Origin of the sequence: Streptomyces sp. NBC_01092 (genome assembly GCF_045039535.1) — a bacterium.
Classification (GTDB): Bacteria; Actinomycetota; Actinomycetes; order Streptomycetales; family Streptomycetaceae; genus Streptomyces.
On the sequence record NZ_CP108659.1, the window covers coordinates 9,686,422 to 9,917,107 of the forward strand.

Here is a 230,686-nt window from a genome sequence, read left to right on the forward strand (position 1 = left end):
GTGTCCCTGGCGCTCGATGCGGACCGGCATGGCGAGGGTCCTTTCCGTGGGTCGGACCCCGTACGTTACTGACCGGTCACATGACCTTCCACCGGAACCGAGCCGTCGCATGACCTTCCAGCGAACCGAGCGCTCATATGACCTTGAGGCGCACCAGCGCCCCCAGCGTCAACGCTCCCGGCAGCAGCGGCACCCACACCGTGATGATCCGGTACGCCAGGACCACCGCCGTGGCCACCGCCACGGAACCGCCCGCCGCCACCAGGGCCACTATCAGCGCCGCCTCCACCGAACCGAGCCCGCCGGGCGTCGGTATGAGGGCGACGGCGCAGGTCGCCGCCAGATACGCGAGCGCCATGTGGGCCGGCGGCACATCCAGCCCCAGGGCCAGCCCGACCAGCACCAGTCCCGCCGCCTGAAGCGCGGGGAAGGCGATCGAGCCGCCCCACAGCGCCAGCGCCCGGGACGGACGGGTGTGCACCGAGCGCGCCTCGCCGAGCGCGGTGCGCAGGAAGGACATCACGGCGGTGCGCAGCCTGCGTACGAGTGCGAAGACGAGGGCGACCACGACAGCGGCGGCCCCGATGATCAGCAGCAGCGGACCCCACGCCCCCTGCGGAAGGAGCGGGCCGAGCTGCAGCGCGTGCGGGAAGGCGATGAGCAGCGCGGCCAGCAGGCCGACCCGCGCCACGCTTTCCGCCATCAGATACAGGGCCAGCGCCGCCGAGGAACGCGCGAGCGGCAGCCCGCACACCGTCATGAAGCGCAGGTTGACCGCGCTCGCGCCGAGCCCGGTGGGCAGCAGATGGTTGGCCGAGCCCGCGGCGAATTGCGTGACGAGCAGCCGCAGCTTGGGCAGCCGGTCGACCACGGCACCCTGCCGGGTCACCGCCGCCGCCACCCACGTCAGACAGGTGGCACCGGCAGCGGCGAGCAGCCAGGGCCACTTGGCCGTCGCCAGATGGCCGATGCCCTCGGCGAGCACGGCCCGGTGCTGCACCGCGACCAGGATGACGAGGGCGAGCGGCAGCAGGACCAGTATCTGGCGGATCGGGATGCGCCGGAGCAGGCGCCCCGCGTGGAGTCGTACGGCGGTCACACTGGGAGAGGTTTTCCGCGTCGCGACAACGGCGGGTTGCGGATGCGCAGACGGCGTCTTACGGACCGGCTGCGGACGGACACCGATCTTCGCGAAGTCGCCGATATTGACCTCAAGGTCGCTTGAGGTCCTACGTTCCCTCCCATGAGTATGGAGACCACAGCCTGGACCCAGCTGCACAGCGTCATGAACGCCGAGCGGGAGCGCCGCCCGTTCGCCCGCGCCACGCTGCGCCGCATCACCGCGTTCGCCCGCCCGCACCGCCGCAGGATCGCGCTCTTCGTCGTGCTCGGGGTGCTGACCGCGCTGCTCGCCGTCGCGACCCCCGTCCTCGCCGGACGCGTCGTCGACGCGATCGTGACGGGCGGCAGCGAGGGCACCGTCGTCCGCCTCGCCCTGCTGATCGCCCTGATCGCGGTCGCGGAGGCGGGGCTCGGGATCCTCGCGCGGCGCCTGTCGGCGGCTCTCGGCGAGGGCCTCATCCTCGATCTGCGGACGGCTGTGTTCGATCATGTGCAGCGCATGCCGGTCGCGTTCTTCACACGCACTCGTACGGGGGCGCTCGTCTCCCGTCTCAACAACGACGTCATCGGCGCCCAGCGCGCCTTCAGCAACACCCTGTCCGGAGTGGTCAGCAACCTCGTCACGCTGCTGCTCACCCTCGCCGTCATGCTCACGCTGTCCTGGCAGATCACCCTGCTCGCCCTCGTCCTGCTCCCGGTGTTCGTGATCCCGGCCCGGCGCATGGGGCACCGCATGGCCGGGATGCAGCGGGAGGCGGCCACGCTCAACGCGGCGATGGGCACCCGCATGACCGAGCGTTTCTCGGCCCCCGGCGCCACGCTGGTCAAGCTCTTCGGGCGTCCGGAGGAGGAGTCGGAGGAGTTCGCGTCCCGGGCCCGCCGGGTCGCGGACATCGGCGTCCGGACGGCCACCGCCCAGTCGGTGTTCATCACCGCGCTCACCCTGGTCTCCGCCCTCGCCCTGGCCCTGGTCTACGGCCTCGGCGGCTGGTTCGCCCTGCGCGGCACCCTGGAGCCGGGCGCCGTCGTCGCGTTGGCGCTGCTCCTGACCCGTATGTACGCGCCGCTCACCGCGCTCGCCGGTGCCCGCGTCGAGGTCATGAGCGCCCTGGTCAGCTTCGAGCGCGTCTTCGAGGTGCTCGACCTCAAGCCGCTGATCGAGGAGAAGCCGGACGCGAGGGAGGTCCCCGAGGGCCCGGTGTCGGTGGAGTTCGACAACGTCCGCTTCGGCTACCCCTCCGCCGACAAGGTCTCCCTCGCCTCCCTGGAGGAGGTGGCCACCCTCGACACACGCGGCGGCGCCGAGGTCCTGCACGGCATCTCCTTCCGCGCCGAACCCGGGCAGACCGTCGCCCTGGTCGGCTCGTCCGGCGCGGGCAAGTCGACGGTCGCCCAACTGCTGCCGCGGCTGTACGACGTCGACGAGGGCGCCGTGCGTGTCGGCGGCGTCGACGTCCGTGACCTGAGCGCCGGTTCCCTGCGCGGCACGCTCGGCATGGTCACCCAGGACGGCCACCTCTTCCACGACACCGTCCGCGCCAACCTGCTGCTCGCCCGGCCCTCGGCGAGCGACGCCGAACTCTGGGACGCCCTGCACCGCTCCCGCCTCGACGAACTCGTGCGGTCCCTGCCCGACGGCCTCGACACCGTCGTCGGCGAGCGCGGCTACCGGCTCTCCGGCGGCGAACGCCAACGCATGACCATCGCCCGGCTGCTGCTGGCCCGCCAGCGCGTCGTCATCCTCGACGAGGCCACCGCCCACCTCGACAACACCTCCGAAGCCGCCGTCCAGGAGGCGCTCACCGAGGCACTGGCGGGCAGGACGGCGGTCGTGATCGCACACCGGCTCTCGACAGTGCGGGCGGCGGACCTGATCCTGGTGGTCGAGGCCGGCCAGATCGTCGAACGCGGCACGCACGAGGAGTTGCTGGCGGCCGACGGGCGCTACGCCGAGTTGCACCGAACCCAGTTCAAGCAACTGGATTCGGCCAAGGTCGACGGCCGTACCCATCAGGAACACACAAACAACGACAGCATCATTGCTTCCCCTGTGGCCACGGCCTAGTGTGCGTTGGGTTTCCCAACAGCACCGCACACGATCTGACGCCCCTCAAGCCGTGGCGCGCACTGTCGTGCCGAGGAAGGCCACCGTCGATGCCGTTTTCTCCCGCGTCCCCCGCCGGCCCGTCCCGTTCGCAGGGCGTGCCGGTCAGCCGCCGCCGTCTGCTGGAGGGGGGAGCCGCCGTGCTCGGTGCGCTCGCCGTCTCCGGATCGTCCGCCACGGTGCACGCGGCCGACGGGACCGGGACGGCGGCGGGCACCGCGGAGTGGAACGGCCACATCGACGTCTTCCGCATCGGCACCCAGCCACCGCACACCACGCTCATGCCCTACGCGGACGTCAGTCAGGCGCTGGACGCCGACCGCACCCGCTCGCCGTACCGGTTCAGCCTGGACGGGAAATGGAAGTTCGCCCACGTCGAGCGGCCCGACGACCGGGACGTCGACTTCCACCGCACCGACCTCGACGACAGCGACTGGGACACCATCCCCGTCCCCTCCGTCTGGCAGATGCACGGCTACGACCGCCCGATCTTCGTCAACATCACCTACCCCTGGTGGGGACCGAACGGCCTCGGCGAGGAGGCCCAGCCCCCGGCCGCGCCCACCCGCTTCAACCCGGTCGGGCAGTATCGCCGTACCTTCACGGTGCCGCGCGGCTGGGCGGGGCGACGGACCTTCCTGCACTTCGAAGGCGTCAAGTCCGCGCACTATGTGTGGATCAACGGGGAGTTGGTGGGATACGCCGAGGACTCCTTCACTCCGGCCGAGTACGACATCACCCCGCACCTCAAGCCCGGCACCAACCAGATCGCCGTCGAGGTGTACCGCTTCTCCGACGGGGACTGGCTGGAGGACCAGGACATGATCCGGCTGAGCGGGATCTTCCGCTCGGTCTACCTCTACTCCACGCCGGCCGTCCACCTGCGCGACTTCAAGCTGGACACCCCGCTCAACGCCGACTACACGGCCGCCGAGTTGTCCGTCACGGCGAGCGTGCGCTCCTACGGAGGACCGGGGGCGGGCGGCTACTCGGTCGAGACGCAGCTGTACGACGCCGGCGGTCACGCCGTCTGGCCCAGGCCGCTCCAGCAGGCGGTCGACCTCGGCTCCGCCCCCGCCGGTGAGGACGTGACCGTAACGGCGAGCAGAGCCGTGCCCGCGCCCAAGCTGTGGTCCGCAGAGCACCCGAACCTCTACACCGCCGTGCTGCGGCTGCGCGACCCGGCCGGAGAGGTGATCGAGACCCTGTCGCACCGCGTCGGCCTGCGCGAGTTCGCGCTCAAGGACGGGCTGATGCGGATCAACGGCCGGCCCGTCTCCTTCCGCGGGACCAACCGGCACGAGATGCACCCCGACAGCGGCATGGCGCTCACCCGCGCGCACATGGTCCGGGACATCGAGATCATCAAGCGGATGAACATGAACTCCGTCCGCACCTCGCACTACCCCAACAACCCGATCTGGTACGAACTCGCGGACGAGTACGGCCTCTACCTCGTCGACGAGACCAACCTCGAAACCCACGGCATCCGCGGCGAGTACCCCGGCAACCACGCCGACTGGACCAAGGCCTGTGTGGCCCGCGCCCAGAGCATGGTCCACCGCGACAAGAACCACCCCTCGGTGGTCATCTGGTCACTCGGCAACGAGGCGGGCGGCGGCAGCACCTTCGTCGCGATGCACGACTGGATCAAGTCCTACGACCCGACGCGCGTGATCCAGTACGAGGGCGACGACCGGCCGGCCATCAGCGACATCCGCTCCGAGATGTACGACAGTCCCTCCCGCGTCGAGCAGCGCGCGAAGGACACCGCCGACACCCGGCCGTACGTCATGATCGAGTACGCGCACGCGATGGGGAACTCCAACGGCAACTTCAAGGAGTACTGGGACATCGTCCGCCGCTACGGCATCCTCCAGGGCGGCTGGATCTGGGACTTCGTCGACCAGTCGCTGAACTGGCCCGTGCCCACCCGTAAGTTCCTCACCGAGTCCGGGCCGGGCGGCGGCCTGCGCGGCGAGATCCTCACCGCGAGCGGCACCTTCGACCGCGCCAAGGGCGTATCCGGCGCCACCGTCTTCCCCCGCGACGAGCGCCTCGACCTCACGGGCTCGCTCACCCTGGAAGCCTGGGTCACCCAGCACTACACCGGCTACGACCAGCCGATCCTCGCGAAGGGCGACACGCAGTACGCCCTCAAGCAGACGAACGGGAACCTTGAGTTCTTCATCTACGGCGGCGGCCAGTGGATCACCGCGAGCTGGGCGCTCCCGGCCGACTGGACCGGCGCCGAGCACCACATCGCCGGAGTCTTCGACGCGGACGCGGGCACGCTGACGCTCTACGTCGACGGCGAGGCGAGGGCCACCCGGACGACCACGCGCAAGCCGGCCTCCAACACCGCGCCCCTCGCGCTCGCCACCGATGTCGACAACCCCACCCGGGAGTTCAGCGGCACGATCCGCCGGGCACGCGTGTACGCGCGTGCGCTGAGCGCCGCCGAACTCGGCTCCGACGGGCGCGGACCGGGTGACGACGGCGTACGGTTCTGGTTCGACGCGGCCACGGTCGCCGTCACCGAGAAGCGGCCCCGCCAGAAGACCTTCTTCCCCTACGGCGGCGACTGGGGCGACAACCCCAACGACGGCACCTCCAACGCCGACGGCATCGTCACCGCCGACCGCCGCCACACCGGCAAGGCGGCCGAGATCAAGCGGATCTACCAGGCGATCCACGCGACACCGGCATCGGGCGGCTCCCTGGCCCCCGGCTCGGCGATCACCCTGACCAACGAGTACCTGTTCACCAACCTCCTTGAGTTCGACGGCAGTTGGTCCCTCATGGCGGACGGCGAGATCGTACGCAGGGGAAGGCTCAGCCGCGCTCAGCTGGACGTCCCGCCGCTCGGCACCAAGGACATCACCGTGCCGGTGACACTGCCTGACGACCCGGCCCCCGGCACCGAGTACCACCTCCAACTCTCCTTCACCACCAAGGAATCCACCCCTTGGGCGAAGGCCGGATTCGAGGTGGCCAAGCAGCAACTGTCCCTCGACGTGGACGTAGTGGCCGTGACGCCGGTCCCACTGGCGAGCGTGCCGGGTCTGACGTACGAGGACGACGACAAGGCCGTGACGGTGAAGGGCAAGACGTTCACCGTCACCGTCGACAAGAGCACGGGGGCCATCACGGCCTACGAGGCCGACGGCACCCGGCTCATCGACTCCGGTCCCGTGCCCAACTTCTGGCGCGCGCCGACCGAGAACGACCGCGGCAACGGCCAGCACACCCGTAACCAGATCTGGCGCGACGCGGGCAAGAACCGCAAGGTGACGGATCTGATGGTGCGCCCCCTGCAGGACAAGGCGGTTGAGATCAAGGTCACCGGCACCCTCCCGACGACGACCGAGTCGACGTACACCACGACCTACACCGTGTTCGGCAATGGCGAGATCAAGGTCGACAACACCCTGCACCCGGGGGCCGCGTCGCTGCCGTACATCCCGGAGGTCGGCACGCTGCTGTGCCTGCCCGGGCGTTTCGATCGGCTGCGCTACTACGGCCGCGGGCCCGAGGAGAACTACGTCGACCGCAACGACGGCACGGACGTGGGCGTGTACTCCGGCAAGGTGTCCGAGCAGTGGACGCCTTACATCCGCCCGCAGGAGAACGGCAACAAGACCGACGTCCGCTGGATCGCGCTGACCGACGCCGACGGCACCGGTCTCCTCGTCTCCGGGGAGCCGCTGCTGGAGGTCAACGCCTCGCACTTCACCCCGGAGGACCTGTCGTCCGGGGTCCGCCACGACTATCAGCTGGCCCCGCGCGACGAGGTGGTCCTGCGGGTGAACCACCGCCAGATGGGCCTGGGCGGCGACAACAGCTGGGGCGCCCACACCCACGACCAATACAAGCTGTTCGCGAACCGCGACTACTCCTACACCTACCGGCTGCGCCCGCTGACCGACGTGCGTGAGGCGATGGCGGCGTCCCGGAGGCCGACGGCGGTGGAGTGACGCGACGCGCCCGGGATTCCGCTCAACTCGGGCGCGTCACACTCACCTGCACCGACATGATGCCCCTGTTGTCCTGGGAGCAGGCTCCGGCGGCGTCGTTCATGCCCAGTTGGAGGGTGCCGTCCCCGGCCGCGCGGAACTCCAGGTTCTTGCGGACGGCGTGGACCGGGAAGTCCCGGTTGCCCTTGAGGCGTGCCACCAGGGTCCCGAAGGGCGAGGCGGGCCTGACCTTGCAGGACTTCGCTCCCTCCAGCAACTTGTCGGTGTTCGCGTCGTATCCGGCCGGTCCGGACAAGGGCATGTTCCGCTGGTCGGCCGTCCATGAGCCGGAGAGGTACCGGATGACGACCTGGTCTCCGCGCGTGACGGACACCCCTGGCACCGACTGCCATCCGGCGGTCGACTTGACGACCTGGCTGACGGTCGTCGTTTTCGGCTCGTCCTTGGGCGGGAGCGTCCCGGTCTCGTCCTTGGGTGGAAGCGTCCCGGTGAGGAAGAGACCGCCCACCACGGCCCCCGCCAGCAGTGCCGTACCGGCCAGCCCCCACAGCAGCCGCTTCCTCGGGCGGCCGGCTGAGTGGCTCGCGGGCCCGAGCGATGTGGTGTGCCGTGCCGTCGGCGTGGTCTGCCCGGTCGATACGGTTCGCTGCCGGCCGCCGGTCAGCGTGTCCGCGTCGGCCAGCGGGACCGAAGGCCCTGGCACGTGCACGGTCGCCGACGGCAGCGGCTCCGCCTCGCCTGTCTCTCCCGCCGCGACGCGGTGGAGCGCGTCGCGCACGACGGCCGCCGAGGGGCGCTCCTCGGGGGACTTGCGCAGCAGCGCCTCCACGATCGGTCGCAGCGGGCCGAGTTGCTCCGTCAGTACGGGTTCTTCGTACGCCACCGCGTGCAGCGTCGCCGGACGCGCGGGCCGGCGGAAGGGGGACTTGCCGCAGCAGACCGTGGCGAACGTCGCGCCCAGCGACCACAGGTCGGAGGCGGGACCGGTCTGCGAGCCCATCACCCGCTCGGGCGCCATGTACTCCAGGGAGCCGACCAGTTCGCCGGTGGTCGTCAGGGACTCGCCGTCGTCCAGGGCGGCGATGCCGAAGTCGGTGAGGACGGCGCTGCCGTCGGGGCGCAGCAGGACGTTGGCGGGTTTGACGTCGCGGTGCAGGGTGCCGGCCGCGTGCACGGCCGTCAGCGCGTCGAGGAGTTGCAGACCGAGGGCGGCCGTGTGCTGCGGTGTGAGCGGTCCGGTCTCGGCGATCCGGTCGGCGAGCGAGGGCCCCTCCACGAGCTCCATGACGATCCACAACCGGTCCTCCGACTCGACCAGGTCGTGGACGCCGACCACATGGGGGTGCGGCACTCGGGCGACCGCGCGGGCCTCACGGACGGCGCGGCGCAGCCGGATGCGGTGCTCCTCGTCGCCCTGGTGGATGATGTGCAGTTCCTTGACGGCCACCGGGCGGTCCAGCAACTCGTCGTGGGCGCGCCACACCGTACCCATGCCGCCTCGGCCGAGGATGTCGTGGAGCTGATACCTATGGGCGATCAGTCTCCCCGAGCCGCGTTCCGAAGGCGTCGCTTCCTGATCGCTGTCTCCGGAAATCACGCGCTCTCTCCCGCCCCGCTTGCTTCCGTTCGGACGGGTTTGAGCATAGCGGAGTGCATGCGGAGTACATCAGGAACAATTGCTGTCAACTGCCGTCAACTGCCCTCATGCGCAAGGCGTTTCCCCTCTCGGCGTTGCGTCTCGGAGGCCCGCATGAGCAACGTCTCCAGCAGCGCGAAGACCTGCTCGGGGTTGCTGCCCTCGGGGTCGGCGAGCCAGGCCAGGGTCATGCCGTCCATGAGTACGGTGAGGAGTTCTCCCAGCGCCTGGCTGCCACCGGGAAGATCCACGCCCTCCTCGGCCAGCCAGTCCGCGGCCGCCTCGGTGGACATCTCGCGGTACGCCGTGTACTGCCGCCGGGCCAGGTCTCGCAACGCGGGCGTACGCAGGGCCAGCGCGGTCAGCTCGTAGAACGCCAGTTGGCGGCCCGGCTGCTTCTCCTGGTCGCGCCGCGCCACCGCGAAGGCGGCCCGCAGCCTGTCCGCCACCCCGGCGCTCTCCTCGGAGCCGACCCGCGGTGCCGGGGCCGCGGCGTTCTCCCGCAGCTCCTCGATGACTTCCGCGATGAGCGCTTCGAAGAGTTCCTCCTTGCCCGAGAACCAGTAGTGGAACATGCCGTGCGGCAGGCCGGCCTCCTGTGTGATGCGCCGAGTCGTGGTCGCCGCCACTCCCTCCCGGGCGATCACGGCGCGCGCGGCGTTGAGCAACTCGGTACGGCGGGCGTCGTCGGGCCGACGCCGAGGGGAACGGGTGCTTGGCATGCCGCCCATCATTTCATGCCGTACGACTTGGCCACTTGGCCAAGATAAATCACCTGGTCATAGGCCATGTATTTGTTGGTCTCTTGACTTGGCCAAGTGGCCAGATACTCTCATTGGCACGCTCTGACGGAGAGGTGGCCACAGTGACCACACGCGCACACTCGAGCCCGGTCCATGCCGATCTGCCCGTCGCGATCATCGGCGCCGGCCCCGCGGGGCTGTCCATGGCGCGGGCGCTCAAGCGGCTCGGAACGCCATACGTCCAGTTCGAACGGCACTCCGATGTCGGCGGCATCTGGGACCTCGACAACCCCGGTACGCCCATGTACCGCTCGGCGCACTTCATCTCGTCCCGCGACAAGTCGGGTTTCTTCGACCATCCGATGCCGCAGGAGTTCGCCGACTACCCTTCGCACGACCAGATCCTGCGCTATACACACTCGTTCGCCGACGAGTTCGGGCTGCGTGAGGCGATCCGCTTCAACACCGCCGTCGAGTCGGTGGAGCAGCGCGAGGACGGCGCCTGGACGGTTCAGACCGCGACCGGCGCGACGCGGGCGCGGGCGGTCGTCTGCTGCTCCGGGGTGACGTGGGACCCCAGGATGCCCGAGCTGCCGGGGGAGTTCGACGGGCAGGTCATGCACTCCGTCGGGTACGTCGACCCGTCGGTGTTCCGCGGGCGGCGCGTGCTGATCGTCGGGCTCGGCAACTCGGGTGCCGACATAGCCTGCGACGCCGCAGCGAACGCCGACGCCGCCTTCATCAGCACACGGCGCGGCTACCACTTCATCCCCAAGCACATGTTCGGCAAGCCCTCCGACCACACCGACGAGTGGGCGCCGCTCTGGGCCGGGCGCCTGGTCTACGGGATCGTCCGCCGGGTGATGATCGGCGACGTGACCCGCTGGGGCCTGCCCCGCCCCGACCACCGTCTGTTCGAGTCGCATCCGCTGCTCAACACCCAGCTGCTGCACCATCTCCAGCACGGCGACATCACGGCCAAGCCGGGCGTCGCACATCTCGACGGCGGCGAGGTGGTGTTCACCGACGGTTCCCGCGAGCGGGTCGACCTCGTCGTGTGTGCCACCGGCTACGACACGAGCATCCCGTACGTACCCGTCGACTACTTCCGCTGGAAGGGCGGCCGGCCACAGATGTACCTCAACGCCTTCAGCCGGGAGCGGCGTGGTCTCTTCGGGCTCGGCTACCTGGAGGTCAACTCCAGCGCGTACACGCTGTTCGACCGCATCTCCCATGTCATCGCCCAGCACCTGGACGACCAGATCCAACGGCCGGGACGCGCTGGGGATTTCGAGCGACTCATCCGTGAGGACCTCCCCGACCTGTCGGGCGGGATCAAGTTCGTCGGGTCCGACCGGCACGCGGCCTACGTCGAGGTGCGGGCGTACAAGAAGTACCTCCGCTCGCTGTCCAGGCGGATGGGCTGGGCGCCGTTGACGCCCGGGATGTTCGACGCCGTACGCACTGCTCCCGGCCGGAAGGGGTCCCTCCATGTCCGCGGCTGAATCCACGCCTCTCGCCCTGGTCACCGGTGCGGGTGGCGGTATCGGGCTCGGGGTGTCGCGTCTGCTCACCGACCGCGGGTACCGCGTCATCGCCGTCGAGATCGATGAGAGCGCGGCCGTGGCAGCGGCGCGTGCCATCCACGAGGGCGCCATCCCGGTGGGGTGCGATCTCTCCGACCGCGATCAGGTCGCCGCGCTGTGCACGCGTGTCCGCGAGGAGTGGTCCGACCGGCTGGACGTGCTGGTCTGCAACGCCGGTGTCATCGTGCCCGGCGATGTCGCCGACGCCACGCACCAGGACCTCGACACACAGCTCTCGGTGCTGCTGAAGAGCCCGGTCCAACTGATCGCCGCGACCGTGGAGGGGATGAGGCGACGCGGCCGGGGCCATGTGCTGGCGACCGTGTCCATGGGCGGCGTACTGGCGCTGCCCGGTTCCGCCGTCTACTCGGCCGGCAAGTCCGGACTGCGGGCCTTCCTCAGCGCGCTCTCCGCCGAACTGCGCGGCACCGGTGTCGCCGTGAGCGGCATCTACCCCAGCGGTGTGGACACCCGCATGCTCCAGCGCGAGACCCTCGACGGGGGCAGCACCCTCAACTTCGTCAGCAAGGTCCTCTCCATCGACCATGTCGTACGCGGCTACGCGCGCGCATTGCGCACCCGACGACTGGAGGTCTTCCTGCCGTACACCGACAGCATCGTCACGAGGACGATGGCGCTCTCGCCCGGCCTGTCGAACCGTGCCATTCCCCTCATGGAGCGCATCGGCCGCCACGGGCGCGCCCGGTACCTCAAGCGCAAGGGGCTTGCGTGAGGGGGGAGAGCCTGCCTATGCGGACCAGAGTAGTCATGCACGGCATGCTCGCGATCATTGCGTATCCGTGGTGACCGTCTCCTGATTGTCTTCGTGGGTTGCGGTGGACAAGCTCGTCACGCTGACTCGTACGGCTTGTCAGCGGCACGTCCACATTCGCAGTGCAAGCGCGCCCCGATGGCGCCTTCTCACCTTCGGAGAACATCATCGTGCGCATACCGCGTGGTCGAAGATCCGGCTCATCCCGTCAGCCATGGCGTTCCCTGTTAGGTTCCCGCACTCTCACCCTCGTCGCGGTGCTGGCCGTGGCCGCTGCCCTGCTCCCTCTGGTCGGCCTTGGCCAGCGTGACGCCGAGGCCGACAGTTCAAGGGTGCCCGGCCCTGCTGGTGCGGGATTCGCCCCGCACCACGGGGTGGCGCCCGCTGCCGCGATGCAACCCGCCGCACCTGTGCTGTCACGGGACAGGTGGACGGCGACCGCCGGCGACGAGGAGAGCGCCGCGGAGAACGGACGCGCCGCCAACGTGCTGGACGGGGATGCCTCCACCATCTGGCACAGCAAGTGGTCGGGAACGCCCGCTCCGTTGCCGCACAGCATCACCATCGACATGCACAGCACCGCCGTGGTGTCGGCGATCGTCTACCGGCCGCGGGCCGGCAGCCCCAACGGCCGTATCGGCAGGTACGAGATCCGGTTGAGCGACGACGGCCGGACGTGGGGCGCACCGGTGGCCACCGGCACTCTCGCGGACGACGCCACGGTCAAGACGCTGTCCTTCGCGGCGCAGGGCACCCGGTATGTGCGGCTGACGGCTCTGAGCGAAGCGGGCGGACGGGGTCCGTGGACGTCCGCGTCGGAACTCGACCTGCTCGGCGATCCCGGTACCACCGCCGGTGTCGTCGACCTGTCGCGCGAGGGTTGGACCGCCACGGCCGGCGACGAGGAGAGCGCCGCGGAGAACGGACGCGCCGCCCACGTGCTGGACGGGGATGCCTCCACCATCTGGCACAGCAAGTGGTCGGGAACGCCCGCTCCGTTGCCGCACAGCATCACCATCGACATGAAGACACCCCACACCGTCTCCCAGCTCACCTATCAGCCGCGTCAGGTGGGCGTGAACGGCCGGATCGGCGCCTTCACCGTCACCACCAGCACGGATGGTGCCTCCTTCGGTGCTCCGGTGGCCTCCGGTACCTGGGCGGACAGCGACACGATCAAGGGCGCCTCGTTCATCCGGCCGGTGACGGCCCGGTATGTGCGGCTGACCGCCACCACGGAGGCGGGCGGCCGCGGCCCCTGGTCCTCGGCGGCCGAAGTCCGGCTGGCCGGCCCGGCGGATCCCGCCCTCGCGGGTGCGTGGGGTCCGGTGAAGGGCTTCCCGCTGGTCCCGGTGGCCACCGCCGTCCTGCCGAACAACAAACTGCTCGCTTGGTCGGCCTACGGGGTCGATCGGTTCGGCGGCAGCAATGGCTACACCCAGACCGCCATCCTGGACCTGACGACCGGCCAGGTCACACAGCGGCGCATCGACAACACCGGACACGACATGTTCTGCCCGGGGATCGCCATCCTGTCCGACGGTCGCGTCCTGGTCACCGGCGGCAGCAACGCGGAACGCGCCAGCATTTACAACCCGGCGACGGACGCCTGGACGTCGACCGCGGACATGCACATACCCCGCGGCTACCAGGCGATGACCCTGCTGTCCAACGGCGAGGCCTTCGTCCTGGGCGGGTCCTGGAGCGGCGGCGCGGGCGGCAAGAACGCCGAGGTGTGGTCTCCCGCCACGGGAACGTGGCGCACCCTGCCCGGTGTTCCCGTCACCTCGACCATGACGGCCGACCCGGCGGGTCCCTACCGGGCGGACAACCACCAGTGGCTGCACGCCACTTCGGGCGGCCGGGTGCTGCAACTCGGCCCGAGCAAGCAGATGAACTGGATCACCACGACCGGCACCGGGACCATCACCCCGGCCGGGACCCGTGCCGACAGCCAGGACGCCATGAACGGCAACGCGGTCGCCTACGACATCGACAAACTGCTCACCCTGGGCGGCGCCACCGCATACGACAACGTCAAAGCCACGAACCGTGCCCATACCGTCGACGCGAGCGGCAGCGGAGCGCCGGTGAGCGCCCGCACCGGGGACATGCGCTTCGCGCGCGCGTTCAGCAACAGCGTGGTCATGCCGGACGGGAAGGTCGCGGTGTTCGGCGGACAGTCCTACCCGGTACCGTTCAGCGACGCGACGTCCGTCATGACCCCGGAAATCTGGGATCCGGCCACCGGGAAGTTCACGCCCGCTGCGTCGATGGCCCTGCCGCGCAACTACCACAGCGTCGCCAATCTCCTTCCGGACGGCCGGATCTTCTCCGGCGGCGGGGGACTGTGCGGGGACTGCGCCACGAACCACCTGGACGGCGCGATCTTCACCCCGCCCTACCTGCTCAACGCGGACGGCAGCGAGAAGCCCCGTCCCGCCATCACCGGTGAGGTGCCCGCCCGGGCGGGAAACGGCAGCCAGTTGTCGGTCACCACGGACAAGGCTGTCGCGTCCTTCGCCCTCGTACGTGCCGGCGCCGCGACTCACTCCACCGACAACGACCAGCGACGCGTGCCTCTGCGATTCCGGGCCACGGGCGCTACCTCGTACGAGGTCGACATCCCGGCCGACCCGGGCATAGCCCTGCCGGGGACGTACATGCTGTTCGCGCTCGACGCTCAGGGAGTGCCGAGCAAGGCCCGGATACTGACGATCGGCTGAGCAGGGAGACGACCCGGCCGGGCCATCGCTCGCCGGCAGGGTCGCTGCGTCGGTTAATTGCGTAGCCGTGATTCACCGTCACGGATGGGCAACTGCTGTGCGCCGAGCCTAGGTTCGTTGCATCGCCCAGGCGCGCCGTCCCGAACTCGGCGCGGTGACGACGGGAGCGAGTCGTCGTCGCGTGTGCGGGAACATGCCCGGCGCGTCCCGCGATGTGTCCCCCGCCCCGCGAGCCAGGCGCGAGACACACCCGCCCGGTGTCGAAACGACCTCCCCCGGCGTGACGACACCGGGCGGCTCCATGCACGCACACCAGTCAAGAGTGTCATCGCCGTTGGGCTGACCGGCCGGGAGACAACATTCGTGAGGAACGGAATTCCAGAGTTCGTGATGGAATTCAATGGGATCACCGAAGCACTCGACACTGCGAAGACATACGTGTTGGGTCGGGATCCGCATGCGGACATTCCATGCCAGGAGGCGTTCATCTCCTGGCGGCACGCTCAGATCCACTGGGACGGCAAGACCTGGGTCCTGCAGGATCTGGACAGCACCAACGGCACATACGCCCAGGGCCGGCGCATCACGCTGGCCACGATCACCGACGGTGCAGTGTTCACCGTCGGGGACGCCGCCGACGGTGTGCAACTGCGCTTCGCAGGCGCCGCCGAGGTCCGCGGCGACGCGAACGAGGCGTCGTCGTTGATCGCCCGGCAACTCACCGTCAAGGTCAAATGCGGCAGGGGCTCAAGAAGGCTGCTGGACAGAGTCAGCTTCGAGGCGCCCCCGAAATCCATGACGGCGGTGATCGGACCGTCCGGTTCCGGAAAGTCCGTCCTGCTGCGGGCCTTGACCGGTCACCAGCGGAACGCCAAGGGCAAGGTGCGCTATGAGGGGCATAACCTCCCTGGGAGTTTCGCCCAGTTGCGTCACCAGATCGGTATCGTCCCCCAGCAGGACGTTCTCCATCCACAGCTCACGGTACGGACCGCGCTCCGTCACACCGCAACGCTGCGTTTCCCCCGCGAGACCGACGCCGCGGAGCGCGACCGCCGGGTCGACGAGGTTCTCAGTGACCTCAAACTCGACCTCCACGCCGACCAAACCGTCACCACGCTCTCGGGCGGGCAACGCAAGCGTGTTTCAGTCGCCCAGGAACTCCTGACCAGGCCCTCGCTCTTGCTCTTGGACGAGCCCACCTCCGGCCTGGACGCGGGCATGGACCGTGATGTCATGCGCCTACTGCGGGGACTCGCCGACGGCGGCAGGACCGTCCTGGTGGTCACACACTCTGTCCGGGAGCTGGAGTTGTGCGACAAGGTGCTGGTCCTGGCCCCGGGCGGGTCCGTGGCGTACTTCGGTCCCCCGGAGGAGGCACTGGAGTTCTTCGGGCAGGACACATGGGCCGATGTCTTCTCCGCCTTCGAGGCGCACAGTGGCCACGACTGGGCCGGTCGGTGGCGTGAGTCGCCCCAGTACATGGCCCTGGCGGCCGCCCTGCGGACGCCGGACACGCAAGTCTCCACGGCCCGGCAGATCGCCGCCCCGCCGAAGCCACCGCGGTGGACGACCCAGTTGTCCACCCTGGTCAGCCGATACCTGGCCGTACTGGCCTCCGACAGGGGGTTCATCGGCCTGATGACCCTGCTGCCCCTTGTCCTCGGTTTGGCCAACACCCTCATACCTGCCGATTTCGGCCTCCGAAAACCGCCCGACGGAACATCGAACGTCGAAGCCGGCACGATCATCGCTTCTCTCGCCATCAGCATGTGCTTCGTCGGTGCTACGAACTCCGTCCGCGAACTGGTCAAGGAACGGGCGATCTACGAGAGGGAACGGGCCGCAGGTCTTTCCAGATCCGCCTACTTGGCGTCGAAGATCGTCGTACTCGGGCTGATCACGGGCGCGCAGGGAATCGTGCTGTGCGCAATCAGCCTCGCCCCTCGCGACCTTCCGTCCGAAGGCGTCGTCATCAAGGGCACCCCGGCCGTCGAGATGACGTTGGTCATCATGCTGCTCGGGTTCACATCGATGATGTGCGGCCTGGTCACATCGTCACTGGTGAAGACCGCCGAGAGAACCATGCCACTGCTGGCTCTCTTCTCTGTCGCTCAATACATGTTCTCCGGCATCGCGTTCAGACTCGCCGGTAGCCCCGGTGTCGAGCAGGCGGCCTGGCTGGCGCCCTCACGCTGGGCCGTCGCGGCACTTGGCGCGACGCTCGATCTTGAGCAGGTACTCCGTCCGCAGGACGGAACGACACGCCCCCTCGCCACTGACCCTCTTTGGCAACACACGCTCGGCCAGTGGCTGATCGACACAGGAGTACTGCTGGCCACTACGCTCATCTGCTACCTGCTCACGATCCAACTCCTGCGCCGCCTCGAACCGGAACCCGTCCGTGCGGTTCAGGCAACACCGAAATGCTGGCCGCGATAATCGCTACCGGCATTTCCGCTGAACGCCCCGTCAGCCGATCGTCCAGCGCTGGTACTTCGATCCGGTGTCGTCCGCCTGAGTAATGACGTCCCCGTCGCTCGGTCCGGCGACAGTGAGCGACAGACGGCTGTGCTTGGCGAGGATCCTGCCGTCACCGGTCACGATCCACTTGGAATTGTCCGCACCGTCGAGCGGATATTGGATGACCGGCGTGCCGCTGCTCATCCGACTCTCCGTCACGTTCATCGCCAGGCCGGATGCAGCGTTGACGATCTCGTACGTCCCGTCGGCATTGGGCGTGAACCGCCAGTTCTGATGGTCGACGGCGGCCGAAGACCGCTGGTCGAGCTGCGTGCCCCAGTCCCGGGAAGCGTTCGGAACGTTCAGGACCTTGCCCGAACCGACGTTGGTCACCCGGTAGATGCCGTTCCACGAAGGTGAAGGCGAGGGCTTCGGCGTCGTTGACGGGGTGACCGAAGGTGAAGAAGGACGCCCCTCAGGCGTGGGGCTGGTCTCAGTCGGGGGAGCAGCAGTGGAGGAGGCGTCCGTTGAGGGTGTGGGCTCGTGTGCCACGGGCTCTCGGCCCTCCGGGCCGGCAACGGTCGGCCCGGACGTCGACTGGGCGGGCGGAAACCCATTGCCGTCGTCATCGAGTGGCGCGGGCAGGACGAGGACGGCGAGTCCTACGGCGAGAACCGCACCCCCGGCGAGACCGCCCGAGCGCAGCGGAGTGCGCGTGACCCAGGACCACCACCCCGCACCACCGTCCGGTGTGCCGGAAAACAGCGCCCCACCGGCGGTGCCGGCTCCTCCCTCGGCCAAATGGGCCGCCACATACCCCGACCCGCCCCACAGCAGCACCCCGACCGGCAGCGCCGCACCCAACCGCGCGTTCAGATCGGCAAGTTCCATCAGCGCGGCCCGGCAACGGTCGCACTGTGCGAGATGCCGCTCGAGGTCCTTGCTCCTGCGGCGGCCGGTGCGGCGCACAGCGGCACCGAGCAGCCCGGTGAAGCGGCGGCACTCCCCGCTGGAGGAAGCGCTCTCGGCGTGCGCGACAAGATAGGCCTCGCGCAGCCCCTCCCGCGCCCGAGATGCCAGCGACCCGACGCCACTCGCGCCCACACCGAGGAGAATGCCGACCCTTGAGGCCGGCTCGTTCTCGACGACGGAGTGCCACAGAACGGCCTGCCAGCGCTCGGGCAGCGAACGAAACGCCTTCATCACGAGGCTGCTGTCTTCCAGGCGCAGTATCCGCTCCTCACTGCTTTCCGCCTTGCCGTTCTCGGGCAGGTTCGCGAGCCACTGCTCGAAGTCGGGCGCCAGCTCGATGTGGCGAGCCGTAGTGGCCCATTCGGCGGCGATGCGGCGGACAACCGTGAGGAGGTAGGGGCGCCAGGCGGCCTCTGGACCACCACCACGCCGTACGGCTTGCAGCGTCCGGGCAAAGGCCTCCGAGGCAAGGTCCTCGGCGGTGTGCGCATCACGACAGCACATGCGGGCGTACGCGAGTGTCGCCGACCGATGTCGTCGGTACAGCTCCTCCACCGCTGCGTCCGAGCCCAGCTCCCTTACCTTTCGGGCGAGTTCGGCGTCCGACGCGGCGACTTCGCTGTCAACGGACATGCGTGAGACAGGCCTTTCTTGTGCCGACTACGAGGTGGAACGACATTCCCGACCAATCTTGCCCCTGCGGTCCCTATCGGCAAGACGGTGATACGCGACTACCTATACCCAAGAATTCCGAATGGCTTCTGCTCTCTTCACCCTTGTGGCCCTTGGGAAAACATGAGGATTGTTCATCCGGCCGACTCGCTGCTGCGGGCCATACGCGCGAGGTCATGCCGAGAAAGCGCACCCACCTTCCGCAAGGCGCGCGCCACATGCTGCTCCACCGTCCGCGGGGACAGATGCAGCGTGGCCGCGATCTCTCGGTTGCTCAGGCCGGCACCGGCGAGTTGCGCGACCTCCTGCTCGCGCGGCGACAACCGCCCGTCGTAGCTGGGGCGGCCGGGGGGACGCCGCCGATGGGTACCCGGATGGGCCCGTAACTCCGCTCCCACGCGTGCGGCATCCCACGTCGCGCCGAGCACCTCGAATTCGCGTACGGCTTCGGACAGTTGCTGGATTCCCGCGGCGGTCTCCAGGCCGCCTGCCAGAGCGCATCGTCCACCGGCCTCCGCGACGAGGGCCGCCTCATAGGGCCGGGGCAGCACGCTGTAGCACGTACGAGCACGCTGGAAGTACTCCACTGCCGCTTGGAGTTCGCCGCTCGCCTCGGCCAGTAACGCTCGGCACCACGTCAGTGCGGCCACGGCGCTGGGGGCCCGTTTGCCTCCTATGCCAACGGCGAATTCGTCGGCCATCCCTCGCGCGACGCCCAGCCCCCCGGCCCGGATCGTCCCCTCCACCGCCCATGGGGCCAACTCGGCCGCCCATACCCATACGGCCTTCTCCCGCAGCCTGGCCCATGCCTCGCCTGCTTCGCGTGCCGCGGCCGCGGGGTCCTGACGAGCCAGCGCAAGCCTGATGCGTACTCCTGAGGCCGCCGCCACCAGCGGGACCGCGCCATCGTCCCCGGACAGATTGGTGCTGGAGAGCCAACTGCCCACGTCGGTCCACTCGCCCTTCGCCAGGGCGAGCTGTGCGTGCACCAGGGCGGCATCGCCGTCAGGGGCCGATCCGGCGTCCACATCCCGGGTCAGTGCCCGCGCCCGGCCGGCCAGGCCGGACCAGCGGCCGGTCAACATGTCCAGGAGCAGGGAGGTGCAATGCGCGTTCCGTTGCGTATACGGCGCTCCGCTGCGGGCGGCCAACTGAGGCGCCTCGGACAGCAGTTCGCGTGCCCGCACGTACTCGCCCAGCCAGACAGCCGCGTCCGCGGCGTTGGCCAAGCCACGTGCAGTGTGCCGGACGACCCGCGAATCGTCGCTGTCCCGGGGCAGTTGTTCCAAGTAGCGCCACCCGAGCGGGTCACCGACGCTGAGGAGCACGGTCGCCCGGTTCGCCGCGACCGCCGCCTGGACCTCGGCATCCTCGCTCTCAGCCGCTGTCGTCCCGGCCCGCGCCAGCCAGGCGAGGTTGTCCTTCAGCGGGCCGGAAGACCAATAGGGCAGCGCCAGGGCCGACATGGCCCGCGCTGCCAGTACCGGGCAGCTCTTCAACTCCTCGACCGACCTGAGCAGTTCCACCCGCCCTTCGCGGCCCCGTCCGGCCTGGTTGCCCAGGAAGAGTCCGAGGTGGAGGCGGATCTCGCCCCGCACCGTCTCGGGCAGCGCCCGGTCCTCGACCATCCGGCGCAGGAGTTCCACCGTCTGACCGGAGCCCAGCCCGATGGTCGCGCTGCGTGCGAGTATCAAGGCCAGCCGAGGCCGGTCCGACTCCACTGCCTCAGGGTGCACCAGCGCGTCCTCGAGCAGCGAGATCGCCAGCTGGTGGTCGCCCGCCGCGACCGCTTCCTGCGCGGCATTCCCCACGCTCTCGATCCAGTCCGTGGTGCGACCGGTCGCGAGCTGATGACGCGCCAATCGGGCCCATGGCGCCGGACGGCGGGCTTCCAGGGCCTCCGCGGCGCGACCGTGCAGCTCGCTCCGCACCGGACTCGGCACCAGCCGATACACGGCCGCGGCCTCCATCGGTGAGCGCAGACCGTACTGATCAGGCCCCCACTCGTGCAACACCCCTGCGCACAGCGCCGTCACCAGAGAAGCGCGGCCGTTCTCCGTCGACAGTCCGGCCACCGCTGCCAATTCGTCCTCGCTCGCCGTTCCGTCGAGAACTGCCGCCGCCCACACCAGGCTCCGCGGCACCTCGTCCAGCGCTGCCAAGCGACCGGCCACCGACTCGGCGAGACGCAGCGGCACCTCGGCCTCGTCCACGTCCCTGGCAGTGAGCCGGCTCCGGCCGACGGCCCCTGAGGATCTCGGGCCCGGCGGCGGAGCGGCCGCCCTCAGCTCCTCCAGCACATCGGTCACGACCTGCGCGATCCCACCCGTCCGCTCGTGGAGCCGGGTCAGGAACGGAGCCGAGCAGCGGTCATCGCCCAAGGCGTCCACCGCCATCGGCCGCACGTCGGCCGCGCTGAGCGGCCCGAGCCGCAGATGGATCACCGGCAGTTCGGCCGGGTACCCCACCGGCGCACCCAGCACCAGCCCGGGACGGGCCAGCTCCTCGGGGCGGTAGGTCATCGCGACGCGCAGTCCGGCCGGGGGATCGGCCAGCAGGGTTCGCAGCGCGTGAGCGGCCTGCTCATCCGCGCGGTGCACGTCCTCGGCCACCAGAAGCACGGGGGAACCGGCGCCGCCCGAGGCCGCCACCAGCGCCCCCAGAGATGATGCCGACAGCCGACCTGACCACGGGGACGCGGCCGGGGCGTCGGTCTGCGTGGCGCCGGGACGATGTCCCGACCTCGCCTCCGGTCTCACCGACACGTTGTCATTCGGGTGGCATGGTCCGTCGACGACGGGAGCACCCGACGCCTCGAAGGTCACCATCAGGCGTGCGGCCTGGCCGGGTTGGGAGAGGGCCAGCAGCCACTGCACGAATCTGGTCTTGCCCGTCCCGGCCTCGCCCTCGACCAGCACCAGTGCGGACGTGCCCGGCGCTGCCGACGTCAGCGGCCCGCGAACTGCCTTCTCCCACTCACTCTCACGCACTGCAGTCCCCCTACTTCGTTCCTCGCACTTGAGCTTCCGTCGGGAGCCGGCTGGTCGGGCCGGTCCGTCCGGTATCCGCTGTCCGTCAGCTGCCAAGGCTGTTGGCTGTGACGGGGCGGAACTTCTTGCCCGATGAAGAGCGAGACTCAGCGACTACGTCCCGCGGCGTCACCAACTCGTTACATTGAGGGCTCCCGGGGCTCCCGGGGCTCCCAGGGTTCCCGGGCTCGCGTCCGGCGCCGCCACGGCACCTCCCGGCGGGGTAAACGCCTTGAATATGGCGTATCCGTATTTCGGGTGCCCCGCTTGTGCCGTCGGTCGGGTGGCAGCCACGGTCGGAGTGATCTCTCGATCCCCCGATGCCTGTCAACGGGCACTCCAACGGAGTCCGATATGGCCACCACCGAATTCCCTCACCCCGCCAAGGCGCCTGCTCCGGTGCCAAGTCTGGTGTTCCGCATCGCTCGGTCGACGCCCGCCACCGTGCGAGAGCTACGACGCCTTGCGCGCCATACAGCCCAGCAATGGGCGATCCCCGAGGGGCCGTGCCACTCGCTCGCGCTCGTCGTCAGCGAATTGGTCACGAATGTCGTGCTGCACAGCGGAAGTCCGGACGTCGCTCTGCTGATCACCTTCGACAACTTCGCCCTGACCGTCGAAGTCATCGACAACGGACAGAGGCTGGAGGATGACGCCGGATTCCCCGCCATGGAGCAGCGCGCCTCCTTCGGGCTAGGACTCGACCTGGTCAGAGCGTGCGCCGACTGGCACACGATCGAATGCACCACGGCCGGTACCCGAGTAACGGCGCATATCCCCGTGACCGGTCGCGAGCCCGGGCGGCTGCCTCATACCGGCGCATGAATCATGCGCGTCGCCCGCATCACCGACCCCTCTCTCATGGAACCTGGAAGGCATTGCTGCTCCATGCTCGACAAGCAGGATGAAACACCCACTGATACCGAGGTCCACGCCGTCGCTTCGCGGAGCCATGAATTCGACATCACGCTGGGGGAGTTGTACCGGAAACATCGTGACCAGGTGCTCTCGTACGCCTACACCTGCTGCCGTGATCCGCAGAGCGCCGACGATCTCACCTCGGAGGCATTCACCCGCGCGCTGAGAGATGCCGGGGCCGGCAGCGCTCCCACGGTCGCCTGGCGCCCCTATCTGCTCACCCTCGTCCGCCGCACCGCTGCCGACTGGGCGGACACCGCCCGGCGTGCCGAGCTGTCCTCCGACTTCCAGCAATGGCTGACCGACTCGCAGACGAGCACGGCCGACGGCACGGAGCCCGAGAGCATTCAGGACCGCCTACGCCGCCGTGAGGACGACAGCGCCGTTCTTACGGCGTTCCGTTCCCTGCCCGACCTCTGGCAGGCCGTTCTGTGGCACACCGAGGTGGAACGGGAACCGGCCGCTTCCGTAGGTCACTTGCTCGGCATGGACGAGAGCGGAGTCGGTCCGCTCCTGTCACGAGCCGCGCGAGGGCTGCGGGATGCCTACCTGACCGCGCACGAGCGGAACTCCGCCACGGACGCATGCCGCACTTACGCCGCCATGCTCAGCATCGCCGCGCGCCAGACGGAGGACGGCGCGGTTGAGGGCCTGGACCGGCATCATGCGCAGTGCCACCGCTGCCACAGGGCGCAGATCGAGCTCACCGCGATCGACGAGCAGCTCGGTTTCATCCTGCCGATGGGGGTCCTGCTGTGGGGAGGCCCGGTCTATGCCGTGCACCGGATGGTCGAGACCTGCCGGAGCACCGACGACGGGACTCCTGCACAGCCTGACGACCACGCCCTGGTGGACGACCGAATCGACCAGCGGCCATGGGCCGGCTCACCGCTTCGCTCCGGGATGGTCGCCTGTGGCCTCGTCACCGTCCTCGGGCTCGCCATCCTCACCCTGCCGGAGATCGTCCACGGTCAGGACGAAGCACCCTCGGCGGCGGCTTCGCAGGTGGAGCCGGGGGAGTGGACGCCACCACGGTTCGACGTCCCTCTGCCCACGCTCAGCGGCCCTACGCCAAAGCCGTCCCCCACAGCATCACCGCACCGAGCCTCACCGACGCCCGTGGCATCGGTCACGGCAGCGGCCCAGAGACCCACGGCGGCCCAGAGACCTCCACTCGGACCGGTCACCTGGTCGGGCGCACTCCGCAACGCGGGAGTCAGCGCCCAGTGCGTCGAGCCCGCGGGCACGGGCGTTGTCCAGAACCCGTGCAACGGCAGGAGCGCCCAGGTCTGGGAGGCTGTGTCGTTCAAGGCGAAGCCGGGCTACTCCTACCTGCGCAACGCAGCCAGCGGTGAGTGCATCGACTACCACTTAGGCGTTCAGCGTTTGCACGGGAACGCGGTCGACATCGAAGTCGCCATGCGCCCGTGCCGCTACACGGCGGAAGGACAGCTGTTCCGCTTCGACCCCTTCACGGGCACGAGCGGCGAAAGCAGCTACCTCTTGCGTGCCGAACTCGACGCCGCGAAGCCCTGGAACGAGATGCAGCTCGGGATGCTCGACTGGTGGGACGGGGCAGACGCCACGCCACCTCCGGAGCGGAACGCGCCGGTCGTGCTCACCTACCACTACTACAACGCCGTACGACTCCACTACCTCGCCGAAGGCCGGGCACCTGCACCGAGCGCGCCTCCGAGCACGGCCGTCACCCCGCCGAACTGACAACAAGTGGAAAGGCTCGTATGCAATTACTCCTCGGTCCGCGCCCACTGCAGCAGCCGCCCGCCGACGCGGCCTTGATACTCGGGGCGCGCAAAGGACAACTTGAGTTCTTCCGGCTTCTGTACCGCCGCCACTATTCCGCTGTGCAGGCCTATGCCTCCCAGTGCGTGGCAGGCCCGCTTGCCGCACAGGAGGTGACCTCGCGCGTCTTCGAAGTGCTGTTGCAACGGATGCAGGCCGGGGAGGCGTTTGTCGAACGCCGTCATCCCGGCATTCTGCGCGTTCAACTACTCGGACACGTCCGCACCACCGCAATCGCATACTGGCACCAAGAGCGCGAGTCCCTGCGGCCGGACTTCCGCAGTTGGGTCGAGGCGGGCGCGAGGTGGCCTTGGGGCGAGGACGGTCAACTGGGCGTCGCGTTCGAGAGACTCCCTTCCCTCACGCAATGCCTGCTGTGGCATTCACTGGTCGAGCAAGACGCCCCAGCATTGACGGCCCGTATCACAGGACTGCCTTCACGCGCGGTGCGGAGCGGGAGCGACGACGCCAGAAGGGCGCTGCGCCAGGCCCGGACGGACCTGTATCTGGAGCGGCTGGAACTCCCGGACTGCAGGGACGCGATCCAGCGGCTGGCTGCGCGGCAGGGTGCGCCACCCGCTACGAACGACGCGGCCCATCTGCTCGCGTGTGCGGCCTGTATGAGCGTCTACGAAGACCTCACCCAACTCGACGCACAACTTGAAGCACAACTGCCGGCCCGCCTGCTGGGGTGGTGGACCGGGCGGGAGTATCTGCGAGCCAAGGCCGCCATCTCCATACCGCTGGACGATCCGCCGTTCCTGGCAAGGCTGCTGAGGCAACCCCCCACCGACACTTCCACGGAACGCACGCGCGCACGCCGGGCCGCCCCACGCACGAAACGAGTACGCGGCACCGGAAGGAGGCGCTCATCCCGGCTGCACTCCTTGCCCCCTGTACTCGTCAGCCATTCCCGAACCGCTGCCGCTGTGACGGGCTTCCTCATCGGCATCGGTACGGGCTTGCTCCTGCTGACGGCTTGCAACCAGCCGTCCGGCGCGCAGCAGGAGCCGCCACGGAATTCCCCCTCACCCACCCTTTCGGCACGGAACGGAGTCCGGGCCGACCAGTACTCCTCACAGCAGGAAACCGTCACCGGCGCCACCCCCGGCACCCGCCTCCTCGGATCCATGTCCTCGCTACGGTACGACCGGGTCCGCTTCTCGGCCGAGGACACCACCGCCCACGTCGAACTCGCAGGCCCCGCGGTGGCAGGCGCCTGGATCGAGCTGAGGGTCGACTCCCTCGCCGAGGTCCCGCTGGCCCGGATCGCGCCCAGCGCCGACGGTTCCGTGACCGATGTGTCGGTGCCCATCACCCCCGTCGACGGCGTGCACCCTGTCCACGTGGTCGCCCACTGCCCCAGGTATCGGCCGAAGTGCATCGAACTCCATTCCTTCGGCACCAGTACCGCATCATCGGGCCGGTGACGACCGAGGGACCGGTGATACCCCGCGGATGCGCCCGCGAGCCAGGCCGCACGGGTGACGCCAGCACTGGTCGGTGCGGCTCACCCAGCCGGGACCCTCAACTCAGGTGCGAGCAGGGCCCATTCACCATGGCGTGAGGCGGCGCCGAACATGGGGCGGTAGCGGCGGCACTCAGCGATCCCCAGCTGGTCGGTGCGCACGCCCAGCAGGCTTCCCGCACGTCGATCCGGGCTGGGGAGGCCGGCGGGGCGACATCGCTCTCGCTCAAGCCGAGCAGGTGACCGACGGACCGGGCCACTCGGTTGACGATGTGGTCGGTGGCACCCGGGCCCTACGGTCTGCCCTTCACCGATCGGCTCGGGACTCGACGACGGGGAGACGGGCCACGACGCGGGTGCCTGCGGGGGAGGGGTGGATCGTGCACCAGCTGGTGCAGGCCCCGACCAGGTCCAGTCCCCGGCCGAACGCGGCGTCCTCGTCCTCCGCCACACGGCGGTCGGCCTCGCGCGTCAGCCAACGGCCGGAGTCGGTGACCTCGACGGTCAGCGCGACGCCGTCGAAGACGATGAGGGTCGTGACCTCCGCGCTGCCGCTGTGCAGCACGGCGTTCGTCGCCAGTTCGCTGACGACGAGCGACAGCGTCTCGCTCGCGTCGTCGGGAAGGGCCCACTGCTGGGCGGTACGGCGCGCGAAGTGACGTAGCTCCGGCACGGTTTCGGGCATCGCCCTGGCGATGCACAGGGTGCGCAGTCGTGTCGGTCCGCGCCGCGCTGCCGATAACGGCCGCGGGCAGTCGGTGGTGGCAGGGCGAAGGCCGTCGATGAGGGCCATGCCAGTTTCTCCCGGAGTGGTCGCTGGTGTGCTGTGTGCAGGGCACTGCTCCGACCGTGGCCGCCGTCGTACCGCCGGGACAAGCAGGGGAGCGGACCTTACCTATACGTAATAACGCTGAGTACGCACGAGGTGACCCCCGCCTCTGCTTCGATGAGATCGCAGGGCTGCGAAATGGCCAAGGTGTTGAATCAGCCGTGGTTGGACAGCGTCCTGCCAAGCGCGGAACAACACAGGGGGACCCGTGATACGTGAGCGGGAGTGGGAGACGGCGGTACGCGAGCCACTGGCGTCGGCGCCGCCGGACGCGACGACGCTCGTGCTCGTCGACGGGGCGGCGGGGACGGGCAAGACCCGCTTCGTGAAGTGGCTTCTGGCGCTACGTGAGTTCAGCTCGATGCCCCGCCTGAAGGTGACGTTCTCCCCCTCGGGCGCCGTTGCCCTCCAGGAGCAGGCACCCTTGAAAGGGCCCGCGTCACCGGTGCCGAGGAACGGCTCCCTACGTCGCCCCGCAGGCACCCGGCCCATGGCCCTGGGGCAGCCGAGACAGGCCGCACTCGCGACCTCCTCCCTCGGAGAACTGGCGGCCTCGCTCGACTCCGGTGGCCCGGTGCTGCTGGTGGCCGAGAACGTGCACCGCGCGGACGAGGAGGACGCACACGCGTTACGCACCCTCCTGGCCCACCCTCCGGCGGGACTGCGCGCGGTGCTGACGTATCGCCCCGAGGAACTGGCACGCCCCGGGCTGGTGCTGGGCGCGCCCGTGGGCTATCCCGCCGAGATGAGCCTCGTACGGCTGCGGCTCGGGCCGCTCGACGAGGCGGAGGTCCGCGCGATGGCGGTGGAGGCACTGGGCGAGGAGCGCTGTTCGGCCCCGTTCGTCACCCGGCTGCATGAGCGCGCGGGCGGCATCGCCCAGGCCGTGGCCGATCTGCTGACCGAGCTGAAGGCGGCCGTCGCGCTCCCGGACGACAAGCCCACGGCGCCCGGCCCGGCCCGGCTCACCGCCCGGCATGTGGACGAGGCCCCGGTGCCGGTCCGGCTCACCGAGCTGGTGGTCGGCCGTATGGCGGCGCTGGACGATCAGACCCGGCGCCTGGTGTGGGCGGCCGCCGTGCTCGACGACCTCGGGACGGAGGACGAGTTGGCCTCGGTCGCCGCTCTGTCGGCGGAGCACGGCCGCACCGCGCTCACGGCCGCGCTCTCCGAGGCGGTGCTGCATGAACTCGGGCTCGGCCGGTACGGGTTTCGTATGCCCATGGAGGCCGCGGCCGTGTATCCGCTGCTGCCCGGCCCCGTGCGCCGTGAGCTGCACGGCCGCGCGGCCGAGACGCTGGCGGTCCGGCGCCCGGCGCCCTGGGCGCGGCTGGCCCGCCATCAGTTCGCGGCCGGCCGGATCCCCGAGTGGCTGGAGAGCGTGGAGAAAGCCGCCGTCGACGCCGTCGAGGCCGGGGACCACCAGCTGGCGATCTCCTTGCTGGAGGACGTGCTGGCCCATCCGGTGGTCCGGCAGCCCGACCGGGTCCGGCTGACGCTGATGCTCGCCCGCAGCGCATACAACGGGCTGCGGTCGGACCAGACAGTGGAGGTCCTGCGACGGCTGGTCGACGACCCCGAGCTGCCCGCCGCCGTACGCGGCGAGATCCGGCTCGACCTCGGGCTGCTCATCGGCAACCAGGTCGGGCGGCCGCAGGAGGGACGTGCCGAACTCATCAGAGCCGTACGGGAGTTGGGTGCCCAACGGGCGCTGGCGGCGCGGGCCATGGCTGCGCTCGCGCCGCCCTACTGGCCGACCGGCCCGCTGGCGGAGAACCTCGCGTGGCTGGCGCGTGCGGAGACGACGGCGGCCGAGAGCGGGGTCGCGGCGGTACAGGCGGCGGTCGCGGCGAACCGGGTGACGGTGCTGCTCAGCGTGGGTGATCCGGACGGATGGCGGGAACTGGCGGAGCTGCCCCGGGAGAGCGACGACCCGCGGATTCTCCATCACGCGGCACGCGGTCTGTTCAATGCCGCCGATTCGGCGGTCTGGTTGGGCGAGTACGCGCGTGCGCGTGAACTTCTGGCCGAGGGGTCGGAGCTGGCCGCCCGCAACGGGGACGCCTACATGGAACAGGGGAGCCGGGGAACCGCGCTGCGGCTGGACATGGTGACCGGCAACTGGGCGGGTCTGAACGCGCGGGCCCGCGCGCTCGTGGCGGACGCGGGCGAGATGCCGTACGTCGCCTGCGACGGCCTGATCGTGCTCGGCCTGCTCGCCGTGGCCAAGGGCAACTGGAGCCGGCTCGGGGACTGGCACTTCGGGTTCCTGGCCGGGGACGACTGTCCCGTGCCGGTGGCCGCGGTGGCCGCGGGCAGCCGGATCAGGCCGGCCCAGGCTCGCGAGGACCTGGAGGGTGCCGCCCGGGAGGCGGCCGACGCGTGGGCCAGGCTCAAGGCGAAGGGCGTGTGGGTCTGGGCGGCCGAGCTGGCCCCCTGGGCTGTCGAGGCAACCATCGGGGCCGGCCGGCTGGATCTCGCGCGGGACATGGTCGACGAGTTCGCGGCAGGCATCGAGAGCCGACAGGCGCCCGCCGCCACGGTGGCCCTCATCTGGTGCCGGGCCCTGCTCGCCGAGGCGGACCGGGCGTTCCCGGAGGCAGCCGACGGCTTCCGGCACGCCCGTGCCTGTTACCGGGAACTTCCCCGCCCCTACGAGGCGGCCCTCGCCGCGGAGGCCGCCGGACGCTGCGCTCTGGCCGGGAGCCCGGGGGAAACAACCGCGGGAATCGCCGAACTGACCACAGCGGCCGAGGAGTTGGAGCGCCTCGGGGCGACCTGGGACCTGGCCCGGGTACGGGCGAAGCTGCGCGCCCACCCCGGTGCCGAGCGGCGCCCTGTGGGCCGTCCCCGGTACGGTGAGCAGCTCTCGCCGCGCGAGCAGGAGGTGGCGGAGCTCGCCGGGGCCGGTCTGAGCAACCGCGAGATCGCGGCCACTCTGCATCTGTCCCCGCGAACGGTGGAGCAGCATGTCGCGCGCGCCCTCAAGAAGTTGGGCGCGGTCTCCCGGCTCGAACTGGCGGGGACGGTCCGCGGCGGCGAGCGGGACAGGTGAGCGCGGCCTCCCCCATCCCCCTCCGACTCCCTCATCCGTAGGCCGCGCAGTTATGTACGTACCCGTGATGTGCCGTCACGGATAGGTAACTCCGGTCCTTCGAGCCTAAGTTCGTTGCAACGCCGCAGTCTCCGCTGCATCCGGGGCCGCACGATGCCGCACCGGGTGGCCTGCAGTCGGCCAATCCCCTTCAGACATGCCGGTGTTCGGCATGCCCGAATCCCGTGCATCGGAAAGGACCAAGTGAACCAAACGCATCGAAAATCCCACCGCGGACGCATACTCGTGGCCGCCGTCCTCGGCACCACGCTCTTAGGCGCCGCCGGCATCGCCGGCGTGGCCATGGCGGGGGAGGAACCTCCCATGCCAACGCCTCTCACAGCCCCCGCCTCGTCGTCGGCCGGAGGGGCCGGAGGCAACCACGTCCCCGAGCCGTGGCACCGGTCGGACCCCGAGGCCGGCCCGAACTTGCCGGACACCTGGCGTCCGTCCACACCTGCCGGGACCGGACAGGCGGTTGACGGTACGGATCTCGACGCCTGCTTCGACAACGCCTGCGAGGTCGAGGTGACGGGCGGAGACACGATCCAGCTCGACGGTACGGCGGGCGTCGACGAACTCAGTATCGACAGCGTCGCCGACAACACACTGACCCTCACGGGCTCGTCCGGCAACGGCGCTCAGCAGTCCACCGCCAGCCAGACCGCCCCGGGCCGGTCGACGATCAACGATCTTGTGGTCGACCTCATCAGTGTCGATGGGGACCGGGCGATCATCCGGCTCTCCCTCTTCGGTTCGCTGCCGGGCAGCACCACCGAATGATCCGTTTCCCATCGGAATCTCCGAGCCTCCGGATCTCCGTCTCTCCATCCCTCCGTACGAAGGACCGATCGTGACGCATTCACACGCCAGGCGTGCGCGCGGCAAGCGCACGGCGTTGGCAGTTGCCGCAGGCGTGGCGCTGTCCGCCACCCTGACCACATTCTTCTTCGCCAACGCGGATACCCCGACGAAGACCCGGCCGGAGGCTTCGCCCTTGGCCGGATCGCCCCGGATGCTCGCCGCGATACAGCGTGACCTGGGCCTGACCACGAAGGAGGCACACACCCGGCTGGCTCAGGAAGCCGACGCTTCGGGCAAGGTCGCGTCAGTGCGGCGGGCCTCGGGAGCGAGCTGGGCGGGAGCCTGGTTCGATGCCGAGAAGGGGCGGCTCGCGGTCGCCGTCACCAGCAAAGCCGCCGCGCGGCAGGCCGAGGCCCTGGGTGCTGTGCCCACTGTGGTCTCCCGCAGCCAGGCCGAACTCACAGGCGTCGTGGACCAGCTCGACAGCGGGGCGGCCGGTGAGCCGCCTGCCGCGGTGACCGGCTGGGGAGCGGATCCGCGCACCAACAGCGTGGTCATCACCGTGGCCAACGGACAGAACGAAGCCGACCCGTTCCTGACCCGAGCCCGCGCACTCGACCGTTCTGTGCGCGTCGTGGAGGGGGCAGTCGGGCAGCGTCAGCAAGAGGGAGAAGGGGAGGTGCGCGGCGGTGACGCATGGACGCCCGGCGACGAGTCCAATTGCTCCATAGGGTTCGCTGCCACAGGGGCGGACGGCAGCCGGCACTTCCTGACCGCCGGCCACTGCACAAACGACACGGGCGAGACGGCATTCGCCGGCGACGGATCCGAGATCGGCGTCGTCAACGGCAGTGTCAACGGGGTCGACGGTGACTTCGGCAAGGTCGATGTCAACGCGGACTTCAGGCTCACGTCGGCCGTCAACGCCTACGGCCAGGCGGCCAACGTGACGGTTTCCGACGTGGGCGAGGCGCTGGTGGGCGAGTCCGTGTGCCGGTCCGGCCAGACGACCGGGTTCCGCTGCGGCACCGTCCAGTTCGTTGACCGGACCCTCACCTTCCAAGGCCTCGATGGCCGCCAGACGGTGGTGGGCGGTCTCACCGAGACCGACGCCTGCTCCGCCGGCGGAGACTCCGGGGGTGCCTACGTCTCGGGCACCACGGCCGTGGGCACCCATGTCAGCGGCGCCGGAGAGTGCGGCTCCGCCGGCACCGTGACCAGCTTCCAGCCGGTCCAGGAAACGCTCGACTTCTTCGGTCTGACGCTGGTGACCGGCGAGGACAATGCCGAAGGCACCGGCGACGTCCCCGCCGAACCCGAAAGCCCCGCCGACGTCTGATTCGCCAGGTCTGGCCAGCGACAGCCAGCAGGTGCTCGCGGACAAGGGGCAGGTGTGGGCTGGTGGGAAGGCCGGGGCGTTGGACGTGTTAGTGTGACGCTTTTGCGTGGTCGTCGCGGTGGGCGATTCTGCCTGTTCGGTTCTGCTTGTGCGTGGGCTGTTCCATCCTGCCGGGCCTTCCTCGGTACGTCCCCCTGCGGAAGGCTGTTCATGAAGCACCCCGACGACGCCGGCATCGCTCACGGCGGTCCCGTCCAGTCAGAGACCACGACTCCGGCGCTGCCCCCGGCCGTCTCCTTCGCCGGCTTGGAACTGCCGGTGGAGGTGCTGCGGACACTGAGCGGACTCGGGGTGCGCGAACCCTTTCCGATCCAGGCCGCCACACTGCCTGATGCCCTGGAGGGGCGCGACGTCCTGGGGCGCGGGCGCACCGGATCGGGCAAGACGCTCGCCTTCGGCCTGCCGCTGCTGACACGTACGGCCGGGCGGCGCGCCGAACCGAAGCAGCCCCTCGCCCTGATCCTCGTGCCCACCCGGGAGCTGGCCCAACAGGTCGTCCAGGAGCTGGCGCCGTACGCCGAGGCACTGCGGCTGCGGATGGCCACGGTCGTCGGCGGCATGTCGATCGGCCGGCAGGTCGCCGCGCTGCGCGAGGGAGCCGAGGTGGTCGTCGCCACCCCCGGACGCCTGCACGACCTGATCGAGCGCAAGGCCTGCCGCCTGGGACGGGTCAGGATCACCGTGCTGGACGAGGCCGACCAGATGTGCGACTTGGGCTTTCTGCCGCAGGTCGCCGACGTGCTCGACCAGGTGCACCCCGACGGTCAGCGGATGCTCTTCTCGGCCACTCTGGATCGCGATGTCGATCAGCTGGTCCGCCGCTACCTCCACGACCCCGTCGTCCACTCGGTCGACCCGTCCGCGGGCGCCGTCTCGACGATGGAGCACCACGTTCTGGTCGTCCACGGCCCTGACCGCTACGCCGTCACCACGGAGATCGCCGCCCGCGACGGCCGCGTCCTGCTGTTCCTCGACACCAAGCACGCCGTCGATCAGCTCACCCGGCATCTGCGGGCCAGTGGGGTGCACGCCGGGGCCCTGCACAGCGGCAAGTCCCAGCCACAGCGCACACGGACCCTGGCGCAGTTCAAGAACGGCCAGATCACCGTTCTGGTGGCGACCAATGTCGCGGCCCGTGGCCTGCACGTCGACGACCTCGATCTCGTGGTCAACGTCGACCCGCCCACCGACCCCAAGGACTACGTGCACCGGGCCGGCCGCACCGCCCGCGCCGGTGAGTCCGGCAGCGTGGTCACACTCGTGCTGGCGGGCCAGCGCCGCGAGACGAGCCGCATGATGGCCGAGGCCGGCATCGAGCCGACCGTCACCAAGGTGCGCTCGGGCGAGGCGGAGCTGAGCCGGATCACCGGCGCCAAGGCTCCCTCCGGCACCCCGCTCGACGGCGGGCCCGCCGTCCCCCGACCCAAGAACCACAACGCTCCCTTCCGCGGCCTCGGCACCAGCAAGGACACCACCCGCGGCGCCGGCGGCAAGTCCCGAAAGGCCGGCGAGGCCCGCAAGCTCGCCGAGGCCCGCAAGGCCGCCCTCGTGCGTCGCAACGGCTGAGAGCCGTTGCTCTGTCAGCGAAGCAGCATGATGTTGCCGGCGCCCCGCACTGCGCCCGGCATGACAAGCTGTGCTGGCCCACTCCCGAACCCAGGAGGTCACCATGACCGCAGAGCCCGAAACTACTGAAGGTTCGGAGTCGGCTACCCCCGAGACGCCCGAGACGTCACCTCTGGCGCCGGACAGCGACGGCAACTACGACCTCAAGCGCAAGTTCCGTGAAGCCCTGGCGCGCAAGCGCGGTGCGCAGGCGGACGCGGCCGATGTTGCCGCCAACCCGGATGCGTCGAAGGTGCGTGCGGCGCACGGCCCGGCCGCGAGCCAGCGGTCGTTCAGGCGTAAGAGCGGCGGCTGAGTCGATCAGTCCCGCGGTCCGGCCGCTTTACCGGCACCCTGCGCGGTGTCCACTCGCGCGCCCGGTGCCGTGGCCCGCAACGTGCACATGTCCGTGTGCGCGTTGCGGGCGAGGCGCAGCAGGCGGTCTGGCCTGCGGGAGGGCCCAACCGCGGCCGGCCGTAGGGGGTCCGGGAAAGGGAGCGCATCCTCACGTGACCGGGCTCTCAGTGCGGCCCGGAGTGCCGTTCCGTACCCTGGTCCCGCCTGTTGACCTGAACAACAGGTGGCAGATCGGCGCGAAGTTGGCCGATGTAGGGTGAAACCGCCCTTGACCTGCAAGAGCAGGCAGGGAGCCGATCAGCAGGAGCGCCCCAAATGCTGCGTACTCTCTTCAAGTCCAAGATCCACCGCGCCACCGTCACCCAGGCCGACCTGCACTACGTGGGATCGGTGACCATCGACGCGGACCTGCTCGACGCCGCCGACCTGCTGCCCGGCGAGCTCGTGCACATCGTCGACATCACCAACGGCGCCCGCCTGGAGACCTACGTCATCGAGGGCGAGCGCGGCTCGGGCGTCGTCGGGATCAACGGCGCCGCCGCCCATCTCGTCCACCCCGGCGACCTCGTGATCATCATCAGCTACGCTCAGATGACCGACGCCGAGGCACGGGAGTTCGAGCCGAGGGTCGTGCATGTGGACGGGGCCAACCGGATCGTGGCGCTGGGCGCCGATCCGTCCGAGCCGGTGCCGGGCTCGGACCAGGAGCGCAGCCCGCAGGCCGTGCCGGTGGCCTGACGGCCGCGCTGCTCGACGCCAGACGCCACACGTCAGACGGAAGACGGACCAGGGAGCGTGTCATGAGCGACATCGAGATCCGCGACGACCGGGCGACGGGCCGCCTGGAGGCCCTCCAGGGCGACGAAGTCACCGGCCACATCGAGTACTTCGTCCTCGAATCCCCGGCGCGCGCCCTCGTCCCCGTCCACACCATCGTGGAACCGGCCCACGAGGGGAAGGGCATCGCGGGCTCCCTGGCACGTGAGCTGTACGGCATCGCGGCGCGCGAGGGAGTCGTCGTGGCGCCGTTGTGCCCCTACGTCGTGAAGTGGGCCGAACGCCACCCGGACGAGGCCCCGGCCGCCGACCCGGCGCTGCTGGAGGCGGCGATGGAGTGGCTGCGGGAGCATCCCGAGCGGTTCTGACGGGGGGCGGCTGCGTCGATGGGCGGTTGTGGCGTCGGGGGGTTTTGAGTCGGCGCCGCCTCCGACCGTCCCCGACGGGGCCCACTTGGGCGCCCTCATTGACGCGGGTGAGTGACTGGTGGCGCGGCCGTCGGGTACGCGGGGGAGTAGTCCAGAGCCGATGTCACGGACTGGCTGGAGGACGCCATGACCAACCCGTTTCCCGACCCGGTCCATCCAGGACCGCCTCCGAGCCCGGAGCCGCCGCACCCGGAGCCGCATCCGGTCCCGCCGCCGGAGCCCTCGCCGGCTCCCGAGCCGCCCCCGCCCGGACCGTCACCGACCCCGGGTCCCCCGCCCGCCCCGGGACCGACACCGCCTCCGCCGGCACCCCCGGGCCCGCCCTCGCCCCCGCCGCCGGGCCCCTCCCCGTCGCCGATCCCGCCGGGACCGGAACCGGTGCCGAACCCCGAGCCCGGGCCGCCGCTCACCTGAGCGCGAAACTCACGGAGGGTGAGATTTTCTCATCACGTAACTCCGTTGCGTGACGGTGCGGTCGCTGTCACCCTGGGTCACCTGAGAACGGGTACGGGGGACGGGGGTCCCGCGATGGGGGACGTCGCGAAGATCGAGATCGACAAGAAGCGGGCGAACGGCGCACGGGTTCCGGGGACCGGGGGAGTCGAGGTCGTCGAACTTCTGGTGCCGGGACTCGGCCCGGTGGACCGGGACCGGATGCTGCGCCCCCGCGGGCGTGGCCGGGAGACCGGGGACGACAAAGCCGGGTTCTACCGGTCCGCCGACCGCGACCCGGGCGTCGTACCGGGCACCGAGGATCAGCGGCTCGTCCGCGAGATCTACGACTGGACCCGGCTCACCATCGGCGGCGCCTCCCGGGCGCTGTGGCTGTTCCTGATGCCGTTCCTGCTGATCAACCTGGTGGCCTGGATGCAGCCGCGCTGGCCGTCCGGCGTGGACGGGCGCGGGACCAAACTGGCTGGCGCGGTCTACGAGTTCGCGGCCCGGCTGCTCGCCCTCTCGCTCACGGTGCTGGTGGTCGGCACCTTCGGCCAGGTGGCCATGGACCAGTTCGCCTGGCAGTGCCATCCCGCCGTGGAGAGGCGGGTGTGCGGCGACCAGGCCGGCGAGGCGCTGGCCGGTCTGCCCGGCCCGCAGTGGGGACTGGCGATGGCAGCGCTCGTGCCGGCCGGTGTCGCCTTCGTGCTGTTGCGGGTGGCCCGGGACGCGAAGCAGGAGTATCTGCCGGTGCTGCCGACCGTCACCGCGGACGAGGCGGAGGCCGCACGGCGCCTGCGCGACGCCGACGGCCTGCCCCTGGAACTCGCGGGCTTCTGGGAGCACAACCGCCGCGACCCCGGCATAGCCGCCCAACACGTGTGGGCCGGCCTGCTCACCACCGCGGCGCTCCTCACCTGGACGCCGATGCACCAGGATCCGGCCGGGAGCACCGCGAAGACCATCGGGATCGCCTTGTTCGCCGTGATCTCGGCCGTGGCACTGGTCGTGGTGGTGTCGGTGCCCGCGCTGTACCGCAAGTTCGGCATCCGGCTCCCGGAGCACTCGTTGCGGGCCAGGCTCGTGGCGAAGACGTGGTACCTGTCCACCAAGCCGATCAAGATCGAGCGCGAGACCGGCACGGTGACGCTGCTGCCGCTCTGGCCGACGCGCTACCCCCTTCCCGCCGGGATCTGCTGCGCCATCGTCAACGCGGCGGCCCTGCTGTACTGCCTCTGGCCGGACCGGCAGTGGCGCGTGGAGGGCCAACTGCCCGGAATCCAGGTGCAGTCCACGGCACTCTTACTGGCCCAGGGCGTGGGCGTGGCGCTGCTCCTGATCTCGGCCGTGCTCCTGCCGCGCAAGGGCACCCGGCGCGGCATGGCACTGTTCGGTCACGCCGGCGCGGCCGTGGCGGTGCTGGCCTGTTTCCTGGGCTGGCTCTACACCGTGGCGCTGGCCCAGTGGACGAGCGCGTGGCTGGCCGAGGACCGGGCCGGGCCGGTGGTCACCGAGCCCGTCCACCGCATGGGCATGATCCTGCTGCCCGTTCTGGTGACCGTGGCGCTGGCCGCGGCGGTGATGTGGGCCGTCGTACGCCTGCTGCCCGTCCCGGCCCCCGACGTGCCCCGTCCCGCGAACCCGGACCGGTCCGATGCCGACCTGACCAAGGACGACCAACGTCATCTGAACCTGCTGACGGCCGCCCGTCGCCGACACACCTACCTGCTGCGTGAGCTGAACTGGCTGATCGGGTTCAGCGCGCTCGCGATCGTGGTCTGGATCGTCCTGTTCGACCAGCTCAAGGGCCTGCGCAAGCCCGAGGAGGGGGCGCGCAGCCTGATCTACGACCTGCTGGGCGCCGCCAGTGTGCCGCTGCTCGCGGCCCTCGCCGCGCTCATGCTGTTCGCCTTCCGCACCCTGGCGCTGCGCCCGGAGATGCGTCAGAACGCGGGTCTGGCCTGGGCGTTCGGCGCGTTCTGGCCGAGGGCGGTGCATCCGTTCGCGCCGCCGTCATGGACGACGCGGGCGGTGCCCGAACTGGTGCGCCGTCTTCAGTTCCTGTTGCGCGACGAGCACCGGCTCGTCCTGATCCGGGCCTCGTCGATGGGGTCGGTGCTCGCCCTGGCGGCGGTCTGGCAGCTGGAGGCACGCGAACGGGAGCGCATCGGGCTGCTCACGTCGGGCTGCCCGGTGGGGATGTACTTCAGCCGCCAGTACCCCGGGTTCATCTGCGGCGACTCGATCCGCTGGCTGGCACCCTGCGGGGCCCGCGCGAAACTCGGTGCCTGGACCAACGTCTGGCGGGACACCGACCCGCTGGGTGGACCGGTCGGCATCGAATGCGTCGACCGCCAGTGGCCCGACGACGCCGAGGACTGGCAGGGCGTCAGAGGCGTGATGGCGCGGCGCTCGGAGCGGCACCCGGTCTTCCCGCCGATCAACGGCCACCGTAACTACACCACGGACGACTTGATGATCCGCGAGCGCGACCGGGTACTGGAGCGGCTGCTCCGCGTGTGCGCGGCGGGCGACGTGATAGCGCCGCCCACCGCAAGCCTCTAGGCCCACAAGGGCCAACCGTGACCGCCCAACCCGAATCGGTCGGCCCGTCGTTCCTACGGGCCGATCTCGAACCGAGGCGGCTGCAGGCCCGCCAGGCAGGACCTGTTCGGTGCGGTCGGGGAGTTGAAGAACGAGACGGTGATCGCTCGCGCGCACGCTGATTCGGCGAAGGCGACATGGGCGACGTAGGGGACCGTGACGGCGGTGGACCGGCTCAGCGTGCGGGCGGCGTAGGCGCCGTTGCTCGCGCCGGTCTGGGCGTCGAACCCGGCCGACATGACGAGCGTCGGAATGTCGCTGCGCGTCACGTTTCTGATCGAGAGTGGGGCCGGGGGAACGCTCCAGGCACGGCAGTCCGCGTGAAGGAAGGGGAGCTGCGGTGCGTTGGCCAGGACCGAGCGGGGGAACGACGGGAACGCGCGCCGTCCTGCCCGGATCACGTCGGCCTCGGTCTCGAAGGGGGTCCACTCGGAACAGAAGACGCCGTAGGCGAGCCCGTGGGCGAGTCTGCCGATGGCCTGGGGGCTGAGTTTTCCTCCGGCCCACTGCTCGGCGATGCGCTGCGGGTTGCCGTGCGCCAGCTCGTCGATGGAGCGGGGTACTCCGGCCGCCAGGTGAGTGGCTGAGGTCAGCCAGTTCACCAGGACGCCGCCGTCCAGCACGACCCGCACCGGCGTCGGGCGGTCCGGGACCGTGACGGTGGTGACGATCGGGCGGGCTTCGAGTCGACGGACCAGGCGCTCGAAGGTGCGCGACAGATTCGGGTAGCGGCGGTTGCAGGAGGACTGCTGCGCGCAGGCCTTGAACAGGCCGTCGAAGCCCTGGCGTGCGGCACTCCAGGTCAGACTCGCCCCGGCGAGGGACGGCGGGAGGACGCCGTCGATGCCGACCGACCGGATGCCCTGCGGAAATTTGCGCATGTAGGTGAGGGCCAGGTCGGTGCCGTAGGAGATGCCGAACACGTTCCATTGCCTGATGCCCAGCGCGACGCGCAGGGCGGCGTAGTCGGCGGCGCTCTCGCCGGTGTTGTAGGCGCTGAGGGCGGCCCCGTGGCGCTTGAGCTGTTCGCGGCAGGCCCGCGTCGCCCGGACGTGCAGGCGCCCGGTGGACGGGGCGCCGTAGACGAGGCCGAGGGAGTTGGCGTTGAACTCGTCGATGTTCGGGCAGGTCAGCACCGGATCGGCCGAGTAGGTCCCGCGCTGGGACATGAAGATCACGTCCCGGTCCCGGTTCAGGCCGCCGTCGATCGCCAACTGGGCCTCGGAGACCGCGTCGTCGCCCGGACCGCCGGCGAACCACACGATCGGATCGGCCTTCCGTCTGCTGGTGGCCGCCCCCACGATCGCGATTCCGAGGGTGATCTTTCGCCCCTTGGGCCGGTCATGCTTCTCGGGCACGGTCAGCGTGCCGCAGCGGGCCCCTTCGAGAGCGGGGATCGGGTCAGCGGTCCTCGGGCAGGGGCCCGGCACGAAGCGGGCGTGGCCCACCGTCCGGGCGACCGTGCCGAGCGGTGCGTCATGGCCGCTCTCGGCGCGGGCGGGTGTCACGGCGAGGCCGGCGACGAGGAGACCGGCCGTGGCCGCGGCGAGCGTGGCCGGGAGCCGTCGCGCGGTGAGCCGGTGGTGGGGCGGGCGGACGGACATCATGCGGTCTCCGGGGTCGGCGTGATGGTGAACGGTTTCGGCGACAGACCCGCCACGCAGCGGGTGTCGGGCGCGGTCGGCCGCGCGAGGAAGGAGGCCAGTACGTTCTGCGCGCAGGGCGACTGAGGCACCACCCAGTGGCCGATTCCGGGAATCCGCACCGTGGTCGAGCGGGGCAGCGTGCGGGCCGCGTACGCACCCCAGCGCGCGCCGGTCTTCGCGTCGAAGGTCCCGGAGACCACGAGCGTCGGCACAGTGCTGACGGTCGTCACCCGCTGCACGGCCGTACGGTCCGGGACGCTCCAGACCCGGCACACCTCGTGCTCGAAGGGAAGCTGCGGCGCCTGGGCCAGGACCGTCTCCGGCCACCCGGGGAAGGCCCGCCGCCCCGCCCGCAACAGGTCGGACGGCGAATGGCCCGGCACCCACTCGCCGCAGGCCACCGACTGCGTGAGGCCGTGCGCGAACTCACCGATCACGGGCGTGGCCCCGGCGGCGCGGGCCCGCGCGAAGCGCTCCGGACGTCCGCGGGCGAGTTCGTCGAGCGCCGCAGGGACGTCGACCGCCGGGACGGCGTTGGCGACCAGCAGATTGACCAACGCGCCCCCGTCGAGGACGACCTTCACCGGCTCGCCGCCCGCAGGCGGCCGCGCCGTCAGCGTCAGGGGATGCGCCTCCAGCCGCCGGACCTGCTGCGTCAGCACGCGCGGGAGGTTCGGGTAGCGGCTCTTGCAGCGCGGCTGGGCCGCACACGCCGCGAAGATCGTGTTGATCCCCTCACGGGCGCTGTCCCACGTCCACGGCAGGCTGACGATCTGCGGCGGCACGACGGAGTCGATCGCGACCGAGCGGATCCCCCCGGGGTGCCGGCGCAGATAGGTGAGGGCCAGGTCGGTGCCGTACGAGTACCCGTAGACGTTCCACCGGTCGATGCCGAGCGCCCTGCGCAGATCGGCGAAGTCCGCGGCGTTCTCGGTGGTGTTGTAGGCGCTCAGCGCGACTCCGCGGGCCGTGACACGGGTGAGGCGGTGCCGGCACTCCTTGGTCGCGCGCACGAGGAGCCGCCCGGTCGACGGCGCGTCGTAGCGCAGCCCCACGGCGTCCGCGTAGAAGCGGTCGATCTCCGGGCAGGCGAGGTTCGGCTGGGCGTGCAGCGTTCCGCGCTGGGCCATGACGATCAGATCGCGGTTCCGGTTGAGGCCCGAGTCGATCAAGAAGGGAATGTCCCCGATCGCATCGCCGCCGGGACCGCCCGTCATGAACACCACCGGATCCGCGGCCGGCCTCGCCGAGGCGGCTCGGATGATCGCGACGGTCAGCCGGATGGTCCGCCCATTGCGGCGGGCCCGGTTCTCGGGGACCTCGAGGACCCCGCACCGCCCCGGAATCGGCTCGGGCGTGTCAGGGCAGGGACCGGGCACGAACCGTGTCGGAGCAACCGGCCGCGGCTCGCCGAAGGGCGCCGGCACGGCACCGCTCGGCGTCGGGGCGAGCACGGCCAGGAAGGCCAGGCCGGCCGCGAGGAACGCCGCCCCGGTGCGCGCCTCCCGGACGCGTCGTCGTGCGGACCGGTACCGCGTCCGCCGTCGTACGAACCTGCCGCTCCCGTGACCGGACGGCAGGCCGCCCGCTCTGATGCCCTGTCCCGCCATGTGATCCCGATTCTCCGACGTCCCGGCCGCGGCGGCGACGTCGACGACGCCGCGTGAGCGCCGCCCGCCACCACGAGACGCGGGCGGGCACGGCGTACGCCAGCCTGAGCGCGGGGACAGACGTCCACCACTGGTGGGCGCCACTCGGAGCAGTCGGCCTCACCCGGACAGGGGTCCGCCCCGTGCCCGAAGCAGAGACCCGGGCACGGGGCGGTCGGATGACGGACCGGACAGGTCCTAGGCGGACACCTCCGACCGGTCCCCGCCCCACAGCGTGTGGAACGAGCCGTCCCGGTCCGTGCGCCGGTACGTGTGCGCACCGAAGAAGTCCCGCTGCCCCTGCGTGAGCGCCGCGGGGAGCCGCTCGGCACGCAGCGCGTCGTAGTACGCGAGGGCGGCGGCGAAGCCCGGCGTCGGCACACCCTGCCGGGTCGCGGCGACCAGGACCTCACGCCAGTCGTCCTGCGCGGCGGCGATCTCCTGGGCGAACGTGTCGTCCGACAGCAGGCTCGGCAGGTCGGCCCGGGTGTCGTACGCGGCGCGGATGCGGTCCAGGAAGGCCGCGCGGATGATGCAGCCGCCACGCCAGATCGCGGAGACGGCGCCCAGGTCGATGTCCCAGTCGTACTCGCCGCGCGCCGCGTCGATCTCGTGGAAGCCCTGCGTGTACGACACGATCTTCGACGCGTACAGCGCCTGCTCGACCCGGTCGGCGAAGGCTGCGGCCTCGGCCTCGCCGAGCGGCGTCGCCTTCGGACCGGCCAGCCCGTGCGAGGCCTCGCGCAGCGCCGCGTGCCCGGACAGCGAGCGGGCGAAGACCGCCTCCGCGATCCCGGACACCGGCACGCCCAGGTCGAGCGCGATCTGCACGGTCCAGCGCCCCGTGCCCTTCTGCTCCGCCTGGTCGACCACCACGTCCACGAACGGCTTGCCGGTCGCCTCGTCCACGTGGGACAGCACCTCGGCGGTGATCTCGATCAGGTACGAATCCAGCCGACCCTGGTTCCAGGTGCGGAAGATCTCCGCGATCTGCGCGGGCTCGTACCCGGCGACATCCCGCAGCAGCTGGTACGCCTCGCCGATGAGCTGCATGTCGGCGTACTCGATGCCGTTGTGCACCATCTTCACGAAGTGCCCGGCGCCGTCCGGACCGACGTGTGTCACGCAGGGCGCGCCGTCCTTCGCCTTCGCGGAGATCTTCTCCAGCATCGGGCCCAGCGAGTCGTACGACTCCTTCGGGCCGCCCGGCATGATGCTCGGGCCGTGCAGCGCGCCCTCCTCGCCGCCGGAGACGCCCATGCCGACGAAGTGGATGCCCTGCTCGCGCAGGTCACGCTCGCGGCGCCGGGTGTCGGCGAAGTGCGCGTTGCCACCGTCGATGATCATGTCGCCGGGCTCCAGCAGCGGCGCGAACTCCTGGATCACCGCGTCGGTCGGATCGCCGGCCTTGACCATGATCACCAGTCGCCGCGGTCGCTCCAGCGCCGCCACGAACTCCTTGGCGGTCTCGGCCGCGATGAAATCGCCCTCGCTGCCGAACCCCTCCACCAGCGCCCGCGTACGCGCCGGCGTCCGGTTGTGCACCGCGACCGTATAGCCGTTGCGGGCGAAGTTCCGGGCGAGGTTGCGGCCCATGACCGCGAGACCCGTGACGCCGATCTGCGCCGAAGTGCTCATGCGTTGGCTCCTAGTGCCCTCGATATATCAGCGGTGCCGGTCCTGCCCGCCAGTATTGCCCCATCGTCCATCCTGACGTGCCCGTACTCCGAGCGCACATCCGGGTGGCGCGATGTCGCAGCCTCTTACGCACGAAACGCCCCGGCGCACTCAGCTGTTCCGGGTGCTCGGACAACATGCGCCCCTTCCACGCCACTTGGCGTGAACAGGCGGCTGATTTGCTGTCTTGTCATGGCCTGTTCGCAGCGCTTACTTTTGCCCCTCCTGACGCATGTCAATGGGGGGCTCCTTCATGGCCGTACGCGGCCGGCACCGCCGGTACCAGCCGAACAGGATCAACCGCGCCTCACTCACCGTCACCGCGGGCGGCGCCGGAATGGCGCTCCCCCTCATCGGCACCGGCGTCGCACACGCGGCCGACGTGGACACCTGGAACAAGGTCGCCGCGTGCGAGTCGACCAACCGGTGGCACGTCAACACCGGCAACGGCTTCTACGGCGGCCTGCAGTTCGCCCAGTCGACGTGGGAGGCCTACGGCGGCACGCGGTACGCGGCGCGCGCGGATCTGGCCACCAAGGACCAGCAGATAGCCGTGGCGGAGAAGGTGCTGGACGGGCAGGGCCCCGGCGCCTGGCCGCTGTGCTCGGTCCGGGCCGGACTGACCCGGGGCGGCGACACCCCCGACATCCAGCCGGCCGGCACCACGCAGAAGTCCGCAAAGAAGACCCCGAAGACCTCGGTCCAGGACGTCCAGCCGCAGACCACCCCCCAGTCACGGGCGGGCAAGGCCGAGATGTACACCGTGGTCCACGGCGACACCCTCTCGGAGATCGCCGACGCGCAGGAGGTCAAAGGCGGTTGGCGGGGCCTGTATGCCGCGAACCGCAAAGCCATCGGGTCGGACCCCGACCTGATCCTGCCGGGACAGCGGCTCGCCCTGCGCGGCAAGGCGGCCACCACCACGGAGCCGGCGCCCACCACCAAGTCCACCCCGAAGAAGACCTCGTCCGAGCCGCAGGAGCAGGCCACGACGAGCAGTCGCTCGCTGGTCGCCCCGGTGAGCGCGGCCACCGGCACGCCGTACCGCAAGGCGGGTTCGTCCTGGTCGAAGGGCTACCACACCGGCGTCGACTTCGCCGTGCCGACCGGCACGTCCGTGAAGTCCGTCGGGGCCGGGCAGATCGTGAGCGCCGGGTGGGAGGGCTCCTTCGGCTACCAGGTGGTGATCCGGCACGCCGACGGCCGCTACACCCAGTACGCCCATCTCTCGGCGATCTCCGTGAAGGACGGGCAGTCGGTGGGGCCGGGGCAGCGCATCGGCCGGTCTGGGTCCACGGGCAACAGCACGGGCCCGCACCTGCACTTCGAGGTGCGGACCGGGCCCGGCTTCGGTTCCGACGTCGACCCGGTGGCGTACCTCAGGTCCGGTGGCGTCAGGATTTGACGCGCATGCGGTGCCGGTTCAGGACAGGCAGCGGGACATGCGGGACGTACGGGCCGCCGTAGAAGGGGCCGTAGAGGTTCGGGGACTCCTGGTTGTCGGGACGCGGCTCCGACTCCTCGTACGGCCCCTGCGCGACCTGCGCCGGGATGAGGATGCCCTCGATCCCGTCCGGCACGAGGATCTCCTCGTGCGCCGCCGTCCCGGCCGGTTCCGGCAGGCCATCGAGCAGTTCCGCCGCGGGCATCGCGGTCGGTGCCGGCTCGGCGAGCGTCGCATCGGAGGCGGCCGTCTCGGTGCGTGCGATCCGCTCGGTCGTCAGCAGGATCAGGCCACCCGCCGCCACCACGCCGCAGCCCAGGGCGAGCACCGTGCCGGTCGTGCCGTAGCGGAAGGTTTCGCCGAACATCGTGATGCCGACCGCGGCCGCCACCACCGGGTTCACGACCGTCAGCGTGGCCAGCGGCGCCGCCAGACCCGCACCGCGGTAGGCGGCCTGGGACAGCAGCAGACCGGACGTGGCGAAGACGCCTATCGTGGCCAGGGCGGGCAGGTCGGCCGCCGACACCCCGCCGCTCCAGTCCACCGCGACGATCTTCGTGAACACCGAGGACATGCCGAAGGCGATGCCGGACGCGGTCGCGAGCAGCATGCTCCGCACCGCCGGATGCCGGTGCGCCGCCCGGCCCGCGACCATCAGCGTCACGACGATGCCGCCGGTCACCAGTGCCACGGCCACCCGCTCCGCGGTGTCAAGGGACTGCGCCTCGGAGGTGCCGACCAGGGACAACAGCCCGGCGAGTCCGACCGTCGCCATGATGGCGCCCCGCCAGGCCGTCGACCCGGCCTTGCGGCCCACGAAGAGCGCGGCCATCGGCAGCGCGAACACGATCGTCAGGGCACCCAGCGGCTGCACCAGACTCAGCGGACCGAAAGCCAGCGCCACCACGTGCAGCAGACCTCCCAGGCCGTTCAGCGCGACCGCCGCCCACCAGTCCGGCCGGCGCATCGGCGCGAACTGCTGCCCCGGGGAGGACACCGCGACACGCTCCTGCACGATCGCCCCGCCCGCGTACGCGACCGCGGAGACCAGCGACAGAAGCACGGACAACGCGAGGGCACTCATGAGCTGCTCCTCTGCGTGAAGCGGGGGCGGGGACCCCGGCGCGGCGAACGGTCGGCTTTCATAATCAACACGATGCCTCGAAATCCTCTTCCCGTCGTCGTACCAGAGCACGCACTGTGTCGTACTGCCGATGGAGTACTACGGCGCCGGAGTCATCCCCAAGACGGGTGACCCCTGGGGGAGACCCCCAGGTGAAGACCCCGACGGCCCCTGGTACTACTGCTCTTCGTGGATCTCGACCCCGATCTCGCCGCGCTCCGGCCGCTCGGCGGCTTCTTCGTCCTAAGCGCGGCCGGGGAAGCTCCTCGACCAGCCGCGACGCTGGCGCAGGCCTACGCGGAACCCGGGCCGGCGGAACCCAGGGATCCCCTTGCCTTCCGGGTGCGGAAGGTCGCGGACGCCCTGCGTGCCCCCGAGCCGCGGATCGCCGCCTCCGTGGCCCAGCAGGGCCTGGCCGCCCGGCTGTGGTCGGTGACCCTCGGCTGCGCCGCCCTGTACGGTGCCGTCCCCGACCTCGACCCCCGCCTGCTGCGCTGGGACCCCGACGCCGGCGCCCCCGACGACCTGTGGCTCGCCGAGGTACGCCCACGCCCCGCGGACGCGTCGACCGTCACGGACGTCGTCCTGCACGGCCACCTCGAACCGCTGACCGCCGCCCTGCGCTCCAGGTACCGCGTCGCCGACGGCCTGCTGTGGGGCAACGCGGGATCCGCGCTCGCGGGCGCCGCCCGGCAGCTCGACCAGTGGGCGCGCGCCCACGGCCGCACGGACGTCGCCGCACGCGCCCACGCCCTGACCGTCCAGCTCTTCACCCATCCCCTCCTCGCCGGCACCGGCACCCTCCACGGAACCGCTTTCCGGCGCCGCAGCTGCTGCCTCTACTACCGGGTGCCGGGCGGCGGAGTGTGCGGTGACTGTTGCTTCACACGAGCCCCGCGCTCTTCCCCACGCGCCCCATCTGGGTGACCATGAAAGGGCAACAAGCCGCTGAGAACAGGGGGTTCCGGGTGCGAGTGGGACTGCTGACCCGGGAGTACCCGCCGGACGTGTACGGCGGCGCGGGTGTCCATGTCGAGTTCCTCGCCCGGGAGTTGCGGGACCTGGTCGACCTGGAAGTGCACTGCTGGGGCGAGGGCCGCGCGGTGGGCGTGCTGCGCCACCGCCCCTGGTCCGCCCTCGACACCACCAACGACGCGCTGCGCACCTTCTCCGTGGACCTCGCCATGGCCGCCGGCCTCGAAGGCCGCGAACTCGTTCACTCCCACACCTGGTACGCCAACCTCGGCGGCCACCTCGCCAAGCTCCTGTACGGCATCCCGCATGTGATGACCGCCCACTCCCTGGAGCCGCTGCGCCCCTGGAAGGCCGAGCAACTCGGCGGCGGATACGCCCTGTCCAGCTGGGCCGAGCGCACCGCGATCGAGGCCGCCGACGCGGTGATCGCCGTCTCCGGGGCCATGCGCGAGGACATCCTCGGCTGCTATCCGGCGCTGGACCCGGCCAGGGTCCACATCGTGCACAACGGCATCGACACCACCCTGTACCGGCCCGACCACCGCACCGACGTCCTCACCCGCTTCGGCCTCGACGCCGACCGCCCGTACGTGCTGTTCGTCGGCCGCATCACCCGCCAGAAGGGCGTGCCCCATCTGCTGCGCGCGATTCGGCACATCGACCCGGCCGCACAGGTCGTGCTGTGTGCCGGCGCACCCGACACCCCCGAGATCGACCAGGAGTTCCGCGACCTCTACCAGGAGCTGAGCCGGGTCCGCGAGGGCGTGCACTGGATCCCGCAGATGCTGCCCCGCCCGGAAGTGATCCAACTCCTCACGCACGCCGCCGTGTTCGTCTGCCCCTCGGTGTACGAACCCCTCGGTATCGTCAACCTGGAGGCGATGGCCTGCGGAACTCCCGTGGTGGCCTCGCAGGTCGGCGGCATCCCCGAGGTCGTCGACGACGGCAAGACCGGGCTCCTCGTCCCGCTGGACGACGACTTCGAGGCGGGCCTCGCGCGGGCGCTGGACTCCGTCATCGGCGACCCGGAGACCGCCCGGCGGATGGGCGAGGCCGGACGGGAGCGCGCGGTGGGGGAGTTCGGCTGGGACGCCGTGGCACGCCGGACCGCAGGGCTCTACCGGGAGATCCTCAAACAGGCTTAGCGCGCGCGACTCAGGGGCAGGCTGGCATCAACCACGGTGAGGGGAGCGGCCATGCGTCGTGGCGGACCTTCGGTGCTCGGAATCGTACTGGCGGGCGGAGAAGGCAAGCGCCTGATGCCCCTGACCGCGGACCGCGCGAAACCAGCGGTCACCTTCGGCGGTACCTACCGCCTCGTCGACTTCGTCCTCTCGAACCTCGTCAACGCCGACATCCTGCGCATCTGCGTCCTCACGCAGTACAAGTCGCACTCCCTGGACCGGCACGTCACCACGACCTGGCGCATGTCGAGCCTGCTCGGCAACTACGTCACCCCGGTCCCCGCCCAGCAGCGGCTCGGCCCGCGCTGGTTCCTGGGCAGCGCGGACGCGATCCTGCAGTCACTGAACCTCATCTACGACGAACGGCCCGAGTACGTCGCGGTGTTCGGCGCCGACCACGTGTACCGCATGGACCCGCGCCAGATGCTCGCCCAGCACATCGAGGGCGGCGCCGGCGTCACCGTGGCGGGCATACGCGTGCCGCGTATCGAGTCGTCGTCGTTCGGCGTGATCAGCCCAGGCTCGGACGGGCAGACGGTGGAGCGGTTCCTGGAGAAGCCCGCCGACCCGCCGGGCCTCCCGGACGACCCGGAGTGCGTCTACGCCTCGATGGGCAACTACATCTTCACCACCAAGACCCTCGTCGAGGCGCTCCAGCGGGACGCCGAGGACCGGAACTCCGTGCACGACATGGGCGGTTCGATCCTGCCGCAGCTCACCGACCGGGGCGAGGCCCAGCTGTACGACTTCAGCGCCAACCACGTGCCGGGTGAGACCACCCGCGACCAGGGCTACTGGCGGGACGTGGGCACGCTGGACGCGTACTACGACGCCCACATGGACCTGATCGCCGAGCGCCCCGCCTTCAACCTGTACAACCGCAGCTGGCCCATCTACACCCACTCGGGCCAGCTCTCCCCGGCACGCTTCAACGCGGGCGGCATGGCGAGCGAGTCCATCATCAGTGCCGGGTGCCTGATCCGCGGCCAGGTCACGCGGTCCGTGCTCTCGCCGGGCGTCGTGGTCGACCCCGGGGCGGTGGTGCAGGGGTCGGTGCTGCACGACAACGTGCACATAGGGCGGGGCGCGGTGGTGCGGGGCGCGGTGCTCGACAAGAACGTCGACGTTCCCCCGGGCGCGACGATCGGCGTCAATCCGGAGCGGGACTCGGATCTCTACACCGTCTCCAAGGGCGGCGTGATCGCGCTGGGCAAGGGGCAGCAGGTGTCGTAGCGGTCGTCCGGTCGCGGACTGGGGGCCGCCTCTTCGACGGCCCCCATTCCCCTCCGCTCAGCCGCCGCGCGTGAAGACCTCGCCCCGCTTGGAACCGGTGGAGCAGAGCTTCTTCTCGTCGGCCGTCATCTTGCGGGACTTGACCACGACCGCGTTGTGCCTGCCGTCCGTGCCGTTCGGGGCGGGGCCGGTGATCACGTCGGGTACGAACCAGTAGTAGTGGCCCCACTTGGGGTCGTCGTAGTGGGTCTGCCAGGTGCCGGTGATCCGCTGCATCACCTGGGCGCGGGAGATCCAGCCCACTTCGCCCGGCTGGACGTTCACGGTGAAGGTGCTCGTCTCCGTGTGCGAGCTCTGCCAGGTGTAGTTGTACGTCGCGGTCACACTGGCGGTGATGATCCCTTCGATGCCCCCGCCGACGGTGACCGAGCCTCCCACCGAGTGGGAGGAGCCCACGGTGTCGGCCCACGACATCGACTGGGAGGCGGGCGAGGCGGTGCAGTTGTAGAGCAGTTCCGAGACCTGACGGGGCTCACCGAGGTAAGCCTGGCCGATCTCCGGGGAGTTGAAGCCGCACTTGCCCTCCCCGGAAGCGCAGTCGGCCATGATCTGCTCCGCGGTGGGCTGCTCCTCGGCCGCGGCGGGCACGGCCGCCGCGATCATCCCGAAGGCCGTCGCGGCCAGCACCAACGTGCGGCCGCCGTACCGCGATGCGCGGTTCCTCGTCATGGGTGTTGCCTCTCGCCGTACATGGGGGGACGGCGACATGGCCCGTTGTTGGCCCTGGGCTCACAGTCACCGCGTGGTGCCCACGAGGCTCACGCAATCGACGGCCGAGCTACACCAAGAACTCGTAAAGTTGTACTTGATTCGGCAATTGATGAACCGTCAATTGAGCTTCTGGTGGCGCCAATTGATCGATCGGATCGGTGATCCAGACTTGTCATGTACCTGGACGGGCGACGGAATCCGTGTTGTTATGCCAACTACTGTCCATGACAACGTTGTTATGGAGGCTCCGTGCGCACAAAACGCCTCAGAAACCGACTCGTGCTGCTTCTCGTCTGCGCCCTCGGCCTGGCGGGCCTGACCGCGACACCCGCCCCCGCCGCCGCCGACGACCCCGTGGAGATCCATGGCCTGAAGGGCGAGTACTACACCCAGTCCGCCCCCGGCGCCTTCGACTTCCACGAGCTCAAGGCGACCGCCTTCGACCCCACACTCGACTTCGACAACCTGGAGCCGCGTCTGGCCTTCACCGCCGGCCGTTCGGACGACGTCAGCGTCCGCTGGACCGGAAAGATCGTGCCGGAGCGGACCGGCCCCCACACCTTCTCGATCATCGGCGACAACGGCTTCCGCCTCTGGGTGGACGGAAAGCTCGCCATCGACCACTGGGTCGACGACTGGGACCGTGAACAGACGGCCGCGCCCGTCGAGTTGACCGCGGGCACCGCCTACGACATCAAGGTCGAGTACTTCGAGCACTACGGCGGCTCCAACCTCCATCTGCGCTGGACCGAGCCCGGCGGCAGCAAGGAGCCCGTCCCGCAGTCCGCGTTCCGCCTGCCCGACGGCTTCGACTACGACGGAGCCATCGCGGCCACCGTCCTCGGCGACGGCCGCACGCTCAAGCTCGACTTCGCCCGCGGCCTCTCCGCACCCCCGGCCGGCGTCACCGACCACCTCAACGCGGTGATCGGCGGAGCCACCTGGCCGCTCGCGAGCGCCAAGGTCGATCCGGCCGACCCGAAGGCCCTCCTCGTCGGGCTGAAGGAGCCCGTGGTCGGCAACAAGACCGGGACGGCGCGTGGCATCGCCGATGTCCGCTACGACGGAGCAGGCGGCCTGGCCGACACCGACGGCAACGTTGTCAAGGCGTTCATGAGCAGCGGCCCCAACCGCTCGACGCATCAGCTGCGGACGAAGTGGGCCGACGAGGTGGGCCCGGGCAACGCCCACCCCGAATACCCGCGCCCGCAGCTGACCCGGGACGCCTGGCGCAACCTCAACGGCAGCTGGCAGTTCGCGGCGGCCGAGGCGGGGGAGCGGCCCCCGGTCGGCAGGGACCTCGCCGAGAAGATCCTCGTCCCCTACCCGGTCGAGTCCCAGCTCTCCGGCCTCGAACGCCACGAGGACCGCATGTGGTACCGCCGCACCTTCACCGTCCCGGCCGACTGGCGCATCGGCTCCGGCAAGCGCCTGAGCCTCAACTTCGGCGGCGTCGACTGGCGGTCCGAGGTGTACGTCAACGGCACCAAGGTCACCGAGCACACCGGCGGCTACGACAAGTTCAGCGCCGACATCACCGACGCGCTGAAGCCCGGCCGCACCCAGGAGCTGATCGTCGGCGTGTACGACCCGACCGACGCGGCGAACGGCGAGAACCCGCCGCTCGGCAAGCAGCGCCTGGACCCCAGCGGCATCTGGTACACCCCGTCCTCCGGCATCTGGCAGACGGTGTGGATGGAGCCGGTCGCCCCCGACCACGCGGACGGGCTGAAGCTCACCCCCGACGTCGACGGGGGCACCCTGACCGTCGAGCCGCAGGGCGTGCGCGACGGCCTACCCGTCACGGCGACCGCGTACGACGGACGGCGCAAGGTCGCCACCGCGAGCGGCCGCACCGGCGGGCCGCTGACCCTGACCATCCGCGATCCGCACCTGTGGTCGCCCGACGATCCGTTCCTGTACGACCTGAAGGTGACCGTCGGCGCCGACCGCGTCGGCAGCTACTTCGGCATGCGCTCCATCGCCGTGGAGAAGATCAACGGCGTCCCGCGCACGGTCCTCAACGGCGAGCCGATCTTCATGATGGCCACCCTCGACCAGGGATTTTGGCCCGACGGCCTGCACACCGCCCCGACGGACGACGCCCTCGCCTACGACCTGCAGGCGCACAAGCAGCTGGGCTTCAACTCCGTGCGCAAACACATCAAGGTCGAGCCGGACCGGTGGTTCTACTGGGCCGACCGGCTCGGTCTGCTGGTGTGGCAGGACATGCCAGCGATGACCGCGGGGGTGAACCCGGGTGCGGAGGCTCGCGCGCAGTACGAGCGCGAGATGAAGCAGATGATCGACGAGCACATCAGCAGCCCGTCGGTGGTCATGTGGGTCACCTTCAACGAGGGCTGGGGCCAGTACGACGTCGGCCGGATAGCCGAACAGGCGAAGGCCTGGGACCCCACCCGCCTGGTCAACAACCAGTCCGGGCTGAACCTCGGGGCCGACGGCAATGCCGGCGACATCATGGACGAGCACGGCTATCCGAGCCCGGCCCTGCCGCCGCGCCCCGACGGCGAGCGGGCCCTGGTCAGCGGCGAGTACGGCGGCCTCGGCCTCGCGGTGCCCGGTCACGCCTGGTCGGTGCAGCAGTCGTACGTCGACGTCGACCCGGCGACCTACACGGACGACTATCTGGCCAAGCTCGACGAGGTGCGGGCTCTGGTCTGCAAGGGCAGCAACGGCGCCGTGTACACCCAGATCACGGACGTCGAGGGCGAGCTGAACGGGCTGCTGACCTACGACCGTGCCGTGCTCAAGCCGGACGCGGCACGGCTGAGGGCCGCTCACGAGGCGCTGATCCGTGACGCCTCCCGGGTGACGCCCTCGGGATGCCCGGTGCCGCTACCCGTGGTGGAGTGACCTCATATGCACCATGAGTCCCGCCCCTTTCACGAGGGGCGGGACTTAATCTGTCGTTAACTGAGCGTAGCTTGATCGTACTTGACTGTAATCGCCAGAGGGCGATTGACTGCTGGTCCACCCTTCGTCGACGCGAGGCAAGCCTTGACCTCTGACCTGCTCGCACCCCTCGACCTGGCGTTCTGGAACATCGAGTCCGCCGAACACCCCATGCACCTGGGCGCCCTCGGCGTCTTCGCGGCGCACTCGCCCACCGCCGGCGCCCACGCGGCCGACCTGCTCGCCGCCCGTGCCGCGGCCGTGCCGGGACTGCGGATGCGCATCCGGGACGCCTGGCAGCCGCGCGCCCTCCTCCAGCCGTTCTCCTTCGGCGGCGCCACCCGTGAGCCCGCCCCGGACTTCGACCCGCTCGACCACGTCCGGCTGCACGCCCCGACCGCCGACTTCCAGGCGGTGGCGGGCCGGCTCATGGAGCGCCCGCTGGAGCGCGGCCGGCCGCCGTGGGAGGCGCATGTGCTGCCGGGCGAGGACGGGGTGTCGTTCGCGGTGCTGTTCAAGTTCCACCACGCCCTCGCCGACGGACTGCGGGCGCTGACGCTCGCCGCCGCCGTCCTGGACCCGATGGACATGCCCGCACGCAAGCCCCGCCCGGAGGAGCCCCGGGGCCGTCGCCTCCCGGATGTGCGCAGGCTGCCGGGACTGGTGCGCGGCGCCCTGTCCGACGTGGGCCGTGCCCTCGACATCGGCGCCTCCGTCGCCGTGTCGACGCTGGGGATGCGCTCGTCGGACGCGCTGACCGCCGAGTCGAGCGGCACTCGCCGTACCGCCGGGGTCGTCGTCGACATCGACGATGTGCACGTGATCCGCAAGGCCGTCGGCGGCACCGTCAACGACGTCCTCATCGCGGTCGTCGCTGGCGCCCTGCGCCGCTGGCTCGACGAGCGCGGCGACGGCAGCGAGGGAGTCGCGCCGCGCGCCCTGATCCCCGTCTCCAAGCGCCGCCCGCGGACCGCACACCCGCAGGGCAACCGGCTCTCCGGCTACTTGATACGGCTCCCGGTGGACGACCCCGAGCCGCTGCGCCGCCTCGCCACGGTCCGCACCGCCATGGACCGCAACAAGGACCTGGGCCCGAACCGGGGCGCGGGCGCCGTCGCCCTGCTCGCCGACCACGTCCCGGCGCTCGGGCACCGCATCGGCGGACCGCTGGTCGGCGGGGCCGCCCGGCTCTGGTTCGACATCCTTGTCACCAGCGTGCCGCTGCCCGGCATCGCCCTGAAGCTGGGCGGCCACCAGGTCACCGAGGTCTTCCCGTTCGCCCCGCTGGCCCGCGGCCAGTCCCTGGCGATCGCGATCTCGACGTACCGCGGACGCGTCCACTACGGCCTCGTCGCCGACGCCGAGGCCGTGCCCGACCTCGATGTGCTCGCGCGGGCCGTGTCCGAGGAGGTGGCGGAGCTGATCACCGCCTGCGGTCCCTGAGCCCCTCTTCCCCGGGCCCGCTTCGCCGGATTTTGGAGGTCCGGCCCGGCGCTCCGTACAATTCCCCGTTCGAAAGCGGGCGCGATCGGAGCGCCGCTCGGGTGATCAGGGAAACGGCAGCGCGATGACGGTGACAGAGGAAGGCTCGGCGATCACGGACGAGGTCGTGTACGAGCCGGGTGACGACGTCGTGTACGGCCCCGGCATCGACCCCGAACGGCTCGCCGTGTGCCTCAGCGTGCTCGACGAGCTCGACAAGCTGGAGGTCGACCACCCCGACGCCATCGCCGTGCGCCGGGCCACCGCCGCCATCTACCGCACCGTGAAGCAGCGCCGCCGCCAGGAGCGCCGGGCCGCCAAGACCGCCCACGACAAGGCGGTCACGGAGGCCACGGCGACCGGCTCCGCGCAGCGCATCGACGACGAGACCGAGGGTCTGCTGCCGTCGTCGGCGACGCAGGAGGGCAGGATCGCCGGGATACTCCAGCGCCCGCGCTCCTGCTACACCTGCAAGACCCGGTACGTGGAAGTCGACTACTTCTACCACCAGCTCTGTCCGGACTGCGCCGGCCTGAACCGCGACAAGCGCGACGCCCGCGCCGACCTCACCGGCAAGCGCGCCCTGCTCACCGGCGGCCGCGCCAAGATCGGCATGTACATCGCGCTCCGGCTGCTGCGCGACGGCGCGCACACCACGATCACCACGCGCTTCCCCAAGGACGCCATCCGCCGCTTCAAGGCCATGGACGACTCCGCGGACTGGATCCACCGCCTGGAGGTCGTCGGCATCGACCTGCGTGACCCGGCCCAGTCCGTGGCCCTCGCCGAGCAGGTCGCCGAGGCGGGCCCGCTCGACATCCTCGTCAACAACGCGACGCAGACCGTACGCCGGCTGCCCTCCGCCTACGCCGCCCTGGTCGACGGCGAGAGCGCCCCGCTGCCCGCCGGGGAACTCCCCGCCCACCACGTCATCGGCGCCTTCAACTCCGGCGCCGTCGACGGCCTCGCCGCGCTGCCGCTCGGTACCAGCGGCCTCGACGCCCAGAAGGTCGCCGACCTCGCGCTCGTCGCGGGCAACGCCAGCGTCGCCCGGCACCTGGACGGCACCGCCATCGACGCGGGCGGGCTGGTCCCCGATGTCGTCGACTCCAACACCTGGGTGCAGACCATCGACCAGATCTCGCCGGTGGAGCTGCTGGAGACCCAGCTCTGCAACTACACGTCGCCCTTCATCCTGATCAGCGCGCTGCGGCCGGCCATGGCCGACGCCGCGAGGAAGGCGTCGAGCGGGCGCGCGTACGTCGTGAACGTCTCGGCGATGGAGGGCGTCTTCGGCCGCGGCTACAAGGGCGCGGGGCATCCGAACACCAACGCCGCCAAGGCCGCCATGAACATGGTGACCCGGACCAGTGCGCAGGAGATGTTCCAGAGCGACGGGATTCTCATGACCTCGGTCGACACCGGGTGGATCACCGACGAGCGGCCGCACTTCGACAAGCTGCGCCTCGCCGAGGAGGGCTTCCACGCGCCGCTGGACCTGATCGACGGCGCGGCTAGGGTCTATGACCCGGTCGTGCGGGGCGAGGCGGGCGAGGATGTGTACGGCGTCTTTCTGAAGGACTACGAGCCGGGCAAGTGGTAGGCGGGTTCGGTCGTGCGTCCGCGGGCTGAGTCTGGCTGGTCGCGCAGTTCCCCGCGCCCCTAGGGCCTGTCGTTTGGATCATCCCGGCGTCGCGGGGCCTGGCACGCACATCTGCGGCGTTGTCGTCGGTTGCCGACGCTCCGCGTCGCTGCCCTCCTCCGCCTTGCAGCTGCACGCACCAGGCCCCGCTCGGGTCGGCTGAAAGGCGCAGCCTCTTTCAGCCGGCCTGATCCAAACGACAGGCCCTAGGCGGGCCGGTGCGCACGCAGGCGTTCATGAACCGCGAACGCTGTGGCCGGTCCGGCGGAACGCACCCGTGTCCCGCCGTCCACCAACAGATCCGCTCCGGTCACCCACTCCGCCGCGTCCGACGCCAGCCACACCACCGCCCGCGCCACGTCCTCCGGCTCCCCGATCCGGCCGAGCGGCAGCCCGGCGGCGACCTCCTCCTCGCCCGGTTCCCACACGAACCGGGCCATCTCGGTGCGGATCAGTCCGGGCGAGACGGAGTTGACCCGCACCCTCGGGCCCAGTTCGCCGGCGAGCTGGCGGGTCAGATGGAGGAGGGCCGCCTTGCTGGTGCCGTAGGCCCCGATGCGGGGGCCGACATGGGCGGCGCCCTCCGTGCAGACGTTGACCACCGCGCCGCCGTGTTCGCCCATCCAGCCGTGCCAGGCGCACTGCACGAGCCGCAGCGGCGCCTCGACGTTCACCGTGAACGCCTCGCGCCACGCCAGGGGATCGACGTCCATGAGGGGGCCGTAGGGCAGGTTCGTCGCCGCGTTGTTGACGACGATGTCGATCCGGCCGAACTCGCGCAGGGCGGCGTCCACCACCGCCCGCGGATGACCGGCGTCGGCCACGCTGCCGGCCACCCCGACGCCGCCCAGCTCGTCAGCCGTCCGCCGTACCTCGTCCGCGTCTCGCGCGCTCACGCACACCCGCGCCCCGGCCGCCGTCAGCTCCCGGGCGACGGCGTGCCCGATGCCGCGTGTGGCGCCGGTGACGATGGCGGCCCTGCCCTGGAGACGGTACGGCGACGTCATCGCCGTACCGTCTCATGACGGGTCGTCAGTTGGCAGCCCCGAGCGGCGAGTTCCTGGAAGCCACCAGCTCCAGTACCGCGCGCCAGTCCTCCAGCACCCCGGCGTCGAACTCCACGCTGCGGCCCTCCTCGTCGGCCTGGTGCAGGCGCAGCAGGTCGTCGTCGGCGATCTCGCGGGCCCGGCAGTGGTCGCGGACGAGGTGGGAGACCCGTTCGCCGAGCAGGGGCCGCACCGCGTCCGCCGCGCTGTCGGAGTGGCGGGTGACATCGCCCGGGCGCAGCAGCGGGCCGATGGCATGAACGAGCCCCGCGACCTGGAGTTCCTTGTCGGCGGGGCGGGCACGGCGCAAAAGGGCGGCCGTCTGTAGTGCGTGTTGGTGGAGATCGACTCGGGCGCTTCCGAGGGCCGGGGCGTCCCGGGTGCCCCGGCAGGCGTACAGCAGATCCATCAGCTCTTCGACACTGCGCAGCTCCATGCGTCAGTCCTCCCGCCGGACAAGCCGTTGCCGTCCGTCAGCAGATCATGGCCGCCTTGCGAATCGGCCAACGGGACTTGAACTGCGCTGCGTCCATCGGTCCGGTGCCGGGCGGCGAGCAGCCGCTGAGCCGAACGAGTGATTGGTAAACGACACATTACAGAAGGAAACAGTGGATAACGGGCAGATGAAAACCGGTCGACTCCGGATAGTTACACGTTGTTTGCAGCCCCATCGAGCGGGTACCCGCTCATTTGGTTAATCTGTAGCGGACGGACAGCAATACAGGGTCCCAACCCACACCCATGGTCCGTCCCGGGACAAGCCGGTGCACAACGGCCTGCTCTCGCACCAGTTATCCGGCGCCACCGCGTCCGAGCCGACTTCGAGTAAGACCCGAGCGGGCGTCAGGTGCCGGACCGCAGACTGGTCCGGCCCGCCCCGAGGGTGATCCGACACAAAAGGAGTGCGCGGTGACACCTGAGAAGACGAATCGCGAGCAGCGCCCCAAGGAACGCACGGAGCGCGCGGGCCGGTCGAAGGAGATCGGCAGTCTCGATGTGTGGGCCAGGTCCGCCCCCATCCGTCTGGCGGGGTACGAGGACGACCTCGCCGAGCCCCACATCCTGCCCAGCGTCGACTGACGGGGGCAGAACCCTCGCGATCGCCGATCGCATGGGCGTGCGAGACTCACGCCCATGCTGATCAGAGAAGCCGCGGCCGACGACTGGCCGCGGATTTGGCCTTTCTGGCACCGGATCGTCGCCGCCGGCGAGACCTACGCATGGGATCCGGACACCTCTGAGGACGCCGCCCGGGCGCTGTGGATGAACCCGGCCAAACGTGTCTACGTCGTCGAGGACGACGCCGGATCCCTCGTCGCCTCCGCCTTCGTCACCCCCAACTACGGCGGCCCGGCCGCCCGGATCGCCAACGCCGGCTTCATGGTCGACCCCGATCACGGCGGGCGCGGCATCGGCCGCGCCCTCGCCGAGCACCTCCTGACCGCGGCCAAGGCCGACGGCTACCGGGGCATGGTGTTCAACGCCGTCGTCGAGACCAACCCGGCCGTGCGCCTGTGGACCTCCCTCGGCTTCACGATCCTCGGCACGGTGCCGGACGCGTACGACCATCCACGGCACGGCCGGGTGGGGCTGCACATCATGTACAGGGACCTGTGCGGGGACCTCTGAAGGTCTGCCCCTCGTCCCTCAATGTCATCCTCGTTTGCCTAAATGCTTTAGGCAGATGCATACTCGCTTTCGGTAAGCGAGAGGATGGCTATGGCACGCGTAGGGCTGACCACGGAACGTCTGGTCCGGGCCGGGGCGGAGCTCGCCGACGAGATCGGCTTCGAGAAGGTGACCGCGTCGGAGCTCGCCCGGCGCTTCGACGTCAAGGTCGCGAGTCTGTACTCGCACGTGAAGAACTCCCAGGACCTCAAGACGCGTATCGCCCTGTTCGCGCTGGAGGAGCTGGCCGACCGGGCCGCCGACGCCGTGGCCGGACGGGCCGGCAAGGACGCACTGGTCGCCTTCGCCGACGTCTACCGCGACTACGGGCTCCAACACCCCGGCCGCGCCGCCGCCGCGCGGATGACGCTCGACCCCGAGACCGCGGCGGCGAGCGCCGGCGTCCGGCACGCGCAGATGACCCGCGCGATCCTGCGCGGCTACGACCTGGCGGAGCCGGAGGCGACCCACGCCGTACGGCTGCTGGGCAGTGTCTTCCACGGCTACGCGAGCCTGGAGCTGGCGGGCGGCTTCAGCCACAGCGCGCCCGACTCCCAGGAGACCTGGACCCGGATCCTCGACGCCCTCGACGCCCTGCTGCGCAACTGGCCCACCGAGCCCACCCCTTGATCGACAGGCGGAGGACATGGACACCGAGTACGACTGGATCACCACGCCCATCACGGCCGACCTGCTGCGCGGTGCCCTCGACGTCGAGCGCACCGAGCACGGCGTACTGCCGCACCGGCTGCCCGCCCGGGCCCGCGCCCAGAACACGGACGGGCAGCTGGCCATGGCCGAGTCGCAGCCCTCGGGCGTACGGCTGGCCTTCCGGACCCGCGCCACCGCCGTCGAACTGGACACGCTGCCCACCAAGCGCACCTATGTGGGCGCCCCGCCCCGCCCGGACGGCCTGTACGACCTGCTCGTCGACGGCCGCCCCGCCGGACAGGGCACCGTGACCGACGGCAACGTCGTGGTCATCGACATGATGGCCGGGACCGCCGAGCACCGGCCCGGCCGCGTCGGCACCGTCCGCTTCGCCGGGCTCCCCGCAGGCGACAAGGACGTCGAGATCTGGCTGCCGCACAACGAGACCACCGAACTGGTCGCCCTGCGCGCCGACGCCCCCGTCGAGCCCGCGCGGGAACCGGGCCGCAAGGTGTGGCTGCACCACGGCAGTTCGATCAGCCACGGCTCCGACGCCGCGAGCCCCACCGGCACTTGGCCCGCGCTCGCCGCCTCACTCGGGGGTGTGGAGCTGATCAACCTGGGACTGGCCGGCAGTGCCCTGCTCGACCCGTTCACCGCCCGCGCCCTGCGCGACACCCCCGCCGATTTCATCAGCGTCAAGATCGGCATCAACGTGGTCAACATGGACCTGATGCGGCTGCGCGCCTTCGGTCCCGCGGTCCACGGGTTCCTCGACACCATCCGGGACGGACACCCGACGACGCCCCTGCTCGTCGTGTCGCCCATCCTGTGCCCCATCCACGAGGACACGCCGGGCCCCTGCGCGCCGGACTTCAGCGGCATGAGCAACGGCCGGCTGCGGTTCGTCGCCCTCGGCGATCCCGCGGAACGCGCGAGCGGGAAGCTGACGCTGGGAGTCATCCGGGACGAGCTGACCCGCATCGCGCGGCAGCGGGCGGCGGACGACCCGAACCTGCACCACCTCGACGGCCGCGAGCTCTACGGCGAGACCGACTTTGCGGAGCTGCCGCTGCCCGACGACCTCCACCCCGACGCCGCCACCCACCGCCGCATCGGTGAACGCTTCGCACGGCTCGCGTTCAGCGCGGACGGGCCGTTCGCGGCGACGACGTAGAAGTCAGGCGCGCACAGGCCCTACTCCAGCGGCGCCGTCCGCCGCCACGGGCCCAGCTCCTCGATGCGCTCCGCCAGCGCCAGCAGCTCCGCCTCCGAGCCGGGGCGCCCGACCAGTTGTACGGCGGTCGGGGCGCCGGACGGCAGCGTGCCGAACGGGATCGCCATCGCGGGCCAGCCGGTGAGGTTCCACGGCGGGGTGAACGGCGAGTAGTTGGTGTTGGCCATGACGTTGCGCAGCCAGCCCCGCTCGTGCCAGGGCTCGGACCGGGGGGAGCGGCGGGCGAGCGCCGGGGTGAGCAGCACGTCGTACTCGGCGAAGAACGGTTCCAGGCGCCGGCGCAGCTCCTCCCGGCTCTCACCGACGCGCACCCGGTTCACGAACCGCTTGCCGACGGTGGCGTGGACCCGGGTCCGGCGGGTCAGCCGCTGCGGGTCCAGGTCCTTGGCGTCCACGGCAGTGCCCGCGGTCCAGTGGGTCAGCGAGGTGACGCCCAGCGACATCGGATACGGCGGGTCGGCGCGTCGCACCTGGTGACCGGCCTTGATCAGCAGCCCCGCGGCCTCGCGGGCGGCGGTCGCGTACGGCTTGCTGAGGGCGACCCCGGCTATCGGGCTGCGCAGGGACACGGCGATCCTGTACGTACTCGGCGTGTCCGGGCGTATCACCTCGGTGTCGGCGAGGACCGACAGCATCAGGCGCGCGTCCTCGACCGTGGTGGCCAGCGGGCCGTTCTCCGACATGCCGAACCAGTCGCCGTCGCTGACGCCGGCCGGGACCACACCGGTGCCGGGCTTGATGGTGACCAGGCCGCAGTTGGCCGCCGGTATGCGCAGGGAGCCCATGCCGTCGTTGCCGAGGGCGATCGGCACCATGCCCGCGGCGACGGCGGCCGCGCTGCCGCCGGACGAGCCGCCCGCCGTGCGCGAGGGGTCCCACGGGTTGCGGGCGGTGCCGTGCACGCCCTCCGTGGTGCCGAAGACACACAGCTCGGGGACGTTCGTCAGCCCCACGACCACCGCACCGGCGGCACGCAGCCGGGCCACCGTCACATGGTCGTCGTCGGCCGGCGTGTCCGGTGTCGCCGCGGAACCGATCCGCTTGGACTCGCCGCGCACCGCGAGGTTGTCCTTGACGGCCACCGGCACACCCGCCAGCGGCAGTTCGGCGAGGTCGCCGCGCGAGGCCACCTCGTCGGCCTCGGCGAGCGCCGCCTCGGCCCGCACCACCCGGAACGCGCCGACGCCGCCGTCGAGCCGCGCGATCCGCGCCAGGTGCTCGGCCACCACCTCCCGGGGCGTGGCCCGCTTCTCGCGGACGGCGGCGGCGATCTCGGCGGCGGTCCGACCGACCCAGCTGGTCACGGGCGCTCCTCAAGGCTTACTCGCGAGTATGTAGGACGCACTCTGCCGCTCGGCGAGCCTGCCGTCGAGAGGGTGCCGGGCTTGGATATTCGCGTGGGTGTTGTTGGACTTTTCGCGGCGCCCCTCTTCTTTGCCGCCTCGTTGACCTGCGCCTCATCCGATCAATGAGTCAACTCGGCTGCTTTCGGCTTCCATTGACAGCCCTTGGGGCCGGCTCAATCATCAGACATCCGATGAATGGGGATGTCCTATGAGGAGACGCTGGAGATCGGCCGGAGTCCTCGCGGCGCTGACGCTCCTGCTCACGGCGCCACTGCCGGCGCTCGCCCAGGAGGAGCCGGCGGCGCCGGTCACGGTGCCCGCCCTGACCGACTGGACACCGGCATCCGGGGTTTACGGCTACGGGCGCTCCACTCGTCTGGTGGCCGACGGCGCGAGCGAACGGCGCGTCGCGGGCACCCTCGCCGACGACCTGCGCGACGCGGGCCACGGCACCGTGCCCGTGGTGCGCGGCGCCGCCCGGACCGGCGACATCGTCATCGACGTCCGGCCCGCCCGGACCTCCCTGGGCGCGGAGGGCTACGAGCTCACCGCCGGCAAGCGGCTGTCGGTGACCGCGGCGACGGAGACCGGCGCCTTCTACGGCACCCGCACCCTCCTCCAGCTGCTCGCCCAGGGCGACCGGATCCCCGCAGGACGCACGCTCGACGTACCGCGCTACAAGGAACGCGGCGTCGGCGTCTGCGCCTGCTACATCCACGTCTCCCTGCCCTGGCTGGAGAACCTGGTCCGCGAGATGGCGTACCACAAGCTCAACCAGCTGCTCCTCGAACTGAAGGTGAAGAGCGACGCCCACCCCGAGGCCAACACCTGGGGCTACTACACCAAGGACGAGATCCGCGGCCTGGTCGCCCTCGGCAAGCGGTACCACGTCGAGATCATCCCCGAGATCAACTCCCCGGGCCACATGGACCCGTGGATCGAGAACCGCCCCGATCTCCAGCTGACCGACTCCGACGGCAACAAGCAGCCCTCGCGCCTCGACATCACGAGGCCGCAGGCCCTCGCCTACTACACGAGCCTCGTCGACGAGTACGCCCAGGTCTTCACCTCGACGTCCTGGCACATGGGAGCCGACGAGTACATGCTCGGCTCCGACTTCGCCAAGTACCCGCAGATCCTGAAGTACGCCCAGGACAGGTACGGTCCCGGCGCCACACCCCAGGACGCGTTCATCGACTTCGTCAACCGTGTCCACGCCCACGCGGCGGACAAAGGCAGGAAGCTGCGCATCTGGAACGACGGGCTGACCGGCGCCAACACGGTCCCGGTGGCGGCCGGGACGACGGTCGAACACTGGCTGAACGTGGCGACGAAGCCGAGCCAACTCCGCTCCCAGGGCTATCCGTTGATGAACGCGGCCTATGCCCTCTACCTCGTCCGCGGCGGCTTCCACAGCGACACCCAGGGGCTGTACGAGCAGAGCTGGGACCCGCGCAGCTTCGAGGGCGAGAAGCTGGCCACCGCCGAGGGCATCACCGGCGCCAAGATCAGCCTCTGGCCCGACAACGGCCGGGGCGAGACCGAGAACGAGGTCGCCGTCGCCCTGTGGCCCGCGCTGCGGCACCTCGCCCAGGCCACCTGGGGCGATCCGCACCCCGACGCCACCTACACAGGGTTCACCGCGCGCGGCGCGGCCGTCGGGCACGCACCGGGCCGGCGGGACCTGACCCGGGTGCGGGTGGCCGACGGCTCGTACACCTTCCGTACGCAGGGCCGGTCCTTCGACGCCGAGGTGGCCCGCACCGCCGACGGCTATGCACCCGTGCGCACGGCCGACGGCTGCCTGGAGATCCGCGGCGGAAAGCTCACGCTCAACGTGCCGCTCCAGCCCGGGGTGGCGGCGAGCCCACAGTCGTGCGACACCGGGAACACCCTCCAGCGCTGGCAGTTGGAGCCCGCCGACGGCGGCTACCGGCTCGTCAACGCCATCACCCGGATGACGGTGAGCCTGACGGACGACGGCCGGCTCGTGCAGTACCCGCCGGACCAGCGCACCCCCGCCCTGTGGCAGCTGACCCGATGACCTGACCCGAGGAGCCTTCCCATGGCCGTTTCCCGACGCGTCTTCGTCGCGACAGCCGCAGCCCTCGCCGCGACCGGCGCCACCGGACCCGCCCTCGCGGCAGCCACCGCCCGCACGGAGGACCCGCGCTACCGCATCCCCGTCAGCCCCGACGACACCGAGGCCGACCTGGTCCGCAAGGCCTCCCAAGTCCGCCCCACCGCACGGCAGATCGCCTGGCAGCGCCTGGAACGGACCGCCTTCCTGCACTTCGGCGTGAACACCTTCACCGGCCTCGAATGGGGCACCGGCGACGAGGACCCGGACGTGTTCCAGCCGGCCGGCCTCGACACCGACCAGTGGGCCCGCGCCCTGCGCGACGGCGGCTTCAAGCTCGCCATCCTCACCGTCAAGCACCACGACGGCTTCGTGCTCCACCAGACCCGCTACACCAACCACTCGGTGGCATCCAGCAGTTGGAGCGACGGCCGGGGCGACGTCCTGCGCTCCTTCGCCGACTCCATGCGCCGCCACGGCATCAAGGTCGGCGTCTACATCTCACCCGCCGACGAGAACCAGTATCTCCACGGCGTCTACGCGAACGGCAGCGCTCGCACCGACCGCACCATCCCCACCCTCGTCGAGGGCGACGACCGCACACCGCCACGGTCGTACACCCTGCCGGGCACCGACTACGGCGCCCACATGCTCAACCAGCTCTACGAGGTCCTCACCGAGTACGGGCCGATCGACGAGGTGTGGTTCGACGGGGCCCAGGGCCGTATCCCGCCGGACAAGGTGGAGAAGTACGACTGGGACAGCTGGTACACCCTCGTCCGCTCGCTCGCGCCCGACGCCGTGATCGCCGTGTCCGGCCCCGATGTGCGCTGGGTCGGCAACGAGGGCGGGCTGGCCCGGGAGGACGAGTGGAGCGTCGTACCGGTCCAGGAGAAGGACCACGGCCGGACCGACTACGCCCTCGCCTACGACGCTCCCGACATGGGCAGCCGTGACGCCCTCGTCAAGGCCAGGCCCGTCGCCGACCATCTCCAGTGGTGGCCGGCGGAGTGCGATGTGTCGATCCGGGACGGCTGGTTCTATCACGCCGACCAACAGCCCAAGAGCGTCGAGCAGTTGACGGACATCTACTTCCGGTCCGTGGGCCGCAACTCGGTGCTGCTGCTCAACATCCCGCCCGACACGGACGGCCTGCTGCCCGCCGCCGACGTGGCACGGCTGCGGGAGTTCCGCGAGCGCGTGGACCGCGAGCTCCCGCGGGACCTGGCCCGCGACGCCCGTACGACCGCCGCACCGGGCTGTGTCACCGTCGACCTCGGCCGGGAACGGGAGGTGGACCGGATCCGGCTGGCGGAGGACATCCGGCATGGGCAGCAGGTCGAGAGCTTCGTCGTCGAGGCGCGGCGCGACGGCGCCTGGACGGAGGTGACCAGGGCCGGAGCGATCGGCGCGAGCCGGATCATGCTGCTGGCGGCGCCGGTGCGGGCGCGGCGGTGGCGGGTCCGCGTCACCGGCTCGCGCGCGGCGGCACGGCTCGTGGAGTTCGGGCTGTACCGCTCGCAGGTCTGAAATTCGGTTGACCGGGGCCGGGCCGTGCGGGCTGGATGGAGCACATGGCCGACATTCAGGGCTCGTACGACAACCTGTTCATCGCCGTGCCGAACGCGCTGGCCGCCATGCTGGACGCGGGGGACGCGGGCGGCTCCGTCGCGGTCTTCGTGGACGGCGAACCGGTCGTGGACGTCTGGGGCGGCTTCGCGGACGCCGACCGCACCGTCCCGTGGGAGCGCGACACGATCGTCAACGTCTGGTCCGTGACCAAGACGATGACGGCCCTGTGCGCCCTCGTCCTGGCCGACCGCGGCGCACTCGACCCGGACGCCCCGGTCTCCCGCTACTGGCCGGAGTTCGCGGCGGCGGGCAAGGAGAAGGTGCTGGTACAGCACCTGCTGTCGCACACCGCCGGCCTGCCCGACTGGGACGGGCAGGCCGAGGACCTCTACGACTGGCCGTCCGCCACGGCACGGCTCGCCGCGCGCGAGCCCCGGTGGGAGCCGGGCACCGCGGCCGGATACCACTCGCTCACCCAGGGATTCCTGGTCGGCGAGGTGGTGCGCCGGGTCAGCGGCCGCAGCGTGGGCGAGTTCCTCGCCGAGGAGGTGACCGGGCCGCTGGGCGCGGACTTCCACATCGGGCTGGCCGCCGAGCACGACCACCGGGTCGCGCCCTCGATTCCGCCGACCGGGCAGGGCGAGGACTACGCGGCCAGTGCGCCGGGCAACCCGGAGGGCTCCGAGGCGGGCAACGGCGTGCGCGTGCGGGACGGGAACAGCCCGGCCTGGCGCCGCGCCCAGATCCCCGCGGCCAGCGGCTTCGGCAACGCCCGCTCGGTGGCCCTCGTGCAGTCCCTCATGGCCTGCGGGGGAGAGGTCGGCGGGGTGCGGCTGCTGTCCCGGGCGGGCTGCGACCGGGCGTGGGAGGAGCAGTTCAACGGCGACGACCGTGTCCTCGGCATGCCGATGCGGTGGGGCCTGGGCTACGGCCTCTTCGGCACCACGTACGGCTGGGGCGGCTGGGGCGGATCCCTGGTGATGATCGAGCCCGACAGCCGGATGGTCGTGGCCTACGTGACGCAGCAGATGCGCGAGCCCGCCGAGGACACCCGGGGGATGGAGATCGTGACGGCCGCCTACGAGGGGCTTCAGGGGCTGCGCGTCTAGGGCCGTACGACGTGGGTGGCGCGCGAGCCCGTCACGCGCCCCGCGCCACCCCCGTACTCCCGCGCTCGATCAGCCGCGGCACCGGCACCCGTACCGCCCGCGCCGACCCCCCGTCCAGCAGCGCGGTCAGTTCGCGTGCCGCCGTGCGGCCGAACTCCACGCTGTCCCGGGACAGCGCCGACAGCCATGGCTTGACCATGCGGCACAGTGCAGAGTCCTCCCAGGACACCACCGAGACGTCCGCCGGTACGGAGAAACCGAGTTCGGCCGCCGTGGCGGCACCGGCGACGGCCATCACGTCGTTGTCGTAGATCAGCGCGGTCGGCCCGGCCGCACCCTCCAGCACCCGGCGGGTCACCGCCGCGCCCTCGGCGTCGGAGTAGTCGGTGGTCACCGACTTCACCTCGGTCAGACCCCGCCGCCCCGCCTCGGCGCGCAGCGTACGGATACGGCGCTCGGTGTGGGCGAGCCCCGGCAGGCCGGCGATGTGCACGATCCGCCGGTGGCCGAGGGCGTACAGGCCGTCCACGACCGAGGCCATCGCGCCCGCGTCGTCGGCCCAGACGGTCGACAGGCCGGGGTGCCGGTCGTCCGGCGCGCCGCCGATCACCACGGCGGGTAGGCCCAGTTCGTCCAGGAGGTCGGGGCGGGGATCGTCGGTGCGCGGGTCGACGACCAGGACGCCGTCCACCCGGTGCTCGGCCCACCAGCGCCGGTACACCGCGCACTCGTCGGCGACGTCCTCCACCACCTGGAACAGCAGGCCGAGATGGCGTTCGGCCAGCACCTCCTGGATGCCGGAGACGAGTTGGAGGAAGAAGGAGTCCACGCCGAGGGTGTCCGCGGGGCGGGCCAGCACGAACCCGACGGTCGCCGCGCCCTCCCCGGACAGTGCGCGCGCCGCCGTACTCGGCCGCCAGCCCAGGTCCTCGGCGACCCGCCGCACCCGGTCACGGGTGTCCTCGGACACGCCGGGCCGGCCGTTCAGTGCGAAGGACACCGCGCTCTGGGAGACCCCGGCGTGCCGCGCTATGTCCTTCATCGTCGGCCGACGGGCCGGTGACCGCTTGCCTGACATGGTGATTCCCCATTCCGCCGACACATTCCGCAGCAGTATGCACTAATGCGGTTCAGGTCCGGGAACCTAATGCGGTTCAGTTCGGTGATCCTAATGCGCATTAGTCACTAAAGAAATTAGCTGCGCGAGAGCCATTGACGGGCCCGTGGAGCGGCATGCAGGGTCTGCCTCGTCGACCAACCCGTCCGCAAAGGAGGCCGGTTCACGGTGCCCATATCCCGTAGAGCCCTCGCTGCCGCATTCGCCGTCTGCATCGCCCTGCCGCTCAGCGCCTGCGGTTCGTCAGGAGGCGACAGCGCCGCCGCCGACGCCTCCGGCAAGGTCGAGGGCGACATCACCTTCCAGACCTGGAACCTGCGCGCCAATTTCAAGGACTACTTCGAGGGCCTGATCGCCGACTTCGAGAAGAAGTACCCCGGCACCGACGTCAAGTGGATCGACCAGCCCGCCGAGGGCTACGCCGACAAGATCAGCGCCGACGCGGCCGGCGGCACCCTCCCGGACGTCGTCAACGTCTCGCCCGACCTGGTCGCCCCGCTCGCCAAGGCGGGCCTCGCCCTCGACCTCGACAAGGCCGCGTCGCAGTACAAGAAGGAGTATCTGGAGGGGGCGTGGGCCAGCCATCGGATACCGGGCACGCAGGGCACGTACGCCTTCCCCTGGTACCTCAACACCGGCCCGCTCTTCTACAACAAGACCCTCTTCAAGGAGGCCGGCCTCGACGCGGAGCAGCCGCCGAAGACGTACGACGAGGTCTTCGACGCCGCCCTGAAGATGGCGAAGGAGACGGACGGCAAGGTCGCCACCCTCGCCAACGTCCCCACCGTCGAGGACTTCGGCCGCTACGGCGTCGAGCTCATGAACAAGGAGGGCACCGCCTTCAGCTTCAACGACGCCAAGGGAGTCGAGCTCCTCACCAAGTACAAGGAGCTGTACGACGCCAAGGCCCTCGACCCGCAGGCACTGACCGCCACCCCCGAGTCGTCCGGCAAGAAGTTCCTCACCGGCGCCGTCTCCATGAACCCGGGCAGCGCGCTGGACCTCGGCAACTTCAAGAAGCAGGCGCCGAACCTGTACAAGAACATCGGCATCACCGACCAGATCACCAGCACCGGCCACGTCAACATGTACGTGATGGGCGTGATGGTCAACGCGCAGACCAAGCGCACACCGGCCGCGGTCGCCTTCGCGCACTACGTCACCGACGCCGCGCACCAGATGTCGTTCGCCAAGCAGGTCGCAATCTTCCCCAGCACCGCCGGCTCGCTCGACGACCCGTACTTCACCAAGGAGGACGGCACCGACGAGACGCGCGTACGGGTCGCCGCCGCCAAGTCGCTGAAGAACGCGGTCAACTACACGCCCGTGCTGTTCAGCGAGCAGATGAAGACCGCGCTGCGCAACGAGGTGGCCAAGGCGTTGCAGGGCAAGGAGAGCCCCAAGGAAGCTCTCGACAACGCTGTCAAGGCCTGCGACACGCTGCTCCAGCAGCAGGGGTAGTACGCGATGGCCCTCTCGACCGTCTCCCGGGTGCGGCGCCAACTGCCCGCCAGCCCTTGGCTGTTCGCCGCCCCGGGCCTGCTGATCACCGGCGCCTTCATCCTGTACCCGTTCCTCTCCACGCTGGTCAACGCCTTCACCGACCGCCGCACCCTGATCCCGGGCGAGTTCGTGGGTCTCGCCAACTTCCGCGAGCTGCTCGGCGACGACATGTTCTGGATCGGCCTGCGCAACAGCACGCTGTACGTCGTCGGTGTCGTCCCCGCCCTCGTCGTCCTGCCCCTGCTGCTCGCGCTGCTCGTGCAGAAGAACATCCCCGGCATCACCTTCTTCCGGTCCGCCTTCTACACCCCGGTCGTCGCCTCGATCGTGGTGGTCGGGCTGATCTGGGTGTGGCTGCTCGACGAGCGCGGCCTGGTGAACTCCCTGTTGGAGACCATCGGCGTCGGCCGGGTCGGCTTCCTCAGCGACCAGTGGCTGCTTCTGCTGAGCGCCATGGCCGTGACGGTCTGGAAGGGCCTCGGCTACTACATGATCATTTACCTGGCCGCGCTCGCCAACGTGCCCCGCGAGCTGCACGAGGCGGCGGCCGTGGACGGAGCCGGAGCGATCCGCCGCTTCCTCACGGTCACCGTGCCCGCCGTCCGCTCCACCATGGTCCTGGTCGGCGCGCTCTCCTCGGTCGCCGCCTTCAAGGTGTTCTCCGAGGTGTATCTGATGGCCGGCCCGAGCGGCGGCCCGGCCGGTGAGGACACCACCCTCGTCATGCTCGTCCAGCGCACCGGCACCGGCCTGACCGGCCGGGTCGGCTACGCCTCGGCCATCTCGGTCGTCGTGTTCGTCGTCACCGTCGCCCTGATGCTGCTCGTGCTGCGCGCCGACCGGAGGGACGAGTCATGAGCGTCATGGAGAAGGTACGGCCCACTGCCGAGAAGCCGGCCGTCACCCGCGAACCCCGCGTCACCGACGAACACGGCCGCCGCGTCCGCGTCTGGGAACTCGCCCTGCGCTACCTGCTCCTGCTCGCGGTGCTGGCCCTCACCGTCGGCCCGTTCCTCTGGCAGCTGTCGACCTCGCTCAAGGGCCCCACCGAGGACATCTTCAGCTCCCCGCCGAAGTTCCTGCCCGGCGACCCCACCGTCCACAACTACCAGCGGGTCGCCGACACCATCCCCGTCTGGGACTACGCCCTCAACTCGCTGAAGGTCGCCACCGCCAACGTCGTCACCAACTGCGTCGGCGCGGCACTCGCGGGCTACGCCCTCGCCCGGCTGCGCTACCGGGGCCGCCGGGTCGCCACGCTCGCCTTCATCCTGGCGATGCTCGTGCCCGTGGAAGGCATCATCATCGCCCAGTTCACGACGATGCGGGAGCTCGGCCTCAACAACACGCTCATCGGCGTCGTCCTGCCCGGCTCGATCAGCGCCCTGAACGTCCTGCTGATGCGCAACGCCTTCCTCAACCTGCCGTACGAGATCGAGGAGGCGGCCTACGTCGACGGTGCCAACGTCTGGCAGCGGTTCCTGCGCATCGCGCTGCCGTCCGTGAAGGGCACCCTCGCCGTCGTCGCGATCTTCGCGTTCATGGGCGCCTGGGACGACTTCCTGTGGCCCCTCATCGTGCTGAGCGACCCGTCCAAGTTCACGCTGACCATAGGCCTCAACTATCTGCACGGCACCTTCGCCAACGACGAACGCCTCGTCGCCGCCGGCACGATCATCGCCGTCGCGCCGCTGATCGCCCTCTTCGCCTGTCTCCAGCGGTACTTCTTCCGCGGCGTCGGCGAGGGCGCGGTGAAGGGCTGAACCTCCCCCACCGAGTGCAAGGACACCGCATGCCTTCTGCCGTGCGCTTCGGCGTCAACTACACCCCGAGCGTCGGGTGGTTCCACCACTGGCTCGACTTCGACCTCGACTCCGTACGCGCCGACCTCGACTCCATCGCGGCGCTGGGTCTCGACCACGTGCGGGTCTTCCCGCTGTGGCCGTACTTCCAGCCGAACCGCACCCTGATCCGGGGGCGAGCCGTCGAGCAGCTGGTCCAGCTCGTCGACGCCGCCGCCGAGCGCGGCCTGGACGTCAATGTGGACGGCCTGCAGGGGCACTTGAGCAGCTTCGACTTCCTCCCGGCCTGGACCCGGACCTGGCACCGCCGCAACCTCTTCACCGACCCGGACGTCCTCGACGGCCAGGCCGCCTACCTGCGCACCCTCGCCGCCGCCCTCGCCGACCGGCCGAACTTCCTCGGCATGACCCTCGGCAACGAGGTCAACCAGTTCTCGGCGGGCCCGCACCCCGACCCCGACCGGGCCACCGAGGACGAGATCGACCGCTGGCTCACGCGCATGCTCGCCGCCTGCGAGGAGGGCGCCCCGGGGCGGCTGCACCTGCACGCGGAGTACGACGCCACCTGGTACCAGGACGACCAGCCGTTCACGCCGGCCCAGGCCGCCCGGCACGGCGCTCTGACGGCCGTGCACTCCTGGGTCTTCAACGGCACCGCCCAGCGTCACGGCCGTACCTCCGTCCCGGCCGAGCACCACGCCGCCTACCTCGTCGAGCTGAGCAAGGCGTGGGCCGACGACCCGCACCGCCCCGTCTGGCTCCAGGAGGTCGGCGCGCCCGCGCCCCTGGTCCCGCCCGAGCACGCCGCTGCCTTCACCGAAGCGACCGTCGCGAACGCGCTGGACTGCCCCAACCTGTGGGGCATCACCTGGTGGTGCTCCCACGACGTGTCCCGGGAACTGGCCGACTTCCCCGAACTCGAATACGGGCTCGGCCTGTTGACCAACGACCGTAAGCCCAAGGACGCGGCCCTGGTCCTGGCCCGCGCGGTGAGTGATCCGGCGCCCCCGCCCGCGCCCCGCACCACCGCCCTCGTCGTCCCGGCCGAGCCCGCCGCCCGCTCGCTCTGCGCACCGGGCGGCCCCGTCTACGACGCCTTCTTCCGGCTGGTCGCCGACGGAGCCCGTCCGACCACCGTCCTGGACACCCGAGCCGCCGACGCCGGCCACCTCGCGGCGCGCGGCATCACCCAAGTCGTCCCATCCGACCAGGTACTCCCCACCCCACAAGGAGGCACCCGCTCGTGAACCCCACCAGACGCACCGTCCTGATCGCCGGCGCCACGGCCGCGCTCCTGCCGTCGCTCCCGGCGACGGCAGCCCCCAAGCCCAAGGCCGCGGCGCTCCAGCCGTACGCCTCCTACTGGTACCCGGACTCGCTGCCGTCCGGCACCCCGGGCACCGGCATCACCTGGCGCAGCCTGAAGTCCTGGCGCGCCGCCGACGACGTGGACCTCGCCTTCAACGCGTCGACCGTGCCGCTCGCGCCGCGCTTCACCCCGACTCCGGCCAACTCGACCGCCCGCGCGGGCCAGGCCCGTATCCAGTCCCTGGTGTCCTTCGGGCCCACCGCGTCCAACCCCTCCCAGGGCTCGGCCACCGCCGACTACTACGCCCTGACCCACTGGGCGTACATCGACGAGCTGGTGTTCTGGGGCGGCTCCTCCGGCGAGGGGCTGATCCTCGCGCCGAACGCGCCGATCGTGGACGCCGCCCACCGCCACGGCGTGCCCGTCCTCGGCAACATCTTCCTGCCGCCCGTCGCCTACGGCGGGCAGTTGCAGTGGACGCGTGACCTGGCCCAGAAGGACGCGGCCGGGCGGTATCCGCTGGCCGAGCGGCTGGTCGCGGTCGCGGCGGCGTACGGCTTCGACGGGTGGTTCGTCAACGCCGAGACGAGCGGCGGGAACGCCGCGCTGGGCGCGGACATGCTGGGCTTCCTGCGCGAGTTGAAGACGCTCGCGAAGGCCAAGGGCCAGCGGGTCACCTGGTACGACTCGATGACCGTGAACGGAAGTGTGAGCTGGCAGGGGGCGCTCAACTCGCAGAACGAGGCGTTCTTCCAGGCCGCCGACGACATGTTCGTCGACTTCCGGTGGACGGCGGCCAAGCTGACCTCGTCCGGGGAGCGGGCAGGTCAACTCGGCCGCAGCCGCTACGAGTTGTGGGCGGGTGTCGACGTCGAGGCGAACGGCTGGAACTCGTCCGTGAACTGGGACGCGTTCGTGCCGCGCGACAAGGCGCATGTCGTGTCGGTCGGCTTCTACCGGCCCGAGTGGACCCGCAACCACCTGCCCGCGGACGGCAGGACACCCGGGGACTTCCATGCCGCCGACGACCGGTTCTGGACCGGACGGTCACTGGATCCGTCGAAGCCGGACGGCACCGACAGCTGGCGGGCGCCGGCCGTCTCCGTCGCCGACCGGTCGACGGTCACCTCGCTGCCGTTCGCGAGCGTGTTCAACACCGGGCACGGGCTGCGGTGGTACGAGGACGGGCAGGTGACGTCGGACGCGCCCTGGAACCACCTGGGCCTGCAGGACCGGCTGCCCTCCCGGCGCTGGGTCGTGCACACGGACGGGCAACGGCCCGCGGTGACCTTCGACTTCGCGGACGCGTGGCGCGGCGGGAGCAGTGTGCTCGTCGACGGGGCCCTGGACCGGCCGGCGGTGCTGGACGTGTATGCGACACGGCTGCCGGTCACCGGTGACACGGTCGTCGAGCTGACCCACCGGACCGACGCGGGCGGCGCGCAGGTCGAACTGGCCGTCGCCACCGCCGAGCCCACCACGCCCGGGGCCACACCGCCGTACACCTACTTCCCCATGAGCTTGACCGACGACTGGCAGACCTCGACCGTACGGCTCACCGGCCTGACCGGCACCGTGCACGCGATCGGCGTCCGGCTCACCGCCGGCGACGGGCCCGTGCGATGGCGGCTGGGCGGTATCGCGGTGCGGAACGCGACCGAGACGCCCGTCGCGCCCACCGCGCTGCGGATCACCGGTGCCGACGGCGGAGACCTGCGCTTCGCCTGGAACCCGGCACCCGGCTCCGTACGCCACCACACCCTTCACCGCCTCCTGCCCGACGGCACCCGGCGCTTCCTCGGCGGCACCTGCCAGAGCGCGTACTTCGTCGGCGGCCTGCGGCCCGAACAGGGCGAGCAGGAGGCACGGTTCGAACTGCGTGCCGTAGGGGAGCTCTACACCACGTCGGCCCCCGTGACCGTCACCCACCGCTGGTAACCCCCCGCCCGGACGACCTACGGAGCACCCCGCATGCATGACGACCGCAACCTGGTCGAAGCCCGCCTGAGGCGTGTCCTCGACGAGCGCATCCGCCCCGCCGTGTACCCCGAGTCAGTGCCGCTGGACGTGGCGGTGTGGCACGCGCCCGGCGAGCCGGTGCCCGTCGCCGAGGGACTCGCGGCCGAACCCGAGCCGATCGAGGTGGGCGCCCGCTGGGGTGCTCCGTGGGGCACCAGCTGGTTCCGGGTCACCGGGACCGTGCCCGAGGCGTGGGCCGGGAGGACCGTCGAGGCCCTGCTGGACCTCGGCTTCGACGAGAACATGCCCGGCTTCCAGTGCGAGGGCCTGGTCTACCGGCCCGACGGGACCCCGGTGAAGGGCCTCAACCCGCGCAACCAGTGGGTGCGGGTCGGTGCCCCGGTGGAGGGCGGCGAGGAAGTACGGCTGCACATCGAGGCGGCCTCCAACCCGGTCATCCTCGACTACCACCCCTTCCTGCCCACGCAGCTGGGCGACAAGGAGACAGCCGGCAGCGCACCCCAATACACCTTGACCCGCATGGACCTCGCCGTCCTCGACGAGACCGTCTGGCAGCTGGTCATCGACCTGGAGGTGCTCGGCGAGCTGATGGCCGAGCTGCCGGTGGAGTCCGCGCGGCGCTGGGACATCCTGCGGGCGGTCGACCGGGCGCTCGACGCGATCGACCTCCAGGACGTCAACGGCACGGCGGCCCGGGCCCGGGAGCAGCTCGCCGAGGTGCTCGCCGTCCCCGCCGTGCCGTCCGCCCACCGCATCAGCGCCGTCGGGCACGCGCACATCGACTCGGCGTGGCTGTGGCCGCTGCGCGAGACGGTGCGCAAGGTGGCCCGCACGACCTCCAACATGACCGCGCTCATCGAGGACGAACCCAACTTCGTCTTCGCCATGTCGCAGGCCCAGCAGTGGGCCTGGGTGAAGGAGCACCGGCCCGAGGTGTGGGCCCGGGTGAAGAAGGCGGTGGCGGACGGGCGGTTCGTGCCGGCCGGCGGCATGTGGGTGGAGTCGGACACCAACATGCCAGGCTCGGAGGCGATGGCCCGGCAGTTCGTGCACGGCAAGCGGTTCTTCCTCGACGAGTTCGGCGTCGAGAACGAGGAGGCCTGGCTGCCCGACACCTTCGGTTTCGCCGCCGGACTGCCGCAGATCATCAAGGCGGCGGGCTCCAAGTGGCTGCTGACGCAGAAGATCTCCTGGAGCCAGACCAACAAGTTCCCGCACCACACCTTCCAGTGGGAGGGCATCGACGGCACCCGGATCTTCACGCACTTCCCGCCCGTCGACACCTACAACTGCTCCATGAAGGGCAGCGAGATCGCCCACGCGGCCCGCAACTTCAAGGACAAGGGAGCGGCCCGGCACTCCCTCGCCCCCACCGGCTGGGGCGACGGAGGCGGCGGCACGACCCGCGAGATGATCGCCAAGGCGGCCCGGCTGCGTGACCTGGAGGGTTCGGCCACCGTCGGCTGGGAGACCCCGGAGGCCTTCTTCCGCAAGGCCGAGGCCGAGTACCCCGACGCCCCCGTCTGGGTCGGCGAGCTCTACCTCGAACTGCACCGCGCCACCCTCACCAGTCAGGCCAAGACCAAGCAGGGCAACCGCCGCAGCGAACACCTGCTGCGCGAGGCCGAGCTCTGGGCCGCTACGGCCGCGGTACGCGCCGGATTCCCCTACCCGTACGAGGAGTTGGACCGGATCTGGAAGACGGTGCTGCTGCACCAGTTCCACGACATCCTGCCCGGCTCGTCCATCGCGTGGGTGCACCGCGAGGCCCGCGCCACGTACGACCGCCTCGCCGGCGAGCTGAACGCGATCATCGACGCGGCCCAGCGCGCCCTGGCGGGCGAGGGCACGACCGAGCTGGTCTTCAACGCCGCCCCGCACCCCCGCGAGGGCGTACCGGCGGGCGGGGCACGGACCCCGGCGACCGAGAGCCGGACGGCACTCGCACCGCGCCCCGACGGCGGCTTCGTCCTCGACAACGGCCTGCTGCGGGTCGAGATCGACGCCCGGGGCCTCGTCGTATCGGCGTACGACATCGAGGGCGACCGCGAGACGATCGCGCCGGGCGCGGCCGCGGGCCTGCTTCAGCTCCACCCCGACTTCCCGAACATGTGGGACGCCTGGGACGTCGACAAGTTCTACCGGCACACGGTCACCGACCTGACCGACCTGGACGAGATCGCCCCCGGCGACGACGGGGCGTCGGTGCGGATCGCCCGGACCTTCGGCGACTCCCGCGTCACCCAGATCCTGTCCCTCGCGCCGGGGGAGCGGCGGTTGCTGCTCGACACGGAGGTCGACTGGCACGAGACGGAGAAGTTCCTGAAGCTGGCCTTCCCCCTCGACGTCCACGCCGAACGGTACGCCTCGGAGACCCAGTTCGGGCACTTCCACCGGCCCACGCACACCAACACCAGCTGGGAGGCAGCCAAGTTCGAGGCCTGCAACCACCGCTTCGTCCAGGTGGCGGAGCCGGGCTGGGGCGTCGCCGTCGTCAACGACTCGACGTACGGCCACGACGTGACCCGGACCGTGCGCACCGACGGCGACCGCGGTACGACCACCACCGTCCGCGTCTCGCTGCTGCGCGCCCCGCGCTTCCCGGACCCGGAGACCGACCAGGGCGTGCACCGCTTCCAGCACGCCCTGGTGCCGGGCGCGGACATCGGGGACGCGGTGCGCGAGGGCTGGCGGATCAACCTGCCGGAGCGACGGATCACTGGTGCCGGGGAGGTGGCTCCGCTGGTGACCGTGGACCGGGACGCCGTCGTGATCACGGCCGTGAAGCTGGCCGACGACGGCAGCGGGGACGTGGTGGTGCGCCTCCACGAGGCCCACGGCGGCCGGGTACGGGCCACGCTGACAGCGGACTTCGAGGTCACGGACGTGACGGCGACGGATCTGCTGGAGCGTGCGCTGCCGGATGAGCCGTCGTACGACGGCCGTGGGATCGCGCTGCGCCTGCGCCCGTTCGAACTGGTGACGCTGCGGCTGCGCCGAGCCTGATTCAACTCTCAGCGAACGGCGGCGCGCCCTCGTGAAGGCGGCGGCAACTGGCCGGACAATCAAGGAGGTTGGCGTCACACTCGCGCCTTGGAGGCACCGTTGAAGCTTGTCACGCGAGCCCAGCTCGGCTGGCCCGCATCCGCCGCACCCACGCAGACCTCTGCCAAGGGCGTGAAGGTCCACTACGAAGGCACAACCGTCAGCGTCGAACTCCTCGACGACCACGATCTCTGCATCGCCGAGTGGAAGAGGATCCGGGTCGACCATCTGAACAACGAGCAGGAGAACTACTCGGACGTCGCCTACAACTACGCCGCCTGTCCGCACGGTTACCTCCTGGAGGGCCGTGGCCTCGGCAAACGCACCGGGGCCAACGGCAACCAGGAACTCAACCGCGCCCACTACGCGATCGTCGGCCTGGTCGGCGACAAGGGGCTCACCAAGCCGACGGACGCGATGCTCGGCGCGATCCGCGACGGCATCGAGCTGCTGCGCCGCCACGGCGCGGGCAAGGAGATCAAGGGGCACCGGGACGGCTTCGCCACGGCGTGCCCGGGCAAGCACCTGTACGCATGGGTGGAGAAGGGCGCGCCGCGTCCCGGTGGTTCGACGCCCGATCCCGCACCGGGACCGGTCGTCGATGTGTCGAAGGTGGTCGCCGCGGCCCTGCACGACCCGGCAAAGCCAGGCACGCCCGTGTCGTACGCGGGCGTCAAGACCGTGGAGAAGGCCCTCGTCGCGGAGGGCCTCCTCGAATCGAAGTTCGCCGACGGCCACTTCGGCACGACGACCGTCAAGGCCTACGCCGCCTGGCAGCGCCGCTGCGGATTCACGGGCGACGACGCCAACGGCATTCCCGGCCAGGCGTCACTGGAGAAGCTCGGCCGGGAGCACGGCTTCACAGTGAAGCCGTAGCGAACGGCGCTGTGGGGCTGGGCGGCGATCAGCCGCCCAGCTGCGCCCGCAGCCACTCCTCCACCTCGCCCACATGCGCCGCCGCCGCGGCCCGGGCCGCCTCCGGATCGCGGGCCACCAGGGCCCGGTGGATCGCGGCGTGCTCGCGGCGGGTACGGGCGAACGCGCCCTCCTCCTGGTAGCCGCGCCAGACGCGGGCGCGGAAGGTGCGGGAGGACAGGCCGTCCAGGATGGCCGCCATGGTGTCGCTGCCCGCGGCCGTCGCGATCTCGCGGTGGAAGGCGAGGTCGTGGGCGAGGATCTCCTCGGGGTCGTCGGTGGCGTTCATCGCGGTCAAGTGCTTCTCGACCTCGGCCAGTTGGTCCGGGGTGATACGGGCCGCCGCCAGCGCGGTCGCCGTCGACTCCAGGATGCGGCGCACCTCAAGCAGTTCCACCAGGCGCGGGCCCCGCGACAGGTCGGCCACGACGCCGAAGGTCTCCAGCAGGTCGCCGGCCTCCAGCTGGGTGACGTAGATGCCGGAGCCGTGCCGGGCCTCCAGCACGCCGAGCACCGTCAGCGCGCGGATCGCCTCGCGCATCGAGCTGCGGGAGATGCCCAGCTGGACGGCAAGATCACGCTCGGTCGGCAGCCGCTCGCCCGGCTCCAGGCGACCCTCGGCGATCAACGCCTTGATCTGCTCGATGGCGCGCTGCGTCACGGTGCCCTTCTGCGGGGCTGTCTCGTCCACGCCGTTCCTCCACTCACCGGGTGCGCCGCAGTCTAACCGCCAAGGTGGTCGGACCACTACGGCCGGAATCCGTGAAAATCTGCCGCTGGAGGGTGTTCCTCCGGGTGAGTGGTCTGATAAGTATGCGGGCATCTGCTCGAAGACGCTCAACGAGGAGCCGCCAGATGCCCGGCAGGACAGTGGGGAAGCGCAACAGGTTTCGGATGGTTTCGGTGGTCGCCGCGGCGGCGAGTGTCTCGCTCGCGCTCGCCGCGTGCGGCAGCACCAAGGACACCGGCGGCTCCGGCAGCGCCGGAGGCGGTGGCACCGGCAAGGTCGGGGTGATCCTGCCCCTGCTGACCTCGCCGTTCTGGCAGTCGTACAACGACTACGTGCCGAAGATGGCCGACTCCGAAGGCGTCGACGCCCTCAAGACGGTCAACTCCAACAGCGACCCCTCCCAGCAGATCACCGACATCAACAACCAGCTCAACCAGGGCGTCAAGGGCCTGGTCGTCGCCCCGCTCGACAGTGCGGCCATCGAGGCCGGCCTCGACCAGGCCGAGCGCAAGGGCGTGCCGGTCGTCGCCGTCGACGTGGCGCCCGACAAGGGCAAGGTCGCGATGGTGGTGCGCGCCGACAACGTGGCGTACGGCGAGAAGGCCTGCGACTACCTCGGCAAGAACATCACCAGCGGCAAGGTCGTGCAGATCATGGGCGACCTCGCCTCGGTCAACGGCCGCGACCGCTCCGAAGCCTTCCGGGCCTGCGTGAAGAAGAACTTCCCCAAGCTGAAGGTCCTGGAGATCCCGGCCAAGTGGGAGTCCGACACCGCGGCCTCCAAGCTCGACACCCTCCTGAACGCCAACCCCGACATCAAGGGCATCTACATGCAGGCCGGCGGCGTCTACCTCGCGCCGACCCTGCAGACCCTGAAGTCCAAGGGAATGCTGAAGAAGGCCGGGGAGGCCGGGCACATCGCCATCGTCTCCAACGACGGCATCCCGCAGGAGTACGACGCGATCCGCAAGGGCGAGATCGACGCGACCGTCTCCCAGCCCGCCGACCTGTACGCCAAGTACGGCATGTACTACATCAAGGCGGCGATGGAGGGGAAGACGTTCCAGCCGGGCCCGACGGACCACGACTCCACGATCGTCAAGCTCCCCGGCGGCATCCTGGAGGACCAGCTGCCCGCCCCGCTGGTCACCAAGGACAACGTCGACGACCCCAAGCTCTGGGGCAACACGGTCAAATGACGACGCCACTCGCCCAGGCGCGGGACATCGTCAAGCGCTACGGCCCCACCACCGCCCTCGCCGACGGACGGCTCACCGTCCTGCCCGGCGAATCGCACGCCCTCGTCGGCCGCAACGGCGCCGGCAAGTCGACCCTGGTCCAGATCCTCACCGGACTCCAGGCCGCCGACGAGGGCGAGGTCCGCTTCGACGGCGAGCCGGCGCCCGCGCTGGCCGACCGGGACGCCTGGCGCCGCAAGGTGGCCTGCGTCTACCAGAAGCCCACCGTCGTCCCCGAGTTGACGGTCGCCGAGAACCTGTTCATCAACCGCCAGCCGCTGCAGCGCGGATTCATCAGCTGGCGCAAGCTGCGCACCGAGGCCGCCGAACTCCTCGCCACCTGGGACGTCCACGTCGACCCCGAGGCCCGCACCGCCGACCTCAAGGTCGAGGACCGCCAAATGGTGGAGATCGCGAGGGCGCTCAGCTTCGGCGCCCGCTTCATCATCCTCGACGAACCGACCGCCCAGCTCGACAAGCGCGAGATCGAGCGGCTGTTCACACGCATGCGGACGCTCCAGGACTCCGGCGTCACGTTCCTGTTCATCTCGCACCATCTCCAGGAGGTGTACGAGGTCTGCCAGACCGTCACGGTCCTGCGCGACGCCCGCTGGATCACCACCGCCCCGGTCGCCGAACTCCCGCGCCGGGCCCTGGTGGAGGCCATGGCGGGGGAGTCCCTGGAGGCCATCGCCGAGCAGGCCGTGGACCCCAGGGACGTCGACCACGACGCCCCCGTCCTGCTCGACGCCCGCGGACTCACCTCGCCGGCGTACAGGGACATCGATCTCACCGTCCGCCGCGGCGAGGTCGTCGGGCTCGCCGGGATCAGCGGCAGCGGCAAGGTGGAGCTCGCCGAGTCCTTCGCGGGCCTGCACACGCCGACGAGCGGAATCGCCCAACTGGACGGTGAGCGCCTGCCGTTCGGGAATGTGCAGGCCGCCCTCAAGGCCGGCGTCGCCTGTGTGCCCCGCGACCGGCACGAGCAGGGCCTCGTCGCCGGCATGACCATCGGTGACAACGCCACCATGAGCGTCCTGGACCGGCTCGGCCGCTTCGGGTTCGTCGGCACCGAACGCAAACGCGGCTTCGCCACCGCCCTCATCGAACGCCTCGACATCCACACCGAGGGCCCCGACCAGCCCGTCTCCGACCTGTCCGGCGGCAACGCGCAGAAGGTCGTCATGGCCCGCGCCCTCGCCTCCGACCCGCGGCTGCTGGTGCTGATCAACCCCACCGCCGGCGTCGACGTGAAGTCCAAGGAGTCCCTGCTGGCCCGCGTGGACAGCGCCCGCGAGGACGGCATCGCGGTGCTCGTCGTCTCCGACGAACTCGACGACCTGCGCCGCTGCGACCGCGTCCTCGTCCTGTTCCACGGCCGTGTCGTCGCCGAGCACCCGGCGGGCTGGCGCGACCACGAGCTGATCGCCTCCATCGAAGGAGTGGACAACCATGGCTGACACCAAGGCCCCACCGGCCCTGCCCGTGAAGGTGCCGGACGCCCGTGCCGCCAGGACGGTCCTGCTCCGCCGAGCCCGCGAACTCGCCCTCGTCCCGGCCCTGTTGCTGCTCCTGGTGCTCGGTGCGGTCGTCAACGACTCGTTCCTCACCGAGCGCAACCTGATCTCGATCCTCGGCGCCTCCGCCGCACTCGCGATGGTCGTGCTGGCCGAGTCGCTGGTCCTGATCACCGGCAAGTTCGACCTGTCCCTCGAATCGGTCGTCGGCATCGCGCCCGCCGTCGGGGCGCTGCTCGTACTGCCCGCCGCCCAGTCCGGCTGGGGCACCGAACTGCCCGCCGTCCTCTCCCTGTTGGCGGTCCTCGTGGCCGGCGCGGCCGTGGGCGCCTTCAACGGCATCCTCGTCGTGAAGTTCAAGCTCAACGCGTTCATCGTGACGCTGGCGATGCTGATCGTCCTGCGCGGACTGCTGGTCGGCGCGACCAAGGGCAAGACCCTGTTCGGGATGCCCGACAGCTTCTACTCCCTCGCCACCACGACCTTCATGCGCATCCCCATGTCGGTGTGGCTCGCGGCGGCCGCCTTCGCGATCACCGGGTTCGTGCTGAAGTACCACCGCATCGGACGCGCCCTGTACGCCATCGGCGGCAACGCGGATGCCGCCCGCGCGGCCGGCATCCGGGTCGAGCGCGTCATGCTCGGCGTGTTCGTCGTCGCGGGCACTCTCGCGGCCGTCGGCGGGATCATCCAGACCGGGTACGTCGGCGCGATCAGCGCCAACCAGGGCAACAACATGATCTTCACGGTGTTCGCGGCCGCGGTGATCGGCGGTATCAGCCTGGACGGCGGCAAGGGCACCATGTTCGGCGCCCTGACCGGCGTACTCCTTCTGGGCGTCGTCCAGAACCTCCTCACCCTCGCCCAGGTCCCTTCCTTCTGGATCCAGGCCATCTACGGCGGAATCATCATGATCGCCCTCATGATCGCCCGCGTGACGACGGGCCGTGCGCAGGACTGACCCGGCGCCGTGCCCACCACCGACCGAAAGGCCCTCTGTGTCCCCGACCCCCGCCCGTATCACCGCGGTCGACACCTACGACATCCGTTTCCCCACCTCGCGCGAGCTCGACGGCTCCGACGCGATGAACCCGGACCCGGACTACTCGGCCGCCTACGTCGTGCTGCGCACCGACGGGGCCGACGGGCACGAGGGGCACGGATTCACCTTCACCATCGGGCGGGGCAACGAGATCCAGGTCGCCGCGATCGAGGCGCTGCGCGGCCATGTCGTCGGCCGGTCCGTCGACGAGCTGTGCGCCGACCCGGGGACCCTCAACCGCGACCTGATCGGCGACAGCCAGCTGCGCTGGCTCGGCCCCGAGAAGGGCGTGATGCACATGGCAATCGGCGCGGTCATGAACGCCGTGTGGGACCTGGCCGCCAAACGCGCCGACAAGCCGCTGTGGCGGCTGCTCGCCGACGCCGCCCCGGAGTGGATCGTCCGCCAGATCGACTTCCGGTACCTCACCGACGCGCTCACCCCCGAGGAAGCGCTGGCGATCCTGCGCCGGGGCCGGGAGGGCACGGACGAACGCACGGCCCGGCTGCTGGAGCGCGGCTACCCGGCCTACACCACCTCCGCCGGCTGGCTCGGCTACGACGACGACAAGCTCACGCGGCTCGCCGCCGAGGCCGTCGCCGACGGCTTCCGGCAGATCAAGTTGAAGGTCGGCGCCGACCTGGAGGACGACGTACGGCGCTGCCGCGTCGCCCGCTCGGTCGTCGGCCCTGACATCCGCATGGCGATCGACGCCAACCAGCGCTGGGACGTGACCGAGGCGATCCGCTGGACCGAGGCCCTCGCGGAGTTCGACCCGTACTGGATCGAGGAGCCCACCAGCCCCGACGACGTCCTCGGTCACGCCGCCATCCGCGAGGCCGTCGCCCCGGTGAAGGTGGCCACCGGCGAACACGTCCAGAACAGGGTCGTCTTCAAGCAGCTCCTCCAGGCCGGTGCCCTCGACGTCGTCCAGATCGACGCGGCCCGCGTCGGCGGCGTCAACGAGAACCTCGCCATCCTGCTGCTCGCCGCCAAGTTCGGCGTCCCGGTCTGCCCGCACGCGGGCGGCGTCGGCCTGTGCGAACTCGTCCAGCACCTGTCGATGTACGACTACGTGGCGGTCACCGGCACCACCGAGGACCGCGTCATCGAGTACGTCGACCATCTGCACGACCACTTCCTCGACCCGGTGGTGATCAGGGAAGGTCACTACACGGCACCCGCCGCGCCGGGCTTCTCCGCCGCCATGCGGCCCGAGTCGATCGCGCGGTACACCTTCCCGGACGGCGCCTTCTGGGCCGCCGACCTCCAGACGCAGAAGAAGGGGCACGCGGCATGAGCGACTTCGACGGTCTCAAGGCGCTGGTGACGGGAGGCGCCTCCGGCATCGGCCGGGCCACGGCCGAACTGCTCGCCGCGCGCGGCGCCCAGGTCGCCGTACTGGACCTGGACCCGTCCTGCGTCGACAAGCCGCTGCTCGCCTTCCGCGCCGACGTCACCGACGACACCTCCGTACGCGAGGCCGTGGCCGCCGCCGTGGCCGACCTCGGCGGACTGGACGTGCTGGTCAACAACGCCGGCATCGGCGCCCAGGGCACCGTCGAGGACAACGACGACGCCGAGTGGCACCGGGTCATGGACGTCAATGTCGTCGGCATGGTCCGGGTGGCCCGCGCCGCCCTGCCCCACCTGCGCCGCTCCTCGCACGCGGCGATCGTGAACACCTGCTCCATCGCCGCCACGGCCGGACTCCCGCAGCGGGCGCTGTACAGCGCGACCAAGGGCGCCGTGTACTCGCTCACCCTCGCCATGGCCGCCGACCACGTCCGTGAGGGCATCCGCGTCAACTGCGTCAACCCCGGCACGGTGGACACCCCCTGGGTCGGCCGCCTCCTCGACGCCGCGGCCGACCCGGGCGCCGAACGCGCCGCGCTGGAGGCCCGCCAGCCCACCGGCCGTCTCGTCTCGGCGGCCGAAGTCGCCGGCGCCGTCGCCTACCTGGCCAGCCCGCTCTCCGGCGCCACCACCGGAACCGCCCTCGCCGTCGACGGCGGCATGCAGGGCCTGCGCCTGCGGCCGGTGGGCCAGTGAGCATCCCCCGGGGACTCGGCTTCGGAGCCGCCGTCATCGGCAGCCTCTACACCGAGGTCACCGACGAGCAGGCGCACGAGACGGTGTCCGCCGCCTGGCAGCGCGGCATCCGCTACTACGACACGGCGCCCCACTACGGCCTCGGACTGTCCGAACGCCGCCTCGGCGCGGCCCTGCGCGAGCACCCGCGCGAGGAGTACACGGTCTCGACCAAGGTGGGCCGCAGTCTGGAACCACAGGCCGACGGCGGCGACGACCTGGCACACGGCTTCGCCGTCCCCGCCACGCACCGCCGCGTCTGGGACTTCACCGCGGACGGCGTACGACGCACCCTGGACGCCAGCTTGGAACGTCTCGGCCTCGACCGCGTCGACATCGTCTACCTCCACGACCCCGACGACCACGCCGAGCAGGCCTTCCGGGAGGGCTACCCGGCCCTGGAGAAGCTCCGCTCGGAGGGAGCGGTCGGCGCGATCGGCGCCGGCATGAACCAGGCGGAGATGCTCACCCGCTTCGTCCGCGACACGGACGTCGACGTGGTGCTGTGCGCGGGCCGCTACACGCTGCTCGACCAGAGCGCGCTCACGGAACTGCTGCCCGCCGCCGTTGAGCGAGGGGTTTCCGTGGTGATCGGCGGTGCCTTCAACTCGGGTCTGCTCGCGGATCCCAAGCCGGGGGCGACGTACAACTACACAGAGGCGCCGACCGAGTTGCTGGACAAGGCCCTGCGCATGAAGGAGATCGCGCGGCATCACGGCATCACCTTGCGAGCCGCCGCGCTGGCCTTCTGCATGGCGCACCCGGCGGTGGCGAGCGTTCTGGTCGGCGCCCGCTCGGCCGATGAAGTCCACGACTGCGTCGATCAGTTCGCCGCGCCGGTTCCCGCCGCCTTCTGGCAGGAGCTGCGGGACACCGGACTCCTGGCCACGGAGGAGCCGCGATGAGAGTCGCCCTGCACACCAAGGTCCGCGCGGACCGCGTCGCCGAGTACGAGGCCGCCCACCGGGAGGTGCCGGCCGAGCTCACGGACGCGATACGCGCCGCCGGCGCCACCTCCTGGACGATCTGGTGCAGCGGCACCGACCTCTTCCACGTCCTGGAGTGCGAGGACTACGGCCGCCTGCTCGCCGAGCTGGAGAAACTGCCGGTCAACGTGGCCTGGCAGGCCCGCATGGCCGAGCTTCTCGACGTCGTGCACGACTACTCCGACGGGGGCGCGGGGGCCGGTCTGCCCGTCGTATGGGAGCTGCCGTGACGATCGTCGACGCCCACCACCACGTCTGGGACCTGTCCGTACGGGACCAGGACTGGATCACCGGTCCCGAACTCCAGCCGCTGAGAAGGAACTTCTCCGTCGACGACCTCGCCCCCGACGCGGAGGCGGCCGGAGTCGGTCGTACCGTGCTCGTCCAGACGGTCACGGTCGCCGAGGAGACCCCCGAGTTCCTGGCCCTTGCCGCCGAGCACAAGCTGATCGCGGGCGTCGTCGGCTGGACCGACCTCACCCGCCCGGACGTCGCCGAGGAGCTGGCCCGGCTGCGGGAGCTGCCCGGCGGGCGGTATCTCAAGGGCATCCGCCACCAGGTCCAGGGCGAGCCCGACCCGCAGTGGCTGCTGCGCGCGGACGTGCGGCGTGGACTGGCCGCCGTGGCCGATGCCGGGCTGGTCTACGACCTGGTCGTACTGCCGCACCAGCTGCCCGCCTGCGCCGAGGCGGCGGCCGGCCTGCCCGAACTCACCTTCGTCCTGGACCACTTGGGCAAGCCGCCGATCGCCTCCGGCTCCCGCGAACCCTGGGCGTCCGACCTCCGTGCCCTCGCCGCCCTCCCCAACACCGTCTGCAAGCTCTCCGGCATGGTCACCGAGGCAGATCCGGCGAGCTGGACGCCCGACGACCTGCGTCCGTACGCCGACGTGGTCCTGGACGCCTTCGGGCCGGACCGGTCGATGTTCGGTTCGGACTGGCCGGTGTGCACGCTCGCGGCCTCGTACGAGCAAGTGCTCGCCGTGGCACAGGAGTTGACCGCACCGGCCGAGCGCACGCAGATCTTCGAAACCACCGCCACCCGCGTCTACGACCTCTGAGCCACCCCCGCCAACCGCGTCGGCGGCAGATACTCCCGCACATACGTCCGCTGCCAGCAGGCGCCCGTCTCCCGCAGCTCCCGCCAGGTCGTGTACCGGTAGCGGAAGAGACGGGCGCGGACATAGCGCGGCGGCTCGTCGGGCGGGAACGGCGAGCGGCGCAGCAGCCTCAGCGTGTCGCGGTCGTTCTCCAGGAGCCGCTCCACCAGGGCGCCGAACCACGACCCGGCGTAGGAGGGCGACAGCGCCGCGAACCACATCAGCCAGTCCAGCCGCAGATGGTACGGCGCGAACTGCCGGGGCCAGCGCCGGGGATCGCCGGGCTTGCCCTTGAACTCGTACTCCAGCCAGTCCGAGTCCTCACGCGGCCTGTCGTCGGCGGTGCCCTCGATCACCACCTCGTAGCGGATCCTGCTCACGCTGCCGAACGCTCCGTAGGTGTTGACCAGGTGGAGCGGGTCGAAGGAGCGGTTCATGATCTGACGGCGGGAGATCATGTTCGCGACCGGGTGGTAGCTGAGGAACAGCAGCAGCGCGGCGACCGTCAGGACCACGACCTCGTACCACAGCGGCGCGTCCGGCAGCGACGGCGGATCGCTCGGGAGCCCCAGCGCCGACAGGGCCAGCACGATGGTGATCCAGTTCAGCCAGGAGAAGTTGCCCGACAGGACCAGCCACAGCTGGGTGACGATCATCAGGGCCGCGGCGCCCGTCGCGATCGGCTGCGGGGTGAAGAGCAGGACGGGCACGACGAGTTGCGTGAAGTGGTTGGCGGCCACCTCGACCCGGTGCACCGGCTTCGGCAGATGGTGGAAGAACCAGCTCAGCGGGCCCGGCATCGGCTGGGTCTCGTGGTGGTGATCCAGGCAGGTCAGCTTGCGCCAGCAGGCGTCGCCGCGCATCTTGATCAGGCCCGCCCCGAACTCGACGCGGAACAGGATCCAGCGCAGCAGGAACAGCACCACGATCGGCGGCGCCACCTCGTCGTTGCCCAGCAGGACGGCCAGGAAGCCGACCTCCAGCAGCAGTGACTCCCAGCCGAACGAGTACCAGGTCTGGCCCACGTTCACGATCGACAGATACAGCGCCCACGGGACCAGCCACAGCAGCATGGCGCCCCACAGGGGCACCACCGAGTCCAGCCCGGCCAGCAGCGCCGCCGACACCGCGCAGCCCGACCAGGCGCACAGCGCGAAGAACCGGTCCGAGTAGTGGAGTTGGAACAGGCTCGGCGCGGCCCTGAAGCGCACCTGGGCGACGAAGCGCGGCACGGGCAGCATCCCGCGCTCGCCCATCAGCGCCCTGAACTGAAGGGCCGCCGTCAGGAACGCGACGAGGTACACGCCGGCCAGAGCCCGCTGGAAGACCAGCCGGCTCGTCCAGTAGTCCGGTGCGACGAACCAGTCCACGGCCGTACGCCTCCTTTCCTCATTGTCGCGCCCCCACGCGCCCGCGCCCCTTGCCCCGGGTGACTCTCCGTATACCACTTCTCCGCTTGCGTAACCCATGTGAGTGAAGCAGACAATGGTGACGAATTTCCCGACGACCGGCGGGAGGACGTGGTGCGGACACCCACCCGAACCATGGTCACGGCCTGCGCGCTCGCGGCGGCGCTCCTCGTCGCCGGGTGTGGCGGCGGCAGCGACGCGAGCACGGCATCGAGCGGCGAGGTCTTCCTCCAGCCCGCGGCCGACCGGGGTCCGGATCCCTTCACGGACTCCACGGCGACCGCCAGGGCCGCCGCCTCGCCCCTCGCCCGAACGCCGCAGCCGGCACAGTCGGCGCGGACCGGACCCCAGTTGCTGTCCGGCGAGACGCCCGGCCTGTACGGCGGCACCCGCGGGGCCGGGAGCTGCGACGTCCGGCGGCAGATCGAGGCGCTGGCCTCCGACCGGGCCAGGGGCCGCGTGTTCGCGCAGAGCGCGGGCGTCTCCCAGGCGTCGATACCCGGCTATCTGCGCGGGCTGACCTCGGTCGTGCTGCGGGCGGACACCCGGGTCACCAACCACGGGTTCCGCGACGGGATGGGGACCGGCTACCAGTCCGTCCTCCAGGCGGGCACCGCCGTCCTCGTCGACCACCACGGAGTGCCGCGCGTGCGCTGCGCCTGCGGCAACCCGCTCGCCCCGCCCGTCGGGACGCACGCCGAGGCCGGTGTCAGCGGCCGGGGCTGGTCCGGGTACCGGCCCGGCCGGGTGGTCGTGGTGGCGCCGGCGACCCAGGTGATCAACGACATCACGATCATCAACGTCTCCGACAACACCTGGATCGAGCGGCCGGTCGGCCATCGGGGCCACGACCACGACCATGTCGTACCGCCGGCGAAGCCGGTGCCGTCGCCCCGGGTGCCGCACCCGCACGACAGCCCCTCCGGCGACCTGCCCGGACAGGACAGCGGGACGCCCACCCACGAGAGCGCGCCCCCGTCGGGCGACAGCACCTCCCCGTCGGGCGAAGGCACCTCCCCGTCCTCTGAGAGCGCCTCCCCGCAGAAGCCGCCCACGGCCACCGCCACGGCGCCGCCCCCGCAGACCTCCCCGGGCTCCTCGCAGGAGGTCGGCCCCGAGGCCGTCCCGGACAGCCCGGACGCACCCGACGGCGGTGGGCTGATCCCCGACGACCCGGGCGCGACCGACAGCATCTTCGGTAGCCCCACCGACGTCTTCGACGGCTGACCGACGCCGGGGCGCGGTCCGGACGGTGAGCGAGGAAGGTTCGGTCGCCCCAGTCGAAGAATCCGGCAAATCCTGGCAAGGTGGCCCCATGGCTGATCGGGGAGCGAGCGCCCTGTCACTCCCGGACGACTGGCCCGCCCACCCGGACCCGATCCTGGCGCTCAATCGCATGGGCACGTTCGACTGGGACCTGGACAACGGTGTGTTCCACATGGATGCCCAGGCCCACGAGGTCTTCGACCTGCGCCCCGACGAATACGACGGCAACCCCATGACCCTGGCGATCCGGGTACCGCGGCCGGAGGGCTACCGGCTGGACGGCCTGGTCTCCCAGGCCATGAAGGACGGCAGCGAGAACTACGGCGCCTACTTCCGCATCCGCTGCCGCGACGGCACCCTGCGCTGGACCCACACCCAGGGCTACATCCGCCGCGACGAGACCGGCCGTCCCCGGCGCATCGTCGGCGTCGTCCGGGACGCCACCGACGAACTCGCCGAGCGCGAGGAGCGGCCCGAGCAGGCGGCCGAGGACGAGGCCCGGCGCCAGCAGACCAGCGTCGTCCAGCTGACCACGGCCGCCCTCGCCCACGCCCGCACCATCCAGGACGTCATCGACATCCTCAAGGACACCCACGGCCTGACCCACCTCGGCGCCACCAGCCTCGTCATGGGCCTGGTCGAGGCCGGCCGCATCCGGCTGGTCGCCGAGGGCCCCTCCGGCAGCTTCGTGCCCGGCACCCTGGTCACCCGGATAGACGAGCAGTACCCGATGAGCGAGGTCGTACGGACCCTCAGCCCGCGGTTCATCGAGTCGCCCGAGGAGTTCGCGGACAGCTACCCGGTCCTGTGGCCGCACATCACCGACCTGCACATCACATCCGCCGCCTACATGCCGCTGATAGCCCAGGCCAGGCCCATCGGCGCGATAGGCCTGCTCTACAACGACCGGCACGGCTTCTCCGCCGAGGACCGCAACGTGCTCCTCGCCCTCGGCAGCAGCATCGCCCAGAGCCTTCAGCGGGCCATGTTCTACGAGCAGGAGAAGGACCTCGCCACCGGCCTCCAGCAGGCCATGCTGCCCCGCACCATCCCCAGCGTGCCCGGCGCCGACGTCGCCGTGCGCTACCGCTCCGGCTCCCTCGGCCGGGACATCGGCGGCGACTGGTACGACCTGATCCCGCTGCCGGGCGGCCGGGTCGGCGCCGTCATCGGCGACGTCCAGGGCCACGACACCCATGCCGCCGCCGTCATGGGCCAGCTCCGCATCGTCCTGCGCGCCTACGCCGCCGAGGGGCACACCCCGGCCACCGTGATGGCCCGCGCCTCGGTGTTCCTGCACGAGCTGGACACCGACCGTTTCGCGACCTGCCTGTACGCCGAGGCCGATCTGTCCACCGGTGTCATGCAGGTGGTGCGGGCCGGCCATATCGACGCGCTGGTCCGTGAGCCCGGCGGAGCCTGCCGTCGGGTCTCCGTCGAGGGCGGGCTGCCGCTCGGCCTGTCCGCGGAGTTCGGGCAGCTCGAGTACCCGGTCGGCACGATCGAGCTGGACTCCGACCACACCCTGGTGCTGTGCACCGACGGCCTGGTCGAACAGCCCGGCGCCGACCTGGACGACGGCATGCAGACCCTCACCGCGCTCATCGCGTCCGGCCCGGACGACGTCCGTGACCTCGCCGACCGCCTCATCGACGTGGCCGAGGAACGCGGCGGCGACGACGACGTGGCCCTGCTCCTGATGCGCCGCCGCGTCCTGGACGCCCCGCAGGCCGGCGGCCGTCTCCAGCAGCACGTCGCGCCCGGCGACCCCGAGGCCCTCACCGCGGCCCGGCACATGATCCGCGCCGCCGTGCGCGCCTGGGGCGCCGCCGACCGCGCCGACGAGATCGAACTGGTCGCCGACGAGCTGATCACCAACGCCCTGATGCACACCGAGGGCTCCGCCGTGGTGACCCTGCGGGTCCTCGCCGGCTCCGAACGCCGGCTGCGGGTCGAGGTCGAGGACTCCTCCAGCGCCCTGCCGCGCCGCCGTGACGCGGGGGAGTCGGGCGTCTCCGGCCGCGGTCTGCTCCTGGTCGACCTGCTCACGGACGTGTGGGGCGTGGAGGCGCGGGGCGGCGGCAAGGCCGTGTGGTGCGAGTTCGTCGTGCCGGAGCAGCGGCCCTGACCGCCGTACCGACGCGGCACGTCCGCGAACCCGGCCGGCACTGTCGGCGCCGGATGGCACTCTGGACGTATGCCGGAACTCCCCGAGGTGGAAGCGCTCAAGGACTTCCTGACCGAGAACCTGGTCGGGCACGAGATCGTGCGGGTGCTGCCCGTCGCGATCAGCGTCCTCAAGACGTACGACCCGCCGGTCACCGCCGTCGAGGGCCACGAGGTCACCGCCGTACGCCGCTACGGCAAGTTCCTGGACCTGGAGACGGCCGACGGCCCGCATCTGGTGACCCATCTGGCCCGCGCGGGCTGGCTCCACTGGAAGGACCGGCTCCCGAGCGGTATGCCCCGCCCCGGCAAGGGTCCACTGGCGCTGCGCGTCGCCCTGGAGACCGGCGCCGGCTTCGACCTGACGGAGGCGGGCACGCAAAAGCGCCTCGCGGTGTACGTCGTCCAGGACCCGCAGCAGGTCCCGGGCGTGGCCCGGCTGGGCCCGGACCCGCTGGCCGACGGCTTCGACGAGGCGCGCTTCGCGGCGCTGCTGAAGGACGAGCGCCGCCGGCTCAAGGGCGCCCTGCGCGACCAGAGCCTCATCGCCGGAGTCGGGAACGCCTACAGCGACGAGATCCTGCACGCGGCCAGGATGTCGCCGTTCAAGCTGGCGGCGTCACTGACCCCCGACGAGACGCGACGGCTGTACGAGGCGCTGCGGACGACCCTGACCGAGGCGGTCGAGCGCTCGCGCGGGCTGGCGGCCGGCCGTCTCAAGGCCGAGAAGAAGAGCGGCCTGCGGGTCCACGGCCGCACCGGCGAACCCTGCCCGGTCTGCGGCGACACCATCCGCGAGGTCTCCTTCAGCGATTCCTCGCTCCAGTACTGCCCGACCTGCCAGACGGGCGGCAAGCCGCTGGCGGACCGCAGGATGTCGCGGCTGCTCAGGTAGCCGGATCCGGCAGGGCGCTAACGGGGTTTGAGCGTCACCAGATGCTCCCCGCCGGCCGTGCGCACCTCATAGCGCACGATCTCGTCGGAGTGCATCGCGGACGCGCCCTTCATGGTGTTCTCGCGGGCGTCGTGGTGGGCCACGGACCAGCTGGTCACGGTCTCCTCGGAGCCGTCCCGGCCGATGGCGACGAGATGGCAGGGGCGGGGGCCCGCACCGTCCTTCACCTTCAGCTCCACCTGGCTGCCGTACATCTCGTTCTCGGTCGTGACCTGCGCCCACACCCCGGACCGATCGTCGGTCGCCTCGACGACCTGAACGGATCCGTCGTCGCCGCCCGCCATGATCGCGACGCCGGGTGCGGCGAGGGCGATCACCACCGAGGCGGCCACGGCGTACAGCGTGCGCCGGCGACGGGCGCGGTGGCGGATCGCCACCGCTTCGAGCAGCCGGTTCAGCATCTGCGGGCCCGGCTTGGCCATGGGGTGCACGAACTGGGGCGTGGACCGCCGGTACAGCATCAACTGGCGGGTGATGGGCCCGAACTCGGTCACGTGTGCCGCACAGCGGGGGCACTCCATGAGGTGGTCCTCGAAGCGGAATGCCTCCGCCTCGTTCAGCACGCCGAGCGCGTACGCGGCGACGTCGCGATGCCTCTCCAGGGACCTCATGCCGAATCCTCGTGCCGTTGGGTGTGGGGTGTGTTACTCCTTGCGCCCACTGGTACGCACCAGACAGTCGAATCACTCAAGGCCTATACAGAATCGCAACCAAGGGATTCGGAGCGGTCGGCGTCGAGGATTGGTCCGAGAAGGAAAGAACTCAAAAAAGGTGGATGGCGAGGTGTCCGAGCGGCAGTCCGAGCTGCCACGCCGGCGTCCACACCTTCGGTCCCTCGTCCTCACCGACCAGCGCACCGCCGCCCGGCACGGCGTTCAGATCGGGCGCGAGCAGCTCGGTCTCCTGCAGCCAGCGCCAGGCCGCCTCGGCCAGCTCCAGGTCGGGCGCGGGCCCGCCGGACTCGGCCGCCTCCTTCGCGAGGCTCGCCATGCGCTCGCGCACCCAGTCCTGCCACGGCTGGTCGTAGGCCGTCAGCGACAGCCAGGTCTCCAGCTGGGTGACCACCCGGATGCCGGAGAGCTCGCCGTCGGTGTCGGACAGGAAGATGGTCAGCGCCAGGGCGTCACGCCCGGCGCGGAACTCGAAGGACGTGGGCGGCATGAGATCGCCCGTGCGCAGCAGCTCGTCGGCGATGTACTCGGCGTACAACCACGCCATGGGGACGGTCAGTTCACCGCCACCGGTGCCGTCCGTGCTCTCCTGACCTCTGTGCAGCATCCCTTCCTGCCTTCCTCCGGTGAGTGCGTCGCCCTACCCCGGGGCCCTGGGCCCTTGCCCAATCCGGAACACGGATGAGGACAGCCGATTACTCAACCGGGGTATTCAGCAAGGCGCTTTACGGAGGTTTGACTCAGCCTTCGGTTTCACTGCAGGTCGGCTGCGTACCCCGGAAGCACCCGGCGCAGGGCGCGCAGCGCATAGTACGCGCGGGACTTCACCGTACCGGGCGGAATTCCAAGTGTTTCCGCGGCCTCCGCAACACTCGCCCCTCGGAAGTACACGAGCACCAGGACTTCACGGTGCTCCGGAGTGAGAGTCTTCACAGCCTCGCGGACGTCGAGCATCTCGGCGGCCCGCTCGGCGTGGTCGGAGATCACGCGCGCGTTCTCCAGGATCGCGTCCCCGACCTCCGGCGGCCGCGCCTGCCGAGCCCGCCGCGCGTCGATCGCGAGCCGCCGCCCGACGGTCAGCAGCCAGGGCCGCACCGAGTCGAAGTCGTCGGCGCGCAGGGCCTCGGGATGCTGCCAGGCGCGCACCAGCGTCTCCTGCACCAGGTCCTCGGCACGCTGCCGGTCGCCGTCACAGAGCCGGAGCAGGAGCGCGAAGAGGGGCCGGCCGTGCTCGCGCTGCAGTGCGGCGAGCTCGTGCTCGGCGGTCGTCCCGTTCGTGAGGGTGATTCCGGCCGTCATGGCCGTATGGCATCGCAGGTGGCAGCTCTCGGACAGGGAACACACACGGATCTGCGGCGGACGGTCGATCGCGTCGGCGAACGGTTCGACGAACGGTTCCTTCCGCAAGGCGGGGCGAGCCGGACGGGCTAATGGAAACGGTCGGATTGTTTGCGAGAGTGCCATATTTCGTACCTATTTTGGTGCGTATATACGACCACGAGGGGTGAGCTGATGATCGCACGCAGTCGGCTTGTGGCCATCGCCGTCACGGCCGTGCTTGCCGCAGGTGCCGCCTGCCAGGCCCACAACCGCGAGGCCTCGGGGCGCCCGGCCCCCTCCGCCGGCCCCCGCGGCTTCACCCTCGTCGCCTCCGGCGACGTCCTCCCGCACACCGCCATCAACGATCGCGCGCGCTTCGATGCGGGCGGCAAGGGGTACGACTTTCGCCCGATGTTCGCAGGCGTGCGATCCGTGGTCTCCCGCGCCGATCTGGCGCTGTGTCATATGGAGACCGTCTACGGCGAGAACGGGGACTACACCGGGTACCCCCTCTTCAAGTCCCCGCCGGAGGTGGCCCGGGGCATCGCCTCGGCCGGCTACGACGGCTGCTCCACCGCCTCCAACCACAGCCTCGACGACGGCGCCGCCGGCATCCTGCGCACCCTGAACGCCCTCGACCAGGCGAAGGTGCGGCACGCGGGCACGGCCCGCACCTCGGGAGAGGCGCGCCACGTGACCGTCCTGCGCGCCGGCCAGGCCAAGGTCGCGCACCTGGCCTACACCTACGGCGTCAACGACTTCCCGCTCCCGCCCGGGCAGCCCTGGGCGGTCAACCTGATCGACCGGGAGAAGATCCTGGCCGACGCCCGCGCCGCCCGGAAGGGAGGTGCCGACGTGGTCGTCGTGTCGATGCACTGGGGCACCGAATGGCAGGACGACCCCGACGAGGACCAGTTGACCCTGGCCCGTGAGCTCACCGCCGCCCGCTCGGGCGAGCGCCCCGACATCGACCTGATCCTCGGCACCCACGCCCATGTGCCACAGGCCTACGAGAAGGTGAACGGCACCTGGGTGGTCTACGGCATGGGTGACCAGGTCGCCGGCGCGATGTACAACCATCAGGGCGTACAGGACCCACGCGGCAACGAGTCCACCCTCGCCCGCTTCACCTTCGAGCCGCCCGCCCGGGTCGGCGGCCGGTGGGAGGTGGCGAAGGCGGAGTACGTCCCGCAGCTGTTCGACATCGACGCCGGCCGGGTGCTCAATCTCAACCAGGCCATCGCCAAGGGTGCCGAACTGAGCGGAGTGCGCGACAAGATCCGGGACGTGGTGCTGAGCCGGGGCGCGGGCGAGGACGGGCTCGTCATGGGGGAGTAGGTCAGTCCACGTCCCCGCCGTGGTCGAAGGTCTTCAGCATCTGCTTCAGTACGCGCGCGCACGCCTGGAGCTCGGCTTCGGTCAGATCACCGCCGACCTGCCGGTTCAGGGCGTGCTCGCGCGCGAGGATCGCGGTGATGACGGTCTCGCCCTCGGCCGTGATCCGGATCAGCGAGGACCGCTGGTGCGCGGGGTTGGGCGTGGCCTCCGCCCAGCCCCTGGCCACCGTGTCGTTGACCATGCGCTGCACGAACTGCCGGGTCAGCGCCATGACCCGGCCCATCTGAGGCACCGTCATGGGCCCGTACCTGTGCAGCAGGACCAGCACGGAGCGCACGCCGACGGACACCCCCTCGACCTCTTCGCCCTGTTCGAGCTTGCGCAGCCCGCGCCGGTAGAGCGCGCCGATCAGGTCGAACACCTCGCTGATCCGGTGGCCGAGTTCATCGGGGGAGAGGGGCTTGTCGGAGTCGGTCACTGGGCCATCATGACACCTTGGTTGCCAAACTGCCCCGAAGATGACACCTTGGTTGTCATGACGACAGTGACGAACGCTTCGGATCTGCGCTTCTTTCCCTCCGCCGACGGCGACCTCGCCTACCTCGACACCGGCTCCGGGGACCTCGTGGTCCTCGTCCACTCCGGGTTCGTCGACCACCGGCTCTGGCACGCCCAGATCCCGGCCCTCGCCGCCGGGCACCGCGTGATCGCCCTGGACGTACGCGGCCACGGCTCCTCCGCCAACGCGAGCAAGCCCTTCCGCTGGGCCGACGACGTGGCCGGCCTGCTGCGCCACCTCGACGCGGGCCCCGCGGTCCTGATCGGCCTGTCCATGGGCGGGCTGATCGTCACCAACACCGTGCTGGAGTACCCGGACCTCGTCACCGCCGTCGTCACCTGCGGTGCCGCGACCGGGGAATTCCAGTACACGGACCCCTGGACCCGAGGCATACAGGCGGAGATGGCGCGCGCCCTGGCCGCTGGGGACATCGAGGGCTGGCTAGAGGCCTTCGAGCAGGTCCTGCCCGGTCCGGGGCGGACCGTCGACGACGTCGACCAGGACAGCCTGCGCCTGATCCGGGACATGGCCCGCGGCACGCTGTCGAAGCACACGCCGGGCGAGAAGGACTGGTTCGTGCCCGTGGCGGACACCTTCGCGCGCGCGGCGGACATCACCGCCCCGCTGCTCACCCTCAACGGCGGCCTGGAACCCGCCGACATGCTCGCCGCGGCCGAGCGGCTCGCCGCCACCGTCCGCGACGGCCGCTCCGAGGTCGTCGACGGGGTCGGCCACTACCCGAACCTGGAGAAGCCGGAGGTCTTCAACAAGATCCTGCTCGACTTCCTGCGGACCCTGTGATTCCCGGCGACACCTGTCGCCTCTACTTGGTGGTGTCGCAGCTCGTGCGCCGGGGACGCGAGCTACGGCACCACCGTCACCGGCCACCGCCCCGCCTTGACCAGCCGAATCGCGACCGAACCGATGATCCGGTGCCCGGCCTGCTCCGAGGCGCCCACCACCACTGCGTCCGCCTTGAGGTCGTCAGCCGCCGTCACCAGGCCGTTGTAGGGGTCGCCCTGGAAGGTGTGGAACTCCCAGCGGACATCGAATATCCCCTTCAGCCGCTCGGCCGCGTCCCGGATCTGGGCGATCAGATCCTCGGCGATCTCGCTGGTCGTGTCCGCGACCGGGGCCCCGAGCGCCGCGCCCGCCGTCATCACCGGCTGCACGTACACAATGGCGAGCAGGGCGTTCTGCCGCCGGGCGAGGCCTCCCGCGTAGGAGGCCGCGCGCATCGAGGAGTCGGAGCCGTCCACGCCGACCACGATGACCTTGGGCCCGTCCGTGCCCCGCTCGAACTGGTGCGAGTGCTGTTCCGTCACGGCAGGAGGCTATCGGAAGCCGCAGGTCCCGCCGCCGGCCGGGACGCTCGACGGGCGAGGAGGCCGGGGGCTTCCTACAGTCGGAACATGAGTGCCACCGTGGAGGCCGCGCGGGACAAGGACGTCACGGGCCCGACACGGCCGCCCGGACACGGCTGGATGAGCAGGGTGCCGGAAGGTTTCGCGACCTTCTTCGGCGCCCTCGGACTGCTCTGCGTCCTGCTCGCCCTCATCCCGCCGCTACGGGTCGCGCTGCGCCCGGTCGTGCGTGCCCTGGACCAGATCATCGTCCCCGTCAGCGCCAACCTCGCCTACGCCGTCTTCCTCTTCCTGCTCGCCGCCGCGACAGCCGCCCGCAAAAAGATCGCCTGGTGGCTGGTCGTCATCTATCTGGGCCTGCTCGTCCTGTCCGACATCCTCGGCACGGTCGTCGGCGACTATTCCGACTCCGTCCCGTCCCTCATCGTGTGCGGCCTCGCCCTCGCCCTGCTGATCGTCGCCCGGGGGGAGTTCTACGCCGCCTCCCGCAGAGCGGCCGTACGAAGAGCTCTCGGCGTCCTGCTCGTCGGGCTCGTCATCGGCATCCTGGTCGGCTGGGGACTCGTCGAGCTGTTCCCCGGCACACTGCCCCAGAGCCAGCGGTTGGCGTGGGCTGCCGACCGGGTCTGCGGCGGCCTGGTCTCCGGCACCACCTACGACGGACGGCCGCCCAGGCCCCTGTACTTCCTGCTCGGCCTCTTCGGCGCGCTCGCCCTCCTCAACGCCGCCGCGACCCTCTTCCGCTCGCAGCGCATGGAGGCCGCCCTGCACGACGACGAGGAGGCCCGCATCCGCGCCCTCCTCAAGGCCTACGGCGAGAGGGACTCCCTCGGCTACTTCGCCACCCGGCGCGACAAGGCCGTCGTCTTCTCGCCCAGCGGCAAGGCCGCCGTCACCTACCGCGTCGAGGCCGGCGTCTGCCTCGCCAGCGGGGACCCGGTCGGCGACCGGGAGGCCTGGCCACACGCCATCGCCGTCTGGCTGGCCGCGGCCCGCCGCCACGCCTGGGTGCCCGCCGCGATGGGCGCCTCCGAGGACGGCGCCACCGCCTACGCCCGCGCCGGACTCGGCGCCCTCCAACTCGGCGACGAGGCGGTCCTGCGGGTGCAGGACTTCGACCTCGACGGCCGCGACATGCGGGTGACCCGGCAGGCCGTCCACCGCGTCCGGCGCACCGGCGCCCACTGCCGTGTCCGCCGCCACTCCACCCTCGGTGAGGCGGAGATGGAGGAGGTGGTCCGCAAGGCCGACGCCTGGCGCGACACCGAGACCGAACGCGGCTTCTCCATGGCCCTGGACCGCCTCGGCGACCCGGCCGACGGCGACTGCCTCCTCGTGGAGGCACTCGGCGAGGACGGTCAGCTGCTCGCCCTGCTCTCCTTCGTGCCCTGGGGCAGGGACGGCATCTCCCTGGACCTGATGCGCCGGGACCGCGGCGCCCCCAACGGCGTCATGGAGTTCATGGTCGCCGAAGTGTGCGCCGTCGCACCCAAGCTCGGCATCCGTCAGATCTCCCTGAACTTCGCGGTCTTCCGCTCGGTCTTCGAGGAGGGCGCCCGCATCGGCGCGGGACCCGTGCTGCGGCTGTGGCGGCGCCTGCTGCTGTTCTTCTCCAAGTGGTGGCAGCTGGAGGCCCTCTACCGCTCCAACGCGAAGTACCAGCCGCAGTGGTACCCCCGCTTCATCTGCTACGGCGAGGCCGCCTCCCTCGCCCGGATCAGCCTCGCGTCCGGCATCGCCGAGGGCTTCGTCTCCGTACCGTCCCTGCACAAGCTCCGCAGAAATGGGCACCCGAGGAACGGACCGCGCCCCGCCACCACCGAGGGACTGCCCTCGCTGGCGGCGCTCGGCCTCGAAGGAGGGGACGAGGCCGGGGCGGCCGGGCCGGATACGGGCCTGCCCGAGCAGGTCCGTGTCCGGCACCACACCCTCGACCGGCTGCGCGCCGAGGGCATCGACCCCTACCCGGTGGGCATCCCGGCCCGCACCCACGCCCTCGCCGAGGTCCGTGCGGGCGAGCAGGTCACCGTCGCCGGCCGGGTCATGCTGGTCCGCGACTTCGGCGGCCTCGTCTTCGCCGTGCTGCGCGACTGGTCCGGCGACCACCAACTCGCCCTCACCCGCAAGGACTCCGGCGCCGCCCTCGACCGCTTCACCGCCGACACCGACATCGGCGACCTCATCTGCGCCACCGGCCTGGCGGGCGTCAGCGACAAGGGCGAACCGACCGTCTTCGTCACCTCCTGGCAGCTGACGGCCAAGTGCCTGCGCCCCCTGCCCGACAAACGCCGCGGCCTCGCCGACCCCGAGGCCAAGGTCCGCATGCGCTATCTCGACCTGGTCTCCAGCCCCGCCGCCCGCGACACGGTCCGCGCCCGCTCCACCGCCGTCCAGGCGCTGCGCCAGGGCCTGCTGCAGCGCGGCTACCTGGAGGTCGAGACGCCGGTGCTCCAGCAGATCCACGGCGGCGCCAACGCCCGCCCCTTCACCACCCACATCAACGCCTACGACCTCAACCTCTACCTGCGCATCGCCCCCGAGCTGTACCTCAAGCGGCTGTGCGTCGGCGGCGTGGAGCGGGTCTTCGAGCTCGGCCGCACCTTCCGCAACGAGGGTGTCGACTACAAGCACAACCCCGAGTTCACGATCCTGGAGGCCTACCAGGCGTACGCCGACTACGACGTGATGCTCGACCTCGTCCGCGAACTGATCCAGGGCTGCGCGAGCGCCGCCTTCGGATCGCCGATCGCCCACAAGGACGGCAAGGAGTACGACATCTCGGGCCAGTGGCCGGTCAAGACCGTGTACGGCGCGATCTCCGAGGCCCTCGGCGAGGAGATCGACCCCGACACCGAGCTGCTCCGGCTGCACCGGTACTGCGACCGCGTCGGCGTGCCGTACGTCGCCGACGACGGCCATGGCGACGTCGTCCTGGAGATGTACGAGCGGCTCGTCGAGGAGAAGACCCAGCTGCCCACCTTTTACAAGGACTTCCCGACCGACGTCTCCCCGCTCACCCGCCAGCACCGCCTGGACCCCCGGCTCGCCGAGCGCTGGGACCTCGTCGCCTTCGGCACCGAGCTCGGCACCGCCTACTCCGAGCTCACCGACCCCGTCGAACAGCGCCGCCGCCTCACCGCCCAGTCCCTGCTCGCCGCCGGGGGAGACCCCGAGGCCATGGAGCTCGACGAGGACTTCCTCGACGCCCTCGAATACGCCATGCCGCCCACCGGCGGTCTCGGCATCGGCGTCGACCGGCTGGTCATGTTCCTCACCGGCCTGACGATCCGGGAGACCCTGCCGTTCCCCCTGGTGCGCCGCCGCTGACCGCCTGGCGACAGCTGGTCCGCGCGGGTGTATTCGCTCAGCCGTTCCGGTGTCGCACTGGTGCGTCGGTCTCTCGCCGGGCGACTCATCAGACATGACGAAGGATCAGCTGCCCCCGCGTCTGCTCACCCGACGCCGCGCGCTGCTCGCCGGCGCCGCCGCCGCCGTCGGAGCCGCCGGCACCGCGGGCCTGTTCACGACGTTCACGGGCGACGAGACCGTGCACCGGGCCGCCCCGGCCCCGGCCCAGGGCCCCCAGAAGCGCAGCGCGCTCAAGCCCTCCTCGTACCGTCTCCAGCCCCTGACGGGGTACGGCCCGCCCAAGGCGGCCCCCCGCCGCACCCTCGTACGCCGTGAACCCATGCTCCAGGTGTCCGCACGCGGCCGCACCATGGTGCTGAGCTTCGACGACGGCCCCGACGCCCGCTACACCCCGCGCATCCTGGACACCCTGCGCGAGTACGACGTCCGCGCGATGTTCTTCGTCTGCGGCGAGATGGTCGCCGACAACAAGGACCTCGTGGCCAGGATGGCCGACGAGGGCCATGTCGTCGGCAACCACACCTGGTCCCACCCGCTGCTCACCCGGCTCGGCCGCGGACGGATCCGCAAGGAGATGGAGCGCACCTGCGACATCATCGAGGAGTCGTACGGTGAGCGCCCGGCCTGGTTCCGCGCCCCCTACGGCGCCTGGAACCGCGCCACCTTCCAACTCGGCGCCGAACTGGGCATGGAACCGCTGGCCTGGACCGTCGACACCCTCGACTGGACCACCCCCGGCACCCGCACCATCGTCGGCCGGGTCGAGGACGGCGCCGCCCCCGGCGTCGTGGTGCTCTCGCACGACGCCGGGGGCGACCGCTCCCAGAGCGTCCGCGCCCTGCGCACCTATCTGCCGCAGCTGCTGGACGCCGGATATCACGTCACCGTCCCCCGACGGCATTACGCGTGACGGCTTTCGCCGCCCGGTCGAGGAAAGCACGGAAGGCTCGGAAAGCTCGGAGAGCTCAGCGGACCTCGACCAGGCTGGCGAAAACGACGACGTTCCCGTCATATCCGTTCTGCTTGGAGAAACCGCCACCGCAGGTGATGACCCGCAATTCCGCGGTTCCCTTGGAGGCGTAGACCCGGTCTCCGGGGAAGTCGTCCTTCTGGAACACCTCGACGCCGTAGATCTCGAACACGGCCGTCTTTCCGTCCTTGCGGAGGACCTCGACGCGATGTCCCTTCGCCAGCGAGCCGAGACCGTAGAAGACGGCGGGCCCCTGAAGGTTGTCGACATGGCCGACGACGACCGCGGTGCCCTTCTCGCCGGGCGAGACGGAGCCGGTGAACCAGCCCGACAGATTGGGGTCCTCCGGGGGCGGCGCGCCGACCCAGCCGTCCAGGTCCAGGCCGACCGGGATCGCCGGCGCGTCGACGTGGATGGCGGGGATGCGCACCCGGTCCGGCAGGGCGAACGGCAGCGGCCGCGCCGCCCGGGCGAACACCGCGCGGGGCAGCTGCCGGTCCGCGGCGGCTGCGGAGGCGGGCTGCGGCGGGCCCTCGTCGAACTCCCCGGATCCGTTGCGGACGAGCGCGAGACCGGTCAGCAGGACAAGCGCTATCACGCCCCAGGGAGCACGCTTCCTCCGTCGCTCCTCCTCTTCTTCGGCCAGCTCGAAACCGGACATTCGACTTCCCCTCTCGACGCGGCCGTCGCCACGTCATTCGCGCATACGAAAACGCTAAGTCCCGCAGGCGAAACCGGCGACGGGGCAGAGACGAACGGGTGGCCCGAACTGATTCGGTGCGCCATCCGAGTTGCCACCGGCCGGAAAATTCTGACGGTCCGTGACCTGCGACAATTCCGATTGTGGGGTTGTCCTCCGGCGTGTCGTCTCACCAGGACGGACCATCGCCGAAATGCGGCCTCGGGCACCGCAACTGAGGGTCTTTCTGGGAGGCGCTTTCTCGCCGATCGATACCGGGGACGGTACCCGGGGCGTCTTCCGCGGAGGATCACATGCGAAGCACTCGTACCCTGGCGGCCGCCGCCACCGCGGTCGCCGCCCTCGGTCTGGCCGCCCCGGTGGCCGCGGCACGCGACGGCATGCCCGTCGGCCCGAGCAACATTGTCGCCCTGCCCAGCGTCATCGCCCGCGGCGGGCAGCTGACCATCACCGTCGACGGCTGCCCGCAGGGCGGCACCGCGACCTCGGACGCCTTCCGGCCCACGACGTTGACCCCGGTCGGCGGCAGCACGGCCAAGGGCACCGCGACGATCGACCGGAACGCGAGGCCGGGCTCCCACAGCATCACGGTCACCTGCAGAGGGGCGGGCCGGCCCCTGACCCACCCCAACGCCTTCTCCGTCATCGGCGGCGTCCGCGGCGGCCTCGGCGGCAGCACGTCCACGGGCGCGACGCCGACCGACATGGCGATCGGAGGCGGACTGATCGCCGTGGCCGTCGTCGGCAGCGGGGTGTTCTGGATGCGGCGGCGGGCGGAGAAGCGGATCTGACGCGCTGTCCGGCGTGAACCGCCGACCACGGGAGACAGGCCGCACACACGCAGACCTTCGCCCCGGCCCCCCTCATGGGGATCCGGGGCGAAGGTCTGCGTGTGTGCGGCTGCCGGTGTGTCAGGCGCCGTCCTCGCCGTCGCCGCGCCGGGAGAGGTGGTACGCGGTGCCGAGCGCGGCCGTGATGAGCGCGGCGCCCAGGCCGATCTCCTTCAGGTCCAGTCCGGCGAAGGTGCCGCCCTCACCGGCGTGCGCGCCGTGCTCCGGAAGATCGGGCCGGTCCGGCCGGCCGCCGGCGATGGTGAGGTCGACGCTCTGCCAGAAGGTGCCGCAGTAGAACGACACCTCATGGACGGTGCCACGTCTGGCGTCCCGGTCGACCCTGGCCCAGGCCGTCGTCCGCCCCCGGCGGATGGTGACCGTGTCGAAGACCCCCGACGAGACGGTCACACTCTGCTCGCACCCGGTCGCGCGCAGCCGGACGTGTTCGCCCGGATCGACGGTGGTGGGCCGGACACTGGCCCAGAAATCGGAGTTGTCGCCCTGCGCCTGCGCGGCGGGCGCGGTCACGGCGAGGGCGCTGACGCCCAGCAGTGCTGCAGAAGCGACGCGTATCGCACGCATGGTGTGTCTCCCGCTCCCCGAGGAGCAGTCGCGGACCTTTTCCGCTTGCGCCAGAAATGCACCTCGGTGATCGAAACGCTAGGAAGGTGCGCACACCCACGCGATCGGTGTCGTACGAATGGGGCAAGCGTGTGGGCCGCTCAGGGGACGGCATTCCGTCGACCGGGGGACGGCGGCGGCGTGGCGGGTTCGCATCGAGTGCCGCCGTGGCCGTCGCCGCCGCCGGAGTGAGTGCCCGTCAGCCCCCGGTGTGGGGGAACAGCGCGAGGAACGGTTCCGTCGACGCCGTGACGCCACGGCTGTAGGGATCGTCGAAGTCCCAGATGAGGAAGAGCAGGAAGGCGATCAGCGCGGAGAACAGCCCGGCGAGGATCAGCTCACGGGCCGTGCGCCGGATCTGCAGGGCGAACACCATCCCGATGGTGACGACACCGCCGGCCAGGAGTCCGAACCACACCACGCCGGGCATGGTGTCCCCGGTCGAGTTCGCGCGGGCGTTGCGCGCCTGGTCGGCCGCGGTCACCTGGTCGAGGACCGGCTGGTAGGCCTGCGCCTCGAAGTCGTTCCTTGGCTCGTAGTCCGTCACGTCCTCGCGCACGCGCTGAAGGAGCTCCTTGCCGCGGTCGGTGACGGCGCCGTGATCCATCATCGTCTTCCACTCGATGGTGACGACGTGTCCGACATAGGCGTTGACATCGTCCCGAATGCGGTCGCGGACGTCGGCCGGATACACCCGGACCCGCTCCGAGACCTCGTGCAGCGCCACTGCCTCCGCCTCGACATGGTCCTGGGCGGCGCTGCGGGCCTCCCACACGCCGGCGATGGCCAGGCCCAGCACGATGGCGTACACCACGCCGATCCACATCGTCATGTACTCGATGACGTCGGGGGTCTCGGAGGGATCCTCGTCGTCGGGCGCCGTGCGGTGCCGTACGAGGGTGATGATGACCACCACGGAGCAGGCGGCCAGCATCGCGAGGGTGAGAACAAGCCATTCCGGCAAGAGGAACCTCCAGGATCAACGCGGACGGAGCGCGGCGACGGCGGCGATGGCGGGCACCGCGATGAGCAGGACGAAGGTGAGCGGAGCGGGGGCGGCGTCATGCGCCGCCCGCTTGTGCCGGGCGGCCCGGTAGGGCGGGTAGTGCACGGGGGTCGCGGACGGACGCGGGGCGTGCCTGGCCGACGGCTTCGGCGTGGGCGTCGGGGTGGGTGCCGGCGTCGGGACCGGCCGCGGGCGTGGCGGCGCGGGCTGCGGAGCCGGCGGCGCCGGGGCCGGGGGAGGCGGCGGAGACGGCGGCTCGGGTTTCGCGGTGGGCGTCGGTTTCGGCGGCGGGGGAGTCGGTGTGGGGTCCGGTGGGGGCGTCGTCTTCGGCGGAGGCGTGGCTGTGGGCGTCGGGGTAGGGGTGGGAGTCGGGGTCGGCGTCGGGCACTGCGGGGGAGTCGGCCAGGTGAGGCTTCCGACGACCGCGACCGCCTGTGCGCCGTCCGGGCCGGTGTCGGCGTAGGCGCAGACCGTCGCCCCGGCCGCCCCGGCCGGCGCCGACACCAGCAGCCACGTCAACGTCGCCACCGTCAACACCCTTGCGGTCAGGGTGGATTGGGTCGGTTCGAGTCCATGCACGACGAAGATCCTGAGGCCATCGCGCGCCCGTGTATGCCGGAGAGCGGCCGAAATGCCCCGAACGAGGGAAGGATGGCCCTCGAAAGGTTTGATCAGGGGGCGTGGGCGTAACCGCCGGGGCATGCGCGTGCGGCGCCTAGCTTCCGGAAAGAAATTTGTGCGCCGGTTGAACACGAGAGTGGCTCTCACACGTACCTCTTGTCGTGCGGCGGCGCAGCAGGGCGCTGCAACACCCTGGTGAATATGGGGAGTTGACGATGAAGACCTCGTGGCGGAGCGCCTCGCTCGTGGTGAGCGCCGTGGCAGTGGCGGCGCTGACGACGGCATGCGGCTCGGAAACCGCCCCGCCGGCGAGCAGCCAGAACGTGGGTGCCACGGCCGCGGCCGGCGACTACGGGAGCGGTACCGGTCTCGGATCCGGTTACGACACGGGCGCGGCGGGCCAGGAGAGCGCCGCCACGCAGGCCGCCGCGGCCGGTGAACTGGCGGTGTCCACCAACGCCGAACTCGGCGAGGTGCTGACCGACGGCGCCGGGATGACCCTCTACCGCTTCGACAAGGACGTCGCCGAGCCGCCCAAGTCGAACTGCGACGGCGAGTGCGCCACCAAGTGGCCGCCGGTCCCCGCGGACGACGCCACGGCCGGCGTGGGCATCGACAAGAACAAGCTCGGCTCGGTCACCCGGACCGACGGCACCAAGCAGCTGACGATCGACGGCTGGCCGGCGTACCGCTTCGCGAAGGACACCAAGGCCGGTGACGTCAACGGCCAGGGCGTCGGCGGCACTTGGTACGCGCTCGCCCCCACGGGCAAGAAGGCGCAGGGCGGAACCGAGGCGGGCGACCTGCCCGGTCTGTCCACGCGCCAGGACTCCAAGCTCGGCGAGATCGTCATCGACAAGAACGGCCACACGGTCTACCGCTTCATGAAGGACTCGCCCTGGCCGATGAAGACGGCCTGCACCGGCGAGTGCCTGGAGAAGTGGCCGGTCATCGCGCCGGTCGACGCCGAGGACACCGAGGGCATCGACCTGAAGGGGTCCGGTCCCAGGGGCCAGGGCTACGTGGTCTTCGACCGGCCCGACGGAATCAAGCAGCAGACCATCGACTGTGTGCCGATCTACACCTTCGCCGGCGACAAGAAGCCCGGTGACACCAACGGTCAGGGCGTCGGCGGCACTTGGTTCGCCATCCGCCCCGACGGCAAGCCGGTCGGCGCGTAGCAGCAGCAGAGATCACACCTCCGGTCCGCCCCCTGAGCTCCACGCGCAGGGGGCGGACCGGTTTGTCTGCATTCACTGCTGTTCTTCGCCCTCTTTCACCATGGTTCGCAGCACTGTGGAATGCTTCGGATGCTTTTCGCAGAGGGTGCGCGGGGCGGCAATTCGGCACGTGCCACTGGCAGTGACCGGGAACGGATGGTCAATTTCCGTTTCCGCTCGCTCCTTTGGCGGGCGATCAGTAGCCTCAGCTCGAACACCGGATCGCCTACGCCTTGGAGAGATAGATGGAGCGTCCCGCCTGGGCCCCACGGAGCATCGACATCTCGGTGCCGAGCGTCTCCCGGATCTACGACTACTACCTGGGCGGTTCGCACAACTTCGAGGTCGACCGGGAAGCGGCCCGCAAGGCCATGGACTTCATGCCGGGCCTCCCCAAGATCATGCAGGCCAACCGGGCGTTCATGCGGCGCGCGGTGCGCTTCGCGGTCGACGAGGGCATCACCCAGTTCCTGGACATCGGCTCCGGGATACCGACGTTCGGCAACGTCCACGAGGTGGCCCAGGCCGCCAGCCCCGGCGCACGCGTGGTGTACGTCGACCACGACCCGGTCGCCGTCGCGCACAGCCAGGCGGTTCTGGCGGGCCACGACGACACCGACATCGTCGCTGCGGATCTGCGCAAGCCCCAGGAGATCCTGCGCAGTTCCGAGGTCGAGCGCCTGATCGACCTGAACCGGCCAGTGGCGCTGCTGCTCGTTGCCATACTGCACTTCGTGGAGGACGAGGACGAACCCTACGAGGCGGTGGCCCAGCTGCGCGACGCGCTCGCGCCCGGCAGTCTGCTGGTGCTCACGCATGCCTCGTACGAGGGAATCCCGCTGCCCGAGGAACGGGCCAAGGGCACGGTCGACGTATACAAGGACATTCGCAACCCGCTGATCATGCGCTCGCGCGAGGCCATCGCGCGGTTCTTCGAGGGGTACGACATGGTGGAACCCGGACTGGTGCCGATGCCGCTCTGGCGACCGGACACCGCACCGGAGGACGAGGATCCGTTTGCCTTCTCCGGCTTCGCCGGCGTGGGACGTACGGCGTGAGCGCGGGGCCGGACGGGCCGGAGGACAGACTCCGCCGGTTCGCGACGATCTGGAGCCGGGCGGTCTTCCCGGTGACCTCGACGTCGTCGACCCGGCCGGAGTTCGAGGAGCAACTGCTGCCGCTCGCCCGGCGGTTGAGCAAGGCACTCAAGGCCAGGACGTTCGACGCGGACGAGGGCAGGGCCGTCGGCGCCGCCCTCGTCACCGCGCACTGCACCGACCCCGAGGCGCTCAGCCGCTCGCTGGACTGCGTCGACGCCTATCTGGTGCTGTACTGCGGCGACGGCGGAGACCAGGAGGACCTGCGGGCGCGCTCCTCGCGGCTCCAGCACGCCATGGCCGCCGGGTTCGCCCAGGCGCTGCGCGAGCGGACGCTGGCCGAGCAGGAGGCGATCTCCTCGGCCGCGCTCAAGGCGCAGGGCGTGGTCGCCCAGGCGCTGCACGACACCGAGGCCCGTTTCCGCGCGGTGTTCGAGGGCGCGGCCATAGGAATCGGCATCTCCGATCTGACGGGCAACATACTGCAGGTCAACGGCGCGCTGCTGCGCATGTTCGGCGTCTCCGAACAGGCCATCCGCAGCCGAAACGTCAAGGAGTGGACCCACCCCGAGGACGCGCCGCAGACCTGGACGCTCTACGACGAGCTCGTCCGCGGCGAGCGCGAGCACTACCACGTCGAAAAGGCCTTCTACCGCCCCGACGGAACGGTCCTGTGGACCAACCTCACGGTCTCCCTGCTGCGCGACGCCGACGGTGAACCGCAGTACCAGCTGGCCCTGATGGAGGACACCACCGAGCGGCGGCTGCTCAACCTGCGGCTGCGCTACGAGGCCACGCACGACGCGCTCACCGGCCTGCCCAACCGCACCTTCTTCTTCGAGCGCCTGGAGAAGGCACTGGGCGCCGGAGAGGGCCAGCGGTTCGGGCTTTGCTACCTCGACCTGGACGGCTTCAAGACTGTGAACGACAGCCTCGGCCACGCGGCCGGCGACCGGCTGCTCGTCGAGGTCGCCGACCGCCTCCAGTCGTGCGCCACCGCGCCCGGCGAGATGGTCGCCCGGCTCGGCGGCGACGAGTTCGTGGCGCTGACCACCGGCCCCGACACCGAGCGCGAGGTCGACGAGCTCGCCACCCGGATCATGAACGTGCTGGTCGCCCCGATCAGCGTCGACGGACGCGAGCTGACCGTGCGCGGCAGCATCGGCATCGTCGAGGGCCCGGCGGGGGAGCGCGGTCCGGCGGAGGTGCTGCGCAGCGCGGACATCACGATGTACCGGGCCAAGTCGGCCGGCGGCAACCGCTTCGAGCTCGCCGACCCGGAGGCCGACGCCCGCGCCATCACCCGGCACGGGCTGACCACGGCGCTGCCGACGGCCCTGGACCGGGGCGAGTTCTTCATCGAGTACCAGCCGCTGGTCCACCTCGGCGACGGCAGCGTGCGCGGCGCGGAGGCCCTGGTGCGGTGGCTGCATCCGCAGCACGGCGTCCTCGGCCCGGACCGGTTCATCCCGCTCGCCGAGCACACGGGACTCATCGTGCCGCTCGGCCGCTGGGTCCTGGAGCAGTCGGTGCGCCAGGCCCGCGCATGGCGGGAACGCCACGACGACGCAGGGCCCTTCCGCATCAACGTCAACCTCTCGCCGTGCCAGCTCGGCCACCCCGGACTCGTCCAGGACACCGTCGACATCCTGGAGCGCGCCGGCATGGCACCCGACGCCCTCTGCCTGGAGGTCACCGAGTCGGCCCTCATCGGCGCCGACGCCGACCTGCTCAAGCCCCTGCGCCGGCTGGCCGAGATGGGCGTCGACATCGCGCTGGACGACTTCGGCACCGGCTATTCCAACCTCGCCAACCTGCGCCGGCTGCCGGTGAGCATCCTCAAGTTGGACCGCTCCTTCACGCAGAGCATGCAGCGGTTCCCGGCCGACCCCGTCGACCTCAAGATCGTCGAGGGGATCGTCTCCCTGGCCCACGGCCTGAACCTCACGGTGACGGTGGAGGGCGTGGAGACCGGCGCCCAGGCCGAGCAGCTGCGGATTCTCGGCTGCGACACGGCCCAGGGCTGGTACTACGCCCGCCCTGGCCCGCCGGAGCGGCTGCACGAGCTGGCGCTGGTGGACGCGACGGGCTGAGCCACCGGGGCCGTACGGGACGCGGGGCGGACGGCCGCCCCTCCCGTGCGGCTTCGCGCCCGTCGGTTAGCGTGAGGAGTGTCGACGGCGGTACCGCACCCCCCGGTCGGTCAGCGGAAAGGCAGGACCCGCCATGCCCGACAGGCCGATCGATCTGGATCTGCGCAAGCTGCGCTACTTCGTGGCCGTGGCCGAGCGCCGGCACTTCGGGCAGGCGGCCGTCGCCCTGCACGTCACCCAGCCCGCGCTGTCCCGGCAGGTGCGGCAACTGGAGCACGAACTGCGGGTCGAGCTGTTCACCCGCAGCACCCGCGACGTCGCGCTCACCCCGGCCGGCGAGCAGTTCCTGCGCGACGCCAAGGCACTGCTCGCCGCCGCCGAGGCCGCCCAGGAGCGGGCCCGGCGCATCGATGCCGGGAACGACGCGCTGATCGTCGGGTTCATGCTCGGCACCGACGTCGGCCTCGCGCTGAACGCGTTCTCCGCGCGCTTTCCGCGCGTGTCCATCGAGCTGGTCCGCCTGCGCTGGTGGAGCCAGGCGCGGGCCCTGCTGGACGGCAGCGTCGACGTCGGGTTCGTACGGCCGCCCCTGGAAGCCGAAGGGGTGGATCTCCTGCCCCTGTACACCGAGCACATCGCCGCCGTGCTGCCCGTCGATCATCCGCGGGCACGCGACGCCAAGGTCGCCCTCACGGCCCTGACCGACGATCCCGTCCTGGAGTACGCGGAGGCGACCGAGGCCTGGTCGGCCGTATGGAACGCCGATCCACGCCCCGACGGCAGCCGGCCCGGCCACGGCCCCGCCTTCCACGACATGGAGGAACTGCTGGGCTACGTCAGGGGCGGGCGCGGCATCGCCTTCGTGCCCGGCTCCGTCGCCGCCGCGTTCCCCCGGTCGGACATCGCCTACGTCCCGGTCGCCGACGCGGCGCCGGGGCAGGTGTCCCTGGCCTGGAACGGCAAGCGCCCCTCGCACCTGGTGACGAGCTTCGTCGAGACGGTCCACGCCGCCGCGCGGGCCAGAGGCACGGCGTAGACCTGCGATGATGCAGCCTGGGCATCAATCGGGCCGTAACCGGCATTGGACGCGACCACAGCGGGCTCGGAGACTCGGAAGGACCAGGAACTCAACCGAGAACCTCCCCGACCACCACCCCATGGGAGCCCGCGATGCGTGCTGCTGTCGCCACCGGCCCGAACCTCCCGCTCGCCCTCGACAACCTCGACGTCCCCCAGCCCGCCGCCGGAGAGGTCGTCGTCAAGGTCACCGCCTGCGGAGTGTGCTTCTCCGACCTGAACCTGCTGCGCGGCCACTACCCCTTCGCCCGGTACCCGGTCGTCCCCGGCCACGAGGTCACCGGAGTGGTGACCGCCGTCGGCGAGGGCGTGACCTTCCCCGAGGTCGGCACCGTGGTGGGCGCGCAGTTCCTGTACGACTCCTGCGGGCACTGCGACTACTGCGTGCGCGGCGACCAGATCCTGTGTCCCCGCAAGCGGATCACCGGCGTCGTGGCCGACGGCGGCTACGCCGAATACGCCCTGTTCAAGGCCGACTTCGTCACCCCGCTGCCGGACGGCCTGGACCCCGTCGCGGCGGCGCCGCTGATGTGCGCCGGCCTCACCGCCTTCAACGGTCTGCGGCAGGCCGGCGCGACGGCCGGTTCCCGGGTCGCCGTCGTCGGCCTCGGCGGAGTCGGTGCCCTGGCCGCGCGCTACGCCACCGCCATGGGCGCCCGGCTCGCCGTGGTGGGCCGCTCCCGGCGCGGTGAGGACCAGGCCAAGGCGCTGGGCGCGGAGCTGTTCGTCGCCACCGACGACTCCGACCCGGCCGACGCCCTCAAGGCGTGGGACGGCGGCGCGGACGTCGTGCTGAACGCCGCCCCGTCCACCGCCGCGGCCGCCGCCACCCTGGGCGGTCTCGCCCCCGACGGCACCCTGCTGCTCCTCGGCTACGGCAGCGAGCCGCTCACGCTGCCCACCCCGCCCATGATCCTCAACCGTCTCCACGTGGTCGCCTCCCCGTCCGGCTCCCCGCACGACCTGCGCGACACCCTCGCCTTCTCCGCGGCCCACGGGATCATCCCCGAGGTCACGCCGATCACTCTGGAGCAGGCGCCGGCCGCCCTCGACGCGATCGCAGCCGGAACCGCCCACGGCCGCAGCGTGATCACCTTCGCCTGACCGACCGCCCCCGCACCCTCGCGCAAGCCCCACCAAGGAGACAGGCATGCCCTCCGTCGTCCTCGTCACCGGTGCCTCCAGCGGCTTCGGCGCCCTGACCGCCCGCGCCCTCGCCGACGCCGGCCACACCGTCTACGCCGGCATACGGCAGACCACTGGCCGAGGCGCCCCGGCCGTCGCCGACGCGCGGACCTACGCCGACGAGCACGGTGTCGCGCTGCGCACCGTCGAACTCGACGTCTCCGGCCAGGAGTCCGTGGACGCCGCGGTCGCGTCGGTCACGGCCGAAGCCGGCCGGATCGACGTCGTCGTCCACAACGCCGGGCACATGGTGCTCGGTCCGACCGAGTCCTTCACCCCGGAGCAGATCGCCGAGATCTACGACACCAACGTGCTGTCCACCCAGCGCGTCAACCGTGCGGTCCTGCCGCAGATGCGCGACCGGCGCGACGGACTGCTGCTGTGGGTGGGGTCGTCCAGCACCTACGGCGGCACCCCGCCCTACCTCGGCCCGTACTTCGGCGCCAAGGCCGCGATGGACCACCTCGCCAAGAGCTACGCCGTGGAGCTGAGCCGCTTCGGCATCGACACGTCGATCGTGATCCCCGGCTCCTTCACCTCGGGCACCAACCACTTCGCCCACGCGATGCACCCGCAGGACACGGCCACCGCGCAGGCGTACGACGTCTTCTACGCCGGTCTGACGGACGACGTCGGCAAGGCACTGGCCGCCCTGGCGCCGGCCGACGCCGATGTCCGGGAAGTCGCCGACGCCATCGTCCGCGTCGTCGACACCCCGAAGGGCGAGCGCCCGTTCCGCGTCACCATCGACCCGGCCGACGACGGCTCGGAGCGGGTCAGCGACCTTGCCGACGGTGTCCGTACGGAGTTCTACGAGCGCATCGGCATGACGGACCTCCTGGCTCCGCGCACCGCCGGCTGACGCTCACCGCTCCAGCAGCATCCGCTGCAACTCCCGCGCGGCCCGCGGCGGCGCCACATCGCTGCGGTGGGCCAGCGCGATCGTCCGGTACAGCCCGGGCCGGGCCAGCGGGGTGACCCGCAGCCCCCGGCCCGACCGCGCCGCCACCATGCGCGGTACGACGGCCAGGCCCAGCCCGGCCCGCACGAACCCCAGCACCGCGTCCATCTCGCCGCCCTCGACCGCGAAGTCCGGCTCGAAGCCCTCCGCACGGCACGCGGCGACGGTCAGTTCCCGCAGGTCGTAGCCGTGCCGGAACATCACCAGGCGCTCGCCCTCCAGATCGGCGATGCGCACCGTGCGCCGGCCGCCGCCGGGGCGGGGAGCCTCGGGGGAGGAGACGATCACCAGGTCCTCGCGCAGCAGCTCCACCGTGGTCAGCGCCGGGGACGGGCTCGGCAGGGGCAGCACGACCAGGGCCAGGTCCAGGGCGCCGCGCGCGAGCAGCCGTACGAGATCGTGCGAGCCGCCCTCCTCGATCAGCAGCTGGATGCCGGGATAGCGGTCGTGGAAGGCACGCAGCACGTCCGGGAGAAGGCCCGTGCACAGGCTCGGCGTCGCGCCGAGGCGGACCCGGCCCCGGCGCAGCTGCACCAGCTCCTGCACCTCGTGCCGCGCGGTGTCCGCATCGGCCAGGATGCGCCGGGCCAGCGGCAGCAGGGCCTCCCCGGCGTCCGTCAGCGTGATGTTGCCGCGCGCCCGCAGGAACAGGTCCGCGCCCAACTCCCGCTCCAGCGACTTGATCTGCTGCGACAGCGAGGGCTGCGCGACATGCACCAGGTCGGCGGCCCGGGTGAAGTGCCGGGTCTCGGCGACCGCCACGAAGTACTGGAGCTGCTGGAACTGCATCCTGCAAGCATAGGGCCTGCCTATCGAAACGAGCTCGATCATGTCTTGGACCGATGAGGTGGCCCGGACGTAGCGTCCTGTTCCATGGCTCTGGCAACGCGGACGGACAGACGGCCGTCCATGGCACGCACGGTGTGGGACTCCAACATCGGCAAGAAGACCGTGATGGCGGTCAGCGGGCTGATCATGCTGGCGTACCTGGTCGTCCACATGATCGGAAACCTGAAGATCTTCTTCGGGGCGGGCGAGTTCAACCACTACGCACACTGGCTGCGCACCGTCGGCGAGCCGTTCATGCACTACGAGTGGACGCTCTGGCTCGTCCGCGTCGTGCTGGTCGTCGCCGTCGTCGCCCATGCCACGTCGGCGTACCAGATCAGTCGCCGCGACATCAAGGCGCGCCCCAGCAAGTACGTGCACAAGAAGCCGCGGGCCAGCTACGCCACGCGCACCATGCGCTGGGGCGGCATCATCCTCGGCCTGTTCATCGTCTGGCACATCCTCGACCTGACGACCGGCACCGTGCACTCCGGCGGCTTCCAGGAGGGCCACCCGTACCAGAACGTCGTGGACACCTTCTCCACCTGGTACGGCAACGTCATCTACATCGTCGCGATGCTCGCGCTCGGCCTGCACATCCGGCACGGCTTCTGGAGCGCCGCCCAGACCCTCGGCGCCGGCAGCCGCACCCGCGACCGCGCCCTGAAGGCCACGGCCAACATCCTCGCGCTGCTGCTCACGGCCGGGTTCATCGCCGTACCCGTGGGCGTCATGACCGGATTGGTGAGCTGACATGTCTACCTACGCCGACTACCCGACCGGCGAACCGGTCCTCGACACCAAAGCTCCCTCCGGCCCCGTGGGCGAGCGCTGGGACATACGCCGCTTCGAGGCCAAACTCGTCAACCCCGCCAACCGGCGCAAACACACGGTGATCGTGGTCGGGACAGGCCTGGCCGGCGGCTCCGCCGGTGCCACCCTCGCCGAACAGGGCTACCACGTCGTCCAGTTCTGCTACCAGGACTCCCCGCGCCGCGCCCACTCCATCGCCGCGCAGGGCGGCATCAACGCGGCGAAGAACTACCGCAACGACGGCGACTCCATCCACCGCCTCTTCTACGACACCGTCAAGGGCGGCGACTTCCGCGCCCGTGAGTCGAACGTGCACCGGCTCGCGCAGATCTCCGTCGAGATCATCGACCAGTGCGTGGCCCAGGGCGTGCCGTTCGCCCGCGAGTACGGCGGACTGCTCGACACGCGCTCCTTCGGCGGCGTCCAGGTCTCGCGGACCTTCTACGCCCGCGGCCAGACGGGCCAGCAACTGCTCCTCGGCGCGTATCAGGCGCTGAGCCGGCAGATCGCCGCGGGGAACGTCGAGATGCACCCGCGTACCGAGATGCTCGACCTGATCGTCATCGACGGCAAAGCGCGCGGCATCGTGGCCCGGGACCTGATCACCGGCAGGATCGACACCTACTTCGCGGACGCCGTCGTCCTCGCCAGCGGCGGCTACGGCAACGTCTTCTACCTGTCGACGAACGCCATGAACTCCAACGCCACCGCCATCTGGCGGGCCCACCGGCGCGGCGCCTACTTCGCCAACCCCTGCTTCACGCAGATCCACCCGACGTGCATCCCGCGTACCGGCGAGCACCAGTCCAAGCTGACGCTGATGAGCGAGTCGCTGCGCAACGACGGCCGGATCTGGGTGCCGAAGGCCAAGGGCGACGACCGTCCCGCGAACAAGATCCCCGAGGACGAGCGCGACTACTACCTGGAGCGCATCTACCCCTCCTTCGGCAACCTCGTGCCCCGCGACATCGCCTCGCGCGCCGCGAAGAACGTCTGCGACGAGGGCAGGGGCGTCGGTCCCGGCGGACAGGGCGTCTACCTCGACTTCGCGGATGCGATTCGGCGTATGGGCCGCAAGGCCGTCGAGGCCAAGTACGGCAACCTCTTCGACATGTACCAGCGGATCACCGACGAGGATCCGTACGAGGTGCCGATGCGGATCTACCCGGCCGTCCACTACACGATGGGCGGCCTGTGGGTCGACTACGACCTCCAGACCACCGTCCCCGGCCTGTTCGCCATCGGTGAGGCCAACTTCTCCGACCACGGCGCGAACCGGCTGGGGGCGAGTGCCCTGATGCAGGGCCTGGCCGACGGGTACTTCGTCCTCCCGGCCACCATCAACGACTACCTCGCCCGCAACCCGCACCACGAGCAGGTCACCGACGAACACCCCGTCGTCCAGGAGGTGCTGGCCGAGACCCAGGACCGGCTGAACCTCCTGCTCGCCGTGGACGGCGACCGGACCCCGGACTCCTTCCACCGCGAGGTCGGCGAGCTGATGTGGGAGTTCTGCGGGATGGCCCGCACGGAGACCGGGCTGCGCAAGGCGCTGGAGCGCATTGGGCAGATCCGCGACGAGTTCTGGCGGCGGATCAAGGTCCCGGGCACCGGCGAGGAGTTCAACCAGTCGCTGGAGAAGGCCAACCGCGTCGTCGACTACCTGGAGCTCGCCGAGCTCATGTGCCTCGACGCACTGCACCGCAGCGAGTCCTGCGGCGGCCACTTCCGCGAGGAGTCGCAGACGCCGGACGGCGAGGCGGCCCGCAAGGACGACGAGTTCGCCTACGCGGCGGCCTGGGAGTTCACCGACACGGGCGCCGCTCCCGTGCTGCACAAGGAAGACCTCGTCTTCGAGTACGTCCACCCCACCCAGCGGAGCTACGCATGAAGCTCACCCTGCGCGTCTGGCGGCAGCGCAACGCCGACGCCGACGGCACCATGTCCACCTACGAGGTGGACGGCATCTCCGCCGACATGTCCTTCCTGGAGATGCTCGACACCCTCAACGAGGAGCTCATCCTCAAGGGCGAGGACCCGGTCGCCTTCGACCACGACTGCCGCGAGGGCATCTGCGGCGCGTGTTCGCTCGTCATCAACGGCGACGCGCACGGGCCCGAGCGGACGACGACCTGCCAGTTGCACATGCGGTCGTTCAAGGACGGCGACACGATCGACATCGAGCCGTGGCGGGCCTCCGCGTTCCCGGTGATCAAGGACCTCGTCGTGGACCGGTCCGCGTTCGACCGGATCATCCAGGCCGGCGGCTACATCACGGCCCCGACGGGCGCGGCTCCCGAGGCACACGCGACGCCGGTGCCGAAACCGGACGCCGACCTCGCCTTCGAGCACGCCGAGTGCATCGGGTGCGGGGCGTGCGTGGCGGCCTGCCCCAACGGGGCGGCGATGCTGTTCACTTCCGCCAAGATCAACCATCTGAACGTGCTGCCGCAGGGGGCGCCCGAGCGCGAGACGCGGGTGCTGGACATGGTGGCGCAGATGGACGAGGAGGGGTTCGGAGGGTGCACGCTGACCGGCGAGTGCGCCACCGCGTGCCCCAAGGGCATCCCGCTCATGTCCATCACGGGCATGAACAAGGAGTGGCTGCGGGCCACGCGGAAGGTGAAGCGGTAGCGGTTGCCGCACAGCAGACGTTCGCCGAGACGTGCGGACGGGCGGGGCCGGGAGTGGTGCTCCCCGGCCCCGTCTCGCCTTTTCTGCACCTGCCAAGTGAACAGCACTGGACTGCCCGGCTGACCGATCGGGCACCGGAATGTGGACGACCGGTACGAGTTCGCGCCGTTCAACATCCGCACATCCGCTCTCCTGGCACATGTCACGCGTACGCCAACCGGCATAGGAAGAACAGGGGCGGCACATCGCATCGCTCCAACCGAGCTCCGCTCGCCGTCCCCGGCCCGTGACCAGGAGTAAGCCATGACCGGCGTACTGACCGTCGACCGTCCCCCGCACCCCACGGCACCCATCCGGTACACCGTGGGTCTCGCCCGCAACGAGGAGGACGTGCGCGCCGCCCAGCGGCTGCGGCACGACGTCTTCGCCGGCGAGATGGGGGCCCTGCTGTCCACCCCGCAGCCGGGTCACGACATCGACGCCTTCGACGCGTACTGCGACCACCTGCTCGTCCGCGAGGAGGTGTCCGGACAGGTCGTCGGCACCTACCGGCTGCTGCCGCCGGAGCGGGCCGCTGTCGCGGGCCGACTCTACTCCGAGGGCGAGTTCGACCTCTCCCGGATCGACTCCCTTCGTCCGAATCTGGTCGAGGTCGGCCGGTCCTGCGTCCACCCCGACCACCGCGACGGCGCCGTGATCAGCCTCATCTGGGCCGGCATCGCCCGCTACATGGTCGACCGCGGCCACGAGTGGCTGGCCGGCTGCTGCTCGATCCCGCTGGCGGACGGCGGCGCCCTCGCCGCGGGGACCTGGGACCGGGTGCAGGCCAAGCACCTGGCCCCGGAGGAGTACCGCGTACGGCCGCTGCGGCCCTGGGAGCCCACGGCGCCCGTCCCGGCCACCCGCACCGAGCTCCCGGCCCTGCTGCGCGGCTACATCCGCCTGGGCGCCTTCGTGTGCGGCGAGCCCGCGCACGACCCGGAGTTCGGGGTCGCCGACCTGTACGTGCTGCTGTCGATGCGCCGGGTGAACTCGCGCTATCTGAAGCACTTCCTCTCGCTCGTCCCGGCGTGACGGACGTGGCGGCCATGAGCACCTCCTCCCTCGGTGCCGTGCAGGTCCCCCCGGCGATCGCTCCCACGGCCGGTACCCCGGCCGTGGGCGGCACGAGCCACCCGGCCGACGCGGGAACCCTCTGGCGGCCCAGCGCTCCCTGCACCCCGCGCAACTGCATCGACGCCACAGGACCGGCCAGAGCCATGCCCCTGGCCGTCCTGCGGATCGCCGCGGTCCTGCTCCTGCTGGTCCTCGGGTTCGCGGCGACTCCGCTCGGCGGGCGGATCCCCGCGGGACTGGTCCGCCGCTGGAGCCGCTGGGTCGTACGGGCCGCGGGGGTCCGGGTACGGATCGCCGGCGGCACCGCGCCGGACGGCGGGCTGCTGCTCGTCGCCAACCACGTCTCCTGGCTGGACATCCCGCTGCTCGCCGCCGTGCGCCCGGCCCGGATGCTCGCCAAGTCGGAGATCCGTGACTGGCCGGTCGCCGGGTGGATGACCGCGCGCAGCGGCGCGCTGTTCATCGACCGGGACCGGATCCGCGCCCTGCCCGTCACGGTGGCCCGGATAGCCGAGGCCCTGCGCGCCGGTGAGGCGGTGACCGTCTTCCCCGAGGGCAGCACGTGGTGCGGCCGGGCCCAGGGCCACTTCCGCCGGGCCGCCTTCCAGGCCGCCCTCGACGCGGGCGTCCCCGTGCAGCCGGTGCGCCTGAGCTACCGCGTCGTCGCGGGCTCGCCCACCACGGCGGCCGCCTTCGTCGGCCAGGACTCGCTGCTGGCGTCGGTGTGGCGGGTGGTGAGGGTACGCGAACTGGTCGCGGAGGCGGAGGTGCGGGAGCCGATCATGCCGGGCAGCCGCCCCGATCGCCGCTCCCTGGCCGACGCGGCCGAGGCGTCCGCGCTGCCGGACGAACGTCCGGTCCGGATTCCCAGGCCGCAGCGCGCGGCGACCGGCGGGCCCGCCTCGGGGTCGGAACAGCGGTCGTCGCCGTCCCCGTCGCGCGAGCCCCTCACGGCATGACGCGGGCGGGGCAGGGCGCCCTCGCGCTCCCTGCCCCTCATGGCCACCCAAGCGGGCGGACCCGCCGCCACGATGCGTCCGCCCGCGTCCCGGCCGCCCGGGTGCCAGTCGATTACGTTCCCTGTGCCCGCTGTCGGCCGTGAGCAGCCGATGGCCCCGTCGCGCGAGCCCCTCACGGCATGACGCGGGCGGGACAGGGCGCCATCACGCTCCCTGTCCCTCGCGTCCCGGCCGCCCGGGTGCCAGTCGATCAGGCTCCCTGTGCCGCTGTCGGCCGTGAGCAGCCGATGGCCCCGTCGCGCGAGCCCCTCACGGCATGACGCGGGCGAGATACGGCGCCGTCGCGCTCCCTGTCGCTCGTGCCACCTGCGCGGGTGAGCCCGCCGCCACGATGCGTCCGCCCGCGTCACCGCCCCCTGGCCCCAGGTCGATCACCCAGTCCGCGCCCGCGACGACGGACATGTCGTGCTCGACCACCACGACGGTGTGTCCGGCGTCGACGAGGCCGTGCAACTGGCGCATCAGCACCTCGACATCGGCCGGGTGCAGTCCGGTCGTCGGTTCGTCGAGGAGGTAGAGCGTGTGGCCGCGACGGCCGCGCTGCAACTCGCTCGCCAGCTTGATGCGCTGGGCCTCGCCGCCGGACAGCTCGGTGGCGGGCTGCCCCAGACGGAGGTAGCCGAGGCCCACGTCGAGGAGGGTGGACAGGCTGCGGGCGACCGTCGCCGTGTCCGCGAAGAAGTCCGCCGCCGCCTCGACCGTGAGGTCCAGCACCTGCGCGATGTTCCGCCCCCGGTACGCCACTTGGAGCGTCTCGGGGTTGTAGCGCGCCCCGCCGCAGTCCGGGCACGGTGCGTACGTGCTCGGCAGGAACAGCAGCTCGACGCTGACGAACCCCTCGCCCTGACAGGTCTCGCAGCGCCCGCCCGCGACGTTGAAGGAGAACCGCCCGACGCCGTAACCACGTGCCCGCGCCTCGTCGGTGGCCGCGAACTCCTTGCGTACGACGTCGAAGAGTCCGGTGTAGGTGGCGAGATTGGAGCGCGGGGTGCGGCCGATCGGCTTCTGGTCGACCGAGACCAGGCGGCCCACGCCCGCCGGCTCCTCGGTGATCTCGCCGATCAGCGTGGACTTGCCCGACCCCGAGACCCCGGTGACGGCCGTGAAGACGCCGAGCGGGAACTCGGCGGTCACCCCGCGCAGGTTGTGCCGGGTGACCGGGCCGACCTTCAACCGGCCGTGCGGGGCCCGCACTTGGCGTACGGCGGCGGGGGAGCCGTCGAACAGGAAGCGCGCCGTCGCCGACTCCGCGACCGAGGCCAGCTCCGCCACCGGCCCGCTGTGCAGCACCCGCCCGCCGTGCTCACCCGCCTGCGGCCCCACGTCGACCAGCCAGTCGGCGCCGCGCATGACGTCGAGGTGGTGCTCGACCACGAACACCGTGTTCCCGGCCGCCTTCAGTCGCGCCAGCACCGTGAGCAGCGCCTCGGTGTCCGCCGGGTGCAGTCCCGCGGACGGCTCGTCGAGGACGTACACGACACCGAACAGCCCGGACCTGAGCTGGGTCGCCAGGCGCAGGCGCTGGAGCTCGCCCACCGAGAGGGTGGGGGTGGCCCGGTCGAGACTGAGGTAGCCGAGGCCGAGCTCGACGACCGGTGCGATGCGGGACTTGAGGTCCTCGGTCAGGACACGCGCCGTCTCCGAGGCGCTGCCCTCCAGCGTGCCCGCCAGCTCGATGAGCGGCAGCGCCGCCAGCTCGGCGATCGTGCGCCCCGCGAAGGTCACCGCCAGCGCCTCGGGCCGCAGCCTGCGGCCACCGCACGACGGGCAGGGCGCGGCAGCGAGGAACCGCTCCGCCTTGGCCCTCAGAGTCGCGCTCTTGGAATCCGAGAAGGTCTTCATGACGTACCGCCGGGCGCTCATGTACGTGCCCTGGTACGGCCGTTGGATGCGGTCGGCGTCGCGCACCGGGTGGACGGTGACGACCGGCTGCTCGTCGGTGAACAGGATCCACTCCCGCTGCCCGGCGGGCAGCTCGCGCCAGGGCCGGTCCACGTCGTACCCGAGCGCGTCGAGGATGTCCCGCAGGTTCTTGCCCTGCCAGGCACCCGGCCACGCGGCGATCGCACCCTGACGGATCGACAGCTCGGACTCGGGGACCAGCAACTCCTCGGTCGTACGGTGCACTTGGCCGAGCCCGTGGCACGCCGGGCACGCCCCGGCCGCCGTGTTCGGCGAGAAGGAGTCCGAATCGAGCCGCTCGGCGCCGGGCGGGTAGTCGCCGGCGCGGGAGTACAGCATCCGCAGGGAGTTGGACAGGTTGGTGACCGTGCCGACCGAGGAGCGCGACGTCGGCGCCGAGCGGCGCTGCTGGAGGGACACCGCGGGCGGGAGCCCGCTGATCTCGCCGACCTTCGGCGCGCCGACCTGGTGGATCAGCCTGCGCGCGTACGGTGCTACCGACTCGAAGTACCGGCGCTGGGCCTCGGCGTAGATCGTGCCGAAGGCCAGCGACGACTTCCCGGACCCGGACACCCCCGTGAACACGGTCAGGACATCGCGCGGAATGTCGACGTCCACACCCTTGAGGTTGTGCTCACGGGCGCCGCGGACACGGACGTACGGGTCGTGCGGGGAGTGCATGGGGCGAGGGCTCCGGGAGATGCGCGTGGGGTCGGGTGCAAACCCCGCGATTCTATGCGAACCAGACGCGGCGTCCGCATGAGCCACCTGCTGTTCACGGGGCCTTCGGCTCACCCACACCCCTCGCCCATAGCGTCTCGCCAGTCTCTCTTCCTACCGAGGAGTATCGTGAGCGCTTCCGCTCTGAGCACTCTCACCGCCGCGCTGCTGATGGTCACGGGCGCATCCGCCCCGCAGCCGGTCTCCGTCTCCGCCAGCGTGGAGACCCCCGCCGTGTACGACGACGAGGCGGGCGGCAACGCCGACGCCGACGACCCGGCCGTCTGGGTCGACCCCCACAACCCGGGGCGCAGTCTCGTGATCGGCACCCTGAAGGAGGCCGGGCTCGACGTCTACGGCCTCGACGGCACGCGCCTGCAGCACATCGCCGCCCCCGCCGCGCCGGGCGAGGACGCCGCGCCGGGCCGCTTCAACAACGTCGACGTCGTCTACGGCTTCGAACTGGGCGGCAAGAAGACCGACTTGGCCGTCGTCAGCGACCGAGGCCGGGACCGCGTCCGCGCCTACGCGATCGACCCGGCCGCCGTGGCCGCGGGCCGGCCCCCGCTGCGCGACGTCACGGCGGCGAACGCCGCACCCGTCTTCTCCGCGAGCGAGACCGAGGTCGACGACCAGCGCACCGCCTACGGCCTGGCCGCCTTCAGCGACGACGACAACGCCTACGTCGTGGTGTCGCGCCGCTCGGAGACCCGCGTACGGCTGCTGCAGCTTCAGGACCGCGGCGGGCGCGTCGGCTACAAGACCGAGGACACCCTCGACCTGCCCGGCTCCTTCACCCTGCCGAACGGCAAGAGCTGGACGCCGTGCGCCGACCCCGGCGATCACGCACAGGTCGAGGGCATGGTCGTCGACCAGGAGAAGCACGTCCTGTACGCGGCCCAGGAGGACGTCGGGCTGTGGCGGGTCGCGCTCGACGACGAGGAGTTCGAGCAGCCCAAGCTGATCGACCGGGTGCGGGAGTACGGCACCCCGTGGACGTATGACGCCGAGGAGGAGGAGTGCGTCATCGACACCGCGGGCGACCCCGGCTTCGGCGGTGACCACCTCAGCGCCGACGCCGAGGGCGCCGCGATCTACCACGCTGCCGACGGCAAGGGCTACCTGCTCGCCTCCAGCCAGGGCGACAACACGTTCGCCGTGTACGAGCGCCAGGGCCGCAATGCCTACCTCGGCTCCTTCGCCGTCACGGACAGCGCCGCCACCGACGGTGTGCAGCACTCCGACGGCGCGACCGTGGTGAACGTCCCGCTGGGACGGTCCTTCCCCAAGGGCCTGCTGGTCACCCACGACGGTGAGGCGGCGCCGGCGGACGGGGACCGGGAGGGCACCAACTTCAAGTTCACGCGCTGGGATTCGGTGGCCGGCGCGTTCCCGAAGCCGCTGACGATCGACACCAAGTTCTTCGACCCGCGCGACACGGACTGACGCACGTCCGGCGGCCCGCCCGGATCACGCCTCGGCGATCCGGGCGAGCCGCCGGTAGGAGTCCACCAGTGCTTCACGGTCGTACGTACTGGTCGTGACCAGCACCTCCTGCGCCCCCGTCTCCTTCAGCACCGTCTCCAGCTCGTGCGCGACCTGCTCCTCGGTACCCGCGATGTGCCCGGCGAGGCCGCCCTCGTAGAAGCCGCGCTCCTTGTCGGTCATGGTCAGGGCCTCGACGCGCTCGGCGGGCGTCAGCGGCGGGAAGGTGCCGTGGGTGCGCGAGTAGGCCATCGCCCAGGCCTCCGGCACGAGCAACCGCCGGGCCTCCTCGGGCGTGCCGGCCACCGCGATCGTGCCGGAGATCACGACGTACGGCTCACTCGCCCAGAGGGAGGGCCGGAAGTGCTCGCGGTAGTGATCGATCCCGCGCCGCATCTTCTCCCCGCTGCGCAGGTCACCGATGACCATCGGCAGCCCCGCGCGGGCCGCGATGTCCGCGCCCTCACCCATGGCCAGCACGAACGGCGGCACGGCCAGGCCCTCGGCGGGCCGCGCGTGCACCCCGGTCGGCGAGGTGCCGCGGAACCAGCCGAGCAGCTCCTGGATCTGCGCCGCGAAGTCCTCCGCGTCCCCCTTGTCCCGGCCCAGCGCCCTGCGCACGCCGTCGGTGAATCCGACGGACCGCCCGAGCCCCATGTCGACACGCCCCGGGAAGAGCGACTCCAGCACCCCGAACTGCTCGGCCACGACCAGCGGTTGGTGGTTGGGCAGCATCACCCCGCCGGTGCCGACCCGGATGGTCCGTGTCGCGCCGGCCACGGCGGCGGCCAGCACGGTCGGCGCGGAGCCGGCGACGCCCGGTACGCCGTGGTGCTCCGAGACCCAGAACCGGTGATAGCCGAGGTCCTCGATCTCCCGGGCCAGCCGTACGGTGTCCCGCAGCGCCTCTCCGTTCGTATGGCCCTCCCGGGTGCGGGAGCGGTCGAGGACGGAGAAGCGGGTCGCGGCGATCACGGAGCTCATACAGGGTTCAACACCTGGGAGCCCGGGGGATTCCTCACCGGTCCTCAGGGCGCGATGTTGTGGTTGAGCCGGAACAGGTTGCCCGGGTCGTAGCGCCGTTTGAGCTCGCGGAGACGGTCGTAGTTCGTGCGGTAGTTGTCCCGTACGCGGTCCTGGTCGTCGGCGTCCATGAAGTTCACGTAGGCGCCGCGCATGGCGTGCGGTTCCAGCTCCCGGTGGAAGGCGCGCACCCATTCCTTCTGGGCCTCGCAGTCCTCCCGGGTGGTGAGCGTCGGGCTGAGCGCGATCGAGTAGTCGGCGTCCCGGTAGGAGAACGCGGTCTCCTCCGGTCCGATCCGGTGGCAGGCACCGTCGATGGGGAAGACGACCGTCACGCTCTGGATGGACGGCGTGGTGGGGCCGTACTCGACCAGGGCGTCAATGGTCCCGTCGGGCAGGCCCTGGGTGAAGGAGCCCTTCCAGTAGTGGTACAGGCCGGCGGGCACCAGCTCGTCGAAGAGGGTGTTGATCACGGGGTAGGGCATGCGTTCCAGATGGCGGCCCAGTACCGGCCCCAGCGCGGCGACCCGGTCCCGGATCCGGTCGTCCTCGTCCTGCGGCCCGGTCCAGCAGGCGACCATGCCGCACACCGGTCGCCCGTGCCAGCGCTCCGGCAGGAACGGCACCGGCGGTCCGAGCCCGACGAGGAAGACGGCCCCGAGCCGTTCGTCGGCCTCGGCGACCAGCTCCCGGTACCGGCGGATCACATCGGCGTCGAGCGGGAAGAACGTCGGTCCGCCGAGGATGTCCGCGACGGGGTGCAGCCGGTACGCGAACGAGGTGACGACGCCGAAGTTGCCGCCGCCCCCGCGCACCGCCCACATCAGTTCGCTGTGCTGCTCGTCGGTGCAGGTCACGAAGGATCCGTCGGCCGTCACCAGGTCCACCGAGACCAGGTTGTCGCAGGCCAGACCGCAGCGCCGGGCCAGATGACCCATGCCGCCGCCCGTCGTCAGGCCGCCCACGCCGGTCGTGGAGACGATGCCGCCGGTGGTGGCCAGCCCGAACGCGTGCGTGGCGTGGTTGACGTCCGCCCAGGTGCAGCCGCCCTCGACCCACGCCGTGCGGGTGTCGGGATCGACGCGGATCCCGCGCATCAGGCCGAGGTCGAGGACGACCCCGCCGTCGCAGGTCCCGTAGCCGGGGACGCTGTGGCTGCCGCCGCGCACGGCGAGCGGCAGGTCCTGTTCACGGGCGAAGTCGACCGTGGCGATGACGTCGCCCGCGTCGACGGCCCGCACGATGATCGCCGGCCGCCTGTCGTGCATCGCGTTGAAGACCTTGCGGGCCTCGTCGTAGACCGGATCGCCCGGCTCCACGATGGTCCCGCGCACGGCACCGCGCAGCCGGTCCAGGAGCCGGTCGTCGAGCGTAGGTGTGGAGGGGGTCGGTGTGTGGGTGGCCATGACCCCACCTGCTTTCCGCTCCGGGGTCGGGAAGGGGTACCTCTCCGGTCTACGCCGCAGCGGCGGCGGGCACATCGCCGCAATCGCCCATCGCCGGCGGACCGGCATGGGCGATACGGCCCATGGGCGGCGTCAGGCGAGGCCGTGCCGGTACGCGTACGCCGTCGCCGCCGCCCGCGAGGACACGTCGAGCTTGGCGAAGATGTTGTTCAGATGCCGGGCGACGGTGTGCTCGCTGATCACCAGCTCCGTGGCGACGGCCCGGTTCGTACGGCCCGCCGCGACCAGCCGCAGCACCTGGATCTCCCGCTCGGTGAGCCCGCCCGGCCGCGGCCGGCGCACATCGGCGAGCAGCGCCGCCGCCCGCCGCGCGTCGGGTACGGCGCCGAGCCGGCGGAACTCCTGTTCGGCGGCCCGCAGCTCCATCCGGGCCCCCTCGGCGTCCCCGGCCGCCCGGTCGGCGGCGGCCAGCGTCATCCGCACCTGGGCCGCCTCGTACGGCACTCGCAGCTCCAGCCACAGCGTCAGCGCCCGGCGCAGCAGGGGCAGCGCGCGGTCGAGGTCGCGCGCGGCGAAGGCCACCGCGCCGCCGGCCGCCGCGGCACTCGCGTGCAGCGGCGTCGACTCCGAGCCGCACCGCCGCTGCCAGTCCCCGGCGAGGGCCTGGAGCTGCTCGGCGGCCGCGCGTGCCTCGGCCGTGCGGCACAGCGCGAGGGAGACCTCCACCTGGGCCGCGAGCAGTGCGCACCGATCGAGTCGGCCTGCTTCGGGGGCTTCGGTCAGCGCGAGCCGCAGGGCCGTGGCCGAGGCATCGGCCTTGCCCTGGGCCAGCCGCAGCAGGGCGAGGCCGGGCTGCGGGTCACGGCCGAGCTCGTGAGTGCGGTCGTACGACTCCTCGGCCGCCGTGAGCTCTCCGCGCCGCCGCTGGATCTGGCCGACCAGATAGACCGCCTCGGCCGCCGACCGCCGCTCGTACGGCAGCAGCTCCGCGCAGGTCAGCTCGGCCTCGGTCAGCGCCTCCGGCCAGCCGCCGCGCAGCTCCAGCACCTGCACACGGTGCACCCGGCACAGCCCGCGGAAGTTGTTCTCGGCCGGCATGGCCGCGCACCACCGCATGGCCGCGTCGGTCCACTCGGCGGCGCGTTCCAGATCGACGCAGGCCATGGACTGCTGCAGCCCCAGGCAGTAGACCCACCCGGTGAAGAAGGAGCTGAGCTCACCCGCCATGGCCGCGCACATGGACTCGTCCAGGAGGTCGAGCCCTTCGCCGACCCGCTCCTGGGCCACGAGCACGCCCGCCTGTGCCTGCAGGCCCATGGCGAGCAGATCGGGGCTGCCGCCACGGCGGGCGATCGCTGCCATGTGCCGGGCCGCCGTCATCGCCTCGTCGAACGCGCCGCGCCGCTGGGCGTCCTCCGTGTCGACCCAGGCCAGGTAGCACTGCTCGACGCACTCCGGCTCGTCGCGCAGCAGTCGTCGCGCCCGGCGCAGCCAGCCGGCGGCCACGGCCGCGCGCCCGGCCAGCTGGTGCTCGTAGAACAGCAGCCAGGCCATGTGCCCCGCCTGCCGGGCCGCACCGGCCGCGACATACCCGGAGTAGGCCCGCATCCGCTGGACGATCGACTCCTCGATCCGGCTCGTCCACCAGGCGGCGTCGGCGAACGCGGCGCAGTCGTCGGGCGTGAGCAAGGCGGTGTCCAGGCCGTCCAGCAGCCGGTACGCCTCGGCCCACGCCTCACGCGCGGCGGCGTCCCTGGCCCGCCGCAAGGTGTCCGCGGCCGCCCTGTCGATCGTCCGTTCGGTCACTCGCGGCTCCCTTCTCGCGCTCTGCGAGCAGGCCCGGCCCCTCACCAGAATAGGCGGCCCGGGCGCCGGGGAGTCGGGCAACGGCCCAAGGTCATCGTGCGTCGTTACGGGTGGGGCATCTCCACCACGGATCCCGCCTTGTCCGCGGACCCGCATGCGTCACACGCCGGGTCCGCGCCCAACGAACGCGTGAGGAACAGCATGAACGCGTGAGGAACAGCATGAACGACTCCCTGCCTGTCGTCCTGGTGCACGGCTTCTGGCACGGCAGCTGGTGTTGGAACCCGGTGGCCGAGCAGCTGGCCGGCCGCGGGATCCACTCGGTCGCGGTCGACCTCGACGGACACGGACTGCGCGGCCCCGCGCTGCGCGCCCGCTGGGCGCGGCCGTTCGACGCGGCGGCATTCGCCACCGAACCCTCACCGGTCGGGGCCGTCACCGCATCGTCCGCGGCCGCTTCCCTCGCCGAGCGCATACGCACGATCGGCGCCGGTCGGCCGTGTCTCGTGGTCGCGCACAGCATGGGTGGTGTGGTGGCCACCGCGCTGGCGGAACTCGCTCCGGAACTCGTGGGCGGGCTGGTCTACGTATCCGCGCTCGCACCGGTGAACGGCGTGCCGGCGGCCTTCTACAGCACATGCCCGGAGAACGCCGGCGAGAAGCTGCTCCGACTGCTGGGAGCCGACCCGGCGGTGGTCGGCGCGGCGCGCATCGACTTCGGCGACCCGGACCGGCACGACCTGGTCAAGGAGGCCTTCTACAACGACGTCGACGACCGCACCGCGGATGCCGCGATCGCCCTGCTCAGTCCGGACGGTCCGGTGGGGATCCCCGCAGAGGAACTGACCGTCACCGCGCAGCGCTACGGCAGCGTCCCGCACGCTTACGTGACCTGTGCCCGGGACAACGCCATCCCCCTGGCGCTGCAGCACCGCTTCATCAAGGAGATCGACGCCGTGTCGGCTTCCCCGACCGCCGTCACCGAACTCGACTCCTCCCACTCGCCCTTCCTGTCGCAGCCCGCCGCGCTCGCCGAAGCGATCGCCGGCCGGGCTTTTGACCTCGCCTCTCCTCGTAGGCCCTGACCAGGTGCCGCGGATGCTGGTGGGCGCCGCTCGCTCACTCCTTGGCGCCCACCAGCATCCGCACCTCGAACTCCTCGTAGGCGGCGTCGTCCTGGGGCCGCCGGCGCTGGCCCAGTACCGTGCCGAGCCATCCGAGCAGGAAGCCCGCCGGGATGGAGACGATGCCCGGGTTCTGGAGCGGGAACCAGGCGAAGTCGGAGTCCGGGTAGAACGAGCCCGGTGTGGCGGACACCACGGGGGAGAACAGCACCAGCAGGACCGAGCAGACCAGGCCGCCCCAAAGACTGAGCAGCGCTCCCTCGCCGGTGAAGCGGCGCCAGAACAGGGTGTACACGATCGTCGGCAGGATCGCGGACGCCGCGATGGCGAAGGCGAGGAACGCGAGCGTCGCCGTGTTGGCGCCCCAGGAGACGAGCGCGAGCAGCATCGCGAGCACACCGATGACGACCGCGGACAGCCGCGCGACCATCAGCTCCTCGGTCTCGCTCGCCCGCCCCTTGCGGATCACCTCCCCGTACAGGTCGTGGGCGAGCGAGGACGCGGCGGCCAGCGTGAGGCCGGCGGCGACGGCGAGCAGGGTGACGAAAGCGAGGCAGGACAGCAGGGCCGTGAGGATGCCGCCGCCCAGGTGGCCCGCGAGGAGCAGGACCGCGGAGTCGCCCTTGTGGTCCGTCTCCGCGATGGTGTCCCGGCCGACGATGGCGGTGGCGCCGAGGCCGAGGACACCGGCCGCGAGACAGACCAGGCCGACGAGGCCGACGGCCCATACGACGGAGGAGCGCAGGACGTCGACCTTGCGCGGGGCGAGCAGACGCATCAGGACGTGGGGGAGCGCGGCGAGGCCGAGGACGATCGCCAGTTCCAGGCTGAAGAAGTCGAGCTTGCTGGTGGTGCTGACGCCGTAGCGCAGTCCGGGTTCGAGGAACTGGGCGCCGACGCCGCTGTGGTCGGCGGCGGCGGACAGCAGGTTGTTCGGGTTCCAGTCGTAGCGGTGCAGCACCATGACCGCGGTGATCGTCACGCCCGCCACCAGCATCACGGCCTTGATGATCTGGATGACCGTGGCGCCGGGCGCGCCCCCGATGGCGGCGTAGACGATGACGATCGTGCCGATGACGACCACGCACAAGGTGCGGGTCGCGGCGCTGGGCTCGCCCGTGAACTGGGTCAGCAGGGCGATGCTGCCGACGAGCTGGGCGACCAGGTACAGGGTCGTGATGGCCAGCGTGCACACGGTTAGGGCGAGCCGCGCCGGGCGCTGCAGCCGGGTCAGGCGCAGGGCCAGTGTGTCGCCGAGGGTGAACCTGCCCGCACGGCGCAGGGGTTCGGCGATCAGCAGCAGCACCATCATCCAGGCGACGACGGTGCCGCCGAGGTACAGCAGTCCGTCGTAGCCGTTGAGGGCGACCAGCCCGGTGCTGCCGAGGAGTGTCGCGGCCGACAGGTAGTCGCCGCACATCGCGAGGCCGTTGCGCAGCGGGGACATGGTGCGGTTGCCGAGGTAGAACTCGCTGATCTCGTCGCGATGAGGGGCCGTCAGCAGCGCTATGAACAGCGTGACCACGACCACCGACAGGAACAGCACGAACGTCAGTTGCAGGCTGAACCGGTCGACGATGCCTTCGGACAGGGTCACCACGTGCGGTACCCCCTGGAGCCGGGCTGGGCGGGTGCGCGCAGCGGGCCCGACTCGTGCTGGTGCAGGCGTGAGCTGAGGCCGCGGGCGAGCGGGTCGACCCGGGTGCGCATGTGCCGTACGTACCACCAGGCCGTCAGGCCCATCACGACGAACTGCCCGAGCCCCAGGGCCAGGCCGAGCGTGAGGTTGCCGGTCAGGCGCTCGTTCATCAGGCCGGGGACGGTGTGCGACAGCAGCACGTACAACAGGAATCCGCCGACGGACAAGAGTGTCGCGCGGACGCCGAACCTGCGCTGGGCGCGGCGCAGGGAGCGGAATTCGGGATCTTCGGATATACGTTTGGCCGGTGCCGGTTCTCTATTCGGCGAACCGTATGTGAGGGAATTGTCGTGCCGTGGTGAAAACTCGGGCACAGGCGCACCTTCTTCGCTGCGTCATGCCGAACACACTGGGGAGTGCGGGCCTGATGGGGGGACGGGTGGCGGGGCGGCGAAAGCCGGAAGCCGGATTATGACAGCGCTCTCATTGGGCAATCAACCACCTGGCTGAATTGCCACCCGATCTTGCCGGGCTGCGGAAAAGGTACTTAAGGGAATTAGTCCGGACCATTTTTTTCCGTCGGACTGTCTCAATTCAGAACCCGGGTTCCAGCGGTCGCGGCCAGGGCCGGAGGCGGAGCCCCTCTAGGGTGAGTGGTGTGACCGACAGCAACGAGCGCCCGCTCGCCGTCTTCGACCTGGACAACACCCTCGCCGACACGGCGCACCGGCAGCACTTCCTGGAGCGCAAACCGCGCGACTGGGCCGCCTTCTTCGCGGCGGCCCCGCAGGACCCGCCCCTCGAGGAGGGTGTCGCGCTGGCGCGCGAGAGCGCCGAGGAGTGCGAGGTCCGCTATCTGACCGGGCGCCCCGAGCGCTGCCGGCGCGACACGCTCGACTGGCTCGCGGAGCACGGGCTGCCGGAAGGGCGCGTGTACATGCGACGCAACGACGACCGCAGGCCCGCCCGGCGCACCAAGCTGGAGATCCTGCGCCGCCTCGCCCGCACCCACGAGATCCGGGTGCTGGTGGACGACGACGAGCTGGTGTGCGAGGACGCAGAACGGGCCGGTTTCACCGTCGTACGGGCGCGCTGGACCGCCCCTTCCGCCGCGCTGAAGGTGGCGCAGGAGCGGGAGGGGCGGACCTGACGACAGGGACCTGTGCTACTCGGATTCGTCGAGGCGGAATCCGACCTTCATGGTCACCTGCCAGTGCGCGATGTCACCGCCGTCGAGCTGGCCACGGACCTCGACCACCTCGAACCAGTCCAGATTGCGCAGCGTCTGCGAGGCGCGCGTGATGCCGTTGCGGATCGCCTGGTCCACGCCGTCGGGCGAGGTGCCGACGATGTCCGTGACCCGGTAGGTGTGGTTCGACATGTGGGTGCTCCTCTCACACGCGTCACTCCACCGTGCCCCAAGGCGGGGCATCGCGCGAGCCGTCCGTCAGCGTGCCACGCTCAGTGACAGCGCGAAGCGGCCCTCGCTGTCCGTCCACCAGTGCGCCAGCTCCAGCCCGGCCGCGAGAAGTTCCGCGCGTACACCCTCCTTCCGGAACTTCGCCGACACCTCGGTGCGCATCTCCTCGCCCGCCGCGAACTCCACGGCGAGGTCCAGTGCGGGCACCTTCACCGTCTGCGCCGTACGGGCACGCAGCCGCATCTCGATCCACTCGTGGTCCGGGTCCCAGCGCGCCACGTGCTCGAAGGCACCCGGATCGAAGTCGGCGCCCAACTCGCGGTCGATCACCGTCAGGACGTTCTTGTTGAACGCGGCCGTCACCCCGGCCGCGTCGTCGTAGGCAGCGACCAGGACCCTCTCGTCCTTGACCAGGTCCGTGCCGAGCAGCAGCGCGTCACCGGGGGAGAGCAGGGCCCGCACCGAGGCGAGGAACGCCGCCCGCTCGTGCGGCAGCAGATTGCCGATCGTGCCGCCGAGGAACGCCACCAGCCGGGGACCCGGCGTGTCCGGCAGGTCCATCCCGCCGGTGAAGTCGGCGATCAGGGCATGGACGTTCAGCCCCGGCCGCTCCTCGACGAGCGCCTGCCCGGCCAGGGCGAGCGCGCTCTCGCTGACGTCGACGGGCACGTACGTGTGCAGCCCGGTCAGCGCGTCGATCAGGTGCCGCGTCTTCTCCGAGGACCCGGAGCCCAGCTCGACGAGCGTGCGGGCGCCGGTGGCGGCGGCGATCTCCCCGGCCCGGTCGACCAGGATCTCCCGCTCGGCGCGCGTCGGGTAGTACTCGGGCAGCTCGGTGATCTTCTCGAAGAGCTCGCTGCCCTGAGCGTCGTAGAACCACTTCGGCGGCAGCGTCTTGGGCGTGCCGGTCAGGCCGTCGAGGACGTCCGCGCGCAGGGCGGCGTCGGTGGCGTCCTCGGGCAGGGTGCGGGTCAGCAGGAACGGACTCACGTGCTGGGCTCCTTGGGTGGTGCGGGGACCAGGGGGTCGCCGGGTTCCTTGAGCGGGGTGAGGAGAACATCGGTGCGGCTCGCCGCGAGGAGGGTCCGGTCCGGGACCTCCTGCCAGTGCGGATCGTCGTCGTAGGGCTCGGAGGCCACGACGGTGCCGCCGCCGGGCCGGGTGAGATACCAGAGCGTGTCGCCCCAGGCGGTCGCCGCGACGGTCTCGCCGTTGGTGAGCAGCAGGTTCAGCCGGGACCCGGGGGCCGCCTCCGCGACCTCCACGACCGTGTCGGCCAGCGCCTGCCCCAACTCGTCGCCGCCGCGCAGCCGCGCGAGGACCAGCGCCCACACGAACGCGGAGTCGTTGCGGGCCTCCAGCGACAGCAGATCCACCGCGGGCACGGTCGGGACGAGCGGTGCGAGCGAGCCCGGCCAGCCCTTCACGGCGCCGTTGTGGCTGAACAGCCAGGTACCGGCGGCGAACGGAGCCGCCGCGGCCTCCTGGTCGGCGCCCGGCACCGTCGCGTCCCGTACGGCCGCGAGCAGCGCGCCGCTGCGTACGACGCGCGCGAGATCGCCGAAGGACGGGTCGGCCCAGATCGGCCCGGCCCGGCGGTAGCGGGCCGGTACCGGATCACCCTCCGCGTACCAACCGACCCCGAAACCATCGGCGTTGACCGTCCCGTACCGCTGCCGCCGAGGTGCCCACGACTGGCGGTACAGGCCGTGCGGGGGCTCCGCGAGGAGCAGGCCGAGCGGCTCCTCGGGGCCGACGTACGCCAGATGACGGCACATCAGGCGTCCGCCGCGGAGCGGGCCGTGCGGAAGCCGGAGAAGATCTGCCGCCGGATCGGATAGTCCCAGTTGCGGAAGGTGCCCCGGCAGGCCACCGCGTCCACGGCGAACGCACCGCCGCGCAGCACCTTGTGCTCCGGCCCGAAGAACACCTCCGAGTACTCCTTGTACGGGAACGCCTGGAAACCCGGATACGGCAGGAAGTCGCTCGCCGTCCACTCCCACACGTCACCGATCAACTGCCGTACACCGAGCGGCGATTCACCCTCCGGGTAGCTCCCGGCGGGCGCGGGCCGCAGATGCCGCTGGCCGAGGTTGGCGTGCTCCGGCGCGGGATCGGCGTCGCCCCACGGGTAGCGCGTGGAGCGGTCCCCGGCCGGGTCGTGCCGGGCCGCCTTCTCCCACTCGGCCTCGGTGGGCAGCCGGCGCCCGGCCCAGCGGGCGTAGGCGTCGGCCTCGTACCAGCACACGTGCAGCACCGGCTCGTCGGGCGGGACGACCTCGGTGACGCCGAAGCGGCGCCTGAGCCACTGCTTGCCGTCCCGGCGCCAGAACAGCGGCGCGTGGATGGAGTGCTGCCGGATGTGCGCCCAGCCCTCCGGCGTCCACCAGCGTTCGGTGTCATAGCCGCCGTCCGCGATGAACGCCTGGTACGCGGCGTTCGTCACCGGCGTGACATCCATGTAGAACGCCGGGACCTCCCGCCGGTGCGCCGGGCGTTCGTTGTCCAGCGCCCACGGCTCGGTCGAGGTACCCATCGTGAACGGCCCGCCCGGGACCAGGACTTCGGACGGCCCCGTGAACAGGGGCACCGGGTCCGGGTCCGGCGCGGTCAGGGCCTGCGGGCCCTTGCGCAGCTGATGCGTGATCAGCATCGTCTCGTCGTGCTGCTGCTCGTGCTGCGCGATCATCCCGAAGGCGAAGCCCGCCTCGGTCAGCCGCGTCCCGTGGAACGCGGTGCTCTCCAGGATGTCCATGACCCTGCCCCGCACCTCGGCCGCGTAGTTCCGGGCCTCGCTCGGAGGCAGCAGCGGCAGCGACGGGCGTGCGGCGCGCGGGTGCTCGAAGGCGTCGTAGATGCCGTCGATCTCGGGCCGTATCGCCTCCCGTCCGGCGACCGTCCGGAGCAGCCACTGCTCCTCCTGGTTGCTGATGTGCGCGAGGTCCCACACCAGCGGGGACATCAGCGGCGAGTGCTGGGCTGTCAGGTCGGGGTCCTCGACGCAGCTGGTCAACAGGGTCGTCCGGGCACGGGCGGTGGTGAGGGTGGTCAGTGCCCGCTCGCGGAGCGTGTCGGCGTCGGCGGGGTCGGTCATGTTCGGTCGTCCTTCCCGTGCAGAATGCGGTCCGTGCCATAGAGCTCGTCCAACAGGTCGTCGGCGGGGCAGCGGCCCCGCACGACATAGCGGTCGCGGTACGCCGCCACCGCGTCCGTGACCTCGGTCGTGGCGCCCAGCCGGGGCAGGGCCTCCAGCGCCGCCGTGAAACACATGACCGCCACCTCCCGCAACTCGGGATCGGCCAGACCCGAGCGTGCCGCGTCGAGCCACAGCGGATTGTGCGGTGCGGGCTGCGACAGGGCGCGCTCGGCCAGCGGCTTCACGGCCCGATAGGCGGTCTCGGCCGCCTCCGGGTCGTCGAAGAGCGCGGTCGTCACAGCCAGCGGCACGATCCAGCCGTCCTCGCCGGGCTGCGCGTCGATCATGCGCAACTCCAGGTGGCCACGGGGTCTGACCGGCGGGAACAGCGTCGTGAGGTGGTAGTCGAGATCCTCGCGCGTCGGCGGCCTGGGCGCCCCCGATCTGGTCCACTCCCGGAACGACAGCCCTTCCGGTACGTCCCACGGCCCGCTGTCCTGCCGTACGCACATCACCGGCGCGTCCACGACGTGCCGCGCCCAGGCGGCCCGTGGATCGCCGTCCAGCGGGGGAGCGCCCGCGCGCTCCGCGCCGATCTCCATCCACAGCAGCTGCCGGGTGGAGTGCCAGCCGGTGGGTTCGTTCCCGGCCAGCGGGGAGTTCGCGAAGGCGGCGACCAGAACCGGGCCCAGCTGGTGCGCCAGCCACCAGCGCCGGACGTGCCCGAGCGGTCCGGGCTCCTCGTAGCCGGCGTCCAGACACACCTGTACCGAGGCGGAGGTGCACATCATGGCGCGGCCGGCCGGGCCGGCGCGGTCGAGGTACTTCTCCATGGCGTCATAGCGCGGCTGGCGCAGGAAGCGCCGAGGCGTGTGCCAGGGATCGTTGCCCATTCCGACCAGACCGAGATCGTGCTCGCGCAGGACCGCGCGGGCGGTGTCGAGGTCGGCGGAGACGGTACCGATGCACTCCATGAGCGAGGTGGCGGGCGGGGAGCTCAGCTCCAGCTGACCGCCGGGTTCGACGGTGAGCGCCGACCTCAGGGGCACGGTCCGTAGTGCGGCGTAGGCCGCTTCGAGTCGTTCGGGTGTCACGGGGAGCTGCGGGCTGTGCAGCTCATGGACGAGCCATTCCACTTCGACCCCGAGGGTGCGTGGCGGGCCGGTCTTGAAGCAGATGCCCCGGACCAGGGCCTCCACCTCGGCTTCGGTGACTGCGGAGCGCGGCTGCTCCGTACAGTCGCTCACCGAATCTGACATGTCTTGGATCCTCCTGAGAGTCCACGATGCCGCCCGGCCCGGATCTTGTGGGCGGGCCGGCACACTCGTCCTACCCAAGACCTTCTCGACGCCTCGCACAAGGGTGCGTACTGGCACGTTCCGGGTACGTAATCTTTGCTCTCCGGGCCGTTAGCAGGGGCTTTCCCGCGCGTTCCCGGTCGGCTGCGGGCCCGGAATTTCTGTTGCACCGCATGACCAGCATCGCTCACGATGTACGCATGAGCACGACGGGGGAGATCACGGGCGGCCCGAGCGGTCGCGTGATCATGGGGCGTACGGGGACGGCGGACACGGGCATGGCGCGCACGGGGGTCGCGCCATGAACGCGCGCCTGCGCGGCATCGCGCAGCAGACGGAGCAGATCGTGGCGGCGGGGACGTACCGCGCGCCGAACGGCCGCGAGGTGTCCGTCGCGGCGGCGATCGAAGGGGCGCGGGCGGGCACGCGGATGTACGGGCCGGGTCCTGTGCCGGTGCCGTCCTTCTCCACCGTCGATACCTCCTTCGAGGTCACCGGCGAGAGCAGCCTGGAGGCCGCCCACCGGCTCGGCGGCGACACGGCCGTACTGAACTTCGCCTCGGCCCGCAATCCCGGCGGCGGTTTCCTGAACGGCGCCCAGGCCCAGGAAGAGGCCCTGTGCCGCGCCTCGGCGCTGTACACCTGCCTGCTCGGGGCCCGCGAGTTCTACGACCACCACCGCGCCCACCGCGACCCGTTCTACACGGACCGTGTCATCCACTCACCCGGCGTGCCCGTCTTCCGCGACGACCGCGGCCGCCTGCTCGACGACCCGTACACGACCGCGTTCCTGACTGCCGCGGCCCCGAACGCGGGCGTCGTCCGGCGTACGACTCCCGAGCGCACGGCCGAGCTGCCCCGCGCACTCGGGACCCGCGCCGAGCGGGTGCTGGAGACGGCCGCCGCGCACGGGTACCGGCGCCTCGTGCTGGGCGCCTGGGGCTGCGGGGTGTTCCAGAACGAGCCCGCGCAGGTGGCGGGCGCGTTCCGCACGCTGCTCGGGCCCGGCGGGCGGTTCGCCGGGGCCTTCGAGCACGTGGTGTTCGGGATCCTCGACCGCACGCCGGACAGCCAGGTGCGAGCGGCGTTCGCCCAGGCGTTCCCGGAGCGTCAGGTCCAGCCGTAGCGCTCGTGCAGACGCTGCCTGACCAGGTTGAACCGCCCCCGGTCCAGGGCGCACGCCTCCCGGCGCATGCCCTGCTCGTGCAGCCGCAGGATGCGGTCCACGTCCACCCAGGAGTCGCGGCCCGACCGGTCCCACGGCCCGCTGCCGATCGCCACCCACTCACGGTCCCCGTCGTGCCGCTTGCTGGAGAGCTGCACGGCGAGGAGGGTCCCGCCGTGCTCCCGCGCGACGACCAGCACCGGGCGGTCCTTGCCCCGTCCGTCGTTCTCCTCGTAGGGGACCCAGGTCCAGACGATCTCGCCGGGGTCGGGGTCGCCGTCGTGCGCGGGGGAGTACTCGGTGCGCACCTTGCCGACCGCGCGCGGGTCGGCCTCGGTCGTGGCGGTGGGGCCGGAGCGGCCCGGAACGTTCTCGTCGGTATACGTGCTCACGGGGGCACCCTAGGGGCTGTCCCCGTGAGTTACGCGTGAAGGGTCACTAGTCACGCGTGAAGGGTCACTAGTTACGCGTGAAGGTCACTTCTCGTCCATCGGCACCTTCTGGTTCTGGGCGAGCCCGCCCAGCGGCGAGGCATCCTTCGGCGCCTGACCGTTCTGCTGCATCGACGAGAGCAGCTGACGCGCCAGACCCAGCCCCGTACCGCCCATGGTGAGCGCCTTGGCGAACATGTCCGCCATGCCGTCGGCGCCGTTGAGCACCACCATGTTGTCGACGTTGCCGAACGCGGACGCGCCGGCCCGTACGATCTCCGGCCAGTTCTCGGCGAGTTGCTGGGCGACGACCGCTTCCTGGTTCTCGGCGAGCGCCGCGGCACGGGCCTTGATGGCCTCCGCCTCCGCGAGCCCCTTGGCCTTGGTCGCCTCCGCGTTCGCGAGCCCCTTGGCCTGGGCCGCGGCGGCCTCGGCCTCACCGGTGGCCCGAGTCGCCGCAGCCGTGGCCGCGCCGCGCGTCTTCGTCGCCTCGGCCTCGGCGCCCGCGGCCGTCTTGACCTGGGTCGCCTCGGCGGCGGCCGCCAGCTCCGTCTCCTTCGCCTTGGCCTCGGCCGCCGAGATACGCGCGTCACGCTCGGCCTCGGCCAGCGTCCGCTTCTCGTAGGCCTGCGCGTCGGCGGGCTTGCGGACATCGGCCTGGAGCTGCTGCTCACGCCGGTGCGCCTCCAGCTCGGCGACCCGCGTCTCCTGGACGACGACCTCCTGCCGGGCGGCCGCGTCGGCGAGCGGCCCGGCCTGCCGGGCCTTGGCACCCGCCTTGTCGCGCTCGGCTTGGTACCCGGCCTGGAGGATCTCGCTATCCCGGGTCGCCTCGGCCATCCGCGCGTAACTCTGCTGCTCCGCCTCGGTGGCGAGCCGGTTCGACTCGGCCTGCGCGATGCGCGCGTCGCGCTGCACGGCCGCCGCGTGCGGGGCGGCCAGGTTCTTGATGTACCCGGTCGGGTCCTCGATCTCGTGGATCTGGAGCGAGTCGACGATGAGGCCGAGCTTCTCCATCTCCGTACCGCACGCCGCCCGCGTCTGCCCGGTGAGCTTCTCCCGGTCGCGGATCATGTCCTCGACCGTCAACCCGCCGACGATGGACCGCAGATGACCGGCGAAGACGTTGTGCACCCGCTCGGACATCAGCTTCTGCTGGTCCAGGAAACGGCGGGCCGCGTTGGCGATCGACACGAAGTCGTCGCCCACCTTGAAGATGACCACGCCCCGCACTCTCAGGGGAATGCCCTGGTGGGTCACGCAGTCCACTTGCAGTTCGGTCTCGTTCAGGTCGAGCGACAGCTTGCGCACCGCCTGCACACCGGGCAGCACGAGCGTGCCCCGCCCGGTGACGATGCGAAAGCCCATCCCCTCCTCCAGCCCCTCCATGCGGTGCTTGGAGCCGGAGATGACCAGTGCCTCGTTGGGTTCGGCGACCCGCCACATCATCTTGAACAGACCGATCAGAACGAGGACGGCGGCTACCGCCACCCCCGCCACGACGCCGACAACCATCGGCATACGCCCCCTTTGCATGGTGCCCTTACGGCACCGAACGAATGGGAGTGTGCGCCTGTGCCGGGCGCAGGTACAGACGTTGACGGATCCTTGTCGCAACCTTGACACACGGGTCTCTCACCTGCGACGAAGCGAGCTCAACTGTCGTACGCCGCCTGGACGTAGACCGTGCGCGGCGGCTGGTACTCCACCACCATCACGACGGTGCCGCGCTCGATCCGCTCCGTCCCGGTGGCGGGATAGGCGAGGAAGTGCTCGGCGCCGCCGCGCACCCGCACGATCACCTCGCCGACGAGTCCCGGCCCGATCGTCCCCGTGACCCGCCCCATGAGCCCGACCATCGACGCGTCGTCCATGGTCACAGCGTAGGGCCTGCGCCCCGGAGTTGGTGTGGATCAGGCAACCGCACTGGGCGCCGTCTCGCCCTGCTGCGGCGGCCACAGCTCGTGCCACCGCAGCTCCGCCTCCAGCTGCGCGGCCAGCGAGATCAGCAGCGGCTCGCTGTTCGCCGGCCCGAGCAGCTGGCCGCCGACGGGCAGCCCGCCCACGAATCCGGCGGGGACGTTGACCCCGGGCCAGCCCAGCACGTTCCACGGCCAGGCGTAGGGGCAGGCGGCGATCATCGCCCGGTCGGTGGCGAAACCGCCGAGGCCGAGCATCGCGCCGATCCGGGGCGGGGCCGCGGCTGTCGTGGGTGCGAGGACGACGTCGTACGACTCGTAGAACCTGCCGATACGGCGGTGCAGGACCGCCTCCGCCCGCCGGGCCGCCCGCAGCGGGGCCCCGCCGAGGAGCCGGCCCAAGCGGGCGGCGCTGCGGGTGCGCGGGTCGAGCAGCGCGGGGAAGGGCACCTCGTCGGCCCACTCGGCGATACCGGCCGTCGCGCGCGGGATGAACGTCAGCCCGATCTGGCCGTACGGCGGATCGGCCTCCTCGACATGGTGTCCCAACGCGCTGAGCCGCTCGGCGAGTTCGACGATCCTGGCCCGCACCTCCGGTTGCAGCCGGGCGGGCAGGGCGGTGAACGGCGGCTTGAGGGAGAGCGCGATGCGCAGCCGGCCGGGGTCGCGTCCGACGGCCTCGGAGGCGTCGATGGCGGGCGGCCGGTGCGGGTCGCGTTCGTGGTTGCCGGCGGCGGCGTCCAGCAGCAGAGCCGCGTCGGCCACCGTACGGGCGAGGGTGCCGTTGACGGTGATGCCCTTGAAGGACTCGCCGCGCGGCCAGGTGGAGACCCGGCCGCGCTGCGGCTTGATGCCGATCAGGTTCGTCCACGAGGCCGGGATCCGCACCGAGCCGGCTCCGTCCGAGCCGAGTGCGGCGGGCACCAGACCGGCGGCCACGGCGGCCGCCGAACCGCCGGACGAGCCGCCCGGCGTGTGGTTCTGATCCCACGGATTGCGCGTCGCGCCGAAGGCGGGGCCCTCGGTGAACGGCCACTGCCCCAGCTCACAGGTGTTGGTCTTGCCGACGATCACGGCCCCGGCCGCGCGCAGTCGACGTACCGCCTCACCGTCCTCGGCGAGGGGCGGGAACTCTCCCGCGCACCCGAACGCGGTCGGCTCGCCCGCCACGTTCATGTCGTCCTTGACCGCGACCGGAACGCCGAGCAGCGGCCGGCGTACTCCGGCGGCGAGCTCCTTGTCCGCGGCGTCGGCCTCGGCGAGCGCGGCCTCGGCCCGCACCACGCGGAAGGCGTTGAGGGACTCCTGCGTCGCCTCGATCCGTGCGAGCGCCTCCGCGACGAGGGCCCGCGACGTCACCTCCCCGTCGGCCAGCGCACGGGCGGACTCGGCGAGGCCTACGGCACGGTCGGGTGTCATACGGGGCACCTCCGGGACGACGTTGTCTACCGAACGGTAACGTCAGTCGGGCCGGCGGCGGAACGTTTTCGCCCGGTGCGGCTCCGAGGTTCACCACAGGTTTCTCCCAGGTCCCGCTTCCGCGTGTGCAAACCATTGACGCGCCCGGACCTCACCCCTACCTTCTGATCGAATTCCCGAACCGTGTTCGAAATTACGAACGTGATGGTTCGGAGTCGTCCCTTGAGCCGTAGGGAGAGCCGCTCGTGACCAGACGCCCCCACACCACCCCGTCCCGCCGTACCCTGCTGCGCGCGATGGCCGTCCTGCCCGCCTCGGCGCTGGTCCTGGGCGAGGCCCCCGGCCTGCTCGGCACGGCGCTGGCGGCCGCACCGCCCAGCGGCTCGGCCACCCGCTACACGATCGTGCCGTTCCTCAACAGCAACGACGGGACCGTGAACGTCTATCAGTCGGACGATGCCACCGACTTCCGTCTGGCCAAGGCCTCCGCCTACACGCCGCCGAGCAACCGCATCCGCGACGCGAGCATCCTCAAGCACACCAACGGCTCCTACTACATCACCTACACGACCCACACCTGGCAGGACACCAGCACCACCATCGGCTTCGCGCGCAGCACCGACCGGGTCAACTGGACGTTCCTGTACGACTACACGGTCCCGATCGCGAGCCTCTCCCGGGCCTGGGCACCGGAATGGTTCGTCGACAGCGACGGCAGCGTGAACGTCATCGTGTCCTGCTCCACCACCGACGACGAGTGGATCTTCACGCCGTATCTGCTGAAGGCCACGAACTCCGCGCTGACGGCGTGGAGTTCACCCGTCGCGCTCTCCGGCATCGGCGAGAACCACATCGACACGTTCCTCGTGAAGATCGGCTCCACCTACCATGCCTTCACCAAGAACGAGACGACGAAGTACATCGAGTACGCGACGGCCTCCAGCCTCACCGGCCCCTACACGATCTCCCGCACCGGCGACTGGGCCGGCTGGGGCAGCTACCGCGAGGGCCCCGCGCTCATCCAGCTCGACAACGGCGGCTGGCGTCTGTTCTTCGACGGCTACGGCGACGGCACGTACTACTACAGCGACAGCTACGACACCTTCGCGACCTGGTCCGCCCCGGCCGCCCTGCCGGCCGTCTCGGGCACGGCCCGCCACTTCACGGTCATCAAGGAGACCGTCTCGGGCGGCCCGACCCTGGCGAAGAACGTCACCCGCTCCTTCCAGTCCGCCAACTTCTCCACCCGCTACTGGCAGGTCCAGTCCTCCCTGCTCAACCTCCCGGTGGTCAGCGCCTCCAGCACCACCGCCGAGAAGCAGGCGGCGACCTTCACGGTCGTGGCAGGCCTCGCCGACGCGAACGGCTACTCCCTGCGCGACTCCTCCGGCAAGTACCTGCGCCACTACGACTTCCGCGCCCGCTTCGACACCAACGACGGCACGTCGACATTCGCCAAGGACGCCACGTTCGTCGCCCGCACGGGTTCGTCGAGCGGCTCGATCCGCTTCGAGTCGTACAACTACCCCGGGTACTACCTGCGGCACTACAACTACCAACTGCGGGTGGACCGGACGGACGGCACGGATCAGTTCCGGCAGGACAGCTCGTTCACGCCGGTGACCTCTTGGGCCTGACACCTGATCGGCGCAGGCGGTGCATTCCGACGGTTCCTTAATATGACCCCATGGCTTCCACCACTCGACGACGCTCCAGCGCGGCTGACCGGCGGTCCGCACTCGAAAAGCGGATCCTCTCCGTGATCGAGGAGCTGCTGCGCGATGGTGTGACCTACACCGAGCTGAGCGTGGAGCAGATCGCCAACGCGGCGGGCATCTCGCGCTCCACGTTCTATCTGTACTTCCGCGACAAGGTGGATGTTCTGCTCCGGCTGAGCGGGTCACTCAAGACCGAGAGCTACGCGATCGCGTCATCCTGGCAGCCCTGTGGTCCGGGCGGCGGGCTGGACGGTCTGGCGCATACCTACGAGCTGATCCTTCGGCACTACCGCGAGCATGCGGCTCTGTTGTCGGCGATCAACGAAGTGGCCGCGTACGACCCGGCGGTGCGGGACGCATGGACGGCGGATCAGGACCGTTTCATCGACAACATGGTGACGGTACTGAAGGAGGAGCAGCGGGCCGGGCGGACGCCCGCAGACATCGACCCCGGGCTTGCCGCCAGGATCATCGTCCAGGGCGGCGGCCAGGTCATCGCCCAGCAGGTGCACGGCAGCGACGAGGACGACGTGACGGTCGCACGTGAGCTGGCAAAGGGTTACTGGTATGGCGTGTTCCGCCGCGCCCCCGAACCGGCCGTCGACTAGCTGGTGCACGCGCTGCTCCTGCTGGTCGGGGCCGTGTGCGTGGTGAACTCGGGCCTCCTGGAAGGCCCTTGCATCGGTCCGGTCGAAAGGTCCCTCCTGGGCAGTTTGTTGGACAGTACGTTGGACAGTGTGTCCGATGACCTTTAGGCTCGCTGCGTCAGCGCCGCTGGGCGCTCTTGGCGTTCCCGACCGATCTGAAAGTGGACTGCTGTGACTGATGGGGATTCCCGTCCGGCTCTGCTCCTGGTGCACGGGGCATGGCACGGCGCATGGTGCTGGGAGAAGCTGAGGTCGGTGCTGGAGGCCGACGGGTGGCGGACTCGGGCGATCGACCTGCCGAGCGCCGGTGAGCAGGCCGGCGTGCAGGACGACGCGCAGGCGGTCCTCCGGGAGTTGGAGACCATCGACGGCCCGGTCGTGGTCGTCGCGCACTCGTACGGCGGCATACCGGTCAGCCAGGCCGTTGCCGAGGCGGGGAACGTGTCGCGCATCGTCTATCTGGCGGCGTACCAGCTGGAAGCCGGTGAGAGTCTCCTGGGGTTCCACGGCGCGCCGGTCTCACCGGAGCCGGGTGGTTTCGTGGCCGTACCCGACAATCCCGTCGCGCTGTTCTACGGCGACGCGCTCCAGTCCGAGGCCGACGAGGCCGCGAAGCGACTGGTGCCGCAGAGCGCGAGGTCCTTCAATGAGGCCCTGACCGCGGCGGGGTGGCACACCGTCCCGTCGACGTACGTCCTCTGCGAGGACGATCAGGCCCTGCCTGCGCAGAGCCAGCAGATCATGGCGGCAAGGTCCGGCGCGGTCCACCGGATCGAGGGCAGCCACTCGCCGTTCCTGTCGAAGCCGGTGGAACTCGCAGCTCTCCTGGCGAGCATCGCCCTCGAGTCGGACAGCTGAGCCGAGTCCGCAGCCTCACGCGAGCACTCACCCCAGTTCCATCACCTGGCAGTGTCCGTGCCAGGGTGTGGGCAGGTCAGAACAGGCCGTTGCTGTGCGGGAGTTCGGCGGGGATGGGGGCGATGACATCCCAGTGCTCGACGATCTTGCCGTCGGCCACCCGGAAGAGGTCCCAGTAGGCGACCGGGACGCCGAACTCGCCCTCCGACTGCAGCAGTACGAAGTCGCCCTCGGCCACGACCTTGTGGACGGTCTTGAAGACCAGGTTCTTGCCCTGCTCGGCCCACTTGCCGGCGGCGGCGCCGAAGCCGTCCAGGCCGTCGCCGGCCTCGGGGTTGTGCTGGTCGTAGGTCTCGGTGGAGATGTAGTCGGTGAGCACCGAGTAGTCGGCGCCCTTGAGGACCTTCTCCGCGAACTCGGTGACCAGGGCGCGGTTGGCCTCGGTCCTGTCGAGGTCGGTGGCCCGGGTCGGGCCGTCGGTCTGGGTACGTCCGCTGACGGTGTCCTCGACTACCGGCGTCAGGGCGTCCCAGTGCTCCGCGAGCCTGCCGTTCTCGACGCGGAACAGGTCGAAGGCGACCAGCGGGACGGGGCCGAAGCCGTGGTAGGTGCCGTGCAGCGCCACCAGGTCGCCGTCGGCGATGACCCGGGCGCCCTCGTAGCGGAAGCCGTCCGGCAGCGAGGAGACCAGGGCGCGCAGGGCCTCGGGGCCGTCGGCCGCGAGCGAGCTGTGCTGGACGTAACCGGGGGCGACCCAGCGGTCCACCGCGGAGGGGTCCTTCTTGCCGAACAGCTCGCCGGCGGCTTCGACGACCAGGTCCTTGTTGCTCATGACGCGTTCCGTTCTGTTGCGGTGGCGGCGGTGCTCCGGTGCCCGCGGCCTCCCCTTCATCCTGGGCGGCGCCTGCCCGGCGAGCGAGGTAGCATCTGGAACCATCATGGTCAGAAGTGGACAGGCTCCTGACGGGTCCGCGCTCGCGACGGTGGGCTACAACAACCCCGCCCGGCCTCAGCTGGGCGTGGAAACCCTCACGCACAGCGAGCTGACGAGCCGACTGTCCCTGGAGGAGTTGGGCAGGCCGCACCGGCCGGACTTCCACCACCTGACCCTGGTGACCGGCGGCCGGGGAGTCGCCATGGTCGATTTCGTCGAGTACCCGTGTGCGGCCGGGACGCTGCTGCACGTCCGGCCGGGGCAGGTCCAGCGCATCCCGCGGCCCCTGCCCGACGGGTCCGACAGACGCGGCGCTCCCGACGACTCCGGCGCCCTCGAAGCAGCCATCGTTCTGTTCACGGGCGCCTTCCCGTCCCACCTGGAGCGGATCGCCCCGCTGCTCGGCCACCCGCTCGGGCCGGCCGCCCGGACCGTTCCCGAGGGCGAACGCGCCGGTATCTCCCACGCGTTGGACGAACTGGCCGTGGAGTACCGACGCGCCGTCGAGGAGGCGGAGGCCGCCGGCCCGACCATCGACCTGCTCCGGCAACTCCTCGGCGCACTGCTGCTGCGCATCGCCCGGCTGCCCGGCCCCGAAGGACCGGACGACGGCGACACGGGCGGTACCGGCGGTGCCGGTGACGACGCCTACCGCCGCTTCCTGCACGAGTTGGAAGGCTCTTTCACGGACACTCGTAATACCGCGGACTACGCCGCCCGCATCGGCTACTCCCCGCGCACCCTGAACCGCGTCTGCCAGGCCGCGACCGGTCGCACCGCCAAGACCCTCATCGACGCACGTGTCGTCCTGGAGGCCAAGCGGCTCCTCGCCCACACCACCCTGCCGGTGGCAGCCATCGGCCGCCGCCTCGGCTTCACCGAACCGACCAACTTCGGCAAGTTCTTCACCCGCGAGACCGGCGGCACACCGGGGGCTTTCCGCACGCGGGAAGGGGCCTTCCGCACGCGGGAACGGGGCTGAGCAAGCGCCTCCTGGCGTCCGGGCCCGGCCTCGTGCTCCTCAGACGGCGAGTGCCCTGGTGTTGCGGAAGCCCGAGTCGATGAACGCGGCGATCTTGCTCGGATTGAACACCCACATCAGCTGGTGAATGCCCTCGCGCGAGGCCGCCATCGTCATGAACGTCGAGGGCCGGCCGTCCCGGTAGAGCAGCACGCCGCCGCGTCCGTTGGCCTCGACGTGGCGGACCTCCACCCCACCCCAGAACCGTCGAGTGGCGGTCGCCAGGTTCGCCACCCGCGCACGGCCCAGTACAGGGACGCGAGCGGCGCCCCGGATGCCGTTGCCGTCGGACAGGCTGACGGCATCCGGCGTGAGGACGGCCTCCAGCGAGGCGACATCTCCGTTCCGCGCGGCCGAGACGAAGGCATCGAGCAGCTGTCGATGGGCCACCGCGTCCACCGTCTCCCGCTGGTCGGTCTCCAGATGCTTGCGGGCCCGGCTCACGATCTTGCGTACGTTGACGATGCTGAGCCCGAGTATTTCCGCGATGTCGGAGTAGGCGTAGTCGAACGCCTCCCTCAGGACATAGGCGGCCCGTTCCGTGGGATTCAGTTTCTCCAGTACGAGGAGGAGAGCGAATTCCAGGGCTTCGGCCCGTTCGGCGCCCACCTGGGGATCGTGGCTCGTGTCGACGGGCTCGGGCAGCCAGGGGCCGATATAGGTCTCGCGGCGGACGCGGGCCGAATGCGCGACGTTGATGGCCAGCCGGGTGGTGGTGCTCGACAGAAAGGCCGCCGGGCTGATCACCACGGAGCGGTCGGTCTTCTGCCACCGCATCCAGGCCTCCTGCACCACATCCTCGGCCTCGGCCGCACTTCCCAGCACGCGATAGGCGATACCGAAGAGCCGCGGGCGGAGTTCCACGAAGACGGAAACGGCGTCGTCCAGGTCGTTTTCCGTGGGGGACGTCTTGAGATGCATGATCCTGCGGTCTCCGTTCCTCCGGGTACCGGTGCCCGGTGGCGGTCCTTGAGCTTCACGGCTCTTCCCGACGCGTCTGCCTCACTGACCGGACGGCTCCCCGTGCTGTGACAGGCCTGCCGTGTCAGAGAAGACCGCCGGCGTGGTTCCAGGTGCGGAGCTTGTCGGGGTTGACGGTGACCCAGACCTGCACGACATGCGGCCCGGCGACATCAAGGCTGATCACCGCGGCGACCTGGCGCCCGTACTGCACCACCAGCCCGGTCCGCCCGTTGACAGCGTGTGTGTCCAGAGTGGTCCGCGGATGCCGCGCCAGCAACGTCAACAGAGTCCGCGCCACCTGCGCACCCCCGTGCACCGGCTTGACCAGCGCACGCACCTTCCCGCCGCCGTCGAAGAACGCCGTCGCATCCACCGCGAGCAACGACGCGAGCACCCCTTCGTCCTCACTCACGCACGCCGCACGCACCGCCCCCACCACCGCGTCGTGCTCCGCCACCGACGTCGGCAGCCGGCGCTGCGCCCGCAGACTCTTTCGCGCCCGGTCCGCCAGCTCCACGCACACTGGCTCGCTCTGCCGGAGGATGTCCGCGACCGCCCCCGGCGCGCAGGCGAACACATCGTTCAGCACGAACGCGGCCCGCTCCGCCGGAGGCAATGAATCCAACGCCTCCAGCAACACCCCGCTGACCTCCTCCGCGAGCACCCCCCGCCCCACCGCATCGCCCGCGTCCGACGTCACGCGGGCCCTGTCCCGACCGGGCGACGCCAACCGGGACAGACAGATACCCCCCACCACCCGCGCCAGCCACGACCGCGGGTCCACGATCCGGGCCCGTTCCGCATCCGACAGCCCGAACCACTGCCGATACGCCTCGTCGATCACGCGCTCGGCCTCACGCTCACGGCCCAACATCCAGAACGCCACGTCCACCAGATGCCGTCGCTCATCCAGCAACTCCACCAACGACACCGCATCGTCCGCGCCCGCCACAGCCCGACCTCCCTCGCGCGCAGCTTCACAGGACAACTGGTGAGACCGGCCAGGCCCGGATCCTGTGACATCGGCCTGTTTCTCACACGTGCGTCGGCCGCACGGGCATTCCAGCGATCAGCAGTGCGGCAAGTGCAAGGGGAGCGGCCGTCTGGTACCCGATCCACACCTCACCCCCGGCGGTGCCGCTCCGCCATGCGATCAGTACGCCGACAAGCGCCGTCAGCACCCAGCCGCTGTCGTAGGCAACCATGAGCCGCATGTAGGTACCCATCGCGCGGCTCCGCACATACCTGATCTCGATCCCGCCGCCGATCAGCAGGGCAACCCCGGAGGCGATCATCAGCCAGGCGCTCACGCCCAGCAGATCGCCGAGCCGGGCAGCACCGCCGATGAAGGCGGCACCGAGCATCACCTTGAATACGCCGTCGGCGATGACCCCTCTGTACAGGCGCGTCGCCGACGGTGCCACGGCCTGAGTCTGAGCCTGAGCCTGCGTCATGAGCGTCCTCCCCGTCCTACCTCTGTTCCGTAACTTCGTTACTACAATAATGGGATTATGAGAATGACGAGAGCGGAGCTCAAGGACCGCAACCGCCGGGCCTTGCTGGACGCTGCCTTCCAAGTCGTCTCCCGGGAGGGGCACCGTGCCAAGCTCGACGAGATCGCCGAGCGGGCCGGCCTGACGACCGGCGCTGTCTACTCGTTGTTCGGTAGCAAGGGCGGCTTGGTGGCGGCCCTGGTCACCGACTACCTGCGGCCGCACTACGAAGAGATCGAGCAGGTGATTCCCGCTGAGCTGGATCTCCTGGAGTCGGTTGAGGCCTTCGCCCGGTACTACCGGCGCAGCTGTGACGCCCCGGATGCGCTGTCCGGCATGTCGTTGCAGATCACGCTGCTGGACATGGCTCGGCACGACCGTGAGCTCGGTTCTCAGCTCGCCGCATCCGTCCGGGCCCAGGAGAGCCACCTGATCGCGCTGTTCACCGGCAGATCACACAACGGGAGCGTTGTGACGTCGTATCAGGCGCAACGTCTGGTCGCCGCGCTCAGAGCACTGTTCGTCGGTCTTGCACAGGGCGTCATCCTCGGCCTCGTGCACGGTGCCGACGAGCAGTACTTCATCGACGCCGCCTGCGCCCTGGCATCCGGCGCGACCCTCATTGATCGGGAAGAGGGCGCTGTGTGATCAGCCACGTTGTCCGTCGCCGACCTTCGCGAGGTGCGGTCGGTCGCTCACGGCGGGATGTTGGAGTCAGCCGCTTTTCATGCCGCTGACCCACCGAGCGGAGGAGCCGGGCGTGGACACGCATCTGGTCGAAGCCGGGGCGGGCCGGGAGTGGGCGGGCCCGACGGCCGTACGGGCGATTGCCGTACCGGACGAGGCGACGTCGCTGTTCGTCCAGGCCAGACCGGGGCTGCTCAAGATCGCCAACCGGATCGTGGGGGACACGGGCGAGGCGGAGGACGTCATCCAGGAAGCATGGCTGCGCTGGCAGCGGGCGGACCGCACGGTCGTCCGCAACCCGTCGGCGCTGCTCAGGAAGACCACCGTCCGGCTGGCCATCAACCTCGTCCAGTCCGCCTGGAAGCGCCGGGAATCCTGTGCCAGCCCCTGGCTCCCGGAGTCGACGGACACCGACGCCACACCGGAAGCCGTGGCCGAGCGGCACGACGCCGCCGACGGAGCGGTTCTGCTGCTGATGGCGACGCTGACGCCGAAGCAGCGTGCGGCGTACGTGCTGCGGGAGGGGTTCGGCTATCCGTACGGCCGGATCTCCGAGCTCCTGGGCATCGGCGTCGCCAACACGAGGCAGCAGGTCTCGCGGGCGCAGGAGCGTCTCGCGGCGCACCGTCCCAGGCAGCCCGTGGACGCTGTCGCGCACCGGCGGCTCGTGCAGGCCTTTCTCGCGGCGGCCGAATACGGGGACCTCGCGCACTTGGAAGCGGTTCTGACCGGGCACGGGCACGTGGGGAATTCATGAGCGAAGTGGCCCCCGCCTGCCGGCAGGGGCCACTTCGCCGCGTTCTACTGCTGTCGCGCGAGCCAGTCCGACAGCTTGGTCGGCGCGATCTGTGCGTCCGGCCCCGGCAGGAGAGTGGTCTCCTGGAGCTCGGCGCCGGAGTACGGGGCGTGCGGGTCCGTGACGACCGTGCGGGGGTCGTTCTCGGCGGCGAGCGTCTTGCGGATCAGCTCGTCGAGCTGGAAGACGTCGGGGCCGGCGTTCTCCACCACGCCGTTGACCGGCGTGCCGACCGCGGTGCGGCCGACGGCCGCGGCCACGTCGTCGGAGTACATGGGCTGGAACTTGGCGGCGGGCAGGCGCACGGTGTCGCCATCGGTCGAGATGTCGGCGATCCCCTTGATGAACTCGAAGAACTGGGTGGCGTGGACGATGGAGTAGGGCATGCCGGACGCCTTGATCAGCTCTTCCTGCGCCTGCTTGGCACGGAAGTACCCGCTGTCCTGGAGGCGGTCGGTGCCGACCACGGACAGCGCGACGTGGTGCGTCACGCCGGCCTCGGCCTCCGCCTTGAGGAGGTTGGTCGTGGAGGTCCGGAAGAAGTTCATGACGGCGTCGTCCTCCCACGAGGGGGAGTTGGACACGTCGACCACGACCGACGCGCCCTTGAGGACCTCGGCGAGACCCTCACCCGTCAGAGTGTTGACGCCGGTGTTGGGCGCGGCCGCGACCGCCTCGTGCCCGTGCTCTTCGAGCTTGCCGACCAGCTTCGAGCCGATGAGCCCGGTTCCACCGATCACTACGACCTTCATGACGGATTCCTCTCGGAGAGAATTTCGATCTGCATGCGAGGTTGCATTCGTTGCATTCGCTGCATTCGCTGTATTCGGTCTGCACTAGAAGAGACCGGGCAGCGGTTCTGCTTGTGACTTCATTCGACGAGTTTTCCCTCGGTAGAGACGTCCTGCATCAGAGAGGAAATCTCGTCCGGGACGTCCGGAATGCTCTCGTGGGTGACACCGGTCGTCGGGGACCACACGAGATTCACGCGCAGGGCGGGATCCTGGTCCGGGTGGTCGCTGCGGTTGTGACAGCCGCGCGTCTCGCGACGCTCCAACGCCGATTCGAGCGTGGCCCGCGCGGCCAGTGCGGCCGACTTGAGATCGAAGGCGTGCGCGAGGTCCTGATAGCCGGCGATGTCCGGGTGCACACCGACGTCCGCCATCCGCTTCTCGATCACGGCGAGCTCCGCCAGCCCCGCACGCAGGCCCTCCTCGTCGCGTACGACGCCCGCGTGCTCCGTCATGGTGTTGCGGATGGCGCGTTGCAGCGCGCGCACGTTCTCCGGCCCGTCCGCCGTGAGCAGATCGTCGATCTCGGCACGGGCCTCGGCGACGGCCGACGCCGAGCGGCGCTGCACCGTGAGGGACTGCGAGTAGGCCGCTGCCGCCTGCCCCGTGATGCGGCCGAAGACCAGCAGCTCGATGAGGCTGTTCCCGCCGAGGCGGTTGGCCCCGTGCAGACCGCTCGACGCCTCACCGATGGCGTACAGCCCCGCCACATCGGTGCTGTGGTCCTCCGGCCGCACCCACACACCGCCCATCGAGTAGTGCGCGGTGGGCGCGATCTCGATCGGTTCGCGGGTGATGTCGAGCATCTGGAGGTCGAGCATCGTCTGGTAGACGCGGGGGAGCCGCGTCATGATCGTCTGCCGGGGCAGATGGGAGACATCGAGCCAGACGCCGCCCTTGGGGGTGCCCCGCCCTTCCTTGATCTCCGTGTAGGAGGCCAGGGCCACCCGGTCGCGGGTGGACAGCTCCATGCGGTCGGGGTCGTAGCGGGCCATGAACCGTTCCCCGAGGGCGTTGCGCAGAATCCCGCCCTCGCCGCGGGCGGCCTCGCTGACCAGCGTGCCGGCCGCGTTCTCCGGCTCGATGATCCCGGAGGGATGGAACTGGACCAGCTCGGCGTCACGCAGCCGGGCCCCGGCGTCCACAGCCAGACGGAAGGAGTCGCCGGTGTTCTCGTCGCGGCGTGAGGAGGTGCGCCGCCAGATCCGGGTGTGGCCGCCCGCGGCGAGGATGACCGCGTCCGCGTGGATCAGATAGCGCCTGCCACTCGCGAGGTCGAAGCCGTAGGCACCGAACACGGCGCCGTCATGCACCAGCAGGCGCGTGATGTAGACACCGTCGAGCACCGGAATGTCGAGCTGCTGGGCGCGCCGGACGAGCGTGCGCTGGATCTCCAGACCGGTGTAGTCGCCGGCGAAGGCGGTCCGCCGGAACCTGTGCGCGCCGAAGAACCGCTGGGAGATACGGCCGTCCTCCTCCCGGGCGAAGGCCATCCCGTAGCGCTCCAGGTCGTCGATGCCCCGGGCGGCGCCCTGGGTGACGATCTCGACCGTGCGGGGGTCGGCGAGCAGATAGCTCTCCTTGATCGTGTCCGCCGCGTGCTGCTGCCAGCTGTCCTCGGGATCCATGGTGGCCAGGGCCGCGTTGATGCCTCCGGCGGCGAGTGCCGTATGGGCGTCGTCCTTGGGGCGCTTGCCGACCGCGAGGACGTCGACACCGGCCTCGGCCAGTTCGATCGCCGCGCGCAGACCGGCACCGCCGGTGCCGATCACCAGCACCATGGTGGACAGACGTTGTTCGGTGAGAGCCACGGTCGTCTCCGATCAGGGGGGTGTCACTCGTTACGACCGGGCTGCGGGCCGTTCTGTGACACGTCCCCGGCGTCGCCCGTCAGGGCGCGAGCGTGATGGTCGTCGGTGTGCCCTGCCAGGCCATCCGCGCGTACGGGCACAGCGAGTCGGCCTTCTGCAGGAGCGGAGCGGCGATCTCCGGGTCGATGTCCGGCCACCTGACCACCAGGTCGATGTGCAGCAGGTAGCCGCCGTCGTCCGGATCCCGCCCGAAGGCCACGGTCGCCTCGACGCAGATCGGGGCGGGGTCGAGTTCCTCCTGGCGTGCCACCAGGCTCAGGGCACCGTGGAAACACGCGGCGAACCCGGCCGCGAACAGCTGCTCGGGGTTCGTCCCCCGGCCGTCTCCGCCCAGTTCGGCAGGCATACGCAGGTCGATGTCGAGGACTCCGTCGGCCGAGCGCGCCCTGCCCGAGGCGCGCCCGTGACTGGCCGGCCCACCGTTCACCGTCACCGTGGTGGTGTAGATGGGGGCGAAGGACTCTCCGACGTAGTCCTTCTCGGTGGACAGGTCGGGCAACCGGAACGGCTCGCTCATCGGGCACCTCCCGCCCAGCCGTACGACGGGACCGCCGAGCCGATCACTCCGCATGCCATATCCGATGCACCTGCCTCGTCGAGCTGCTCCCAGGCCGTCCGGGACAGCTGGTTGACCGACAAGTCACCGAACCTGTGACACCCGCCGAAGGCCGTCGGCACTCGCCGTCAGTCGCCGAAGGCCGCCGTCAGTCACCGACGGCCGTGGACAGTCGCCGACCTGGCCGCTACCCGGGCACGGAAGCGGCGCGCGGCCCGCCTCAGCCGGTCAGCGACGCCACGTAGGGATCGAGCTTGGCTGGATTCATGACCCACATGACGCGTTCGATTCCCTGTGCGGATACGTCGATGCAGAGCAGGACCGCCGGGAGCCCCTCGGGCGACACAAGGACGGCCGGTCTGCCGTTGGCCTCGACCCAGCGGAACTCCGCCCCCGGCCAGAGTCGCGGGGCGAACGCGGCGAGGTACTTGGAGACGCGCGTACGTCCGACGACCGGGATCTTGGACGCCCCGCGGATCCCTCCGCCGTCGGAGTAGCTGACCACGTCCGCTGCGAGGACGTTCTCCAGCCCCGACAGGCTGCCGGTCCGGGCCGCGTCGAGAAAGACCTCCAGCAGGCGCCGGTGAGCGGTGGAGCTGACCGGCTCCTTGCGTTCCGCCGCCAGGTGCTTCCTGGCCCGGCTCACCAGCTGGCGCGTGTTGGCCTCGTTCGTCTCGAGGATCTCCGCGATCCGCTGGTACGGGTAGTCGAAGGCCTCCCGCAGCACGTAGGCGGCCCGTTCCACGGGGTTGAGCTTCTCCAGCAGGAGAAGCACCGCCAGGTCGAGTGCCTCGGCCCGTTCCGCACCCAGCTGCGGATCCGCACTGGTGTCGACCGGCTCCGGAAGCCAGGGCCCGGTGTACGACTCACGCCGCATCCTGGCGGACTGGGCGAGGTTGATCGCCAGCCGGGCGGTGACGGTCGCCAGGAACGCCGCCGGCTCCCGGATCTCGTCGCGGTCGGTCTTCTGCCACCGCAGCCACGCCTCCTGGACGATGTCCTCGGCTTCCACGGCACTGCCGAGGACGCGGTAGGCGATGCCGAACAGCTGAGGGCGCGCCGCCATGAACTGCTGGGCTGCCCCGTCGAGGGAGTCGGTGCCGTCCTCGGCGCGCATGGACTCCTCCATGTCCTCCATATCCTTCATGTCCTCCATGTCCTGGACGAGCAGGTCACAAGTGGGCGCCGCCGGTCGCGGGCCCGGATTCACCTTCGCCCGGCGCCCGTCGAGGCCGCTCGAGCCGCACCGCCAGCACCGCGGGATCGGCCCGCTCGGGCAGCGGAACGAACCCGGACCTCGCCAGCTCCCCGATCACCTCCGCGCGGGAGGCCGGCCACATCCAGAACGTCTCGGTGTACTCGCGCAGCACACCCCTCGCACCCCGCACCCAGTAGTCGAAGCGCGTCCGGATCCGGTCCGCGTCGGCCGACATCACCATGCGCCCTCCGTACACGTGCTGGCCGACCTTCTGGGCCGGGAGGACATGCGTGGCCTCGTCGTGGGGGAGGCGGTCGGGCGGGAGGTGGACGAGGAGCACCCCGCCGGGCACGAGCGCGCCGGCGACGGCGGGCCACAGGGCTCGGCGCCCGGCCGGCGGGAGACAGCCGATGGTGTTGTGGCATATCGCCACGTCGGCCACCTCGCGCAGCCCGGCCTCGTCGAGTCCCTGGGGGTGCACGGTGACGCGGGTCCTCACGTCCACGGGCAGCGCCGCCAGGCGCGTCATCAGAAGGCACCGCATGGAACGCGTGGGCTCGACGGCGTGCACCGGAACCCGCGATTCGGCGAGGCTCATGAGCGTGACCCGCCCCGTCCCGGCGCCGACGTCCAGCACACCCCGGCGGGCGGTGCGCACGTCACGGCCGTAGAACCGGCGCACGCGGGCCCTGTCCCAGTCCGCCTGAAGGATGTCGTAGAACTCGGCACTGACCTCGTAGGCGTCCTGTGGCTCCGGGCGCGGAGCGTCAACGGTGACATCGGACAGCAAAGGGAGCATGTAGAGAAAGACAAGGCAGGTGGCTCGTCTGTGACAGTGGGTTCGACGGCGGTGGAGATCACGTGCTGCCGTGACCGGCGGTCGCTCGGCAGGGCCACGACAGGCGTTGGTAGCGTCGACCACGCCGCGCCTGCCGGTGCGGTGCGCCCGATCGACCGAGAGAGATGCGATGTCCCCGACGATTCGCAGGGCTGTCATCCCCGCCGCCGGACTCGGCTCCCGTCTGCTGCCCCTGACGAAGGCGACACCGAAGGAGATGCTCCCGGTCGGCGACAAGCCGGTCATCGAGCACACCGTGCGCGAGCTGGTGGACTCCGGCATCACCGACATCACCATCGTGGTCTCCGGCGGCAAGAGCCTCATCCAGGAGCACTTCCGCCCCAACCCCGCCCTCGTCGAGCAGCTCCGCGAGGACGGCAAGGCGGCCTACGCCGACGCCGTCGAGGAGGTCGCGGAGCTGGCCCGCAAGGGCCACATCACCTACCTCGACCAGTACGGCCCGTACGGCAACGGCACCCCGGTACTGAACGCCGCCCGCTCCTTCGGCGACGAGCCCGTGCTCGTTCTGTGGCCCGACGACGTCTTCGTGGCCGAGGTCCCGCGCGCCCAGCAGCTGATCCGGGCCTACGAGCAGACCGGCTGCCCGGTGCTGGCCCTGTTGCCGATGGACCCCACCGAGTCGCAGCGCTACGGCGTCCCGATCGTCAAGGAGGACCTCGGCGGCGGCCAGCTGCGCATCACCGGTCTCGTCGAGAAGCCCGAGCCCGCCTCCGCCCCGTCGTCGTACGCGGCCATCGGCGGCTACGTCGTCACCCCCGGCATCATCGACGAGCTGCGCGAACAGACCCGCCGCTGGTACGAGCACCGGACCGGCGAGGTGTATCTGACCGACGCCATCAACGCCTACGCCGCCACCCGCGCGGTGTACGGGCAGGTCATCAAGGGCCGCTGGTACGACACGGGCAACCCGGCCGACTACCTGGTCGCCCAGATGGCGTCCGCTCTCGCCCACCCCGAGTACGGCCCCCTGTTGCGCGGCCTGGTCGCCGGCCTCGACGACGACACCGCTGCCGCACACCGGCCGGAGAACGGCAGCTGACCCACTGGTGGCCCGGCCGATGAGGGCGCGGTGGGGTCACCCGCCCTCAAGGGCCGAGCGCACGATGCGCCGCACCGCCGGGGTCCGGTCCAGCTCCGCCCTGATCTCGGCGAGATTCTGCGCGGCCAGAGCCTGGTGCCAGGCCTCCTCCGTCTTGCGCATCGCCGAGTTGACGGCGCACGGACCCGTGGGCGCGGGCGACAGGTCGCCGATCTTCCCGCAGCAGCGGATCTCCGCGCAGTGGAAGAGGTGCGCGTCGCCCTCGATGGCCTCCACCACGTCCAGCAGGGTGATGGACTCGAGCGGCTTGGCCAGGCTGAACCCGCCGCGCGGCCCGGATACCGAGACCACGAGTCCGGCGCGGGCGAGCTGCTGCAACTGCTTGTTGAGATAGGACGCCGAGAGGCCGTGGGCCTCGGCGAGCCGGCCGTTGCCCACCGGGCCGCCGCCGATCATGTCCAGGTTGAGCAGCGTGTGCAGCGCCCACTCCACCCCTTTAGAACCAGCCTCGCCCGCGTGAACTCTCTCGCGGGCGGGGCTTTCTGCTTCCGCCGCGTCCCCCGTGCCCCGCACCCGCCCCGGCGTTGCGCCGCCCGGTGCGCCTCAACAGCCGTCCGTCACCGCGCGGTTACTAGGGTTTTTCCCGTCCCCCCGGACCGAGACTTTCGCCGTGCCGCATCCCAGAGAACCCGCAGAACACGCCGTCTGACCTGAGCCGACGCCCCGGCGTCCCGACCCGGGTCCCGGCCCGGGTCGATCCGACGGGGCGGCCGCCCATCCCCCGGGGCGGCCGCCCTCTGCGTGCACTCGCGTACCCGCGCCTGTGCCGCCGAGCCGGGCGGACGCCCGGTCCGTGACCCCACCGGCCCTGGCCCGGCCGACGACATCCCGCATCGGTAACCGCTGTCGAGGTGACTTGAGATGGACAACGAACACAAGCTCAGGGACTACCTGAAGCGGGCCACCACCGACCTGCGGCACAGTCGGCAGCGCGTCCAGGAACTCGAGGCCGCCGCCCACGAGCCCATCGCCATCATCGGGATGGCCTGCCGCTACCCGGGCGGGGTGAGCGACCCCGACGGCCTCTGGGACCTGCTCGTCGACGGCAGACACGGCATCGGGCCCTTCCCCGACGACCGCGGCTGGGACCTCGACGCGGTCTCAGCCGCCGCCTCCGGGGGCGGCTTCCTGCATGACGCCACCGACTTCGACGCCGAGTTCTTCGGGATCTCCGCGCGCGAAGCGGTCGCCATGGACCCCCAGCAGCGGATCGTGCTCGAATCCACGTGGGAGGCCATCGAGTCCGCGCAGCTCGACCCCACCGCCCTGCGTGGCAGCGAGACCGCCGTGTTCATGGGCGCCATGGCCCAGGAGTACCGCGCCGGAGCGGAGGACGGCGCCCGCGGTCTGCACCTGACCGGCAACGCCGGCAGCGTCCTGTCCGGCCGTATCGCCTACACCCTCGGCCTGACCGGCCCGGCCCTCACCGTCGACACCGCCTGCTCCTCCTCCCTCGTCGCCCTCCACCTCGCCGCGCACGCGCTGCGCACCGGCGAGTGCACCCTCGCCCTCGCGGGCGGCGTCACCGTCATGTCCACCCCCTCCACCCACCTGGAGTTCGGCCGCCAAGGTGGACTCTCCGCCGACGGACTGTGCCGCTCCTTCGCCGACTCCGCCGACGGCACCGGCTGGTCCGAGGGCGTCGGCGTGCTGCTGCTGGAGCGTCTGTCCGACGCCCGCCGCAGCGGCCACCGCGTCCTCGCCGTCGTCCGCGGCTCCGCCGTCAACCAGGACGGCGCCAGCAACGGCCTCACCGCACCCAACGGCCCCTCCCAGCAACGCGTCATCGAGCAGGCCCTGATCAACGCCCGCCTGTCCGCCGACCAGATCGACGCCGTCGAGGCCCACGGCACCGCCACCACCCTCGGCGACCCCGTCGAGGCCCAGGCCCTCCTCGCCACCTACGGCCGCGCCCGCACCGCCGAACACCCGCTGCTGCTCGGCTCGGTGAAGTCCAACCTCAGCCACACTCAGGCCGCGGCGGGCGTGGCCGGCGTCATCAAGATGGTGCAGGCCATCCGGCACGGCATCGTGCCCCGCACCCTGCACGTCGACGAGCCCAACACCCACGTCGACTGGTCGGACGGCACCGTACGCCTCGTCACCGGCAACACCCCCTGGCCCGACACAGGACAGCCCCGCCGCGCCGCGGTCTCCTCCTTCGGCATCAGCGGCACCAACGCCCACGCCGTCATCGAACAGGCCCCCGCCGACGACGCCCCCGACCCGGCACCCGTACCTCCCACCCCCGTACCGCTCGTGCTGTCCGGCCGCACCCCGCAGGCCCTCGCCGCCCAGGCCGCCCGCCTGCGCACCGCACTGGACCGCTCCGGCGATGCACCGCGCCTCGACGTCCTCGCCCGCGCCCTCGCCACCACCCGCACCGCCTTCGAGCACCGCGCCGCACTCGTCGCCGCCGACCCCGCAGTCGTCGAGGCCGCCCTGACCGCCCTGGCCGACGGCACCCCCGCGCCCGGTCTGCTCCGGCACACCGCGACCGACGCCCCCACCGCGTTCCTCTTCTCCGGCCAGGGCGCCCAACGCCTCGGCGCGGGCCGCGAGTTGTACGACCACCACCCGGTGTTCCGCACCGCCCTCGACGAGACGCTCGCCCTGCTGCCGCTCGGAGTGCGGGACGCCATGTGGGGCACCGACGCATCCGCGCTGAACCACACCGGCATCGCCCAGCCCGCCCTCTTCGCCCTTGAGATGGCGCTCTTCCGCCTCCTCGAATCCTGGGGCGTACGGCCCGACTTCGTCGCCGGACACTCCATCGGCGAGATCGCCGCCGCGCACGCCGCCGGAGTGCTGTCCCTCGCCGACGCCTGCACCCTCGTCACCGCCCGCGCCTCGCTGATGGCCGGCCTCCCCGAGGGCGGCGCCATGACCGCCGTACGCGCATCCGAGGAGCAGGTGCGCCCGTACCTCACCGCCGACGTCGCCGTGGCCGCCGTCAACGGCCCCGCCTCTGTGGTGCTCTCCGGCCCGGCCGACGCCGTAGCCGATATCACCGAACGCCTCACCGCCGACGGCCACCGCACCACACCGCTGCGGGTCTCGCACGCCTTCCACTCGCCGTTGATGGAGCCGATGCTCGACGAGTTCCGCGCGGCGATCTCGACTTTGCGCTTCCATGCGCCGCGCATCCCGCTCGTCTCCAACCTCACCGGCACCCTCGTCGCCCCGGACACGGCCGACTACTGGGTCCGCCACGTCCGCGAGACCGTTCGCTTCGCCGACGGCATCCGCACCCTCACCGAGCAGGGCGTACGCACCTTCCTCGAACTCGGACCCGACGCCGTTCTCACGGGCCCGGTCGCCGAGTCGGCACCCGACGACAGCGTCGCGCTCGCCACCCTGCGCAAGGACACCCCCGAGGCCACCGCCCTCCCCACGGCCCTCGCCGCCCTGTACACCACCGGCGCCCACGTCGACTGGCAGCACTACTTCGCCGACACTCCCGCCCACCCCGTCGACCTCCCCACCTACGCCTTCCAGCGCAGCCGGCACTGGCCCGCCGCGGGCGTCGGCGGCGCCGGGGACGTCCGCGCCATCGGTCTCGCCCCCGCCGAACACGGCCTCCTCGGGGCTGCCGTGTCCCTGGCCGACTCCGACGGCGCCCTGCTCTCCGGCCGCCTGTCCTTCGCCACCCACCGCTGGCTGGCCGACCACCGCATCGACGGCCGCGTCCTGCTCCCCGGCGCCGCCTTCGTCGAACTCGCCCTGCGCGCCGGCGACGAGTTCGGCTGCGACCGCGTGGCCGAACTCGCCCTCCCGGCCCCGCTCGAACTGCCCGAGCAAGGCGCCGTCCAGATCCAGACCTTCGTCGGCGGCCCCGACGCCTCCGGCCACCGCCCCGTCACCATCTACGCTCGCCCCGACGGCCCCGACGACCACCCCTGGACCGCCCACGCCACCGGCCGCCTCAGCCCCGGCACGGAAACCGACACACCCGCGGCCCTGGACACCACCCAATGGCCCCCGGCCGGCGCCGAACCCGTCCCCCTCGACGGGGCCTACGACGCCCTCGCCGACCACGGCTTCTCCTACGGCGCCGCCTTCCGCGGCCTGCGCTCCCTGTGGCGCCGCGGTGGTGACCTCTACGTCGAGGCCGAACTCCCCGCCGGCAACCGCACCGCCGGCTTCGCCCTCCACCCCGTCCTGCTGGACACCCTCCTGCACGCCCTCGCCCACGCCGGCGACGGCCGCCTCGGCGTGCCGTTCGCCTGGGAAGGCGTCGGCCTGCACGCCACCGGCGCCACCAAGGTGCGCGCCCGCATCGCCGCGCAGGGCGAGGACACCGTCGAGATCGACGTCGTGGACACCATGGGGGCACCCGTCCTGACCGTGGACGCCCTCACCACGCGCCCGCTCGACGCCGCTCGCCCTGGCGCCGGGACGGCCGCGGATGCCCTGTACCGAGTCGACTGGATACCGACCGAACACGCAGCCGCGCCGGCCTCCTACCAGGGGCCTCTAGCCCTGCTCGCCGACCCTGCCGACCCTGCCGACGCCTTGATCGCCGAGGAGTTCGGCGACGCTCTCGGTGGCGCCCGCGTACCCGTCCACGCCGACCTCACCGAACTCGCGGACGCGGCACCCCTGCCCGACGTGATCCTCGCCCCCCTCATGGCCGACCCTGCCGGGGGCGACCCCGTCACCGAACTCCACACCCTCACCACCCGCGCCCTCGACCTGGTCCGCCAGTGGCAGCACGACGAGCGCCTGCGCGCCACCCGCCTGGTCATCGCCCTACGCGACGACCGCCCCGCGACGGCCGCCGTCCGCGGCCTGCTGCGCGCCGCCGAGTCCGAACACCCCGGCGGCATCGGCCTGTTGATTCTCGGCACCCACCCAGTGGACGGGACACTGCTGCGCCAGGCCCTCGCCACAGGCGAACGGGAGACCGCACTCACGGACGGCCGCGTCACCGTTCCCCGTCTCGCGCGTGCCGGTCGGTCGTCGGGTGAGGTGGGGGTGGAGTGGGCCGGTCCGGGCGCTGTGGTGGTGACCGGTGGTACGGGTGGACTGGGTGCGGTGGTGGCTCGGCATCTGGTGCGGGTGCACGGGGTGCGGGAGCTGGTGCTGTTGTCGCGGCGAGGGGTGGACGCGCCGGGTGCGCGTGAACTCGTCGCTGAGTTGGGGGAGTTGGGCGCGCAGGTCGATGCTGTCGCGTGTGATGTGGCGGATCGTGACGCGCTGGCGGGCGTGCTCGCGGGTCGCTCGGTACGGGGTGTGGTGCATGCCGCCGGTGTTCTCGATGACGGTCTCGTCGGGACTCTGGCTCCGGCCCGCCTGGAGTCCGTACTGCGCCCGAAAGCCGACGCCGCCTGGCACCTGCACGAACTCCTCCCCGATGTCCAGGCCTTCGTCCTCATCTCGTCCGCCGCCGGCACCTTCGGCCCCGTCGGCCAGACCGCCTACGCCGCCGCCAACGCCTACCTCGACGCACTCGCCGCCCACCGCCGTGCCCAGGGGCTGCACGCGGTCTCCCTGGCCTGGGGGCTGTGGCGGCTCGACGGCGCGGGCATGGCGGTCGGGCAGCCCACGGAAGCGCCGGACGAGACCTCGCTCATCCGCCCGGTGTCCGCCGACGAGGGACTGAACCTCTTCGACGCGGCCCTCGCAACCGGTGCCGAGGTAGTACTCCCTGTCCCGCTGGACCTGCGGGCGGCACGGGCCCGCACCGAGATCCCGGCACTCCTGCGCGGACTCGTACGCCCCCGCCGTCGCACCGCGAGCAGCGGCACCGGCACACCCGACCTGGTCCGCAGGCTCGCCCCGCTCGACGAGGTGGAGCGGCGCGAGGTGCTGGTCGATCTGGTGCGGGGACAGGTGGCGCTGGTCCTGGGGCACGAGGGTGCGCTGGGCGTCGATGCGTCGCGGTCGTTCCGCGATCTGGGCTTCGACTCGCTGCTGGCTGTCGAGCTGCGCAATGGGCTGCAGTCGGTGACGGGGTTGCGGCTGCCGGCGACGCTGGTGTTCGACTATCCGACCGTGAGCGTGCTCGCCGGGTTCCTGCTGGGCGAGGTGCTGGGGGCGCAGGGCGCGGCCCCAGTGGTGCCGTTGGGTGCGGTGGCTGATGACGATCCAGTGGTGGTCGTCGGGATGGCGTGCCGGTACCCGGGTGGTGTGTCGTCGCCGGAGGACCTGTGGCGGCTGGTGTCGGACGGCGGGGACGCGGTCGGCGAGTTCCCGTCCGACCGTGGCTGGGACCTGGAGCGGCTCTACCACCCCGACCCGGAGCACATCGGCACCTCGTCCACCCGCGCCGGTGGCTTCCTTCGGGATGCCAGTGGCTTTGATGCGGACTTCTTCGGGATGAGTCCCCGGGAGGCGTTGGCGACGGACGCGCAGCAGCGGTTGCTGCTGGAGTCCGCGTGGGAGGCGATAGAACGGGCCGGTATCGACCCGACGTCCCTGCGCGGCAGCCAGACCGGCGTATTCGCGGGCGTCATGTACAACGACTACGGACTCCTCCTCGACGGCCGCGAGTTCGAGGGCCTGCGTGGCAACGGGAGCGCGATGAGCATCGCCTCCGGCCGTGTTGCGTACACGTTCGGCTTCGAGGGGCCGACGGTGTCCATCGATACGGCGTGTTCGTCGTCGCTGGTGGCGGTGCACCTGGCTGCGCAGGCGTTGCGGGGTGGGGAGTGCTCGTTGGCGGTCGCCGGTGGTGTGACCGTGATGTCGACGCCGACGACGTTCGTGGAGTTCTCCCGGCAGGGCGGGCTCTCGCCCGACGGGCGCTGCAAGGCGTTCTCAGACGCCGCCGATGGAGTGGGCTGGGCCGAGGGTATCGGTGTGCTGCTGCTGGAGCGGCAGTCGGATGCGGTGCGCAACGGGCATCGGATTCTGGCGGTCGTCCGGGGAAGTGCCGTCAATCAGGACGGTGCGTCGAATGGCTTGACTGCGCCGAACGGGCCCTCGCAACAGCGGGTGATCCGGCAGGCGCTGGCGTCCGCCGGGCTGTCGGCCTCCGATGTGGATGCGGTGGAGGCGCACGGTACGGGTACGACGCTCGGTGACCCGATCGAGGCGCAGGCGCTGCTGGCGACGTATGGCCAGGACCGCGAACGGCCGCTGCTGCTGGGGTCGGTGAAGTCCAACCTCGGCCACACCCAGGCCGCCGCCGGTGTCGCCGGTGTCATCAAGTCGATCCTCGCGATGCGACACGGTGTCGTCCCGCGCACTCTGCATGTGGATGAGCCGTCGTCCCACGTGGACTGGTCTGCGGGTGCGGTGGAGCTGGTGCGTGAGCCCATGGCGTGGCCGGACACTGACCGGCCCCGGCGCGTCGGTGTGTCCTCCTTCGGGCTCAGCGGCACCAACGCCCACGTCATCCTGGAGGCAGGGCCGGATGCCGAACCGACGCCGGTGGCAGGCGAGTTCGGGGTACTGCCCTTGGTGGTGTCGGCTCGGTCGGAGCAGGCGCTGGACGCGCAGATCGAGCAACTGCGGGCGGCAGAGCCCTCGGTGGACGTCGCCTACACGTTGGCAGCGGGCCGGGCCCGGTTCGGGCATCGCGCGGTGTTGCTGGCGTCTGCGGAGGGCGTCACCGAGGCGGCCAGGGGAGTGGCGGTCGAGGGGCCGCTTGCGTTCGTGTTCTCCGGTCAAGGTGCCCAACGTCTGGGGATGGGGCGGGAGTTGTGCGCCCGCTTCCCGGTGTTCGCGCGGGCCCTGGACGAGGCGCTGGCCGGGCTCGACCCGGCCCTGCGTGACGTGATCTGGGGCGAGGACGAGGAGGCCCTCAACCGTACGGAGTTCACCCAGCCCGCGCTCTTCGCGATAGAGGTGGCTCTGTATCGACTGGTGACCTCGCTCGGGGTCACCCCGAAGTTCCTCGCGGGACACTCCGTCGGGGAGATCGCGGCCGCGCACGTCGCGGGGGTGCTGTCGCTGGCGGACGCGTGTGCGTTGGTGTCGGCGCGGGCTCGGTTGATGCAGGCGCTGCCCGAGGGCGGGCTGATGCTGGCGGTCGAGGCCGGCGAGAATGACGTCACGCCGCATCTCACCGACGAGGTGTCCGTCGCGGCGGTCAACGGACCCTCCTCCGTGGTGCTCTCGGGGACCGAGGAGGCCGTTCTCGCGGTGGCCGCCGCTCTGCCGGACCGGCGCACGACACGGCTGCGGGTCTCGCACGCCTTCCACTCGCCGCTGATGGACCCGATGCTGGCGGACTTTGAGGAGGCCCTGTCCGGCATCACCTTCCACGCGCCGCGCATCCCGCTCGTCTCCAACCTCACCGGCACCCTCGTCGCCCCGGACTCGGCCGACCACTGGGTCCGTCACGTCCGCGAGACAGTCCGTTTCGCTGACGGCATCCGCGCCCTCACCGAGCAGGGCGTCACCCGGTTCCTGGAGATCGGTCCGGACGGCGTGCTGTCCGCGCTGGTACGGCAGTCCGTCGTGGACGAGACGGTCGTCGTACCCGTGTTGCGCAAGGACCGGCCCGAGGAGGGCGCGGCGCTCGCGGCCCTCGCGCAACTCTTCACGCACGGTGTGCCGGTGGACTGGTCCGCGCTCTTCAGCGGGATGAGCGCACGACTCGTCGACGTCCCGACCTATCCCTTCCAGCGCCAGGACTACTGGCCGGTCGGCGGGTACGTCACCGGTTCCGGGGATGTGCGGGCCGCGGGTCTCGCGGCCGCCGACCATCCGCTGCTCAGGGCCGCGGTATCGCTCGCCGACTCCGACGACGTGGTGCTGTCCGGGCGGCTGTCGATGGCCACGCACCCGTGGCTGGCCGATCATGTCGTGCTCGGGCGGGTGGTCGTTCCGGGCACGGCCTTCGTCGAACTGGCGGTGCGGGCCGGCGACGAGGTCGGCTTCGGCACCCTCGACGAGCTCACCCTGTCCACCCCTCTCCTGGTCCCGGACACGAGCGCCGTGCAGATTCAGGTGCGGGTCGCGGAGACCGACGAAGCCGGTCGCCGCTCGGTGACGGTGCACGCGCGTCCCGACCACGCGGTCGCAGACGCTCCCTGGACGCAGCACGCCGTAGGTGTCCTCTCCGACGAACCGACGCGGTCCGAGTGGTCCGAGTGGTCCGAGTCGTCCGATGCCGCCCAGTGGCCGCCGGTCGGTGCGCAGCCCGTGGAGACGGGTGAGCTGTACGACGACCTGGCCGACGCCGGACTCATGTACGGCCCGCTCTTCCAGGGGGTGCGGGGTGTCTGGCGGCGCGGCGGCGAGGTGTTCGCCGAGGTCGCACTGCCGACCGGCACCGATGCCGGCGGGTTCGGCCTGCACCCGGCACTGCTCGACGCCGCCCTGCACGCCCTCGCCGCTGCCGGCGGAACCGGTGACCCCGCCCTGCCTTTCGCCTGGGAGGGCGTCTCGCTGCTGGCGTCCGGCGCGACCGAGGTGCGGGCCCGGCTGGTCCGGCGGGACGACCGGGATGCCGTCGCCGTCGATCTCGCCGACGCCGAGGGACGCCCGGTGGCGCATGTGGCCGCGCTGGTGGTTCGGCCGGTCACGAGCGAACAGCTCGGCGGGGCGAGTGCGGTAGCGGACGCGGCGCTGTACCGGGTCGACTGGACCGAAGTGCCGCAGACGGCGGCTGAGCTCTCCGCCGTGGCGCTGATCGGCGCCGACGAGGCGCTGGGTGGCTCGGTGCGGGACGCGGTGGCCGACGTCCGGAGTTACCCCGACCTGGACGAGCTGGCCGCCGACGCCGACCGGCCGGTTCCGGGGCTGGTCGTGGCCGCCGTAGGGGTGGGCGCCGACACGGCGGTGGACGTGGCCGGTCAGACCCACGCCGTCGTGGCGCGGGTGCTGGACCTGGTGCAGGCGTGGGTCGCCGAGGAACGGTTCCGCGGTGCGCGGCTGGTCGTGCTGACACAGTGCTCGGCGGTGGTCTCCGCCGCTGTACGCGGGCTCGTGCGGTCGGCTGCGGCCGAGTATCCGGGCCGGTTCGCGGCACTGGACGCCACGGACGCCGGACCGGATCAACTCGGCGCCGCCCTGCGTGCGTTGGCTGTCGACGAGGTCGATGTCGCCGTGCGCGGTGATGCCGTCGTCGCCCCTCGCCTGGTGCGTGCCGGTCGGTCGTCGGGTGAGGTGGGGGTGGAGTGGGCCGGTCCGGGTGCCGTGGTGGTGACCGGTGGTACGGGTGGTCTGGGTGCGGTGGTGGCTCGGCATCTGGTGCGGGAGCACGGGGTGCGGGAGTTGGTGTTGCTCTCGCGGCGGGGGGTGGACGCGCCGGGTGCGCGTGAACTCATCGCCGAGCTGGGGGAGTTGGGCGCACAGGTCGATGCTGTCGCGTGTGATGTGGCGGATCGTGACGCGCTGGCGGGTGTGCTGGCGGGGCGGTCGGTACGGGGTGTGGTGCATGCCGCGGGAGTCCTGGACGACGGACTCGTCGGAACTCTGACTCCGGCCCGCCTGGAGTCCGTTCTGCGCCCGAAGGCCGACGCCGCCTGGCACCTGCACGAACTCCTCCCCGACGACACGCCGTTCATCGTCTTCTCCTCCGTCGCCGGTGTGCTCGGCAGCGTCGGCCAGGCGGCCTACGCGTCGGCCAACGCCTTCCTCGACGCCCTGGTGACCCTGCGCCGGGACATGGGGCTGCCGGCGGTGTCCCTCGTATGGGGCCCGTGGGAGCAGCACGCCGGAGGCATGACGGCCGACCCGCAGCGGATGGCCCGTACCGGCATTCCCGCGATCACGGTCGACCAGGGCCTGGCACTGTTCGACGCGGCGCTGCGGACGGGCGAGCGGGTCGTCCTGCCCGTGCCGCTCGACCTGCGCGCCGTGCGCGGCCTTGGTGAAGTTCCGCCCGTCTTCCGTGAGTTGGTGCGTTCGCGTCGTCGAGTGGTCGCGGCAGGCGGACTGCTGCAGCGGCTCACCGGTCTGGACGAGGTGGAGCGCCGTGAGGTGCTGCTGGACCTCGTGCGGGGGCAGGTGGCGCTGGTGCTGGGCCATGAGAGCGCCTCGGGTGTCGACGACTCGCGGTCCTTCCGCGATCTGGGCTTCGATTCGCTGCTGGCTGTTGAGCTGCGCAATGGGTTGCAGTCGGTCACCGGGCTGCGTCTGCCCGCGACGCTGGTGTTCGACTATCCGACCGTGAGCGTGCTCGCCGGGTTCCTGCTGGACGAGGTGCTCGGATCGCGCGCCGCGGCTCCGGTCGCTCCGGTGGCGGCGGTCGCCGACGACCCCGTGGTGATCGTGGGCATGGCCTGCCGGTACCCGGGTGGTGTGTCGTCGCCGGAGGATCTGTGGCGGCTGGTGAGCGACGGCGTGGACGCGACCTCCGGCTTCCCGGAGGACCGTGGCTGGGACCTGGAGCGGCTCTACCACCCGGACCCGGAGCACACCGGTACGTCGTCCGCTCGTGCCGGCGGGTTCCTTGCCGAAGTCGGCGGGTTCGACCCCGAGTTCTTCGGGATGAGTCCACGCGAGGCCATGGCGACGGACGCACAGCAGCGGTTGCTGCTGGAGTCCGCGTGGGAGGCGATAGAACGGGCCGGTATCGACCCGACGTCCCTGCACGGCAGCCAGACCGGCGTCTTCGCCGGCCTCATGTACAACGACTACGGCGTCCTGCTCTCCGGCGATGAGTTCGAGGGCTTCCGAGGAAGCGGCAGCTCCCCGAGCATCGCGTCCGGCCGTGTCGCCTATGCGTTGGGCCTCGAAGGCCCGACGGTGACGATCGACACCGCTTGCTCGTCGTCCCTCGTGGCCCTGCATCTGGCTGCGCAGGCATTGCGCGGCGGTGAGTGTTCGTTGGCGTTGGCCGGTGGTGTGACGGTGATGTCGACGCCGACGACGTTTGTGGAGTTCTCCCGGCAGGGTGGGCTGGCGCCGGACGGGCGGTGCAAGGCGTTCGCGGACGCCGCCGATGGAGTGGGCTGGGCCGAGGGTGTCGGTGTGCTGCTGCTGGAGCGGCAGTCGGATGCGGTGCGCAACGGGCATCGGATTCTGGCGGTCGTGCGCGGCAGTGCCGTGAACCAGGACGGTGCCTCGAATGGCCTGACGGCTCCCAACGGTCCCTCGCAGCAGCGGGTGATCCGGCAGGCGCTCGCGTCGGCGGGGCTGTCGGCCCTTGATGTGGATGTGGTCGAGGCGCACGGCACCGGTACGACTCTCGGTGATCCGATCGAGGCGCAGGCCCTGTTGGCGACGTATGGCCAGGATCGTGAACGGCCGCTGCTGCTGGGGTCGGTGAAGTCCAACCTCGGCCACACCCAGGCTGCCGCAGGCGTGGCTGGTGTGATCAAGAGCGTGCTGGCGATGCGCAACGGCACCGTCCCGCGCACCCTGCACGTCGATGAGCCGTCATCCCATGTCGACTGGACTGCGGGTGCCGTGGAGCTGGTGCGTGAGCCGGTGCCATGGCCGGACAGTGACCGTCCGCGCCGAGCCGCCGTCTCTTCCTTCGGCCTGAGCGGCACCAACGCCCACGTGATTCTCGAACTGCCCGTGGACGCGTCGGCGCCCAGCACCGTCCATCGTCCGCCCGTGGTGCCGTTGGTGGTGTCGGCGCGGTCGGAGCTGGCGCTGGACGCGCAGATCGAGCAGCTGAACGCGGGCGAGTCGTCGATGGACGTGGCGTACACGCTGGCCGCCGGGCGTACGCGCTTCCGGCACCGGGCGGTGCTGTTGGCGTCGGCGGAGGGTGTCACCGAGGCCGGCAGGGGAGTGGCGGTCGAGGAGCCGCTGGCGTTCGTGTTCTCGGGCCAGGGTGCTCAACGTCTCGGCATGGGACGGGAGTTGTACGCCCGCTTCCCGGTGTTCACTCAAGCCCTGGACGAGGTCCTGGCCGGGCTCGACCCTGCCTTGCGTGACGTGATCTGGGGCGAGGACGAGGAGGCCCTCAACCGTACGGAGTTCACCCAGCCCGCACTCTTCGCGATCGAGGTCGCCCTCTTCCGCCTCGCCGAGTTCCTTGGCGTACGGCCGGACTTCGTGGCCGGCCATTCCGTCGGGGAGATCGTGGCCGCGCATGTCGCGGGCGTGTTGTCGCTGGCGGATGCGTGTGAGTTGGTGTCGGCGCGGGCTCGGCTGATGCAGGCGCTGCCCGAGGGCGGGCTGATGCTGGCGGTCGAGGCCACCGAGGATGACATCACGCCTCACCTCACCGACGAGGTGTCCGTCGCGGCGGTCAATGGCCCGTCTTCGATCGTGCTGTCCGGTGTGGAGGAGGCTGTTCTCGCGGTCGCTGCCGCGTTGCCCGAGGGCCGCCGCACGACCCGCCTTCGGGTCTCGCATGCCTTCCACTCGCCGTTGATGGAGCCGATGCTCGACGAGTTCCGCGCGGCGATCTCGGCTCTGTGTTTCCACGCGCCGCGTATCCCGCTCGTGTCCAACCTCACCGGCGCCTTGGCCGCTCCGGACTCGGCCGATTACTGGGTCCGCCATGTCCGTGAGACCGTCCGTTTCGACGACGGCATCCGCGCCCTCACCGAGCAGGGCGTCACCCGGTTCCTGGAGATCGGCCCCGACGGCATTCTCACCGCCCTGATCGAGGAAGCAGCGTCCGAAGACGTCGTCGTAGCCCCCCTCCTGCGCAAGAACCGCCCCGAAGAGGCGGCTGCCCTCACGGCCCTCGCCCGCCTCTTCACCCACGGCGTGAGTGTCGACTGGCCCTCACTCTTCACCGGCGCCCGCCTCACCGACGCCCCCACCTACCCCTTCCAACGCCAGAACTACTGGCCCGCCGTCACCGCATCGCTTCAGGACGCCGTGGCCCTGGGTCTGGAACCCGTCGGGCACCCCCTGCTCGGGGCGGTCGTGCCGTTGGTGGAGTCCGACGGGGTGGTTCTCGCCGGACGTCTGTCGGCGGGTACGCAGACCTGGCTCGCCGACCACGAAGTGCACGGCAACGTCCTGCTGCCGGCCACCGCCTTCCTCGACCTGGTGCTGTGCGCGGGTGACGAGGTCGGATGCGGCCGGGTCGAGGAACTGTCCCTCGGCGTGCCCCTGATCCTCGGCCCGCGTGCCGCCGTACGGATTCAGATCGCCGTGGGTGCACCGGACGAGGACGGCCGTCGCTCCGTCGGCGTGCACTCCCGCCCCGACACGGCCGACGAGGACCTGCCCTGGACCCAGCACGCCTCCGGCACGCTTGCCGCGCAGGAGGACGCCCCGCACACGCTCGACGTGTCGGCGTGGCCGCCCGCCGCATCGCGCCCCGTGGAACTCGACGGCTTCTACGAGACGCGGGCGGAGGACGGGTTCGCGTACGGGCCGGTGTTCCAGGGCCTGCGCGCCGTATGGCGCCGAGGCGATGAGGTGTTCGTCGAGGCCGAGTTGCCCGAGCACGTTCCGACCGGCGGATTCGGGTTGCACCCGGCTCTCCTGGACGCCGTGCTCCACGCCGCCGCCTTCGCCGGAGGCGAGGCCGAGGAGGCCGGCAGCCTGCTCCCGTTCGCCTGGGAGGGCGTGTCCCTGCACGCGACCGGCGCCTCCGCCGTGCGGGCCAAACTCATGCGCACCGGAACCGGCAGCATCGCCGTGACCGTGGCCGACGAGGACGGCAACCCCGTCGCGTCGGTGAGCCGGCTGGCCGTCCGCCCGGCCGACGACCGTCTCTCGGCGGGCCGGGCGAGCAGCGACCTGTACCGGATCGCATGGACGCAGGTCTCCGCGACCGAGCCCTACGACGGCCCTCTCGCCGTCCTGGGCGGCGAGGAAGCCGCACGGCTCGCCGCCGAGACATCGGGCGCCACCGCATACGCCGATCTCGCCTCCCTCGCCGATTCGTTCCCCGGTGCCGTCGTCGCCCTCGTCCCGGCCGAGTCCGAGTCCGAGTCCGAGACCACGGTTGCCGACGTCGTCACCGCCCTGCACGACACAACGGCCCATGTCCTGCGGCTCGTTCAGGAGTGGCTCGACCAGGAGAGGCACCCCGACGCCCGCCTCGTCGTGACCACCACAGGCATGACCGAACCGGTCCTCGGTGCCGTACGCGGTCTGCTGCGCACGGTGCAGAACGAGCACCCCGGGCGTGTCGGCCTGTTGTCCTTGCCGGCCGGAGATGCCGGAGGCGAGGCCGACGCCGACGCCGACCTGCTGCGCCGCGCCCTGGCCCTCGACGAGCCCGAAACAGCCGTACGCGAAGGCCGGTTGGCGGCCCCCAGGGTCGTACGCGCCACCGCGCCCGCCGACTCGACCGGCCCATGGACGGACAGCGGCCCGGTCCTGGTGACCGGCGGTACCGGAGGTCTCGGCGCGGTCCTGGCCCGGCACCTCGTGCGCGCGCACGGCGTGCGCGAGCTGGTGCTGCTGTCGCGGCGGGGCGCGGACGCGCCGGGCGCTTCCGAACTCACCGCCGAATTGGAGGAGTTGGGGGCGGACCGGGTCGACGCCTTGGCCTGCGACGTCTCGGACCGTGACGCGCTGGCCGACGCCCTGGCCGGGCGGCGTATCTCGGCCGTCGTCCACGCCGCGGGCGTACTCGACGACGGGCTCGTCGGCGGGCTGACCCCCGAGCGACTGCACTCCGTCCTGCGTCCCAAGGCCGACGCGGCCTGGCACCTGCACGAACTCCTGCCGGACGTCCGGGCCTTCGTCCTCGTCTCCTCCGCCGCCGGCACCTTCGGCGGCACCGGACAGGCCAACTACGCCGCCGCCAACGCCTTCCTCGACGACCTCGCCGAGCACCGACGCACCCTCGGCCTGCCCGCCACGTCCCTCGTGTGGGGACCGTGGGACCTCGACGGCACCGGCATGACGGGCGACCTCGCCCCCGCCGAACGCGAACGCCTCGCCCGCACCGGCTTCCCCGCGGTGACCCCCGAGCAGGGGCTCGCGCTCTTCGATGCCGCCCTGGCCCATGACGCGGCGGTCGTCCTCCCCATCCCGCTAGACCTGCGCACGATCCGCGACCGCGGTGACGTACCCGCCATGCTGCGCGGGCTGGTGCGGTCGCGCCGTCGGGTGGTCGCGGCGGGCGGTCTGCTGCAGCGGCTCACCGGTCTGGACGAGGTGGAGCGGCGTGAGGTGCTGCTGGACCTCGTGCGGGGGCAGGTGGCGCTGGTCCTGGGCCACGAGAGCCCGGCCGGTCTCGACGACTCGCGGTCCTTCCGCGACCTGGGCTTCGACTCGCTGCTGGCCGTCGAACTGCGCAATGGTCTGCAGTCGGTGACGGGGTTGCGCCTGCCGGCGACGCTGGTGTTCGACTATCCGACGGTGAGCGTGCTCGCCGGTTTCCTGCTGGACGAGGTGCTCGGGTCGCGTGCGGCGACTCCGGTGGCGTCGGCGGTGGCGGCTGTGGCCGATGACCCGGTGGTGGTCGTGGGCATGGCCTGCCGGTTCCCGGGCGACGTGTCGTCTCCGGAGGATCTGTGGCGGCTGGTGGCCCGGGGCGGGGACGCGGTCTCCGGCTTCCCGGAGGACCGTGGCTGGGACCTGGAGCGGCTCTACCACCCGGACCCGGAGCACAGCGGAACCTCCTCCGCCCGTGAGGGCGGCTTCCTGAACGGCGTCGGCGGTTTCGATCCCGAGTTCTTCGGGATGAGTCCGCGGGAGGCGTTGGCGACGGACGCGCAGCAGCGGTTGCTGTTGGAGTCGGTGTGGGAGGCGGTAGAACGGGCCGGTATCGACCCGACGTCGCTTCGCGGCAGCCAGACCGGCGTCTTCGCGGGCGTCATGTACAGCGACTACGCCCACTTGCTCGCGGGCCCGGAATTCGAGGGCTTCCGCGGCAACGCCAGTTCCCCGAGCGTCGTTTCCGGGCGCGTCGCGTACACCCTCGGCCTGGAGGGCCCGTCCGTCTCGATCGACACGGCGTGTTCGTCGTCGCTGGTGGCGGTGCACTTGGCTGCGCAGGCGCTGCGTGGTGGTGAGTGTTCGTTGGCGGTCGCCGGTGGTGTGACGGTGATGTCGACGCCGACGACGTTCGTGGAGTTCTCCCGGCAGGGCGGGCTGGCGCCGGACGGGCGCTGCAAGGCGTTCTCCGAATCCGCTGACGGTGTCGGCTGGGCCGAGGGCGTCGGCGTACTGCTGCTGGAGCGGCAGTCGGATGCCGTGCGCAACGGTCACCGCATTCTCGCCGTGGTGCGGGGCAGCGCGGTGAACCAGGACGGTGCGTCGAACGGGCTGACCGCGCCGAACGGGCCCTCGCAGCAGCGCGTGATCCGGCAGGCGCTCGCGTCGGCGGCGCTGAACGCCGGCGACGTCGATGTGGTGGAGGCCCACGGCACCGGTACGACCCTCGGCGACCCGATCGAGGCGCAGGCGCTCCTGGCGACCTACGGTCAGGACCGCGAACGGCCCCTGCTGCTCGGCTCGGTGAAGTCCAACCTAGGCCACACCCAGGCGGCCGCCGGCGCCGCCGGTCTGATCAAGTCGATCCTCTCGATGCAGCACGGGACAGTCGCGCCGACCCTGCACGTGGATGCGCCGTCGTCCCATGTGGACTGGTCGGCGGGTGCGGTGGAGCTGGTCCGGGAGCCGGTTCCGTGGCCGGACAGCGACCGCCCGCGCCGCGTCGGTGTGTCCTCCTTCGGGCTCAGCGGCACCAACGCCCACGTCATCCTGGAGCAGTGGCGGGACGCCGAGCCGGCGACTGACGTGCCGGCTCCGCCCGTACTGCCGTTGGTGGTGTCGGGGCGGTCGGAGCAGGCGCTGGACGCGCAGACCCAGCAACTGCGGACGGCAGAGCCGTCGGTGGACCTCGCTTACACGCTGGCGGGCGGTCGTGCACGGTTCGCGCACCGGGCGGTGCTGCTGGCGTCTGCGGAGGGCGTCACCGAGGCGGCCAGGGGAGTGTCGGCCGAGGGGCCGCTGGCGTTCGTGTTCTCCGGTCAGGGTGCTCAACGTCTCGGCATGGGGCGGGAGTTGTACGCCCGCTTCCCGGTGTTCGCCCAAGCCCTGGACGAGGTCCTGGCCGGGCTTGACCCTGCCTTGCGTGACGTGATCTGGGGCGAGGACGAGGATGCCCTCAACCGCACGGAGTTCACCCAGCCCGCACTCTTCGCGATCGAGGTGGCTCTGTATCGACTGGTGACCTCGCTCGGGGTCACCCCGAAGTTCCTCGCGGGTCACTCCGTCGGGGAGATCGCGGCAGCACATGTCGCAGGCGTGCTGTCGCTGGCGGATGCGTGTGCGTTGGTGTCGGCGCGGGCGCGTCTGATGCAAGCGCTGCCGGAGGGCGGGCTGATGCTGGCGGTCGAGGCCACGGAAGCCGAGGTCGTCCCGCATCTCACCGACGAGGTGTCTGTCGCGGCGGTCAATGGCCCGTCTTCGATCGTGCTGTCCGGTGTGGAGGAGGCTGTTCTCGCGGTCGCTGCCGCGTTGCCCGAGGGCCGCCGCACGACCCGTCTGCGGGTCTCGCATGCCTTCCACTCGCCGTTGATGGAGCCGATGCTCGACGAGTTCCGCGCGGCGATCTCGGCTCTGTGTTTCCACGCGCCGCGTATCCCGCTCGTGTCCAACCTCACCGGCACCCTCGTCGCCCCGGACTCGGCCGACTACTGGGTCCGCCACGTCCGCGAGACCGTCCGTTTCGCCGACGGCATCCGCGCCCTCACCGAGCAGGGCGTCACCCGGTTCCTGGAGATCGGCCCCGACGGCATTCTCACCGCCCTGATCGAGGAAGCAGCGTCCGAAGACGCCGTCGTCGTAGCCCCCCTCCTGCGCAAGAACCGCCCCGAAGAAGCCGCCGCCCTCACGGCCCTCGCCCGCCTCTTCACCCACGGCGTGAGCGTCGACTGGCCCTCACTCTTCACCGGCGCCCGCCTCACCGACGCCCCCACCTACCCCTTCCAACGCCAGAACTACTGGCCCGAGTCCGGAGCGGCCACCGCCCTGTCCGCCACCGTCGGCAGCCTCGCCGATCCCGCCGAGGCGGAGTTCTGGGCGGCCGTGGACGACGCCGACGTGGACGGTCTCGCGACTCAACTGCATGTCGACGTCGAGGCGTTGAGTGACGTGGTGCCCGCGCTGTCGGCCTGGCGTGGCCGTCGGCTGATGCGGTCGGCCATGGACGCGCTGCGGTTCCGGGAGACGTGGCAGGCGCTCGGGGACGCCGTCGCGGTGGGAGTACGTGACGGTGGGCCCTGGCTGGCCGTCGTACCGGAGGGGCATGGCGAGGGCGCCTGGGCGCGGTCCGTCGTGGCGGCGCTCGGGGAACAGACCGTGCTCCTCGAAGTCGGGGCCGACGACGAGCGGGACGACCTCGCGGGGCGGGTGCGGGAGATCGTGGCCGGTCTCGACGAGGGTGGCGCTGTCGCCGGCGTGGTGTCGCTGCTCGCCGCCGCCACCGACGTACGGGACTCCGGAGTCCCCGTGTCGGTGACCGGTACGGCCACGCTCATGCAGGCCCTGGAGGAGGCCGGCCTCGACGCCCGGGTGTGGGCGGTGACCTGCGGTGCCGTGACTGTGCCGGTCGCGGAGGACGCCGCACCTGGACTGCCCGAACCGGCGGCGGCCGCCGTGTGGGGGCTCGGCCGGGTCATCGCGCTGGAGCATCCCGAGCGTTGGGGCGGGCTCGTCGATCTGCCGGAGGAGCCCAGCGAGCAGTCGCTGGGCCGGTTCCTGAGCGTGCTCGCGCGCACCGACGGCGAGGACCAGGTCGCCGTACGGGAGTCGGGTACGTACGGGCGACGGCTCGTCGCCGCGTCGGCCCCTGAGCGGTCCGACGAGCACCCCACCTCCTGGCAGCCCTCCGGCACCGTCCTCGTGACCGGCGGCACCGGCGCCCTCGGCGCCCACGTCGCCCGCCGGCTCGCCGCGAGCGGGGCCGAGCGGCTGCTGCTCGTGAGCCGGCGTGGACCGGAGGCGCCCGGTGCGGCGGCGCTGGAGGAGGAGCTGACGGCGCTCGGTGTCGACGTCACCGTCGCCGCGTGCGACATCGCCGACAGGGCGGGGCTCGGCGAGCTGCTGGCCGCCATCCCGGACGAAGCGCCGCTCACCGCTGTCGTACACACGGCCGGTGTCCTGGACGACGGCGTGCTGCACAGCCTGACTCCGGAGCGGTTCGACGCGGTGTTCCGGGCCAAGGTGACCGCCGCCGAGGTCCTCGACGAGCTGACCCGGGACCGGGAACTGGACGCCTTCGTGCTGTTCTCGTCTCTCGCGGGTGCCGTCGGCAACCCGGGCCAGGCCAACTACGCCGCCGCGAACGCCGCGTTGGACGCGCTGGCCCGCCGACGAGTCGCGGCCGGGCTCCCGGCCACCTCCCTCGCCTGGGGCGCGTGGAGCGGGTCCGGTATGGCCGCCGAGGGACGGCTCGGGCGGCACGCCTCCGGACGTTCCCTGGAACCGGAGCTGGCACTGACGGCCATGGCCGAACTGGTCGCGGAGAGCGCGCCGGACACGGTCGTCGCCGATCTCTCCGACCCCGAGCTGCTGGAAGGCATGCTCGCGCTGCGGCACTCCGCGTCCCTCACCTCGCTGCCCGGCGCCCGGCAGATCGCGGCCGCCGCCCAGCAGGCGCGGCAGGAACGCGCCGGCGCCGCGGCCGAGTTGCGCACGCGGCTGCTGGCGGGCCGTGAGGGCGACCGGTTGCCGTATGTGCTCGACGTCGTCCGCACCCACGCGGCGGCCGTGCTCGGGCATCCCGGGCCGGACGCCGTCAAGCCCGAACGGGCCTTCCAGGAGCACGGCTTCGACTCGCTCATGGCCGTCGAACTGCGCAAGCGGCTCACCGCGGCCGTCGGCCTGCCGCTGCCGGCCACCATGGTCTTCGACCATCCGACGCCGCTCGCCCTGGCCCGGCACCTGCTCGGGGAGATACTCGCCGAGGGCGACGGAGTCGACGTCGTCGCCACCGCCGCCGACGTGTCCGACGAGCCGATCGCCATCATCGGCATGAGCTGCCGCTTCCCCGGCGGCGTCGACTCCCCGGAAGCCTTCTGGGAGCTGATCGCCTCCGGTACGGACGCCATCGGGGAGTTCCCCGCCGACCGCGGGTGGGACGCCTCCGGGCTGTACGACCCGGACGCCGACCGCAGCGGGACGACGTACTCGACGCAGGGCGGATTCCTCGACGGGGCGGGCGAGTTCGACCCCGCGTTCTTCGGGATCTCGCCGCGTGAGGCGCTGGTGATGGATCCGCAGCAGCGGCTGCTGCTGGAGACCGCGTGGGAGGCCGTCGAGCGCGCCGGGATCGACCCGGGCGCGCTGCGCGCCAGCCGCACGGGCGCGTTCATCGGCTCCAGCTACCAGGACTACGGGCGCGGCGCGGGGGAGGGCAGCGAGGGCCACATGGTCACCGGGTCAAGCCCGAGCGTGCTGTCGGGCCGGCTGTCGTACGTCCTCGGTCTCGAAGGGCCCGCCGTCACCGTCGACACCGCCTGCTCCTCCTCCCTCGTCGCCCTGCATCTGGCCTGCCAGTCGCTGCGGGGCGGCGAGAGCACGCTGGCGCTGGCCGGCGGTGCGACGGTCATGACGACGCCGGACTCGTTCGTGGCGTTCAGTAGGCAGCGGGCGCTCGCCGCCGACGGACGCTGCAAGGCATTCGGGGACGGTGCCGACGGTATGACCCTCGGCGAGGGCGTCGGGCTGCTGCTCGTGGAGCGGCTCTCCGACGCCGTGCGGGGCGGGCACCCGGTGCTCGCCGTGATCCGCGGCTCCGCCGTCAACCAGGACGGCGCCTCCAACGGCCTGACCGCGCCCAACGGGCCCTCCCAGCAGCGCGTCATCCGGCAGGCCCTCGCCAACGCGCATGTCACCCCGGACGACATCGACGCCGTGGAGGCGCACGGCACCGGCACCGCGCTCGGCGACCCGATCGAGGCGCAGGCGCTGGTCGCGACCTACGGGCGGGACCGGGACCCGGAGCGGCCGGTGTGGCTCGGCTCGGTGAAGTCCAACATCGGGCACGCCCAGTCCGCCGCCGGTGTCGCCGGCATCATGAAGATGGTGCTGGCGCTGCGGCACGGCGTCCTGCCGCCCACGCTGCACGTCGACACGCCGTCCCGGCACATCGACTGGTCGTCCGGTGTGCTGCGGCTGCTCGACGAGGAGCGGCAGTGGCCCGCGAACGGGCGTCCCCGCCGGTGCGCCGTGTCCTCCTTCGGCATCAGCGGCACCAATGCGCACGCGGTACTGGAAGAGGCGCCGGCTCAGGAGCCCGAGCCCGCGCCCGAGTTGACCACAACGGCCCCGGTGACCGGCGCGCTGCCCTGGGTGCTGTCCGCCCGCGCCCGCGGCGCCCTGCGCGACCAGGCCACCGCGCTCGCCGCGCAGGTCACGGCACGACCCGCCGACGACCCGGCCGACACCGGCCACGCCCTCCTCACCACCCGCTCGCTCCTCGACCACCGTGCCGTCGCCCTCGGCGCCGACCCCGCCGAACTCGCCGCCGCACTGGGCGCGTTCGCCGGGCAGGAGCCCGCCGCGCCCGTCGTGCACGGCGAGGCCGACGTCGACGGCCGTACCGTGTTCGTCTTCCCCGGCCAGGGCACCCAGTGGGACGGCATGGGCGCGCGCCTGCTCGACCTGTCGCCGGTGTTCGCCGAGCGCATCGCCTCCTGCGCGCTCGCCCTCGACCCGTTCGTCGACTGGTCGCTGACCGCCGTACTCCGCCAGGAACCCGGCGCGCCCGGACTCGACCGCGTGGACGTCGTCCAGCCCGTCACCTGGGCCGTGATGGTGTCCCTGGCCGCAGTGTGGGAGGCGTACGGCGTCCGCGCCGACGCCGTGATCGGCCACTCGCAGGGTGAGATCGCCGCGGCCGTCGTCGCGGGGGCGCTCTCCCTGGAGGACGGCGCCCGGGTCGTGGCGCTGCGCAGCCAGGCCATCGGCCGCACCCTCGCGGGACGCGGCGGCATGATGTCGGTGCCGCTCCCCGTCGCCGAGGCCACCGCCCGCATGGAGCCGTGGGAGGACCGGCTGACCGTCGCCGCGGTCAACGGGCCCGGCGCGGTCGTGGTCTGCGGTGACCCCGAGGCGCTGGACGCCCTGCACGACGCGCTCACCGCCGACGGGGTACGGGCCCGCAAGATCCCCGTGGACTACGCCTCGCACTCCGCGCACGTGACCGACCTGCACGACGAACTCCTCGACGTGCTCGCCCCCGTGACCCCGCGCGAGCCGCGCATCCCGATGCTGTCCACGGTGACGGGGGAGTGGCTCGGCGACCCGGCCGCGGACGGCGGCGGCACGGATGCCGCGTACTGGTACCGCAACCTGCGGCAGACCGTCCGCTTCGGGCCAGCCGTGGAACGGCTCCTCGGCACTCAGCACCGGGCGTTCATCGAGATCAGCGCCCATCCCGTGCTCACCCTCGGGATCCAGGGCTCCGTCGACGAGGCGGGCGTCGCCGCGTACGTCGGCGGCACGCTGCGGCGCGGCGAGGACGACGCGCGACGCGTACTGGCCTCGCTCGCCGAGGCGTTCGTGCGGGGTGTGCACGTCGACTGGAGCGCCGCGTACGGCGGCGGCGCCCGGCGCCGGGTGGACCTGCCCACCTACCGCTTCCAGCACCAGCGGCTCTGGGTGCCGCCCGTGACCCCCGGCACGGGCCCGGACGCGGCCGGCACGGAGGACGCCGCCTTCTGGGACGCCGTGGAGGAGTCCGACCTGCCGGGGCTCGCCCGCGACCTCGACGTCACCGAGGACGCGCTGGCCGCGGTACTGCCCGGCCTCACCGCCTGGCGCAGGCGCCGCAGCGAGCAGTCCACGCTGGACGACTGGCGGTACAAGGTGCGTTGGGTGCCGCTGCCCGTGCCCACCGGTGCGGCCGGCGGGCGGTGGCTCGTCGTCACTGCCGACGGCCACGACGGTCCGGATGTCGCGGAGGTGCTCTCCGCGCACGGCGCAGAGCCGGTGCGGCTCGTGCTCGACGACACCCACCTCGACCGCGAGGCCCTCGCCGCGCTGCTGCGGGACGCGGGCCACGGGGAGTCCGACGGCGATACGACCCCCATCGCCGGCATCGTCTCCCTGCTCGCCGAAGCCGAACAGGACTGCCCCGGCCATCCGGGCGCCGCCCTCGGCACCGCCCTCAACGTCGTCCTCGTCCAGGCCCTCGGCGACCTCGAAGCCGACTGCCCGCTGTGGCTGCTGACGCGTGGCGCCGCCGCCACCGGGCGCGCCGACCGGGTCACCCGGCCCGTGCAGGCGCAGTCGACGGGCATCGGCTGGACCACGGCACTGGAACACCCCCGCTTCTGGGGCGGCACCGTCGATCTGCCCGACACCCTCGACGAGCGGGCCGCACGCAGGCTCGCCGCGCTCCTGGCGGGCGGCGCGCACACGGCCGAGGACCAACTAGCGCTGCGTGCCTCCGGGGTGTTCGCCCGCCGCGTCGTCCGCATGGCCCAGCAGGATGGGCAACGGCCCGGCAGCGCCCTGAAGGGGCGCGGGGAACTGCGCGACCAGCCACGACGGCGCAGCAGTTCAATGACGACACATGGCGCCCCAGCGGCGGAGCCGCAAATCGACACAGCCGGCGAAGAGCTCACCGTCGGCTGGACCCCGCGCGGTACCGTCCTCGTCACCGGCGGCACCGGCACCCTGGGCCCGCACGTGGCCCGCTGGCTGTCCGCGCAAGGCGCCGAGCGGATCGTACTGGTCAGCAGGCGCGGCCCAGAGGCACCCGGCGCGCCCGAACTCGTCGCCGAACTCGCCGAGTCGGGCACCGAGGTCACCGTCGCCGCCTGCGACATCACCGACCGCGCCGCCCTCGCCGCACTCCTGGAGCGGCTGCGCGCCGACGGGCACACCCTGCGCACGGTGATCCACGCCGCCGCCGTCATCGAGCTGCACACCCTCGCCGACACCGACCTCGCCGCCGTCTCCCGCGTCCTGCACGCCAAGGTCGACGGCGCCCGCAACCTCGACGCACTGCTCGGCGACGACGACCTCGACGCGTTCGTGCTGTTCTCCTCCGTCGCCGGATTGTGGGGCAGCGGCCAGCACGCCGCGTACGTCGCGGGCAACGCCCACCTCGGCGCGATCGCCGCCGAGCGCCGGGCCCGGGGTCTGAAGGCGACCTCCGTGCACTGGGGCATCTGGGCCAACGAACTCGGCGTCGGCCGGGTCGCCCCCGACCAAGTGCGCCGCACGGGCCTGGTGTTCATGAACGCCGACCTCGCGCTCGCCGGAATGCGCCGAGCCCTGGACGACGACGAGGCGGTCCTCGCCGTCGCCGACGTCGACTGGGACCGCTACTACCCCGTTTTCACGTCCGTCCGCGAGACCCGGCTGTTCGACGATGTGCCCGAGACCCGGCGGGCCGTCGAGACCGCCGAGCGGCAACAGGCGTCCGCCGACGGCGAGTTCGAGGCCCGGCTGGCCGCGCTGCCCGCCGCCGAACGCGACCGGCTGCTGCTGGACACCGTGCGCGGGCAGGCCGCCGCCGTCCTCGGCCTCGCCGGACCCGACGACCTGTCCGAGCGCCGGGCGTTCCGCGATGCCGGCTTCGACTCGATCACCGCCGTCGACCTGCGCAACCGCATCGCCTCGGCCACCGGGCTCACCCTGCCCGCCACCCTCGTCTTCGACCACCCCACGCCCGCCGCGCTCGCCGCGTTCCTGCGGACCCTCCTCGACGACACCGGCACCGCGGCAGCCGGACCCGCCGCGCCCGTCGCCGTCACCGCCGACGAACCGATCGCCATCGTCGGCATGAGCTGCCGCTACCCCGGCGGCGTCGACTCGCCCGAGGCCCTGTGGGACCTCGTCATGTCCGGCACCGACGCCATCAGCGGCTTCCCCGCCGACCGCGGCTGGCCCGTCGACGCGCTGTACGACCCCGACCCCGACAGCCCCGGCCGCACCTACGCCGTCCAGGGCGGATTCCTGCGCGCCGCCGCCGACTTCGACCCGGTGTTCTTCGGTATCTCGCCCCGCGAGGCCCTCACCATGGACCCGCAGCAGCGCCTGCTCCTGGAGACGTCCTGGGAGGCCTTCGAGCGGGCCGGGATCGTGCCCGAGACGATCCGCGGCAGCCGTACCGGCGCCTTCGTCGGCGCCAGTTACCACGACTACCCGGCCGCCCACGGCGAGAGCGCCGACGGGCATGCCGTGACCGGCTCGCTCACCAGCGTCCTGTCCGGCCGGGTCGCCTACCTGCTCGGCCTGGAGGGACCGGCCGTCACCCTCGACACCGCCTGCTCCTCCTCACTCACCGCGCTGCACCTCGCCTGCCAGTCGCTGCGGGGCGGCGAGAGCGACCTCGCGCTCGCGGGCGGCGTCAGCCTCATGGCCACCCCGAACACCTTCATCGGCTTCAGCAGCCAGCGCGCCCTCGCTCCCGACGGCCGCTGCAAGGCGTACGGCGACGGCGCCGACGGTATGGCGCTCGCCGAGGGCGTCGGCATGGTCCTCGTCGAACGGCTCTCCGACGCCGTACGCAACGGGCACCCGGTGCTCGCCGTGGTCCGCGGCTGCGCCGTCAACCAGGACGGCGCCTCCAACGGCCTCACCGCGCCCAACGGGCCCGCCCAGCAGCGCGTCATCCGCGCCGCCCTCGCCGGGGCCCGCCTGGAGCCGGGCGACGTCGACGCCGTGGAGGGCCACGGCACCGGCACCGCCCTCGGCGACCCGATCGAGGCACAGGCGCTGCTCGCCACCTACGGCCAGGACCGCGAACACCCGTTGCTGCTCGGCTCGGTGAAGTCCAACATCGGGCACAGCCAGGCCGCGTCGGGCATCGCCGGTGTCATCAAGATGGTCACCGCGCTGCGGCAGGGGGTGCTGCCGCCGACCCTGCACGCCGACACGCCTTCCTCGCACGTCGACTGGTCCGCGGGTGAGGTGCGGCTGCTCACGGAGCCGACCGAGTGGCCGGAGACGGGACGGCCGCGGCGGGCCGCCGTGTCCTCCTTCGGGATCAGCGGGACCAACGTCCACACGGTGCTGGAACAGGCTCCGGAGCAGGCCGATGCGCCCCAGGACCTGGAACCCGTCGGCCCGCTTCCGGTCCTCCTCTCCGCCCGCACCGACGACGCCCTCCGCGCTCAGGCCACCCGCCTTCTCGCCTTCGCCGAGCAGCGGACCGACCTCCCGGCCGACCGCCTCGCCGCCGCTCTCGCCCTGCACCGCTCGGCCTTCGAGCGCCGGGCCGCAGTGGTCGCGCACGACCGGGACGAGCTGCTGCGGGGCCTGCGCGCCCTGCGCGACGGCCAGCCCGACCCCGCCGTGGTCCAGCCGGCCGCGCCCGGCGCCGGCCGCGGACGCGTCGCGTTCCTCTTCACCGGACAGGGCGGCCAGCGCCTCGGCATGGGCCGGGAACTCTACGACCGCCACCCGGTGTTCGCCGACGCTCTCGACGCCGCGCTCGCCCACCTGGACACCGGGCTCGACGTGCCGCTGAGGGACGTGATGTTCGCGCCCGAGGGCACCCCCGAGGCCGCGCTGTTGGACCACACCGGCTACACCCAGCCCGCCCTCTTCGCCTTCGAGGTCGCGCTGTACCGCCTCGTCGAGTCCTGGGGCATCGCACCCGACTACGTCGCCGGGCACTCCGTCGGCGAGATCGCCGCGGCCCACGCGGCCGGAGTGCTCGAACTGGCCGACGCCTGCGCCCTGGTGGCCGCCCGCGCCCGGCTCATGGCCCAGCTGCCCGAGGGCGGCGCGATGATGTCCGTGGCCGCGGCCGAGGACGAGGTGACCCCGCTGCTCGACGAGCGGGTCTGCGTCGCCGCCGTCAACGGCCCCGCCTCGCTGGTCCTGTCCGGCGACGAGGACGCCGTCGAGGCCGTCGCCGCCACGCTCGCCGCACGCGGCCACCGCACCCGGCGCCTGCGCGTCAGCCACGCCTTCCACTCGCCCCGCATGGACGCCGTACTCGACGCGTTCGCCGAGGCCGCCGCCGGCATCCGGCCGGCTCCCGCCGTGCGCCCGCTCGTCTCCACCCGCACCGGCGACGTCATCACCGACGACGAGCTCGCCGCTCCCGGCCACTGGGTCCGGCACCTGCGCGACACCGTGCGGTTCGCCGACGCCGTGACGGCCCTCACCGGCCGTGGTGTGCGGACGTTCCTGGAGATCGGCCCCGACGCCGTCCTCAGCGGCATGGCCCGGGCCGTCCTCGACGACGACCCCGCCACGGGCGCGTCGGCCGCCGTCGTACCGCTGCTGCGCCGCGACCGCGCCGAGATCCCGCAGCTCACCACCGCCGTCGCGGGCGCCCATGTGCACGGCGTCACCGTGGACTGGGCCGCCTTCCTCGCCGCCGCGGACGTGACCGACGATCACCTCGACCTGCCCACCTACGCCTTCCAGCGGCAGCGCTACTGGCCCGAGCCCGGCGCCGGCGCAGCGGCGGTCGCCGCCGACCCCGCCGACGCCGCCTTCTGGTCCGCCGTCGAACGCGAGGACACCACCGCCCTCGCCGCACAGCTCGGCCTCGACACGGACGCCGCCCGGTCGCTCACGCCCGCCCTCGCCGCCTGGCGCCGGCGCCGCCACGACCGGGCCCGCCTCGACGCCCTGCGCCACCACGTCGTCTGGCGGCCCGCCCAAGGCGCCACGCCAGCTCTCACCGGCACCTGGCTGGCGCTGCTGCCCGAGGGCACGGTCGACCCCGAGTGGGCCGAGGACATCCTCGCCGCGCTCGGCGCGCCAGTCGTGAGCGTCACCGTCGGTGGCGATCGCGGGCGTACGTCTGCCCAACTCCGGGACCTCGACGGTCCGTTCACCGGCGTCCTGTCCTTGCTCGCGCTCGCCGGCGAGGACGCCCCCGCGCTCACCGCCACCGCCTGTCAGGCACTCGGCGACGCCGAACTCGACGCGCCCCTGTGGTGCGTCACCCGTGGCGCCGTCTCCGTCCTCGGCGCCGGAGAGCCCGTGCGCGACCCCGCCCAGGCCGGGGTGTGGGGACTGGGCCGGGTCGTCGCCCTCGAACACCCCGGCCGCCTGGGCGGATTGGTGGACCTGCCCGACCGGGTCGACGCCGCTGCCGCACGCCGGCTGCGGGCCGTACTGGCAGGCGGCGACGCCGAGACCGCCGTACGGGACTCCGGCGTGTACGTCCGCAGGCTCGTCCGGGCCCCGCACCGCGAGACCCCGGAGACGTCGGCCCATGGCCTCGCCGACCCGGACGGCACGGTCCTCATCACGGGCGGCACCGGCGCCCTCGGCGCCCACGCCGCCCGCCGCCTCGCCCGCGAGGGCGCCGGGCACCTGCTCCTGCTCAGCCGCCGCGGCCCCGACGCGCCCGGCGCCGCCGAGCTGCGGGACGAACTGACCGCGCTGGGCGCCCGCGTCACCCTGGCCGCCTGCGACGCGGCCGACCGCGACGCGCTCGCCGCCGTCCTCGCCGACCTGCCCGCCGACGCGCCGCTCACCGCCGTACTGCACACGGCCGGGATCGTCGAGGACCGCGTCATCGACGCCCTCACCCCGGACGACTTCACGGCCGTACTGCGTGCCAAGGTCACCGCGGCGGAGAACCTCGACGCGCTCACGCGCGACCTGCCACTGACCGCGTTCGTGCTGTACTGCTCGACCGCCGGTGTCCTCGGCGCCGCCGGACAGGGCAACTACGCCGCCGCCAACGCCCGGCTCGACGCACTCGCCGCCCGCCGCCGCGCCGACGGACTGCCCGCCACCGCCATCGCCTGGGGCCCCTGGGCAGGATCTGGCATGGCGGCCGGGGAGGACATCGACCGCCGGCTGCGCCGGGCCGGACTCACCCCGCTCGACCCCGAACTCGGCGTCGACGCCCTGCTGGACGCGGTCGCCCACGGCGAGACGGCCGTCACCGTCGCCGACATCGACTGGTCACGCCTCGCCGCCCTGCAGCCCGCCTCGGCCGCACTCCTCACCGAACTCACCGCACTCGCCGGGCCCGCACCGGCCGACGATGTGTCGGCCGACTCCGGCGAGGACGACCTGCGGTCCCGACTGGCCGCGCTGGCGCCCGCCGAACGCGGCCGGACCCTGCTCGACCTGCTGCGCACCCGCATCGCCGCCGTCCTCGGCCACGCCGACCAGCGGACCGTCGAGGCCGACTGGACCTTCCGCGACCTCGGCTTCGACTCGTTGACCACCCTCGAACTGCGCAACGGCATCGCCGCCGCCACCGGCCTCACCCTGCCCGCCTCCCTGATCTACGACCACCCCACCCCGCAGCACCTGGCCGACTTCCTGCTCGGCGAACTCCTCGGGGATCTCCGGGAGTCCACGCCCGACGCCGTGGTGCCGCAGGCCCGTGGCGTCGCCGACGACCCCATCGCCGTCGTCGGCATCGGCTGCCGCTTCCCCGGCGGCGTCACCGGCCCCGACGACCTGTGGAGGCTGCTCGCCGACGGCCGCGACGCCATCGGCCCGTTCCCCGAGGACCGCGGCTGGGACCTGGCCGCGCTCGCCGACGGCGCCTCCACCACCCGCGAGGGCGGATTCCTCGACGGCGTCGCCGACTTCGACGCCGACTTCTTCGGCATCTCCCCGCGCGAGGCCCTCGCCATGGACCCGCAGCAGCGACTCCTGCTCGAAACCTCCTGGGAGGCGCTGGAACGCGCCGGTATCGACCCGACCGGCCTGCGCGCCACCCCCACCGGCGTGTTCGTCGGCACCAACGGCCAGGACTACGCCACCGTCCTGCGGCGCGGCACCTCCGACGTCCAGGGCTACGCCGCCACCGGCAACACGGCCAGCGTGCTCTCCGGCCGACTGTCCTACGTCCTCGGCCTGGAGGGGCCGGCCGTCACCGTCGACACCGCCTGCTCCGCCTCGCTCGTCGCCCTGCACTGGGCCGTGCGGGCGCTGCGCGACGGAGACTGCGGACTCGCCCTGGCCGGCGGCGTGTCGGTGATGTCGGCGCCGGACGCCTTCGTCGAGTTCAGCGCCCAGGGCGGACTCGCCTCCGACGGTCGCTGCAAGGCGTTCTCCGCCGCGGCCGACGGCACCTCCTGGTCCGAAGGCGTCGGCATGCTCGTCCTCGAACGGCTCTCCGATGCCCGCCGCCACGGACACCACGTGCTCGGCCTGATCCGTGGCTCCGCCGTCAACCAGGACGGCGCCTCCAACGGGCTCACCGCCCCCAACGGCCCCTCCCAGCAGCGCGTCATCCGCCACGCCCTCGCCGACGCCGGACTGCGGCCCGCCGACGTCCAGGCGATCGAGGCGCACGGCACCGGCACGACCCTCGGCGACCCGATCGAGGCCGAGGCGCTGCTCGCCGCCTACGGACGGGAGCGCGAACGGCCCCTGCTGCTCGGCACGGTGAAGTCCAACCTCGGCCACACCCAGGCCGCCGCCGGTGTCGCCGGCGTCATCAAGATGCTCCTCGCCATGCGCCACGGCGTCCTGCCGCGCACCCTGCACGCGGAGGAGCCCTCCCCGCACATCGGCTGGACCCCCGGCGGCCTCACCCTGCTCACCGAGCCGACCGAATGGCCCGCCGGTCACGGCCCGCTCATCGCCGGTGTCTCCGCGTTCGGCATGAGCGGCACCAACGCGCACGTCATCGTGGAACAGGCCCCCGAGGAACGGGCCGCGACGCAGCCGACCGGGGAACCCGCCGAGACACGGGCGACCGGCGCCGGCACCCGAACCGGCGCCGAGACCGAGGCCCCGTGGCCGTGGATCGTCTCCGCCCGCACCTCCGCCGCCCTCGACGCCCAGCTCGACCGGCTGCGGACCGCCGACCTGACCGGGACCGCCGCCGACGTGGCCCTCACCCTGGCCACCGCCCGCGCCGCCCTCCCGCACCGCGCGGTGCTGCTCGCCGGACCCGCCGGCACGCCCGAGGCCGCCCGAGGCCGGGCCCGTGGCAGCCGCGGCCCGCTCGCCGTCCTGTTCTCCGGACAGGGCAGCCAGCGCCTCGGCATGGGGCGGGAACTACACGCCCGCTTCCCGGTGTTCGCCGACGCCCTCGACGCCGTACTGGCCCGCCTCGACCTGGAACTCGGCCGACCGCTGCGGCCGCTGATGTGGGGCGACGACACGACCACCCTCGACCGCACCGGCACGGCCCAGCCCGCCCTGTTCGCCGTCGAGGTCGCCCTGTACCGCCTGCTGGAGTCCTGGGGTGTCACGCCCGAGTACGTCGCCGGGCACTCCGTCGGCGAGATCGCGGCCGCCCATGTCGCCGGTGTCCTGACCCTCGACGACGCCTGTGCCCTGGTCGCGGCCCGGGCCCGGCTGATGGACGCCCTGCCGCCCGGCGGCGCGATGGCCGCCGTACGCGCCCGCGAGGAGGACGTACGGCAGCTGCTCGGCGACACCGAACCCGACACCGACACCGTCGCCGTCGCTGCCGTCAACTCGCCCGACGCGGTGGTGCTGTCCGGCGAGGAGAGCGCGCTGAACGCTGTCCTCGACCGGCTCGACGCCGCGCAGGTCACCCGGCTGCGGGTCAGCCACGCCTTCCACTCGCCGCTGATGGAGCCCATGCTCGACGAGTTCCGGGCCGCGCTGAGCCGTCTCGCATTCCACCCGCCGACGCTCACCGTCGTCTCCAACCTCACCGGCCGCCCCGCCACGGACGGCGAACTCGGCAACCCCGACTACTGGGTGCGGCACGTCCGCGAGACCGTGCGGTTCGCCGACTGCGTCGCCGCGCTGCGGGACGCCGGCGTCGGCGCGATCGTCGAGGCCGGTCCGGACGCCGTGCTGTCCGGCGCCGTACGCTCCCAACTCGACGACGCCACGCCCGTCGTGCCGCTGCTGCGCCGGGACGGCGACGAGGCGACCGCCGCGCTGACCGCCCTCGCCCGGCTGCACGCCGACGGCGTCCCGGTGGACTGGGCGAACTTCTTCGCCGGAACCGGCGCCCGCCTCGTCGACCTGCCCACCTACGCCTTCCAGCACCGCCGCTACTGGCCCGAGACCGCGCCGATGGCCCAGGTCGACCCCGTGGAGGCCGAGTTCTGGCAGGCCGTCGAGGCGGCCGACCCCGCGGCGCTCGCCGCCGCCCTGGGCACCGACCTCGGCTCCGAGGCGACGGCCGCTCTGGCGACCTGGCGGCGTGGGCGCCGGGCGCGGGCGGCCACGGACGAACTCCTCTACCGGGCCGAGTGGGTGCCGGTCCCGCTGCCCGACGCGTCCGACGGCAGCGGACACTGGCTGCTGCTGACCGGGGACGGGGACGAGGCATGGGCCGATGCCGCTGTCGCGGTCCTGGGAGCCGACCGGATGCGGCGGGCCGACCTGGGGGCGCCCGCCGATGACGCCGCCGAGGCGGTCGGCGTGCTGGCCCTGCCCGGCGCGGTGCGCGCCCACGGCCCGGACGGGCTGCTGCTCCGGCTGGAGCGGGCGGGCATCACGGCACGGCTGTGGTGCGTCACCCACCAGGGCGTCAGGATCGGCCCCGTCGACCCCGCTCCGGACCTGGAGTCCGCCGCGGCCTGGGGTGCCGGACGCGTCGCCGCCCTGGAGAGCGGCCAGCGGTGGGGCGGACTGCTCGACCTGGACACCGCCCCCGACGAGCGGCTCGGCGCCCTCCTCGCCCTGGCGTCCGCCGAACGCGAACTGGCCCTGCGCGCCGACGGTGTGCGGGCTCGCCGTATCGTCCGCGCCCGCGCCGACGCCGGCGGTGCCGACTGGACGCCGCGCGGCACCGTGCTCGTCGTCGGCTCCGGCCCCATGGGCAGGGCCGTCGCCCGCCGGGCCGCCCTCGGGGGCGCCGACCGCGTCCTGCTCGTCGGCCGCGCGCCCGCCCCCGACACCGCCGACCGCGTCCTCGCCGGCACCGAAGCGGCGGCCCCGCTCACGGTCCACACCTGCGACATCGCCGACCGCACCGCCCTGACCGCGCTGCTCGACGGCCCGGACGCCGCCGCGCTCACCGCCGTCGTGCATGCCGAGGAACCCCCGGGGACCACCCTCGACGATGCCCGCGCCGGAGAACTCGGTCGCGACAAGGGGCCGAACGCCCCCGCCGTCGCGCCTGCCCAGCAGCCCTCGGAGACCACTCTCGACGACGCCCTCGCCGGCGTACTCGCCCTCGACGACCTCCTCGCCGACCGCGACCTGGACGCCTTCGTGCTGTTCGGCTCCGTCGCCGCCACCTGGGGTGCCCGTGGCCGGGCCGCGCAGGCCCGTGTCGGCGCCGCCCTGGAGGCCCTGGCCGAACGTGCCCGGGAGCAGGGCCGGGCCGCCGTGGCCATCGCCTGGAACGCCTGGGCCGGCACCGTCGAACCGTCCCTCGCCGGGCACTTGAGGCTCAGCGGGATTCCGGCCCTCGACCCGGACACCGCACTCGCCGCCCTCGACCGGGCCGTCGGGCTCGGCCTGCCCGCCGTCACCGTCGCCGGTGTCGACTGGACGACGTTCGCGCCCGCGCACACCGCGAGCGGCGCCTCGACCGCCCTGTTCGCCGCCCTGCCCGAGGCCCGCGACGCGCTGTCCGCCGCGACCGGCACCGAGCCCGGCGACGACCCGGCCGCGCACCTGCGCGAAGAGCTCCGCGCCCTTCCCGGGACGGAACGCGCCGACCGACTCCTGCGTCTCGTGCGGGAGAAGAGCGCCCTCGTCCTCGGGCACGGCCACGGCACGGCGGCAGCCGACGCCATCGAAGCCGACCGCCCCTTCCGTGACCTCGGCTTCGACTCGCTGGCCGCCGTCGATCTGCGCGACCAGCTGGCCCGCGCCACCGGTCTGACGGTGCCCGCCACGGCCGTGTTCGACCACCCCACCCCGGACGAACTCGCCCGCCACCTGCTCACCGAACTCCTCGGCACCACCGGTCAGTCGGCGGTCGAGGAGACGACCGTCCCCGCCGGGGCGAGCGACGACCCGATCGTCATCGTCGGCATGAGCTGCCGCTACCCCGGCGGCGTACGGTCCCCGCAGGACCTGTGGGACCTCGTCGTCGCCGGGGTCGACGCCACCGGCGACATGCCGCTCGACCGCGGCTGGGACTTCGACCGGCTGCTGTCCGGGGGCCCCGGCGGCAGTGTCACCCGGCGCGGCGGATTCCTCGCCGACGCCGCCGACTTCGACCCCGGCTTCTTCGGTATCTCGCCCAACGAGGCCCTCGTGATGGACCCGCAGCAGCGGCTCGTCCTGGAGGCCGCCTGGGAGGCGCTGGAGCGGGCGGGCATCGACCCGACGGGGCTGCGCGGCGGCGACGCGGGCGTGTTCGTGGGCGGTACCAGCGGCGACTACCGGCTCCCGGACGACCTCGGCCGCTGGGAGACCGCGCAGTCCGGCGCCCTGCTCTCCGGCCGCGTCGCCTACGCCCTGGGGCTGCAGGGCCCCACGGTCTCCGTCGACACGGCCTGTTCCTCCTCGCTGGTGGCGCTGCACCTCGCCGTGCAGGCGCTGCGTGCGGGGGAGTGCACCGTGGCGCTGGCCGGCGGTGTGACCGTGATGTCGACGCCGGTCGGCTTCGTCGAGTTCACCGCGCAGGGAGCGCTGTCCGCCGACGGCCGCTGCAAGGCCTTCTCCGCCGCCGCGGACGGCACCGGCTGGGCCGAGGGCGTCGGCATGCTGGTGGTGGAACGGCTGTCGGACGCCGAGCGGCTCGGGCACCCCGTGCTCGCCGTCGTCCGCGGTACGGCCATCAACCAGGACGGCGCCTCCAACGGCCTCACCGCACCCAACGGGCCCGCACAGCAGCGCGTCATCCGCCGGGCCCTGGCGGGCGCCGGACTGACCCCGGCCGATGTCGACGCCGTCGAGGCGCACGGCACCGGCACCAGCCTCGGCGACCCGATCGAGGCACAGGCCCTGCTCGCCACCTACGGCCAGGACCGCGAACACCCGCTGCTGCTCGGCTCGGTGAAGTCCAACATCGGACACACCCAGGCCGCGTCCGGTGTCGCCGGCGTGATCAAGATGGTGCAGGCCATGCACAGCGGTCTGCTGCCGCGCACCCTGCACGCCGACACACCCTCCCCGTACATCGACTGGGCCTCCGGCGCCGTACGGCTGCTGACCGAGGCGACCGACTGGCCGCAGACCGGCCGGCCGCGCCGCGCGGGCGTGTCCTCCTTCGGCGCGAGCGGCACCAACGCCCACGTCGTCCTGGAGCAGGCACCCGTGGTGCCGAGTGACGAGCCCACGCGGGACGTACGGCACCCGCTGCCCGTCGTGCTCTCCGCCCGCACCCCCGCCGCCCTGCGCGACCAGGCCCGCCGACTGCTCGACCGGGTCACCGCCGAACCGCGCCCGGCCGTGGCCGACCTGGTGTACACGCTGGCCACCGGCCGCGCCCTGTTCGAGCACCGTGCCGCGCTCACCGTCACCGGCCACTACGGCCTCACCGCGGGCCTCGCGGCCCTCGCCGACCCGACCGGCACCGCCGACGCCCCCGGCGTCCTGCGCGCGGACGCACCCCGCCCCGGCCGGGTCGCCTTCCTCTTCCCCGGCCAGGGCAGCCAGCGCCTCGGCATGGGCCGGGAGCTGTACGACACCCACCCGGCCTTCCGTGCCGCGCTGGACGAGGTGCTCGGCCACTTCGACCCGGCCGTGCGAGGCGTGATGTGGGGCGAGGACGAGGCCGCCCTCGACCACACCGGCACGGCGCAGCCCGCGCTGTTCGCCGTCGAGGTCGCGCTGTTCCGGCTCCTGGAGCACTGGGGGATCACCCCGGACTACGTCGTCGGCCACTCCGTCGGCGAGATCGCCGCCGCCCACGTCGCGGGCGCGCTCACGCTCGCCGACGCCTGCCGGCTCGTCGCCGCCCGGGCCCGGCTGATGGGCCGGCTGCCCGAGGGCGGCGCCATGAGCGCGGTGCAGGCCACCGAGGACGAGGTCCGTCCGCTGCTCACCGACCGGGTGTCACTGGCGGCCGTCAACGGGCCCGACGCGGTGGTCGTCTCCGGCGACGAGGACGAAGTGCTGCGCATCGCTGGGCACTTCGCCGACCTGGGCCGCCGCACCGGCCGCCTGCGCGTCAGCCACGCCTTCCACTCCCCGCACATGGAACCGATGCTGGCCGACTTCCGCGCGGAGCTCACCGGCCTCACCGTCACGGCGCCCGCCGTCCCGGTCGTCTCCAACGTGACCGGACGCCTCGCCGGTGCCGACGACGGCTTCGGCTCGCCCGAGTACTGGGTGCGGCATGTGCGCGAGGCGGTCCGGTTCGCCGACGGCGTCGAGGCTCTGAGCGAACGTCAGGTGTCGGTGCTCGTGGAGGTCGGACCGGGCGGCGTGCTGCTCGGCATGGCCGGATCCGGTCAGGCCGCGTCCGCGCTCGCCGTGCCCATGCTGCGCCGGGACCACGCGGAGGCCGAGTCGGTGGCCACGGCCGTGGCACGGTTGCGGCTCGCCGGGCTCGGCGTGGACTGGGACGCGTACTTCGCCGGCACGGGCGCGCGCCGCGTCGATGTGCCGACGTACCCCTTCCAGCACGAGCGGTTCTGGCCCGAGCACACCGCCCGCAGGGCCGCGCAGGGCGGGGACGGCGACTTCTGGACGGCCGTCGAGAAGGAGGACTTCGCCGAGCTCGGCGCCCGCCTCGACGTCGATGACGACGCCCTGGCCAAGGTGCTGCCCGCGCTGCTCGACTGGCGGCGCGGCCGGGACACCGAGACCCGGATGGACGGCTGGCGCTACCGCGTGGCGTGGCAGCCGCTGTCCGGCCTCCCGGCCCGCCGCGCCACCGGCACCTGGCTCGCGGTGCTGCCCGCGTCCGGCGCCGACGACGCCTGGACCGACGCGGTCCTGGACGGGCTTGGTACGAGCGTCGTGCGGATGCGCGCCGAGAGCACGGAGCGGGCCGAACTCGCCGCTCGTGTACGGACGTTCGGCAGCGGATTCGACGGCGTGCTGTCGCTGCTCGCACTCGACGACCGCACGGACGACGACGCGGCGCCGGCGGGAACCGTCGGCACGGCCGCCCTCGTCCAGGCGCTCGGCGACGCGGGGCTGACCGCGCCCCTGTGGTGCGTCACGCGCGGCGCGGTGGCGGTCGGGGCGGCGGACGCGGCCCCGGCTCCGCGGCAGGCCGCCGTCTGGGGCCTCGGCCGGGTCGCCGCGCTGGAGTACCCCGACCGCTGGGGCGGCCTCGTCGACCTCCCGTCCGCCGTGCCCGGCGCCCGTGAACTCGACGCCCTCGGCGCAGTCCTGGCCGGGCACGACGGCGAGGACCAGGTCGCCGTCCGTGGCGCCGCCGCCTTCGCGGGCCGTATCGTCCCGGCGCCCGCCGATGGCCGTGACGCCGACGCGGCCGCCTGGCAGCCCTCCGGCACCACCCTGATCACGGGCGGCACGGGAGCCCTGGCCGCCCATGTGGCCCGGCGCCTCGCCAAGGCCGGCGCCCCGCATCTCGTACTCGCCGGGCGGCGCGGCCCCGACGCGCCGGGAGCCGCCGCGCTGCGCGACGAGCTGACCGGCCTCGGCGCCCGCGTCACCCTCGCCGCATGCGACGTCGCCGACCGGGGGCAGCTCACCGAACTCCTCGCCGGGATACCGCAGGACCTGCCGCTGACGGCCGTCGTGCACACCGCGGGCGTCGTCGACGACGGCGTCCTGGAGCGGCTCACCCCCGAGCGGTTCGGCAGGGTCTTCCGCGCCAAGGCGGCCTCCGCCCTGCTCCTCGACGAACTCACCCGCGACAGCGGCCTGGAGGTGTTCGCCCTGTTCTCCTCGGCGACCGCCCTCGTCGGCAACCCCGGCCAGGCGAACTACGCCGCCGCCAACGCCGTCCTCGACGCGCTCGCCGAACGACGCCGCGCCGAGGGCCTGCCCGCCACCTCCATCGCCTGGGGCGTGTGGGGAGGCGGCGGCATGGCCGGAGGCGCCGCCGCCGAGGAGGCCATGCGGCGGGTCGGCATCGAGCCCATGGACCCCGAGCTCGCCGCCGAAATGCTGTGCCGGCTCGTCACGGAACCCCACCCGACCGCCCTCGTCGCGGGCCTGGCGTCGGGCGCGTTCGCCGGACCCGCCGCCGGACGTCCCCGCGCCCTGCTGCGCGGCCTGCCCGGCCACGACCGGCCGCAAGACACCGCCGAGCGGGCCGCCGAACCGGTCACCGACCTGCGCGAACGGCTTGCCAAACTGCCCCCGGCCCGCCGCACCGACACCGTCCTCGACCTGGTGCTGGCCCGGTCCGCGGCCGTCCTCGGCCACCGCGACGCCTCCGCCATCGGCGCCGAACGCCTCTTCCGCGACCTCGGCGTCGACTCCCTCGGCGCGGTCGAACTGCGCAACCAGCTCACCGCCGCCACCGGTCTGCCGCTGGCCGCCACCCTCGCCTTCGACCACCCCACGCCGCTGGCGCTCGCCCAGCACCTGACCGGACACCTCGCCCCCGAGGCGCCCGACACTCCCGTCTCGCCCGACGGGACCCCGGAGGACGCCAGGATCCGCTCGGCACTCGCCCGGCTGCCCCTGGACCGGCTGCGCGAGAGCGGCCTGCTCGACGAACTCCTCGCGCTGGGCACCGACAACGGCGCCACCGCGCCCCCGGCCGACCCCGAACCCGACGCCGACATCGACGCCATGGCGCTCGACGACCTCGTTCGCGCCGCACTCACGGGGCACGGAGCCGGCCCCGACGACCCCACCGAACCCGATGACTCGGCCGGCCCGGCCGACGAGTCCGCCGAGTGACGGAGCCAGCCATGACCACGATGCCCAGCGAGCAGGTCGTCCAGGCCTTGCGGGCCGCCATGAAGGACGTCGACCGTCTGCGCAGGAAGAACCGGCAACTGGCCGCCGCCGCAGCGGAGCCGATCGCCGTCGTCGGCATCGGCTGCCGGTACCCGGGCGGCGTGCGCTCGGCCGAGGACCTGTGGCGGCTCGTCGCCGACGGCACCGACGCGATGTCCGCGCTGCCCGCCGACCGCGGCTGGGACCTCGGCGCGCTCGGCTCCGCCGGAGTCGACGAGCACGGACACGAACTCAGCACCCGCGGCGGCTTCCTCGACGGCGTCACCGACTTCGACGCCGCCTTCTTCGGCATCTCCCCGCGCGAGGCACAGCGCATGGACCCCCAGCAGCGCCTGCTGCTGGAGATCTCCTGGGAGGCGATCGAACGCACCGGCCTCGACGCCGCCGCCCTGCGCGGCAGCCGCACCGGCGTCTTCATGGGCACCAACGGCCAGGACTACGCCCACCTCGTGCTGCGCTCCCTGGCCGACGCCGACGGGGAGGTCGGCAGCGGCATCGGGGCCGGCGCCCTGTCCGGGCGGCTCTCCTACACGCTGGGCCTGGAAGGGCCCGCGCTGACCGTCGACACGGCGTGTTCCTCTTCCCTGGTCGCCCTGCACCTGGCCTGCCAGTCGCTGCGGGGCGGCGAGAGCACTCTGGCGCTGGCCGGCGGTGTCAACGTGATGGCGACCCCGGGACCGCTCGTCGAGTTCAGCCGCCAGGGCGGGCTCGCTCGGGACGGCCGCTGCAAGGCCTTCGGCGACGGCGCCGACGGCACCGGGTGGGCCGAGGGCGCCGGAGTGCTGCTGTTGGAGCGGCTCTCCGACGCCGAACGGCACGGCCACGAGGTGCTGGCCGTCGTCCGCGGCTCCGCCGTCAACCAGGACGGCGCGTCCAACGGCTTCACCGCCCCCAACGGCCCGTCCCAGCAGCGCGTCATCCGCGCCGCCCTCGCCGCCGCCCGCCTCACCCCCGCCGACGTCGACGTCGTCGAGGCCCACGGCACCGGCACCCCGCTCGGCGACCCCATCGAGGCACAGAGCCTCCTCGCCACCTACGGCCAGGACCGCGAACGGCCCCTGCTGCTGGGGTCGGTGAAGTCCAACTTCGGCCACGCGCAGGCCGCCTCCGGAGTCGCCGGCGTCATCAAGACCGTCATGGCGATCCGGCACGGCATCGCACCCCGCACCCTGCACGCCGACCCCCCCACCCGCCTCGTCGACTGGACGTCCGGCGCGGTCGAGGTCCTCGGCACCGAGCGGCCCTGGCCGGACAGCGGCCACCCGCGCCGCGCCGGCGTCTCCTCCTTCGGCGTGACCGGCACCAACACCCACGTCATCCTCGAACAGGCCCCGCCCGCCCCGCCGGAGCCCGAGCCGACGGCGCCCGCCCGCACACCCGGTGCCCTGCCCTGGCTGCTGTCCGCCGCCACCCCGGCCGCCCTGCGCGACCAGGCCGAGCGGCTGCGTGAACGCCTCGCCGGCGACAGTGATCTGCGCCCCCTCGACATCGCCTACTCCCTCGCCGTCACCCGCGCCGCCCACGACCACCGCACCGCCGCGGTCGACCACACGCCTGCCGCCCTCGCCGACCTCACCGGCCCCGGCACCCTCCACGGCCACGTCACCGGCCGCCCCAGGCTCGCCCTGCTGTTCTCCGGGCAAGGCAGCCAGCGGCTCGGCATGGGCCGTGAACTGCACGCCCGCTTCCCGGTGTTCGCCGCCGCGCTGGACGAGACGCTGGCCTGCTTCGAACCCGGACTGTGCGAGGTGATGTGGGGCACGGACGACGCGCCGCTGAACCGTACGGACCACACCCAGGCCGCGCTGTTCGCCGTAGAGGTCGCGCTGTACCGGCTGCTGGAGTCCTGGGGCGTGCGCGCCGAGTTCGTCGCCGGGCACTCGGTCGGCGAGATCGCCGCAGCCCATGTGGCGGGCGTGCTGTCCCTCGCGGACGCCTGCGCCTTGGTGACGGCGCGCGGCCGGCTCATGGCGGCCCTCCCGGCGGGCGGTGCCATGGTCGCCGTCGAGGCGAGCGAGGACGAGGTACGGCCGCTGCTGACACCCGGCGTGGCGGTCGCCGCGGTCAACGGGCCCCGCGCCCTGGTCCTCTCAGGCTCCGAGGCGGAGGTGGAGCGCCTGCTCGCGGCGCTGGGGGAGCGGCGGCACACCCGGCTCGCGGTGAGCCACGCCTTCCACTCGCCGCTGATGGACCCGATCCTGGACGACTTCCGCAAGGTCGCGGAAGGACTGACCTGGCACACCCCGCAGCTCGCCGTCGTCTCCGGGCTGACCGGCCGGATCGCCGAGCCGGAGGAGCTGTGCTCGGCGCGGTACTGGGTACGGCACGTCCGCGAGACCGTGCGCTTCGCCGACTGCGCGTCCGCCCTCGCGGAGGCCGGGGCCACCGCCTTCCTGGAGGTCGGCCCGGACGCCGTGCTCGCTGCCGCCGCCCGCGCCTGCCTGCCCGAACGGGCCGTCGTACAGCCGCTGTTGCGCCGGGACCGGCCCGAGGAGAGCGCGCTCGTCACCGGCCTCGCCGCACTGCACGTCCACGGCGTCACCGTCGACTGGGCCGCGTTCTTCGCCGGCACGGGCGCCCGCCGCGTGGACCTGCCGACGTACGCCTTCCAGCGCGAGCGGTACTGGCCGGCGGGCGGTGCCCGCACCCTGGAGGTGACCGGCGCCGGGCTCGAAGCGGTGGGGCATCCGCTGCTCGGCGCCGCGATGGTCGTGGCCGGCTCCGACGAACTCGTGCTCACCGGCGTGCTCTCCACCGCCGTACAGCCATGGCTCGCCGACCACCGCGTCGGCGGCATGATCTTCTTCCCCGGCACCGGCTTCCTGGAACTGGCGATCCGCGCCGGGGACCAGGTCGGCTGCGCACGCGTCGCCGAACTCACCCTCGCCGTGCCGCTCGTGCTGCCCGACCAGGGCGGCGTCCAGGTGCAGCTGAAGGTCGGCGGACCGGACGAGACCGGACGTCGTGAGCTGTGGTTCCACTCCCGCCCGGCCGACCGGCCCGAAGCGCCCTGGACCCTGCACGCCACCGGCCGGCTCGCCCCCGACGCCGCCGAACCGGCAGGGTTCGACGCCGCCGAGTGGCCGCCGCGCGACGCGCGCCCCGTCGACCTCACCGACCGCTACGACCGCTACGCCGCCTCAGGCCTGGAGTACGGCCCCGCTTTCCGCGGGCTGCGCGCCCTGTGGCGGCGCGGCGAGGAGCTGTTCGCGGAGATCGCCCTGGACGCCTCGGTCCGTGACACCGGCGAGTACGGCGTCCACCCCGGCCTGCTGGACTCCGTTCTGCACGCGGCCGCCCTGGACCACGACTCCGAACGCCTGTTGCCGTTCGAGTGGCGTGACGTGACCCTGCACGCCTCCGGAGCCGGACTGCTGCGCGCCCGCCTGCTGCGCACCGCGGCGGACACCGTCGTGGTCGACGCCGCCGACGCGCAGGGCGCCCCGGTCGTCTCGATCGCCGGCCTCACCCTGCGCGCCGCGCCCGACGCCGACGCCACCCCTGCCCTGCCCGACGCCGGGTCGCTGTTCCGCCTGGAGTGGCAGAACCACGAGGTGCCGGCCGTCGCGCAGGGCGCCTGGGCCGTGGTCGGCGAGGACCCGTTCGGGCTCGCGGCCCGGCTGGACGGCGCCGCCCGTGTTCCGGCGCTGGACGCGCTCGCGGGCGAGCGGGCACCGCGCCACCTCGTGGTGTCCGTCACCGGGCCCGGTGACGGTGCCGAGGCGGCCCGCGCCGCCACCCGCCAAGCGCTCGCCCTGCTGCAGGACTTCCTCGCCGACGAGCGCCCCCGCCGCTCCCGCCTGCTGCTGGTCACCCGGGGCGCCGTCGCCGCGAGCGACGCCGAGGACGTGACCGACCTGGGCGCCGCCGCCGTATGGGGACTGGCCCGGTCCGCGCAGGCCGAACACCCCGGCCGGCTGCTGCTGGTGGACACCGACGACGCCTCCGCCGCACTGCTGCCCACCCTGCCGGCCCTGCTCGACGACGGCGAACCGCAGGCCGTCCTGCGCGACGGGGAACTGCGGGTCGGGCGCCTGGCCCGGGGCGCGGGCGCCGCGCTCGTGCCCCCCGGGACCGGACCGTGGCGGCTGGACGTGACCGACCGCGGGAGCCTGGACGGGCTCGCCCTGACGCCCTGTGCGCACGAGGAGCTGACGGGGCGCCAGGTGCGGGTGGCGGTGCGGGCGGCAGGCATCAACTTCCGGGATGTGCTCAGCGCGCTCGGCATGTACCCGGGCGAGGCCGGGCTGCTGGGCTCCGAGGCCGCCGGCGTCGTCGTCGAGACGGGGCCCGAGGCCGAGCTCCGGCGGCCGGGCGACCGCGTCATGGGCATGGTCGCCGGAGGCTTCGCGCCGAGCGTCGTCGTCGACGAACGCCAGCTGACCGCCGTGCCCGCCGACTGGTCCTGGGAGACGGCCGGTTCGGTGCCGCTGGTGTTCCTCACCGCCTACCGGGCGCTCGTCGAACTCGGCGACGTCAGGCCCGGCGAGAAGGTCCTCGTGCACGCGGGCGCCGGCGGCGTCGGCATGGCCGCGATCCAGCTCGCACGGCACCTCGGCGCGGAGGTCTTCGCCACCGCGAGCGAGCCGAAGTGGCCCGCGCTGCGCGAACTCGGCGTGGCGGACGACCACATCGCCTCCTCCCGCGACACCGGCTTCGCCGACCGGTTCGCTGCGGTGGGCTTCGATGTCGTCCTCAACGCGCTGTCCGGCGAGTTCGTCGACGCCTCACTGCGTCTGCTCGGGCCCGGCGGCCGCTTCCTGGAGATGGGCAAGACCGATCTGCGCGACGCGGACACCATCCCCGACGGGATCCGCTACGAGCCCTTCGACCTGGGCTGGGTGGACCCCGACGGCATCCGGCGGATGCTGACGGCACTGGACGCGCTGTTCGCCGACGGCGCCCTGCGGCCCCTGCCGGTGCGCACCTGGGACGTGCGGCGGGCCGCCGACGCGTTCCGCTTCATGAGCCTCGCCCGGCACACCGGGAAACTCGCCCTCTCCCTGCCGCCCGCCCTGGACCCCGACGGCACGGTCCTGATCACCGGCGGCACCGGCGGCCTCGGCAGCCTCCTCGCCCGCCACCTCGTCACCCGGCACGGCGTACGGCACCTGCTGCTCGCCGGCCGCCGCGGACCCGACGCGCCCGGCGCCCGCGAACTGATCGAGGAACTCGTCGCGCACGGCGCCGAGGTGGGCCTCGTCGCCTGCGACCTCACCGCGCCCGGCGCCGTACGGGCCCTGCTGAACGCCGTCCCCGACGAGCACCCGCTGACGGCCGTCGTCCACACGGCGGGCGTCCTCGACGACGGCGTGCTGGACGCCCTCACCCCGGACCGGCTCGACACCGTGCTGCTGCCCAAGGCCGACGTGGCCTGGCAACTGCACGAGCAGACCCGCGACCTGGATCTGGCCGCGTTCGTGCTTTACTCCTCCACCGCCGGCCTGATGGGCAGCCCCGGCCAGGCCAACTACGCCGCCGCCAATGCCTTCCTCGACGCGCTCGCCGAGCACCGCCGCGCGCACGGGCTGCCCGCGCTGTCGCTGCGCTGGCCCGGCTGGGAGCAGGACGGCGGCGGAATGACCGCGGCGCTGTCCGACCGTGACCAGCGGCGCATCTCGACGCTCGGGCTGCCGCCGCTGACCGCGGAGCAGGGCCTGGCCCTCTTCGACGCCGCGCTCGCCACCGACGCGGCGGCCCTCGCGCCGCTGCCCGTGGGAGGCGCGCCCCTGCCCCCTGGCGTCCCCGTCCCCGCTCTGCTGCGTGGCCTGGTGCGCGCCGGACGACGTACCGCAGGCAGCGGGACCGTCACGCGTGGCGCGCTCGTCGACCGGCTCGCAGGACTGCGGCCCGACGAGCGGCGCCGCCACCTCGTCGAGCTGGTGCGGGCCGAGGCCGCGGGCGTGCTGGGCCACGGCACGAGCGAGGCGGTCGACGCCGACCACGAGTTCCGCAGGCTCGGCGTGGACTCACTGACCGCGATCGAGCTCCGCAACCGGCTGGTCGGCGCGACCGGCCTCCAACTGCCCGCCACGCTGGTCTTCGACTACCCCACACCACGCCGCCTCGCCGTCCATCTGCTCGGCGAACTCGTCGAGGAGGGCGTCGTCGGCGACGCTCCCACGCCCAGCACCGCTGCCACGGACGACCCCCTCGCCATCGTGGGCATGGCCTGCCGCTACCCCGGCGGCATCACCTCGCCCGAAGAGCTGTGGGCGTTCGTGGCGGCCGGCGGGGACGCCATCTCCGGCATGCCCGACGACCGGGGCTGGGAGAAGCACACCGGCGTCGCCTCCGCCGACGGGATCGCGGGCGGATTCCTGCGCGGCGCGAGCGAGTTCGATGCCGCGTTCTTCGAGATCTCCCCGCGCGAGGCCGTGGCGACGGACCCGCAGCAGCGGCTGCTCCTTGAGACCGCCTGGGAGGCCCTCGAACGGGCCGACCTCGACCCGCACAGCCTGCGCGGCAGCCGCACCGGCGTCTTCGTCGGCCTCAGCGGCCAGGACTACGGCACCCTCGTCATGCAGTCCTCCGTCGACGTGGAGGCCCACGCCACCACCGGCCTGAACACCAGCGTCGCCTCCGGCCGGCTGGCGTATGTGTTCGGTCTTCAGGGCCCGGCGCTGACCGTCGACACCGCCTGCTCCTCCTCCCTCGTCGCCCTGCACCTCGCCGGACAGGCGCTGCGCGGCGGCGAGTGCGGGCTCGCCCTGGTCGGAGCGGTCACCGTCATGTCCACGCCGGTGGGATTCGCCGGGTTCTCCCGCATGGGCGGCCTCGCCACCGACGGCCGCTGCAAGGCCTTCGGTGACGGCGCCGACGGGACCGGGTGGTCCGAGGGCGTCGCCGTCCTCGTCGTGGAGCGGCTGTCGGACGCGGTACGCAACGGGCACGAGGTCCTCGCCGTGGTCCGGGGCTCGGCCGTGAACCAGGACGGCGCCTCCAACGGGCTCACCGCGCCCAACGGCCCCTCCCAGCAGCAGGTCATCCGCCAGGCCCTGGCGGGCGCCGGGCTCACGCCGGCCGACGTGGACGCCGTCGAAGCGCACGGCACCGGCACCTCGCTCGGCGACCCGATCGAGGCCCAGGCCCTGCTCGCCACCTACGGCCAGGACCGCGAACACCCGCTGCTGCTCGGCTCGGTGAAGTCCAACCTCGGCCACACCCAGGCCGCCGCGGGCGCCGCCGGGCTCATCAAGACCGTGATGGCGATGCGGCACGGCGTCCTGCCCCGCACCCTGCACGCCGACCCGCCCTCCCGGCACGTCGACTGGTCGAGCGGGGCCGTGCGGCTGCTCACCGAGAACCTCCCCTGGCCGGACACCGGCCGCCCCCGCCGGGCCGGCGTGTCCTCGTTCGGCATCAGCGGCACCAACGCCCACGTCCTGCTCGAACAGCCGCCCAGCCCGCCGGGGTTGGAGGGCGGCTCGGTCGGCGCGCCGGGGTCGGACCACGCCCCGGTCATCGCGCCGGGGGCGACCCGTGCGTCGGTCGGCGACGTCACCACTCCGGGCCCCGACCGCTCCCCGTCCGGCGGCGCCACCACACCGACACCCGACCGCGCCGCGGGCACCGTCCTGCTGCCGTGGGTGATCTCCGCCCGCACCGAGACCGCCCTCGACGCGCAGATCGAGCGGATCCGGTCGGCCGCCGACGGACTCGACGCCCGCGACATCGCCTGGACGCTGGCCGGCCGCGCCGCCCTCGAACACCGCGCCGTCCTGCGCGCCGACGGCACGACGGAGCTCGCCCGCGGCCTGGCCGCCGACCGCCCCCTCGCCGTCGTCTTCCCCGGCCAGGGCAGCCAGCGGCTCGGCATGGGCCGTGAACTGCACGCCCGTTTCCCGGAGTTCGCCGCCGCTCTCGACGAGGTCCTCGGCCACTTCGACGCCGCCGTCCGGGACGCCATGTGGGGCAGCGACGAGGCGCTTCTCAACCGCACCGACCACGCGCAGTGCGCGGTGTTCGCCGTAGAGGTCGCGCTGTTCCGGCTGCTGGAGTCGTGGGGCGTCACCGCGGGACACGTCACCGGGCACTCCGTAGGCGAGGTGGCCGCCGCCCACGTCGCGGGTGTCCTCTCCCTCGCGGACGCCTGCGCGCTGGTGGCGGCCCGTGGCCGGCTGATGGCCGCGCTGCCGCCGGGCGGCGTGATGGTCGCCGTCGAGGCGACCGAGGACGAGGTACGGCCGCTGCTCACCGAGGGGGTGTCCCTGGCGGCGGTCAACGGCCCCACCGCCGTGGTCGTCTCGGGCGCCGAGGACGAGGTCACCGCCGTCGTGGCCGCCCTCGGCGAGCGGCGGCACACCCGGCTCGCCGTCAGCCACGCCTTCCACTCGCCGCTCATGGAGCCGATGCTGGACGACTTCCGACAGGCCCTGGCCGGACTGGAGTTCCACCCGCCCCGGCTCACGGTCGCATCGGCCCTCACCGGCCGGATCGCCGGGCCCGAGGAGCTGTGCTCGACGCAGTACTGGGTGCGGCACGCCCGCGAGACCGTGCGGTTCGCCGACGCGGTGGACGCCCTGCGCGCGGCGGGCGCCGGCGCCTTCCTGGAGGCCGGCCCGACCGGCGTGCTCAGCGGCATCGTCCTGGCCGGCGGGCCACGGGACGGCGTCGCCGCCCCGCTGCTGCGCCGCGACCGGGGCGAGGAGGAGACCGTGATCGGCGCCCTGGCCACGCTCCATGTCGCGGGCGTCCCCGTCGACTGGCGCGCCGTCGGCACGGGCACCGGAGCGCGCCGCGTGGAGCTGCCGACGTACGCCTTCCAGCGGGAGCGGTACTGGCCCGACGGCGGCCCCGTCGCCCCGCCCACCCCCCGCACCGAATCCGCCACCGACGGCACCGCTTCCCGGGCCGGGCTCGTCGCGCGGCTCACCGCCCTCGGCCCGGAGATGCGCAAACGGCATCTGCTGGGGCTGGTGCGCACCGAGACGGCCGTCGTGCTCGGCCACCGCGGCGGCGACGAGATCGACCCCGACCACGAGTTCGGCAGGCTCGGCATGGACTCGCTCACCGCCGTCGAGCTGGGCAGACGCCTGTCCGCCGGCACCGGACTCCAGCTGCCGGCCACCCTGGTCTACGACTACCCGAGCCCCCGCCGACTCGCCGCCCACCTCCTCACCGAACTGCTCGACGACGGCGCGGCCGACCAGATCGCCGAACCGTCGACGCGCCCGGTCGCCCAGGACGAGCCGCTGGCCATCGTCGGCATGGCCTGCCGCTTCCCCGGCGATGTCAGCACCCCCGAACAGTTCTGGGAGCTGATGCTCTCCGGCCGTGACGGCACCGGCCCCTTCCCGGACGACCGCGGCTGGGACCTCGACACCCTGCATGGCGCCGGCCCCGGCGCCAGCGCCACCACCCGCGGCGGATTCCTGTACGACGTCGCCGACTTCGACCCGGGCTTCTTCGGCATCAGCCCGCGCGAGGCCCTCGCGATGGACCCGCAGCAGCGGCTGCTCCTTGAGACGTCGTGGGAGGCGTTCGAGCGCGCCGGACTCGACCCCGAGTCCCTGCGCGGCAGCCGTACCGGCGTCTTCGTCGGCACCAACGGCCAGGACTACGTCCACCTCGCCACCCGCGCCCGCGAGGACATCGGCGGCCACCTCGGCACCGGCCTCGCCGCCAGCGTGATCTCCGGCCGGCTGGCGTACGTGTTCGGGCTGGAGGGACCGGCCATGACCGTGGACACGGCCTGCTCCTCCTCCCTGGTGTCGCTGCACCTCGCCGCCCAGGCGCTGCGGGGCGGCGAGTGCGAACTCGCCCTGGCCGGCGGCGTCACCGTGATGACGACCTCGGTCAGCTTCGTCGGCTTCAGCATCCAGGGCGGCCTGGCGACGGACGGCCGCTGCAAGGCGTTCTCCGACGACGCCGACGGCACCGTGTGGTCCGAAGGCATCGGCATGCTGGTCGTCGAGCGGCTGTCGGACGCCGTACGCAAGGGGCACGAGGTTCTCGCGGTCCTCCGGGGCTCGGCCGTCAACCAGGACGGCGCCTCCAACGGGCTCAGCGCCCCCAACGGCCCCTCCCAGCAGCGCGTCATCCGCCAGGCCCTCGCGAGCGCCCGCCTCACCCCGGCCGACGTCGACGCCGTGGAGGCGCATGGCACCGGCACCCGGCTCGGCGACCCGATCGAGGCACAGGCGCTCCTCGCCACCTACGGCCGTGACCGCGAACGACCCCTGCTGCTCGGCTCGGTGAAGACCAACATCGGTCACACCCAGGCCGCCGCCGGAGTCGCCGGCGTCATCAAGTCGGTGCTCGCGCTGCGCCACGGCCGGCTGCCCCGCACCCTGTACGCCGACACCCCCTCCAGCCGTATCGACTGGTCCTCGGGCGCGCTGTCGCTCCTGACCGACACCACCGAGTGGCCGGAGACGGGCAGGCCGCCCCGCATCGCCGTGTCCGCGTTCGGGATCAGCGGCACGAACGCGCACGTCATCATCGAGGGCGCCGAGTCGACGCCTTCGGATACGGCTGCCGCGACACCCGCCCTCGCGCCGTGGCCGGTGTCCGCCCGCACCGAGGAGGCCCTCGACGCCCGGATCGGCGCGCTGACCGCCTGGGCCCACGGCCGTGACCCGCTCGACGTGGGCCGCTCCCTCGCCGCCCGCTCGCACTTCGCCCACCGTGCGGTTCTCCTCGCCGACGGCGAATCCGTGCGCGGCACCGCCGCCGAACGCCGCCCGGCCCTGGTGTTCTCCGGGCAGGGCGCACAACGCCTGCGCATGGGACGGGAGTTGTACGACCGGTTCCCGGTGTTCGCCGACGCCTTCGATGAAGTGCTGGGCCACCTCCCGCCCGGTCTGCGGGACATCGTCTGGGGCGACGACCCCGGGGCACTACGCCGCACCGAGCACGCGCAGCCCGCCCTGTTCGCCCTCCAGGTCGCGCTGTACCGCCTCGTCGTGTCCCTGGGCGTCACGCCGCAGTACGTCACCGGACACTCGGTCGGCGAGATCGCCGCCGCCCATGTCGCGGGCATCCTCACCCTCGACGACGCCTGCGCCCTGGTCGCCGCCCGCGCCCGGCTGATGGGCGAACTGCCGCCCGGCGGCGTCATGGTGGCCGTCGCCGCCGCCGAGGACGAGGTGCTGCCCCTCCTCACCGCAGAGGTCGCCATCGGCGCCGTCAACGGCCCGGGCGCGCTGGTGCTGTCCGGTGCCGAGCCCGCCGTCGAGGCCGTCCTCGCCCGGCTCGGCGACCGCCGCACGCGCAAGCTGGAGGTGTCCCACGCCTTCCACTCCCCGCTGATGGACCCGATGCTCGACGACTTCCGGGCCGTCACCGCCACGCTGACCCACCACAGGCCCCACATCCCGTTCGTGTCCGCGACGACCGGCGCCGCGGCCGGCGAGGACCTCGCCTCGCCCGAGTACTGGGTGCGCCACCTGCGCGAGCCCGTCCGCTTCGCCGACGCCGTCCGCACCCTCGCCGGCACCGGCGCCGACGCCTTCCTGGAGATCGGCCCCGACGGCGGCCTCACCTCCCTCGTCGCCGACCTCGCGCCCGACGCCGCCGTCGCCGTACCGCTGCTGCGCCGCGACCGCCCTGAGGAGGCGTCGGCGGTGACCGCGCTCGCCGCCCTGCACGTCGAGGGCATCACGGTCGACTGGACCGCTCTGTACGAAGGCACGGGCGCCCGGCGCCTGCCCGACCTGCCGACCTATCCGTTCCAGCGCCGCCGGCTGTGGCCCACCGCCTCCTTGCGCTCCGCCGACGCGACCGGACTCGGCCTCGCCGCCACCGACCACCCCCTGCTGGGCGCCGCACTGCGGGTCGCCGGGGCCGGGGACCTGGTGCTCACCGGCACCCTGTCGCGCACTCTGCACCCCTGGCTGGAGGGCTCGGCCGTGGACGGCGCGGTCCGGCTGCCCGGCGCCGCCCTGGTGGAGGCAGCCGTACGCGCCGGAGACCAGGTCGACACGCCGCACGTCGCCGAACTCGCCCTCACCGAGCCCATGACCGTGCCCGACCAGGGCGCCCTCCAACTCCAGCTCCGTATCGGCGCCCCCGGCGACGACGGCGGCCGGCCGGTGTGGTGCCACACCCGGCCCGCCCACGAACCCGACGCCGACTGGACCGGGCACGCCCATGGCCGGCTCACCGCCGAGCCACCGGCCCCGGCACCCGACACCACCCGGTTCGCCGCCGGCCAGTGGCCCCCGCCCGAGGCCACCGAACTCGCCCTGGACGACCTGTACGACCGACTCGCCGACGCCGGTGTGACCTACGGCCCCGCCGCCCGCGCCCTGCGCGCCGCCTGGCGGCACGGCGACCACCTGTACGCCGAGATCGCGCTGCCCAAGGAGACCGGCGAACACGCCGGGTTCGGACTGCACCCGGTGCTCCTCGACGCCGCCCTGCACGCCGCGCACCTCGTCACCGCGGCCGATCAGGCCGAGCCCGAGCGGCTGCTCGCCGCCGAGTGGCGCGAGGTCTCCCTGCACGCCGTGTCCGCCACCGAGCTGCGGATACGGCTGACCGGCAGCGGCGACACCCGCGACCTCGTCGCCGCCGACCCCTCCGGCGCGCCCGTCCTCACCGCCCGCGCCGTCGTCCTGCGCCCGGCGCAGCGCCGAGCCGACGCCCCCGCCGCCGGACCCGACCTGCGCACCTCCCTGTTCCGCCTGGACTGGGAGGAGCGGCCCATCCCGGCCACCCCCACCGAGCCGGCTCCCTGGTACGTCCTCGCGACCGACGGCACCGACCCGGCCCTCGGCCTCGGCGCGCTCGCGGAACCAGTGAAGTCCCTAGCCGAACTGCGAGAAAGTGACGACGCGCCGGTGCGGCTGCTCGCCGTCCCGCTCACGGGCCACCCCGACGACACCGCCGGAGCGGTCCACGAACTGACGCACCGCGCACTGACGCTGATGCAGGAGTTCCTCGCCGAGGACCGGTTCGCCCGCACCCGCGCGGTGTTCGTCACCCGCGGCGCGGTCGCACCGCACGGCGACGACGTCACCGACCCGGCCGCCGCGGCGGTCTGGGGCCTGGTGCGGTCCGCCCAGATGGAACACCCCGGCCGGTTCCTCCTCGTCGACGTCGACGGCGGCACGTCCTCGGCGGCCGTGCTGCCCGCCCTGCCGGACACGGACGAGGAGCAGTTCATGGTGCGCGACGGATGCCTGCGCGTGGCGCGGCTCGCCCGCGTGCCCGACGCCGCCGCCACGACCGACGCCGGTCCGGCCCGCTGGCGCACCGACGGCACCGTGCTCATCACCGGCGGCACCGGAGGCCTGGCCCGCATCCTCGCCCGGCACCTGGTCACCGCCCACGGCATGCGCCACCTGCTGCTCGCCGGCCGGCGCGGCCCCGACGCCCCCGGCTCCGCCGAACTGCGCGAGGAGCTCGAAGCCCACGGCGCCCGCGTCACCCTGGCCGCCGCCGACGTCGCCGACCCGGCCGACGTGGCCGCCCTGATCGCGGGCATCCCGGCCGAGCACCCGCTCACCGCGGTCGTGCACACCGCCGGCATCCTCGACGACGGCGTCCTGGACGCCCTCACCCCCGACCGGTTCGACGCCGTCCTGCGGCCCAAGGCCGACGCCGCCTGGCATCTGCACCGGGCCACCGGCCATCTGGACCTGGACGCGTTCGTCACCTACTCGTCCACCGCCGGCGTCGTCGGCAGCCCCGGCCAGGCCAACTACGCCGCCGCCAACGCCTTCCTCGACGCCCTCGCCCAGCACCGCGCCGCGACCGGACGCCCCGGCCACTCGCTGGCCTGGGGCCCCTGGGCGCACAGCTCCGGCATGACCGGCGGGCTCAGCGAGGACCACATCCGGCGCATGAACCGCTCCGGCACCCCGCCCCTCGAACCCGAACTGGGACTCGCCCTGTTCGACGCGGCCACTGCCCGCGCCGACGCCCGCCCCGTGCTGATGCGCACCGCCGCCCGCACCGGCGCGGCGCTGCCCTTCGCCGGACCGGTGCCCCCCGTCCTGCGCGGGCTGATCGGCGGACGCCGCACCGCCGCCGGCCGCAATCGCGCCGCAGAACTCGCCGCCCGCCTCGACGGACTGCGCCCCCAGGACCGCACCCGGCACCTCACCGACCTGGTGCGCACCGAGGCCGCGACCGTGCTCGGCCACGACACACCCGAACAGATCGGCGCCGAGGACGAGTTCGCCGCCCTCGGCTTCGACTCCCTGACCTCCGTGGAGCTGCGCAACCGGCTCGGCACCGTCACCGGCCTGCGCATCCCCGCCACCCTCGTCTTCGACCACCCCACCCCGCTGGCCGTCGCCGAGCACCTCGCCCGGCGACTCGGCCGCGGCCCGACAGCACCAGCCGACGCACTGCACGCCGAACTCGACCGCCTGGACACGGCCCTGGCCGGCGCGCTCGACGCCGACGGCCTCGACCCCGCCGCCCGGACCGGCACCGCCGCCCGGCTGCGGGCCCTGCTCGCCCGGATCACCGACGACGGCGGCGAACGGCAGGGCCCGGACGACGACGTGCGCAAGCGCCTCGACGCCGCCGGCGCCGACGACCTCATCGCCTTCATCGACAGCGAGATCGGCCGACCCACCGACCGCTGAACGGGTCACATCTCCCCACCGGTCTCCCACCGAGGAAAGGGCATTGACCATGCCGGACGAAGCAAAACTCGTCGAGTACCTCAGGTACGTCACCGCTGACCTGCACGAGACCCGGCGGCGTCTCGACGAGGCCGAGTCGGGGCGCCACGAGCCGGTCGCCGTGGTCGGCATGGCCTGCCGTTTTCCCGGCGGGGTGCACAGCCCGGAGCAGCTGTGGGAGCTGGTCGCCAACGGCACCGACGCCATCACCGCGTTCCCCGCGGACCGCGGCTGGGACCTCCAGGGCCGCGGCGGCTTCCTGGACGACGCCGGCGGCTTCGACGCGGGCTTCTTCGGCATCAGCCCGCGCGAGGCCCTCGCGATGGACCCGCAGCAGCGGCTGCTCCTTGAGACGACGTGGGAGGCGTTCGAGCGGACCGGCATCGACCCGCAGAGCCTGCGCGGCAGCCGGACCGGCGTCTTCGTCGGCACCAACGGCCAGGACTACGTCCGCCTCGTGCACACCGCGAAGGAGGACCTGTCCGGGCACGCCGGAACGGGCCTCGCCGCCAGCGTCATATCCGGCCGCGTCGCCTACGTCCTCGGTCTGGTCGGCCCGGCGGTCACCGTGGACACGGCGTGTTCGTCGTCGCTGGTGTCGCTGCATCTGGCGGCGCAGGCGCTGCGCAGCGGCGAGTGCTCCCTGACCCTGGCCGGTGGCGTCACCGTGATGACGACCCCGGCCGCCTTCGCCGGCTTCGACGTCCAGGGCGGCCTCGCGTCCGACGGCCGCTGCAAGGCGTTCTCCGACGACGCCGACGGCACCACCTGGTCGGAGGGCATCGGTGTCGTCGTACTGGAGAAACTCTCCGACGCGCTACGCAACGGCCGCCGCATCCTGGCCGTCGTGAAGGGCTCGGCGGTCAACCAGGACGGTGCGTCGAACGGGTTGACGGCGCCGAACGGGCCGTCGCAGCAGCGGGTGATCCGGCAGGCGTTGGCGTCGGCGGGGCTGAAGCCCGCCGAGGTGGACGCGGTGGAGGCGCATGGCACCGGCACTCGACTCGGTGACCCGATCGAGGCGCAGGCGCTGCTGGCGACCTACGGTCAGGACCGTGAACGGCCGCTGCTGCTGGGCTCGGTGAAGTCCAACATCGGTCACACCCAGGCCGCTGCCGGAGCCGCCGGACTCATCAAAGCCGTCATGGCCCTACGGCACGGAGTCCTGCCGCCCACCCTGCACGTCACCCACCCCTCCGGCCATGTCGACTGGAGCGAGGGCGCCGTAGAACTCCTCACCTCCACCACCGACTGGCCCGACACCGGGCACCCGCGCCGCGTCGGTGTGTCGTCCTTCGGCATCAGCGGCACCAACGCCCACGTCATCGTCGAGCAGCACACCCCGGCCGCCGCCGACGCACCGGAACCGCCCACGGTCACCCCCGGTGTCGTCGGCTGGCCGGTCTCCGCCTGCACCGAGGCCGCGCTGGACGAACAGCTCGACCGGATCCGTGCGCAGGCGGCGGGCCACCCGGCGGTGGACATCGGCCACACCCTGGCCGCCGCCCGCTCGACCTTCGACCACCGCGCGGTGCTGCTCGCCACGGGGGAGCAGCCGGTCGAAGTGGCCCGGGGCGAGGCCCGGACCGGGCCACTGGCGGTGCTGTTCTCCGGCCAGGGTGCCCAACGGCTGGGCATGGGGCGAGAGTTGTACGGCCGCTTCCCGGCGTTCACGCAGGCCCTCGACGAGGTACTCGCCGAACTGCCGCCCGGCGTACGGGAGGTGATGTGGGGCGACGACCAGGCCGCGCTGGAGCGTACGGGTGTGGCGCAACCGGCGTTGTTCGCGGTCGAGGTCGCTCTGTATCGCCTCGTCGAGTCGCTCGGCGTCGCGCCCGAGTACGTTGCCGGTCATTCGGTGGGTGAGATCGCCGCCGCGCATGTGGCTGGGGTGTTGTCGCTGCGGGATGCGTGTGTGCTGGTGTCGGCGCGGGCGCGGTTGATGGAGGCATTGCCGGAGGGCGGTGCGATGGTCGCGGTGGAGGCGGCTGAGGACGAGGTGCTGCCGTATCTCGGCGATGACGTGGCGTTGGCTGCGGTCAACGGGCCGCGTGCCGTGGTGCTTTCCGGCGCCGAGGACGGTGTCGAGCGGGTGCTGGCGGCGCTGGGGGAGCGGCGGCGCACGCGTCTCTCCGTCAGCCAGGCGTTCCACTCGCCGCTGATGGACCCGATGCTCGACGAGTTCCGCACGGCACTCGCCGGGGTTGCCTTCGGTGAGCCCGGCTTGCGTTTCGTCTCTCAACTGTCCGGCGGTGACGGGCGTTCCGTCGAGCACTGGGTGCGGCATGTCCGGGAGACCGTGCGGTTCGCCGACGGTCTGAGTGCCCTGGCCGACGCCGGTGTGCGGCACTATCTGGAGATCGGACCGGACGCCGTCCTCACGCCCCTGGTCGAGCATGCCGTCCCGCTGCTGCGCCGGGACCGGGACGAGGAGACGGCCGCTGTGACCGCGCTCGCCCGGCTTTATGCCTCCGGCGTCCCGGTGGACTGGCCCGCCCTCCTCGCCGGCACCGGTGCCCGCACGGTCGACCTGCCCACCTACCCCTTCCAGCACGAGCGTTACTGGCCCGAGCCCGCCGATGCCGATGCCGTGGCCGCGTCCGGTGACGGCGTGGACGGCGACTTCTGGGCCGCCGTCGAACGCGAGGACCTGGCGGCGCTCGCCGCACGCCTGGACATCGGTACCGAGGCGCTCGGCGGCGTCGTCCCCGCGCTGTCGGCCTGGCGCAGCCGACGGCGCGCCCGGTCGCAGGCCGACGCGCTGCGCTTCCGCGAGACCTGGCAACCGCTGCCCGCGGCATCCCTAGCCGCATCGTCCGGCACCTGGCTGGTCGTGCTGCCCGCCGAAGGGCCCGACACCGACAGCGCCTGGCTCGACGCCGTGACCGGTGCCCTCGGTCCGGACACCGTGTCCGTCCGGCTCGGCAAGCGGCCCGCGCGCGGTGAACTCGCCGAGGAACTGTCCCGGCTCACCGCCGACGGCACCCGCTTCACCGGGGTCCTCTCCCTGCTCGCCGGCACCGACGCCACCCGCTGGACCAGCGTCCCGGTCGGCCTCGTCGACACCGCCGTCCTGCTCCAGGCCATGGACGACGCCGGGATCCGCACCCGGATCTGGGCAGCGACCCGTGGCGCGGTCTCCGTCTCGCCCGACGACACCGTCCAGCCCCTCCAGGCCGCCCTGTGGGGTCTGGGCCGGGTCGCCGCGCTGGAGTATCCGGACCGCTGGGGCGGGTTGATCGACCTGCCGGGAGAGCCGGACGCCGCCGCACTGCGCCGGCTCACCGCCCACCTGTCCGGCGCAGGCGAGGAGGACGAGGTCGCCGTACGCGGCGCCGGTGTCTTCGGACGTCGTCTCGTGCCGGCGCCGGGTGCGGAGGGGGCGCCGGTGTGGGAGCCGTCCGGCACGGTGCTGATCACCGGCGGTACCGGTGCGCTGGGCGGTCATGTGGCCCGGTGGGCCGCGCAGCACGGTGCGCAGCATCTGCTGTTGCTCAGCCGCCGAGGCCGGCAGACGCCCGGCGCCGACGAACTGGAGGCCGAGCTGACCGCGCTCGGCGCGCGGGTCACCATCGCCGCGTGTGACACGGCGATCCGCGCCGAACTCACGGCCGCGCTGGACGCGATCCCGGCCGACGCCCCCCTCACCGCCGTAGTACATGCCGCCGGTGTCCTCGACGACGCCGTGCTCAACGGCCTCACCCCGCAGCGCTTCGGCGCCGTGTTCCGCGCCAAGGTCAGCCCCGCGCTGCTGCTGGACGAGCTCACTCGGGAGCACGACCTGTCGGCGTTCGTGCTGTTCTCCTCCGTGGCCGGCGCGGTCGGCAACCCGGGACAGGGCAACTACGCTGCCGCCAACACCGTGTTGGACGCACTCGCCCAGCGGCGCCGGGCCGAGGGCCTGCCCGCCACCTCCGTCGCCTGGGGCGCCTGGGACGGCGGAGGCATGGCCGCCGCGCTCTCCGAGGCGCTGCGCGAAACCGGCACCACCGCCCTCGAACCCGGGCTCGCCCTCGGCGTGCTCGCCGAACTCGCCGTCGACACCGCCCCCGTGACCGTCGTCGCCGACCTCCAGCAGCAGGACACCCTGCGGATGCTGTTCAGCATCCGCCCCTGCGCCGCCCTCAGCGCCCTGCCCACCGCCGAGGAGGCCCGCGGCGCGGCCCGCAGGCTTCGCGACGACACACGCTCCGCCGCCTCCGTGCTGCGCCGCAAGGTGTACGCCGCCCCCGAGGACGAGCGCGTCCCGCTCCTGCTCGAACTCGTCCGCACACACGCCGCCGGCGTCCTCGGCCACGCCGCACCGGAGGCCGTGGACGCCGAACGCGCCTTCCACGACATCGGCTTCGACTCGCTGACGTCGATGGAGCTGCGCAACCAGCTCGCTCGCGCCACCGGCCTCGCCCTGCCCGCCAGCCTGCTCTTCGACTTCACCCGGCCCCGCACCCTCGCCGAGCACCTCGCCGCCGAACTCCTCGGCAGCCAGGACGAGTCGGACGGCCCGCTGCTCGCCGCCGAGCCTGCCGACACCGCCGAGGACCCGGTCGTCGTGGTCGGCATGGCCTGCCGTTTCCCCGGCGGGGTGCACACCCCGGAGCAGCTGTGGGAGCTGGTCGCGGCCGGCGGCGACGCCATCACCGCCTTCCCCACCGACCGCGGCTGGGAGATCCAGGGACAGGGCGGCTTCCTGCACGACGCCGCCGACTTCGACCCCGAGTTCTTCGGCATCAGCCCGCGCGAGGCGGTCGCCATGGATCCGCAGCAGCGGCTGCTGCTGGAGACAGGCTGGGAGGCCTTCGAACGGGCCGGTATCGATCCGCAGGGTCTGCGCGGCAGCCGCACCGGTGTGTTCGTCGGCAGCAACGGCGTCGACTACCACCACCTCATCGCCCGCGCCAAGGACATGGAGGGCCGAGGCGTCATGCTGGCGGCCAGCGTCATCTCCGGCCGGCTCGCCTACGTCTTCGGCCTGGAGGGCCCGGCGGTCACCGTGGACACGGCGTGTTCGTCGTCGCTGGTGTCGCTGCATCTGGCGGCGCAGGCGCTGCGCAGCGGCGAGTGCTCCCTCGCCCTGGCCGGTGGCGTCACCGTGATGACCACCTCCGCCGCCTTCGCGGGCTTCCGCCACCACGGCGGCCTCGCCGACGACGGCCGCTGCAAGGCCTTCGGTGACGACGCCGACGGCACCGGCTGGTCCGAGGGCGTCGGCATGGTCGTACTGGAACGGCTGTCGGACGCGGTGCGCCACGGGCATCCGGTCCTCGCCACCGTGCGCGGCTCGGCGGTCAACCAGGACGGTGCGTCGAACGGGTTGACGGCGCCGAATGGTCCGTCGCAGCAGCGGGTGATCCGGCAGGCGTTGGCGTCGGCGGGGCTGAAGCCCGCCGAGGTGGACGCGGTGGAGGCGCATGGCACCGGCACTCGACTCGGTGACCCGATCGAGGCGCAGGCGCTGCTGGCGACCTACGGTCAGGATCGTGAACGGCCGCTGCTGCTGGGCTCGGTGAAGTCCAACATCGGGCACACCCAGGCCGCCGCCGGAGCCGCCGGACTCATCAAGGCCGTCATGGCGCTGCGAAACGGCGTCGTCCCGCGCACCCTGCACGCCGACGTGCCCTCGTCCCACGTCGACTGGTCCGTGGGGGCCGTCGAACTCGCCACCGCCACCACCGACTGGCCCGACACCGGCCGCCCGCGCCGCATGGGCGTGTCGTCCTTCGGCATCAGCGGCACCAACGCCCACCTCCTCCTGGAACAGGCCCCGCAGGTCGAGGCCGAGGAGCCGGAGACGGTCACCGTCACCCCGCGCGTGGTGCCGTGGCCCGTCACCGCCACCGGCGAGGCCGCGCTGGACGCCCAGCTCGACCGGCTCCGCGCCCACGCCGAGGACCGGGCGCCCGTGGACGTCGGCCACTCCCTGGCCGTCGGCCGCTCCGCCTTCCCCCACCGGGCCGTCCTGCTCGCCACCCCCGACGGACTCACCGAGGCCGCGAGAACGGTCGCCGAGCCCGGCCCGCTCGCCGTCCTGTTCTCCGGCCAGGGTGCCCAACGGCTGGGCATGGGACGGGAGTTGTACGGCCGCTTCCAGGTGTTCGCCGAAGCCCTGGACGCCGTACTCGACGAACTCGATCCCGGAGTGCGGGAGGTGATGTGGGGCGACGACCCGGCCGCGCTCGAGCGTACGGGTGTGGCGCAACCGGCGTTGTTCACGGTCGAGGTCGCTCTGTATCGCCTCGTCGAGTCGCTGGGGGTCGCGCCCAAGTACGTCGCCGGTCATTCGGTCGGTGAGATTACGGCCGCGCATGTGGCTGGGGTGTTGTCGCTGCGGGATGCGTGTGTGCTGGTGTCGGCGCGGGCGCGGTTGATGGAGGCATTGCCGGAGGGCGGCGCGATGGCCGCCGTCGAAGCGGCCGAGGACGAGGTGCTGCCGTATCTCGGCGATGACGTGGCGTTGGCTGCGGTCAACGGGCCGCGTGCCGTGGTGCTTTCCGGCGCCGAGGACGGCGTCGAGCGAGTGCTGGCGGCGCTGGGGGAGCGGCGGCACACGCGTCTCTCCGTCAGCCATGCGTTCCACTCGCCGCTGATGGACCCGATGCTGGACGACTTCCGTGCCGCACTGGCCGGTCTGACGTTCGGCGAGCCCACCCTGCGTCTGGTGTCCAACCTGTCCGGCGGTGACGGGCGTTCCGTCGAGCACTGGGTGCGGCATGTCCGGGAGACCGTGCGGTTCGCCGACGGTCTGAGTGCCCTGGCCGACGCGGGTGTGCGGCACTATCTGGAGATCGGACCGGACGCCGTCCTCACGCCCCTGGTCGAGCATGCCGTCCCGCTGCTGCGCCGGGACCAGGACGAGGAGACGGCCGCCGTGACCGCGCTCGCCCGGCTCCACGCCGGCGGCGTCCCCGTCGACTGGCCCGCCTTCTTCGCCGGCACCGGTGCCCGCCGCGTCGACCTGCCCACCTACGCCTTCCAGCGGGCCCGCTACTGGCCCGAGGCCGCCGAAGCGGCACCGCAGGGCTCCGGTGCGGACGCCGAGTTCTGGGCCGCCGTGGAGCGCGCGGACATCCACGCCCTCGCCGGGCGCCTCGACGTGGCCCCGGACGCGCTCGACCGGATCGTCCCCGCGCTGTCCTCCTGGCGAAGCCGCAGCCGGGTCCGGACGACCGTCGACTCCTGGCGTCACCGCGAGACCTGGCAGCCGCTGACCGCCACGACATCCGGCCGCCGCGACGGCGTCCGGCTCGTGGTCCTACCCGCCGAGTCGGCCGCCGCGCCTTGGGCCGGCGCCGTGTCCGACGCGCTCGGCACGGACAGCGCGCTGCTGGTCGTGGACACGTCCGACCGGGCCGAACTCGCGGAGCGGCTAAGGCAGTTCGTGCCGGGCGACGCCGCCGAACCGCACGTCACCCGCGTCGTCTCCCTGCTGGCCGCCGACACCACCGTGCTCCCCGGCGGCGTCGCTGCCGGCGTGCCCGCGACGGCCCTGCTCCTCCAAGCCCTCGACGACGCCGGTCTCACGGCACCGGTGTGGTCCGTGACCAGCGGCGCCGTCGCCACCGGCCCCGGTGAGGCCCCCGCCGATCCGGCGCAGGCGGCCCTATGGGGGCTGGGCCGGGTCGCCGCTCTGGAGTACCCGGACCGGTGGGGCGGCCTGATCGACCTGCCCGGGGACCTGGACGACGCCGCACTGCGCCGGCTCACCGCCTTCCTCGCCGCTCCCGTTGACGAGGACGAGGTCGCCGTGCGGGGCGCCGGTGTCCTCGGTCGCCGATTCGTGCCGGTGCCGGGTGTGGAAGGGGCCCCGGTGTGGGAGCCGTCCGGCACGGTGCTGATCACGGGTGGTACGGGTGCGCTGGGCGCTCATGTGGCCCGCTGGGCGGCGCAGCACGGCGCCGGGCATCTGCTGCTGCTCAGCCGGCGTGGCCGACAGGCGCCCGGGGCCGAGGAGTTGGAGGCCGAGCTGGCCGGGCTGGGCGCGCGGGTAACCGTCGCCGCGTGTGACACGGCCAACCGCGCGGAGCTCACGGCGGCCCTGGAGGCGATCCCGGCGGACGTGCCGCTGACCGCCGTGGTGCATGCCGCCGGTGTCCTCGACGACGCCGTGCTGGACGGGCTCACGCCTGACAGGTTCACGGACGTGTTCCACGCGAAGGTTCAACCCGCGCTGCTGCTCGACGAGTTGACGCGCGAGCACGACCTGTCGGCGTTCGTGCTGTTCTCCTCCGTGGCCGGCGCGGTCGGCAACCCGGGACAGGGCAACTACGCTGCCGCCAACACCGTGTTGGACGCACTCGCCCAGCGGCGCCGGGCCGAGGGCCTGCCCGCCACCTCCGTCGCCTGGGGCGCCTGGGGCGGCGGTGGCATGGCCGCCGGAGTCCAGGACACGGAACGGGCCTCCGGGGCCGCGCTCCTCGACCCCGCCGCCGCGCTCACCGCGCTCGCCGAACTCGTCGCCGAACCGCACCCCGTCACCGTGATCGCCGACCTGCAGCATCCGCCGTTCCTCCAGGCGCTGTTCAGCCTCCGCCCGTCGCCCGCCCTGGCCGCGCTCCCCGCCGTCCGGGAGGCGCTGCGCACGGCCCGCACCTCCCGCTCCGCCGGAGAAGAGGCCCGCCGCGCGCTGCGGGACCGGGTGCACGCGACCGTCCCCGGCGAGCGGCTGCCGCTCCTGCTCGACCTGGTGCGCACCCAGGCCGCCGCCGTACTCGCCCACCCCGACCCCGCCGCGATCCGACCCGACAAGCCCTTCCAGGACCTCGGCTTCGACTCGCTGACCTCGATGGAACTGCGCACCCGGCTGGCCCGCGTCACCGGCCTGCCGCTTCCCGCCGGCCTGCTCTTCGACCACCCACGGCCCCGCACCCTCGCCGAGCACCTCCTCGACACGCTGCTCGGCGAGCCGGGCCCCGCGCCCACGCCGCCGCCGGCCGGGCGCACCGCCACCGACGAACCCCTCGCCATCGTCGGCATGGCCTGCCGCTTCCCCGGCGACGTCCGGTCCCCCGAAGACCTGTGGGAGCTGGTCTCGGGCGGCCGGGACGCCATCGGCGCCTTCCCCACCGACCGAGGCTGGGACCTCGACGTCCTCGCCGGGGCGGGCCGCGGGCACAGCGCCACCACCGAGGGCGGATTCCTGCGCGACGTCGCCGACTTCGACCCCGAGTTCTTCGGCATCAGCCCCCGCGAGGCCCTCGCGATGGACCCGCAGCAGCGCGTCCTGCTGGAGACGACCTGGGAGGCCTTCGAACGGGCCGGCATCGACCCGCACACGCTGGGCGGCAGCCGCACCGGCGTCTTCGTCGGCACCAACGGCCAGGACTACGCCGAACTCGTCGCCCGGTCCGCCGAGAACATGGAGACCCACCTCGGCACCGGCCTCGCGGCCAGCGTCATGTCCGGCCGTATCGCCTACGTGTTCGGCCTGGAGGGGCCCGCGGCCACCATCGACACCGCCTGCTCCTCCTCCCTGGTCTCCCTGCACCTGGCCGGGCAGGCGCTGCGCGGCGGCGAGTGCGAACTCGCCCTGGCCGGCGGCGTCACCGTGATGACCAGTTCCTCCAGCTTCTCCGGCTTCACCGCCATGGGCGGCCTCGCCGGGGACGGCCGCTGCAAGGCGTTCTCCGACGCGGCCGACGGCACCGGCTGGTCCGAGGGCGTCGGTGTCCTCGTCGTGGAGCGGCTCTCCGACGCCGAACGGCACGGGCACCGTGTCCTCGCCGTGGTCCGCGGCTCCGCCGTCAACCAGGACGGCGCCTCCAACGGACTCAGCGCCCCCAACGGCCCCTCCCAGCAGCGCGTCATCCGCCAGGCCCTGGGCGCCGCCGGACTCACGCCCGCCGACATCGACGCCGTCGAGGCGCACGGCACCGGCACGACGCTCGGCGACCCGATCGAGGCCGAGGCCCTGATGGCGGTGTTCGGCGGGCACGAGCGCCCGCACCCGCTGCTCCTCGGCTCGGTGAAGTCCAACATCGGCCACACCCAGGCCGCCGCCGGAGTCGCCGGCGTCATCAAGACCGTCATGGCCCTGCGCCACAGCGCCCTGGCGCCCACCCTGCACGTCGAGACGCCGTCGTCGCACGTCGACTGGTCGACGGGCCCGGTGGCGCTGCTCGACCGCGCCCTGCCCTGGCCGGTCACGGGTCGGCCCCGCCGGGCCGGCGTGTCCTCCTTCGGCATCAGCGGCACCAACGCGCACGTCGTCCTCGAACAGGCCGCCGACCCCGCCCCATCGACCACGGACGACACCGGCGCCGCCGCACCCGCCGACCGGCAGCTGCCGTGGGTGCTGTCCGCCCGTACCCCCGCCGCACTGCGCGGCCAGGCCGCCGCGCTCGCCGACGGCATCGCCCACCACCCCGCCGTGGACCTCACGGACATGGCCCACGCCCTCGCCGCCACCCGGGCCGTCTTCGAGCACCGCGCGGTCGTCGTCGGCACCGGACGTGACGCCCTCCTCGCCGGGCTGGGCGCGCTCGCCGCGGGCGACACGGTGACCGCCCCCGTGGTGCGCGGCGCCGCCGACGGCGAGGGCCGTACCGTCCTCGTCTTCCCCGGGCAGGGCGCCCAGTGGGCCGGCATGGGCGCCCGGCTGCTGGAGGAGTCCCCGGTGTTCGCCGCGCGCATCGCCGAATGCGCCGCCGCCCTCGCCGAGTTCACCGACTGGTCGCTCACCGACGTCCTGCGCGGCGCCGACGGCGCCCCCGCACTGGAGCGCGTGGACGTCGTACAGCCCGCCACCTGGGCGGTCATGGTCGCGCTCGCCGCGCTCTGGGAAGCGCACGGCGTCACCCCCGACGCGGTCCTCGGACACTCCCAGGGCGAGATCGCCGCGGCCGTCGTCGCCGGGGCCCTGTCCCTGTCCGACGGCGCCCGCGTCGTGGCCCTGCGCAGCCGGGCCATCGCCCGCCGGCTCGCCGGACGCGGTGGCATGATCGCGGTCCCGCTGCCCGCCGCCGACGTCGAACCCCGCCTCACCGCCTGGGACGGGCGGCTGTCCCTCGCCGCGGTCAACGCCCCCGACGCCGTCGTCGTCAGCGGCGACGCCGCATCCCTCGACGAGTTCTTCGGCCGGCTCACCGACGAAGGCATCCGCGTCAAGCGCATCGCCGTCGACTACGCCTCGCACTCCGCCCACGTCGCGGACCTGCACGCCGACCTGCTCACCGACCTCGCGCCCCTCACCCCCCGCGCCCCGCGGATCCCGCTGCTGTCCACGGTCACCGTCGAACGCCTTGACACCGCAGCCATGGACGCCGAGTACTGGTACCGCAACCTGCGGCAGACCGTGCGGTTCGCGGACGCGGTGCGCACGCTGCTCGACCAGGGCTTCACACGGTTCGTCGAGTCCGGACCGCACCCCGTGCTGACCGGCGCCGTCCAGTCCTGTGCCGAGTCGGTGGGCACCGACGCCGTCGCCGTCGGCACCCTGCGGCGCGGCGAGGACGGCACGGACCGGGTGCTCACCTCCCTCGCCGAGGCCTTCGTGCGCGGCGTCCCCGTGAACTGGACGGCAGCGACCGGTACCGGCCGTTCACGGGCCGTAGACCTGCCCACGTACGCCTTCCAGCGGCAGCGGTACTGGCCCACCGCCGCGGCTATGACCACCGACGTGTCGGGCGCCGGGCTCGACGCGACCGGGCACCCGCTGCTCGGCGCCGCCGTCACCGTCGCCGACTCCGGCGACCTGGTCCTCACCGGCACCCTGTCCCTGTCCGCACAACCCTGGCTCGGACAACACCGCGTGTCCGGCGCCGTGTTCTTCCCCGGCACCGGATTCCTCGAACTCGCCGTCCGCGCCGGTGACGCCGCCGGCTGCGGCCGGGTCGACGAACTCACCATCGCCGCACCGCTCGTCCTGCCCGAAAGCGGAGCCGTCCAGGTGCAGGTCCGGGTCGACGCGGCCGACGAGGAGGGCCGGCGCGGCCTACGGTTCCACTCCCGGCCGGCCCGCGGCGACGCACCCTGGCAGCTGCACGCCACCGGCGCCCTCTCCCGCGACCCGGCCACCCCGGCCCCGCTCGACACCACCGAATGGCCGCCCGCCGGCGCCACCGAGGTCGACGTGAGCGACATCTACGAGCGTTACGCCCGCGCCGGACTCGACTACGGGCCCGCCTTCCAGGGGCTGCGCGGCGTGTGGCGGCTCGACGACGACGCCTACGCCGAGGTCGTCCTGCCCGACCCGGCCGGCGCCACCCCGGGCCTCGGGCTGCACCCGGCGCTCCTGGACGCCGTACTGCACGCCGGTGTCCACGCGGGCGAGGAGAACCACGAGCGGACGCTGCCGTTCAGCTGGCAGGACGTCACCCTGCACGCCTCCGGCGCCACCGTGCTGCGCGCCCGCATCGTCCGCACCGGACCCGACACCCTCGCCCTCGCCGCGACCGACGTCGAGGGCGACCCCGTCGTCACCGTCGGCACCCTCACCCTGCGCGCCGGCACCGACCGGCCCACCGCCGGCCCGGCCGACGACCCGCACGACGCCCTGCTGCACCTCGCGTGGGAACCCGGGCCGGCCGACCTGGCCGCACCCTCGGGCGCCCGCTGGGCCGTCGTCGGCGACGACGCCCACGGCCTCGGCCAGGCCCTGGCCCTGGCGGGGGAGAGCGTCGTCGCCTACGCCGAGACCTTCGCCGCCGCCATCGGCGAGGACGGCGACAACGGCCCCGTCCCGCACGGCTTCCTCGTCAGCGTCACCGGCGGCGCGGCACCCGACGCGGTGCACGACACCGTCGCCCGGACCCTGACGCTGCTTCAGGAATGGCTCGACGACGAACGCCTCGACCGCTCGCGGCTCCTCCTCGTCACCCGTGGCGCCGTCGCCCCCGACGGCGGCGACGTGACCGACCCGGCCGCGGCCGCCGTCTGGGGCCTCGTCCGCTCCGCCCAGTCGGAGAACCCGGGCCGCTTCGTCCTGGTCGACCTCGACGAGGCGGAGACGTCCGCCACGGCCCTGCCCGCCCTGCTCGTGGCCGAGGAGGAACAGTGGGCGGTCCGCGACGGCCGGCCACGCGTGCCCAGGCTCGCCCGGGCCGCCGCGGACAAGCCCGCCGCCGGCACCCGCGGTATCGCCGACTGGAACCCGGACGGCACCGTCCTCATCACCGGCGGCACCGGCGGCCTCGGCGGCGAACTCGCCCGGCACCTGGTGACCCGGCACGGCATCCGCCACCTGCTGCTGGCGTCCCGCGCCGGCGAGGCAGCGCCCGACGCCGACGCCCTGCGCGCCGAACTCACCGCCGCCGGCGCCTCGGTCACCGTCGCGGCCTGCGACGTCGCCGACGCCGACGCCGTCGACGCGCTGCTCGCCGCCGTGCCCGCGGAGCACCCGCTGACCGCCGTCGTGCACACCGCGGGCGCCCTCGACGACGGCGTCCTGCCCTCCCTCACCCCCGAGCGGGTCTCCGCCGTCCTGCGCCCCAAGGCCGACGGCGCCTGGCACCTGCACCGCGCCACCCGCGACAGGGACCTCGCCGCGTTCGTCCTGTACTCCTCGGTCTCCGGCGTCCTCGGCAGCCAGGCCCAGGCCGGCTACTGCGCCGCCAACGCCTACCTCGACGCCCTCGCCGTCCACCGCCGCGCACACGGCCTGCCCGCCACCTCCCTGTCCTGGGGATTCTGGGCCCGCCGCACCGGCATGACCGCGCAGCTCACCGAGACCGACCTACAGCGCATGGAACGCTCCGGCACCCCACCGCTCGGCCTCGACCTCGGACTCGCCCTGTTCGACGCCGCGCTCACCCGCGACGACGCCCACCTCGTGCCGCTGCGGATCGACCGGACCCGCGCCGGCGGCGACGTACCGCCCCTGCTGCGCGGCCTGCTGGGCGGAGCCCGGCGCACCGCCGCCACCGCGACCCGGTCCTTCGCCACGCTCCGCGACCGGCTCGCCCGGCTCGACACCGCCGAACAGCACAAGGCGCTGACCGACCTGATCGTGGAGACCTCCGCGGTGCTGCTCGGCCGGCGCGAGGAAGGGCCCCTGGACCCGAACCGCGAATTCCTCACCCTGGGCTTCGACTCGCTCATCGCCCTGGAACTGCGCAACCAGCTCGGCGAGGCCCTCGGCCTGCGCGTGCCGACGTCCGCCGTCTTCGACCACCGCACCCCCGCCCGGCTCGCCCAGTGGCTCCAGGGCCAGTTGGCCGCCCTCGGCAACCGCGCGGCGACCGGCCCCGGCACGCTCACCGCGAACACCCGCGAGAGCGCCCCCGACTCGGTGGTCAACCTGTTCTTCGACACCGTCAGGAACGGCAAGACCCTGGAGGCCATGCGGCTGCTGATGGCCGTCGCGGCGACCCGGCCCCAGGTCGGACTGACCGCCGAGGTGCCGGAGCTGCCGCAGCCCGTCGCCCTGGCCGAAGGAGCCGCGCTGCCCCGGCTGATCTGCGTCAGCGCGCCCGGCGCCACCGGCGGTGTGCACCAGTACGCCCGCATGGCGGCCCCCTTCCGCGGCAGCCGGCATGTCAGCGCCCTGCCCCTGCTCGGCTTCGCCGAGGGCGAGGCACTGCCCGCGGACAGCGAGGCAGCCGTACGGCTCATCGCCGAGAGTGCCCTGCTGGCCAGCGAGGGCGAGCCGTTCGTCCTCGTCGGCTACTCCATGGGCGGCACCTTCGCCTACCGCGCGGCGGGCGTACTGGAGGAGACCTGGGGCATCCGGCCCGAGGGCGTCATCATGCTCGACACGCTCAGCCTCGAATACAGGGCGGGGGAGGGCGTCGACTGGGACCTCTTCCACGAGAACTACCTCGCCGACATGGACAAGCCGGCGGTCAAGGTCGACAGCGCCCGGCTGTCCGCGATGGCCCAGTGGTTCCTGCGGATGACGACGGGCGGCGCGGAACGCTACAAGACCGGCGTGCCGAGCCTGCTGATCCGCTGCACGGCCTCCATGCCCGCGGTCGACCGCGGCGACGAGGCCCCGCCCGTGCCCGCCCACACCACCCGCATGATCGACGCCACCCACCAGACCCTCATCGCCGAGCAGTCCCACGAGACCGCCCGGCTCATGGACGAGTGGCTGCGGACCCTGGAGTCCGAGGGGCACTGAACGGCGGCGCATCCGGGGCGGGGCAGGTCTAAGGAAAACCGAGACCGCCCCGACCTACCTTCCACAACAGTCTCGTTGAGTGTTTTGGACCATCGGAGGCGGTGCGGCATGACCATCCTGTCCGGACTGGAGTTCTTCGACCTGCACGACCCGGTCGCCGCCGAGCCGGTCGCGGTCGTCGCCATGGCCTGCCGACTGCCCGGCGGGATCACCGACCCCGAGGGGCTGTGGGAGCTGCTCCTCGGGGCCGGTGACGCCACCGGCCCGCTGCCCGCCGACCGGGGCTGGGACCCGGACGCCCTCGACGGCCCCGACCCGGGCGCCGTGCCCCGGCGCGGCGGATTCCTCGACGGCGTCGCCGACTTCGACGCCGGCTTCTTCGGACTCTCGCCCCGCGAGGCCGTCGCCACCGACCCCCAGCAGCGGCTGCTCCTGGAGACCGCCTGGGAGGCCGTGGAGCGGGCCGGCATCGACCCGCTGTCGCTGCACGGCACCCGCACCGGCGTCTACGTCGGCGTCAGCGGCGAGGACTACGCCCTGGTCACCGCACGCGCCGCCGAGGACGCCGCCGCGAACGCCGTCACCGGCACCGCCCCCGGCGTCGCCTCCGGCCGCCTCGCCCATGTCCTCGGGCTGCGCGGCCCCGCGCTCACCCTCGACACCGCGTCCTCCTCCTCGCTGACCGCGCTGCACTGCGCGGTCCGTGCCCTGCGCGCGGGGGAGTGCACGCTCGCCCTGGCCGGCGGGGCCAACGTGCTGTCCACGCCGCGCAGCCTCGTCGGCTACGCCCGGCAGGGCGGCCTCGCCCCCGACGGCCGCTGCAAGCCGTTCTCCGCCGACGCCGACGGCACCGCCTGGGCCGAGGGCGTCGGCGTCCTCGTCCTGGAGCGCCTCTCCGACGCCAGGCTGAACGGCCACCCCGTCCTCGCCCTCATCCGCGGCACCGCCGTCAACGCCGACGGCGCCACCGACCGGCTGACCGAGCCGAGCGGCGCCGCCCAGCGCGAGCTGATCACCCTGGCCCTGGGCGACGCGGGGCTCGGCCCCGGCGACGTCGACGCCGTGGAGGCGCACGGCACCGGAACCCGCGTCGGCGACCCCGTCGAGGCCGAGGCCCTCCTCGCCACCTACGGGCGTGAGCGTGAACACCCGCTGCTCATCGGCTCCGTGAAGGCCAACATCGGGCACGCCCAGGCCGCCGCCGGCATCGCCGGCCTCATCAAAACCGTTCTCGCACTGCGGCACGCGGTCCTGCCCGCCACCCCGCACCTGTCCGAGCCCACTCCGGCCGTCGACTGGTCCGCCGGCTCGGCGCTGCTGCTGCGCGAGACCACCGACTGGCCCGCCACCGGCAGGCCGCGCCGCGCCGCCGTCTCCTCCTTCGGCATCGGCGGCAGCAACGCCCATGTCGTCCTCGAACAGGCACCGCCCGCCCCCGCCCCGGCCGAGGAACCCGCCGGCAGTCCGCACATCGTGCCCTGGGTGGTCTCCGCGCGGTCCGCGAACGCCCTGGACGCGGCGGTCGCCCGGCTGCGCCGTCTGGAGCCCGCCGACGACCGGGCGCGGGCCGACATCGCCCACTCGCTGGCCACCGGCCGCGCCACCGCGCTGCCGCACCGCACCGTCCTGCTGGCCTGCGCCGACGGCACACCCACCGTGGCCCGCTGCGTCGCCGAACCCGGCCTGTCCGCCGTGCTGTTCGCCGGACGGAGCGGCCCGCACGCCGCACGGACCCGCGCCCTCGCCGAGCGGTTCCCGGTGTTCGCGCGCGCCTTCGACGCCGTACGTGACGCCTTCGACCGGCTGCTGCCCGAGCTCGACTCGGGCCACAGCGCCGAACCCCTGCTGTTCGCCCACGAGATCGCCCTCTTCCGGCTCCTGGAGTCCGTCGGCCGGACGCCCGCCTACGTCGCCGGACACGGGCTCGGCGAGGTGGCCGCCGCCCATGTCGCGGGCGCGCTGTCCCTCACCGAGGCCTGCCGTGTCGTGGCCGCCCGGGTCCGGCTGGCCGAGCGGCTCAAGCCCGCCGCCACCGTCGCCGTACGCGCCACCGAGGCCGAAGTGGCACCGCTGCTCACCGCGCACGTCGCCATCGCCGCCGTGGACGGCCCCGACCGCATCGTGCTCTCGGGCGAAGCCGACGAAGTCACCCGCATCGCCGACGCCTTCGCGGCCGAGGGCCGCGCCACCACCGCGCTCCCCGCCCCGCACGGACTGCACTCCCCGCTCGTGGCCGACGCCCTGGCGGAGTTCCGCAGCGAACTGGCCGGACTCGAACCGCGCACCCTGCGCATCCCGGTCGTGTCCGCCCTCACCGGCGCCCGCGTCACCGGCACCGACCTCGCCTCGCCCGCCCACTGGAGCCGGCACGTCAGCGACACCGTACGGTTCGCCGACGTCGTCACCGCCCTGCGCGACGCGGGCGTCCACACGTTCCTCGAAGTGGGCACCGACGCCACCCTCACCGCGAGCACCGTCGAACTGCTCGCGTGGACCGGCGTGGTGACCGTCGCCGCCCAGCGCTCCGGCACCGACCCGGAGACGGCCCTGCTCACCGCGCTCGCCCGGCTCCACGTCACCGGCAGCGACGTGCACTGGCCCGCCCTGTTCACGGGCACCGGAGCCCGCCGCACCGAACTGCCCACGTACCCCTTCCAGCGCGAACGTCACTGGCCCACCCCCGCGCACCCGGCGCCGTACCCGCCCGCCCCGGCCAGGGACGACGACCGGCGCGCCGCCGAACCGGCCGCGCTGCGGGCCCTCACCGGCCCGCGCCGGGTCCGCGCGCTGCTCACCCTGGTGCGCGCCGAGGCCGCCGCCGTCCTCGGGCACGCGAACCCCGGACGCGTCGAACCCCGCGTCGCCCTGCGCTCCCTGGGCCTCGACTCCTACGCCGAGACCGAGCTGCGGATCCGCCTCGGCCGCGCCACCGGCCTCGACCTGCCCACCACCCTGTTCTACGACCAGCCCACCCCGGCCGCGCTCGCCGCCCGGCTCGCCGAGCACCTGGACGAGACACCGCGCGCCCTGCCCGAGTGGCCCACCGGCTTCGAACAGGCCCTGCGCGAACTGCCCGACGACCACCCCGCCAGGCGCCGGGCGGTCCACCGCCTTCAGGCACTGCTGGCCGACCTCGGTGACGTACCGGGACGCCACGTGAACGGCACCAACGGCACGGCGGACGCCACCGACATCGCCGCCGCCCCCGTCGACCGGCTCCTGGACCTCATCGACAAGGAGTTCCCGGTCCGCTGACCGGCGCCCACCCCTCACCGCAGGCCACGAACGCCCGCCGACGCGATGGGACATCCCGTGCAGGAAGAGCAGCAGGACACGGTCGTCGACTACCTCCGACGGGTCACGGCCGAGCTGCGCCGTGCCCACCGGCGCATCGAGGAACTCGAGACCGACCGCGCCCCCGGAGCACCCGCCGACGACCCCGTCGCCGTGGTCGGCATGGGCTGCCGCCTGCCCGGGGACATCACCTCGCCGGACGACCTGTGGCGGCTCGTCGACACCGGCACGGACGCCGTCACCGGCTTCCCCGCCGACCGCGGCTGGGACCTGACGGCGCTGCTCGCCGAGTCCGCCGCGCGCGGCGGGGGGTTCCTCGGCGGGGCCGACGCCTTCGACGCGGAGTTCTTCGGTATCTCGCCCCGCGAGGCGGCCACGATGGACCCGCAGCAGCGGCTGTTCCTCGAAGTCGCCTGGGAGGCCCTGGAGAACGCCGGCATCGACCCGCAGTCCCTGCGCGGCAGCCGCACCGGCGTGTACGCGGGCACCTACCAGTGGGACTCGGGCCGGCCCGGCCCCGGTGACGGCGCGGGCCATGTCATGACCGGCACCGCCGCGAGCGTCCTGTCCGGCCGACTCGCCTACGTCCTCGGCCTCGAAGGCCCGGCCCTGACCG

The 230,686-nt window shown here is 72.1% G+C and carries 133 protein-coding genes and 2 pseudogenes (2 of these 135 running past the window's edge); 81 read left to right on the top strand and 54 right to left on the bottom strand.

Annotated features, from left to right (window positions below; all coding sequences use genetic code 11):
• Together OG254_RS43820 and OG254_RS43825 are read right to left on the bottom strand one after the other, a co-directional pair.
• Nucleotides 1-30: the start of a crotonase/enoyl-CoA hydratase family protein gene (locus tag OG254_RS43820; protein WP_405593318.1), read on the bottom strand. It extends 735 nt beyond the left edge of the window; 30 of the gene's 765 nt are visible here — the first part of the coding sequence; the start codon lies at nt 28-30; its stop codon lies off the left edge, out of view.
• 103 nt (nt 31-133) lie between these two features.
• Nucleotides 134-1,099: a YbhN family protein gene (locus OG254_RS43825; RefSeq protein ID WP_405593319.1), complete on the bottom strand. Its 966-nt coding sequence runs from the start codon at nt 1,097-1,099 to the stop codon at nt 134-136.
• Nucleotides 1,100-1,243: 144 nt separating this feature from the next.
• Between OG254_RS43825 and OG254_RS43830 the strand changes: the two genes are divergently transcribed.
• Nucleotides 1,244-3,187, top strand: coding sequence for an ABC transporter ATP-binding protein (locus OG254_RS43830; RefSeq protein WP_405593320.1), 1,944 nt, complete (start codon nt 1,244-1,246; stop codon nt 3,185-3,187).
• An 89-nt stretch (nt 3,188-3,276) separates the two neighbouring features.
• Complete coding sequence (locus tag OG254_RS43835) at nt 3,277-7,203, top strand: glycoside hydrolase family 2 TIM barrel-domain containing protein (protein ID WP_405593321.1); 3,927 nt, start codon at nt 3,277-3,279, stop codon at nt 7,201-7,203.
• Between the two features lie 22 nt (nt 7,204-7,225).
• Here the strand turns inward: OG254_RS43835 and OG254_RS43840 are convergent, their stop codons facing one another.
• Together OG254_RS43840 and OG254_RS43845 are read right to left on the bottom strand one after the other, a co-directional pair.
• Entirely contained in the window at nt 7,226-8,800 is a 1,575-nt protein-coding gene (locus OG254_RS43840; RefSeq protein WP_405593322.1) for a protein kinase domain-containing protein, read from the bottom strand.
• A gap of 95 nt (nt 8,801-8,895) precedes the next feature.
• Nucleotides 8,896-9,561: a TetR/AcrR family transcriptional regulator gene (locus OG254_RS43845; protein ID WP_405593323.1), complete on the bottom strand. Its 666-nt coding sequence runs from the start codon at nt 9,559-9,561 to the stop codon at nt 8,896-8,898.
• A gap of 143 nt (nt 9,562-9,704) precedes the next feature.
• Here OG254_RS43845 and OG254_RS43850 point away from each other — a divergent pair, with 143 nt between their 5' ends.
• The 4 genes from OG254_RS43850 to OG254_RS43865 all read left to right on the top strand — a co-directional run bounded on the left by OG254_RS43850 (nt 9,705) and on the right by OG254_RS43865 (nt 17,105).
• Nucleotides 9,705-11,087 carry a flavin-containing monooxygenase gene (locus tag OG254_RS43850; RefSeq protein ID WP_405593324.1) on the top strand — a complete coding sequence of 461 codons (1,383 nt, stop codon included), beginning with the start codon at nt 9,705-9,707 and terminating at the stop codon, nt 11,085-11,087.
• The gene (locus tag OG254_RS43855; protein ID WP_405593325.1) at nt 11,074-11,901 is read left to right on the top strand and encodes an SDR family NAD(P)-dependent oxidoreductase; all 828 of its coding nucleotides are present in this window, start codon (nt 11,074-11,076) and stop codon (nt 11,899-11,901) included. The genes OG254_RS43850 and OG254_RS43855 overlap by 14 nt, the downstream gene beginning before the upstream one ends.
• Before the next feature lie 296 nt (nt 11,902-12,197).
• A complete protein-coding gene (locus OG254_RS43860; RefSeq protein WP_405593326.1) occupies nt 12,198-14,666 on the top strand; it encodes a discoidin domain-containing protein in 2,469 nt (822 codons plus the stop codon).
• 390 nt (nt 14,667-15,056) lie between these two features.
• Nucleotides 15,057-17,105, top strand: coding sequence for an ATP-binding cassette domain-containing protein (locus OG254_RS43865; RefSeq protein WP_405595561.1), 2,049 nt, complete (start codon nt 15,057-15,059; stop codon nt 17,103-17,105).
• Between the two features lie 30 nt (nt 17,106-17,135).
• On the opposite strand, the gene OG254_RS43870 is transcribed toward OG254_RS43865, so the two are convergent.
• Complete coding sequence (locus tag OG254_RS43870; RefSeq protein ID WP_405593327.1) at nt 17,136-18,731, bottom strand: sigma-70 family RNA polymerase sigma factor; 1,596 nt, start codon at nt 18,729-18,731, stop codon at nt 17,136-17,138.
• Nucleotides 18,732-18,904: 173 nt separating this feature from the next.
• Nucleotides 18,905-21,760, bottom strand: coding sequence for a LuxR C-terminal-related transcriptional regulator (locus OG254_RS43875; RefSeq protein WP_405593328.1), 2,856 nt, complete (start codon nt 21,758-21,760; stop codon nt 18,905-18,907).
• 393 nt (nt 21,761-22,153) lie between these two features.
• On the opposite strand from OG254_RS43875, the gene OG254_RS43880 reads away from it, so the two are divergent.
• A complete protein-coding gene (locus OG254_RS43880) occupies nt 22,154-22,624 on the top strand; it encodes an ATP-binding protein (RefSeq protein WP_405593329.1) in 471 nt (156 codons plus the stop codon).
• 153 nt (nt 22,625-22,777) lie between these two features.
• On the top strand, nt 22,778-24,439 hold the full coding sequence (locus tag OG254_RS43885) for a sigma-70 family RNA polymerase sigma factor (RefSeq protein WP_405593330.1): 1,662 nt from the start codon (nt 22,778-22,780) through the stop codon (nt 24,437-24,439).
• A gap of 26 nt (nt 24,440-24,465) precedes the next feature.
• Here OG254_RS43885 and OG254_RS43890 read toward each other — a convergent pair whose 3' ends face one another.
• Complete coding sequence (locus OG254_RS43890) at nt 24,466-24,705, bottom strand: hypothetical protein (RefSeq protein WP_405593331.1); 240 nt, start codon at nt 24,703-24,705, stop codon at nt 24,466-24,468.
• A gap of 261 nt (nt 24,706-24,966) precedes the next feature.
• Here OG254_RS43890 and OG254_RS43895 point away from each other — a divergent pair, with 261 nt between their 5' ends.
• Nucleotides 24,967-25,950: a hypothetical protein gene (locus OG254_RS43895; RefSeq protein WP_405593332.1), complete on the top strand. Its 984-nt coding sequence runs from the start codon at nt 24,967-24,969 to the stop codon at nt 25,948-25,950.
• A gap of 345 nt (nt 25,951-26,295) precedes the next feature.
• Here OG254_RS43895 and OG254_RS43900 read toward each other — a convergent pair whose 3' ends face one another.
• Nucleotides 26,296-26,673 (bottom strand): ATP-binding protein, encoded by a 378-nt coding sequence (locus tag OG254_RS43900; protein WP_405593333.1) that lies wholly within the window; start codon nt 26,671-26,673, stop codon nt 26,296-26,298.
• 352 nt (nt 26,674-27,025) lie between these two features.
• Here OG254_RS43900 and OG254_RS43905 point away from each other — a divergent pair, with 352 nt between their 5' ends.
• The 8 genes from OG254_RS43905 to OG254_RS43940 all read left to right on the top strand — a co-directional run bounded on the left by OG254_RS43905 (nt 27,026) and on the right by OG254_RS43940 (nt 38,281).
• Nucleotides 27,026-29,872 carry a LuxR C-terminal-related transcriptional regulator gene (locus OG254_RS43905; RefSeq protein WP_405593334.1) on the top strand — a complete coding sequence of 949 codons (2,847 nt, stop codon included), beginning with the start codon at nt 27,026-27,028 and terminating at the stop codon, nt 29,870-29,872.
• Nucleotides 29,873-30,157: 285 nt separating this feature from the next.
• Nucleotides 30,158-30,694: a hypothetical protein gene (locus tag OG254_RS43910; protein WP_405593335.1), complete on the top strand. Its 537-nt coding sequence runs from the start codon at nt 30,158-30,160 to the stop codon at nt 30,692-30,694.
• A 70-nt stretch (nt 30,695-30,764) separates the two neighbouring features.
• Entirely contained in the window at nt 30,765-32,054 is a 1,290-nt protein-coding gene (locus tag OG254_RS43915) for a S1 family peptidase (RefSeq protein WP_405593336.1), read from the top strand.
• A 210-nt stretch (nt 32,055-32,264) separates the two neighbouring features.
• Nucleotides 32,265-33,680 (top strand): DEAD/DEAH box helicase, encoded by a 1,416-nt coding sequence (locus OG254_RS43920; protein WP_405593337.1) that lies wholly within the window; start codon nt 32,265-32,267, stop codon nt 33,678-33,680.
• A gap of 103 nt (nt 33,681-33,783) precedes the next feature.
• Complete coding sequence (locus OG254_RS43925) at nt 33,784-34,035, top strand: DUF5302 domain-containing protein (protein ID WP_405593338.1); 252 nt, start codon at nt 33,784-33,786, stop codon at nt 34,033-34,035.
• A 356-nt stretch (nt 34,036-34,391) separates the two neighbouring features.
• Nucleotides 34,392-34,814, top strand: a complete 423-nt coding sequence (panD, locus tag OG254_RS43930; RefSeq protein WP_147998616.1) for an aspartate 1-decarboxylase — start codon at nt 34,392-34,394, stop codon at nt 34,812-34,814.
• A 62-nt stretch (nt 34,815-34,876) separates the two neighbouring features.
• Nucleotides 34,877-35,221, top strand: coding sequence for a GNAT family N-acetyltransferase (locus OG254_RS43935; RefSeq protein ID WP_405593339.1), 345 nt, complete (start codon nt 34,877-34,879; stop codon nt 35,219-35,221).
• Nucleotides 35,222-35,809: 588 nt separating this feature from the next.
• On the top strand, nt 35,810-38,281 hold the full coding sequence (locus OG254_RS43940; RefSeq protein ID WP_405593340.1) for a hypothetical protein: 2,472 nt from the start codon (nt 35,810-35,812) through the stop codon (nt 38,279-38,281).
• A gap of 53 nt (nt 38,282-38,334) precedes the next feature.
• Here OG254_RS43940 and OG254_RS43945 read toward each other — a convergent pair whose 3' ends face one another.
• The 3 genes from OG254_RS43945 to gndA form a co-directional block, all read right to left on the bottom strand.
• Nucleotides 38,335-39,927 carry an alpha/beta fold hydrolase gene (locus OG254_RS43945; RefSeq protein ID WP_405593341.1) on the bottom strand — a complete coding sequence of 531 codons (1,593 nt, stop codon included), beginning with the start codon at nt 39,925-39,927 and terminating at the stop codon, nt 38,335-38,337.
• Complete coding sequence (locus OG254_RS43950; RefSeq protein ID WP_405593342.1) at nt 39,924-41,576, bottom strand: alpha/beta fold hydrolase; 1,653 nt, start codon at nt 41,574-41,576, stop codon at nt 39,924-39,926. Before OG254_RS43950 ends, OG254_RS43945 begins: the two co-directional genes overlap by 4 nt.
• Nucleotides 41,577-41,813: 237 nt before the next feature.
• Entirely contained in the window at nt 41,814-43,253 is a 1,440-nt protein-coding gene (gene gndA / locus OG254_RS43955; RefSeq protein ID WP_405593343.1) for an NADP-dependent phosphogluconate dehydrogenase, read from the bottom strand.
• Between the two features lie 292 nt (nt 43,254-43,545).
• Between gndA and OG254_RS43960 the strand changes: the two genes are divergently transcribed.
• A complete protein-coding gene (locus tag OG254_RS43960; RefSeq protein ID WP_405593344.1) occupies nt 43,546-44,697 on the top strand; it encodes a transglycosylase family protein in 1,152 nt (383 codons plus the stop codon).
• Here OG254_RS43960 and OG254_RS43965 read toward each other — a convergent pair.
• Entirely contained in the window at nt 44,687-45,820 is a 1,134-nt protein-coding gene (locus OG254_RS43965; protein ID WP_405593345.1) for a DMT family transporter, read from the bottom strand. The genes OG254_RS43960 and OG254_RS43965 overlap by 11 nt on opposite strands.
• Nucleotides 45,821-46,048: 228 nt before the next feature.
• On the opposite strand from OG254_RS43965, the gene OG254_RS43970 reads away from it, so the two are divergent.
• The 3 genes from OG254_RS43970 to glgC are packed head-to-tail and all read left to right on the top strand — an operon-like array spanning nt 46,049 to nt 49,251.
• Nucleotides 46,049-46,786 (top strand): (2Fe-2S)-binding protein, encoded by a 738-nt coding sequence (locus OG254_RS43970; RefSeq protein ID WP_405593346.1) that lies wholly within the window; start codon nt 46,049-46,051, stop codon nt 46,784-46,786.
• Between the two features lie 41 nt (nt 46,787-46,827).
• Nucleotides 46,828-47,979, top strand: coding sequence for a glycogen synthase (glgA, locus tag OG254_RS43975; protein WP_351187121.1), 1,152 nt, complete (start codon nt 46,828-46,830; stop codon nt 47,977-47,979).
• Nucleotides 47,980-48,030: 51 nt separating this feature from the next.
• A complete protein-coding gene (gene glgC, locus OG254_RS43980; RefSeq protein WP_405593347.1) occupies nt 48,031-49,251 on the top strand; it encodes a glucose-1-phosphate adenylyltransferase in 1,221 nt (406 codons plus the stop codon).
• A 57-nt stretch (nt 49,252-49,308) separates the two neighbouring features.
• On the opposite strand, the gene OG254_RS43985 is transcribed toward glgC, so the two are convergent.
• Entirely contained in the window at nt 49,309-49,980 is a 672-nt protein-coding gene (locus OG254_RS43985) for a hypothetical protein (protein ID WP_351187119.1), read from the bottom strand.
• A gap of 291 nt (nt 49,981-50,271) precedes the next feature.
• Between OG254_RS43985 and OG254_RS43990 the strand changes: the two genes are divergently transcribed.
• From OG254_RS43990 to OG254_RS44000, 3 genes are all read left to right on the top strand, one after another.
• Complete coding sequence (locus OG254_RS43990; protein ID WP_405593348.1) at nt 50,272-52,896, top strand: PA14 domain-containing protein; 2,625 nt, start codon at nt 50,272-50,274, stop codon at nt 52,894-52,896.
• 144 nt (nt 52,897-53,040) lie between these two features.
• Entirely contained in the window at nt 53,041-54,378 is a 1,338-nt protein-coding gene (locus tag OG254_RS43995; protein WP_405593349.1) for a wax ester/triacylglycerol synthase family O-acyltransferase, read from the top strand.
• A gap of 124 nt (nt 54,379-54,502) precedes the next feature.
• Nucleotides 54,503-56,020, top strand: coding sequence for an SDR family NAD(P)-dependent oxidoreductase (locus OG254_RS44000; protein ID WP_405593350.1), 1,518 nt, complete (start codon nt 54,503-54,505; stop codon nt 56,018-56,020).
• A gap of 245 nt (nt 56,021-56,265) precedes the next feature.
• Here the strand turns inward: OG254_RS44000 and OG254_RS44005 are convergent, their stop codons facing one another.
• Both OG254_RS44005 and OG254_RS44010 read right to left on the bottom strand, forming a co-directional pair.
• Complete coding sequence (locus OG254_RS44005) at nt 56,266-57,066, bottom strand: SDR family oxidoreductase (RefSeq protein ID WP_405593351.1); 801 nt, start codon at nt 57,064-57,066, stop codon at nt 56,266-56,268.
• Between the two features lie 25 nt (nt 57,067-57,091).
• Nucleotides 57,092-57,541: an HD domain-containing protein gene (locus OG254_RS44010; RefSeq protein WP_147998601.1), complete on the bottom strand. Its 450-nt coding sequence runs from the start codon at nt 57,539-57,541 to the stop codon at nt 57,092-57,094.
• A gap of 473 nt (nt 57,542-58,014) precedes the next feature.
• On the opposite strand from OG254_RS44010, the gene OG254_RS44015 reads away from it, so the two are divergent.
• The 4 genes from OG254_RS44015 to OG254_RS44030 all read left to right on the top strand — a co-directional run bounded on the left by OG254_RS44015 (nt 58,015) and on the right by OG254_RS44030 (nt 60,601).
• Nucleotides 58,015-58,185 (top strand): hypothetical protein, encoded by a 171-nt coding sequence (locus OG254_RS44015; RefSeq protein ID WP_187284650.1) that lies wholly within the window; start codon nt 58,015-58,017, stop codon nt 58,183-58,185.
• A gap of 54 nt (nt 58,186-58,239) precedes the next feature.
• A complete protein-coding gene (locus tag OG254_RS44020; RefSeq protein ID WP_405593352.1) occupies nt 58,240-58,734 on the top strand; it encodes a GNAT family N-acetyltransferase in 495 nt (164 codons plus the stop codon).
• Between the two features lie 90 nt (nt 58,735-58,824).
• Complete coding sequence (locus tag OG254_RS44025) at nt 58,825-59,403, top strand: TetR/AcrR family transcriptional regulator (RefSeq protein WP_405593353.1); 579 nt, start codon at nt 58,825-58,827, stop codon at nt 59,401-59,403.
• A gap of 16 nt (nt 59,404-59,419) precedes the next feature.
• Nucleotides 59,420-60,601, top strand: a complete 1,182-nt coding sequence (locus tag OG254_RS44030) for a GDSL-type esterase/lipase family protein (RefSeq protein WP_405593354.1) — start codon at nt 59,420-59,422, stop codon at nt 60,599-60,601.
• 20 nt (nt 60,602-60,621) lie between these two features.
• On the opposite strand, the gene OG254_RS44035 is transcribed toward OG254_RS44030, so the two are convergent.
• Nucleotides 60,622-61,965, bottom strand: coding sequence for an amidase (locus tag OG254_RS44035; RefSeq protein ID WP_405593355.1), 1,344 nt, complete (start codon nt 61,963-61,965; stop codon nt 60,622-60,624).
• Between the two features lie 250 nt (nt 61,966-62,215).
• On the opposite strand from OG254_RS44035, the gene OG254_RS44040 reads away from it, so the two are divergent.
• Genes OG254_RS44040 through OG254_RS44050 form a run of 3 tightly spaced genes read left to right on the top strand, consistent with a single transcriptional unit; the run spans nt 62,216 to nt 66,768 of the window.
• Nucleotides 62,216-64,051 (top strand): family 20 glycosylhydrolase, encoded by a 1,836-nt coding sequence (locus tag OG254_RS44040; RefSeq protein WP_405593356.1) that lies wholly within the window; start codon nt 62,216-62,218, stop codon nt 64,049-64,051.
• Nucleotides 64,052-64,072: 21 nt separating this feature from the next.
• The gene (locus tag OG254_RS44045; protein ID WP_405593357.1) at nt 64,073-65,617 is read left to right on the top strand and encodes an alpha-L-fucosidase; all 1,545 of its coding nucleotides are present in this window, start codon (nt 64,073-64,075) and stop codon (nt 65,615-65,617) included.
• A gap of 44 nt (nt 65,618-65,661) precedes the next feature.
• The gene (locus tag OG254_RS44050; RefSeq protein WP_405593358.1) at nt 65,662-66,768 is read left to right on the top strand and encodes a serine hydrolase domain-containing protein; all 1,107 of its coding nucleotides are present in this window, start codon (nt 65,662-65,664) and stop codon (nt 66,766-66,768) included.
• A gap of 31 nt (nt 66,769-66,799) precedes the next feature.
• Here the strand turns inward: OG254_RS44050 and OG254_RS44055 are convergent, their stop codons facing one another.
• The gene (locus OG254_RS44055; RefSeq protein ID WP_351187097.1) at nt 66,800-67,846 is read right to left on the bottom strand and encodes a LacI family DNA-binding transcriptional regulator; all 1,047 of its coding nucleotides are present in this window, start codon (nt 67,844-67,846) and stop codon (nt 66,800-66,802) included.
• 207 nt (nt 67,847-68,053) lie between these two features.
• Here OG254_RS44055 and OG254_RS44060 point away from each other — a divergent pair, with 207 nt between their 5' ends.
• The 7 genes from OG254_RS44060 (at nt 68,054) to OG254_RS44090 (ending at nt 78,400) form a co-directional block, all read left to right on the top strand.
• Nucleotides 68,054-69,346: an ABC transporter substrate-binding protein gene (locus OG254_RS44060; protein ID WP_405593359.1), complete on the top strand. Its 1,293-nt coding sequence runs from the start codon at nt 68,054-68,056 to the stop codon at nt 69,344-69,346.
• Nucleotides 69,347-69,352: 6 nt separating this feature from the next.
• Complete coding sequence (locus OG254_RS44065; protein ID WP_405593360.1) at nt 69,353-70,246, top strand: carbohydrate ABC transporter permease; 894 nt, start codon at nt 69,353-69,355, stop codon at nt 70,244-70,246.
• Nucleotides 70,243-71,151 carry a carbohydrate ABC transporter permease gene (locus tag OG254_RS44070; RefSeq protein ID WP_405593361.1) on the top strand — a complete coding sequence of 303 codons (909 nt, stop codon included), beginning with the start codon at nt 70,243-70,245 and terminating at the stop codon, nt 71,149-71,151. Before OG254_RS44065 ends, OG254_RS44070 begins: the two co-directional genes overlap by 4 nt.
• Before the next feature lie 29 nt (nt 71,152-71,180).
• The gene (locus OG254_RS44075) at nt 71,181-72,437 is read left to right on the top strand and encodes a glycosyl hydrolase (RefSeq protein ID WP_405593362.1); all 1,257 of its coding nucleotides are present in this window, start codon (nt 71,181-71,183) and stop codon (nt 72,435-72,437) included.
• Nucleotides 72,434-74,437 carry an endo-beta-N-acetylglucosaminidase gene (locus OG254_RS44080; RefSeq protein ID WP_405593363.1) on the top strand — a complete coding sequence of 668 codons (2,004 nt, stop codon included), beginning with the start codon at nt 72,434-72,436 and terminating at the stop codon, nt 74,435-74,437. The genes OG254_RS44075 and OG254_RS44080 overlap by 4 nt, the downstream gene beginning before the upstream one ends.
• A 33-nt stretch (nt 74,438-74,470) precedes the next feature.
• Nucleotides 74,471-77,485 carry an alpha-mannosidase gene (locus OG254_RS44085; protein WP_405593364.1) on the top strand — a complete coding sequence of 1,005 codons (3,015 nt, stop codon included), beginning with the start codon at nt 74,471-74,473 and terminating at the stop codon, nt 77,483-77,485.
• Nucleotides 77,486-77,584: 99 nt separating this feature from the next.
• Nucleotides 77,585-78,400 (top strand): N-acetylmuramoyl-L-alanine amidase, encoded by an 816-nt coding sequence (locus OG254_RS44090; RefSeq protein ID WP_405593365.1) that lies wholly within the window; start codon nt 77,585-77,587, stop codon nt 78,398-78,400.
• A gap of 28 nt (nt 78,401-78,428) precedes the next feature.
• Here the strand turns inward: OG254_RS44090 and OG254_RS44095 are convergent, their stop codons facing one another.
• The gene (locus OG254_RS44095; protein WP_405593366.1) at nt 78,429-79,130 is read right to left on the bottom strand and encodes a FadR/GntR family transcriptional regulator; all 702 of its coding nucleotides are present in this window, start codon (nt 79,128-79,130) and stop codon (nt 78,429-78,431) included.
• A 164-nt stretch (nt 79,131-79,294) separates the two neighbouring features.
• Between OG254_RS44095 and OG254_RS44100 the strand changes: the two genes are divergently transcribed.
• From OG254_RS44100 to OG254_RS44135, 8 genes are read left to right on the top strand one after another with little or no spacing between them, the layout of a single operon-like run.
• Entirely contained in the window at nt 79,295-80,368 is a 1,074-nt protein-coding gene (locus tag OG254_RS44100) for a sugar ABC transporter substrate-binding protein (protein WP_405593367.1), read from the top strand.
• Nucleotides 80,365-81,867 (top strand): sugar ABC transporter ATP-binding protein, encoded by a 1,503-nt coding sequence (locus OG254_RS44105; protein WP_405593368.1) that lies wholly within the window; start codon nt 80,365-80,367, stop codon nt 81,865-81,867. Before OG254_RS44100 ends, OG254_RS44105 begins: the two co-directional genes overlap by 4 nt.
• Nucleotides 81,860-82,885 (top strand): ABC transporter permease, encoded by a 1,026-nt coding sequence (locus tag OG254_RS44110; RefSeq protein ID WP_405593369.1) that lies wholly within the window; start codon nt 81,860-81,862, stop codon nt 82,883-82,885. Before OG254_RS44105 ends, OG254_RS44110 begins: the two co-directional genes overlap by 8 nt.
• Before the next feature lie 37 nt (nt 82,886-82,922).
• Nucleotides 82,923-84,266, top strand: a complete 1,344-nt coding sequence (locus OG254_RS44115) for an L-fuconate dehydratase (RefSeq protein ID WP_405593370.1) — start codon at nt 82,923-82,925, stop codon at nt 84,264-84,266.
• Nucleotides 84,263-85,018, top strand: coding sequence for an SDR family NAD(P)-dependent oxidoreductase (locus tag OG254_RS44120; RefSeq protein ID WP_405593371.1), 756 nt, complete (start codon nt 84,263-84,265; stop codon nt 85,016-85,018). The genes OG254_RS44115 and OG254_RS44120 overlap by 4 nt, the downstream gene beginning before the upstream one ends.
• A complete protein-coding gene (locus OG254_RS44125) occupies nt 85,015-85,962 on the top strand; it encodes an aldo/keto reductase (protein ID WP_405593372.1) in 948 nt (315 codons plus the stop codon). Before OG254_RS44120 ends, OG254_RS44125 begins: the two co-directional genes overlap by 4 nt.
• Nucleotides 85,959-86,273 carry an L-rhamnose mutarotase gene (locus tag OG254_RS44130; RefSeq protein WP_405593373.1) on the top strand — a complete coding sequence of 105 codons (315 nt, stop codon included), beginning with the start codon at nt 85,959-85,961 and terminating at the stop codon, nt 86,271-86,273. Before OG254_RS44125 ends, OG254_RS44130 begins: the two co-directional genes overlap by 4 nt.
• Nucleotides 86,258-87,103 (top strand): amidohydrolase family protein, encoded by an 846-nt coding sequence (locus tag OG254_RS44135; protein ID WP_405593374.1) that lies wholly within the window; start codon nt 86,258-86,260, stop codon nt 87,101-87,103. The genes OG254_RS44130 and OG254_RS44135 overlap by 16 nt, the downstream gene beginning before the upstream one ends.
• Here the strand turns inward: OG254_RS44135 and OG254_RS44140 are convergent.
• Complete coding sequence (locus OG254_RS44140; RefSeq protein WP_405593375.1) at nt 87,091-88,512, bottom strand: lipase maturation factor family protein; 1,422 nt, start codon at nt 88,510-88,512, stop codon at nt 87,091-87,093. The two genes, OG254_RS44135 and OG254_RS44140, sit on opposite strands and share 13 nt — an antisense overlap.
• 99 nt (nt 88,513-88,611) lie before the next feature.
• On the opposite strand from OG254_RS44140, the gene OG254_RS44145 reads away from it, so the two are divergent.
• The 3 genes from OG254_RS44145 to OG254_RS44155 all read left to right on the top strand — a co-directional run bounded on the left by OG254_RS44145 (nt 88,612) and on the right by OG254_RS44155 (nt 92,878).
• Nucleotides 88,612-89,778 carry a DUF6777 domain-containing protein gene (locus OG254_RS44145; RefSeq protein ID WP_405593376.1) on the top strand — a complete coding sequence of 389 codons (1,167 nt, stop codon included), beginning with the start codon at nt 88,612-88,614 and terminating at the stop codon, nt 89,776-89,778.
• 88 nt (nt 89,779-89,866) lie between these two features.
• Nucleotides 89,867-91,945, top strand: a complete 2,079-nt coding sequence (locus OG254_RS44150; protein ID WP_405593377.1) for a SpoIIE family protein phosphatase — start codon at nt 89,867-89,869, stop codon at nt 91,943-91,945.
• 69 nt (nt 91,946-92,014) lie between these two features.
• Nucleotides 92,015-92,878: an Fpg/Nei family DNA glycosylase gene (locus OG254_RS44155; protein WP_405593378.1), complete on the top strand. Its 864-nt coding sequence runs from the start codon at nt 92,015-92,017 to the stop codon at nt 92,876-92,878.
• Nucleotides 92,879-92,895: 17 nt separating this feature from the next.
• Here OG254_RS44155 and OG254_RS44160 read toward each other — a convergent pair whose 3' ends face one another.
• The 3 genes from OG254_RS44160 to OG254_RS44170 all read right to left on the bottom strand — a co-directional run bounded on the left by OG254_RS44160 (nt 92,896) and on the right by OG254_RS44170 (nt 94,908).
• Entirely contained in the window at nt 92,896-93,549 is a 654-nt protein-coding gene (locus OG254_RS44160) for an anti-sigma factor family protein (RefSeq protein WP_405593379.1), read from the bottom strand.
• A gap of 151 nt (nt 93,550-93,700) precedes the next feature.
• Nucleotides 93,701-94,216 carry a hypothetical protein gene (locus tag OG254_RS44165; RefSeq protein WP_147998571.1) on the bottom strand — a complete coding sequence of 172 codons (516 nt, stop codon included), beginning with the start codon at nt 94,214-94,216 and terminating at the stop codon, nt 93,701-93,703.
• A 146-nt stretch (nt 94,217-94,362) separates the two neighbouring features.
• Nucleotides 94,363-94,908, bottom strand: coding sequence for a sigma-70 family RNA polymerase sigma factor (locus OG254_RS44170; protein WP_147998570.1), 546 nt, complete (start codon nt 94,906-94,908; stop codon nt 94,363-94,365).
• A 213-nt stretch (nt 94,909-95,121) separates the two neighbouring features.
• Between OG254_RS44170 and OG254_RS44175 the strand changes: the two genes are divergently transcribed.
• Entirely contained in the window at nt 95,122-96,267 is a 1,146-nt protein-coding gene (locus tag OG254_RS44175) for a CapA family protein (protein WP_405593380.1), read from the top strand.
• Between the two features lies 1 nt (nt 96,268).
• On the opposite strand, the gene OG254_RS44180 is transcribed toward OG254_RS44175, so the two are convergent.
• Nucleotides 96,269-96,745, bottom strand: a complete 477-nt coding sequence (locus OG254_RS44180) for a MarR family winged helix-turn-helix transcriptional regulator (protein ID WP_147998568.1) — start codon at nt 96,743-96,745, stop codon at nt 96,269-96,271.
• A gap of 57 nt (nt 96,746-96,802) precedes the next feature.
• On the opposite strand from OG254_RS44180, the gene OG254_RS44185 reads away from it, so the two are divergent.
• The gene (locus OG254_RS44185; RefSeq protein WP_405593381.1) at nt 96,803-97,627 is read left to right on the top strand and encodes an alpha/beta fold hydrolase; all 825 of its coding nucleotides are present in this window, start codon (nt 96,803-96,805) and stop codon (nt 97,625-97,627) included.
• Between the two features lie 62 nt (nt 97,628-97,689).
• Here the strand turns inward: OG254_RS44185 and OG254_RS44190 are convergent, their stop codons facing one another.
• Nucleotides 97,690-98,151 carry a universal stress protein gene (locus tag OG254_RS44190; protein WP_405593383.1) on the bottom strand — a complete coding sequence of 154 codons (462 nt, stop codon included), beginning with the start codon at nt 98,149-98,151 and terminating at the stop codon, nt 97,690-97,692.
• Nucleotides 98,152-98,238: 87 nt separating this feature from the next.
• Between OG254_RS44190 and lysX the strand changes: the two genes are divergently transcribed.
• The gene (lysX, locus tag OG254_RS44195) at nt 98,239-101,517 is read left to right on the top strand and encodes a bifunctional lysylphosphatidylglycerol synthetase/lysine--tRNA ligase LysX (RefSeq protein ID WP_405593384.1); all 3,279 of its coding nucleotides are present in this window, start codon (nt 98,239-98,241) and stop codon (nt 101,515-101,517) included.
• 94 nt (nt 101,518-101,611) lie between these two features.
• The gene (locus OG254_RS44200) at nt 101,612-102,469 is read left to right on the top strand and encodes a polysaccharide deacetylase family protein (RefSeq protein WP_405593385.1); all 858 of its coding nucleotides are present in this window, start codon (nt 101,612-101,614) and stop codon (nt 102,467-102,469) included.
• A 55-nt stretch (nt 102,470-102,524) separates the two neighbouring features.
• On the opposite strand, the gene OG254_RS44205 is transcribed toward OG254_RS44200, so the two are convergent.
• Nucleotides 102,525-103,190, bottom strand: coding sequence for a class F sortase (locus tag OG254_RS44205; RefSeq protein ID WP_405593386.1), 666 nt, complete (start codon nt 103,188-103,190; stop codon nt 102,525-102,527).
• Nucleotides 103,191-103,522: 332 nt separating this feature from the next.
• On the opposite strand from OG254_RS44205, the gene OG254_RS44210 reads away from it, so the two are divergent.
• Nucleotides 103,523-104,020, top strand: a complete 498-nt coding sequence (locus OG254_RS44210) for a hypothetical protein (RefSeq protein WP_351187040.1) — start codon at nt 103,523-103,525, stop codon at nt 104,018-104,020.
• Nucleotides 104,021-104,140: 120 nt separating this feature from the next.
• Here OG254_RS44210 and OG254_RS44215 read toward each other — a convergent pair whose 3' ends face one another.
• From OG254_RS44215 to OG254_RS44225, 3 genes are all read right to left on the bottom strand, one after another.
• Nucleotides 104,141-104,644, bottom strand: coding sequence for a hypothetical protein (locus OG254_RS44215; RefSeq protein WP_405593387.1), 504 nt, complete (start codon nt 104,642-104,644; stop codon nt 104,141-104,143).
• 238 nt (nt 104,645-104,882) lie between these two features.
• On the bottom strand, nt 104,883-105,647 hold the full coding sequence (locus OG254_RS44220) for a hypothetical protein (protein WP_405593388.1): 765 nt from the start codon (nt 105,645-105,647) through the stop codon (nt 104,883-104,885).
• 97 nt (nt 105,648-105,744) lie between these two features.
• Nucleotides 105,745-106,077, bottom strand: coding sequence for a hypothetical protein (locus OG254_RS44225; RefSeq protein ID WP_405593389.1), 333 nt, complete (start codon nt 106,075-106,077; stop codon nt 105,745-105,747).
• 448 nt (nt 106,078-106,525) lie between these two features.
• On the opposite strand from OG254_RS44225, the gene OG254_RS44230 reads away from it, so the two are divergent.
• The 6 genes from OG254_RS44230 (at nt 106,526) to OG254_RS44255 (ending at nt 113,844) form a co-directional block, all read left to right on the top strand.
• On the top strand, nt 106,526-107,491 hold the full coding sequence (locus OG254_RS44230) for an SCO0930 family lipoprotein (RefSeq protein ID WP_405593390.1): 966 nt from the start codon (nt 106,526-106,528) through the stop codon (nt 107,489-107,491).
• Nucleotides 107,492-107,775: 284 nt separating this feature from the next.
• Nucleotides 107,776-108,588: an SAM-dependent methyltransferase gene (locus OG254_RS44235; RefSeq protein ID WP_405593391.1), complete on the top strand. Its 813-nt coding sequence runs from the start codon at nt 107,776-107,778 to the stop codon at nt 108,586-108,588.
• Nucleotides 108,585-110,720, top strand: coding sequence for an EAL domain-containing protein (locus tag OG254_RS44240; RefSeq protein WP_351187028.1), 2,136 nt, complete (start codon nt 108,585-108,587; stop codon nt 110,718-110,720). Before OG254_RS44235 ends, OG254_RS44240 begins: the two co-directional genes overlap by 4 nt.
• Before the next feature lie 133 nt (nt 110,721-110,853).
• Nucleotides 110,854-111,756, top strand: coding sequence for a LysR family transcriptional regulator (locus OG254_RS44245; RefSeq protein WP_405593392.1), 903 nt, complete (start codon nt 110,854-110,856; stop codon nt 111,754-111,756).
• 134 nt (nt 111,757-111,890) lie between these two features.
• Nucleotides 111,891-112,901 (top strand): alcohol dehydrogenase catalytic domain-containing protein, encoded by a 1,011-nt coding sequence (locus tag OG254_RS44250; RefSeq protein ID WP_405593393.1) that lies wholly within the window; start codon nt 111,891-111,893, stop codon nt 112,899-112,901.
• A gap of 46 nt (nt 112,902-112,947) precedes the next feature.
• A complete protein-coding gene (locus OG254_RS44255; protein ID WP_405593394.1) occupies nt 112,948-113,844 on the top strand; it encodes an SDR family oxidoreductase in 897 nt (298 codons plus the stop codon).
• Between the two features lie 3 nt (nt 113,845-113,847).
• On the opposite strand, the gene OG254_RS44260 is transcribed toward OG254_RS44255, so the two are convergent.
• A complete protein-coding gene (locus tag OG254_RS44260) occupies nt 113,848-114,732 on the bottom strand; it encodes a LysR family transcriptional regulator (protein ID WP_405593395.1) in 885 nt (294 codons plus the stop codon).
• 120 nt (nt 114,733-114,852) lie between these two features.
• Here OG254_RS44260 and OG254_RS44265 point away from each other — a divergent pair, with 120 nt between their 5' ends.
• From OG254_RS44265 to OG254_RS44285, 5 genes are all read left to right on the top strand, one after another.
• Complete coding sequence (locus OG254_RS44265; RefSeq protein ID WP_405593396.1) at nt 114,853-115,524, top strand: succinate dehydrogenase; 672 nt, start codon at nt 114,853-114,855, stop codon at nt 115,522-115,524.
• A gap of 1 nt (nt 115,525) precedes the next feature.
• On the top strand, nt 115,526-117,475 hold the full coding sequence (locus OG254_RS44270; RefSeq protein WP_405593397.1) for a fumarate reductase/succinate dehydrogenase flavoprotein subunit: 1,950 nt from the start codon (nt 115,526-115,528) through the stop codon (nt 117,473-117,475).
• Complete coding sequence (locus OG254_RS44275; RefSeq protein WP_405593398.1) at nt 117,472-118,218, top strand: succinate dehydrogenase/fumarate reductase iron-sulfur subunit; 747 nt, start codon at nt 117,472-117,474, stop codon at nt 118,216-118,218. Before OG254_RS44270 ends, OG254_RS44275 begins: the two co-directional genes overlap by 4 nt.
• Before the next feature lie 303 nt (nt 118,219-118,521).
• Nucleotides 118,522-119,292 (top strand): GNAT family N-acyltransferase, encoded by a 771-nt coding sequence (locus OG254_RS44280; protein WP_351187014.1) that lies wholly within the window; start codon nt 118,522-118,524, stop codon nt 119,290-119,292.
• A gap of 14 nt (nt 119,293-119,306) precedes the next feature.
• A complete protein-coding gene (locus OG254_RS44285) occupies nt 119,307-120,293 on the top strand; it encodes a lysophospholipid acyltransferase family protein (protein WP_405593399.1) in 987 nt (328 codons plus the stop codon).
• Between the two features lie 309 nt (nt 120,294-120,602).
• Here the strand turns inward: OG254_RS44285 and OG254_RS44290 are convergent, their stop codons facing one another.
• Nucleotides 120,603-122,936 carry an ATP-binding cassette domain-containing protein gene (locus OG254_RS44290; RefSeq protein ID WP_405593400.1) on the bottom strand — a complete coding sequence of 778 codons (2,334 nt, stop codon included), beginning with the start codon at nt 122,934-122,936 and terminating at the stop codon, nt 120,603-120,605.
• Nucleotides 122,937-123,104: 168 nt separating this feature from the next.
• On the opposite strand from OG254_RS44290, the gene OG254_RS44295 reads away from it, so the two are divergent.
• A complete protein-coding gene (locus OG254_RS44295; protein ID WP_405593401.1) occupies nt 123,105-124,421 on the top strand; it encodes a phytase in 1,317 nt (438 codons plus the stop codon).
• Between the two features lie 24 nt (nt 124,422-124,445).
• Here OG254_RS44295 and OG254_RS44300 read toward each other — a convergent pair whose 3' ends face one another.
• The 3 genes from OG254_RS44300 to OG254_RS44310 form a co-directional block, all read right to left on the bottom strand.
• The gene (locus OG254_RS44300; protein WP_405593402.1) at nt 124,446-125,444 is read right to left on the bottom strand and encodes an LLM class flavin-dependent oxidoreductase; all 999 of its coding nucleotides are present in this window, start codon (nt 125,442-125,444) and stop codon (nt 124,446-124,448) included.
• A 44-nt stretch (nt 125,445-125,488) separates the two neighbouring features.
• The gene (locus OG254_RS44305) at nt 125,489-126,889 is read right to left on the bottom strand and encodes an FAD-binding oxidoreductase (RefSeq protein WP_405593403.1); all 1,401 of its coding nucleotides are present in this window, start codon (nt 126,887-126,889) and stop codon (nt 125,489-125,491) included.
• A gap of 132 nt (nt 126,890-127,021) precedes the next feature.
• Nucleotides 127,022-128,695 (bottom strand): LuxR C-terminal-related transcriptional regulator, encoded by a 1,674-nt coding sequence (locus OG254_RS44310; RefSeq protein ID WP_405593404.1) that lies wholly within the window; start codon nt 128,693-128,695, stop codon nt 127,022-127,024.
• A gap of 221 nt (nt 128,696-128,916) precedes the next feature.
• Here OG254_RS44310 and OG254_RS44315 point away from each other — a divergent pair, with 221 nt between their 5' ends.
• Nucleotides 128,917-129,780 (top strand): alpha/beta fold hydrolase, encoded by an 864-nt coding sequence (locus OG254_RS44315; protein ID WP_405593405.1) that lies wholly within the window; start codon nt 128,917-128,919, stop codon nt 129,778-129,780.
• Between the two features lie 34 nt (nt 129,781-129,814).
• Here the strand turns inward: OG254_RS44315 and OG254_RS44320 are convergent, their stop codons facing one another.
• Nucleotides 129,815-131,419, bottom strand: coding sequence for a cation acetate symporter (locus OG254_RS44320; protein ID WP_405593406.1), 1,605 nt, complete (start codon nt 131,417-131,419; stop codon nt 129,815-129,817).
• Complete coding sequence (locus OG254_RS44325) at nt 131,413-131,832, bottom strand: DUF485 domain-containing protein (RefSeq protein ID WP_405593407.1); 420 nt, start codon at nt 131,830-131,832, stop codon at nt 131,413-131,415. The genes OG254_RS44320 and OG254_RS44325 overlap by 7 nt, the downstream gene beginning before the upstream one ends.
• A gap of 284 nt (nt 131,833-132,116) precedes the next feature.
• On the opposite strand from OG254_RS44325, the gene OG254_RS44330 reads away from it, so the two are divergent.
• Nucleotides 132,117-132,608: a hypothetical protein gene (locus tag OG254_RS44330; protein ID WP_405593408.1), complete on the top strand. Its 492-nt coding sequence runs from the start codon at nt 132,117-132,119 to the stop codon at nt 132,606-132,608.
• A 15-nt stretch (nt 132,609-132,623) separates the two neighbouring features.
• On the opposite strand, the gene OG254_RS44335 is transcribed toward OG254_RS44330, so the two are convergent.
• The 5 genes from OG254_RS44335 to egtA form a co-directional block, all read right to left on the bottom strand.
• Nucleotides 132,624-132,839 carry a dodecin gene (locus tag OG254_RS44335; RefSeq protein ID WP_351186992.1) on the bottom strand — a complete coding sequence of 72 codons (216 nt, stop codon included), beginning with the start codon at nt 132,837-132,839 and terminating at the stop codon, nt 132,624-132,626.
• 66 nt (nt 132,840-132,905) lie between these two features.
• Nucleotides 132,906-133,868 (bottom strand): L-histidine N(alpha)-methyltransferase, encoded by a 963-nt coding sequence (gene egtD / locus OG254_RS44340; RefSeq protein ID WP_351186990.1) that lies wholly within the window; start codon nt 133,866-133,868, stop codon nt 132,906-132,908.
• The gene (gene egtC, locus OG254_RS44345; protein WP_405593409.1) at nt 133,865-134,656 is read right to left on the bottom strand and encodes an ergothioneine biosynthesis protein EgtC; all 792 of its coding nucleotides are present in this window, start codon (nt 134,654-134,656) and stop codon (nt 133,865-133,867) included. The genes egtD and egtC overlap by 4 nt, the downstream gene beginning before the upstream one ends.
• Entirely contained in the window at nt 134,656-135,972 is a 1,317-nt protein-coding gene (gene egtB / locus OG254_RS44350) for an ergothioneine biosynthesis protein EgtB (protein ID WP_405593410.1), read from the bottom strand. Before egtB ends, egtC begins: the two co-directional genes overlap by 1 nt.
• Complete coding sequence (gene egtA, locus OG254_RS44355) at nt 135,969-137,273, bottom strand: ergothioneine biosynthesis glutamate--cysteine ligase EgtA (RefSeq protein WP_405593411.1); 1,305 nt, start codon at nt 137,271-137,273, stop codon at nt 135,969-135,971. Before egtA ends, egtB begins: the two co-directional genes overlap by 4 nt.
• Nucleotides 137,274-137,613: 340 nt before the next feature.
• Here egtA and OG254_RS44360 point away from each other — a divergent pair, with 340 nt between their 5' ends.
• The gene (locus tag OG254_RS44360) at nt 137,614-138,438 is read left to right on the top strand and encodes a TIGR02452 family protein (RefSeq protein ID WP_405593412.1); all 825 of its coding nucleotides are present in this window, start codon (nt 137,614-137,616) and stop codon (nt 138,436-138,438) included.
• Here OG254_RS44360 and OG254_RS44365 read toward each other — a convergent pair.
• The 4 genes from OG254_RS44365 to OG254_RS44380 all read right to left on the bottom strand — a co-directional run bounded on the left by OG254_RS44365 (nt 138,423) and on the right by OG254_RS44380 (nt 142,246).
• Nucleotides 138,423-138,869, bottom strand: a complete 447-nt coding sequence (locus OG254_RS44365) for a type II toxin-antitoxin system PemK/MazF family toxin (RefSeq protein ID WP_351186980.1) — start codon at nt 138,867-138,869, stop codon at nt 138,423-138,425. The two genes, OG254_RS44360 and OG254_RS44365, sit on opposite strands and share 16 nt — an antisense overlap.
• An 84-nt stretch (nt 138,870-138,953) precedes the next feature.
• Nucleotides 138,954-140,429: a flotillin family protein gene (locus OG254_RS44370; protein WP_405593413.1), complete on the bottom strand. Its 1,476-nt coding sequence runs from the start codon at nt 140,427-140,429 to the stop codon at nt 138,954-138,956.
• Between the two features lie 134 nt (nt 140,430-140,563).
• Nucleotides 140,564-140,782, bottom strand: a complete 219-nt coding sequence (locus OG254_RS44375) for a hypothetical protein (protein WP_351186976.1) — start codon at nt 140,780-140,782, stop codon at nt 140,564-140,566.
• A gap of 39 nt (nt 140,783-140,821) precedes the next feature.
• Nucleotides 140,822-142,246: an amidase gene (locus OG254_RS44380; protein ID WP_351186974.1), complete on the bottom strand. Its 1,425-nt coding sequence runs from the start codon at nt 142,244-142,246 to the stop codon at nt 140,822-140,824.
• 245 nt (nt 142,247-142,491) lie between these two features.
• Here OG254_RS44380 and OG254_RS44385 point away from each other — a divergent pair, with 245 nt between their 5' ends.
• From OG254_RS44385 to OG254_RS44395, 3 genes are all read left to right on the top strand, one after another.
• Nucleotides 142,492-143,883 carry a glycoside hydrolase family 43 protein gene (locus OG254_RS44385; RefSeq protein ID WP_405593414.1) on the top strand — a complete coding sequence of 464 codons (1,392 nt, stop codon included), beginning with the start codon at nt 142,492-142,494 and terminating at the stop codon, nt 143,881-143,883.
• 50 nt (nt 143,884-143,933) lie between these two features.
• The gene (locus OG254_RS44390; RefSeq protein WP_405593415.1) at nt 143,934-144,572 is read left to right on the top strand and encodes a TetR/AcrR family transcriptional regulator; all 639 of its coding nucleotides are present in this window, start codon (nt 143,934-143,936) and stop codon (nt 144,570-144,572) included.
• A gap of 210 nt (nt 144,573-144,782) precedes the next feature.
• Nucleotides 144,783-145,469, top strand: a complete 687-nt coding sequence (locus tag OG254_RS44395) for an alpha/beta fold hydrolase (RefSeq protein ID WP_405593416.1) — start codon at nt 144,783-144,785, stop codon at nt 145,467-145,469.
• A gap of 76 nt (nt 145,470-145,545) precedes the next feature.
• Here OG254_RS44395 and OG254_RS44400 read toward each other — a convergent pair whose 3' ends face one another.
• Entirely contained in the window at nt 145,546-146,301 is a 756-nt protein-coding gene (locus OG254_RS44400; protein ID WP_405593418.1) for a nuclear transport factor 2 family protein, read from the bottom strand.
• Between the two features lie 106 nt (nt 146,302-146,407).
• Between OG254_RS44400 and OG254_RS44405 the strand changes: the two genes are divergently transcribed.
• The gene (locus OG254_RS44405) at nt 146,408-147,385 is read left to right on the top strand and encodes an AraC family transcriptional regulator (protein WP_405593419.1); all 978 of its coding nucleotides are present in this window, start codon (nt 146,408-146,410) and stop codon (nt 147,383-147,385) included.
• A gap of 39 nt (nt 147,386-147,424) precedes the next feature.
• Here the strand turns inward: OG254_RS44405 and OG254_RS44410 are convergent, their stop codons facing one another.
• The 3 genes from OG254_RS44410 to OG254_RS44420 form a co-directional block, all read right to left on the bottom strand.
• Entirely contained in the window at nt 147,425-148,345 is a 921-nt protein-coding gene (locus OG254_RS44410; RefSeq protein WP_405593420.1) for an RNA polymerase sigma-70 factor, read from the bottom strand.
• Between the two features lie 124 nt (nt 148,346-148,469).
• A complete protein-coding gene (locus tag OG254_RS44415; RefSeq protein ID WP_405593421.1) occupies nt 148,470-149,339 on the bottom strand; it encodes an RNA polymerase subunit sigma in 870 nt (289 codons plus the stop codon).
• A gap of 82 nt (nt 149,340-149,421) precedes the next feature.
• Nucleotides 149,422-149,841, bottom strand: a complete 420-nt coding sequence (locus OG254_RS44420) for a hypothetical protein (RefSeq protein WP_405593422.1) — start codon at nt 149,839-149,841, stop codon at nt 149,422-149,424.
• Nucleotides 149,842-149,904: 63 nt separating this feature from the next.
• Here OG254_RS44420 and OG254_RS44425 point away from each other — a divergent pair, with 63 nt between their 5' ends.
• Both OG254_RS44425 and OG254_RS44430 read left to right on the top strand, forming a co-directional pair.
• Nucleotides 149,905-150,528 (top strand): TetR/AcrR family transcriptional regulator, encoded by a 624-nt coding sequence (locus OG254_RS44425; RefSeq protein WP_405593423.1) that lies wholly within the window; start codon nt 149,905-149,907, stop codon nt 150,526-150,528.
• Nucleotides 150,529-150,640: 112 nt separating this feature from the next.
• Nucleotides 150,641-151,324: a sigma-70 family RNA polymerase sigma factor gene (locus OG254_RS44430; protein ID WP_405593425.1), complete on the top strand. Its 684-nt coding sequence runs from the start codon at nt 150,641-150,643 to the stop codon at nt 151,322-151,324.
• A gap of 44 nt (nt 151,325-151,368) precedes the next feature.
• Here OG254_RS44430 and OG254_RS44435 read toward each other — a convergent pair whose 3' ends face one another.
• From OG254_RS44435 to OG254_RS44455, 5 genes are all read right to left on the bottom strand, one after another.
• The gene (locus OG254_RS44435; protein ID WP_351186921.1) at nt 151,369-152,115 is read right to left on the bottom strand and encodes an SDR family oxidoreductase; all 747 of its coding nucleotides are present in this window, start codon (nt 152,113-152,115) and stop codon (nt 151,369-151,371) included.
• A 119-nt stretch (nt 152,116-152,234) separates the two neighbouring features.
• Nucleotides 152,235-153,935 carry an FAD-binding protein gene (locus OG254_RS44440; protein ID WP_405595563.1) on the bottom strand — a complete coding sequence of 567 codons (1,701 nt, stop codon included), beginning with the start codon at nt 153,933-153,935 and terminating at the stop codon, nt 152,235-152,237.
• A 109-nt stretch (nt 153,936-154,044) separates the two neighbouring features.
• The gene (locus OG254_RS44445) at nt 154,045-154,542 is read right to left on the bottom strand and encodes an Ohr family peroxiredoxin (RefSeq protein WP_405593427.1); all 498 of its coding nucleotides are present in this window, start codon (nt 154,540-154,542) and stop codon (nt 154,045-154,047) included.
• Nucleotides 154,543-154,801: 259 nt separating this feature from the next.
• Entirely contained in the window at nt 154,802-155,698 is an 897-nt protein-coding gene (locus OG254_RS44450) for an RNA polymerase sigma-70 factor (RefSeq protein WP_405595566.1), read from the bottom strand.
• Nucleotides 155,699-155,753: 55 nt separating this feature from the next.
• A complete protein-coding gene (locus tag OG254_RS44455) occupies nt 155,754-156,578 on the bottom strand; it encodes a class I SAM-dependent methyltransferase (RefSeq protein ID WP_405593428.1) in 825 nt (274 codons plus the stop codon).
• Between the two features lie 169 nt (nt 156,579-156,747).
• Between OG254_RS44455 and OG254_RS44460 the strand changes: the two genes are divergently transcribed.
• Entirely contained in the window at nt 156,748-157,677 is a 930-nt protein-coding gene (locus tag OG254_RS44460) for a UTP--glucose-1-phosphate uridylyltransferase (protein WP_405593429.1), read from the top strand.
• A 36-nt stretch (nt 157,678-157,713) separates the two neighbouring features.
• On the opposite strand, the gene OG254_RS44465 is transcribed toward OG254_RS44460, so the two are convergent.
• A complete protein-coding gene (locus OG254_RS44465) occupies nt 157,714-158,169 on the bottom strand; it encodes an Rrf2 family transcriptional regulator (RefSeq protein WP_405593430.1) in 456 nt (151 codons plus the stop codon).
• A gap of 429 nt (nt 158,170-158,598) precedes the next feature.
• Here OG254_RS44465 and OG254_RS44470 point away from each other — a divergent pair, with 429 nt between their 5' ends.
• From OG254_RS44470 to OG254_RS44490, 5 genes and pseudogenes are all read left to right on the top strand, one after another.
• Nucleotides 158,599-197,082: a type I polyketide synthase gene (locus OG254_RS44470; RefSeq protein ID WP_405593431.1), complete on the top strand. Its 38,484-nt coding sequence runs from the start codon at nt 158,599-158,601 to the stop codon at nt 197,080-197,082.
• Nucleotides 197,079-211,685: an SDR family NAD(P)-dependent oxidoreductase gene (locus tag OG254_RS44475; protein ID WP_405593432.1), complete on the top strand. Its 14,607-nt coding sequence runs from the start codon at nt 197,079-197,081 to the stop codon at nt 211,683-211,685. Before OG254_RS44470 ends, OG254_RS44475 begins: the two co-directional genes overlap by 4 nt.
• A 49-nt stretch (nt 211,686-211,734) precedes the next feature.
• Nucleotides 211,735-226,776: a type I polyketide synthase gene (locus OG254_RS44480; protein ID WP_405593433.1), complete on the top strand. Its 15,042-nt coding sequence runs from the start codon at nt 211,735-211,737 to the stop codon at nt 226,774-226,776.
• A 156-nt stretch (nt 226,777-226,932) separates the two neighbouring features.
• Nucleotides 226,933-230,031: pseudogene (locus OG254_RS44485) on the top strand (type I polyketide synthase); the annotation flags it as partial.
• A 108-nt stretch (nt 230,032-230,139) separates the two neighbouring features.
• A pseudogene (locus tag OG254_RS44490) lies at nt 230,140-230,686 on the top strand (type I polyketide synthase) (its annotated part continues 8,930 nt past the right edge of the window); the annotation flags it as partial.

What these genes read in the sequence shown, in the direction of transcription:
- OG254_RS43830 (WP_405593320.1), top strand. Translation starts at nt 1,244, where the DNA reads ATGAGTATGGAGACCACAGCCTGGACCCAGCTGCACAGCGTCATGAAC.
- OG254_RS43835 (WP_405593321.1), top strand. Translation starts at nt 3,277, where the DNA reads ATGCCGTTTTCTCCCGCGTCCCCCGCCGGCCCGTCCCGTTCGCAGGGC.
- OG254_RS43845 (WP_405593323.1), bottom strand. Translation starts at nt 9,561, where the DNA reads ATGCCAAGCACCCGTTCCCCTCGGCGTCGGCCCGACGACGCCCGCCGT.
- OG254_RS43855 (WP_405593325.1), top strand. Translation starts at nt 11,074, where the DNA reads ATGTCCGCGGCTGAATCCACGCCTCTCGCCCTGGTCACCGGTGCGGGT.
- OG254_RS43865 (WP_405595561.1), top strand. Translation starts at nt 15,057, where the DNA reads ATGGAATTCAATGGGATCACCGAAGCACTCGACACTGCGAAGACATAC.
- OG254_RS43870 (WP_405593327.1), bottom strand. Translation starts at nt 18,731, where the DNA reads ATGTCCGTTGACAGCGAAGTCGCCGCGTCGGACGCCGAACTCGCCCGA.
- OG254_RS43880 (WP_405593329.1), top strand. Translation starts at nt 22,154, where the DNA reads ATGGCCACCACCGAATTCCCTCACCCCGCCAAGGCGCCTGCTCCGGTG.
- OG254_RS43890 (WP_405593331.1), bottom strand. Translation starts at nt 24,705, where the DNA reads ATGACGGCGTTCGACAAACGCCTCCCCGGCCTGCATCCGTTGCAACAG.
- OG254_RS43900 (WP_405593333.1), bottom strand. Translation starts at nt 26,673, where the DNA reads ATGCCCGAAACCGTGCCGGAGCTACGTCACTTCGCGCGCCGTACCGCC.
- OG254_RS43920 (WP_405593337.1), top strand. Translation starts at nt 32,265, where the DNA reads ATGAAGCACCCCGACGACGCCGGCATCGCTCACGGCGGTCCCGTCCAG.
- OG254_RS43925 (WP_405593338.1), top strand. Translation starts at nt 33,784, where the DNA reads ATGACCGCAGAGCCCGAAACTACTGAAGGTTCGGAGTCGGCTACCCCC.
- panD (WP_147998616.1), top strand. Translation starts at nt 34,392, where the DNA reads ATGCTGCGTACTCTCTTCAAGTCCAAGATCCACCGCGCCACCGTCACC.
- OG254_RS43935 (WP_405593339.1), top strand. Translation starts at nt 34,877, where the DNA reads ATGAGCGACATCGAGATCCGCGACGACCGGGCGACGGGCCGCCTGGAG.
- OG254_RS43940 (WP_405593340.1), top strand. Translation starts at nt 35,810, where the DNA reads ATGGGGGACGTCGCGAAGATCGAGATCGACAAGAAGCGGGCGAACGGC.
- OG254_RS43945 (WP_405593341.1), bottom strand. Translation starts at nt 39,927, where the DNA reads ATGATGTCCGTCCGCCCGCCCCACCACCGGCTCACCGCGCGACGGCTC.
- OG254_RS43950 (WP_405593342.1), bottom strand. Translation starts at nt 41,576, where the DNA reads ATGGCGGGACAGGGCATCAGAGCGGGCGGCCTGCCGTCCGGTCACGGG.
- gndA (WP_405593343.1), bottom strand. Translation starts at nt 43,253, where the DNA reads ATGAGCACTTCGGCGCAGATCGGCGTCACGGGTCTCGCGGTCATGGGC.
- OG254_RS43960 (WP_405593344.1), top strand. Translation starts at nt 43,546, where the DNA reads ATGGCCGTACGCGGCCGGCACCGCCGGTACCAGCCGAACAGGATCAAC.
- OG254_RS43965 (WP_405593345.1), bottom strand. Translation starts at nt 45,820, where the DNA reads ATGAGTGCCCTCGCGTTGTCCGTGCTTCTGTCGCTGGTCTCCGCGGTC.
- glgC (WP_405593347.1), top strand. Translation starts at nt 48,031, where the DNA reads ATGCGTCGTGGCGGACCTTCGGTGCTCGGAATCGTACTGGCGGGCGGA.
- OG254_RS43985 (WP_351187119.1), bottom strand. Translation starts at nt 49,980, where the DNA reads ATGACGAGGAACCGCGCATCGCGGTACGGCGGCCGCACGTTGGTGCTG.
- OG254_RS44000 (WP_405593350.1), top strand. Translation starts at nt 54,503, where the DNA reads ATGACGGTGACAGAGGAAGGCTCGGCGATCACGGACGAGGTCGTGTAC.
- OG254_RS44005 (WP_405593351.1), bottom strand. Translation starts at nt 57,066, where the DNA reads ATGACGTCGCCGTACCGTCTCCAGGGCAGGGCCGCCATCGTCACCGGC.
- OG254_RS44010 (WP_147998601.1), bottom strand. Translation starts at nt 57,541, where the DNA reads ATGGAGCTGCGCAGTGTCGAAGAGCTGATGGATCTGCTGTACGCCTGC.
- OG254_RS44020 (WP_405593352.1), top strand. Translation starts at nt 58,240, where the DNA reads ATGCTGATCAGAGAAGCCGCGGCCGACGACTGGCCGCGGATTTGGCCT.
- OG254_RS44025 (WP_405593353.1), top strand. Translation starts at nt 58,825, where the DNA reads ATGGCACGCGTAGGGCTGACCACGGAACGTCTGGTCCGGGCCGGGGCG.
- OG254_RS44030 (WP_405593354.1), top strand. Translation starts at nt 59,420, where the DNA reads ATGGACACCGAGTACGACTGGATCACCACGCCCATCACGGCCGACCTG.
- OG254_RS44040 (WP_405593356.1), top strand. Translation starts at nt 62,216, where the DNA reads ATGAGGAGACGCTGGAGATCGGCCGGAGTCCTCGCGGCGCTGACGCTC.
- OG254_RS44045 (WP_405593357.1), top strand. Translation starts at nt 64,073, where the DNA reads ATGGCCGTTTCCCGACGCGTCTTCGTCGCGACAGCCGCAGCCCTCGCC.
- OG254_RS44050 (WP_405593358.1), top strand. Translation starts at nt 65,662, where the DNA reads ATGGCCGACATTCAGGGCTCGTACGACAACCTGTTCATCGCCGTGCCG.
- OG254_RS44055 (WP_351187097.1), bottom strand. Translation starts at nt 67,846, where the DNA reads ATGTCAGGCAAGCGGTCACCGGCCCGTCGGCCGACGATGAAGGACATA.
- OG254_RS44065 (WP_405593360.1), top strand. Translation starts at nt 69,353, where the DNA reads ATGGCCCTCTCGACCGTCTCCCGGGTGCGGCGCCAACTGCCCGCCAGC.
- OG254_RS44070 (WP_405593361.1), top strand. Translation starts at nt 70,243, where the DNA reads ATGAGCGTCATGGAGAAGGTACGGCCCACTGCCGAGAAGCCGGCCGTC.
- OG254_RS44075 (WP_405593362.1), top strand. Translation starts at nt 71,181, where the DNA reads ATGCCTTCTGCCGTGCGCTTCGGCGTCAACTACACCCCGAGCGTCGGG.
- OG254_RS44085 (WP_405593364.1), top strand. Translation starts at nt 74,471, where the DNA reads ATGCATGACGACCGCAACCTGGTCGAAGCCCGCCTGAGGCGTGTCCTC.
- OG254_RS44100 (WP_405593367.1), top strand. Translation starts at nt 79,295, where the DNA reads ATGCCCGGCAGGACAGTGGGGAAGCGCAACAGGTTTCGGATGGTTTCG.
- OG254_RS44105 (WP_405593368.1), top strand. Translation starts at nt 80,365, where the DNA reads ATGACGACGCCACTCGCCCAGGCGCGGGACATCGTCAAGCGCTACGGC.
- OG254_RS44110 (WP_405593369.1), top strand. Translation starts at nt 81,860, where the DNA reads ATGGCTGACACCAAGGCCCCACCGGCCCTGCCCGTGAAGGTGCCGGAC.
- OG254_RS44120 (WP_405593371.1), top strand. Translation starts at nt 84,263, where the DNA reads ATGAGCGACTTCGACGGTCTCAAGGCGCTGGTGACGGGAGGCGCCTCC.
- OG254_RS44130 (WP_405593373.1), top strand. Translation starts at nt 85,959, where the DNA reads ATGAGAGTCGCCCTGCACACCAAGGTCCGCGCGGACCGCGTCGCCGAG.
- OG254_RS44135 (WP_405593374.1), top strand. Translation starts at nt 86,258, where the DNA reads ATGGGAGCTGCCGTGACGATCGTCGACGCCCACCACCACGTCTGGGAC.
- OG254_RS44150 (WP_405593377.1), top strand. Translation starts at nt 89,867, where the DNA reads ATGGCTGATCGGGGAGCGAGCGCCCTGTCACTCCCGGACGACTGGCCC.
- OG254_RS44155 (WP_405593378.1), top strand. Translation starts at nt 92,015, where the DNA reads ATGCCGGAACTCCCCGAGGTGGAAGCGCTCAAGGACTTCCTGACCGAG.
- OG254_RS44160 (WP_405593379.1), bottom strand. Translation starts at nt 93,549, where the DNA reads ATGAGGTCCCTGGAGAGGCATCGCGACGTCGCCGCGTACGCGCTCGGC.
- OG254_RS44165 (WP_147998571.1), bottom strand. Translation starts at nt 94,216, where the DNA reads ATGCTGCACAGAGGTCAGGAGAGCACGGACGGCACCGGTGGCGGTGAA.
- OG254_RS44170 (WP_147998570.1), bottom strand. Translation starts at nt 94,908, where the DNA reads ATGACGGCCGGAATCACCCTCACGAACGGGACGACCGCCGAGCACGAG.
- OG254_RS44175 (WP_405593380.1), top strand. Translation starts at nt 95,122, where the DNA reads ATGATCGCACGCAGTCGGCTTGTGGCCATCGCCGTCACGGCCGTGCTT.
- OG254_RS44185 (WP_405593381.1), top strand. Translation starts at nt 96,803, where the DNA reads ATGACGACAGTGACGAACGCTTCGGATCTGCGCTTCTTTCCCTCCGCC.
- lysX (WP_405593384.1), top strand. Translation starts at nt 98,239, where the DNA reads ATGAGTGCCACCGTGGAGGCCGCGCGGGACAAGGACGTCACGGGCCCG.
- OG254_RS44200 (WP_405593385.1), top strand. Translation starts at nt 101,612, where the DNA reads ATGACGAAGGATCAGCTGCCCCCGCGTCTGCTCACCCGACGCCGCGCG.
- OG254_RS44205 (WP_405593386.1), bottom strand. Translation starts at nt 103,190, where the DNA reads ATGTCCGGTTTCGAGCTGGCCGAAGAAGAGGAGGAGCGACGGAGGAAG.
- OG254_RS44210 (WP_351187040.1), top strand. Translation starts at nt 103,523, where the DNA reads ATGCGAAGCACTCGTACCCTGGCGGCCGCCGCCACCGCGGTCGCCGCC.
- OG254_RS44215 (WP_405593387.1), bottom strand. Translation starts at nt 104,644, where the DNA reads ATGCGTGCGATACGCGTCGCTTCTGCAGCACTGCTGGGCGTCAGCGCC.
- OG254_RS44230 (WP_405593390.1), top strand. Translation starts at nt 106,526, where the DNA reads ATGAAGACCTCGTGGCGGAGCGCCTCGCTCGTGGTGAGCGCCGTGGCA.
- OG254_RS44235 (WP_405593391.1), top strand. Translation starts at nt 107,776, where the DNA reads ATGGAGCGTCCCGCCTGGGCCCCACGGAGCATCGACATCTCGGTGCCG.
- OG254_RS44245 (WP_405593392.1), top strand. Translation starts at nt 110,854, where the DNA reads ATGCCCGACAGGCCGATCGATCTGGATCTGCGCAAGCTGCGCTACTTC.
- OG254_RS44250 (WP_405593393.1), top strand. Translation starts at nt 111,891, where the DNA reads ATGCGTGCTGCTGTCGCCACCGGCCCGAACCTCCCGCTCGCCCTCGAC.
- OG254_RS44255 (WP_405593394.1), top strand. Translation starts at nt 112,948, where the DNA reads ATGCCCTCCGTCGTCCTCGTCACCGGTGCCTCCAGCGGCTTCGGCGCC.
- OG254_RS44260 (WP_405593395.1), bottom strand. Translation starts at nt 114,732, where the DNA reads ATGCAGTTCCAGCAGCTCCAGTACTTCGTGGCGGTCGCCGAGACCCGG.
- OG254_RS44265 (WP_405593396.1), top strand. Translation starts at nt 114,853, where the DNA reads ATGGCACGCACGGTGTGGGACTCCAACATCGGCAAGAAGACCGTGATG.
- OG254_RS44270 (WP_405593397.1), top strand. Translation starts at nt 115,526, where the DNA reads ATGTCTACCTACGCCGACTACCCGACCGGCGAACCGGTCCTCGACACC.
- OG254_RS44275 (WP_405593398.1), top strand. Translation starts at nt 117,472, where the DNA reads ATGAAGCTCACCCTGCGCGTCTGGCGGCAGCGCAACGCCGACGCCGAC.
- OG254_RS44280 (WP_351187014.1), top strand. Translation starts at nt 118,522, where the DNA reads ATGACCGGCGTACTGACCGTCGACCGTCCCCCGCACCCCACGGCACCC.
- OG254_RS44285 (WP_405593399.1), top strand. Translation starts at nt 119,307, where the DNA reads ATGAGCACCTCCTCCCTCGGTGCCGTGCAGGTCCCCCCGGCGATCGCT.
- OG254_RS44290 (WP_405593400.1), bottom strand. Translation starts at nt 122,936, where the DNA reads ATGCACTCCCCGCACGACCCGTACGTCCGTGTCCGCGGCGCCCGTGAG.
- OG254_RS44300 (WP_405593402.1), bottom strand. Translation starts at nt 125,444, where the DNA reads ATGAGCTCCGTGATCGCCGCGACCCGCTTCTCCGTCCTCGACCGCTCC.
- OG254_RS44305 (WP_405593403.1), bottom strand. Translation starts at nt 126,889, where the DNA reads ATGGCCACCCACACACCGACCCCCTCCACACCTACGCTCGACGACCGG.
- OG254_RS44315 (WP_405593405.1), top strand. Translation starts at nt 128,917, where the DNA reads ATGAACGACTCCCTGCCTGTCGTCCTGGTGCACGGCTTCTGGCACGGC.
- OG254_RS44335 (WP_351186992.1), bottom strand. Translation starts at nt 132,839, where the DNA reads ATGTCGAACCACACCTACCGGGTCACGGACATCGTCGGCACCTCGCCC.
- egtC (WP_405593409.1), bottom strand. Translation starts at nt 134,656, where the DNA reads ATGTGCCGTCATCTGGCGTACGTCGGCCCCGAGGAGCCGCTCGGCCTG.
- egtB (WP_405593410.1), bottom strand. Translation starts at nt 135,972, where the DNA reads ATGACCGACCCCGCCGACGCCGACACGCTCCGCGAGCGGGCACTGACC.
- egtA (WP_405593411.1), bottom strand. Translation starts at nt 137,273, where the DNA reads ATGTCAGATTCGGTGAGCGACTGTACGGAGCAGCCGCGCTCCGCAGTC.
- OG254_RS44360 (WP_405593412.1), top strand. Translation starts at nt 137,614, where the DNA reads ATGAACGCGCGCCTGCGCGGCATCGCGCAGCAGACGGAGCAGATCGTG.
- OG254_RS44370 (WP_405593413.1), bottom strand. Translation starts at nt 140,429, where the DNA reads ATGCCGATGGTTGTCGGCGTCGTGGCGGGGGTGGCGGTAGCCGCCGTC.
- OG254_RS44375 (WP_351186976.1), bottom strand. Translation starts at nt 140,782, where the DNA reads ATGGACGACGCGTCGATGGTCGGGCTCATGGGGCGGGTCACGGGGACG.
- OG254_RS44380 (WP_351186974.1), bottom strand. Translation starts at nt 142,246, where the DNA reads ATGACACCCGACCGTGCCGTAGGCCTCGCCGAGTCCGCCCGTGCGCTG.
- OG254_RS44390 (WP_405593415.1), top strand. Translation starts at nt 143,934, where the DNA reads ATGGCTTCCACCACTCGACGACGCTCCAGCGCGGCTGACCGGCGGTCC.
- OG254_RS44400 (WP_405593418.1), bottom strand. Translation starts at nt 146,301, where the DNA reads ATGAGCAACAAGGACCTGGTCGTCGAAGCCGCCGGCGAGCTGTTCGGC.
- OG254_RS44405 (WP_405593419.1), top strand. Translation starts at nt 146,408, where the DNA reads ATGGTCAGAAGTGGACAGGCTCCTGACGGGTCCGCGCTCGCGACGGTG.
- OG254_RS44410 (WP_405593420.1), bottom strand. Translation starts at nt 148,345, where the DNA reads ATGCATCTCAAGACGTCCCCCACGGAAAACGACCTGGACGACGCCGTT.
- OG254_RS44420 (WP_405593422.1), bottom strand. Translation starts at nt 149,841, where the DNA reads ATGACGCAGGCTCAGGCTCAGACTCAGGCCGTGGCACCGTCGGCGACG.
- OG254_RS44425 (WP_405593423.1), top strand. Translation starts at nt 149,905, where the DNA reads ATGACGAGAGCGGAGCTCAAGGACCGCAACCGCCGGGCCTTGCTGGAC.
- OG254_RS44435 (WP_351186921.1), bottom strand. Translation starts at nt 152,115, where the DNA reads ATGAAGGTCGTAGTGATCGGTGGAACCGGGCTCATCGGCTCGAAGCTG.
- OG254_RS44440 (WP_405595563.1), bottom strand. Translation starts at nt 153,935, where the DNA reads ATGGTGCTGGTGATCGGCACCGGCGGTGCCGGTCTGCGCGCGGCGATC.
- OG254_RS44445 (WP_405593427.1), bottom strand. Translation starts at nt 154,542, where the DNA reads ATGAGCGAGCCGTTCCGGTTGCCCGACCTGTCCACCGAGAAGGACTAC.
- OG254_RS44450 (WP_405595566.1), bottom strand. Translation starts at nt 155,698, where the DNA reads ATGCGCGCCGAGGACGGCACCGACTCCCTCGACGGGGCAGCCCAGCAG.
- OG254_RS44455 (WP_405593428.1), bottom strand. Translation starts at nt 156,578, where the DNA reads ATGCTCCCTTTGCTGTCCGATGTCACCGTTGACGCTCCGCGCCCGGAG.
- OG254_RS44460 (WP_405593429.1), top strand. Translation starts at nt 156,748, where the DNA reads ATGTCCCCGACGATTCGCAGGGCTGTCATCCCCGCCGCCGGACTCGGC.
- OG254_RS44470 (WP_405593431.1), top strand. Translation starts at nt 158,599, where the DNA reads ATGGACAACGAACACAAGCTCAGGGACTACCTGAAGCGGGCCACCACC.
- OG254_RS44480 (WP_405593433.1), top strand. Translation starts at nt 211,735, where the DNA reads ATGCCGGACGAAGCAAAACTCGTCGAGTACCTCAGGTACGTCACCGCT.